Annotated in this window: 224 protein-coding genes, 1 tRNA gene and 2 pseudogenes (2 of these 227 only partly in view); 110 read left to right on the plus strand and 117 right to left on the minus strand. The window is 64.3% G+C overall.

Features of this window, described 5'->3' with window-relative positions:
* The 4 genes from AC5V87_RS25545 to folE all read right to left on the minus strand — a co-directional run.
* On the minus strand, window positions 1-690 hold the 5' portion of the coding sequence (locus AC5V87_RS25545; protein WP_495368074.1) for a DUF2336 domain-containing protein. The gene continues 486 nt to the left of window position 1, outside the view; 690 of the gene's 1176 nt are visible here — the first part of the coding sequence; its start codon is at window positions 688-690; the stop codon falls past the left edge of the window.
* Between the two features lie 171 nt (window positions 691-861).
* Window positions 862-1920 carry a lytic transglycosylase domain-containing protein gene (locus tag AC5V87_RS25550; protein ID WP_495371940.1) on the minus strand — a complete coding sequence of 353 codons (1059 nt, stop codon included), beginning with the start codon at window positions 1918-1920 and terminating at the stop codon, window positions 862-864.
* A gap of 183 nt (window positions 1921-2103) precedes the next feature.
* Window positions 2104-2526 carry a phosphoribosyl-AMP cyclohydrolase gene (hisI, locus tag AC5V87_RS25555; RefSeq protein WP_456837818.1) on the minus strand — a complete coding sequence of 141 codons (423 nt, stop codon included), beginning with the start codon at window positions 2524-2526 and terminating at the stop codon, window positions 2104-2106.
* A 27-nt stretch (window positions 2527-2553) separates the two neighbouring features.
* Window positions 2554-3246 (minus strand): GTP cyclohydrolase I FolE, encoded by a 693-nt coding sequence (gene folE / locus AC5V87_RS25560; protein ID WP_456837817.1) that lies wholly within the window; start codon window positions 3244-3246, stop codon window positions 2554-2556.
* Between the two features lie 242 nt (window positions 3247-3488).
* On the opposite strand from folE, the gene AC5V87_RS25565 reads away from it, so the two are divergent.
* Entirely contained in the window at window positions 3489-3944 is a 456-nt protein-coding gene (locus AC5V87_RS25565; protein WP_027560032.1) for an iron-sulfur cluster assembly scaffold protein, read from the plus strand.
* Between the two features lie 116 nt (window positions 3945-4060).
* Here the strand turns inward: AC5V87_RS25565 and AC5V87_RS25570 are convergent, their stop codons facing one another.
* Complete coding sequence (locus tag AC5V87_RS25570; RefSeq protein ID WP_495368075.1) at window positions 4061-4969, minus strand: COG3904 family protein; 909 nt, start codon at window positions 4967-4969, stop codon at window positions 4061-4063.
* A 248-nt stretch (window positions 4970-5217) separates the two neighbouring features.
* Between AC5V87_RS25570 and yidD the strand changes: the two genes are divergently transcribed.
* Entirely contained in the window at window positions 5218-5556 is a 339-nt protein-coding gene (gene yidD / locus AC5V87_RS25575) for a membrane protein insertion efficiency factor YidD (RefSeq protein ID WP_456837815.1), read from the plus strand.
* Window positions 5557-5679: 123 nt separating this feature from the next.
* Window positions 5680-5886: a hypothetical protein gene (locus AC5V87_RS25580; RefSeq protein ID WP_456837814.1), complete on the plus strand. Its 207-nt coding sequence runs from the start codon at window positions 5680-5682 to the stop codon at window positions 5884-5886.
* Window positions 5887-5893: 7 nt separating this feature from the next.
* On the opposite strand, the gene AC5V87_RS25585 is transcribed toward AC5V87_RS25580, so the two are convergent.
* The 3 genes from AC5V87_RS25585 to AC5V87_RS25595 are packed head-to-tail and all read right to left on the minus strand — an operon-like array spanning window position 5894 to window position 8736.
* A complete protein-coding gene (locus tag AC5V87_RS25585) occupies window positions 5894-6850 on the minus strand; it encodes a PDR/VanB family oxidoreductase (RefSeq protein WP_456837813.1) in 957 nt (318 codons plus the stop codon).
* Window positions 6847-7368 (minus strand): MOSC domain-containing protein, encoded by a 522-nt coding sequence (locus AC5V87_RS25590; RefSeq protein WP_456837812.1) that lies wholly within the window; start codon window positions 7366-7368, stop codon window positions 6847-6849. Before AC5V87_RS25590 ends, AC5V87_RS25585 begins: the two co-directional genes overlap by 4 nt.
* Before the next feature lie 54 nt (window positions 7369-7422).
* On the minus strand, window positions 7423-8736 hold the full coding sequence (locus tag AC5V87_RS25595) for an MFS transporter (protein ID WP_456837811.1): 1314 nt from the start codon (window positions 8734-8736) through the stop codon (window positions 7423-7425).
* A gap of 355 nt (window positions 8737-9091) precedes the next feature.
* Between AC5V87_RS25595 and AC5V87_RS25600 the strand changes: the two genes are divergently transcribed.
* On the plus strand, window positions 9092-9649 hold the full coding sequence (locus AC5V87_RS25600; RefSeq protein ID WP_027560040.1) for a helix-turn-helix domain-containing protein: 558 nt from the start codon (window positions 9092-9094) through the stop codon (window positions 9647-9649).
* 25 nt (window positions 9650-9674) lie between these two features.
* On the opposite strand, the gene AC5V87_RS25605 is transcribed toward AC5V87_RS25600, so the two are convergent.
* On the minus strand, window positions 9675-10889 hold the full coding sequence (locus tag AC5V87_RS25605; RefSeq protein ID WP_495368076.1) for a hypothetical protein: 1215 nt from the start codon (window positions 10887-10889) through the stop codon (window positions 9675-9677).
* A 2-nt stretch (window positions 10890-10891) separates the two neighbouring features.
* Entirely contained in the window at window positions 10892-12259 is a 1368-nt protein-coding gene (locus tag AC5V87_RS25610; RefSeq protein ID WP_456837809.1) for an APC family permease, read from the minus strand.
* Between the two features lie 321 nt (window positions 12260-12580).
* On the opposite strand from AC5V87_RS25610, the gene AC5V87_RS25615 reads away from it, so the two are divergent.
* Entirely contained in the window at window positions 12581-13927 is a 1347-nt protein-coding gene (locus tag AC5V87_RS25615; protein WP_495368077.1) for an alpha/beta hydrolase, read from the plus strand.
* A gap of 190 nt (window positions 13928-14117) precedes the next feature.
* Here the strand turns inward: AC5V87_RS25615 and AC5V87_RS25620 are convergent, their stop codons facing one another.
* Together AC5V87_RS25620 and AC5V87_RS25625 are read right to left on the minus strand one after the other, a co-directional pair.
* On the minus strand, window positions 14118-14498 hold the full coding sequence (locus tag AC5V87_RS25620; protein ID WP_456837807.1) for a hypothetical protein: 381 nt from the start codon (window positions 14496-14498) through the stop codon (window positions 14118-14120).
* A gap of 92 nt (window positions 14499-14590) precedes the next feature.
* On the minus strand, window positions 14591-15763 hold the full coding sequence (locus AC5V87_RS25625) for an MFS transporter (protein WP_456837806.1): 1173 nt from the start codon (window positions 15761-15763) through the stop codon (window positions 14591-14593).
* Window positions 15764-15950: 187 nt separating this feature from the next.
* On the opposite strand from AC5V87_RS25625, the gene thrS reads away from it, so the two are divergent.
* The 3 genes from thrS (at window position 15951) to AC5V87_RS25640 (ending at window position 19991) form a co-directional block, all read left to right on the plus strand.
* Window positions 15951-17993 carry a threonine--tRNA ligase gene (thrS, locus tag AC5V87_RS25630; protein WP_456837805.1) on the plus strand — a complete coding sequence of 681 codons (2043 nt, stop codon included), beginning with the start codon at window positions 15951-15953 and terminating at the stop codon, window positions 17991-17993.
* 96 nt (window positions 17994-18089) lie between these two features.
* Window positions 18090-18653: a nitroreductase family protein gene (locus AC5V87_RS25635; RefSeq protein WP_495368078.1), complete on the plus strand. Its 564-nt coding sequence runs from the start codon at window positions 18090-18092 to the stop codon at window positions 18651-18653.
* Between the two features lie 66 nt (window positions 18654-18719).
* Window positions 18720-19991, plus strand: a complete 1272-nt coding sequence (locus AC5V87_RS25640; RefSeq protein WP_456837803.1) for a serine hydrolase domain-containing protein — start codon at window positions 18720-18722, stop codon at window positions 19989-19991.
* Here AC5V87_RS25640 and AC5V87_RS25645 read toward each other — a convergent pair.
* On the minus strand, window positions 19977-22439 hold the full coding sequence (locus AC5V87_RS25645) for a putative bifunctional diguanylate cyclase/phosphodiesterase (RefSeq protein ID WP_495368079.1): 2463 nt from the start codon (window positions 22437-22439) through the stop codon (window positions 19977-19979). The two genes, AC5V87_RS25640 and AC5V87_RS25645, sit on opposite strands and share 15 nt — an antisense overlap.
* Before the next feature lie 540 nt (window positions 22440-22979).
* On the opposite strand from AC5V87_RS25645, the gene AC5V87_RS25650 reads away from it, so the two are divergent.
* Window positions 22980-24080 (plus strand): IS4 family transposase, encoded by a 1101-nt coding sequence (locus tag AC5V87_RS25650; protein WP_495368080.1) that lies wholly within the window; start codon window positions 22980-22982, stop codon window positions 24078-24080.
* A gap of 904 nt (window positions 24081-24984) precedes the next feature.
* Here AC5V87_RS25650 and AC5V87_RS25655 read toward each other — a convergent pair.
* Both AC5V87_RS25655 and AC5V87_RS25660 read right to left on the minus strand, forming a co-directional pair.
* On the minus strand, window positions 24985-25224 hold the full coding sequence (locus AC5V87_RS25655) for a hypothetical protein (protein WP_495368081.1): 240 nt from the start codon (window positions 25222-25224) through the stop codon (window positions 24985-24987).
* Between the two features lie 457 nt (window positions 25225-25681).
* On the minus strand, window positions 25682-26752 hold the full coding sequence (locus AC5V87_RS25660) for an RgsD C-terminal domain-containing protein (RefSeq protein ID WP_456837800.1): 1071 nt from the start codon (window positions 26750-26752) through the stop codon (window positions 25682-25684).
* 263 nt (window positions 26753-27015) lie between these two features.
* Here AC5V87_RS25660 and AC5V87_RS25665 point away from each other — a divergent pair, with 263 nt between their 5' ends.
* On the plus strand, window positions 27016-28044 hold the full coding sequence (locus tag AC5V87_RS25665; RefSeq protein ID WP_456837799.1) for a patatin-like phospholipase family protein: 1029 nt from the start codon (window positions 27016-27018) through the stop codon (window positions 28042-28044).
* Window positions 28045-28065: 21 nt separating this feature from the next.
* Here the strand turns inward: AC5V87_RS25665 and AC5V87_RS25670 are convergent, their stop codons facing one another.
* Window positions 28066-28494 carry a CBS domain-containing protein gene (locus AC5V87_RS25670; protein ID WP_456837798.1) on the minus strand — a complete coding sequence of 143 codons (429 nt, stop codon included), beginning with the start codon at window positions 28492-28494 and terminating at the stop codon, window positions 28066-28068.
* Between the two features lie 189 nt (window positions 28495-28683).
* Window positions 28684-29502 carry a rhomboid family intramembrane serine protease gene (locus AC5V87_RS25675; protein ID WP_456837797.1) on the minus strand — a complete coding sequence of 273 codons (819 nt, stop codon included), beginning with the start codon at window positions 29500-29502 and terminating at the stop codon, window positions 28684-28686.
* A 451-nt stretch (window positions 29503-29953) separates the two neighbouring features.
* On the opposite strand from AC5V87_RS25675, the gene AC5V87_RS25680 reads away from it, so the two are divergent.
* Both AC5V87_RS25680 and AC5V87_RS25685 read left to right on the plus strand, forming a co-directional pair.
* On the plus strand, window positions 29954-30508 hold the full coding sequence (locus tag AC5V87_RS25680; RefSeq protein WP_495368082.1) for a PAS domain-containing protein: 555 nt from the start codon (window positions 29954-29956) through the stop codon (window positions 30506-30508).
* A 211-nt stretch (window positions 30509-30719) separates the two neighbouring features.
* Window positions 30720-31511, plus strand: coding sequence for a Crp/Fnr family transcriptional regulator (locus tag AC5V87_RS25685; protein WP_456843306.1), 792 nt, complete (start codon window positions 30720-30722; stop codon window positions 31509-31511).
* 278 nt (window positions 31512-31789) lie between these two features.
* Here AC5V87_RS25685 and AC5V87_RS25690 read toward each other — a convergent pair whose 3' ends face one another.
* The gene (locus AC5V87_RS25690; RefSeq protein ID WP_456837795.1) at window positions 31790-32275 is read right to left on the minus strand and encodes a phasin; all 486 of its coding nucleotides are present in this window, start codon (window positions 32273-32275) and stop codon (window positions 31790-31792) included.
* Window positions 32276-32699: 424 nt separating this feature from the next.
* Between AC5V87_RS25690 and AC5V87_RS25695 the strand changes: the two genes are divergently transcribed.
* The 3 genes and pseudogenes from AC5V87_RS25695 to AC5V87_RS25705 all read left to right on the plus strand — a co-directional run bounded on the left by AC5V87_RS25695 (window position 32700) and on the right by AC5V87_RS25705 (window position 33686).
* The gene (locus AC5V87_RS25695) at window positions 32700-32924 is read left to right on the plus strand and encodes a hypothetical protein (RefSeq protein ID WP_456837794.1); all 225 of its coding nucleotides are present in this window, start codon (window positions 32700-32702) and stop codon (window positions 32922-32924) included.
* A pseudogene (locus AC5V87_RS25700) lies at window positions 32896-33079 on the plus strand (DJ-1/PfpI family protein); the annotation flags it as partial. The gene AC5V87_RS25695 and the pseudogene AC5V87_RS25700, both read left to right, overlap by 29 nt.
* Before the next feature lie 100 nt (window positions 33080-33179).
* Entirely contained in the window at window positions 33180-33686 is a 507-nt protein-coding gene (locus AC5V87_RS25705; RefSeq protein ID WP_456837793.1) for a GNAT family N-acetyltransferase, read from the plus strand.
* Between the two features lie 34 nt (window positions 33687-33720).
* Here AC5V87_RS25705 and AC5V87_RS25710 read toward each other — a convergent pair whose 3' ends face one another.
* Entirely contained in the window at window positions 33721-35655 is a 1935-nt protein-coding gene (locus AC5V87_RS25710; protein WP_456837792.1) for a DEAD/DEAH box helicase, read from the minus strand.
* A gap of 292 nt (window positions 35656-35947) precedes the next feature.
* On the opposite strand from AC5V87_RS25710, the pseudogene AC5V87_RS25715 reads away from it, so the two are divergent.
* Window positions 35948-36115, plus strand: a pseudogene (locus AC5V87_RS25715) (cupin domain-containing protein); the annotation flags it as partial.
* A 6-nt stretch (window positions 36116-36121) separates the two neighbouring features.
* Here the strand turns inward: AC5V87_RS25715 and AC5V87_RS25720 are convergent.
* The 3 genes from AC5V87_RS25720 to AC5V87_RS25730 all read right to left on the minus strand — a co-directional run bounded on the left by AC5V87_RS25720 (window position 36122) and on the right by AC5V87_RS25730 (window position 38405).
* Entirely contained in the window at window positions 36122-36634 is a 513-nt protein-coding gene (locus AC5V87_RS25720; RefSeq protein WP_456837791.1) for a hypothetical protein, read from the minus strand.
* Window positions 36635-36733: 99 nt separating this feature from the next.
* Window positions 36734-37162, minus strand: a complete 429-nt coding sequence (locus AC5V87_RS25725; RefSeq protein WP_456837790.1) for a VOC family protein — start codon at window positions 37160-37162, stop codon at window positions 36734-36736.
* Window positions 37163-37256: 94 nt separating this feature from the next.
* On the minus strand, window positions 37257-38405 hold the full coding sequence (locus tag AC5V87_RS25730) for a zinc-binding dehydrogenase (RefSeq protein ID WP_495368083.1): 1149 nt from the start codon (window positions 38403-38405) through the stop codon (window positions 37257-37259).
* A gap of 267 nt (window positions 38406-38672) precedes the next feature.
* Here AC5V87_RS25730 and AC5V87_RS25735 point away from each other — a divergent pair, with 267 nt between their 5' ends.
* The 5 genes from AC5V87_RS25735 (at window position 38673) to AC5V87_RS25755 (ending at window position 43398) form a co-directional block, all read left to right on the plus strand.
* Window positions 38673-39041 (plus strand): GNAT family N-acetyltransferase, encoded by a 369-nt coding sequence (locus AC5V87_RS25735; RefSeq protein WP_495371941.1) that lies wholly within the window; start codon window positions 38673-38675, stop codon window positions 39039-39041.
* A 318-nt stretch (window positions 39042-39359) separates the two neighbouring features.
* Window positions 39360-40556, plus strand: a complete 1197-nt coding sequence (locus AC5V87_RS25740; protein ID WP_495368084.1) for an MFS transporter — start codon at window positions 39360-39362, stop codon at window positions 40554-40556.
* 53 nt (window positions 40557-40609) lie between these two features.
* Complete coding sequence (locus AC5V87_RS25745) at window positions 40610-41785, plus strand: MFS transporter (protein WP_456837787.1); 1176 nt, start codon at window positions 40610-40612, stop codon at window positions 41783-41785.
* A 57-nt stretch (window positions 41786-41842) separates the two neighbouring features.
* On the plus strand, window positions 41843-42454 hold the full coding sequence (locus AC5V87_RS25750) for a PilZ domain-containing protein (protein ID WP_456837786.1): 612 nt from the start codon (window positions 41843-41845) through the stop codon (window positions 42452-42454).
* A gap of 320 nt (window positions 42455-42774) precedes the next feature.
* Complete coding sequence (locus AC5V87_RS25755) at window positions 42775-43398, plus strand: transglutaminase-like cysteine peptidase (RefSeq protein ID WP_495368085.1); 624 nt, start codon at window positions 42775-42777, stop codon at window positions 43396-43398.
* A gap of 116 nt (window positions 43399-43514) precedes the next feature.
* Here AC5V87_RS25755 and AC5V87_RS25760 read toward each other — a convergent pair whose 3' ends face one another.
* From AC5V87_RS25760 to glsA, 5 genes are all read right to left on the minus strand, one after another.
* A complete protein-coding gene (locus tag AC5V87_RS25760) occupies window positions 43515-45278 on the minus strand; it encodes a CYTH and CHAD domain-containing protein (protein WP_495368086.1) in 1764 nt (587 codons plus the stop codon).
* Window positions 45279-45727: 449 nt separating this feature from the next.
* Window positions 45728-47068 (minus strand): metal-dependent hydrolase family protein, encoded by a 1341-nt coding sequence (locus AC5V87_RS25765; protein ID WP_495368087.1) that lies wholly within the window; start codon window positions 47066-47068, stop codon window positions 45728-45730.
* A 25-nt stretch (window positions 47069-47093) separates the two neighbouring features.
* Entirely contained in the window at window positions 47094-47657 is a 564-nt protein-coding gene (locus AC5V87_RS25770) for an HdeD family acid-resistance protein (RefSeq protein ID WP_495368088.1), read from the minus strand.
* 386 nt (window positions 47658-48043) lie between these two features.
* Window positions 48044-49684, minus strand: coding sequence for an MFS transporter (locus AC5V87_RS25775; protein WP_495368089.1), 1641 nt, complete (start codon window positions 49682-49684; stop codon window positions 48044-48046).
* 63 nt (window positions 49685-49747) lie between these two features.
* Window positions 49748-50746, minus strand: coding sequence for a glutaminase A (gene glsA / locus AC5V87_RS25780; RefSeq protein ID WP_495368090.1), 999 nt, complete (start codon window positions 50744-50746; stop codon window positions 49748-49750).
* A 368-nt stretch (window positions 50747-51114) separates the two neighbouring features.
* On the opposite strand from glsA, the gene AC5V87_RS25785 reads away from it, so the two are divergent.
* Window positions 51115-51324, plus strand: a complete 210-nt coding sequence (locus tag AC5V87_RS25785) for a hypothetical protein (RefSeq protein ID WP_456837780.1) — start codon at window positions 51115-51117, stop codon at window positions 51322-51324.
* 18 nt (window positions 51325-51342) lie between these two features.
* On the opposite strand, the gene AC5V87_RS25790 is transcribed toward AC5V87_RS25785, so the two are convergent.
* Entirely contained in the window at window positions 51343-52050 is a 708-nt protein-coding gene (locus AC5V87_RS25790; RefSeq protein WP_495368091.1) for a GntR family transcriptional regulator, read from the minus strand.
* 268 nt (window positions 52051-52318) lie between these two features.
* On the opposite strand from AC5V87_RS25790, the gene AC5V87_RS25795 reads away from it, so the two are divergent.
* From AC5V87_RS25795 to AC5V87_RS25820, 6 genes are all read left to right on the plus strand, one after another.
* Entirely contained in the window at window positions 52319-53305 is a 987-nt protein-coding gene (locus AC5V87_RS25795) for an ABC transporter ATP-binding protein (RefSeq protein ID WP_495368092.1), read from the plus strand.
* 42 nt (window positions 53306-53347) lie between these two features.
* Window positions 53348-54634 carry an ABC transporter substrate-binding protein gene (locus tag AC5V87_RS25800; protein ID WP_456837777.1) on the plus strand — a complete coding sequence of 429 codons (1287 nt, stop codon included), beginning with the start codon at window positions 53348-53350 and terminating at the stop codon, window positions 54632-54634.
* Window positions 54634-55593, plus strand: a complete 960-nt coding sequence (locus AC5V87_RS25805) for an ABC transporter permease (RefSeq protein ID WP_495368093.1) — start codon at window positions 54634-54636, stop codon at window positions 55591-55593. Before AC5V87_RS25800 ends, AC5V87_RS25805 begins: the two co-directional genes overlap by 1 nt.
* Complete coding sequence (locus tag AC5V87_RS25810; protein ID WP_495368094.1) at window positions 55593-56471, plus strand: ABC transporter permease; 879 nt, start codon at window positions 55593-55595, stop codon at window positions 56469-56471. The genes AC5V87_RS25805 and AC5V87_RS25810 overlap by 1 nt, the downstream gene beginning before the upstream one ends.
* Before the next feature lie 21 nt (window positions 56472-56492).
* A complete protein-coding gene (locus AC5V87_RS25815; RefSeq protein WP_495368095.1) occupies window positions 56493-57224 on the plus strand; it encodes an aspartate/glutamate racemase family protein in 732 nt (243 codons plus the stop codon).
* A 250-nt stretch (window positions 57225-57474) separates the two neighbouring features.
* Complete coding sequence (locus tag AC5V87_RS25820) at window positions 57475-57969, plus strand: hypothetical protein (RefSeq protein WP_495368096.1); 495 nt, start codon at window positions 57475-57477, stop codon at window positions 57967-57969.
* Window positions 57970-58153: 184 nt separating this feature from the next.
* Here the strand turns inward: AC5V87_RS25820 and AC5V87_RS25825 are convergent, their stop codons facing one another.
* Together AC5V87_RS25825 and AC5V87_RS25830 are read right to left on the minus strand one after the other, a co-directional pair.
* Entirely contained in the window at window positions 58154-58549 is a 396-nt protein-coding gene (locus AC5V87_RS25825; RefSeq protein WP_495368097.1) for a hypothetical protein, read from the minus strand.
* 103 nt (window positions 58550-58652) lie between these two features.
* Window positions 58653-58973 (minus strand): hypothetical protein, encoded by a 321-nt coding sequence (locus AC5V87_RS25830; protein WP_495368098.1) that lies wholly within the window; start codon window positions 58971-58973, stop codon window positions 58653-58655.
* A 141-nt stretch (window positions 58974-59114) separates the two neighbouring features.
* Between AC5V87_RS25830 and AC5V87_RS25835 the strand changes: the two genes are divergently transcribed.
* Window positions 59115-59279 (plus strand): hypothetical protein, encoded by a 165-nt coding sequence (locus AC5V87_RS25835; protein WP_495368099.1) that lies wholly within the window; start codon window positions 59115-59117, stop codon window positions 59277-59279.
* Here AC5V87_RS25835 and AC5V87_RS25840 read toward each other — a convergent pair.
* Window positions 59276-59806, minus strand: a complete 531-nt coding sequence (locus AC5V87_RS25840) for a gamma carbonic anhydrase family protein (protein WP_456837769.1) — start codon at window positions 59804-59806, stop codon at window positions 59276-59278. The genes AC5V87_RS25835 and AC5V87_RS25840 overlap by 4 nt on opposite strands.
* 84 nt (window positions 59807-59890) lie before the next feature.
* Window positions 59891-60220, minus strand: coding sequence for a DUF6949 family protein (locus AC5V87_RS25845; protein WP_456837768.1), 330 nt, complete (start codon window positions 60218-60220; stop codon window positions 59891-59893).
* 219 nt (window positions 60221-60439) lie between these two features.
* Here AC5V87_RS25845 and AC5V87_RS25850 point away from each other — a divergent pair, with 219 nt between their 5' ends.
* Window positions 60440-61147, plus strand: coding sequence for a hypothetical protein (locus AC5V87_RS25850; protein WP_495368100.1), 708 nt, complete (start codon window positions 60440-60442; stop codon window positions 61145-61147).
* 491 nt (window positions 61148-61638) lie between these two features.
* On the opposite strand, the gene AC5V87_RS25855 is transcribed toward AC5V87_RS25850, so the two are convergent.
* A complete protein-coding gene (locus tag AC5V87_RS25855; protein ID WP_007602550.1) occupies window positions 61639-61857 on the minus strand; it encodes a DUF3126 family protein in 219 nt (72 codons plus the stop codon).
* A gap of 120 nt (window positions 61858-61977) precedes the next feature.
* Window positions 61978-62802 (minus strand): serine O-acetyltransferase, encoded by an 825-nt coding sequence (gene cysE, locus AC5V87_RS25860; RefSeq protein WP_456837766.1) that lies wholly within the window; start codon window positions 62800-62802, stop codon window positions 61978-61980.
* A gap of 289 nt (window positions 62803-63091) precedes the next feature.
* Here cysE and AC5V87_RS25865 point away from each other — a divergent pair, with 289 nt between their 5' ends.
* Window positions 63092-64456 (plus strand): hypothetical protein, encoded by a 1365-nt coding sequence (locus tag AC5V87_RS25865; protein ID WP_495368101.1) that lies wholly within the window; start codon window positions 63092-63094, stop codon window positions 64454-64456.
* Between the two features lie 266 nt (window positions 64457-64722).
* On the opposite strand, the gene AC5V87_RS25870 is transcribed toward AC5V87_RS25865, so the two are convergent.
* Window positions 64723-65136: a hypothetical protein gene (locus AC5V87_RS25870; RefSeq protein WP_495368102.1), complete on the minus strand. Its 414-nt coding sequence runs from the start codon at window positions 65134-65136 to the stop codon at window positions 64723-64725.
* A gap of 108 nt (window positions 65137-65244) precedes the next feature.
* On the opposite strand from AC5V87_RS25870, the gene AC5V87_RS25875 reads away from it, so the two are divergent.
* Both AC5V87_RS25875 and AC5V87_RS25880 read left to right on the plus strand, forming a co-directional pair.
* A complete protein-coding gene (locus AC5V87_RS25875) occupies window positions 65245-66180 on the plus strand; it encodes a LysR family transcriptional regulator (RefSeq protein ID WP_495368103.1) in 936 nt (311 codons plus the stop codon).
* Window positions 66181-66482: 302 nt separating this feature from the next.
* Window positions 66483-66908: a hypothetical protein gene (locus tag AC5V87_RS25880; protein WP_495368104.1), complete on the plus strand. Its 426-nt coding sequence runs from the start codon at window positions 66483-66485 to the stop codon at window positions 66906-66908.
* A gap of 144 nt (window positions 66909-67052) precedes the next feature.
* Here AC5V87_RS25880 and AC5V87_RS25885 read toward each other — a convergent pair whose 3' ends face one another.
* The 3 genes from AC5V87_RS25885 to AC5V87_RS25895 form a co-directional block, all read right to left on the minus strand.
* A complete protein-coding gene (locus AC5V87_RS25885; RefSeq protein ID WP_495368105.1) occupies window positions 67053-67784 on the minus strand; it encodes a Crp/Fnr family transcriptional regulator in 732 nt (243 codons plus the stop codon).
* A gap of 703 nt (window positions 67785-68487) precedes the next feature.
* On the minus strand, window positions 68488-69243 hold the full coding sequence (locus tag AC5V87_RS25890; protein WP_495368106.1) for an alpha/beta fold hydrolase: 756 nt from the start codon (window positions 69241-69243) through the stop codon (window positions 68488-68490).
* Window positions 69244-69359: 116 nt separating this feature from the next.
* Window positions 69360-70496: a hypothetical protein gene (locus AC5V87_RS25895; protein WP_495368107.1), complete on the minus strand. Its 1137-nt coding sequence runs from the start codon at window positions 70494-70496 to the stop codon at window positions 69360-69362.
* A gap of 307 nt (window positions 70497-70803) precedes the next feature.
* Between AC5V87_RS25895 and AC5V87_RS25900 the strand changes: the two genes are divergently transcribed.
* Together AC5V87_RS25900 and AC5V87_RS25905 are read left to right on the plus strand one after the other, a co-directional pair.
* The gene (locus AC5V87_RS25900) at window positions 70804-71049 is read left to right on the plus strand and encodes a zinc-finger domain-containing protein (protein ID WP_456837758.1); all 246 of its coding nucleotides are present in this window, start codon (window positions 70804-70806) and stop codon (window positions 71047-71049) included.
* Between the two features lie 19 nt (window positions 71050-71068).
* Window positions 71069-72271, plus strand: a complete 1203-nt coding sequence (locus AC5V87_RS25905; protein ID WP_495368108.1) for an FAD-dependent monooxygenase — start codon at window positions 71069-71071, stop codon at window positions 72269-72271.
* A 19-nt stretch (window positions 72272-72290) separates the two neighbouring features.
* Here the strand turns inward: AC5V87_RS25905 and AC5V87_RS25910 are convergent, their stop codons facing one another.
* Window positions 72291-72713 carry a twin-arginine translocation pathway signal gene (locus AC5V87_RS25910; protein ID WP_495368109.1) on the minus strand — a complete coding sequence of 141 codons (423 nt, stop codon included), beginning with the start codon at window positions 72711-72713 and terminating at the stop codon, window positions 72291-72293.
* 173 nt (window positions 72714-72886) lie between these two features.
* Here AC5V87_RS25910 and AC5V87_RS25915 point away from each other — a divergent pair.
* Window positions 72887-72975 (plus strand) — tRNA-Leu (locus AC5V87_RS25915).
* 222 nt (window positions 72976-73197) lie between these two features.
* Complete coding sequence (locus AC5V87_RS25920; protein ID WP_495368110.1) at window positions 73198-74715, plus strand: hypothetical protein; 1518 nt, start codon at window positions 73198-73200, stop codon at window positions 74713-74715.
* Between the two features lie 34 nt (window positions 74716-74749).
* On the opposite strand, the gene AC5V87_RS25925 is transcribed toward AC5V87_RS25920, so the two are convergent.
* Together AC5V87_RS25925 and AC5V87_RS25930 are read right to left on the minus strand one after the other, a co-directional pair.
* Complete coding sequence (locus tag AC5V87_RS25925) at window positions 74750-76078, minus strand: hypothetical protein (RefSeq protein ID WP_495368111.1); 1329 nt, start codon at window positions 76076-76078, stop codon at window positions 74750-74752.
* 178 nt (window positions 76079-76256) lie between these two features.
* A complete protein-coding gene (locus AC5V87_RS25930; protein ID WP_495368112.1) occupies window positions 76257-77036 on the minus strand; it encodes a crotonase/enoyl-CoA hydratase family protein in 780 nt (259 codons plus the stop codon).
* Window positions 77037-77121: 85 nt separating this feature from the next.
* Between AC5V87_RS25930 and AC5V87_RS25935 the strand changes: the two genes are divergently transcribed.
* Together AC5V87_RS25935 and AC5V87_RS25940 are read left to right on the plus strand one after the other, a co-directional pair.
* Entirely contained in the window at window positions 77122-77709 is a 588-nt protein-coding gene (locus AC5V87_RS25935) for a TetR/AcrR family transcriptional regulator (protein WP_495368113.1), read from the plus strand.
* Between the two features lie 109 nt (window positions 77710-77818).
* On the plus strand, window positions 77819-79069 hold the full coding sequence (locus AC5V87_RS25940) for a multidrug effflux MFS transporter (protein WP_495368114.1): 1251 nt from the start codon (window positions 77819-77821) through the stop codon (window positions 79067-79069).
* 197 nt (window positions 79070-79266) lie between these two features.
* Here AC5V87_RS25940 and AC5V87_RS25945 read toward each other — a convergent pair whose 3' ends face one another.
* Both AC5V87_RS25945 and AC5V87_RS25950 read right to left on the minus strand, forming a co-directional pair.
* Window positions 79267-80862, minus strand: a complete 1596-nt coding sequence (locus AC5V87_RS25945) for a glycosyltransferase family 39 protein (RefSeq protein ID WP_495371942.1) — start codon at window positions 80860-80862, stop codon at window positions 79267-79269.
* Window positions 80863-81160: 298 nt separating this feature from the next.
* A complete protein-coding gene (locus tag AC5V87_RS25950; protein WP_456837750.1) occupies window positions 81161-82330 on the minus strand; it encodes a lactonase family protein in 1170 nt (389 codons plus the stop codon).
* A gap of 239 nt (window positions 82331-82569) precedes the next feature.
* Between AC5V87_RS25950 and AC5V87_RS25955 the strand changes: the two genes are divergently transcribed.
* A complete protein-coding gene (locus tag AC5V87_RS25955) occupies window positions 82570-83523 on the plus strand; it encodes an ABC transporter substrate-binding protein (RefSeq protein WP_495368115.1) in 954 nt (317 codons plus the stop codon).
* A 311-nt stretch (window positions 83524-83834) separates the two neighbouring features.
* Here AC5V87_RS25955 and AC5V87_RS25960 read toward each other — a convergent pair whose 3' ends face one another.
* Complete coding sequence (locus AC5V87_RS25960) at window positions 83835-85445, minus strand: ABC transporter substrate-binding protein (protein WP_456837748.1); 1611 nt, start codon at window positions 85443-85445, stop codon at window positions 83835-83837.
* 269 nt (window positions 85446-85714) lie between these two features.
* Between AC5V87_RS25960 and AC5V87_RS25965 the strand changes: the two genes are divergently transcribed.
* The 8 genes from AC5V87_RS25965 to AC5V87_RS26000 all read left to right on the plus strand — a co-directional run bounded on the left by AC5V87_RS25965 (window position 85715) and on the right by AC5V87_RS26000 (window position 95931).
* Complete coding sequence (locus AC5V87_RS25965; protein ID WP_456837747.1) at window positions 85715-86845, plus strand: M20/M25/M40 family metallo-hydrolase; 1131 nt, start codon at window positions 85715-85717, stop codon at window positions 86843-86845.
* 141 nt (window positions 86846-86986) lie between these two features.
* The gene (locus tag AC5V87_RS25970) at window positions 86987-87928 is read left to right on the plus strand and encodes an ABC transporter permease (RefSeq protein ID WP_456837746.1); all 942 of its coding nucleotides are present in this window, start codon (window positions 86987-86989) and stop codon (window positions 87926-87928) included.
* A 17-nt stretch (window positions 87929-87945) separates the two neighbouring features.
* Window positions 87946-88836, plus strand: a complete 891-nt coding sequence (locus tag AC5V87_RS25975) for an ABC transporter permease (protein ID WP_495368116.1) — start codon at window positions 87946-87948, stop codon at window positions 88834-88836.
* A 106-nt stretch (window positions 88837-88942) separates the two neighbouring features.
* Window positions 88943-90592, plus strand: a complete 1650-nt coding sequence (locus AC5V87_RS25980; protein WP_495368117.1) for an ABC transporter ATP-binding protein — start codon at window positions 88943-88945, stop codon at window positions 90590-90592.
* A gap of 203 nt (window positions 90593-90795) precedes the next feature.
* Window positions 90796-92301 (plus strand): M81 family metallopeptidase, encoded by a 1506-nt coding sequence (locus AC5V87_RS25985; RefSeq protein ID WP_495368118.1) that lies wholly within the window; start codon window positions 90796-90798, stop codon window positions 92299-92301.
* Window positions 92302-92315: 14 nt separating this feature from the next.
* Complete coding sequence (locus tag AC5V87_RS25990) at window positions 92316-93479, plus strand: M20 aminoacylase family protein (RefSeq protein ID WP_495368119.1); 1164 nt, start codon at window positions 92316-92318, stop codon at window positions 93477-93479.
* A gap of 2 nt (window positions 93480-93481) precedes the next feature.
* On the plus strand, window positions 93482-94900 hold the full coding sequence (locus AC5V87_RS25995; RefSeq protein WP_456837741.1) for an amidase: 1419 nt from the start codon (window positions 93482-93484) through the stop codon (window positions 94898-94900).
* Between the two features lie 140 nt (window positions 94901-95040).
* Window positions 95041-95931 (plus strand): crotonase/enoyl-CoA hydratase family protein, encoded by an 891-nt coding sequence (locus AC5V87_RS26000; protein WP_495368120.1) that lies wholly within the window; start codon window positions 95041-95043, stop codon window positions 95929-95931.
* 137 nt (window positions 95932-96068) lie between these two features.
* Here the strand turns inward: AC5V87_RS26000 and AC5V87_RS26005 are convergent, their stop codons facing one another.
* Together AC5V87_RS26005 and AC5V87_RS26010 are read right to left on the minus strand one after the other, a co-directional pair.
* Complete coding sequence (locus tag AC5V87_RS26005; protein WP_495368121.1) at window positions 96069-97046, minus strand: NADPH:quinone oxidoreductase family protein; 978 nt, start codon at window positions 97044-97046, stop codon at window positions 96069-96071.
* Window positions 97046-97654, minus strand: a complete 609-nt coding sequence (locus tag AC5V87_RS26010) for a 2-hydroxychromene-2-carboxylate isomerase (RefSeq protein ID WP_495371943.1) — start codon at window positions 97652-97654, stop codon at window positions 97046-97048. Before AC5V87_RS26010 ends, AC5V87_RS26005 begins: the two co-directional genes overlap by 1 nt.
* A 234-nt stretch (window positions 97655-97888) precedes the next feature.
* Between AC5V87_RS26010 and AC5V87_RS26015 the strand changes: the two genes are divergently transcribed.
* The gene (locus tag AC5V87_RS26015) at window positions 97889-98911 is read left to right on the plus strand and encodes a methionine synthase (protein WP_495368122.1); all 1023 of its coding nucleotides are present in this window, start codon (window positions 97889-97891) and stop codon (window positions 98909-98911) included.
* On the plus strand, window positions 98911-99144 hold the full coding sequence (locus tag AC5V87_RS26020; RefSeq protein ID WP_495368123.1) for a hypothetical protein: 234 nt from the start codon (window positions 98911-98913) through the stop codon (window positions 99142-99144). Before AC5V87_RS26015 ends, AC5V87_RS26020 begins: the two co-directional genes overlap by 1 nt.
* Before the next feature lie 13 nt (window positions 99145-99157).
* Here AC5V87_RS26020 and AC5V87_RS26025 read toward each other — a convergent pair whose 3' ends face one another.
* The 3 genes from AC5V87_RS26025 to AC5V87_RS26035 form a co-directional block, all read right to left on the minus strand.
* Entirely contained in the window at window positions 99158-99805 is a 648-nt protein-coding gene (locus AC5V87_RS26025) for a hypothetical protein (RefSeq protein ID WP_495368124.1), read from the minus strand.
* 156 nt (window positions 99806-99961) lie between these two features.
* Window positions 99962-100489: a xanthine phosphoribosyltransferase gene (gene gpt / locus AC5V87_RS26030; RefSeq protein ID WP_027560125.1), complete on the minus strand. Its 528-nt coding sequence runs from the start codon at window positions 100487-100489 to the stop codon at window positions 99962-99964.
* Window positions 100490-100523: 34 nt separating this feature from the next.
* Window positions 100524-101261 (minus strand): competence/damage-inducible protein A, encoded by a 738-nt coding sequence (locus AC5V87_RS26035; protein ID WP_495368125.1) that lies wholly within the window; start codon window positions 101259-101261, stop codon window positions 100524-100526.
* 278 nt (window positions 101262-101539) lie between these two features.
* On the opposite strand from AC5V87_RS26035, the gene AC5V87_RS26040 reads away from it, so the two are divergent.
* The 5 genes from AC5V87_RS26040 (at window position 101540) to AC5V87_RS26060 (ending at window position 106619) form a co-directional block, all read left to right on the plus strand.
* Window positions 101540-102958 (plus strand): circularly permuted type 2 ATP-grasp protein, encoded by a 1419-nt coding sequence (locus AC5V87_RS26040; protein ID WP_495368126.1) that lies wholly within the window; start codon window positions 101540-101542, stop codon window positions 102956-102958.
* Between the two features lie 5 nt (window positions 102959-102963).
* Window positions 102964-103908: an alpha-E domain-containing protein gene (locus tag AC5V87_RS26045; RefSeq protein WP_027560128.1), complete on the plus strand. Its 945-nt coding sequence runs from the start codon at window positions 102964-102966 to the stop codon at window positions 103906-103908.
* Between the two features lie 114 nt (window positions 103909-104022).
* The gene (locus tag AC5V87_RS26050; protein WP_495368127.1) at window positions 104023-104871 is read left to right on the plus strand and encodes a transglutaminase family protein; all 849 of its coding nucleotides are present in this window, start codon (window positions 104023-104025) and stop codon (window positions 104869-104871) included.
* A gap of 206 nt (window positions 104872-105077) precedes the next feature.
* Window positions 105078-105836 (plus strand): proteasome-type protease, encoded by a 759-nt coding sequence (locus AC5V87_RS26055; protein ID WP_456837732.1) that lies wholly within the window; start codon window positions 105078-105080, stop codon window positions 105834-105836.
* A gap of 24 nt (window positions 105837-105860) precedes the next feature.
* On the plus strand, window positions 105861-106619 hold the full coding sequence (locus AC5V87_RS26060; RefSeq protein ID WP_495368128.1) for an SDR family oxidoreductase: 759 nt from the start codon (window positions 105861-105863) through the stop codon (window positions 106617-106619).
* 157 nt (window positions 106620-106776) lie between these two features.
* Here AC5V87_RS26060 and AC5V87_RS26065 read toward each other — a convergent pair whose 3' ends face one another.
* Window positions 106777-107982 (minus strand): MFS transporter, encoded by a 1206-nt coding sequence (locus tag AC5V87_RS26065; protein ID WP_495371944.1) that lies wholly within the window; start codon window positions 107980-107982, stop codon window positions 106777-106779.
* 193 nt (window positions 107983-108175) lie between these two features.
* Between AC5V87_RS26065 and AC5V87_RS26070 the strand changes: the two genes are divergently transcribed.
* Window positions 108176-109426 carry a NupC/NupG family nucleoside CNT transporter gene (locus AC5V87_RS26070; protein ID WP_456837729.1) on the plus strand — a complete coding sequence of 417 codons (1251 nt, stop codon included), beginning with the start codon at window positions 108176-108178 and terminating at the stop codon, window positions 109424-109426.
* 26 nt (window positions 109427-109452) lie between these two features.
* Here the strand turns inward: AC5V87_RS26070 and AC5V87_RS26075 are convergent, their stop codons facing one another.
* The 3 genes from AC5V87_RS26075 to AC5V87_RS26085 form a co-directional block, all read right to left on the minus strand.
* Window positions 109453-110664 (minus strand): rhomboid family intramembrane serine protease, encoded by a 1212-nt coding sequence (locus AC5V87_RS26075; RefSeq protein WP_495368129.1) that lies wholly within the window; start codon window positions 110662-110664, stop codon window positions 109453-109455.
* A 222-nt stretch (window positions 110665-110886) separates the two neighbouring features.
* Entirely contained in the window at window positions 110887-111414 is a 528-nt protein-coding gene (locus AC5V87_RS26080) for a cupin domain-containing protein (protein WP_456837727.1), read from the minus strand.
* A 192-nt stretch (window positions 111415-111606) separates the two neighbouring features.
* Window positions 111607-111894, minus strand: coding sequence for an usg protein (locus AC5V87_RS26085; protein ID WP_456837726.1), 288 nt, complete (start codon window positions 111892-111894; stop codon window positions 111607-111609).
* Between the two features lie 396 nt (window positions 111895-112290).
* Here AC5V87_RS26085 and AC5V87_RS26090 point away from each other — a divergent pair, with 396 nt between their 5' ends.
* On the plus strand, window positions 112291-112605 hold the full coding sequence (locus AC5V87_RS26090; RefSeq protein WP_456837725.1) for a co-chaperone GroES: 315 nt from the start codon (window positions 112291-112293) through the stop codon (window positions 112603-112605).
* 45 nt (window positions 112606-112650) lie between these two features.
* On the plus strand, window positions 112651-114291 hold the full coding sequence (gene groL, locus AC5V87_RS26095; protein ID WP_057029537.1) for a chaperonin GroEL: 1641 nt from the start codon (window positions 112651-112653) through the stop codon (window positions 114289-114291).
* A 67-nt stretch (window positions 114292-114358) separates the two neighbouring features.
* Here groL and AC5V87_RS26100 read toward each other — a convergent pair whose 3' ends face one another.
* Window positions 114359-114514 (minus strand): S26 family signal peptidase, encoded by a 156-nt coding sequence (locus AC5V87_RS26100; RefSeq protein WP_495368130.1) that lies wholly within the window; start codon window positions 114512-114514, stop codon window positions 114359-114361.
* A 157-nt stretch (window positions 114515-114671) separates the two neighbouring features.
* Window positions 114672-115505: a LysR family transcriptional regulator gene (locus AC5V87_RS26105; protein ID WP_495368131.1), complete on the minus strand. Its 834-nt coding sequence runs from the start codon at window positions 115503-115505 to the stop codon at window positions 114672-114674.
* Window positions 115506-115634: 129 nt separating this feature from the next.
* Between AC5V87_RS26105 and AC5V87_RS26110 the strand changes: the two genes are divergently transcribed.
* Entirely contained in the window at window positions 115635-116228 is a 594-nt protein-coding gene (locus AC5V87_RS26110) for a cysteine hydrolase family protein (RefSeq protein WP_495368132.1), read from the plus strand.
* A gap of 12 nt (window positions 116229-116240) precedes the next feature.
* A complete protein-coding gene (locus tag AC5V87_RS26115) occupies window positions 116241-116867 on the plus strand; it encodes a glutathione binding-like protein (RefSeq protein WP_495368133.1) in 627 nt (208 codons plus the stop codon).
* Window positions 116868-116945: 78 nt separating this feature from the next.
* Here the strand turns inward: AC5V87_RS26115 and AC5V87_RS26120 are convergent, their stop codons facing one another.
* Window positions 116946-118010: a DUF2778 domain-containing protein gene (locus AC5V87_RS26120; protein WP_495368134.1), complete on the minus strand. Its 1065-nt coding sequence runs from the start codon at window positions 118008-118010 to the stop codon at window positions 116946-116948.
* A 735-nt stretch (window positions 118011-118745) separates the two neighbouring features.
* On the opposite strand from AC5V87_RS26120, the gene AC5V87_RS26125 reads away from it, so the two are divergent.
* Window positions 118746-119270 carry a FecR domain-containing protein gene (locus AC5V87_RS26125; RefSeq protein ID WP_495368135.1) on the plus strand — a complete coding sequence of 175 codons (525 nt, stop codon included), beginning with the start codon at window positions 118746-118748 and terminating at the stop codon, window positions 119268-119270.
* 75 nt (window positions 119271-119345) lie between these two features.
* The gene (locus tag AC5V87_RS26130; protein ID WP_495368136.1) at window positions 119346-121235 is read left to right on the plus strand and encodes a CHASE2 domain-containing protein; all 1890 of its coding nucleotides are present in this window, start codon (window positions 119346-119348) and stop codon (window positions 121233-121235) included.
* Window positions 121236-121386: 151 nt separating this feature from the next.
* Here AC5V87_RS26130 and AC5V87_RS26135 read toward each other — a convergent pair whose 3' ends face one another.
* Window positions 121387-122712 (minus strand): tetratricopeptide repeat protein, encoded by a 1326-nt coding sequence (locus AC5V87_RS26135; RefSeq protein ID WP_495368137.1) that lies wholly within the window; start codon window positions 122710-122712, stop codon window positions 121387-121389.
* A 230-nt stretch (window positions 122713-122942) separates the two neighbouring features.
* Here AC5V87_RS26135 and AC5V87_RS26140 point away from each other — a divergent pair, with 230 nt between their 5' ends.
* The 7 genes from AC5V87_RS26140 (at window position 122943) to AC5V87_RS26170 (ending at window position 128875) form a co-directional block, all read left to right on the plus strand.
* Window positions 122943-123686, plus strand: coding sequence for a class I SAM-dependent methyltransferase (locus tag AC5V87_RS26140; RefSeq protein ID WP_456837717.1), 744 nt, complete (start codon window positions 122943-122945; stop codon window positions 123684-123686).
* Entirely contained in the window at window positions 123683-124525 is an 843-nt protein-coding gene (locus AC5V87_RS26145; protein WP_456837716.1) for an NAD-dependent epimerase/dehydratase family protein, read from the plus strand. Before AC5V87_RS26140 ends, AC5V87_RS26145 begins: the two co-directional genes overlap by 4 nt.
* Before the next feature lie 8 nt (window positions 124526-124533).
* A complete protein-coding gene (locus AC5V87_RS26150) occupies window positions 124534-125499 on the plus strand; it encodes an ATP-grasp domain-containing protein (protein WP_495368138.1) in 966 nt (321 codons plus the stop codon).
* Window positions 125477-126157 carry a metallophosphoesterase family protein gene (locus AC5V87_RS26155; RefSeq protein WP_495368139.1) on the plus strand — a complete coding sequence of 227 codons (681 nt, stop codon included), beginning with the start codon at window positions 125477-125479 and terminating at the stop codon, window positions 126155-126157. The genes AC5V87_RS26150 and AC5V87_RS26155 overlap by 23 nt, the downstream gene beginning before the upstream one ends.
* 9 nt (window positions 126158-126166) lie before the next feature.
* Window positions 126167-127141, plus strand: coding sequence for a glycoside hydrolase family protein (locus AC5V87_RS26160; RefSeq protein ID WP_495368140.1), 975 nt, complete (start codon window positions 126167-126169; stop codon window positions 127139-127141).
* Entirely contained in the window at window positions 127138-128088 is a 951-nt protein-coding gene (locus tag AC5V87_RS26165; RefSeq protein WP_495368141.1) for a glycoside hydrolase family protein, read from the plus strand. Before AC5V87_RS26160 ends, AC5V87_RS26165 begins: the two co-directional genes overlap by 4 nt.
* Before the next feature lie 73 nt (window positions 128089-128161).
* Window positions 128162-128875, plus strand: a complete 714-nt coding sequence (locus AC5V87_RS26170; protein ID WP_495368142.1) for a class I SAM-dependent methyltransferase — start codon at window positions 128162-128164, stop codon at window positions 128873-128875.
* A 138-nt stretch (window positions 128876-129013) separates the two neighbouring features.
* Here the strand turns inward: AC5V87_RS26170 and AC5V87_RS26175 are convergent, their stop codons facing one another.
* Together AC5V87_RS26175 and AC5V87_RS26180 are read right to left on the minus strand one after the other, a co-directional pair.
* Window positions 129014-129754, minus strand: a complete 741-nt coding sequence (locus tag AC5V87_RS26175; protein WP_495368143.1) for a WbqC family protein — start codon at window positions 129752-129754, stop codon at window positions 129014-129016.
* 210 nt (window positions 129755-129964) lie between these two features.
* On the minus strand, window positions 129965-130720 hold the full coding sequence (locus AC5V87_RS26180) for a glycosyltransferase family 25 protein (RefSeq protein WP_456837709.1): 756 nt from the start codon (window positions 130718-130720) through the stop codon (window positions 129965-129967).
* Window positions 130721-130998: 278 nt separating this feature from the next.
* On the opposite strand from AC5V87_RS26180, the gene AC5V87_RS26185 reads away from it, so the two are divergent.
* Entirely contained in the window at window positions 130999-132033 is a 1035-nt protein-coding gene (locus AC5V87_RS26185; protein WP_495368144.1) for a dTDP-glucose 4,6-dehydratase, read from the plus strand.
* A gap of 158 nt (window positions 132034-132191) precedes the next feature.
* Window positions 132192-133400 carry a DegT/DnrJ/EryC1/StrS family aminotransferase gene (locus AC5V87_RS26190; protein WP_495368145.1) on the plus strand — a complete coding sequence of 403 codons (1209 nt, stop codon included), beginning with the start codon at window positions 132192-132194 and terminating at the stop codon, window positions 133398-133400.
* Window positions 133401-133438: 38 nt separating this feature from the next.
* Here AC5V87_RS26190 and AC5V87_RS26195 read toward each other — a convergent pair whose 3' ends face one another.
* The 4 genes from AC5V87_RS26195 to AC5V87_RS26210 all read right to left on the minus strand — a co-directional run bounded on the left by AC5V87_RS26195 (window position 133439) and on the right by AC5V87_RS26210 (window position 137018).
* A complete protein-coding gene (locus tag AC5V87_RS26195) occupies window positions 133439-134944 on the minus strand; it encodes a glycosyltransferase family 39 protein (RefSeq protein WP_495368146.1) in 1506 nt (501 codons plus the stop codon).
* 6 nt (window positions 134945-134950) lie between these two features.
* A complete protein-coding gene (locus AC5V87_RS26200) occupies window positions 134951-136084 on the minus strand; it encodes a glycosyltransferase family 2 protein (protein ID WP_495368147.1) in 1134 nt (377 codons plus the stop codon).
* 240 nt (window positions 136085-136324) lie between these two features.
* A complete protein-coding gene (locus tag AC5V87_RS26205) occupies window positions 136325-136525 on the minus strand; it encodes a hypothetical protein (RefSeq protein ID WP_283086044.1) in 201 nt (66 codons plus the stop codon).
* 112 nt (window positions 136526-136637) lie between these two features.
* Window positions 136638-137018, minus strand: coding sequence for a hypothetical protein (locus AC5V87_RS26210; RefSeq protein WP_495368148.1), 381 nt, complete (start codon window positions 137016-137018; stop codon window positions 136638-136640).
* A 115-nt stretch (window positions 137019-137133) separates the two neighbouring features.
* Between AC5V87_RS26210 and AC5V87_RS26215 the strand changes: the two genes are divergently transcribed.
* Together AC5V87_RS26215 and AC5V87_RS26220 are read left to right on the plus strand one after the other, a co-directional pair.
* Window positions 137134-137955, plus strand: coding sequence for a DUF72 domain-containing protein (locus tag AC5V87_RS26215; protein ID WP_495368149.1), 822 nt, complete (start codon window positions 137134-137136; stop codon window positions 137953-137955).
* Window positions 137956-138064: 109 nt separating this feature from the next.
* Window positions 138065-138526 (plus strand): DUF488 domain-containing protein, encoded by a 462-nt coding sequence (locus AC5V87_RS26220; protein WP_456837702.1) that lies wholly within the window; start codon window positions 138065-138067, stop codon window positions 138524-138526.
* Between the two features lie 84 nt (window positions 138527-138610).
* Here the strand turns inward: AC5V87_RS26220 and AC5V87_RS26225 are convergent, their stop codons facing one another.
* The 9 genes from AC5V87_RS26225 to AC5V87_RS26265 all read right to left on the minus strand — a co-directional run bounded on the left by AC5V87_RS26225 (window position 138611) and on the right by AC5V87_RS26265 (window position 147997).
* Window positions 138611-139525 (minus strand): PhzF family phenazine biosynthesis protein, encoded by a 915-nt coding sequence (locus tag AC5V87_RS26225; RefSeq protein ID WP_456837701.1) that lies wholly within the window; start codon window positions 139523-139525, stop codon window positions 138611-138613.
* Between the two features lie 122 nt (window positions 139526-139647).
* Window positions 139648-140541, minus strand: coding sequence for an amidohydrolase family protein (locus AC5V87_RS26230; RefSeq protein WP_495368150.1), 894 nt, complete (start codon window positions 140539-140541; stop codon window positions 139648-139650).
* Between the two features lie 22 nt (window positions 140542-140563).
* Complete coding sequence (locus AC5V87_RS26235; protein WP_495368151.1) at window positions 140564-141805, minus strand: MFS transporter; 1242 nt, start codon at window positions 141803-141805, stop codon at window positions 140564-140566.
* Window positions 141806-141853: 48 nt separating this feature from the next.
* A complete protein-coding gene (locus AC5V87_RS26240) occupies window positions 141854-142585 on the minus strand; it encodes a GntR family transcriptional regulator (protein WP_456837698.1) in 732 nt (243 codons plus the stop codon).
* Window positions 142586-143016: 431 nt separating this feature from the next.
* Window positions 143017-144324, minus strand: coding sequence for an adenylate/guanylate cyclase domain-containing protein (locus tag AC5V87_RS26245; protein ID WP_456837697.1), 1308 nt, complete (start codon window positions 144322-144324; stop codon window positions 143017-143019).
* Window positions 144325-144433: 109 nt separating this feature from the next.
* Complete coding sequence (locus AC5V87_RS26250) at window positions 144434-145597, minus strand: ABC transporter permease (protein ID WP_456837696.1); 1164 nt, start codon at window positions 145595-145597, stop codon at window positions 144434-144436.
* On the minus strand, window positions 145594-146526 hold the full coding sequence (locus tag AC5V87_RS26255) for an ABC transporter ATP-binding protein (protein WP_495368152.1): 933 nt from the start codon (window positions 146524-146526) through the stop codon (window positions 145594-145596). Before AC5V87_RS26255 ends, AC5V87_RS26250 begins: the two co-directional genes overlap by 4 nt.
* On the minus strand, window positions 146523-147311 hold the full coding sequence (locus tag AC5V87_RS26260) for an HlyD family secretion protein (RefSeq protein ID WP_456837694.1): 789 nt from the start codon (window positions 147309-147311) through the stop codon (window positions 146523-146525). The genes AC5V87_RS26255 and AC5V87_RS26260 overlap by 4 nt, the downstream gene beginning before the upstream one ends.
* The gene (locus tag AC5V87_RS26265; RefSeq protein ID WP_456837693.1) at window positions 147308-147997 is read right to left on the minus strand and encodes a TetR/AcrR family transcriptional regulator; all 690 of its coding nucleotides are present in this window, start codon (window positions 147995-147997) and stop codon (window positions 147308-147310) included. The genes AC5V87_RS26260 and AC5V87_RS26265 overlap by 4 nt, the downstream gene beginning before the upstream one ends.
* Before the next feature lie 107 nt (window positions 147998-148104).
* On the opposite strand from AC5V87_RS26265, the gene AC5V87_RS26270 reads away from it, so the two are divergent.
* Genes AC5V87_RS26270 through AC5V87_RS26280 form a run of 3 tightly spaced genes read left to right on the plus strand, consistent with a single transcriptional unit; the run spans window position 148105 to window position 149324 of the window.
* Complete coding sequence (locus AC5V87_RS26270; protein ID WP_027560176.1) at window positions 148105-148440, plus strand: ArsR/SmtB family transcription factor; 336 nt, start codon at window positions 148105-148107, stop codon at window positions 148438-148440.
* Entirely contained in the window at window positions 148437-148898 is a 462-nt protein-coding gene (locus tag AC5V87_RS26275; RefSeq protein WP_456837692.1) for an SRPBCC family protein, read from the plus strand. Before AC5V87_RS26270 ends, AC5V87_RS26275 begins: the two co-directional genes overlap by 4 nt.
* Before the next feature lie 12 nt (window positions 148899-148910).
* On the plus strand, window positions 148911-149324 hold the full coding sequence (locus AC5V87_RS26280; RefSeq protein ID WP_495368153.1) for a GFA family protein: 414 nt from the start codon (window positions 148911-148913) through the stop codon (window positions 149322-149324).
* A 67-nt stretch (window positions 149325-149391) separates the two neighbouring features.
* Here AC5V87_RS26280 and adhP read toward each other — a convergent pair whose 3' ends face one another.
* The 11 genes from adhP to AC5V87_RS26335 form a co-directional block, all read right to left on the minus strand.
* Entirely contained in the window at window positions 149392-150417 is a 1026-nt protein-coding gene (gene adhP, locus AC5V87_RS26285; protein ID WP_495368154.1) for an alcohol dehydrogenase AdhP, read from the minus strand.
* 139 nt (window positions 150418-150556) lie between these two features.
* On the minus strand, window positions 150557-150967 hold the full coding sequence (locus tag AC5V87_RS26290; protein WP_456837690.1) for a DUF2000 family protein: 411 nt from the start codon (window positions 150965-150967) through the stop codon (window positions 150557-150559).
* 121 nt (window positions 150968-151088) lie between these two features.
* Complete coding sequence (locus AC5V87_RS26295) at window positions 151089-151478, minus strand: DUF4189 domain-containing protein (RefSeq protein WP_456837689.1); 390 nt, start codon at window positions 151476-151478, stop codon at window positions 151089-151091.
* Between the two features lie 222 nt (window positions 151479-151700).
* Entirely contained in the window at window positions 151701-153305 is a 1605-nt protein-coding gene (locus AC5V87_RS26300) for an NTP transferase domain-containing protein (RefSeq protein ID WP_456837688.1), read from the minus strand.
* Entirely contained in the window at window positions 153302-154003 is a 702-nt protein-coding gene (locus AC5V87_RS26305) for an XdhC family protein (protein ID WP_456837687.1), read from the minus strand. Before AC5V87_RS26305 ends, AC5V87_RS26300 begins: the two co-directional genes overlap by 4 nt.
* A 2-nt stretch (window positions 154004-154005) precedes the next feature.
* Complete coding sequence (locus tag AC5V87_RS26310) at window positions 154006-154329, minus strand: XdhC family protein (protein ID WP_008564652.1); 324 nt, start codon at window positions 154327-154329, stop codon at window positions 154006-154008.
* A 10-nt stretch (window positions 154330-154339) separates the two neighbouring features.
* A complete protein-coding gene (locus AC5V87_RS26315; RefSeq protein WP_495368155.1) occupies window positions 154340-155542 on the minus strand; it encodes a vWA domain-containing protein in 1203 nt (400 codons plus the stop codon).
* 122 nt (window positions 155543-155664) lie between these two features.
* A complete protein-coding gene (locus AC5V87_RS26320) occupies window positions 155665-156588 on the minus strand; it encodes an AAA family ATPase (protein ID WP_495368156.1) in 924 nt (307 codons plus the stop codon).
* 61 nt (window positions 156589-156649) lie between these two features.
* Window positions 156650-157456 (minus strand): FAD binding domain-containing protein, encoded by an 807-nt coding sequence (locus tag AC5V87_RS26325; RefSeq protein ID WP_495368157.1) that lies wholly within the window; start codon window positions 157454-157456, stop codon window positions 156650-156652.
* A gap of 29 nt (window positions 157457-157485) precedes the next feature.
* Entirely contained in the window at window positions 157486-157971 is a 486-nt protein-coding gene (locus tag AC5V87_RS26330) for a (2Fe-2S)-binding protein (RefSeq protein WP_014494194.1), read from the minus strand.
* Window positions 157972-158105: 134 nt separating this feature from the next.
* Window positions 158106-158552: an SRPBCC family protein gene (locus tag AC5V87_RS26335; RefSeq protein ID WP_027560188.1), complete on the minus strand. Its 447-nt coding sequence runs from the start codon at window positions 158550-158552 to the stop codon at window positions 158106-158108.
* Window positions 158553-158737: 185 nt separating this feature from the next.
* Here AC5V87_RS26335 and AC5V87_RS26340 point away from each other — a divergent pair, with 185 nt between their 5' ends.
* The 3 genes from AC5V87_RS26340 (at window position 158738) to pcaC (ending at window position 161490) form a co-directional block, all read left to right on the plus strand.
* A complete protein-coding gene (locus tag AC5V87_RS26340; protein WP_495368158.1) occupies window positions 158738-160093 on the plus strand; it encodes a 3-carboxy-cis,cis-muconate cycloisomerase in 1356 nt (451 codons plus the stop codon).
* Window positions 160094-160189: 96 nt separating this feature from the next.
* Complete coding sequence (gene pcaD / locus AC5V87_RS26345) at window positions 160190-160972, plus strand: 3-oxoadipate enol-lactonase (protein ID WP_495368159.1); 783 nt, start codon at window positions 160190-160192, stop codon at window positions 160970-160972.
* Window positions 160973-161097: 125 nt separating this feature from the next.
* Window positions 161098-161490, plus strand: coding sequence for a 4-carboxymuconolactone decarboxylase (pcaC, locus tag AC5V87_RS26350; protein ID WP_456745766.1), 393 nt, complete (start codon window positions 161098-161100; stop codon window positions 161488-161490).
* On the opposite strand, the gene AC5V87_RS26355 is transcribed toward pcaC, so the two are convergent.
* Entirely contained in the window at window positions 161452-161988 is a 537-nt protein-coding gene (locus AC5V87_RS26355) for a hypothetical protein (RefSeq protein WP_495368160.1), read from the minus strand. The genes pcaC and AC5V87_RS26355 overlap by 39 nt on opposite strands.
* Window positions 161989-162205: 217 nt before the next feature.
* Window positions 162206-162373: a hypothetical protein gene (locus AC5V87_RS26360; protein WP_456837678.1), complete on the minus strand. Its 168-nt coding sequence runs from the start codon at window positions 162371-162373 to the stop codon at window positions 162206-162208.
* A gap of 274 nt (window positions 162374-162647) precedes the next feature.
* Here AC5V87_RS26360 and AC5V87_RS26365 point away from each other — a divergent pair, with 274 nt between their 5' ends.
* The 5 genes from AC5V87_RS26365 (at window position 162648) to AC5V87_RS26385 (ending at window position 167744) form a co-directional block, all read left to right on the plus strand.
* Window positions 162648-163565: an ABC transporter permease subunit gene (locus tag AC5V87_RS26365; RefSeq protein ID WP_456843301.1), complete on the plus strand. Its 918-nt coding sequence runs from the start codon at window positions 162648-162650 to the stop codon at window positions 163563-163565.
* A 10-nt stretch (window positions 163566-163575) separates the two neighbouring features.
* Window positions 163576-164901, plus strand: a complete 1326-nt coding sequence (gene livM, locus AC5V87_RS26370; protein WP_456837677.1) for a high-affinity branched-chain amino acid ABC transporter permease LivM — start codon at window positions 163576-163578, stop codon at window positions 164899-164901.
* A complete protein-coding gene (locus tag AC5V87_RS26375; RefSeq protein ID WP_456837676.1) occupies window positions 164898-165728 on the plus strand; it encodes an ABC transporter ATP-binding protein in 831 nt (276 codons plus the stop codon). The genes livM and AC5V87_RS26375 overlap by 4 nt, the downstream gene beginning before the upstream one ends.
* Window positions 165725-166465 carry an ABC transporter ATP-binding protein gene (locus tag AC5V87_RS26380; protein ID WP_495368161.1) on the plus strand — a complete coding sequence of 247 codons (741 nt, stop codon included), beginning with the start codon at window positions 165725-165727 and terminating at the stop codon, window positions 166463-166465. The genes AC5V87_RS26375 and AC5V87_RS26380 overlap by 4 nt, the downstream gene beginning before the upstream one ends.
* 160 nt (window positions 166466-166625) lie before the next feature.
* The gene (locus AC5V87_RS26385; RefSeq protein ID WP_456837674.1) at window positions 166626-167744 is read left to right on the plus strand and encodes a branched-chain amino acid ABC transporter substrate-binding protein; all 1119 of its coding nucleotides are present in this window, start codon (window positions 166626-166628) and stop codon (window positions 167742-167744) included.
* An 82-nt stretch (window positions 167745-167826) separates the two neighbouring features.
* On the opposite strand, the gene AC5V87_RS26390 is transcribed toward AC5V87_RS26385, so the two are convergent.
* Window positions 167827-168213 carry a response regulator gene (locus tag AC5V87_RS26390; protein WP_456837673.1) on the minus strand — a complete coding sequence of 129 codons (387 nt, stop codon included), beginning with the start codon at window positions 168211-168213 and terminating at the stop codon, window positions 167827-167829.
* Between the two features lie 228 nt (window positions 168214-168441).
* Here AC5V87_RS26390 and AC5V87_RS26395 point away from each other — a divergent pair, with 228 nt between their 5' ends.
* The 3 genes from AC5V87_RS26395 (at window position 168442) to AC5V87_RS26405 (ending at window position 172664) form a co-directional block, all read left to right on the plus strand.
* Window positions 168442-171267 carry a PAS domain S-box protein gene (locus AC5V87_RS26395; protein WP_456837672.1) on the plus strand — a complete coding sequence of 942 codons (2826 nt, stop codon included), beginning with the start codon at window positions 168442-168444 and terminating at the stop codon, window positions 171265-171267.
* 138 nt (window positions 171268-171405) lie between these two features.
* Entirely contained in the window at window positions 171406-172401 is a 996-nt protein-coding gene (locus AC5V87_RS26400; protein WP_495368162.1) for a P1 family peptidase, read from the plus strand.
* 50 nt (window positions 172402-172451) lie between these two features.
* Window positions 172452-172664: a KTSC domain-containing protein gene (locus tag AC5V87_RS26405; RefSeq protein ID WP_456837670.1), complete on the plus strand. Its 213-nt coding sequence runs from the start codon at window positions 172452-172454 to the stop codon at window positions 172662-172664.
* Between the two features lie 8 nt (window positions 172665-172672).
* Here the strand turns inward: AC5V87_RS26405 and AC5V87_RS26410 are convergent, their stop codons facing one another.
* Window positions 172673-173476 carry an EF-hand domain-containing protein gene (locus AC5V87_RS26410; RefSeq protein ID WP_495368163.1) on the minus strand — a complete coding sequence of 268 codons (804 nt, stop codon included), beginning with the start codon at window positions 173474-173476 and terminating at the stop codon, window positions 172673-172675.
* A gap of 253 nt (window positions 173477-173729) precedes the next feature.
* On the opposite strand from AC5V87_RS26410, the gene rpe reads away from it, so the two are divergent.
* The gene (rpe, locus tag AC5V87_RS26415) at window positions 173730-174431 is read left to right on the plus strand and encodes a ribulose-phosphate 3-epimerase (protein WP_456837668.1); all 702 of its coding nucleotides are present in this window, start codon (window positions 173730-173732) and stop codon (window positions 174429-174431) included.
* Window positions 174432-174718: 287 nt separating this feature from the next.
* Here the strand turns inward: rpe and AC5V87_RS26420 are convergent, their stop codons facing one another.
* Window positions 174719-174904: a hypothetical protein gene (locus tag AC5V87_RS26420; RefSeq protein WP_456837667.1), complete on the minus strand. Its 186-nt coding sequence runs from the start codon at window positions 174902-174904 to the stop codon at window positions 174719-174721.
* Between the two features lie 28 nt (window positions 174905-174932).
* Between AC5V87_RS26420 and AC5V87_RS26425 the strand changes: the two genes are divergently transcribed.
* Window positions 174933-175124: a hypothetical protein gene (locus AC5V87_RS26425; RefSeq protein WP_456837666.1), complete on the plus strand. Its 192-nt coding sequence runs from the start codon at window positions 174933-174935 to the stop codon at window positions 175122-175124.
* A 211-nt stretch (window positions 175125-175335) separates the two neighbouring features.
* Here AC5V87_RS26425 and AC5V87_RS26430 read toward each other — a convergent pair whose 3' ends face one another.
* From AC5V87_RS26430 to AC5V87_RS26450, 5 genes are all read right to left on the minus strand, one after another.
* Window positions 175336-176769: a protein kinase domain-containing protein gene (locus tag AC5V87_RS26430; RefSeq protein WP_495368164.1), complete on the minus strand. Its 1434-nt coding sequence runs from the start codon at window positions 176767-176769 to the stop codon at window positions 175336-175338.
* A gap of 6 nt (window positions 176770-176775) precedes the next feature.
* Window positions 176776-177516, minus strand: coding sequence for a metallophosphoesterase family protein (locus AC5V87_RS26435; protein ID WP_456837664.1), 741 nt, complete (start codon window positions 177514-177516; stop codon window positions 176776-176778).
* A gap of 116 nt (window positions 177517-177632) precedes the next feature.
* The gene (locus AC5V87_RS26440) at window positions 177633-178238 is read right to left on the minus strand and encodes a hypothetical protein (RefSeq protein WP_456837663.1); all 606 of its coding nucleotides are present in this window, start codon (window positions 178236-178238) and stop codon (window positions 177633-177635) included.
* Window positions 178231-178902 (minus strand): DUF2135 domain-containing protein, encoded by a 672-nt coding sequence (locus AC5V87_RS26445; RefSeq protein ID WP_456837662.1) that lies wholly within the window; start codon window positions 178900-178902, stop codon window positions 178231-178233. The genes AC5V87_RS26440 and AC5V87_RS26445 overlap by 8 nt, the downstream gene beginning before the upstream one ends.
* Complete coding sequence (locus AC5V87_RS26450; RefSeq protein WP_456837661.1) at window positions 178899-179684, minus strand: MotA/TolQ/ExbB proton channel family protein; 786 nt, start codon at window positions 179682-179684, stop codon at window positions 178899-178901. Before AC5V87_RS26450 ends, AC5V87_RS26445 begins: the two co-directional genes overlap by 4 nt.
* Before the next feature lie 201 nt (window positions 179685-179885).
* Between AC5V87_RS26450 and AC5V87_RS26455 the strand changes: the two genes are divergently transcribed.
* From AC5V87_RS26455 to AC5V87_RS26465, 3 genes are all read left to right on the plus strand, one after another.
* A complete protein-coding gene (locus AC5V87_RS26455; protein WP_495368166.1) occupies window positions 179886-181256 on the plus strand; it encodes a sensor histidine kinase in 1371 nt (456 codons plus the stop codon).
* Window positions 181257-181263: 7 nt separating this feature from the next.
* A complete protein-coding gene (locus tag AC5V87_RS26460; RefSeq protein WP_495368167.1) occupies window positions 181264-181914 on the plus strand; it encodes a response regulator in 651 nt (216 codons plus the stop codon).
* A 97-nt stretch (window positions 181915-182011) separates the two neighbouring features.
* The gene (locus tag AC5V87_RS26465) at window positions 182012-182317 is read left to right on the plus strand and encodes a hypothetical protein (RefSeq protein WP_456837658.1); all 306 of its coding nucleotides are present in this window, start codon (window positions 182012-182014) and stop codon (window positions 182315-182317) included.
* 28 nt (window positions 182318-182345) lie between these two features.
* Here the strand turns inward: AC5V87_RS26465 and AC5V87_RS26470 are convergent, their stop codons facing one another.
* Window positions 182346-182933, minus strand: coding sequence for a TetR/AcrR family transcriptional regulator (locus tag AC5V87_RS26470; protein ID WP_456837657.1), 588 nt, complete (start codon window positions 182931-182933; stop codon window positions 182346-182348).
* A 546-nt stretch (window positions 182934-183479) separates the two neighbouring features.
* Between AC5V87_RS26470 and AC5V87_RS26475 the strand changes: the two genes are divergently transcribed.
* The gene (locus AC5V87_RS26475) at window positions 183480-184652 is read left to right on the plus strand and encodes a M20 aminoacylase family protein (RefSeq protein ID WP_495368168.1); all 1173 of its coding nucleotides are present in this window, start codon (window positions 183480-183482) and stop codon (window positions 184650-184652) included.
* Window positions 184653-184791: 139 nt separating this feature from the next.
* On the opposite strand, the gene AC5V87_RS26480 is transcribed toward AC5V87_RS26475, so the two are convergent.
* Window positions 184792-186699 carry an acyl-CoA synthetase gene (locus tag AC5V87_RS26480; RefSeq protein ID WP_495368169.1) on the minus strand — a complete coding sequence of 636 codons (1908 nt, stop codon included), beginning with the start codon at window positions 186697-186699 and terminating at the stop codon, window positions 184792-184794.
* Window positions 186700-186948: 249 nt separating this feature from the next.
* Between AC5V87_RS26480 and AC5V87_RS26485 the strand changes: the two genes are divergently transcribed.
* Window positions 186949-188046: a SecDF P1 head subdomain-containing protein gene (locus AC5V87_RS26485; protein ID WP_495368170.1), complete on the plus strand. Its 1098-nt coding sequence runs from the start codon at window positions 186949-186951 to the stop codon at window positions 188044-188046.
* A 240-nt stretch (window positions 188047-188286) separates the two neighbouring features.
* On the plus strand, window positions 188287-189093 hold the full coding sequence (locus AC5V87_RS26490; RefSeq protein ID WP_456837653.1) for a Crp/Fnr family transcriptional regulator: 807 nt from the start codon (window positions 188287-188289) through the stop codon (window positions 189091-189093).
* Window positions 189094-189100: 7 nt separating this feature from the next.
* Here the strand turns inward: AC5V87_RS26490 and AC5V87_RS26495 are convergent, their stop codons facing one another.
* Window positions 189101-189742, minus strand: coding sequence for a glutathione S-transferase family protein (locus tag AC5V87_RS26495; RefSeq protein ID WP_495368171.1), 642 nt, complete (start codon window positions 189740-189742; stop codon window positions 189101-189103).
* 209 nt (window positions 189743-189951) lie between these two features.
* Between AC5V87_RS26495 and murI the strand changes: the two genes are divergently transcribed.
* The 6 genes from murI (at window position 189952) to AC5V87_RS26525 (ending at window position 194993) form a co-directional block, all read left to right on the plus strand.
* Window positions 189952-190749, plus strand: coding sequence for a glutamate racemase (gene murI / locus AC5V87_RS26500; RefSeq protein ID WP_456837651.1), 798 nt, complete (start codon window positions 189952-189954; stop codon window positions 190747-190749).
* A gap of 61 nt (window positions 190750-190810) precedes the next feature.
* Window positions 190811-191584, plus strand: a complete 774-nt coding sequence (locus AC5V87_RS26505; protein WP_456837650.1) for an HpcH/HpaI aldolase family protein — start codon at window positions 190811-190813, stop codon at window positions 191582-191584.
* A 71-nt stretch (window positions 191585-191655) separates the two neighbouring features.
* Window positions 191656-192039: a cupin domain-containing protein gene (locus tag AC5V87_RS26510; RefSeq protein ID WP_456837649.1), complete on the plus strand. Its 384-nt coding sequence runs from the start codon at window positions 191656-191658 to the stop codon at window positions 192037-192039.
* Between the two features lie 113 nt (window positions 192040-192152).
* Entirely contained in the window at window positions 192153-192920 is a 768-nt protein-coding gene (locus AC5V87_RS26515; protein ID WP_495368172.1) for an acyltransferase, read from the plus strand.
* 298 nt (window positions 192921-193218) lie between these two features.
* Window positions 193219-193836 carry a 30S ribosomal protein S4 gene (gene rpsD / locus AC5V87_RS26520; protein WP_495368173.1) on the plus strand — a complete coding sequence of 206 codons (618 nt, stop codon included), beginning with the start codon at window positions 193219-193221 and terminating at the stop codon, window positions 193834-193836.
* Between the two features lie 89 nt (window positions 193837-193925).
* Window positions 193926-194993, plus strand: coding sequence for a threonine aldolase family protein (locus tag AC5V87_RS26525; RefSeq protein ID WP_495368174.1), 1068 nt, complete (start codon window positions 193926-193928; stop codon window positions 194991-194993).
* 55 nt (window positions 194994-195048) lie between these two features.
* Here AC5V87_RS26525 and AC5V87_RS26530 read toward each other — a convergent pair whose 3' ends face one another.
* The 4 genes from AC5V87_RS26530 to grxD are packed head-to-tail and all read right to left on the minus strand — an operon-like array spanning window position 195049 to window position 198527.
* Window positions 195049-196332, minus strand: coding sequence for a serine hydrolase domain-containing protein (locus tag AC5V87_RS26530; protein WP_495368175.1), 1284 nt, complete (start codon window positions 196330-196332; stop codon window positions 195049-195051).
* On the minus strand, window positions 196313-197599 hold the full coding sequence (locus AC5V87_RS26535; RefSeq protein WP_495368176.1) for a serine hydrolase domain-containing protein: 1287 nt from the start codon (window positions 197597-197599) through the stop codon (window positions 196313-196315). Before AC5V87_RS26535 ends, AC5V87_RS26530 begins: the two co-directional genes overlap by 20 nt.
* A 46-nt stretch (window positions 197600-197645) precedes the next feature.
* Window positions 197646-198197, minus strand: a complete 552-nt coding sequence (locus AC5V87_RS26540) for an O-acetyl-ADP-ribose deacetylase (RefSeq protein WP_456837643.1) — start codon at window positions 198195-198197, stop codon at window positions 197646-197648.
* A 3-nt stretch (window positions 198198-198200) separates the two neighbouring features.
* Window positions 198201-198527 (minus strand): Grx4 family monothiol glutaredoxin, encoded by a 327-nt coding sequence (grxD, locus tag AC5V87_RS26545; protein WP_027560233.1) that lies wholly within the window; start codon window positions 198525-198527, stop codon window positions 198201-198203.
* Window positions 198528-198755: 228 nt separating this feature from the next.
* Between grxD and egtB the strand changes: the two genes are divergently transcribed.
* Together egtB and egtD are read left to right on the plus strand one after the other, a co-directional pair.
* Entirely contained in the window at window positions 198756-200054 is a 1299-nt protein-coding gene (egtB, locus tag AC5V87_RS26550) for an ergothioneine biosynthesis protein EgtB (protein WP_495368177.1), read from the plus strand.
* A 49-nt stretch (window positions 200055-200103) separates the two neighbouring features.
* Window positions 200104-201075: an L-histidine N(alpha)-methyltransferase gene (egtD, locus tag AC5V87_RS26555; protein WP_495368178.1), complete on the plus strand. Its 972-nt coding sequence runs from the start codon at window positions 200104-200106 to the stop codon at window positions 201073-201075.
* 195 nt (window positions 201076-201270) lie between these two features.
* Here egtD and AC5V87_RS26560 read toward each other — a convergent pair whose 3' ends face one another.
* Together AC5V87_RS26560 and AC5V87_RS26565 are read right to left on the minus strand one after the other, a co-directional pair.
* Entirely contained in the window at window positions 201271-202473 is a 1203-nt protein-coding gene (locus tag AC5V87_RS26560) for a low temperature requirement protein A (protein ID WP_495371945.1), read from the minus strand.
* 42 nt (window positions 202474-202515) lie between these two features.
* Window positions 202516-202752, minus strand: a complete 237-nt coding sequence (locus AC5V87_RS26565; protein ID WP_456837640.1) for a BolA family protein — start codon at window positions 202750-202752, stop codon at window positions 202516-202518.
* 194 nt (window positions 202753-202946) lie between these two features.
* On the opposite strand from AC5V87_RS26565, the gene AC5V87_RS26570 reads away from it, so the two are divergent.
* Window positions 202947-203306: a DUF427 domain-containing protein gene (locus tag AC5V87_RS26570; RefSeq protein WP_495368179.1), complete on the plus strand. Its 360-nt coding sequence runs from the start codon at window positions 202947-202949 to the stop codon at window positions 203304-203306.
* Window positions 203307-203462: 156 nt separating this feature from the next.
* Here the strand turns inward: AC5V87_RS26570 and AC5V87_RS26575 are convergent, their stop codons facing one another.
* Window positions 203463-203636 (minus strand): DUF1328 domain-containing protein, encoded by a 174-nt coding sequence (locus tag AC5V87_RS26575; RefSeq protein ID WP_456837638.1) that lies wholly within the window; start codon window positions 203634-203636, stop codon window positions 203463-203465.
* 186 nt (window positions 203637-203822) lie between these two features.
* On the opposite strand from AC5V87_RS26575, the gene AC5V87_RS26580 reads away from it, so the two are divergent.
* Window positions 203823-205010 (plus strand): acyltransferase family protein, encoded by a 1188-nt coding sequence (locus AC5V87_RS26580; protein WP_456837637.1) that lies wholly within the window; start codon window positions 203823-203825, stop codon window positions 205008-205010.
* Window positions 205011-205100: 90 nt separating this feature from the next.
* Here AC5V87_RS26580 and purL read toward each other — a convergent pair whose 3' ends face one another.
* Window positions 205101-207311, minus strand: coding sequence for a phosphoribosylformylglycinamidine synthase subunit PurL (gene purL / locus AC5V87_RS26585; protein ID WP_495368180.1), 2211 nt, complete (start codon window positions 207309-207311; stop codon window positions 205101-205103).
* 187 nt (window positions 207312-207498) lie between these two features.
* Here purL and AC5V87_RS26590 point away from each other — a divergent pair, with 187 nt between their 5' ends.
* Window positions 207499-207960 carry a PaaI family thioesterase gene (locus AC5V87_RS26590; protein ID WP_456837635.1) on the plus strand — a complete coding sequence of 154 codons (462 nt, stop codon included), beginning with the start codon at window positions 207499-207501 and terminating at the stop codon, window positions 207958-207960.
* A 143-nt stretch (window positions 207961-208103) separates the two neighbouring features.
* Here AC5V87_RS26590 and AC5V87_RS26595 read toward each other — a convergent pair whose 3' ends face one another.
* A complete protein-coding gene (locus AC5V87_RS26595) occupies window positions 208104-208700 on the minus strand; it encodes a TetR/AcrR family transcriptional regulator (RefSeq protein WP_456837634.1) in 597 nt (198 codons plus the stop codon).
* A 138-nt stretch (window positions 208701-208838) separates the two neighbouring features.
* Here AC5V87_RS26595 and AC5V87_RS26600 point away from each other — a divergent pair, with 138 nt between their 5' ends.
* A complete protein-coding gene (locus tag AC5V87_RS26600) occupies window positions 208839-209237 on the plus strand; it encodes a RidA family protein (RefSeq protein ID WP_495368181.1) in 399 nt (132 codons plus the stop codon).
* A gap of 28 nt (window positions 209238-209265) precedes the next feature.
* Here AC5V87_RS26600 and AC5V87_RS26605 read toward each other — a convergent pair whose 3' ends face one another.
* From AC5V87_RS26605 to purC, 5 genes are read right to left on the minus strand one after another with little or no spacing between them, the layout of a single operon-like run.
* Window positions 209266-210240 (minus strand): tripartite tricarboxylate transporter substrate binding protein BugD, encoded by a 975-nt coding sequence (locus tag AC5V87_RS26605; RefSeq protein WP_495368182.1) that lies wholly within the window; start codon window positions 210238-210240, stop codon window positions 209266-209268.
* Window positions 210237-210938, minus strand: coding sequence for a phosphoribosylformylglycinamidine synthase subunit PurQ (gene purQ, locus AC5V87_RS26610; protein WP_495368183.1), 702 nt, complete (start codon window positions 210936-210938; stop codon window positions 210237-210239). The genes AC5V87_RS26605 and purQ overlap by 4 nt, the downstream gene beginning before the upstream one ends.
* A 16-nt stretch (window positions 210939-210954) precedes the next feature.
* Window positions 210955-211188, minus strand: coding sequence for a hypothetical protein (locus AC5V87_RS26615; RefSeq protein WP_495368184.1), 234 nt, complete (start codon window positions 211186-211188; stop codon window positions 210955-210957).
* 11 nt (window positions 211189-211199) lie between these two features.
* Window positions 211200-211442: a phosphoribosylformylglycinamidine synthase subunit PurS gene (gene purS, locus AC5V87_RS26620; RefSeq protein WP_456837629.1), complete on the minus strand. Its 243-nt coding sequence runs from the start codon at window positions 211440-211442 to the stop codon at window positions 211200-211202.
* A gap of 13 nt (window positions 211443-211455) precedes the next feature.
* Complete coding sequence (gene purC / locus AC5V87_RS26625; protein WP_172782948.1) at window positions 211456-212223, minus strand: phosphoribosylaminoimidazolesuccinocarboxamide synthase; 768 nt, start codon at window positions 212221-212223, stop codon at window positions 211456-211458.
* Window positions 212224-212555: 332 nt separating this feature from the next.
* Here purC and AC5V87_RS26630 point away from each other — a divergent pair, with 332 nt between their 5' ends.
* Together AC5V87_RS26630 and purB are read left to right on the plus strand one after the other, a co-directional pair.
* Complete coding sequence (locus AC5V87_RS26630) at window positions 212556-212879, plus strand: DUF1476 domain-containing protein (RefSeq protein WP_456837628.1); 324 nt, start codon at window positions 212556-212558, stop codon at window positions 212877-212879.
* Between the two features lie 94 nt (window positions 212880-212973).
* Window positions 212974-214404 (plus strand): adenylosuccinate lyase, encoded by a 1431-nt coding sequence (purB, locus tag AC5V87_RS26635; RefSeq protein ID WP_495368185.1) that lies wholly within the window; start codon window positions 212974-212976, stop codon window positions 214402-214404.
* 69 nt (window positions 214405-214473) lie between these two features.
* Here the strand turns inward: purB and cynS are convergent, their stop codons facing one another.
* The 4 genes from cynS to AC5V87_RS26655 all read right to left on the minus strand — a co-directional run bounded on the left by cynS (window position 214474) and on the right by AC5V87_RS26655 (window position 218540).
* The gene (gene cynS, locus AC5V87_RS26640; protein ID WP_495368186.1) at window positions 214474-214962 is read right to left on the minus strand and encodes a cyanase; all 489 of its coding nucleotides are present in this window, start codon (window positions 214960-214962) and stop codon (window positions 214474-214476) included.
* 100 nt (window positions 214963-215062) lie between these two features.
* Window positions 215063-215995 carry an ABC transporter ATP-binding protein gene (locus AC5V87_RS26645; protein ID WP_495368187.1) on the minus strand — a complete coding sequence of 311 codons (933 nt, stop codon included), beginning with the start codon at window positions 215993-215995 and terminating at the stop codon, window positions 215063-215065.
* A gap of 153 nt (window positions 215996-216148) precedes the next feature.
* The gene (gene ntrB, locus AC5V87_RS26650; protein WP_495368188.1) at window positions 216149-216988 is read right to left on the minus strand and encodes a nitrate ABC transporter permease; all 840 of its coding nucleotides are present in this window, start codon (window positions 216986-216988) and stop codon (window positions 216149-216151) included.
* A gap of 172 nt (window positions 216989-217160) precedes the next feature.
* Window positions 217161-218540, minus strand: a complete 1380-nt coding sequence (locus AC5V87_RS26655) for a CmpA/NrtA family ABC transporter substrate-binding protein (RefSeq protein WP_495368189.1) — start codon at window positions 218538-218540, stop codon at window positions 217161-217163.
* 160 nt (window positions 218541-218700) lie between these two features.
* On the opposite strand from AC5V87_RS26655, the gene AC5V87_RS26660 reads away from it, so the two are divergent.
* The gene (locus tag AC5V87_RS26660) at window positions 218701-220647 is read left to right on the plus strand and encodes a sigma-54 interaction domain-containing protein (RefSeq protein WP_495368190.1); all 1947 of its coding nucleotides are present in this window, start codon (window positions 218701-218703) and stop codon (window positions 220645-220647) included.
* 117 nt (window positions 220648-220764) lie between these two features.
* On the opposite strand, the gene AC5V87_RS26665 is transcribed toward AC5V87_RS26660, so the two are convergent.
* The 3 genes in view from AC5V87_RS26665 to AC5V87_RS26675 are tightly spaced (at most 60 nt apart) and all read right to left on the minus strand, a layout consistent with a single transcriptional unit that may run on beyond the window.
* On the minus strand, window positions 220765-221640 hold the full coding sequence (locus AC5V87_RS26665; protein WP_495368191.1) for a sulfurtransferase: 876 nt from the start codon (window positions 221638-221640) through the stop codon (window positions 220765-220767).
* A 60-nt stretch (window positions 221641-221700) separates the two neighbouring features.
* Entirely contained in the window at window positions 221701-222813 is a 1113-nt protein-coding gene (locus AC5V87_RS26670; protein ID WP_495368192.1) for an acyl-CoA dehydrogenase family protein, read from the minus strand.
* A 35-nt stretch (window positions 222814-222848) separates the two neighbouring features.
* Window positions 222849-223180 carry the 3' portion of an OsmC family protein gene (locus tag AC5V87_RS26675; RefSeq protein ID WP_456837619.1) on the minus strand. 211 nt of this gene lie beyond the right edge of the window, so only the last 332 of its 543 coding nucleotides appear in the window; its start codon lies beyond the right edge, outside the window — the gene reads right to left on this strand; the stop codon is at window positions 222849-222851.

Consider the following 223180-nt stretch of genomic DNA (forward strand, 5'->3'; position numbering starts at 1 on the left):
GCGCGAGCGCGCCGCGATGTTGATGGTGGAGCGGTCGCGCGCCTCGATCGTCACGCGCTCGGCGCGGTCGGCGCTCAGCCAGTTCCGCGCGACGACGAATTGCGCCAGCGTCTCGGAAAGCTTTGCCACCAGCGCGGCACGCGTTGCCGCCGGCAGATCCTCCAGCACCAGCATCGCCTCGCGGATCGCGGCGAGATGGCCGTGACGCTCGACGATACGATTCCACGAGAACGGCGCAAGCTCGGCATGGGGATTTTCGATCAGCTCGAGCGCCGACGCCGCGCAGCCGACTTCGGCGATGGCGGCGCAGACCGACACCGGCAGCGCGATGCGGCGGGCGACCGCGCACTGCACCTCGTCATTGCCGGTGGCAACGATGTCGACGAGATCGGCGTCAATCAGCAGCGGCGAATGCTCGAGCACGGGCAGCGCGACGGTCGGCTGGTCTGCCGACAGCGCCCGCACGATCGCAGCCGGCGCATCGAGGCTGCGCGCAAACGCCTCGGCCATCGCCTGCCGCACCAGCGGCGAGGGATCATCGAGCTGCATCAGAAGCGCGCCTTCGGCGGCGACGCGGTCGTCTGTCGAAAGGTCTGAGATCAGCCAGGCCCGGGCCAACGCCCGTGTCGCCTCGGCCCGCTCGCCGGCGGGCGCCGTCCTGATCCAATTGATAAACTGCCGAACGATCATGCTGCTTCCGGCTTACACAACAAACAAAATGGTGACGGCTCGTCACCTGCAACACAAAATAAACCACGACGCTTAACAAAGCGTTCACCATAACTGGCTGGTTTCATTGACGTTTTGTTAAGGGAACAAAGGCGGTCGCCGCACGCTGCGCAGCACGTAGAGGTGCGCCGACTAGCTCGAGAACGTGCCGCTGCGATCGCTGAACAGATCGAGCGGTTGCGGCGGACGCACCTCAGGCGTCGCGGAAGCGACGGAGGTGAGCGCGGCGTTGTTGCCCCACAATGTCTGCACCGTGGTCGAAACCGGCTGCGTGACGTCGCCTGGCTGATAGATCGAGCGGAATGCGGGTGCGATCGGCGCATTGTCCGCGACCGTCGAAGACGTCGCACTCACCGCCGTTACGCCGCGTGCATCCGGGAAAGTCTGGAGATAAGCGGCGTTGTCGATAACAGGCGCGATCGGCTGCACGCCGTTGGCGCTTGCGACCTGCGTGGTCGAGGGCGTATCGCCATACATCGCCATCGCGCTGCGGGTGAGTTTCGAATTCGCCGCGCTGGCGTAGCGCGCATCGAGTACCGTATAGACTTCAGAGACGCTACGGGCGCGGCCGTCCCTGGCGTAGAAGATCGAGCGGTTGGCGGAGGCCGCATTCGGAAACAGCCGCGCGCCGACGGCCTGCGGATTGTCCTCGGCATTGGCGATCAGTTTTGCCGCACCGCCGACGCCCATGAAATGCGCCATGTAGAGCTCGCTGTCGGACGGCCTGCGGCCGAGCAGACCGGTGAGCTTGAAGCTGTTCGACTGCGTCAGCGCCGCCGCCATGCTGGATGCGGCTTGCGGATCGTCCCGCAGCTTCATGATCGACCGCTTCATGAAGGGATCGTCGACAGTGTAGCTGCCGGAGGACGTTTTGGTGATAGCGCTGGCGTAATTGCCATAGCCGAGCTGGGCGCCCGCCTCCTTGACGGTGCCGAGCCAGGCCTGATCGATGAACTGGTAGAGCCCGTGCGCTGACGATGTGGTGGCGCCCGCCGTCGGATCGAAATCCGATTCTATCTTCGCGGTCGTCAGCATGTACTGGAAGCTGACGCCGGTCCGGTTGGAGACGTCCTTGATCGCACCGGCGACGCGCGCCCGCGTCGGGTCCAGAGCGACCGTCTGCATGGCACTGGAATTGTCGACCGACATGATGAAGTGCCCGCCCCGCGCGGCGTTGAGCGGCGCCGGCAATTCGGCGCCCTGTCGTCTCACCGTGGGACAGGTATGGTTAATGTGGCGTTAACTGGGCTTCGCCGTCCATCCCGAGTTATTCCGGGGCATCGCGAAGCGATGAGCCCGGAATCCATTCCACCGCACTTATGCCGTACCATGGATTCCGGGCTCGCGCTGCGCGCGCCGCGGAATGACGGCGGGCTACTTCTTATAAACCTCGTTCGGATCGAACAGCCGGCCGGCATCGACGAAGATCAGCCTGGCGCCACCGCCCGCGGCCTCGATCTTGCGATAGAAGCACGACCATCGCCCGGTGTGGCATGCCGCGCCAATCTGCTCGACGCGGAGCCAGACCGCGTCCTGGTCGCAATCGGTGCGCATCTCGACCACACGCTGGGTCTGACCTGAGGTCTCACCTTTTCGCCACAAGGCATTGCGGGAGCGGCTGAAGTACCAGGCTTCACCCGTGGCGATCGTCTTGCGCAGCGCCTCATCGTTCATGTGCGCGACCATGAGCACGTCGCCACTGACGACGTCGGTCGCGACGACCGTCACGAGGCCGCTCGCGTCGAACTTAGGGAGAAAGGCCAGGCCTTCCTCGATCTCATCGGAGTGAGCGGACACAGCAACTCTCGCCAGTCATTCGCAAGGTCAGCGCTGCAGGCCTCGCACCAGGGACAGGAAACGGGCCTGCTCCGCCGGATTGTCGCGGAACATGCCGGTGAAGCGGCTGGTGAAGGTGGAGGCGCCATGCTTGGCGACGCCACGCACCGACATGCAGGTATGCTCGGCCTCGATCAGCACCGCAACGCCGCGGGGTTTCAGGATCTCATCGATCGCCGCCGCGATCTGCGCGGTCAGATGCTCCTGGGTCTGGAGCCGGCGGGCAAAGATATCGGTGAGGCGGGCAAGCTTGGACAGGCCGACGACGCGTTCCACCGGTGTGTAGGCGATATGCGCCTTGCCGTAGAACGGCATCATGTGGTGCTCGCACTGCGAGGTGAACTCGATGTCGCGCACCAGCACGAAGTCGTCATAGCCGGCGGTCTCACCGAAGGTGCGGTCGAGCACCTCGGCCGGGCACTGGTGATAGCCCTGATAGAGCTCGTCGAAGGCCTCGACCACGCGGCGCGGCGTGTCCAAAAGGCCCTCGCGCTCGGTATTCTCGCCGATATAGGCAAGCAGCGTCTTCACTGCCGCTTCCGCCTCGGCGCGCGCGGGGCGCGGCTGGTCGGCGCGAACGGCGACCGCGAGGAATTCGGCAGGGTCCAGCTCGGCCGGGCGGCTCTCGGGCTGCCGGTCAGCGGGCTTGTTGGGGCGGATGGATTTGATTGCCGCGTCCATATCTTCTCCGTTCGACGGCCTCAACGGCCGGAGTGTCACCGGCAGACGGGGCGGCAAGCCGCCGGACGCCTGAAGAAAACAGTTTTGACGAAAAAGGCCCCTGCGTCATCACGCTGGCAGCGCAGATCTGGATCATCCCCACCGCACCGCTGGACTGTTTTTCCGCCAGTTCCGTCCCTATATAGGACCGTGGGCGGCGGCCGCCAAGGCCGATCCGGTAGGTAAGTGCTGGACTCCATCACATGCTGAACGACATCTATAACAAGCGGATCATCGAGCTGGCCGGGAATATTCCGCGGCTCGGGCGGTTATCGGACGCCGATGCCACCGCCACCGCCCACTCAAAGCTGTGCGGCTCGACCGTGAAGGTCGATCTCAAGATGGAGGGCGACATCGTCACCGACTTCGCCCATGACGTGAAGGCCTGCGCCTTGGGCCAGGCCTCTTCATCCATCATGGCAAGTCACGTCGTCGGCTCGACCGCGAGCGAACTCCGCGCGTTACGCGAAACCGTTCGCAAGATGCTGAAGGAGAATGGCGCTCCTCCCGAAGGCAAATGGGAAGAGATCAAGTTCCTCGAGCCGGTGCGCGACTACAAGGCGCGGCATGCCTCGACGCTGCTGACCTTCGACGCCGTCGTCGATGCCATCGGCCAGATCGAGGCAAAGGCGAAGCAGCCCGCCGCGGCCCAGGGCTGATTCCTTCATCATTCCGGGGCGCCGCAAAGCGACGAACCCGGAATCCAGAGCTTGCCGATCGAGATTCCGGGTTCGCGCAAAGGCGCGCCCCGGAATGACTGCCAGGATTTAAGAGCTTACTTCTGCACCGCCGCAGCCGGCGTGGTCGCGCTGCCGGTCGGCACCAGGGCTTCCGCCGTCTTGGTCGACCTGGCGGCCTGCGGCGCCTGCTCCGGCTCCGCACCGAACCTCGCCTGCGTCTTCGGCGCCAGCTCCGCCACTGCCGGCGTTTTGACGTCCACATGCGGCAGCACATCGGCGACGAGATCGGTCGTCACGAGATTGGTGAGCTTGAGCTCGCCCGCGTCGAGCTCGTGCAGGTCTTCCCACGGCGGAACGCTGAGCGCGAGCGACAACAGATCGCCGGCACCGCCCATGTCGAAGGTGTATTTGGCGAGCCGGCCGATGTCGCGCTCCACGATCATCAGGTCCTGCGCGCTGTAGCTCGCCGCCTTTGCGTCGTCGGCCCGGTCGCCCATCCAGATCTGGTGAACCCGGACATGGGCCGCATCGGGCACGTAGCGCTTCTTGCCCGCCAGCAGCAGGAACACGCACATGGATTCACAATAGGCTTCAGGCGCGACCGCCGGGCGCGCCGACTGCCCGCTGCGGTTCTGAACGCTGATCCCAACCGTGGTCATAAGGCCGAGATTGCGGAAGCGCCGGCCGAGCGTGATCGCGTCGTTGACGGACCCGCCGCTGGAATCGAGCACGACGGTGGCGCCACCGAGCTGACGTCCGCGCGCAAACTCCTCGAAATCCTTGGGAGTATCGGACGTGATGATCCCGACCGCGCTGACCCAGCCACGACAATTCGGCTCGCAGGCGACCCAGCTGAACTTCATCGGCAGCTTGCGCTCTTCAAGCGCAGCGCCGGCACGGGCCGTAGTGCCGGTCGTAGCGACAGCGCCGGACAGCGCGACACCAAGCGCGGCGGCCCCAAGCAACAACCAACCGCGAAGATCAAGGGAGTTCAGAAGTCTCAATCTGGTTCCTTCCCCAAGCCCCAAAGGTCCCCCAACAATCCCCGGTAGCGCCTTCTGAGTCCATCATACAGGCGTATGCTTCTACACACGGGCGTCATAAAAATGGTATCCGGGCGAATACAGATCGTCCACAGATACTTGCTGCACTGCTCCCAAAAAGCATACAAAATATGGCGCAGAAACAACAGCTTACGGTTCCCTGCACCGGAACCGTGCAACACCTCGCCCAACGTCGCAGCAAAGCGCACATGAAGCATTCAGCCTGCGAGCATTGTTCCAATCCGGTCGAGGGCGCGCTTCGGCTGCCGCGCAGATTCGGCCGTGCGCTGATCTGGCTCTACCGCCACACGCTCTCGCCGCTGGTCGGCTACAATTGCCGGCACCTGCCGACCTGCTCCGTTTACGGCGACGAAGCGATCGAGCGGTTCGGGCTTTGGGCCGGCGGCTGGATGACGCTCGCGCGCCTACTCCGCTGCAATCCGTTCGGCACGTCAGGCATCGACAATGTGCCGCTCAACGCGCCGCTGGGCGCGCGCTGGTATCTGCCCTGGCGCTACGGTCGCTGGCGCGGCGTCAACGCGCCGTAGCGCGCGCTTTTTTTGCGGATCATTCTGGGCGTTTGCTGCGACGCTTTGCGCATCGCTGCTCTGAGTGGAACCTCCCGCCCCCTTCCTCGCTTTATCGTGATGCTCCCACGGGAGGAAACAACAATGCGCTGGAAAATCAGCCCTCGCGTCAGGCCAGGTCCCCATCACGGTGCGGGCGGACATCATCACGATCCCAGAACCCTCGACATGCTCGCCATCATCGCCCTGCTGGTGCTCGCGGCCGGCTCCGGCTGGTATCTCGCGACGAGCTTCGCCACGCCGCCGAGTTCAACGGCCTTCATCGTGCCGAGCCAGAGCGTGCACTGGTAGCTCAACGTCAGAGGTCGAGCACCAGCCGATCGGCGTCCGATCCGGCGACGCAAACCATGAGATAGCGTTCGCGCTCATATGACGACAGGATGCGGTCGCGGTGCACCGGCTTGCCCTCGATCCAGCCGACCTTGCAGGCGCCGCAGATGCCGCCGCAGCAGGACGTCGCGATGTCGATGCCCTCTTCCTGCAACGCAGCCAGCATGGTCTGGCCGGCCCGCACCTCGATCTCCATGCCGGACCGCGCCAGCAACAGCGTAAAGGGCTTTGCATCTGGTTCAATCACAGGTCGTGGCGCGACGAAGCGCTCGACATGAACATTGGCCGCGGGCCACGCTGCCGTCAGCCGCGCGAAATCATCAATCATGCCTTCCGGGCCGCAACAGGCGACCAGCGTGTCCGATCTACGCTCCCCGACGAGCGCCGCGAGATCAGGACGCCCGGTCCGGGACGTTCGGTGCACGACGAGGCGCCCCTTTTCGATCAGCACGCCGAGATGCGCGGCGAGCGGCACCTCATCGCGCACGATGAGATGCAGCACAAAGTCGGCCTCGCCCGTCCGCACGAGGTGCCGCGCCATCGACAGAAACGGCGTCACCCCGATGCCGCCGGCGACGAAGACGTGACGTCCGACGTCGGCGCCTGCCCTGAGCCCGCCACGCGGCAGCGAGACGCCGATGACATCGCCAAGCCTGACATCATCGTGGAGCGCGCGTGAACCGCCACGCCCCTCTGCCTCGCGTTTCACGGCGATGATATAGCGCGCGTTGTCGGCGGGCTCGTTGCACAACGAATAGGTACGCACGAGCCCATTGGGCAGATGCAGATCGATATGCGCGCCGGGCCTGAACGGCGGCAGTTCCCAGCGATCGGGATCGACCAGGGTGAACAGCTTGATCCCGTTGCCTGCCTCCTCGATGTCGGCGACGACCGTCTTGACCGTCGTGATCGGGCGCGCCTTCATGCTGCGTTCCGCACGATATCGCCGACCTTCACGACGCCGCCTTGCAGGATTTTGCAGTTGAGGCCCGAGCGGTTGATCAGGGGATCGAAGATCGCCTTGCCGGTGATCTCCTCGATGTGCCGGCACGGCACCGACAGCCGCGTCGCCTCCAGCAACGTCTCGCCCAGCCAGAAGCGCCGGCCGACCAGATGGTTCAACGGCACCCCCTCGACCGTGACGTTGCGTCGGTGTTCCTCGGGTCTCAGCTCGATGCCGGCGTCGCGCTTGAGCGCGACCAGTGTCTCGAGCTCGAACAGGGTGACCTGCCGGCCCTCTTCCGGCTTGTGCGAGTAAAACCCCTCTTCGTTGCCGATCATGTAGCGATCGCCTTCGATGCCCCGGCCGGCGACGAGATTGATCCGCTCCGCTGCGCGCATCGGCAGGAACGCACGCGGGGTGAAATGAAGGAAGCGCACCACGCCGGTCCAGCCGAGCTGTGCTGCGCCCTGCGTCGAGCCGGCGCTGATGGTATCGAGCATGACAATTCCCCTTGGGTGAGCGATGCGCGCCGCCGGCAGCGACGCGCCGCGGGATCAGGTCAGTTCTTTGTTCGCCATCTCCGGCGCGAAACTGGTTGCGGTCGCGGTGACCGCGGCGCAGGCAATGAGCAAGAGCGAGACCGGCCAGGTTGCGCCCCCGCTCCAGGCCATCAGAAATGCCGCAATCAGCGGCGTCAACCCGCCGCTCAGGGCCGCACCGACCTGGAAGCCGAGCGAGGCGCCGCTGTAGCGCAGCCGCGCGGAGAACAACTCGGAATACCAGGGCGCACCGATGCCGAACATGACCATCTGACCGAAGGTGATCGCGACCACGATGGTGCAGACGACGATGGCGGGATCGCGGGTGTCGAGCAACCAGAACAGCGGGAAGGCAAACAGTGCGGAGAACACGCAGCTCGCATAGAACATCGTCTTGCGGCCGACGAGGTCCGACAGCCAGCCGAACAGCGGAATGGCAAACAGCGCAACCAGCGATGCGGCGAACGCACCGTTCAGGACCACCGCGCGCGGCAGCCCCAGATTGGCCGTGGCGTAAGACATCACGAACACGCCACCGATGCTGGCATAGGCGATCTCGGAGATCTTCAGACCGACCGCAGTGAAAAACGGCCTGCGGTGATGCCTGAAGATCTCGACCAGCGGCATGCTTGCGACTTCCTTCTTGGCCTGGACCTGACGGAAGGCGGCGGTCTCCTCCATGTTGAGACGGATGTAGAGACCGACGCCGACCAGAAGGATCGAGATCAGGAACGGAATGCGCCAGCCGTAAGCCATGAAATCGTTTTCCGGCAGGCTCGCCACCAGCGCGAACATGCCGATCGCGGCGAGATTGCCGATGGGATTGCCGACCTGCACCATGCTGCCGAGCAGTCCGCGGCGATGTGTCGGGCAGTTCTCGACCACCATCAGCACGGCCCCGCCCCACTCGCCGCCGAGGCCGATGCCCTGGAGGAAACGCAGGCCGATCAGCAGCAGCGGCGCGGCGATGCCGATCTGATGATAGGTCGGCAGCAGACCGATCAGGAAGGTGCCGATACCCATCACCATGATGGTGATCGCGAGCATCGCCTTGCGGCCGACCCGGTCGCCGAAATGACCGAAGATCGCCGCTCCAAGCGGCCGCGCCAAAAAGCCGACGGCGTAGGTGCCGAAGGCCGCGATGGTGGCGAGCGTGGGATTGCCGGCGGCGAAGAAGACCTTGTTGAACACCAGCGCGGTCGCCGTGCCGTAGATCAGGAAATCGTACCATTCGACCGCGGTGCCGATCACGCTCGACCACACGATCCGTCGCAAGCTCGCCGCCTCGTCCGGTGCTACGCTCAGGGTTGCGTCGTCTGCTATGGTCATCGATCTCTCCAAAAGGTACCGGCGCCTAGGAAAAGCAGTTGGTTCCGTCCGTGGAGCCCATCGGCAACCAGGACGGTAAAATCGATCATGTTTACTGTTGGAAATCAACGCCACGAAACGCGGCAACTGCCGCCGATCGCGGCAAAGGGCGTAAAATGCATCAATTTTTGGCTTATCTTCGCGATATACCAGCAGACCTGCTCACATTATCCGCGGTATTGCCCGAAATTTCTGCGCAAGAGTTTTCTGCCGGAATACGCCTGCAGGCGGCCGGGCCGGCCGATCCGCGCCGTCGGACTGGCAGTCGGGCGGCATCTGTTGCAAAAGTAGCCCCAGCAGTTCGGGAGATTCCTGCGTGCTTGACGTCAGCAAAGCGACAGCGGTCGGGGCCAATATCCGCCAGGCGCGGATTGCCAAGGGCCTGACGCTGGACCAGCTTGCCAAGCAAAGCGATCTGACGCGCGGCTACATCTCGCTGGTCGAGCGCAACCTCAAGATCCCCTCACTCGCAGCGCTGCTGCGCATGGCCGCGGCCCTCGAGGTCAATGTCGCGAACTTCTTCGATCCGAACGCCGAGCCCGCGCCGCGCTACACGCTGTTCCGCCGCGAAGGCGGCAACGTCCCGCTGTTCCAGGACACGTTTGGTGTCGTGCCGCTGGCGACCGGCCGCACCCGCAAGATGATGGAGCCGTTCCTGCTGAGCCCCCCGCACAAGGCGGCAACGCGCGCCTCGCATGCTGGCGAGGAGCTGCTGTTCGTCATCAACGGCAAGATTGCAATCAAGCTCGACGGCGAAGAACTGACGCTCGGCAAGGGCGACTGCCTGTATTTCTCAGGCGAGACCCCGCATGAGGTCAGGAGCCTCGGCCGACAGAAAGCCGAAGTGCTGGTCGTGGTGGCCCAGACGCCCTGACGCCTGATTCAGCAAACAGTCTAAATTAGCGGAACCAGAAGAAGCGTCCGGGCGGCGGCGGAATCGGCTCGGGCGGACGCGGCCGCTTCGGGCGCGGCGGTCTCGGCGGCGGCTCGGCGGATGACGTGGCTTCCACGGCCGGCGCGACCTCGCTGCCCGGCACCTTCACCGCGAGCAGCAGATTCGATTCATTCATGCGCCAGCGATAGCCGACGCCGAAATCGATCGGCTGGGCGCGCGTGAACAATGCCGCGTAGCGCTCCTGGTAGCGGCCGGGGAACTCGTCGATCGGTCCGAGATAGCGGCCGAACGGGAAGAACCGCCATTGCCGCGCGCTGTAGTTCGCAAGCGGAATACCGGAATCGTCCTGGATGATGGTCGCGCTGTTGGCGAGCAGCCAGTCGCGCGCGACGGTGAAGTTGCCGGAGTGCAGCAGATAGGACGCGCTCTTGATCAGGCTGTTGCCGGGCCCGAGCGTCTCGCAGAACTTCAGGAAGCCCGTCGAGCGCGCGCTCGCGTTGGAGAGGTCGGCGGAGAAATAATAGAGCGTGCGTGCCTCGCCATCGGGGCCGGCAAAGGTGATGCGGACGCCGCGTGTCGCGTTCGGTCCCGGATTGTCGTTGCCGACATGCATCCCGCCCTTGTCGTCGAGAGCGACCATCTCGACGTTGCGGATGGTCTTGCCGGAGCGCGCGAGGAAGACATAGAGGATGGGCAAGGTGCCGTTGACCTGGTTTGTGTGCAGGTCGACCTTCATCTGCTTGGTGATGAAGAAGGAGAAGCTCAGGATCGAGCCCAGCGAGCGCTCGACACTATAGAGTGCGGCCCCGACCGACGGGCGCGGCAGCCGCGTCAAATCAGGCACGGCGCCGACCGGCTCCAGCGCGCCAAGCACATAGGTGCTCACCTTGGAATAGAATGCGTTGGCGTAGAGGAAATCCGGGCCGCTGAACAAATAGAACATCGTCGGCCTGGGTGCAGCCAGATTGACGTCGGCCCAGCTCCGGATCTTCGAGAGCTGTCGCTGCTCGAGCTGGGCGAAGGCGCCGTCGAAGAATTTTGCGTGGCGTTGCCAGCCGGGGTCCCTCGTGAGCGGCACCAGCGGCGAGTCCGCCGAAGGCTGCATGCCCGCCAGGAAACGCGCGGTGTCGTCGAAGGTGACCTCGGCGGCACGCGCCGATGAGATGGCCGCAACGAGGAGGGCAAGAGCGACGGCCGCAAGTCTCATGGGACGAAACATGTCTATTCGCGACGTGATGTATGGCCAGCGGCGACCGGCCGCCTGCGGAAAACTGCATAAATCAACAGGCCCGAGAGCATGACGAGCATGCCCGAGAGCGACTGAATGGGCCGCTCGGTCAACAGGTAGTACATCATGAACCCGGTCACGAGCAGGAAAACGAACGGCGTGAAGGGGTATCCCCAGGCGCGATAGGGCCGCGGCAGCTTGGGATCGGTAATGCGCAGCTTGATGACGCCGGCGACCGTGAAGAACGAGCAGAACAACAGCGCGAACTGGATGAAGTCGAGCACCGCCTCGAAGCTGCGCGTGAACAGTAGCAGGTTGGTCACCGCGAGCTGAAACAGGATGGCATAGGCCGGCGCGCCGCTGACCGATCGCTTTGAGAACACGCGCAGCGCCGGAATGTCCTCCCCCATCGTCATCATCACGCGCGGGCCGATCCACATCATCGCGCTGATCGAGGAGATCAGGCCGACGCAGATCATCGCGCCGACGATGCGGCCGCCGAGGCCGCCGAAGATCGCGCTGCCGGCGACGCTGGCGACGTCGAGCTGACCCGCAAGCGCACTGACGGGCGTTGAGTAGAGGAACACGGCGTTGAGCGCGACATACAGCACCAGCACGATCAGCGTACCCGCGAGCAGCGCGCGCGGCAGGCTCTGTTGCGGCGTGTTCATCTCGCCGATGATGTAGGTCGCCGCATTCCAGCCCGAGAACGAGTACATCACGAAGACCAGCCCGATCGCAAAGGGTGCGCTGACGATATGCGCAAGATCGCCCGGCTGCGGCGTGAAGGCGATCGGCTGCGGCACGCCGACGATGAAGCCTGCGACGAGGAAGGCGACGATCAGCACGACTTTCAGGATCGTCGAGATCAGCTGGAACGTCGAGGAGTGCCTGACGCCCGTTAATTGCACGAGCGAGACCAGCCAGACCACGCCGATGGCGAGCGGGATCGGCGGCAGATCGGGGATGACCGATTTGGCGTACTCGCCGAACGCCATCGCCGCCAGCGCAACCGGCGCGGCAAAGCCGACGGTCGCCGAGACCCAGCCGGCGAGAAAACCGAAGGCGGGATGATAGGCGCGGCCGAGGAAATTGTACTCGCCGCTCGAGCGCGGAAACATCGCCCCGAGCTCACTGTAGGCGAATACGCCGCACAGCGCGACGATGCCGCCGACAGTCCACAGCAGCAGGATCGAGAAGCCGGACGGGATGTCCTTGACCTGGAAGCCGAGGCTGGTGAAGACGCCGACCCCGATCATGTCAGCAACGACGATGGCGGTCGCGACCAGAGCGGAGACCCCCGACCCGCTTCCGGTCAGCCGGCCAGTCCAGGGCGCAGTACCCGCATCTGATGCCGTCATCGGGGTCCTTAAAGCGTCGCGCCTCCTGGGAGGCATCGTGCAGATCGATCCAGTCAATTCAAGCAGGGTTAACAAGGGTTAAATGAGGCGAACGGAATTGGTAATTTGGCACCTTTCATGCTTGGTCTTGGGCAATAAACCCGCCCAAACACCGGCAAATCCCGTTCCCCTCCCCCACAATCAGGACACGATTGCATGGTCCCTTTTAAGCTCTCCGGATGTGGGGAAGTTTTTCCGGACGCTTAACGTCACCTAAACGCCGGTCGGCTCAATTACCTTAAGCTTGCCGATTGACTTGAAGTGACTTGGGGTCATGGGTGGATGGTCGGGGCCGTTCCGAACGTGAGAGCTGACACGCGTGCCGATCGGACGAATTCCGGTCGGCACGGTCGTGCGCTCCGGATCGGCCTGGTCTCGGCTTTGGTGCCGTTCTCGCTCGCGCTGGTTCAATGCGGCAAGGCGCCAAATCCGGCAGCGCTCGCGGCGAACTCGCAGGCCAATGTTCAGGTCAATCAGGTCGTAGCCAAGACCAATCCGCAGGCCTCCAATCGGCAAGTAGCGGGCGGCGACACCTTCGAGGATCGCTTCCCTGCCCCGCAGTTCACGGAGCGCTTCCCGTCGGCGAGCGAGAGTTTTCTGCAACGGCAGATGTCGGACTTCTCGCCCAAGCGCGCGGTGCAGCAGCCGCCGCAGTCGGAGCAGGCCCCCTACAAGGTCGCCTCGCTTGAGCCTCAGGTCCCTTTCAAGCGCCCCGCACGTGACGACCTGACGACGCTCGTCAGCATGAAATCGTCGGCGTTTCCTTATTTCGGTAACAACCCTGCCTCCGACGCACCGTTCCTCAACATCTCCAACGGCGACCGCCGCGGCCACCGCAGCTATTCGGGGCGCGTCTACTGGCAGGACGAGACCTACAGCGACAGCCGCGTGCTGGTGCACGTGCCCGAGCATTTCGACGTGCGCAAGCCGGGCGTGATCGTGGTGTTCTTCCACGGCAATGGCGCGACGCTCGAACGCGACGTGCGCGACCGGCAGCTGGTGCCGCAGCAGGTCACCGATTCCGGTGCCAATGCCGTGCTGCTCGCGCCGCAGATGGCGGTCGATGCCGCCGATTCCAGCGCCGGCAAGTTCTGGCAGACCGGCGGCTTCAAGCGCTTCATGGAGGAATCGGCAAGCCACCTCGCCCGCCTCACCGGCGATCCCAACAGCGAGCGCGCCTTTGCCAACATGCCGATCCTGATCGTCGGCTATAGCGGCGGATTCCTGCCGACGGCCTGGAGCCTCGAGGTCGGCGGCATCAGTGACCGCGTCCGCGGCGTCGTGCTGCTCGACGCCGTCTATGGCGAGATGGACAAGTTCGCCTCCTGGATCGAGAGCCATCGCTCCGGCTTCTTCGTCAGCTCCTACACCCGCTACACCGCGCGGCGCGATCGCGGGCTGATGAGCATGCTCAGGCAGAAGGGCATCGGCGTCTCCGAAGACATGGACGGCCCTTTGCGCCCCGGCAGCGTGGTGTTCGTGGAGACCGGCGAGGGCATCACGCATCGTGACTATGTGACGCGTGCCTGGACGCGCGATCCGCTCAAGGACGTGCTGGTGAAGATGTCGGCAACGCCCGCACTGGCCCTGACGCGCGTTGCCGCCACCAATTCCGCACCGAGCCGCTAGGGCAGCGCTTCCAAGCGAATTCGATACCGGTCTGCGTCAATGAAACGCGTCAAATTGAGAATTGCGCCAGCCGGTATTGGGCTGCGCTGCCGGCAATTGTCTCAAGCCCTGCTCAAAATGTGATGTTGATGGCCGACAAGCGGACGCAGCTCTTGGTCGACCAGCTCTTGGCCGACCAGCTCTTCGCCGATCAGCTCTTGGGCAGCTTCGGAATGCTCTCGGCAAAACCGTTGAAGCAGGCCAGCCGCTCGTCCTCTTCCTTGAAGAAACGGCAATCGGCGTAGCCCTTGGGCTTCGCCGGCTTCGGCTTCGGCGCCGGCGGGATCACCGCGTCGTAGCAGTTGAGGCGGTCCTTGGTGCCGTCGTCGATGTCGAGGCAAGCCTGGAGCCGCGCCGCGACCGATTGCGGCTTGCCCTTCGGCGCCGGCGCGGCCGTAGCAGCTGCTGCCGCCTTGGTCCCCTTGGGCTTGACCTGCACCAGCGGCTTGTCCCCCACCATGGGTGGCTTGTCGGTCTGCGCAAACGCGGAGGCTGAATAGAGCACAGCGGCAACCGCCAGAATCATCCTCATCTCAGTCAACTCTCTTTGGTCCCCATGACCGGCCTTCTAGCGCTCCCGCGCGCGGTTTGCCAAGCACCTTGCGCACAGGAAAACGCTGGAATTCAGGCCGTGGCGGCCGCAGCCGGCCGGGGCCGGGTCAGGACCACCAGGATCAGCGCCAGCACGACGAAGCCGACCGCGACGAAGCCGAGGGTATGCAGGAGCTCGCGGGCGAACAGCAGGCCGCCGACGGCGGAGCCCACGGCCTGGCCGATATAGAGGACGGAGGTGTTGAGCGCGACGGTCGCTGATGCCAGCGGCGGCGCAGCCGCGACCAGCCGCACCTGCTGCATCGAATTGGTCGAGGCAAAGCCGAGACCCCAGACCGCCACCGCGACGGTCATCAGCACGAAACTCCCAGCGCCGAGCGCCCAGCCCGTAATGCCCGCAAGCAGCAGGCAGGTGAACAGCAGCGAGGTTCGGAACGGCCCCCAGGTGTCGACGATGCGGGTTGCAATCACGACGCCGAGGAAACCGCAGACGCCATAGATGGCGAATACCATGCCGATCGCATCGGGGCTTGCCTCGGTCAGCTTCTTCAGCAGCGGCCCCATGAAGGTGAACACGACGAACTGCCCGGACATTTGCAGCATGGTGATCCCAAGCAGGAGCAGGATCGCCTTGCTGCGGCCGACCGCAACCCAGGTCTTCAGATCCACGGGCACGCCCTTCAAGCCGCCCGGCAAGCGCATCAGCAATAGCACGAAGCTGATGCAGCCGAGCACGCCGATCGCGCCATAGGCCGAACGCCAGCCATAGCGGCTGGCGATGAAGGTGATCAGCGGCAGGCCGACGGCGGCGGCGAGCGACCAACCGAGAAAGATGTAGGCGATTGTGCTGCCACGCCGCTCCACCGGCACGATCATCGCCGCGGTGCCAGCCGCCTGCGGCGTGTAGAGCGCGCCAACCGCGAGCATGACGAGACGGATCATGAGAAGGCTGGCGTAGTCCGGCGCAAAGGCCGAGGCCAGATTGCCAAAGGCGAGCACGGCGAGCGTCACGGTGAGCAGCGTCCGCCGCTCGATCCGGCTGGTCAGCCACGCCGTCAGCGGCGAGCCGACGCATAGCGTGATCGCGCCGAAGGTGATGAGGAGGCCGGCCGCATGGATCGTGACGTCGAGCCCGCTCGCCAGTTCGGGCAGCATGCCCGCGGGCGCTAACACCGAGCAGCCGGTGACGAGATTGCCGAGCATCAGGGCGGTCGGCGCAAAGCGCCGGGCGGCGGCATTTTTCATGCAAACGCATGTAGCGCGGCTTGTGACGAGTTAAAGGGCACGGAGCCAAATACTTGGTGCAAGGCCCCCCTTTTTTTGCGCGCGACTTTCTTGGAATTGCCGGATTGCACAGGCCGAATCGCCTGATATATCGCTCGTTCCCGCTTACCTGCGCTCGTTCGCAGGAGTGAGCCTCAGGAGAAAAGCAATGTCCGACCAGCCCAAATCCGAGTCCGGCTTCCAGTACAGCCTCTCCAATCTGAAGCCCGTGACCCCCGCCCCCAAGATCACTCTCACTTTCCCCGACGGCGCCCAGCGCCAATATGACAAGAGCATTACCGGGCTCGATATCGCCAAGGGCATCTCGCCGTCGCTGGCCAAGCGCACGGTGGCGATGGCGCTCGACGGCGTGCTCGCCGATCTCAACGATCCCATCGACGCCGATGCCAAGATCGAGCTCGTCAATCGCGACGACCCGCGCGCGCTCGAACTGATCCGCCACGACTGTGCCCACGTGCTCGCAGAAGCCGTGCAGACGCTGTGGCCGGGCACCCAGGTCACCATCGGCCCGGTGATCGAGAACGGCTTCTACTACGACTTTTTCCGCAACGAGCCGTTCACGCCGGAAGATTTTGCCGCAATCGAGAAGAAGATGCGCGAGATCATCGCGCGCGACAAACCTTTCACCAAGGAAGTCTGGGACCGCGAGAAGACCAAACAGGTGTTCCGCGACAAGGGCGAGGCCTTCAAGGTCGAGCTGGTCGACGCCATTCCCGGCAACGAGCCGATCAAGATCTACTACCAAGGCGACTGGTTCGACCTGTGCCGCGGCCCGCACATGACTTCGACCGGCAAGGTCGGCAACGCCTTCAAGCTGATGAAGGTGGCCGGCGCCTATTGGCGCGGTGATTCCAACAACCCGATGCTGACCCGCATCTACGGCACTGCCTTCGCCAAGCAGGAGGATCTTGACGCTTACCTCAAGCAGATCGAGGAAGCCGAGAAGCGCGACCATCGCAAGCTCGGACGCGAGCTCGACCTCTTCCACTTCCAGGAGGAAGGTCCGGGCGTGGTGTTCTGGCACCCGAAGGGCTGGACCATCTTCCAGCAGCTGATCGCCTATATGCGCCGCCGCCTCTCCGGCGACTACAACGAGGTCAACGCGCCGCAGATCCTCGACAAGGTGCTGTGGGAGACCTCGGGGCACTGGGGCTGGTACCGCGAGAACATGTTCGCGGCGCAGTCCGCCGGCGACGAGGCCGAGGACAAGCGCTGGTTTGCGCTGAAGCCGATGAACTGCCCCGGCCACGTGCAGATCTTCAAACACGGCCTGAAGAGCTACCGCGACCTGCCGCTGCGTCTCGCCGAGTTCGGCGTGGTGCATCGCTATGAGCCGTCGGGCGCGATGCACGGCTTGATGCGCGTGCGCGGCTTCACCCAGGACGACGCGCACATCTTCTGCACCGAGGACCAGCTTGCGGACGAGTGCCTGAAGATCAACGAGCTGATCCTGTCGACCTATGCCGATTTCGGCTTCACCGGCGATCTCACGGTGAAGCTGTCGACGCGGCCGGAGAAACGCGTCGGCACAGACGCGATGTGGGATCACGCCGAGCGCGTGATGGCGACCGTGCTCAGCCAGATCCAGGCGCAAAACAACCACATCAAGACCGAGATCAATCCGGGCGAAGGCGCCTTCTACGGGCCGAAGTTCGAATATGTGCTGCGCGACGCTATCGGCCGCGACTGGCAGTGCGGCACCACGCAGGTCGACTTCAACCTGCCGGAGCGGTTTGGCGCGTTCTACATCGACCATGACGGCAGCAAGAAGCCGCCGGTGATGGTGCACCGTGCGATCTGCGGCTCGATGGAGCGTTATATCGGCATCCTGATCGAGCACTTTGCCGGCAACTTCCCGCTCTGGCTCTCGCCGGTGCAGGCGGTGGTCACGACCATCACCTCCGAAGGCGACGAATACGCCAAGGTTGTGCTGGAGCAGGCGCGGCGCGCCGGGCTCCGGGCCGAGATCGACCTGCGCAACGAGAAGATCAACTACAAGGTCCGCGAGCATTCGCTGGCCAAGATCCCGGCGCTGCTCGTGGTCGGCAAAAAGGAGGCCGAGACGCATTCGGTGTCGGTCCGCCGGCTCGGCAGCGACGGCCAGAAGGTGATGACGACCGCGGAGGCCATCGCCGCGCTGGTCGACGAGGCGACCCCGCCGGATGTCCGGCGGGCTCGCGGCGCCGTCTGACCCCTGAAATCGATCTAAACTCGCTTTCGGTTGCGGGCGTGCATCCCTATCTGGGGAGTGCACGCCCCAACACGGCCAGCCGATGAGGAAACCGCAGTGCCCGACGCCATCGAACTCCTGAAGACCCGCCGCTCGGTCAAGCCGCGCGAGATGACTGGCCCTGGTCCCTCCCCGGCCGAGCTCGAGACCATCCTCACCATCGGCGCTCGCGTGCCCGACCATGGCAAGCTGGCGCCCTGGCGCTTCATCATCTTCGAGGGCGATGCGCGCCAGCGCGCCGGCGAGGTGATCGCCAAGGTCTTCGCGCGGAAGCATCCCGGCGCGCCGGCGGCCGATATCGAGACCGAGCGCAATCGCCTGATGGACGCACCGCTGGTGATCGGCATCGTCAGCTTCACCAGGCCGCATCCGAAGGTGCCGGCGTTCGAGCAGGAATTGTCGGCGGGCGCGAGCGCCATGAACATCGTCACGGCCGCAACCGCGCTCGGCTACGGCGCCTGCTGGCTGACCGGCTGGTTCTCGTTCGACCGCGACGTGCTCGACGGACTTGGCCTGAAGCCGGATGAGAAGCTCGCCGGCTTCATCCATATCGGCAAGCCGACCAGGCCGAGCGAGGACCGTCCGCGACCGTTCCTTTCCGAAATCGTGACGCGATTTTAGTCGAAGGCTTGTTGACGGCCTCGACGTCTTGCGGCTTTGATCCCTCCCGCGAGGGAGGAGGCGCGGATGAAACGCCGTGAATTTCTGGTCGGGGCCGCGCTATTGGCCGGCACGATGACGCGAAGCCGCGCCGCCGCCGATATCCCCGCTCCCTCGCCCGAGGGGCTCGACCGCATCAGCGCGTATTTCGACAACGAGGTCGCGAGCGGCCGGCTGCCGGGCGCCGTGATCCTGGTGCAGCAGCACGGCAAGCTGGTGTACCTCAAGACCTTCGGCGTGCGCGACACCAGGACCGGCCTTGCGATGACGCCGGACACGATCTTCGCCATCCACTCCATGACCAAACCGATCACGTGCCTCGGCGCGATGATGCTGATCGAGGAGGGCAAGCTCGCCCTCACCGATCCCGTCTCGAAATACGTCCCCCTCTTCGCCGACACCAAGGTGGGCATCGAGGTCACCGAGCCGGACGGCAAGCTGAAGCTCGACCTGGTGCCGCCGGTCCGTGCCGTCAACATCGAGGATCTGTTGCGGCATACCTCGGGCATCAGCTACGACTATATCGGCGGCAAATGGGTCGAGCAGGCCTACAAGGCCGCCAACATCTTCGAGGGTCAATTCAACAACAGGGAATTCGCCGACCGCATCGCGCGGCTGCCGCTGGCGCGCCAGCCGGGCACGCTGTGGCGCTACGGCCATTCCACCGACGTGCTCGGCGCCGTCATCGAGATCATCTCGGGCCAGACGCTTTACGAGTTCCTCAAGCAGCGCATCCTCGATCCGCTCGGCATGACCAGCACCAAATTCGCGCTGGCGACGGAAGGCGAACTGGCGCGGATGGCGCGGCCGCTGCCGAACGATTTCATCCTGCTCGCTGGCGAGCGCGACCGCCTCGACCATCCCGAATGGCAGTCCGGCGGCGGCGGGCTGCTGTCGACCATCACCGACTATCAGCGCTTTGCGCAGATGCTGCTCAACGGCGGCGAGTTCGAGGGCAAGCGTTATCTGAGCCCGGCCGCCTTCAAGGCGATGACGACCGATCACATCGGGCCTGGCTCCGGCGTCGGACGCGACTATTTCTATTTTCCGGGCGATGGCTTCGGCTATGGCTACGGCCTTGCCGTGCGCACCGATCCCGGCAATGCGAGGCCGCCGCCGCCGGGCTCACTCGGCGAATTGAAATGGGACTCTGGCAGCGGCACCTATTTCGGCGTCGATCCCAAACTCGACATGGTCTACCTCATGATGCAGCAGACCCAGAACGAGCGCAGCCGCATCACACCCGCATTCAAGGCGCTGGTCTACGACTGCTATCCTGAAGCGCTACGCCGCCCGTGAGGCGCGCTGGCCGAAATCGGCAAGCAGCTTTGCGATCTCCGCGGCAGGCCGCGCCGCGCTGAACAGGAAGCCCTGCACCTCGTTGCAACCCTCGGCACGGAGCCAGTCGAGCTGATCCTCGGTCTCGACGCCCTCCGCGGTCGTCGTGATGTTGAGGCTGCGGCCAAGACCCGAGATCGCGCGCACGATCGCGCCGCAATCGGGCCGCTGCGCCAGATCCTTGACGAAGGAACGGTCGATCTTGATCTTGTCGAACGGGAAGCTGCGGAGATAGCTGAGGCTGGAATAGCCGGTGCCGAAATCATCCATGGAGATGCCGACGCCGAGCTCGCGCAGCTGGTGCAGGATCGCGAGATTGGCATCGGTCTCGGCGAGGAAGATCGACTCGGTGATCTCGAGCTCGAGCCGCTTCGGCGACAGGCCGGACTGCGCCAGTGCCGAGATCACGACCTGAACCAGATTGCGACTGCGGAATTGCGTCGGCGAGAGATTGACCGCAACCTTGACATCGCTCGGCCATTTCACGGCTTCGGCACAGGCTTCGCGCAGCACCCACTCCCCAAGCTGCGTGATCAGCCCGATGTCTTCGGCAACGGGGATGAACTCCGCCGGCGAGATCATGCCCTTCTCCGGATGACGCCAGCGCAGCAGCGACTCGAAGCCCGAGATGCGGTCGGAGGCGATCGACACCAGCGGCTGGTAGTGCAGCTCGAACTCGCCATTGGCGAATGCGCGGCGCAGATCGACCTCCATGTCGCGGCGCTTCTGCGCCTGGAGATCCATCTCGCGCTCGAAGAAATGGTGCACGCCGCCGCCGCCGGACTTCGCCCGGTACAGGGCCATGTCGGCGTTGCGCATCAATTCCTCCGACGTCGTGCCGTCGCCCGGCGACAGCGCGATGCCGATGCTGGCTCCGATCACCATCTCCTGGCCGTCGATCTCATAAGGCGCGCGCAGCATGTCGATCAGCAAGGTCGCGCAGGCGCTGGCCTCGTTCGGCGAGACGTCGGCGGCCAGGATCACGGCGAACTCGTCGCCGCCGAGCCGGGCCGCGAGATTGGCGCCGCGGACGGCGGTGGTGAGCCGTTCGGCAACCTCTTTCAGCAGGCGGTCGCCCGACGGATGGCCGAAGGAGTCGTTGATGTTCTTGAACAGGTCGAGATCGATATAGAGCACCCCCACACGCTTGCCGCCAGCCTGCTCGAGCGCCTGCTTGAGGCGCTCCTGGAAATATTCGCGGTTCGGCAGATCCGTGAGCCCGTCATGGTGCGCCATGTGGGCGATCCGCGCCTCGGCCTTGCGCCGCTCGGTGATGTCGACCACTGCGACGAGATAGCCGTCGCGTTCATCGAAGGTGACGCGGCGGCCGAAGGTGAGCACCTCGATCTCGCTGCCGTCGGCGCGCAAGTGCCGCCAGTTGCGCGAGGAGTGATAGGTGTCGCCGACGCGTTCGAGCGCCTCGGCATGGCTCTCCCATTCGTCCTGCGGCCAGATCTCGTGCAGCTTCATGCGCAGGAAGGAGGCGCGGCTGTAGCCGTAATGCTGGACCGCGGCGTCGTTGACGCCGAGGAACTGCTTGGTCTCGGCGTCGAACACCCACATCGGCATCGGGTTGTTGTCGAACAGCAGGCGGAACGAGGCATCGCGCCGCTTCAGAGCGGTGACGTCGGAGATCGTCAGCGAGACCACGTCGGCGAACGCCGTGGCGCTGAGGCGGAGGTACCGACCCTCGTTCTCGATCTCGAGCTGCTCTCCGCGGCCGCCCGAAACGGCCTTGAGCAGGAATTCCATGATCTCGGGGGCAGCCAGCAACGTGCTGCCCTCGCCGATCCGCCGCCACAACAGGTTTCCGGTCGCAACCTTCAGCAGCGCGCTCGCGCTCTTGTTGTGGTGCACGACCTGGAGGTCGAACGGCTTGCCTTCGGCATCACGCAACGTCGCCAGCGAGACCACCGCATCGTCGGTGGAGGAGAAGATCGCATCGAGCAGATTGTATTGCGCGCCGCGCTCGTTGACATAGGCGCCGATCAGGGTCGCGCCCCAGCGCGAGGCGGTCGGCAGTGCCAGCACGTCGTAGGTCCGGACCATGCCATCGCGCACGCAATGCGCGCTGGCCTGGTGAGGCCGGCCGTTCGCGAGCGCGCTCGCCGCCGCTTCCGACAGCGCGGTGGCGCAATCGGGCGACAGTTCGGCGACCGGAATATCCCAGCGCTCCTCGCCGAGCCATTTCTGCACGTAGCGCCCGCTGCGCGACAGTTCGAGCGCGCCGTCATTTCTCAGCAGCGCGATGTGGTCGGCGAGCCGTCCCAGGCTGCCCAGCATCACGTCTTCGTAGCGGGGCAACCGGTCCCCCGGCTTCAACGCGGCACGCCATTTACGTTGAAGCACCGGGATGTCGTCGAACATTTCGGTGGCCGGTTTCCCCGACGTTCTCTTCGCGGCACTCATTGTAGTCCCCAACGCACATTCCCCGCGCATCCAATGCAGCGGCGCTTAAGGGCGTGTAAAAAGGACGCAGATGCGGGTCCCATTGAGTGATTATGACAGTTTTAAGTCAGGTGTTGGTTAGTGAGCGTTAGAGACTATGACAGGCGTTTGAAATGCGCCGCTCTCGTGTCCCCATGGGCCCCGGCTCTGCAGCGCACCGCTGAACAAGCGCTGCGCTGCGTCCGGGGCACGAGAGCGGAGTTTTCGGATACAACTGCTTCCACACCGTCATTGCGAGCGCAGCGAGCAATCCAGAGTCTTTCCGCGCAGGCAGTCTGGATTGCTTCGTCGCAAGGGCTCCTCGCAATGACGGTGCTTGGAGCAAGGACGCCGCTTCATCATTCGCATCTTCGTCGCAGACACACCTTCGCATCCTCGCGGCTGATCTCGCCCGAGCTTTGCCTCGTCACGCCACCCTCAATTGAGAAGAGGGCGCAGGGAAGACCGCATAGGCGTTAAGTTTATTCTTGAGTGTTGAAATCACACGTGATTCCAAGGGGCATGGCAGACGAATCGCTTCTAAATGAGGACTGGACGAGAGTGGTTGCGCAGCTGGGTGGGGCTGAGCAGCTTGAGATAAGCGCGCGCCAGACGAAGGCTTTCGCGCGGCGGCGCCAAATTCCAGACGCGGTGGCGTTGCTTCGGCTGATGCTGGCCTATTGTTTAGGGGAAAGAGGATTGAGATCGACAGCTGCGTGGGCGGCTTCTGTTGGCCTTGCGGACCTCAGCAGCGTGGCGTTGTTCTATCGCCTGCGTCAATGTGGCGATTGGTTTGCAGTGCTGGTGGAGAGCTTGCTCGATGCGGCAGCGCCGAAGGCGAGCCGAGGCCGCCTGATCCGCATCGTCGATGCGACGACAGTACCTCAGGCCGGGCCGACTGCCCGCAGGAGCAGTGAGCTTTGGCGGCTTCATAGTGCATTTGATCTGCCAAGTGAGCGCTTTGGTCACTTCGAGCTAACGGATCAGCAAGAGGGCGAAACGTTTGACCGGATACCAGTAGTCAAGAACGAGATCCGCATTGCTGACCGCGCTTATCTGCAACCTGACCGCATCGCGGCTGTCCGCGCGGCTGGTGCCGACGTTCTGATCCGAGCAGGCTGGAAGAACGCGCGCTGGCTTGATGCCCAAGGCCTTCCATTCGATCTGATGGCCCAATTGCGTGCGGCAAAGGCACGCGGACTGATCGATCGGAGGATTTGGATCAAACGCAAGGACGGGGCGCCTCTGGCTATGCGTCTGGTTGCGGTCAAGAAGCCCACCGGTGCGGCCGCGGCTTCGCGTCGTAAAGCTCGGCGAGACGCACGCGACGAAACCCGCATCATCTCCAAAGGGACTCTGGAAGCCGCGGATTGGGTCATTCTGGTCACGTCGCTCGCACGGGACGAGTTCTCCGCCAGGGATGTGCTTGCACTCTATCGACTGCGATGGCGGATCGAACTTGGCTTCAAGCGACTGAAAAGCCTGATTGGTCTCAAGACACCGCCTGGAACTGATCAGCGTTCGGCGAAGCCCTACCTGCTGGCTCACCTCTTGATTATCCTGCTGCTCGAGCCGCTTGTCCGCGACTTCGAGGACTCTCCCCACTGGAAGCAGGCCGCCTGACGACACCTGGCGGTTGGCGTATCTTGCAACAACTCGTTGCATCCTTGCTGCAAGCAATCATTCCACAACCAACCATCCGCCGCTTGCGCCGCAGTAAGCGAGCGCTCGGGCGGCACCTGCGCGAGCCTCCCCGAAAACGTCAATATCAATCAATGCTTGCGCTACCTTAACGCCTATGGGGAAGACCGGGTGCCGGCCGGGCACCCACGGTCCACTGTGCGAAAGGTGGCAACAAGAAGCTGCACAGCGGCATACAGGTGGAGCCGAGCAACCGGCCTTCCCTGCGCAGTGGTTGGAACGGCGTATGTCGTGCTCCCCCCGGGGAGCGATGCACGATTGCCCCCGTCGCCATGCGGATGGCTGATGCGCGTGTCCGGTTGGACAGCACACATCACCGCAAGACTTGGCGCACAGACCCCGGGCGCCAGGACCACACGATTTGGCCGTACGCGAGATCACACCGGTCGTTGGCGCGACGCTCCCGCTCACGGCTGCCCACCCTGCGAAACTTGTCGCGCCGATGTGGTCCGCGCCCACCGCCGCCCGGCCCGCGTTCCTGACGTCGCGATCCGCCCCTCTTCCTTGGGCCGGGTTGCGGCGACACATACGCTATTTCCGAAATTCGGTAAAGCGGAATATTTTGGAGATCGCGGCTTGACCGTTCGCTTGGGTGTTTTGCCCGACGGGCAGCGCAAGAGCTTGTAGCCTGAGGACTTGTAACCTGGATGGTGCGCCCCGTAATCCGGGATCGCATAGGCGGGTGCAGCGGTGCCGGAGTGTGCTCCGTCCGGCTGCGAGCTGCGCTAAAGCATGATCCGGAAAAGTGCGAAGCGGTTTTCCGAAAAGATGATGCGCAAACAACAGCCTAAAGCGCGATGACGATTCATCCCAATCTCATCGCGCTTTAGTCCTCGCTGGACGCCGCGGAGCGATTGCGCAAATAGGCCTGCGACAGCAGGAAGAACAATGCGCGCTCGCCATGGTATTTGGCGGCCGGCCGGGTGCGTTCGAAACCGTCGGCAAATTTCTTGCCGGACTGGTCGCACACCTGCCACCGCCAACCGAACCGTTTGCGCCTGGTGAGGATGACTTCGAACATGCCGACGGGCTTGGTCCCCTGCTCCTGCCGGTCCCGCAGGTTCATCACTTGCGCCGGCCTCCCCCATTGGACGGATGTCCGACATATCACGCAGCAGGACGGAAAGAGAATAAAATTGAATATCGGACGTACGTATCTTCCACTGCCTCCTGCGCCGGCCGTGACGACGTCGCAGCGGCCGTGGAATAAGCCGTTGGCAGCGGTGTTTTCTCACCCCCGAGCCGCAGCTTGCCAGCGCTCACAGCGATATTCAGCGCCGAACACAAGCAGGCGGCGGTGAGCGTCCGCTCACTCCGACACGAGCACGACGGAGATCGGGGGAAGATGGATCGTTCGTGCGCCGGATGAGAATTATCATGCCGGGTACGAAGCCCGACGGCGGCCGCATGCGGCGTTGCCGCAAGAGCGCTCGCGCATGATGAAATATGGTTCGCCGGCCTGTCCGTGCTTCATGTCTCCCCGTCGGGAGCGGTGAACCGATTCCACCAAAACTCATCCCGCTTTAGCGCGCGACGACCTCGACTTCGCCGTCGACGCCGTTCACGACGTTGAAGCCGCGCTCGTAGACCTTGCCCTCGTTCTTGGCGATGGCACGGTATTCGCCTTCGGAGAGCACGACGCGGGGAAAGGCGCCGATCGATTCCTTGATGACGTCGCCGCCGGGGGTCAGCACCGACCAGGCGGTGTTGGCGAGCGCCTCGCCGCCGCGGTCGCTGACGAGCTTCAACGTGATGACCGCGGCGCGGTGGGTGATGGTGACGTCGGTGAGCTTGCCGGCCTGGACGCGGATATCCGAGCGCACCACCGAATTGGCGTCGCCATAGTTGGAGATGATGTAGTAGGTGCCCTCCGGCAGCAGCACGACGTCGCCGGCGGCGACGTTCGGCACCAGCGAGGCACGCTCACCGGATTCGAACTGGCTGCCCTTGTAGATCGCGAACGAGATCTGGTTCTGCGGAATGCGGCTGGCGCCGACCCGGCCTTCGATGCGCAGGCCTCCCGCCGGCAGCACGAAGGATTCGCGGTCGGTCTCGGCCTTCAGGCTGACGGTGCGCACCGCGCTGACGAGGCCGAAGGCGACGTGCACGACGTAATTGCCGGGCGGCAGCACGATGTTCGGCGTGGCGTTGCGATCTTCCTTGATCAGCTTGAAGGTGCCGTTCTCGTCGGGACGGTCGGCAAACACCCGCCAAACCAGGCCGCTGGTGATCGCAGCCGAGTCCTTGCCGTATTTTGCGGTCAGCGACAGCACGCCCTGGCCGGGCACGGCCGCATTGAGCGGCGCGGCCGGCGGCACGGTCGCGACTGCGGGTGGCGGCATGCTGGGTGTCACCGGCTGGGTCAGGGTCGGCGGCAGGCTTGGTGGGCCGGCGGCCTGCCCGGACGGCGCCAGCTGGATGGCGTTACCGGGTTCGGGCACCGACGCCGGCGGCACCGGGGGCGGACGATCGGAGAAAAGCTGCGCCTGCGCGGCATTTTGGCCCAAATTGAGCATGCACGCGGCAAGCATCAGCGCCGGCAGCAGCGTGCCGCTGCGCCGCCATCTGATGATGCCGTCACCCCCGCGTGTCATGTCACCTGCTTTTCACCGAAAACGCGGCAAATTCAAGCCTTGGCATATTCAAGCCTTGGCATATTCAAGGATTGGGAAGCCTGGGAAATACGGACTTTGGAACCGGGCTGGCGCCTGCGTGATTAGACCAAAGGCAGCCGGCCTTGCCACACTCCTGCCCCCTGCTTCCCGAACGGTATAAACCATGCTTGGCCTTCGTTCTGGCGGAGCGGATATACGGCGCCCATTCTGGTGTGGGGGCTGGCCCGGGTAGGAGAGTTTCGGTGCTTGAGATCTTGAAGGGCCGCGGCGCGAACGGCTCCAATGGCGAGAAGGTCGGCCTCGGTAGCATCCGCCGGCCGGTCATCGGCCTTGCCCTCGGCGGCGGCGCGGCGCGCGGCTTTGCCCATATCGGAATCCTGAGGACCCTGATCGCCAACGGCATCGTGCCTGATGTCGTGGTCGGCACCTCGATCGGCGCCGTGGTCGGCGGCGCCTATGCGGCCGGCCAGCTCGATACGCTGGAAGATTGGGGGCGCAGCCTGCAAGGCATGCGCACCATCCTCGGCTATCTCGACATCCGCCTCAACGGCTCCGGCCTGATCGGCGGCGAGAAGCTTGCGACCCGGCTCGAGGAGGCGATCGGCCAGACCCTGATCGAGGAGCTACCCATCAAGTTTGCGACTGTCGCGACCGAGGTCCGCACCGGACACGAGATCTGGCTGACGCGCGGCCGCGTGGTCGATGCGATGCGCGCCTCCTACGCGCTGCCCGGCATCTTCTCGCCCGTGCTGATCGGCGACCGCTGGCTGGTCGACGGCGCGCTGGTCAATCCGGTGCCGGTCTCGGCGGCGCGCGCGCTCGGCGCCGAAATCGTCATCGCTGCAAATCTTTCCAGCGACATCTTCACCCATTCCACGACGATCTATGCGCACGGCGCGATGCCGGAGCCGGTCGCGCCCGTTGCCGAGGAGCCCGTCGCCAAACGGCGCTTTCCGCGCTTCTTCTCGCCCGAGAAAACCATGAAGCGGGAGTTCTTCGGCGGCGGCGGACGGCCCGGCATCTCCTCGGTGATGGTCGACGCATTCAACATCATGCAGGACCGCATCACCCGCGCGCGCCTCGCCGGAGATCCGCCTGATATGCTGATCACGCCGCGGGTCGGCCAGTTCGGCTGGTTCGACTTCCACCGAGCCGAGGATTTGATAGCTCATGGCACGCGCGCCGCCGAGCGCGCGCTGGAGTCGATCCAGGAGGCAATCGAGGTGCTGGCGCCGGCGCCCGCGGGCAACGCGCCCAAAGCGGGCGAATAAGGAGCGGACGCCTGAGGCCGATCAGGCCGTCTTGATGTAGTCGCGCAGGGCTTCCTGCTCGCTCTCGTATTCCTGGACGCGCCGCTTGACGATGTCGCCGATCGAGATCAGGCCGACCACCGTGCCGTTGTCGATCACGGGCAGATGGCGGAACTTGCCTGTCGTCATTATCTCCATCAGCTCGGCGACCGTGTCGGTCTCCTTGCAGGTCACGACCTTGCGGGTCATGACCTCCGAGACCGGCGCCTCCAGCACGGCGGCGCCGCGCTCGCCGAGCACGCGGACGATGTCGCGTTCGGACAGGATGCCCTCGAGCCGGCTTTGGTTCATCACCAGCACTGCGCCGATCTTCTTCTCGCCGAGCAGCTTGATCGCGTCCGAGAGCTTGGCGTCGGGCTCGACGCTCATGATCTGGTGGCCTTTGGTGTTGAGAATGGAACGTACCGTCATTGTCGCCTCCCTGAATCGGAGCCCTCCGCTTTGCGCGGTCCGGACTTGTTCGCGAGTCTTCAACTAAGAGTTTTGGCGCGGGTTTCACGCTCGCGCGCTTGTCGAAGCGTTGCCGCTACGGCCTTGTCGCTTCGGAACATTCTTCGGCACAAATGATGGATGAATTCGGGCCGCGCCGCAAGCGCCGCTTCAAATTCGGTCTGAAACGTCCTGTGATGACGCATCCGCAGCATCGCTTCGCACGCGCGGCACGGGATCGAACAGCGCGAACAAGAGCAGGCCGGCGAAGAAGCCGCCGATATGCGCCTGCCAGGCGACGCTCGTGGTCTCGGCATCGACGCCGATCGCGCCAACACCGAAGATGATGTTGACGCCGAACCACACCGCGAGGAAGCCGACCACCCGCCCGTCCCGCAAGGCGCGCGACAGCGGCAGCGCCGGAACCTTGGCCGCGGTATCGGCGTCCGATCGGCTGAACGAGAGGAAGCTGCCGCGGACGAAGGCGAAGCGGATGGCCGCGGCCATCGCGCCGGACACCGAGGCCGAGGCGCCGATCATCGGCGCCACCGCATGCTCATGGGTGACGAGATGGGCGAGCGCACCGGCCGCCGCCGTCACCGCCATGAACACGAAAAACCTGACCGCGCCGAAGCGCCGCGCCAGCGCGCTGCCGAACGGCAGCAGCCACAGCACGTTGAAGCCGAGATGGGTCAAGTTGGCGTGCAGCAGCGAATAGGTGACGAAGCTCCAGACCTTGGCGCCGGCCCCGCCCGGAATTTGCAGATTCAGCAGCGAGGCATCGTAGCGCTTGGGGATGAAGCCGAAGACATCGATGGTCCAGTTCTCGAGCTCCGGCGGCAGCAGCACCCGCAGATGGATCACCGCGAGCAGAAGGATATAGGCCGTCAGCGCCACCGGCAGCGTCAGGACCGGCTCGTGCGAAGCTTGCTCGGCAGCGGCCGGCACGGCCGGCTGAGTGTCATGTGGAGAATTTGGCGGGGAATCCAAGGCAGCTTCGCTTTCAGGCGCGATCGGAGCGTTGCGCTTGGAGATAGTCGCGTTTGCCGGCCTTGCGCAAGTGCACAAAAGGAAAAGGCAGGGCCCTGGGAAAGCCCTGCCTGTCCGTGTCGACCTTCCGATACCGGAGGAATGAAGGTGTATCCCCACCCCTCCCCGGCCCGTGGCAAACTGTTTGACGCCTGTGTACAGGCCTCGCCGAGAACCTGGATGAAAGCGGCGAGGCTTGCGACCGCGATGACCATAGCAGGCGAGCGGGCGACGCCAAGCGCATAGTTAACTTAACGTTAACGCCGCAAAGGCCGGCTTAAGAGCGGCGAAAACGCCGCTCCGGCATGGACGCTGCTAGTCCCCTCCTGCACAACAACGAAAGGGATCGCGGGTGCACTGAAGCGGGACAGGTCTGTCCCGCGAGGTGGCGCCCCGGGGTAAGCGTCCAGTCATGAAACATCCGTCGAGCCGCGCATTCTTCGCGTATTGGGACAACAAGCGCGGCGCTGCACGGGCCCCTGACCGGGCCGACATCGATCCGGCCGCCGTCCGCGGCCTGCTCGGCGACATCTTCGTGCTGTCCTGCGACCCCACGCTCGGCTTCCCCTTCCGCGTCGCCGGCACGCGGGTCTGCGCGCTGGCGGGAGCGGATCTCAAGGACGCGAGCTTCGCGGCGCTGTTTGGCGAGGCGAGCCGCGGCGAGATCGAGGAGATCACGACGGTGGTCGCCGACGAGACGCTGGGTGTGATCGCCGGCGTCACCGCCGCGCGCGAGGACGGCAGCAAGGCGCATCTCGAGCTCTTGCTGCTGCCGTTCAACGCCCGTCCCCACACGCCGGTGAGCGTCACCGGCGTGCTCGCGCCGTTCGACGACGAATGCGGCGCGCTTGGCCCCTTCACCCTCACCTCCTGGCGCTATCTGCACCAACCGGAGAAATTGCTGCCGCGCGCCATCCGCAAATTGCAGATCGCCCGCGGGCTGATGGTGTATGAGGGGCTGCGCTAGAAGCAGCCTTCGCGTCTGACGCGCAGCTTTGCCGACGCCGCTGCCGATCTTGGAAAGCCTGATCGCGCTCAGACGCGCCCCGCGTGCGAGCTTGCCAATCCATCAGAGGAACCTTAGCTTTCAGGATGCGTTGGCCATTGCCGTGGCAAGCAACAACGCGGCTCGGTTGGTGAAAATGCGTCTGCCGGGCCTCCGTCGAGGGACGATTCCCGTGATGGAGCACGCGACCAGAGTTGGTAATCGATTGTTAGCTGCGCTACCGCCGGCCGATTTCGCTTTGCTTGCCCCTCATTTGCGAAAAGTACCACTCGAGCACGACCATGTCCTGGTTCGATCAGGCGACAAGGTCGAGCATCTCTGGTTTCCCTGCAGCGGCGCGATCGCCTTCATCATGGAGTTGCCGAACGGACAGACGGCGGCAACGGCCGTGATCGGCAACGACGGTGGCGTCGGGATCATGACGGCGCTCGGCCCGACCCGATCACCCATGACTGCAACCGTCCGCGTGGCCGGAACGGCACTGCAGATCTCGGCCGCGCGATTTCACATTGCGCTCGAGCGCAGCCCCGCCATCGCAAGTTCGGTCCAGCTTCTCACCAGGGCGATGCTGACGCAATTCCAACACGTCGCGGCCTGCAACGCGTTGCATTCCGTCGAAGCGCGCCTCGCCCGCTGGCTGCTGCACATCCACGACCGGACCGATGGTGGCGATATCCTGCCCTTGACGCAGGAGACGCTGTCGGAATTGCTTGGCGTCCGGCGCACCACGGTCACGCACGTGGTGAGCGCGTTGCGCACGTCACGGGCAATCAAATCCAACCGGCGCGGCCAGCTCGAGATCGACAGGCGCCGCCTCGAGGTCATCGCCTGTGAGTGCTACAGGGTGATGAGCCGCAGGATCGATCGGATCGTTTCGCAGGATGCGCCGAGGGTTCTTCACACCGCGCCGGCGCGGATCGGCTGCCTACCGCCCGACCCGCCCTTCGCCGAGACCGACTCGTAGACCCAGGCCTCCCTGGCAAACCATTCGTGCGTCGCTGCGCATATCCGGCAATAGGTGCGGGAAAAGAACACCGCAGTGCACCGAAACCTTTCGCGATCCATCTCGATACCGGTTGGAATGGCGTCTCCGGTTTCCGGGCACTTGATCATCACCATACCCATCCTGATTTCCTCCAGCTTGGCGTCACCTCGGCAGTGAGGGAGGCCGCAATCGGCTGGACGGCGTCTCTTCTTGCGAAGACGCTCGTCCAGCCGATCCGCGCGGCCAACCGCTTCGACTCAAGCAGCCTTACGCAGGACCCGGTTGAAGCTCTGCTTGATCGGCTCGGCCGTTTCGGTCGCGACCTTCTGGGCGAGTTCCCACAGTTCGCGGTTTTGGGCCGAAGTTGCTTCAAGGGTCTTGCGGCTGTGGGCCGTGGAGAGGTCTACGAGATCGGCAAACGACCTCGCATCGACGAGCTGGGAAAGGAAGTCCAGGGTGGAGCTGGTATTGATGTGGGATATTTCGATGAGCTTGATGCCGTAATCAGAGGCACGCTTGGCATTGGTCGAACAGGCGTCGCAGACGGCTGCAGTGATCTCCTCCGAAGTTGCCCTCATCTGCGCAAAGTTTGCCTGGGCCCGCGTGGCGCCCTGCTCGGCGAGACCGCCGAAGATCGTCTGCATGTTGAAGAAGGGTACGTCGAACCGGAACTTTGCGCTTCCGTTGCCCCCCGCGTCTTGCGGCGCGGCATTCGTATCGACTTTCACATTGGCATCACTCACGGGCTTTCATCCTTTCAAGCGAAAACTAGATAACGGATTGAAGACTCCCCGATGGGGTCGCAGTGCATGCCGCACCGGGACACCAGTACTCCGACTTTCAATGCGGTGGATTGCTGCGGATAACCGCCCCCGCCCCCTTTACGACACCAACTATGCCAGACGAAAGTCGTGGGTTCGGTTCGCTTTCGGACTCTCCGCTTGAATTTATTCAGTTCATGCGTCGAAAACGGCGCGACCGCGCTATGCATCTTTGAAGTTGTTGCGATCCGCATGCGCCAACGTGAGATCACCGCAGCAACTCCCCTCGTGAGGCAGACGATCGCGCTTGCGGCATGGCCCTTTTTGCCGGATTTGCGTCGTTCCCGATGCCGCCGCGAGCGGGTAGCTTCCGCGCCGTATGAGGCAACCGCGATCGGGTGACATCATGATTTGGCGCATTCTGGCATGGGGCGCCCTCGGAGGCCTGGCGGCGCTCGCGGCGATCGGCGGAACCTGGTTGCTGCTGCTGCCCGGCGCGCCCGCGCGGGGAGCCGCACCCGCAATATCGAGCGAGGAGACCGAGGCGACGCTTGCCGCGCTGAAACCACCGAAGCGAAAGCGTCCCCTCATCGCCATCAACCTATGCGGCCGACCGCAGGCTCGTCGTTGACCGCGGCGTCGCAACCACGACCGGCATCACCGCGTCCATGCCGATGGCCCTCAATCGAGGCCATCGCCGGCCGCGGCAGGGCCGAGGCGATCGCCCGCGACGCCGGCCTTGCGGCATGGGATGCGCGCCACCGCAGTGACGCCTTCCAGTTTACGGTGCTCTCGCAAAGAAAGGCTACTGCGAGGATGTTTTTCGCTGCGCGCATCGTCTCGGAGAAATAGATTGCGATGATCGAGATGGACACGACGGACCGAGATGAGCAAGCCGCATTGGCGTCCCGCCCGCGCATCGGATCTGCCCGCGATCAGCATGATCGCGGCGCGCATCCATCCTGATCTGCCCGAACGCCCCCAGGTGCTCGCCGAGAAGATGCGGCTCTGTCCCGACGGCTGCCGCGTGCTGATCGCCGGCGATGCGATCGCCGGCTATGGACTCGCGCATCCCTGGACGCAGCACCACATTCCGCCGCTCGATGGCTTGCTGCAAGCATTGCCTGAGGATGCGGACTGCCTTTACCTGCACGATGTCGCCGTGCTGCCCGACTTCCGCGGCGGCGCTGCGCGCGGTTATGTCACGACGATCGAGGCGCTGGCACGCGCCTTGGACCTCACGAGGCTCGCGCTGGTCTCAGTCTATGCCACGCGGCCGCTATGGGAACGGCTCGGCTTTCGCCCCGTCACCGCGGATGAGCAATTGCGCGCCAAGCTCGCATCCTACGGCGAAGCTGCCACCTACATGCTGCGCGACCTCGCTGCGACATAAAGCATCATTGCTGTTCACGCTGAATGGTGCCCGATCAGCCGCGGCGTTTCTTCTTCGCCTTCTTGCCCGGCGCGCCCTTCACCGGCCACGGTGTGACGGACGGCTCGGCGTGCCCGGGCCTGTTCTTGTGCTTCTTTTTCGCTCCGAACGAAGGCGCAGCGTCGAATCGCGGCCCGCGCTCGCCGAGCGCCTTGCCGCGCGGCTTGGACTCCCGTGCGTCGCGCGGGCGATCGCCCTGACCTGCACGATGATCGCCGTCGTCCTTCTCGCGCCGCGGCGCGTATGACCGCTCCTCCGAAGGCGCCTGCCGCTGCGGCACATCGGCCATCGGCTCGATGCGGATGCTGTCTTCCTTGTCCGGACGCTTGATCTTCGCGGTGAAGGCGTCTGCGACCCGCTCGGAGATCTCGAACTCGGTGGTGGTGTCCATGATCTTGATGGCGCCGATGTCGCGCTTGTCGATGCCGCCGCGGCGGCAGATCATCGGCAGCAGCCAGCGCGCCTCAGCATTCTTGCGCCGCCCGATGGCGGCGCGGAACCACACGCTGCCCTCGGCCATGCCGTGTTTCGAAGACGATTTGCCGGACTTCGATCGCGGCTTGGCGCGATCCTCGCCACCTTCAAACCTGTCGCGCCCGCGATCCGGCCGGCCGCTGCGCTCGCCGGGATCGATGATGTCCTCCGGGGACGGCAGCCGCGCGCGATAAAGCCGCGCCAGCGCGGCTGCGATATCCTCGGCCGACCGCTCGGCGAGCAGCGCCTGCGCCAGCGCGAGATCGTCGGCGGTCGTCTCCTCGGTAAACAGCACGTCCTTCATGCGTTCGTGATCGAGCTTGCGGATCTCCTCCGCCTGCGGCGCCGTGCCCCAGGCTGCATCGATGCCGGAGAGGTTGAGCAGCAGCTCCGCGCGCCGCCGCCGCGCGGGCGGCACCAAGAGGACGCTGGTCCCCTTGCGGCCCGCGCGACCGGTGCGGCCCGAGCGATGCTGCATGACCTCGGCGTCGTTGGGCAGGTCGGCGTGAATGACGAGGTCGAGACTCGGCAAATCGATGCCGCGGGCGGCAACGTCGGTCGCAACGCAGACGCGGGCGCGTCCGTCGCGCAGCGACTGCAGCGCCAGCGTGCGCTCGTTCTGCGTCAATTCGCCCGACAGCGCGACCACGGCGAAGCCGCGCTCCAGCAGCGCCGCCTGCAAATGCCTGACGGCATCGCGCGTGCTGCAAAACACCAGCGCGCTCGGCGCCTCGAAGAAACGCAGCACGTTGACGACCGCGTGCTCGACATCGCCCGGCGCGATCCGGATCGCGCGGTACTCGATGTCGGCGTGACCGCCTGCGTCGCCGGCGACCTCGATCCGGAAGGCGTCGCGCTGATACTGCCGCGCCAGCGCGACGATGCCACGCGGAAAGGTTGCCGAGAACAGCAGCGTCCGGCGCGTCTCCGGCGTGGTCTCGAGGATGAACTCCATGTCCTCGCGAAAGCCGAGATTGAGCATCTCGTCAGCCTCGTCGAGCACGACCGCGGTGAGTTCGGAGATGTCGAGCCGGCCGCGGCGGAGGTGGTCGCACAAACGGCCGGGCGTGCCGACGACGATGTGCGCGCCGGCGGCCAGCTCGCGCTGCTCGCGGCGCGGATCCATGCCGCCGACGCAGGAGACGACGCGCCCGCCGGCATGTCCATATAGCCAGGCCAGCTCGCGCTGGACCTGAAGCGCGAGCTCGCGGGTCGGCGCCACGATCAAAGCGAGCGGTGCGGCTGCAGGTGCGAACTGCTCGGCATCATCGAGCAGATTTTTGGCAATCGCCAATCCATAGGCGACCGTCTTGCCGGAGCCCGTCTGGGCCGAGACCAGAAGATCGCGGCCGGCGGCTTCGTGCGCGAGCACCGCGAGCTGGACTGGGGTCAGTGAATCATAGTTCCGCTCGGCCAAAGCGCGGGCGAGCGGCGGGGTCAGGGCCGGAAGAGACACGAGATAGGAAACCTTGGTTGATTCAGGCGCGGAATGGTGAACCGGCGGACCTGAGCTGGCGTGCGCGGCAATCGGCCCGGCCACACGCTGGCGATGTGATTGAGGGCTCTTTACGCCAAGCGCCGGGAAATCACCATGCCTGTGATGCATGGCTTTTCGACAAGAGCCGCGCCTGAAGGTTGCAGCGAACTTTTGCGGCCACCTTGATTAACCTGAAGCCGATCGGCTCCCAAGGGGACGACCGCGTGACGTCTTCCATCAAACGCGCCTGCGGCGATTGCACGCTTTGCTCTTGCGCGATCACACCGTGACGCTCGGGCCGGGTGAGCTCTACGTCGTGCCAAAAGGTGTCGAGCATCGCCCGGTGGCGCGCGAGGAGGTTCATCTGGTGCTGATCGAGCCGGCCGGCACGCCGAACACGGGCGACAAGGCAACCGCCGCAGCGCGCAAGCTGGCCTGAAGCGCTTCAATCCCTGGAGGTCACCAGCCTGTTGAAGCTGCCGACCAGCCTTGCCCGTGTCCGCACCACATAGTCCTTTGCCGCGCGGCTCAGGGCGCGGATCATGCGCCAGGCCTCGGTCGCTTGCAGCCATGCCCTCACCTCGGCGAACTTCCCATACGTCCAGGCGAACGCCGGAATCCGCATCAGCTTGTCGCGGGTAAGATGAAACAGACGCTCGACCAGCACGAGCTTGAGCAGCTCGCCGATGATGAAAGTCACAGCGCCGCTCACGATCTGGCCGGTCGCCGCGAGGTAAGCCGCCACCGGCTTGATCGGTTCCAGGATGATCACTGGCACCGAGAACAAGGCCAGCGACGGGTAAGGCGGCAGCGATTTGATCCACTCCCGCAACCGCCTGAATTCGAGATGCCGCCCGATCCAGCGCGCGATCGGCCTCGCCACGGCGATGAAGACCGCATCCACCAGGAAGTAGATGGCGGCCAGGATGTAAGTGACGGGTTTCAGGATTCGCTTCACGAGACCTCTCCCGTGAAGTGAAAGCCGGAACTTGGGCCTAAGTTTCACCTCGGAATGGATAAGTCGGGGATATTCGCATGGAACTTTTGGGGCTCCCGCTCAGATCTCCGCATAGATTTCCAGCAGATTGCCGTCGGGATCGCGAAAGAACAGCGTGCGGTGGCCGAAGGATTGATCGGTGGGCGGCGACAGCAGCGCCACGCCCAGGCGCACGAGCTCGTCGGCGCATTGATCGACCTCGGCCGCGGACACCTTGAAGGCCAGTTGCAGCGAGGCCGTCCCCGCCGGCACCGGCGCATCGGACGCCGTGCGGCTCGGCCTCGCCAGAGCCAGCGTGTTGCTACCGATCCCGTATTCGATCCAGTTCGGCGAGAGCTCGCGCAGCAGGGGGAAGGCCAGGACATCCTGGTAGAAGCGCCGCATCGCCGCCATGTCGCGCACGAAGATGACGGTGTAGTCGATGGCGCGGATGGCATGGAAGGGCGAGCGGGCGTGTGGAGTTGGTTCGGCTGTCTGCTCGTCTGTCATGACGTCTTCATTCCAAATGCCGCAATTTAGCCCGCATGAGCGGAGCGATGTGGGACAACCCGGCCCACATGAACCCCGGATCCGGGCAACGTCTTCACTCCACCAGCTCCAGCCACGGCACGATGGTCGACTTCACCGTCTTCATGGCCATCGCGTCCTTCACCGCCTGCGCAACGCCTTGTTCCGTGAACGGGTAGATCGTCTGCATCTTCAGCCAGGGATATTTGCCTGCCGTGCGGTAGAGCATGTCGACGCCGAGCGGCAAATCGTTGCCGGTAAAACCCCAGGATCCGAGCACGTTGAGGTCTTTGGTGCAGATGCGGTGCCATGAGGTATCGATCGAGCCGGCGTCCGTGAACTGGCCCATCTCGACATAGGTGCCGCCGTCACGCAGCATCTCGATGCCTTCGGGACCGGCGGTCGGATGGCCCGAGCAGTCCATCACGAGATCGGCGCCGAAGCCGCCGACGATCTCGCGCACACGCGCAATGCGCTCCTGCGGCGATTGGACCTCGATGTTCACCGTCGCCTCCGCGCCGAACTCGCGCGCGAGCTTGAGCCGCGGCGCCTCCGGCGCACCGACGCAGATGACGCGCCCTGCCCCCATCTCCCTGGCGGCCGCGACGGCCAGAATGCCGATCGGGCCCGAGCCCTGGATCACCACCGTGTCGCCCCAGGAAAAGCCACCAGCACGGGTCGCGCGATTGAAGGCGCGGATGCAGGACGTCAGCGGCTCGGACAGCGCGCCGAGCCGCAGCGACATGTCGTCGGGCAGCTTGTAGATCTTGGTGCCCGGCAGCATGTCGAGATCGACATAGACATACTCCGCCCAACCGCCCCACAGGTGCGGCGCCTTGTCGAAGCCGAGATAGCGGCCGTAATAGACCGGCGTCAGGCATTTGTTGGCGGTCTGCGGATAATGGAGACAATAATAGCATCGCCCGCAGGGCATCAGCGGCGGGATCATCACCTTCGATCCGACTGCAAGCGGCTTGCTCATGAAGTCCTCGGTGAACTCGCCGCCGCATTCGACTATGACACCGCCGAGCTCGTGGCCCAGCGTGAACGGCCAGGGCAGCGGCTTCGGCCAGTGACCTTTCAGGATATGCAGATCGGTGCCGCAGACGCCGCAGGCGCCGACCTTGATCAGCGCGGCCTTCTTGCCGAGCTTTGGCCAGGGCACGGTCTTGATCACGGGCTCGCTGCCGGGGCCTGCGTGGGTGCAGACGCGGATCTGGTCCATGGCGAATTCCTCGCTGCCCGTCTATTATGACTATGGTGCGGGCTGACGCGAAGCGTATGTGAGATGCGCCTGGATGCCAAGGTGCGGCAGCCTCCATGAGCGAAGCGACATGCTGGGCCGGCTGTTTCCGGATATGGCTGCGCTCATCCGGGGCTACGATCGGATGGTGCCGATGCTGCGCGACTACCGTGAGACAGACGCGAAGCGATCGTACGCGTCGCGCTCGCCGCATTCGCGGAGTTCGAGCCGCATTTTTCCGACTGGCCGCTGTTCAACGCCAATGTCGCGAAGATGCCGGGGCTTGCCCGGACTGGCGAGATCATCGTCGCCGAAGATGGCGGACGCATCGTCGGTGCCGTCGCCTATATCGGTCCGAAAGCGACGAAGCCTGCGTTCTTCGATCCGGCGTGGCCGGTCATCCGCATGCTCGTGGTCGATCCCGCCGCGCGCGGCAAGGGCGTCGGCCGGCAATTGACGGAAGAGTGCCTGCGCCGCGCCGAGCGCGACCAGGCGGGCGTCATCGCCCTGCATACGACCCCGATCATGACGGTCGCGCTGCCGATGTATCTGCGCATGGGATTCGTGAAGGCCGGCGAGGCCCGGATATTCTGGGAGTGCCGTATGCGGTTTATGTGAAGGCGCTGGCCGCGTAGCTTGCGACCACAACCACCGCCGTCATCTTGAGGTGCGCGCTCTTGCGCGCCTCGAAGGATGGGCTGCTAGCGCCTGTGGCTCATCCTTCGAGGCTTCTCCTTGCGTGCGAATGCATCGCAAGGTTCGCACCTCAGGATGACGACGGAGTGTGTGGCAACTGTGCATGGCAGATGCGCAAGCACGTCCAAGTGCCTTGAGCACTCACCTGCCAGCGTGTATGGCCGGATGAAATCCCATCCAGGTGCCCCCTTGAATCCCCTGCCCCATTCTCCCGTGGTCGCGTCCGGATCGTTCGCGGCGATGAAGTCCGTGCGGTACCGGCTCCAGTTCATCGCCTATGTGCTGGCAATGATGGCCGACAATATCGAGCATGTGATCAGCTATTGGGTGGTGTTCCAGAAATTGCACTCGCCGACATTGGGCGGCTTTGCCGTGCTGTCGCACTGGCTGCCGTTCCTGCTGTTCTCGGTCGCGGTCGGCGGGCTCGCCGACCGGTTCGATCCGCGCCGGATCATCCAGTGCGGCATGCTGCTGTTCATCGCGGCCTCCGCCGGCTGGGGCTTCTTCTTCCTCACCGACACGATCCAGATGTGGCACGCGATGCTGCTGCTGGTGATCCATGGCTGCGCCGGGGTCCTTTGGCAAACACCGAACCAGTTGCTGCTCTACGACCTCGTCGGCCCCGCCGATCTGCCGAGCGCGGTGCGGCTCAATGCGATGGCGCGCTATCTCGGCATCCTGGTCGGGCCTGCGGTCGGCGGCATCATCATGCTGACGCTCGGTACCTCGCACGGCATCATCTTCAACACGCTGTTCTACCTGCCGATGCTGCTCTGGCTGTTCTGGGCGCCGGTCCGCGACAGCAGCGTGGCGGTGCGGCGCTTCGCCGTCCGCGGCCTCGCCGACATTATGCTGACCATCCGCGCCATCGGCACCGAGCCGGTGCTGACGGCGATGACCTGGCTTGCCGGCCTCACCTCATTCATGATCGGCAATGCCTATCACGCCCAGATGCCGGGCTTTGCCGGCGATCTCGGCCATGGCGATCCCGGCGTCTCCTACAGCGTACTGCTCGCGGCGGACGCCGCCGGCGCGCTGCTCGCCGGCATCGCGCTGGAGTCCTGGGGGCGCCTGAAGGGCACGCCGCGCACCGCGATCATGCTCGCGATGCTCTGGAGCGCCGCACTGCTCGGTTTCGCCGCGATGCGGATCTATCCGGTCGCGATCGTGCTGCTGTTCTTTGCCGGCTTCTTCGAATTGTCGTTCAACACCATGGCGCAGGCGCTGGTGCAACTGAACGCGCCGCACGACATCCGCGGCCGCGTCGTCGGGCTCTACAACATGGCCGGACTCGGGATGCGGGCGTTCAGCGGCATCACCGTCGGCGTGTTCGGCGCTGCGATCGGCATCCACTGGTCGCTCGGCCTCTCGGCCGCGGTGCTGCTGGCGGTGCTGCGCCTGCTCTATGGGCGCGCGGCGAGGAAGGCGGCCGGTTGACTCCCGCCCCTTCCCACCGCACGCTCGGCGGAGGGACACGGGGAGACGAGGCGTTGCGCAATCGCTGGGGCATTCTTGCGATCCTGTTCCTGGTTCGCCTCACCATCGCGTTCCAATTCCAGAGCGTGGCCGCGGTCGCGCCGCTGCTGCAACAAAGCTTTGGCGTTGGCATCGCCGACATCGGCATCCTGATCGGGCTCTATTTCACACCCGGCATCGTCCTGGCACTGCCGGGCGGCGCGATTGGCCGGGCGCTCGGCGACAAACCCACGACGATCGCCGCGCTGGTGCTGATGACGGCGGGCAGCCTCGTCATGGCCTCAACCGACATCTGGGGCTGGCAGTTGGCGGGCCGGCTCGCCTCCGGCGCCGGCGGCGTGCTGCTGACCGTGCAGCTCACCAAGATGGCCACCGACTGGTTCACGGGAAAGGAGATCGCGACCGCCATGGCGATCTTCGTCAATTCCTGGCCGGCCGGCGTTGGGATCTCGCTGCTGCTATTGCCGGCGCTGGGCACTGGCTATGGCGCGGGCAGCGTATTCCTTGCCGCGGCCGCCCTGACCGCGATCGGCATTGTCCTGATCGCATTCTATCAGCCGCCGCCAGGAGCAACGGCCGGCCCGGCCGGCTCGGGCCGGCTCGATCCCCTGGCGCTGCTGGCGGTGATCGTCGCGGGCGCGATCTGGGGTCTCTATAATGTCGGCTTCGCCATGATCTTCTCGTTCGGCCCGTCCCTCCTCGTCGAGCGCGGCTGGAGCATCGCCGCGGCGGGCTCGGCGATCAGCGTGGTGATGTGGCTGTCGGTGATCTCGGTGCCTACAGGTGGCTATCTGGCCGACCGCTTCAAGCGACCCTTTACACTGGCGATCGCGGCAAGCCTCATGGTGGCCCTGCTGCTGGCTTGGCTGCCGAGGTCGGAGGCCGTCATCACCATCCTCGTTTTGATCGGCCTGATCGGCGGCCATCCGGCCGGCCCGATCATGAGCCTCGCCGCCCGCGTGCTCGCCCCGGAGACCAGGGCGATCGGGATGGGCGTGTTCTACACTCTGTTCTATGCCGCGATGATGCTGGGACCGGCCATTGCGGGCCGGCTCGCCAAATCGGCCGGCACCGCCGCGGTCGCGCTCGACCTCGGCGCGCTGACGGTCTTGGCCTGCCCGCCTTTGATGTGGCTTTTCGAGCGCATTGTGTCTGTCCGCCATCGCCGCGCGATCCTAACGCGGCATTAACCCTATGCACCTTAGGGTCGTGCCGGACTCCGCCAGGCGGGGGGTCGGGTAGTGAAAATGGCGTTGGCGAACAAAAAATTTCTTCCGGCCGCCGAGGAACGTCGGCGTTTCCAGCGGGTGAAGGTTCACCTGCTCGGCCGCTACATGCTGCCGGACCGCCGTGAATTCCCCTGCCAGGTGATCAACATGTCGCCGGGCGGCCTGGCGCTGCTCGCGCCCGGCATCGGCAATGTCGGCGACCGCGTGGTCGCCTATCTCGACCATATCGGCCGCGTCGAAGGCAAGATCACCCGCATCATCGACAATGGCTTTGCCATGACGATCGGCGCGACGCCGCGAAAGCGCGACAAGCTTGCGGCGCAGCTGACCTGGCTCGCCAACCGCGACATCCTCAATTTGCCCGAGGACCGCCGCCACGACCGTATCGTGCCGCGCAACCCAATCGCGGTGCTGACGCTCGAGGACGGCACCAAGATGACCTGCCGCATCATCGACCTGTCTTTGTCCGGTGCTGCCATTGCGGCGGAGAACCGGCCACCGCTGAGATCGACGGTTTTCCTCGGCCGGGTCCAGGGCCGTGTGGTCCGCAACCTCGAAGACGGCTTCGCGCTGGAGTTCATGCACGAGCAACCGGCCGAGACACTCGAAGAGAGCGTTACCGCGCGGTAAAGCGCGAGCGCAGCAAAACCACTGTTTTTCCAGCCCAAGAGGCGGCCTCCGCGATGCGGACGCCGCCTTTTTCGTGCGCCGTGACCGGGTTAACGCCGGCGCGCGGGCGCGCGGAAACGGTAGTTCCGTCAGCGTTTCCGCGTTAACCGCTAAAATTTGAATCAATTGCAATATTCTCAAACTTTATTCGAAATCGATTCAAGTATAGATCAAATTCGCCCGCAGTTTTACTTGCATTCATCTCGACTTGACTTGGTCGACTTAGCGGCAACTCAAAAGCTCCATGCGAAATGTGGTTCCAACAAGAAACGGGGGCCACGATGTTCGACTTCAGGGGACAGGGGAAAGGGCTGGCGGTCGCCGCCATGCTCTTCGGGATCAACGCGGCAGCGCAGGCCGGCGAAGGCCGTCTGCTCTACGCGAGCCTCGGCGACACCACGCGTGCGCCGATCGGCTGGGTCGAGTTCTGTGCGGATAATGCCGCGCAGTGCCAGGGCGGGCCGACGCAGCCGCGCGATATCGTGATGTCGCAGACGGCATGGCGCGACCTCGTCAAGGTCAATCGCTGGGTCAACGAGACCGTGAAGCCTTTGACCGACCAGGAGCACTGGGGCGTGATCGAAAAGTGGTCGCTGCCAACGGACGGCTACGGCGACTGTGAAGACTACGTGCTGTTGAAGCGCAAGATGCTGATGGATGCCGGATGGCCGCGCGAGGCCCTGCTCATCACCGTCGTGCGCGACAAGAAGGGCGAAGGCCACGCGGTGCTGACGGTGAAGACCGACAAGGGCGAGTTCGTTCTCGACAACCAGAACGAGAACGTAGTCGCCTGGACGGAGACCGGCTACCGCTTCGTCAAACGCCAGTCGCAGAGCGATCCCAACGTCTGGGTCTCGCTGGGCGATACCAGGCCGGCGGTCTCCACCGCCAGCGCACGAGATTAGGAACGAGACAACGAGTTACGCGACCCGGTCACATCCCCACCCCTCCCCGTCCCAGACCGGTTCGCGCGCGCCCAGCCATCCCCCAATGGCTGGGCGCATCTTTTCTTGGGATGCGATCAGTCCTGCGATGCCCACGGCACGCGCGCGGCAGTGAAATCGCGCCACGTGCTTTGCAAGGTGGGCTGCACGCCGACCGAGGCGCGCGCCTGCCAGCCGGCGATCGCGGCAGCCGCTATGGCACCCTCGGGGGAGTCGCCACCGAGCCCTTCGAGCAGCGAGGCCGTGACCGCCATGTCGTTGAAGGCGCCGAGCTCCTCCTGCAGGCCGGCGAGCCGGCGCGAGTAGCGTCTTGCGGATTTGCGATCGGCAAACAGCGGCAGCAGGAACTCGCTGAGATAGCGCAGACGCTTGGCCGCGAGCCGCACCCGGTGCACCTGCTCGGCCGACAGCGACTTGAAGCGTCGGCCGCGCCTCAGCACCTTGGCGTGCTGCTCCGACAGGATGCGCTGCGCGAAATTGACCGCGGGCCCGGCGAGCTGGCCGAGATCTTCGGCGGCGACGTCGTTGCGCCAGCCCCGCGTCTCGATCCAGCCGCCGAGGCCGATCAGGAACAGCGCGCAGCGGCGATCGCCGAGCGCGCGATGCGCCTTGCGATAGGCCTCGGACTGGCGCCTGGCCGCGGCCCGCCCCAGCGTTTCGAAACCCGCGACCGCCGGGCAAGCCGCCGCGATCGTCGGCAAGGTGTCGAGCTGGAACACGTCCCAGTCGCGCGCGGCGGACAGGTTCTGCGCCAGCCATTTGGACTCCGAGCGCAGCACATCGAGATTGCTGAGCGCGCCGACCGATCGCATCAGATCGAGCGCCGAGCGAAGCCGCCGCAGCGAGACGCGGAGCTGATGCACGCCTTCCGGATTGCGGCCATCCTCGGCCGCCGGCAGCGATTGCAGCAAATGGTGGAAGCAGGAGCGCAGGATGGTCTCGAAGGCCTCGTCGAGCGTCACCGCCGGGTCGAGCTGAAGCTTGCGCGGCCGGCGTGCCGACGGCGGCCTGCCGGCGGCAAGGTCGAAGCCGCGCGCCGACTTGCTCCGGATCGACGGCTTCACAGCCCCGTGCTCCGCAAGACGCAGTGCGATCTCGTAGATCGTGCTGGCGCTGCCGCTCTTGAGTTCAAGCTCGATCTCGCTCACCGGCAGCGATCGCTCGCCGGCGATCAGCTCGCCCTGGTCGAAGGCGATCTCGACCGTACCGGACGGCAGGTCGATGATCCGTGCGTGGCGATGGATGTCGGCCGCGAAGACGGCTTCGAGCGGCTGCGTCTCGAGCTGTCCGCGGAGCTTCTCCGGAATGAAGGGCATCGCCAGAGCGAGATCCGGCGCGAGCGAGGGAACGCTCGCCTCCCATTCGCCGCGGCGCAGCGGATCGTCCGCAGCGTCGGTCTTCACGGTCTGCACGAAACGCGCGCCGTTCTGGCGCACGCGCAGGCTGAGGCCGCTCTTCCGAAGCGCGCGCTCAGACGTGTCGTAGTAGACCGATTTGAGATGCTTGCGCGTCCCCTTGTTGCGCGCGTTGCTCGCGATGATCGGCGCGGCATTGAAATGCGCCATGCGCTCTGCATCGACGAGAAGCTTGAGCTCGATCTCGCCCGCGGCGCGCGCGGCGACAGTCGATTGGGCTGGTTCCGGCGCGGGCGGCGCATCCAGCGGCGGCGTCTGATCACTCACGGCGCCCTCGACGGTCTCTGAATCCGCGCCCCGCTCGGCCGGATCAATCTGGCCGTGGAAGCCGGCGACGACTAGCGTTCTCTTGTTGTCCTTTGGAACAGGATTCCCGTCCGGCGCGCCCGGAGTCTTGCGGGCCGGCGTTGCGTCTGACTTTAGCATTTTACGATGACATGACAGTTCGATGACAGAACGTCAGCATATAGCGGGTGCCGTGCGCGAGGAATAGTAACGTTACGCTGCAGCGCATGATCGTCCACACGACGTTCAGGACTCAAAAATCAGGCAAAGCTTGTCACAATCGGCTTGACGCCCACGAATTAAATTGCCGTGCGACCCGGCAAGTGATCGAATTGATGGCGAATCTCGTCACTCTCGAAAGCGAGATGAACGCGTCAGCGAGCTTGACTCAATGCTAGCCGAGAAATTCTTCCTGGTTCTGGAGACGCTTAGAAGTCACGCATCCGATGACCGGCCCGAAATTGTGACAAGCCCTGCGAGGCCGCCTGCAATCCCGGAGATTGCGTCGGCCTCGCCGCGCAAGAAGCCGGCACCCGACGATCGCAACTAGAAGCGCTCCAATGTCGCAAGGCCGCGATGCGCCATGCGCGTCAATGTGCAAGACTGTTCTTGTAGATCCGGCCGCCCTTCATGATCACGACAAAATTCTTCGCGGGATCTTCGACGAGCGCGATGCTGTCGAGCGGATTGCCGTCGACGAGCAGGAGATCGGCGAGTGCGCCCTCCTCCACCACGCCGAGCTTGCCGGGATAAGGATTGCGCAGGCCCGAGAGGCTCAACAATTCCGCATTGGCCGACGTCGCCATGGCCAATGCTTCAGCCGGCGTGTACCAGCGCGTCAGTGCAGCGAGCATTGAGCCCTGCTTCTCCGCCAATGCCTGTGAGAACAGGACGTCGGTGCCGAACGCGGTCTTGATCTTGTACTTCTTCGCCAGCGCGTAGACGCGGTCGGTGCCGGCGACCACCTGCCGCATCTTGTCCTGCTCCGCCGGCCCGAGCGCCGCGGCACCGGACAGGTCGAGGAACGGCTGCGTGCTGAGCCAGATGCCCTTCTCTGCGATCAGTTTTGCACTCGCCTCGTCCATGAGATGACCGTGCTCGATGCATCTCACGCCGGCCGCGATCGAGCGCTGGATCGCGGCCGGCGTGTAGGCGTGCGTCGCAACGTAGGTGCCCCAATTGTCGGCGGCTTCGAACGCCGCGCGCAGCTCGGGCTCGGTGAAGGTCGAGACGTCGAGCGGGCTGAATGGCGAGGCGACGCCGCCGCCCGCCGTGAGCTTGACCTGCGAGGCGCCCTGCATCAGTTGCTCGCGCGCGCGCACGCGCACCTCGTCCGGACTGTCCGCAACCATGCTGGCGCCGATCATCTCCATGCGGCTCAGCATGCCGCCGATCGTGCGCGGCAGATCGGAGAGCTGCCGGAAGTCGCCGTGTCCGCTGGTGATGGTGATCACGGCACCGGACGGATAGATGCGCGGGCCGGCGACCAGGTCTTCGTCGATGGCCTGCTTCAGGCCGAAGCTCGGTCCGCCCATGTCGCGTATCGTGGTGAAGCCGCGCATCAGCGTTGCAGTTGCCTCGCTGGCAGCGAGCAGATTGTTGTAGCCGATATCGCCTGCGAGCGCGGCCATCGGCGTCGGGCGCACCAGCATCGCGTGCCAATGCGCATCGATCAGCCCCGGCATCAGCACGCGCCCGCCGCCGTCGATCACCTGCCCAGTGGCCGCGATGTCCGCGGTCGCGATCTTCTCGATCGTCCCGTTTTTGACGAGGACATTGGACGCGGCGGAAAGCGCGGCGTTCTTTCCGTCAAAAATCCTGATGTTGCGGAACAGGACGGCGGAATTGTCTTGAGCCGTTGCGGGCAGCACGCTGCAAGCAATCGCCGCCAGCAGGACGGCCAGCCTGGCGAGCATACCCAATCCCGGCATGGTCAATCTCCGCGCGTCGACGCCGCTACGCCGTTGCAGCCTTGGGCCGCCACGCCAGAGTCAGCCAGCCGATGCCGTGCGACAATAGGTCGATGCCGAGCAGCATTCCGAGCACCCAGAGCCCGGTCATTGGAAACCCCGTGAGGATGACGAGGCCCGCAAGCACGCCAAACAGACCGGACGCCAGCATGATGCCGCCGCCCTGCTGCCAGCGGCCAAATCCGATCAGGATGCGCACCACACCGGAGATGAAGAGTGCCAGTCCGAGCGCATAGGTCAGCAGCAGCACGCCAGTCAGCGGCTGGCTGACGAGAATGATGCCGAAGGCGATGTAGAGAATCCCGAGCACCACCTGCCAGAGAAACCCGCCCCAGCCCTTGGTCCAGAATGCGTGGAAGATCTCGAAGGCGCCGGTCGCGATCGCCATCCAGCCGATGAAGAGCGCGCTGACCACGGTGAAGAACGCAACGTCGCCCAGCACCATCAGTCCCGCGAACACCATGAAGAGACCCAGCAGGACGCACACCCAGCGGGATGGTTGCGGTAGGCCGGTTGAGCCCATCGGCGTGCTATGGTCGTAAGTCGTCATGACGTCCTCCCTCGATTAACGCCAACGCCAGCCACAATGCCGGCGTCCACGATGCCACCAGCATACCCAGCGCCGCCGCTTGCGATGCCGCGGCGGCGGCCGATATGGTGGACGGTGCGGCGGTCGGTGTGGTGGACGATGCGATGGGCGGTTGACCGTGTCCGGCAACGGACGGGCATCCTGCGCATAGATCTGGCCGGCAGGATCACGCCGGCCCGGGGCTGGACGGTCGGTCGGTGAGGCCTCAGGCAGAGCCGCAGCATCCCCTGACCACAGGCTCGCGCCCGCGCCTGCAAGGATCACGCCGCCGAACAGCGTGCGCAGTGCAGCGCGGCGATCCATTTCATTCATCGGGCTCTCCTTCACCAAGCCTCCTGCCCACGAACTCACGTCTTTGCAGCGGATTCATCATTCGGAATCTCGCCCGGCAGATAATGCGGAAGCCGGCCGGCCGGGATGATCGCGATCAGGGCGAGGCCCGCCATGATGAGCAGCCCGATCTTCAGCGCGCGCAGCCTCGCGTCGGTATTGATGCGTACGGCTTCGGCGACCTGTTGCGGCGAGCCGTTGGTGCGTTCCAGAACGCTGCGCAGGCGGTCGTTGCTGACGAAGGTGATGTTGTCGAGATCGACCTGGGCCTGGAGCTCGGGCGTCAGCACCGGGCTCGCCGTGATCCTGCCGAGCGCGATCGTGCTGAGCAGACCGACCATCAGCGCACCCGCAACGGCCGTTCCAACCGCAGAGGCCAGGTTCTGCGTCGTCCCGCGCAGGGACCCGACGTCGCCGGCGAGTATCTTCGGCGATGACGTCACTAGGACGTTGAACAACAACGTCACGAGCGAGCCCTGGCCGATGCCGAACAGGACCAGCCCGAACAGCACCGGAACCTCGCTCCAGTCGTTACGCACCACGAACGCGAGCCAGGCCAGCCCGACGGTGCAGAAGACAAAGCCGTAGCGGCCGATCTGGCGCGGCGTCAGCCGGTCGTAGACATTGACGATCAGCATCGCGGCGAAGAAGACGGTGAGGTTGAACGGCATCATCGCGATCGCAGTGGCGAGCGGCGTGCGTCCCTGCACGATCTGGATGTAGAGCGGCACGGTGAAGTTCAAGGCGGCCTCGAGCGCCACCACCGCGAACAGCGCATAGACGGCGCAGCGTTCTTCGGGAGAGTCGATCACCGCTAGCGCCAACAGCGGTGTCCTGCCGGCCGCCTGCCGCCGGTGCGTCCACATCAGGAATGCCTGGCCCAGCACGATGCCGAGCACGATCATCACCGGCGCGGGCGAAAGGCCGAGCAGATCGAACGGCGCGTTCGCCGTCGCAACGGCAAGGCCCCATCCGTTCAGATTGTTGAAGCCGAAACTGATGAGGACGATCGCACTGGCGGCGAGCAGGACGCCGACGAGATCGATCTCCACATCGGGCCGGCCATGATCGGGCTTGAGACGGAAGCTCAGCAGGAACACAATGGCGGACGCTGCAATCAGGATACCGAACGCCGGCCGCCAGCCGATATAGGTCCCCAGCACGCCGCCGATGATGAAAGCAAGGACGCCGGCGGCCGCACGTGCCGAACCAAGCGCACCAAGTGCGGTTGCCTGCTGCTTGCCAGCATAATTCTCGGCAATCAGCGCAACCAGCGAGGGCACGATCACCGATCCTGCGGCGCCGCAGAGTGCCTGCGCCGCGATCATGACGGAAGCGGACGGGCTGAACGTCATCATCAGCTGCGAAATGAAAAACAGCACGACCGCGACGCGGAACACCTGCAACGCGCCGAAACGCTGGGCGAGCTTGGCGCCGAGCATCACGAAACCCGCGACCAGCATCGAGTAGGCCACGATCCCGGTCGCGACCGTGGTCGGCGGAACTCCGAAGCTTGCGACCATGCCGCCCATCGCCACAGGCAGCGACGCGACATTGTACGACATGATCATCTGCCCCAGCGCGATCGCGATCATGGGAATCCAGGACGCGCGCTCTTCCTGGTGAATGCCGCCGATCGACATTGTCTGCGTGACCATGGCGTCCTCCGGCTTGATCAGTGTTGCGATCGGTCGGCAAGAGCCGCCGATCCCTTTGACCATTCATTGTTCCGGTTGCGATACCAACAAATCCATCCCCAGCCGCTGCGACAGGAATTTTGCGGCCAGCTGTCCCCGCACACTGTTGCCGGCGGCATCGAGCGGCGGCGCAAAAGTGCCGAAACCGCCCTTGCCGGGCGACACGGCGACGATGCCGCCCCCGATCCCGCTCTTTCCGGGCAGCCCGATGTCGTAGAGCCAGTCGCCAGACGTCTCGTAGAGCCCGGCGGTGATCATGACGGCGAGCGCGTAGTGGCACACCGATGCATCGACCACGCGCTGCCTGGTGACGGGATTGACGCCGCCGTCGGCGAGCGTCGCGCCCATCACGGCAAGGTCACGGGCACTGACGTTGAGCGAACACTGACGCGTGTAGAGATCGGTCGCTTCCTTTGCGTCGCAATAGATGCGGTCATAGCTCTCCAACAGCCGCGCAATGCTGCGGTTGCGGAAATTGGTCTGCGACGCTGACGCGTAGACCTCCTCGTTAAGCGGGAGCTTGCGGCCGGCAAAACGCGAGAGCCCGTCATGGATAAACCTCCAGCGCGCTTCCGCAGTCGTGCCCGGCGCGAGGCTGGTTGTCGCAATCGCTCCCGCATTCACCATTGGGTTGGTGCGGCCGCTGCCCTGCTCGATCGCGGTGAGTGAGTTGAAGGGAAGCCCGGTCGCATTGGCGCCAAGCTTGGCGCGCGCCTCTTCGGGCCCGATTGCCTCGCAGACCAGCGCGAACAGGAACGGTTTTGATACGCTCATGATGGTGAATTCGTAATCGACGTCGCCGGCGCCGTAGACGCGCCCGCTGGTTCCAACGACACAGACGCCGAACAGCTCGCTCGGAACCCGGGCGAGCGCTGGATAGACCTGCGAATTGTTGCCGTCGCGATTTGATTTGAACCGTCGCTGCGCGTCGTCCACGAGCGCCTGCACCAAGTCCGGTCCAGGCAGATGGCCCGTCGATACGTAAGCCGGTTCTCGTTGATCGGCGACCGAACGCAACGCCATCGCACCACTCCGCAGAACGGACTTCAACCGAAGACGCCTTCAGCTGAAGAGCTCAACGTCAGGTCCGTTCTAGAGCTCGATACGCACGATCACTTTGCGCGCAGACTCCGCATCGAGTCAATTTACAACCGAAGGGCGATTTAGCACTTCAGCCATCTCGTACGATAGGAGATGATTATTCTCTGGTAAGCAGGGCTGCCCCGCTTGCATCGACTTCAAGTCAAATGGCAACCGTTCGCGCGGCAGATGCGGTCAACGAAAGATTGCAACCACGCCACGCTAGAGTACGATCGCGGCCATGATCCCGCGGGGATGGGCGGGACAACGGCTTGAAAGCGAGGGGCGAGATCTGAACGACGAGGCGTGACATGGTGGCGCAAACGAGTGACGGACACATTCTGCTGGTCAAGAAGCTCGGCGGACTCTTCGCAATCATCATCGGATGCCTGCTGACCGCGGTCGGCGTGACCTTTGAATCCAGTGGAACGACTTTCGTCGGCGTTCTCTTCCTGGTGCTGGGCGCTGTCTTGCTGGTGCTGAAGATCGTCAGGCGAAACGACGGATCGTCGCTGCCATAGCCGGCCGGCGCGGTTCGCTTATGCACCCAGAACGTCGGCGAGCCGCAGCTCGTCGGCGGCGGGATCCTTTAAAAACAGCTCGGCTTCGATCTCGTTCAGATGCGACAGCATCTGCGCACGCGCAGCCTGCTTGTCGCGCTTGCGGATCGCGGCGACGATTTCGGCGTGATGATCGGTGCCGCAGGCCGGCGTGTCGTGGCGGCGGTAGAGCAGGATGATGAGCGAGGAGCGCGCGATCAGCTCCTTCAGGAATCCGAGATAGATGCTGTGGCCGCTCATCTCGGCAATGAGACGGTGAAACTCGCCGGAGAGGCGGACGGAGGCGCGAGCATCGCCGCGCAGCTCGGCCTCGCGCTCTTCGGTGAGATGTTGCTGGAGACGATCGATCCAGACAGGTGACGCCGCATCGATCGCACGATCGACGATCGTCGGCTCGATCAGACGGCGTGCCTCGAACACTTCGCGGGCATCGGCCGGTGTTGGCCGCGCGACGAAGGCGCCGCGATTCTTCTCGATGTTGACGATACCTTCATGCGCGAGCTGTTGCAGCGCGGTGCGCACCAGCGTGCGGCTCGCGCCATAGATTTCGCCGATCTCGTCCTCGCCGAGCTTCGTACCCGGCAGCAGACGGTGCTCGAGGATAGCCGCAGTCACGCCCGCCCTGATGCGGCTGACGCGATCGCTCGCATCTGGCGCATCGGATTTTTGGCGGGTCTTGGCGGCCATCAGTTGGAGGCGCTTGGGTTCGAGGGCTCGATCGGCGAATATCGGGCCCAAATGTTAGTCGACGAGCTGTATCCAATCACAGGCGAAACTTTATACAATCTTCGCCCGTTTTGTGTGCAGGTGTCTGCGCGCGCGCCAGGCAGACCGGATGCGCGGGATTCGATCTAACGATCTGACTCAGCAGCACAGTTTTTGGGATTTGGCGGACCGAAACCTGTTGGCACGGACCTTGCGGAGAGAGGCGGAAAGCCCTCCCCTTGGACACGCCATGGCCACTCCCGCAGCTCTCGAATTGGTCGCCGTCACCAAGCGCTATGACACGACACTCGCGGTCGACAACGTCAACCTGAAGATCCCGGCGGGCACCTATTGCTGCCTGCTCGGTCCCTCCGGCTGCGGCAAGACCTCGACGCTGCGCATGATCGCGGGCCACGAGGCGGTCAGCGAGGGCGACATCATTCTGGGCGCGCAGAACGTCACTGATCTCGAGCCCGCCAAGCGCGGCACGGCGATGATGTTCCAGTCCTACGCGCTGTTTCCGCACCTGACCGTGCTTGACAACGTGGCGTTTGCCCTGAAAATGCGCGGCGTCGACCGGGCGACGCGGCACAAGCGCGCCGGCGAGCTGCTCGAGCTCGTGGCCATGAGCCCCTATGCAGGCCGGCTGCCGGCGCAGCTCTCCGGCGGCCAGCAGCAGCGAGTGGCGCTGGCCCGCGCGCTGATCACCGAGCCGCAGATCCTGCTGCTCGACGAGCCGCTCTCCGCGCTCGACCCGTTCCTGCGCGTCAAGATGCGGGGCGAGCTGAAGCGGCTGCAGCGCGAGCTCGGCATCAGCTTCATCCAGGTCACCCACGGCCAGGAGGAGGCGATGGCGCTCGCCGACCATATCGTGGTGATGAACCACGGCAGGATCGAGCAGCAAGGCTCGGCCCGCGACATTTTCCACCATCCCCGCACCGAATTCGTGGCGCGCTTCATTGGCGGCCACAACGTCCTCAGCGACGCCGGCAACCTCATCGCCGTGCGCGCCGATCAGCTCGGCATCGTGCCGTTCGCCGACGGCGCGTTCGGCGCGCCGGCGCTGCTGACCCAGACCGAGTACCAAGGCTCCTACATCGCCGTCTCGCTCACGCTCGACGACGGCACCGCCCTGTTCTCCCACATTCCGGAAGCCGCCTTCGACGTTCACCCGTTCCGTCCGGGCGATCGCGTGCTGGCCACCTGGGATCCCGCCAAGGCGCAGCGCCTGCAATAGCGCCGATCGATCACTGGAATGCGCAACAGAGGAGTGACTGACATGACCGAGACGACCAAGAAGGGTTTTAGCCGCCGCACCCTGCTCAAGGGCAGCGCGGGTCTCGCCGGCCTTGCCGCCGGCTCCGGCGCGATCACCGGGTTTCCCTATGTGATGTCGGCCGAGCCGAAAGTGCTGCGCTATCTCGGCACCGCCGTGAACGAGGGCGACGACATCTCCAAGCAGTGCCTGAAGGACACCGGCATCAAGATCGAATACATCACCGCGACCACCGACGACGTCACCAAGCGCGTGATGACCCAGCCGAACTCCTTCGACGTGCTGGACACCGAATATTTCTCGCTGAAGAAGATCGTGCCGTCGGGCAATATCCTTGCCCTCGACGCCAAGAAGATCAAGGAATTCGACAACATCACGCCGGTCTTCACCAAGGGCGAAACGCCCGGCGGCAAGAAGATCGGCGGCCAGGGCACCGCGCCCTGGAAGGTGCTGTATCTCGAAGGCAAGGACTCCAAGAAGTTCGCGACGTCGGCGACCGAGTTCGTCACGCTGATCCCGACCGTCTACAACGCCGACACGCTCGGCATCCGCCCCGATTTGATCAAGCGGCCGATCAGCACATGGGCCGAGTTGCTCAACCCCGAATTCAAGGGCAAGGCATCGATCCTCAATATCCCATCGATCGGCATCATGGATGCGGCGATGGTTGTGGAAGCCTCGGGCAAATACAAATATGCCGACAAGGGCAACATGACCAAGGAAGAGATCGATCTCACCATGAAGGTGATGACCGAGGCGAAGAAGGCCGGCCAGTTCCGCGCCTTCTGGAAGGACTTCAACGAGAGCGTCAACCTGATGGCTTCGGGCGAGACCGTCATCCAGTCGATGTGGTCGCCGGCGGTGACGAAGGTGCGTTCGATGGGGATCGCCTGCACCTTCCAGCCGCTGAAGGAAGGCTATCGCTCCTGGGCCTCGGGCTTTTGCGTGTCGAAGGGCGTGTCGGGCGCGAAGCTCGATTGGGCCTATGAGTTCGTCAACTGGTTCCTGTCCGGCTATGCCGGGGCCTATCTCAACCGCCAGGGCTATTACTCCGCCGTGCTCTCCACCGCGAAGGCACATATGGAGCCGTATGAGTGGGCGTACTGGATGGAGGGCAAGCCGGCCGAGAAGGACATCAAGGCGCCCGACGGCTCGCTGCTTGAAAAGGCCGGCGCGGTGCGCGACGGCGGCTCCTACGAGGACCGCATGGGCGCGGTCGCGTGCTGGAACGCGGTGATGGACGAGAACGACTACATGGTCCGCAAGTGGAACGAGTTCATCGCGGCGTAATGGATATGTCGGAAGAGGTTTTGCAACAGGCGTCCCCGGGCTTGATCCCGGGGGCGGGCACAGCGCGCGCCGCGAAGCCGACCCGCCTGTCGCCCTCCATCGTCTCCTGGCTCCAGGCCGGGCCGATGATGCTGGTGTTTCTCGCCTTCTTCCTCATTCCACTCGTCTTCGTCGTCATCGTCTCTTTCTGGGATTATAACGAATATCAGCTGCTGCCGGCCTTCTCCGGCCGCGGCTACACCGACACGTTCGAGGGCTGCATCGCGCAGCTTCCCGATCTCTGCACCATCGGCAAGACCTATCTGAAGACGCTGAAGCTGTGCTTCCTGGTGTGGGCGATCACGCTCTTCATCGGCTTCTGGGTCGCCTACTTCCTCGCCTTCCACGTCAAGTCCAAGACCTGGCAGATGGGATTGTCGTTGCTCTGCACCATCCCGTTCTGGACCTCCAACGTGATCCGCATGATCGCATGGATCCCGCTGCTCGGCCGCAACGGTCTCGTCAACACCGGCCTGATGAAGACCGGTCTGATCAACCATCCCGTGGAATGGCTGCTGTTCTCCGAATTCTCCGTGGTGCTCGCGCTGGTCCACCTCTTCACCTTCTTCATGGTGGTGCCGATCTTCAATTCGATGGTGCGCATCGACAAGTCGCTGATCGAGGCCGCCTATGATGCCGGCGCTAGCGGATTCCAGACGCTGGTCAACGTCGTCATTCCGCTGGCAAAACCCGGCATCGTGATCGGCTCGATCTTCGTCATCACCATCGTGATGGGCGACTTCATCACTATCGGCGTGATGGGTGGCCAGCAGATCGCCGCCGCCGGCAAGATCATCGAGACGCGGCTGAACGCGCTGCAATTCCCCGCCGCGGCGGCCAATGCCGTGATCCTGCTCGCGATCACTTTCCTGATCATCACCATGATGTCGCGCATCGTCGACATCAGGAAGGAGCTGTGATGAAGGAAGGACGCCCGCGCTCGTTCTATCTGCTCGCGATCTTCTTCGCGGCCTATGTGCTGTTCCTCTACGGCCCGATGATCGCGATCTACGTGCTGTCGTTCCAGGGGCCGCAGGGCGGCCTCACCTTTCCGATGAACGGCGTCTCGACGTTCTGGCTGGCAAAGCTGTTCGAGGGCACCGGCATCGTCGATCTCGGCGCCGCCTTCCGCCGCTCGCTGCTGCTGGGCCTCGTGGTGATGGCCGTCACCGTGGTGCTGTCAGTTGCCGCCGGCATGGCGTTCCGCAGGAAATTCAGGGCGCAGAGCATCTTGTTCTATTCGGCGATCGCGAGCCTCATCGTGCCCTCGATCATCACCTCGCTCGGCATCTCCCTGGAATTCCGCATCATCGACGATCTGATCAAGGCGCATTGGAACGAGAATTTCGAAACCTCGATGGGCCTGCTCACCTCGGGCCTCGGCGCGCACCTGACCTGGACGCTGCCGTTCGGCCTGCTCATCATGTTCGCAATCTTCAACCGCTTCGACCCGCGCCTCGAAGAAGCCGCGCGCGATCTCGGCGCGACGCCGTGGCAGACCTTCCGCTACGTCGTGCTGCCGATCATCCTGCCATCTGTGATCGGCATCGGCCTGTTCGGCTTCACGCTGTCCTGGGACGAGCTGGCCCGCTCCAGCCAGGCGATCGGCCCGGTGAACACGCTGCCGCTCGATCTGCAGGGCCTCACCACCACCGTCACCAAGCCCGATATCTACGCGCTCGGCACCGTGATCTCGGCGGTGTCGTTCGCGGTGATCGCGCTTGCGCTCGGCACCATCCACATGCTCAACAGGCGGCAGGCGGCCAAGGGCTCGGACGCCGGCAAAGGACTTGTCTGAGAAGGGGCTTGTCTGATCGCGATGCGGCTGCACATCGTCAATCCCAACACCACGGCGTCGATGACTGCGAAGATCGCTGCTGCGGCGCGCAGCGTGGCGCTGCCCGGCACCGTGATCGATGCGCGCCAACCGACGATGGGTCCGGCCTCGATCGAAGGCTTTTATGACGAAGCCTTCGCAGTACCGGGCATGCTCGGCTGCATCCGCGAGGCCGACCGCGATGGCGCGGATGCGCACATCATCGCCTGCTTCGATGACACCGGCTTGGATGCCGCGCGCGCGGCCGCGAAAGCGCCGGTGATCGGCATCGGCGAAGCCGGCTTCCACATGACGAGCCTGATCGCGGCGCGCTTTGCCGTGGTGACGACGCTCGGTGTCTCCATCGTGCCGATCGAGCACAACTTGCGGAAATACGGCCTCGCCGAGCGCTGCGCCCGGGTCCGCGCCGCCGAGGTGCCGGTGCTCGCGCTCGAGGAGCGCAACGGTGATGCACTTGGAAAAATCTCCGCGGAGATCACCGCCGCGATCCGCGACGATCGTGCCGAAGCCATCGTGCTCGGCTGTGCCGGCATGGCCGATCTCGCCGCTGAACTCGCCGCCACCCACGGCTTGCCTGTGGTCGACGGCGTCGCCGCGGCGGTGACGTTGGCAGAAGGATTGGTGCGGCTCGGGCTGAAAACGTCGCGGCTCGGGCCCTACGCCGCGCCGCGATCGAAGACCTATTCCGGCCCGTTCGCGCCGTTCCAGCCGTGAGCCTTGGCCGGCCGACCGGCACACTATTTTCGGGCCACCCCGTGCTAAGAGCCGTTTTTTGCCCGCCGATCCCGGTTCCGGAAGGCCGCCGGGGCTTGGCATAGTTACGTTTTCCGGCTCACGGCCTCTTTTTGGTCCCATTCCTTCCGGAAACGTAACGTTTTCGGGACCTCCCGGCCGCCCCCCGGTCTGCGTTCTCGGGTTGCCGGTCTTCGCCAATGACCAAGTTTCAATTTGGGTTTTGTCAGCGATGATCGATCTCGCCGAGGACACATCGTCCACCCCCCTCCTTCGTCTCGGCGCACAGCCTATCGTGCTGACCGCCGCCGCCCTTCTGCTGCTGATTGCCGGCGTGACCTCGGTCGCGATCTGGCGCGCCTATACCGGCGCAGCTCCCGAGAGGGACCGGGTGGTGACGTCGCGGCAGCTCCAGGCCCGCACGGCCCAGGCCTCCGAGCAGCTGGTCGAGAAGACCAAGGGGCTGGAGGCCACTCAGCAGGAATCGATCGACCAGCTCCAGGTGGTGCAGGACCAACTCCAGACGATGAAGCGGCTGATGGCGGCGCAGCAGTCGGACACCAAGCGCCTCTCCGAGCAGGTCGCAACGCTGAACGAATCGATCGACGGCTTGCGGCAGTCCTTCGCCAGCGCGCGGGCGACAGAGGCGGAGACGCCCTCGGTTACCCGCCGGAAACCGGCACGGCACCGCGTGCACGCCAGCGCCCGCAAACGCTCGCGCGGCTGATTAACCGCGACCCGACTTTATTTTCGGCACTTGTGAACTGGATCACATTCCCGCGTGTGATTCCACGCCATGCTCGCCGTCACCGGATGGCGTGAGCCGATTTCAATATCCGGGGCTGGCAAGGTCGTTGACGGTATACTGCGTCAACGGCCTTGTTCTTTTGTGGGTTCGGCCGGCCGGCCGGCTATTCGCAAATATCGACGCGGCGGTATCGCCATCCCGCAGGCGTCATCACCCGCTTGCGCACGACGTAGCAGCCACCATAACCACCGTCGTCGTAGCCGGTCCCATAATAATAGGGGTCGCCGTAATAATAAGGGTAGCCGTAGCCATAATAGCCGCCGTAAAGGCCGGCGCCGGCAAGGCCTGCCCCGAGAGCAACGCCGGGCCAGAAGCCGCCGCCATGCCAGTGGCCGCCATGGCCCCAGCCGCCACCACCGTGCCAGCCGCCACCGCCATGCCAGCCGCCGGCGTGGAATCCGCCACCATGTCCGAAACCGCCCGCAGCTTGAGCTGCCTGCGGCGCCCACAGTCCGACTGCCGCGACGGCCAGCCCCGCCATGATCATCTTGCGTAACATCACTCGATCCTCCGCGTGGACACGCTCCACGCTTCAAAGCAGGATCAAGCTACCGTCGCTTGGGCATTCCCGACAGCCACACTGTCTCACTTCCGCGCGAGCATCAGCAGCCGCGGCAGATGCTCTTGAGCTTCTTGTCGAGCATCCGGTTCTCTGAATTGACAGTGGCGTCGGCGGCGCCTCCACCGTTATCGGAGCCGGTGGCAGCTCCGGTGCCGCGACCCGACGATTGAGCCGTACCTAAACTATTGGTGCCGGGCGGAGGTGCTGGCGAATTGGCGACACCGCCGGCCGATCCGGTTGATCCGGACGATCCGGTAGATCCTGTGCCGCCGGTTGCTTGCGCGAACGATGCAGCCGGCATCGCCGCGAGACTGAGGATCACGATCAAGGTCTTCATTGTAGCGGTTGGCAATCTGGCCATCAGGCACGCTCCTTTGGCTGATCAACCAGCCCGGCAAAGACCGGTTCCGGAACAAATGAGGTCTCATCAGCTTGAACAGACAGGCGCGCCCATGCGCAAGCTGATCACCGCATCCCGGAATAATGGGAAGGCAAAGTCACGATGACCGATCGCGACCCTTTTGCAGAAGGCGAACGCGCCGCGCGCGAGAACATTCCGCCTGAAGCCAATCCTTACTCAGACGGCAGCGACGAGCATGCGCTGTGGTCGGCGGGGCACGAGAAAGTCGCAAGCGCCATGGAGGCCCGCGAGTCCGAAGGCAGCTAGCCGATCCGCTTCAGGCCTTTCTTGAAGCGCGGACCGTTGGCGACATAGAACCTCGCCGCGCTTCCCATCTTCTGGACCTGGGCGTCATCGAGCGTGCGGATCACGCGCGCGGGCGAGCCGATGATCAGCGAGCGCTCGGGAAATTCCTTGCCCTCAGTGATGACCGAGCCGGCGCCGACGATGCTGTTGCGGCCGATCTTCGCGCCGTTCATCACGATCGAGCCCATGCCGATCAGCGCGCCCTCCTCGATCGTGCAGCCGTGCAGGATGACGTTGTGGCCGACGGTGCAGTTCTTGCCGATGACAAGCGGAAAACCGAGATCGGTGTGACAGGTCGAGCCGTCCTGGACGTTGGCGCCCTCGCCGATCTCGATCCACTCATTGTCGCCGCGCAGCACCGCGCCGAACCAGACGCTGGCGCCCGCCTTCAGGCGCACGCGGCCGATCACGGTCGCGGTCTCTGCGATGAAATAATTGCCGTCGGCGGGAAGATCGGGCGCCTGCCCATCGAGCTCGTAGATCGCCATGGAGGTCTCCTGTCAGGTTGACACTGGCATAGCGAAACGACGGCGAAGAGGCAAAGGGCCGCCGCGCGGCCCTGCGGAACGGCGTCAGACCAGCACGCCGGCCGCGCGCAGCGTCATCAGGAAGAAGGTGCCGCTCATCATGCTCCAGAAGGCGGCGATGAGCGTCGCCATCATCACGAATTCCAGGCGGCGGCTTTCCAGCCGCATGCCGCGCAGCGTGTTGCGCATGATGATGAAGGGCGCCGCGAACACCAGGAACGGCACCGCCGCGAAGGTCTTCGGCGCCACGCCGGCCTGCAACAGGCCGAACCCGGCGGGCCGCTGCGTGGCGGCCTGATATCCGTTCACGAGCGCGCCGGCGAGCGCGAAACCGATGCAGATCGAGAAGAAGGTATTGAGAGCTTCTGGTGTCATCGGAACAGTCCGCCCTTACGCAAACGCGAGCAGCCTTCCTGTGACAAAAAGTGCTGGTTAACGCTACATTATCCTTAAGAGAAGGTTAACGCCGCCGGCTCGCCGGCGCAGGGCCCTCCCCGCTCCCCGCAGGCGGGGAGCGCTGCGCGAAATCATCGCCGCATGGCATATTCGCCGCTGATTCGTCGGCCAGCGGCCGACCTCCGGCTCGCGCAACCCATGACGATGTTTTCGGCAGCTTCCCTCAGGTCCCCCCGGACGCGCCCCCGGGCACATGTCGTCCCGATCATGCTCGGCGGCACTGCAGCGGCGTGCGCGGTCGCGCTGGTGGCCTATCTGCTGTGGCCGACCTGGGGCACGGGCGGCGCCAACGCGCCGGACAAGCTGCCGGTGAGCGTCGGGGGCACGCTGTTCAACCTGCCGGCGGCGGCGATCCGCATGAAGATCCAGCGGCACACCGGGCCGCAGGAGCGCATCGATCTCGACTTCCTCTATCCCTCGCTGGAGCCGCCCGGCGCGCCGAAGCACGTGACCGCCGACACCGTGGACGTGGCGTTGCAATCGATCGACCGCATCTTCCTGTCGATCGCGGCCCACCACGAGGCGCTCTCGCCCGAGCAGCGCACCAGCACGATCTATCCACGCTATCTCGACCAGGCCGCAACCCAGCCGGAGGACGGGCTGACGATACGGATGTTCCGCGCTGAGACGCCTTACGGCAGCGAGGACCTGTATACTGCCGCAAGCCCGGCGCTGACCGCGCGCTGCACCCGCGATGCGGCGACCCCGGGCATGTGCCTCTCCGAGCGCCGCGTCGGCGGCGCCGACCTCACCTTCCGCTTTCCGCGAAGCTGGCTGTCGCAATGGCGCGAGGTGGCCGAGGCGATGGAGAAGCTGACGGCGCAGTTGCGCGGACCGAAGAGCTGAGCGCCCTCTCTGCCTCACCCGCGGGACGAACCCGGAGCTTTCCAAACAAAAATCGAAAACAACCCCATGCACAGTAGCCAAGCGGCCTGTGACGGCTTCGCGTTTTCAAAAATTCGCCTTTTTCGAAGTCACGCTTGACCCGTCGGGCAAAACAGCGGCATGATGTCAGTATGGGCGATCGACGTGAACGACGCGGCAACACCTCTCCTGCCTGGCTCGCAATGAGAATGTGGAGGGAGCGCGCCTGCGTGCCCCGGACGCAGCGCAGCGTCTCTTCGACGGTGCGCTGCTGAGCCGGGGCCCATGTTGCAGAGATGCGCCGTGTGGATTCTGCGTCCCGGCTCTGCCCTGCAACGCCGTAAGCGCGTTCGACGCGCTATGGGGCGTTGCCGTGCGTCCGGGACACGAGAGAATGCTGGGCAGTCGCCGCGCGGCTTCAATGCGAGCGCAGCGAAGGCTCCGCTTCGCTCGCAACGACGGCGTAACAACAACTATTCCTGATCGACGAGGTCGTCCTCGAGGATCGCCATCTGGAACTGGAACGAGCGATCGTCGTCCTCGTCGTCGACGAAGAGAACGCCGATGAACTCCTCGCCGATATAGACCTCGGCGCTGTCATCCTTCTTCGGCCGCGGCACGACGCGAATCTTGGGATTGCCGAATACGCGCTTCAGATACGCATCTAACTTTCTGACTTCTTTGACGTCCACGGCAAGTCTCCGATCGAAATTTGTCGGCGGGTTTTAAGACGTGACGCGACGAACCGCCAGCATGAATTGCCAAAGAATTTGGGGACGACAAGCGCCGGACAATCCGGCGCTTGTGTGCGCTCAAAGCCCCATCGCGTTGATCATCTGGTCCATCGTGCGCGACGGCTCGGCGCAGCCGGCTTCGCCGACGATCTTCGCCGGCACGCCCGCGACCGTGACGTTGTGCGGCACCGGCTTGACCACGACCGAGCCGGCGGCGATGCGCGCACAATGGCCGATCTCGATGTTGCCGAGAATCTTCGCGCCGGCGCCGATCAACACGCCGTGACGAATCTTCGGATGACGGTCCTCATTCTCCTTGCCGGTGCCGCCGAGCGTGACGCCGTGCAGGATCGAGACGTCGTCCTCGATCACAGCGGTCTCGCCGCAGACGAAGCCGGTGGCGTGGTCGAGGAAGATGCCGCGGCCGATGCGCGCGGCCGGATTGATATCGGTCTGGAACACCGCCGACGACCGGCTCTGGAGATAATAGGCAAAGTCCTTGCGCCCCTTCAGATAGAGCCAGTGCGCCAGGCGATGGGTCTGAATGGCGTGAAAGCCCTTGAAGTAGAGCAAGGGATCGATGAAGCGCGAGGTGGCGGGATCGCGGTCGTAGACGGCGACGAGATCGGCACGGAAAGCGTTGCCGAGATCGGGATCGTCGCGCAGCGCCTCGTCATAGGTCTGACGCACCAGATCGCCCGAAAGTGCGGAGTGATCGAGCCGGTCGGCGAGACGATGGATCACCGAATCCTCGAGGCGGCTGTGATGCAGCACCGTCGAATAGATGAAGGTTGCAAGCTCGGGCTCGCGATGGACGATGTCCTCCGCCTCGCTCCGAATCCGGTCCCAAATCGGATCGAGCGATGCGAGCTTTCCTCCCGGATTGACCTGATGCACTGCCATGATTTTCTCTCTGGGATCTGCTCTTTCGAATGGGCTGGTTTAGTTGGCTCTATAACACAGTCTAGGCGACAAAGTCCTGACGGGCTTGCCTGAGAGTGAACAGCGCCTTGCCCCGCGAAAACATGCCAAAGTATTGAAACCAAACGGTTTCTTTTGACGCCCCCAAGCGGCAAGGTCGGCTCAAAATGGTCAGGGTTTGGCCAAATTCAAGCCGGGCGGCGTCAAACTATTGGTGAATTCCGCCTCGACGGTTATTGCGGGCATGGTCCCCGGGGACGACGGAGCAATCTTGAGCATCACCACCGACCAATTGCGCGCGCGCGCCGCTGATACGTTTTGGCTGCGGCTGGCGGCGGCGACCCTGCCCCTCCTGATGATCGCGCCGGCGTTCTGGAACGGCTACCCGCTGTTGCAGTGGGATACCGGTGGCTATCTGGCGCGCTGGTACGAGGGCTATCTCGTCCCCAGCCGCTCCACCGTGTTCGGCCTCTACCTGCACTATGGCGAGAGCTTCAGCTTCTGGATCAACCTCGCGATCCAGTCATTGGCAACGCTGTGGCTGCTTCAGCTCACCCTGCGCGTGCTCTCGATGATGCAGACCTTCCGCTTCGTCGCGATCAGTCTGCTCCTGATCCTGTCGACCGCCCTGCCCTGGCTCGCCAGCATGCTGCTCACGGACATCTTTGCCGGATTGTCGGTGCTGTCGCTGTTCCTCCTGGTCGTCGGCGGACACCGGACCTCGGCGCTCGAAAAAATCTCGCTGTTCGTCTTCACCGCCTTCGCCGCCGCGACTCACAGCGCGACGTTCGGCGTGCTGCTCGGACTCTGCGCCGCCGGCTGGATGGCGCGGCCGTCTCTTAAGTCTCGCCTGCCGCTTGCCGGATTAGCGCAGGCGAGCCTCACCATCGTCGCGGGCGGCGTGATGCTGGTGTCGGCGAATTACGCGCTATCGGGCAAATGGACCTGGACGCCTGGCGGCTATGGCGTCGCCTTCGGCCGCATGATGCAGGACGGCATTGTCGCACGCTTTCTCAGCGATCACTGCCCGCGCGAACGCTTCAAGCTCTGTCCGTATCGCCACGAGCTGCCGGCGAGCGCCGACGAGTTCCTGTGGGGCAGGAGCATGTTCAACACGCTCGGCCGCTTCGAAGGCATGAATGACGAGATGGGGACCATCGTGGTGCATTCGCTGGCCGATTATCCTGCCTGGCAGGCCGGCGCAGCGCTCCGAGCGATGGGCCAGCAATTGCTGCACGTGGGGACCGGCGAAGGCGCCAGTGTCTGGCTCGCGCACACATGGGGCGTCATCGAGCGCTACATCCCGGCACAGGTTGGGCAGATGCGCGCGGCGCGCCAGCAGAACTGGGGCCTCAACTTCGACTACGTGAACTGGCTGCATGTCCCCGTCGCGCTGGTCTCGATGCTGACGCTGGTCGCGCTGCTCGCGCATGCGCTCGCAAACCGCCGGCTCGACGATCTGACGCTGCTGGCCGCGACCGTGACGCTGGCGCTGCTCGGCAACGCCTTCATCTGCGGCGTGGTCTCGGGCCCGCACGACCGCTACGGCGCGCGGATGGTGTGGGTCGCGACGTTCGTGGTGCTGATGGCCGCGGCGCGGCGTTTTGGCGAGGAGCCTACGCGCAACGAAGGATGAAGAGCCATCGCGATTCGTTTCGTCCGAGCAGCGATCGTTTTCACGCAGCTCGAGCGAAATGGTTTTCAATGCCGCTGGTGGCGGCGTGACAATCTCATCTGGATGGAGCAAGCCATGCTCGGACGATGGGATGAAGCACCGATCGGCGTCCGCTCAATGTGCGCCTCGCCATGATGAAACAGGGCGAGACGTAGCGGTTGCGCGCGGCACACGGCTCCCAGAACTTGGTTCACCCGAGACGAACAGAGGCCGTCGGGTCAATGCGTTCACATAGCTTTGACGAGCGCGAACAGCCGGAAATCCTCGAGCGCCGCGTGCCGATGCGGGGCAACTTCGCGACGGTAAGCCTCGGTGTCGACGATCGAGCGGAAGGTGGCGAAATCGCCGTATTCATTGATCGCCGCTTCGTCCCAGCGTTCGCCTGGCGAGCCGACGAGGCTCGTTAGGACCGGCCCGGAAAACATCCGCACGAGCGGCTTACCGGCCGCAAGACGCCGGAATGCAGGCCTATAGCGTTCATGAAGGGCTTCACGGCCCGAGCAGGGCGCGGCGTCGAAGCCGTCCTCGTACCGCGCATACGCGCGGTAGCGCAGCAGATTGAGCATATAAACCGGCTGGCCGGGTGGAATCGCGCGCTCGGCGGCGTCAAGGGCTTGCAGGGTGATTTCGACGAAGTTCATGGGACTTCCCGCGTTTTCCAGCGCCGCAGAATGCGCGCTGACGCTCCCTGTCTAGCCGCTCGGGAGGAGTTCTTGTAGTGACCGGTTAGCCATGATTATGTGGACCGCATGTCCACAACGACTTTACCTCCCGACGTCTCGCGTCTCCTCGCCTTCGTCCGCGTCGTCGAGGCGGGCTCCTTCGCCGAAGCCGCGCGGCGGGCGGGGACGACCACCTCGGCGATGTCCAAGGCGGTGGCCCGCTTCGAAAAGGCTCGCGGCTTACGGCTGTTGCATCGCTCCACCCATTCGTTGGCGCTGACCGAAGAGGGCGACAGGCTGATGGCGGCGGGACGCGCGTTGGCCGAAAGTCTCGCCCGTGTCCAATCCGCGCTCGGCGAAGTCGCGCGCGACGATGGCGGACGGGTGCGCGTGACCGCCCCCGCCTCGTTCGCGCGCGCCTGCATCCTGCCGCGACTGCCCGCCTTCCTGCGGGAACGGCCGGAAATCGAGATCGAGGTCAAATTCCGCAACGAGATTCTCGATCTCGCGGCGGAAGGCGTCGACGTCGCGATCCGCTCAGGGCCCCTCGACCGCGCGCCCGGCCATCAGGCGCGGCGGCTTTGCACCTTCTCATGGATCGCTTGTGCCTCGCCGGCCTATTTGAGCGCGCGCGGCGCGCCGGCGACTCCTGACGAGCTTTCCACGCACGACCACGTCGGCTTCCGGAATCCCGCGACCGGTCAGATCCTGACCTGGCGCTTCGCCGACCCGCGCGGCAAAGCACCCATTCGCGTCACGCCCAAGCCCAAGCACATTTGCGACGACGCGCACGCTTCGCTCGCTTTGATCGCCGATGGGTTTGGGGTCGGCTGGGGGCCGGCGTGGCTCGTCAACGAAGACCTCCGCACCGGCCGGCTGGTCGAAGTGCTCGCGCCCTGGCGCGTGTCCGGGGAATCGCTATGGATGCTGCGCACCTCCGACCGCCGCCCGCCCCTGCGCACACAGCGCGTCATGTCGTTCCTCAAAACGCTTCCCGCCGCGTTCAGCGACGAGGCAGCGTGAAGCAACGGCGTCACCGGAATTTGGTCGCCAAGAAACCGAGCTCCAGGTCCCAGGGATTAGAGGCGAAGACCTCTCTTGGCCTCAAGCTGCACCACGAGAGCCATCGCGACGTCTGCTGTCTGAGGGAAGCCGGACGCCGCTCCACAGATAAGCTGACGCCCGCTTGTGATCCAATTGAGACATTGTTCCGCGCGGCCGCCTACTTGCTCTTCCCGAGAAAGTTGACCCAGATCAACATGGCTCGCACCAGAGCGCGTTACTTGCGAGCCGGTTCGGGAGGCGTTTACCTGAAGGAGGAGCAAATGAAGCCACTTTCTGAACAACTCGCCGAATTGTCGGTGCACGCAAAAAATACCGAAACAGCCTTTGCTGCCGCACAAAAGGAAGCACGTGACAAGATCGAAGCGCGGAAGGCAGAGGCGCTTTCGGCTGCAAAGATGGCAGTCGAAAAGGTGAGCCAGCAAATCAATGCGGTCGGCGAGTCTGCCGGCAGAGACAGGCAAGCGCTGCAAGCAAAAATCACCGCGGACGTGAACACCTTGAAGGCGTACGCGCTCCAGGCAAAGCATGATATCAAAGCCAACCTTGCCGAGGAGCGCGCAACGCTTCTGGAAGAAGACGCCGGTTTCGCGATCGATTACGCCATAGCCTCAGTTGAACAGGCACAACTCGCCGTCCTCGACGCGATCGACGCTCGCCGCGCCGCCGAGCAAGCTAGGCGCAGTTAGCATCAGGAACTCTGCGAACCGAGGCCGCCTCGGTTGGTGGCCTCTTTCATATCTGGCCAAGCTGCGACTTCGCCTATTGGCCCTTCTGCGAGATGGGCAACTGGATTTACTGTGATGCGCGCTTCCCTTCAGCGTATATGCCCTTCATCCGGCACAGCCAGGTCGGGCCGTATTCATCGCGAAGATCTTCTCGTATCCGAGACGCATAGTGCCGTGGCATTCGCACGCCGCGGCCTCGAGCCGCAACCGGTCGATCTCGATTTGGCCTCGTCGATCAGATTTGATCGCTCCTGATGCGCGCAGCTCGCGCATCAGGAGCGTCACCGTCGGTCGTCGCACACCGAGCATTTGCGACAGTGCCTCCTGGGTGAGCGGAAGAACGTCGTGGCCGATGCGGTCGCAAAACTGGAGTAGCCAGCAAGCCATGCGAGCTTTGACCGGATGCAGTGCACTGCAGGCCATGCCGAGCTGAAACTTCATCAGCATCGCTGTGGCGTGAATCTTGACCGCGTGCCGGATCGCAGGGCTCCGGTTGAAAGCGGCGTGAAATCGCGACGCGCGGATTCGCGAGGCGGTACCCGCTGCACGAACGACCGCGGTAGTGGCCGAAGGTGACGGTCCGAACATCGAAAGAAGGCCAAGTGCGCCCTCGCGCCCTACTACAGCGGTGTCGACCGTCTCCCCGTCCGCCATGTCGATCATCAGCGAGACGGCGCCGCTGCGAGGGAAGAAGACATAGTCGATCTCGTCCCCCGCTCGCGCAAGGATCGCATCCTGATCGAGCGCGACCGTCTCCAGCGCGGGCCGCAACAGATCGAGATCCGATGCCGGCAGTGTTGCCAGAAGGCAGTTACGCATTCCGTCCGGATGCGTCACTGGAGATGACCCGCGGTGAGGGATCCTCCGCCTTCTTCATTCCGGGCGGCGCGGAACGGCGGCCTTAACATATGTTTGGATCTGCTTTCGCTACTCGCGCTGAGATCCAACTCACTCACAAACTCGGACATTCCAACTGTACGTCGGCTCAAGTTTGAGTCCTCATAGACACGAACGGATCAATTTTGGGGGCTTGCCTGCGACATGAGCGAGGCGAGTAAGGGAAGAGAGTCAGTGCAAACGGCAGTATCGATGCAGTTGCAGCTCGAAAGCTGCAAAAGGTGCTCTTCTCCACCCGCCATGCCTAGCATCGATTTTTGGTTCCACTCATGTGGAATATGAGGGTCAGTCAGCCTTTGGCGCATGTCGCCTGTCACGCCATTGTCATACTTGGACCGGCCCGTTCGCTAGGGACGCTCGGGCCGTGAACAGTGCTGGGGTGCTGGACTGGCCGTTCCCCGCGCTGACACAATGGCGTTCTGATCGCCAAGAGGTAACAGATTTAGCTGGCTTCCGGTTATGGCCCCTATGCCGACGTTCCTGGCAGCTTCGAGTCGACGTCTCGTCTCATCAGCGCCCTTAGCGGACTGCAGATATCTGCGCATGAAGGCGTTGACGGTCGCCCCGAAGGAAATGGATAGCTCTGCCTTGGGACATTTCAGGATAATAGGGCAAGGACCCGATCGCCTCAGCCAACGTCACGTCATCCCCGCCGTGACAGGAAGTCCAGCACGCCGGTCTTGTAGACCTTGTCGCCGACCGCGCGCATGTGGTCGCGGCCCGGAATATCGAGCACTTCCGAGCCGGGGATGATGGCCCCGAGCGCGCTGGCGGAGCCGGCGACATCGTCGGTCGAACCGACGGCGATCAGCACGGGCACGTCGATGCGTGCGGCCTCCTGTCTCGTCATCAACTCGCGCGTCCCGCGCAGGCAGGCCGCGAGCGCACGGTGGTCGGAGCGGGTCTGGTCTGCGAATGCACGAAAGGTGCGGCCGACGGGATCGCTGACGTCATCGAGCGAAGGCGCTTCCAGTGCTTTGGCGACGTTCTCGCCGGGGCCGGTGCCTTCGATCAGGCCGCCGATGCCGATGCCGCCGAGGATCGCCGAGCGCAGGCGCTGCGGCTCGTTGAGGGCGAGCCAGGCCGTCATGCGCCCACCCATCGAATAGCCCATGATGTCGGCCTGCGGGATGGCGAGATGGTCCATCAGCGCGAGCACGTCGCCGGCCATCACGGGAATCGAATATTGCGCGGGCTCGTAGAGCTTTGCGCTCTCGCCGTGGCCGCGATTGTCGAGCGCGATCACGCGGCGGCCGTTCTTGCGCAGCTCCGAGACCCAGGTCGGATAGACCCAGTTCACGTTCTTGCTGGAGGCAAAGCCGTGCACGAGGATGATCGGATCGCCCTCGCCTTCGTCGAGATAGGCAATTTCAACGGCGCCGTTGTGAAAGCTCGGCATCATCAGTTCCGCAAATCTTGAGGGGGAGAGGGTGATCTTAGAGCATGATCCGGAAAAGTGTGCAGCGGCTTTCCGGCAAGATCATGCTCAAAGAATAGCCTGAAACGCGTTAGACTTCAGGCCGTGACGGCCGTGTTCGCCAGAGCAGCCTGGGCTGCGATCTGGGCATGGCGGAGGCGCCGCGCCCGTCTGCGATTGCACCACGCCTGCGTGAGGCGCTCGGTGGTCGCCTTGATCGAGGACAGCAGGCCGAACAGCGTCAGCGCCGCACTGAGCAGCCAGAGCGCCAGATCGAACGCGCCGCCGACCAGCAGCAACGCGCCGCGGCCGAGCAGCTTCATGATCGCGCGGGTCTTGCTGCCCTGCGCTTCCGCAAGCCGCGCCGCGCGCGCGACGTCCTTGGGGCCTTCCGCGATCCGCAAGCTGTCCAGGGCGCCGCGCGTGCCGGTCTTCTCGGCAACGCGCGTGACGTCCTTGCCGAGCCGGACCAGCGCGCCGGCCTTCTCGGCCCGGAATGCAGCCTTGATCGCGCTGACGGTCTCGCCGGGGCGGAACACCGAACCCTTGGCAACGGCATTCTGGAGCATCGGCGCATCGACCACCTCGCGTGCGGACCGGCCGGCCCATGCAGCAAGCCCTTCGCCGAGCCGCCCGACCTTGCGCGCATCCTTCACCAGCGTGAGCCCGGCGCGAACCGGCGCGGCACCGCCAACTGAGACGTAGGTCACGGCCGTCACCGCAAGACCCGCGGTCGCAAGGCCCAGCACCAGACGGTCGGTGTCCTCGCCCATCGCCAGATGCTTGCCCTCGCGCACGACATCCCTGATGTCGCCGATCACGAAGAGATCGCCGGCGATGGTTCCGGACAGGCTCGCGACATCGTCGGCGTTGCCGGTGACGAGGCCCGCGGCAAACCGTTTGGCGAAATGCGAAGTGGAGTTCTCGGCCTTGACCGCATCGCTCACGCGATTGATGAGGTCGTCGGGCAGCGCGACGTTGCGGTCACGCGCGAGCGCAACGAAACTGTCGGCGAGATCGGCATCGCCGGCGGCGAGCGCGGCCTCGATATTGTCCTGAACCAGGTGGTCGTTCTGCCGGAGCAGCGCATCGAGCTTGAGCTCGGAGAGCGCGGCTGGATCATCCTGGGCGGTGAGAATCGCACCGGCCTCGCGGGCATGCGGCGCGACCTGCACGAGCATGAACCCGCATGCCGCGATCCCGGTCAACGCTGTGGTGATTCGCAGCCACTTCATGCGGAAAGCCTGGACGTCCTGAAAATCGTCTCGCGCCTGATGGTTCGTCTTTCGTCGCAACCTGCGCTTGCCACAGACATAGTATGCCAAAATTGCGACACAACGTCCCCGACGAAAGAAGGGCTTCTCTCAGGCCGCAAGATTGTGTCGAATTTGCATGAGCAAATGAGCATGGGGCATTGCGAACCTTTCGGTTCCGCTGGACTAGCAATCATCAGCACCCACCATTATGGTCCGCGGCGCCTTAAAGATGCCGCGTCAGTTCTTGATTGTGTCTGCCGCCATTGCCACTCCAGGATGAACTACGATGTCCGACCATGTCGTCCCGCACTTCCATAACGATGCCGGTGTTCCGGTCATCGAGATCGGCTCGCCAGAGTTCATGTGCGTGGGCGCTAATCCTCCGTTCGACCATCCGCACGTCTTCCTGGATCTCGGCAACGACAACGAGATCATCTGCCCCTACTGCTCGACGCTGTACCGCTTCGCGGCGGACCTGAAGGCGGGCGAAGCCCGCCCGCCGGAATGCGTCTTGAAGGACAAGGTGGCCTGACCGTTCCCATCGGTCAGGGGTGGCGCTCTCCCGAACGATTGTCATCGCCGGTGCCGGAATCGGTGGACTGACGGCCGCGCTGGCACTCGCAGCCCGCGGCTTCCGCATCGTCGTGCTGGAAAAGACCGAGCGGCTCGAGGAAGTCGGCGCCGGCCTGCAACTCTCCCCCAATGCCAGCCGCGTGCTGGTCGAGCTCGGCCTCACCGAGCGCCTCAAGCTGCGCGCCGTGACACCGGAGGCGGTCTCGATCATGAGCGCGCGCGCCGGCGGCGAGCTCTTGCGCATGCCGCTCGGTGAAGCAGCGTCCGCGCGCGCCGGCGCCCCCTATTGGGTGGTGCACCGGGCCGATCTGCAATCGGCGCTCGCCGGCGCTGTGGCCGATCATCCTGACATCGACCTGAAATTGGGTGCGACATTCGAGGACGTCGCGCCGCACGCCAAGGGGCTGACCGTGGTCCATCGCAGCGGCACGATCCGCCGCAGCGATCCCGCCAGCGCGCTGATCGGCGCCGACGGCATCTGGTCGACTGTACGCCAGCATCTGTTCCCCGAGGTGCAGCCGCGCTTCTCCGGCCTGATCGCCTGGCGCGGCACGCTGGACGCCACGCAGCTGCCAAAGGACTACACCGCCCGCCGGGTGCAGCTCTGGATGGGCCGGAATGCCCATCTCGTCGCCTACCCGATCACGGGCGGACGCCAGATCAACGTGGTCGCGGTGCTGCCGGGCACCTGGAACAGGCCGGGCTGGAGCACGCCCGGCGATTCCATCGAGGTGATGGACGCCTTCGGCGCGCCGCGCTGGCCGCCGTCCGCGCGGATGATGCTCGCCGCGGTCGACAGCTGGCGCAAATGGGCGCTGTTTGGCGTGCCCGACGGCTGCCCCTGGAGCAAGGGTCCGGTCGCGCTGCTCGGCGATGCCGTGCATGCGATGCTGCCGTTCGCAGCCCAAGGCGCCGGCATGGCGATCGAGGATGCCGCCGTGCTGGCGCAACATCTCAGTCCGGAAGCTGCCGAGAGCGCGGCCGGTATCACCGCCGCGCTGAAGCAATATGGCCGCGCGCGCGAGGCGCGCGTGCGGCGGGTGCAGCGGACCGCGCGGCAGCAGGGCCGCATCTACCATCTGGGTGGGCCGCTTGCGCTCGCGCGCGATATTGCCATCCGCGCGCTCGGCCCGGAGCGCATGCTGGCGCGGCAGGACTGGATCTACGGCTGGCGGCCCTGATGCGCTCGCTTGCGCGGGCTCAGCGGGCGGCGCTGCCAGGCTTCGGGGCGGGCTTGATGACCGGCGGCTGCGGCGTCGTGACTTGCGGCGGCGCATTCGGCGGCGTCTCCCGGCATCTGTTGCGGCGCCAGGCCTCGTCGGCGAGCTGCGCCGAGCCGCGCACAGCGACGTAGTCGTTGCGATAGGCGAGCTCGGACACGACGGCGCCTCCCGCCCCCGTCTCCGCCTTGTCCATCAGCCTCTGCAAATCGGCGGTACGGACAGCAAGCGCCTTCCGCTCGGTCTCGAGCTGCTTGCAATCATACAATTCGTACTTGCCGGGATCGGCAAAGGCCGGCGCGACCGTCTCGCTCATGCCGGCGCAGCCGGACAACGCGGCGCTCGCCGCGAGCAGCACAAGCGCGCCGCAGCAGCGCAGGCGGTGGGAAAACGAAGCAGCCATGCCGGATGAATAGTCCCCGTGGATTGAGATTGCCTAAAGCAGCAACAGATGTCCGGATTGAGGCTTTGCCTTGTGCGCCCGGCTCGCTTAAGGAAGAACCGGCCCTCCGGCTGCGCAAGTGCCGATTCCAGACCGCCGGAGGTGGACTTAAGTGTTTGATCTCGTTGGATCAAGCGGGCATGGCGGAATTGGTAGACGCAAGGGACTTAAAATCCCTCGGTGCGCAAGCGCTGTGCCGGTTCGACCCCGGCTGCCCGCACCAGCAGAGCTGAAGGCGTAGACTGCCGCGAAAGAGAGACGGCAACGTCGCGGCACCCGCGCAACCATCCATTCACCAACACGCCCTTCTCGGTCCGGAACGCGCGCTGTGCGCCCCGCCTTTACCCCGCCTTAGGCCGTCGTCGCCTAAAGCGGACGATGCCTGCCTGTCGATGCAGACCCAGGAAGAGGCCTGGCGCGGCTGGCATCGTTGGTGAGAGCTCCCATGGACGCGCGCGAAAATTGGTCCCGATCCGGGATTGGCGGTGCGCCTGCGGCGTCCGGACAGCGCCTGCCCGGGCTCGAGGTCTACATCTTCCTGATCGCCTTTCTCGGCGTGTTCTACCTGTCGAACGGGCCGCTGCTGCTCGGCCATTATGATCTCGGCTGGCACCTTGCCGCCGGCGACCTGATCCGCCAGGGCGGCGAGATTCCGTTTCAGGATCCCTGGGCGTTCACGCTCGGCAACAAGCGCTGGTACAATCTGTCGTGGCTCTGGGACGTCGTTGCCAGCGTGCTGTATCAGCACGCCGGCTTTGCCGGCATCGTCCTGATGGTCGTCGCCTCAGGCGTGATCATCGCGGCATATCTCGCCCTCTGCGGCTTGAGCAGCGGCGCATCGGCCCCCGCGGTCTCTATCGCGGTGTTCGCCGCCTGCCTGCTCTATCCCTGCTACGAGGCCGTGCCGAACATCTATGTGGCGGCCTCGCCGAACATCGCGACCATGCTGTTCGCGGTCATCTTCTACGCCGAATGCCTGCGACGGCGCCGATGGTTCCTGCTGCCGCCGATGATGGTGCTTTGGGTCAACCTCCATGGCGGCTTCATGCTGGCTTTTCCCATCATCGGCGTGTTCTGCGGCGTCGCCCTGCTCCGGCGGGACTGGGCGAACTTCCGGAACTATGTCCTCGCAGGCGCCGGATGTTTCGCTGCGATCTTCGTCAACCCGCTGGGATGGCATGTCTACGAGGGCGTGACGGCGACGCTCGGTCATTTCGTCCAGGCCGATATCGGCGAATGGCGCTCCTATTGGTTCAACATGCAGATACCGGGCAGCATTCCCGGCATCGCCTATGCCCTGACGTTCGTCGCGCTCGAGATCTGCTACCGCAACACGACGGGCGTTCCGCTGGAGGCACGCCTGCTTGCGTGGCTGTTCCTGTTTCTGGGTCTGCATCAGTTCAGATATGCCGCATTCTTCTTCATCTTCGCCAGCGTGCCGATGGCGCTTCATATCGACCGCCTGTTGCCGCAGCGCCTGTCGGGCCTCGAAGTCCGGCGCGCGATGCTGACGGCAGGCGCGATCGGCGTCCTGCTGCTGCCGCTCACCTTCATGCACGTGAGACCGGCGCTGGCATTGCCCGACATGCTGTCGGAGGAGGATGCCAATTATCTCAGGGCACATGCCTCGCATGCGCATGTGCTGAACCACTGGAATTTCGGCGGGCTCCTGATCTTCCGGACCCACGGCGCGGTGCCATTGTTCGTGGACGGCCGCGCGGCGACCGCCTATCCGGACGAGCTGCTGTATGATTATCGCAAGCTGGTCCGGTGGGAGATCGACCCGGCTGCCTGGGACAGTTTGATCCGCAAGTACAAGATCGACGCCGTGCTCTGGCTCAGAGGACATGAGCAATTGCGGCAATTCCTCGTTGGCGAGAGAGGCTGGAAGGAAGACTACACCGGCGTCTATGTGAGCTTCTACACGAGGCCGCAGAGCGCCGCGCGCGAGGGATCCAAATAGGCGGTGCGCGTCGTCGCGAACGCGGTGACGCTCATCAGTCTGCGCGTTTCGTCTCGAGCCGCACCGGCTCGGCGCGGAAGTCGAGCAGCAGGATCCAGAAGCAGATCAGGCCGATGATGAGCAGGATGAAGCTGCCCTCGAACGCCATCCCCAGGATCGAAATCAGCGCCGGAAAGACAAGGCCGACGGCGAGGAAGGCTGCGAGCGCCATGGCGGGAAGGTCCACGACGAGGATCGCGGCATAGATCGCGAGCTCGAAAAAGGCATATTCCTTGAGCCGCGGCGAGCTGAGATAGAGCGCAAACATCGCAAACACGGTGAGGCGCATCGCCGCGCGCGGATGATCCATCAGCCAGCGGTCGAGCCGCTTCGGAAGCGATTCCCCTTCCCCTGCCGGCTGGCGCGTGACCGCGCGCAGGACGGACTGGGCGAACGGGCCGAGCACGAGCGCGGAAACTGCCAACGCATAGGCCGCGAACATCGCCGGCCTGCTGTCACCGAGGCCGGCGGCGTCGATGAGATCATGCGCCAGCAGCAGCAGCGAGGGATTGATCTCGAACAGATCGACGAAGTGCTGGGCGGGAATCTTTCCGGCCATCGCGAGCTGCCAGCTTGCGAACAGATCGGGATACGACAAGCGCGAGATCAGGATCGGCAGTGCGAAGGACAACGTCGCCACCGCGATCAGCGTCAGCTTGCGGCCGCGCGGCAGCGGAAGGAAGTAGAGTGCGGCCAGCACCGGGAAGAACACCAGCTTGAACGAGGTCACGAGGCCGAGCAGCGCAGCGCCGGCGAGCCGCAGCCGATAACTCGGATCATTGGACGCTCCGGGCGCAGGCGGCGGCAACAGAAGCAGCAGCGCGATCGCCGTGAAGAGGCCGCTCAGGATCGCGAAATTGCCCGACGCCTCCACCCATTCGAAACCGATGAACCCGCCGAGCGCGCAAAGCACCCTGAGCGCGACATCGCGCGCGCGCGACCGTGTTCGGCCAAGGCCGGGCAAGAGCAGCCCGCACAGCACGGCGAGGACCGGCAGGATGGCTCTGTAGTGACTGACGAGGAAGCCGCCGCCGCACAGGGGACGGAACACGTCCAGCGTCACAGGCAAATAGGGGTAAGAGAGCTTGGTGCCTTTCAGATTCTTGACGAAATAAGGATCAAGCCCGCTGGCATACGCATCGACTGCGGCGCAATTGACGCGAACGTCCCAGCCATACTTCATCTCCTGCACGGCGTCGTTGGCGAGATTGCCGAACACCAGTAGCGCGGTCAGCGCGATCAGGCAGGCCAGCCAGACGTTCCGCCGCGCGGCCGTATCGGCCGCGGGTTCCAACCATCGTGCTGCACCGGTGAGATCGGACACAATCGGGTACCTTGTACGGCGAGAATTCTGCTGGCGCCAGCAAGGGCACCCATCCGGTCACAATGGACAGGATGGGTTGCCGATTCATCTCTCCGATGCGTGACCCTCGCTGTTATGGTGAATCCCTGGTTGCCAGCCTGCAATCCGGATCGCACGGAACCGGCCGAACCGGCGGCATCTACCGCGGCGCGCGGGCGGCGAGCCAGGCGTCCAGCGCCTCGCGGGTGTCCCGCGTTGCCGCCATGCGGGCGAACTGCTCGCTCTCGATGGCGAGGCCTTCCGAGATCGAGCTATTGAGGCCCCGCGTCGTGGCCGTGATGATACGGGCGACCGCAAGATGCGAGTGCCGCGTGACGCGGTCCGCCAGTGCGAAAGCTGCGTCCAGCAACTGCTCATGCGGCACGATGCGGTTGACCAATCCCATCTCCTGGGCTCGCTGTGGGGAAAAGGAATCGCCGGTCAAAAGATATTCCATCGCGCGCTTGCGGCCCGCGAGCCGCGGCAGGCGCTGCGTGCCGCCGAAGGTCGGCGTAATGCCGATGGCGATCTCGGGCTTGGCGAAACTCGCCCGCTCGCTGGCAACGGCGAGGTGCACGGCTTCCGTGATCTCGCAGCCGCCGCCGAAGGCGAGACCGTTGACGGCGGCGATGATCGGCTTCGGAAACGCCTCCATGCGCGCCGTCATCCCCTGCCCGCGCCGCACGAACGCCTTTACCGCCGCATCCGGCCCGCATTTCACGCTCTGCGAGAACTCGGCGATGTCGGCGCCGGCCGAGAAGGCGCGCTCGCCCGCGCCGGTCAGGATGACGCCGCGGATATTCGCATCGTCCTCGATGCGGTCGAGGATCGACATCAGGCGGTCGATCAGCGCGTAGCTCAGCGCATTGAGCTTGCTCGGACGGTTCAACGTCAGCAGCGCGACGGCGCCGCGCGTTTCGCAGAGTATCAAGTCGGACAAGTGCCGCTCCTTCCAGGTCGAACAGGTCTGGAAGTCAGCCACAGCGGCCTTGTCGTGTATACTCACTAGGCAGTATACATGGCGCATGTCCGAAAAGGGTGACAGCACACGCGAGCAGATCGTCACTGCGGCGACGCGCCTGTTCTATGGCGAGGGCATCCGCGCGGTGAGCATGGACGCCGTGGCCGAAAAGGCCGGCGTCACCAAGAAGACGCTCTACTATCACTTCACCAGCAAGGACGAGCTCGTCGCCGCGACCATCGCCGCCAGGGACCAGCCGACGCTGGAGCTCTACAAGCGCTGGTTTGCCGAGACCGACGGCACCGTGGCCGACAAGGTCCGCGGCCTCTTCACAAAGCTCGGGCGCTCCGTCGACACACCGCGCTGGCGCGGCTGCGGCTTCCTGCGCACCATCGCCGAGCTCGCCAACACGCCGGCCCATCCGGCGGTCAAGGCCGGCGCTGAGCACAAGAAGCGCTTCGAAGCCTGGCTTGAGGCGGAGCTGATGCAGCACGGCGTCCCCGGCGCGGCGGCGCTCGCACGCCAGCTCCTGATCCTGCTCGATGGCGCCACCACCGTGATGCTGATCCACCGCGATCTCGCCTATGTCGAGACCGCCGGGCAATTGGCCCTCAGCCTGGTCGAGGCGGCTCGGAAGACGGGTCGCGCCTGAGGCCGATCACCAAGTCTTGTCCGCCTCCGCCTGCCAGCCATCCCGAAACATGGGTTGTGCATCGCAACATAACCACTAGAACAGCCTCTGATTTTCAGAGGTGAGCTGCTTGTCCGACGTCAATGCCGACGATTGGGTGTCCTCCGGACACCGCCCCATGGGTTTTCCCGAATTCGTCATCGTGATCGCGTCCATCATGGCGCTGAATCCGCTTGCGATGGACATGATGCTGCCGGCGCTGCCCAATATCGGGGCAGCCTTCCAGATTCCCGTCGCCAATCATCTCCAGCTCGTGCTGTCGACCTTCCTGATCGGCTTCGGCGCGGGCCAGTTCGTGATGGGGCCGTTGTCGGACCGCTTCGGCCGCCGCCCGGTGCTGCTCGGCGGCATGGCGGTCTATGCGGTGGCGAGCGTGCTCGCGGTCGCCGCGCCCTCGTTCGAGACGCTGTTGCTGGCGCGCGCGCTGCAAGGGCTCGGCACCTCGGCAACGCGCGTGATCGCGACCTCGATCGTGCGCGACTGCTATGTCGGCCGCCGCATGGCCAGCGTGATGTCGCTGGCCATGATGGTGTTCATCGCGGTGCCCGTGATCGCGCCCTCGTTCGGACAGGCGGTGCTGCTGGTGACGGCGTGGCGCGGCATCTTCGTCGTGCTGATGCTCTACGGCTTGCTCGCGCTCGCATGGTGCGTGCTGCGGCTGCCCGAAACCCTCCCTGAGTCTGAGCGCCGATCGCTGGCGCCGGCCGACGTGCTCTCGGCGTTCCGGCAGACCGTCACCAATCGCCAGACCATCGGCTATGCCACCGCCGCCGGCAGCGTCATCGGCGCGCTGTTCGCCTATGTGTTCTGCGCCCAACAGGTGTTCACCGGCGTCTACCACCTCGGCCATTACTTCCCGCTCGCCTTCGCCGCGATCGCGGCCGGCACGGCGGTCGCCGGCTTCCTCAATTCGCAGCTGGTCGGACGGCTCGGCATGCGCGTGATCTCGCACGGCGCGCTGAGCCTCTATGCCGCGGTGGCCGGCGTCATGCTGCTGACGGAAAGTCTCGGCGTGCTGCCGCTCTCCCTGTTCATGGTGCTCTCGGCCCTGATGATGTTCTCGTTCGGCATGATGGTCGCCAACTTCACTGCGCTCGCGATGGAGCCGCAGGGCCGCATCGCCGGCACCGCCTCCTCGCTCTACGGCTCGATCACGACCCTGATCGGCATCGTTGTCGGCATGGCGATCGGCCAGAGCTTCGACGGCACGCTGCTGCCGTTCTCGATCGGCTTCTTCCTATCGACGCTCGCCGCGCTCGCGATCGTGCTGGTGGCGGAAAAGGGACGGCTGTTTCGGCCGCATCATCGTCCCATCGGTTGAGGAACTTCCCGGCGGACTCGATGTTGTCCTGCAGCAATTCGAAAGGCTGCTCAATGGAACCAAAACATCGCGAAGACCGTGCCGACCAGGATGCGCAGGCGGCGAAGCAATCAGCGCCGAACGCCGATCGGACGGCATCCGCTCCGCCCTTCGCGAGCGAGGGCCTCGAGCAGGTGCGCGACAGTCACTGCTGAAGCTTAGGGCGCCGAACGCCTGCTCGCACCGAACTCATCGACCGCACTCTCGGGCGCCGCGCTGTGGTCGCGCGGCGGCACCATCAGCACCACGACATCCCGCGTCACGCCGGGCCTGCCCCACAGCGTCGCCTGCACGGTGAACTCGCGCCGGACGAAGTGCCCGGCTCGCCCCGACACCGATTCCATCCAGCTGTTGCAATAGTCCTGGTCACTGAAGCACAGCGCAGCCCAGCCGCGGTCGAGTGTCGCCTTGCGCGGAAGGCCCCATTTGTATTGATACTCGAACGGCCGCGCGTAACGGGGATGGTCGGCGCTGTAGAACGCAGTGGCAAAGGCCAGGGAATCGTCGCCGCTCACCGCACTCAACGGCTCGCCGGTCAGCTCGCGCCATTGCCGCGTCAGCTCGTTTGCCGCCGGCGCATAGAAATTCCGCCCCTCTTCGTATCCGTGATTGTTGCGATAGACGGCGTGGATCGGCGCGGCGACGAGGACGGCAGCAAGCGCAACGCCGATGACGATCACCGTGACATTGACGGTGTAGAAGCGCTCGATCGGATAGCGCGCGCCGCAGACGATGAGCACGACGAAAAGGAACAAGCCCTGCAGCGCCCATAGCGAGGGCAGATCCGTTCCCATCGCGAGCGACGTCAGCACCGGCAGCACGATCATGCTGATCGCGACGTAGAAGAGAAGCCGCAGGCCCGGACTCATGGCCGCGAAGTCGGCCGGAAACTGCTTGAGCCGCGTCCCCGCGATCAACACCCAGAGCACGGCCGATGCGCCCATGGCCGCCGCCAGGCCCAACACGAAGTTTTTCACTTCAATGAGCGAGCTTGCGGCATTGCCGTTGGCGTGGGCCAGCGCATAGGTGAAGGTCGAGGCGCCCGTCGTCGCGAGCCAGTAGATGTGCGGCGACAGCACGGCGAGCCCGGTCACCGCCGATATCCAGGGCGAAGCCGAGGTGAAATAAGCGCGCCGTGCCGGATGAGCGAGCGCGGCAAACGCGAAACTCGCGACCAGGAAGATCGAATAATATTTGCCGACCATCGCCAGCGCTGTCGTGCATCCCGTGGCCAACGCCCACGGCGCGGTGCGCGTCTCGAACGCACGCAGGAAGCACCAGGTCGCGAGCGGCCAGATCGCGAGCAGCACCGAATTGGCATTGAAGCGCTGCGCGTGGAATTGATAGGCCGGCGTCAGCATCAACAGCAGCAGCACCAGGATGCGCTTGTGCCCGGTCACGAACTGCCGCGCGACCAGATCGACGCAGAACAGCGCGAGCCCCGCATTGGCCATCGCCATCAATTGCAGTGACCAGTCGCTCAGCGGAAAGACCGAGGTCCAGCTCGCGGCAACCCAGCCCATCAGCGGCGGATGCTTGTGATAGCCGAAGGCGAAACTCCGGCCCACCGTCCAGGCCTCGAGCGTGTCGGGATGCAGGCCACTGCCGGCATAGGCGATGGCAAGATAGAGCGTCCAGATCGCAACGAAGCACGCAATGAGAAGCGGCACGGCCCAGCCTGTCTCGACAGCGTCGAGCCAGCGCAGGAACGGCCGGCGCCATCGCGCCGGCGCGCGATCGGACCGTTCGGCCATCGCCTGGAATGCAAAATCGATCGGCACCGGATTCGAATGAAGGAAAGTGATATGTCAGCTGCACACATCTATTTCAAAACAGAAACAAATAGCAATGATTGGAAACTGAAAGGGTTAAAAGCTGACACAGACTTGACCAAGTAAAACGGCACCGTTGATGACAGCAACGTCGCTCGACATTCGGAACGGAAGATGCGAGATGCACCCTTTGCTCGTCGGGTTTGTCCCAGGGCGCAGAATGAAGGCCCGATTTGAAGCGGGCCCTCGACTTCTCAGCGCTCGACAATTGGTCCCAGCGCTACGGCCCCATCCTGGCCGAGGCGGGATGCCCCGGCACCTGGAAGCGCTTGCCCGTATCCGATACGTTCGTGCCATCTACCTTCAGTATCGAGAAGTCCTGTGTCAGATAGTTGCCGACGAGAAGGTATTTGCCGTCAGGAGTGAATACCGCAGCCTCCGGCAACCCACCGACTTCGATATCTTGGAGCTTGGTCACTTTCTTTCCGTCAATCTTCAGCACGGTGATGCTGCCGTTCTTTTCGTAGAAGTATGCGTTCTTCATGTTGGAGCCACGCAGAATCACGGCAACCGCGACATCGCCCTTGGGACTGATTGCAAGCCCCTCCGGACCGTCGCCCACCACCACGCGATCAATGATGCGCGGCGGATTGGCCTCCAGGTCGATGACACTCGTGGTATCCACGCTTCCATCGGAGGCACCTGCGTTGCCGTTGTCCGAAGTCAGGGCGATTTTCCCGCCGGGTGCGGCCGCAACATTGTAGGGCCACTGGCCGGCCGGCAAGTCAATCTTGTTGTACGTCACCTTGTCGCCTGCGATGTCCAGCATTGATATCTTGTGAGCAGGGAAGCGGGCGACCAGGGCTCTCTTGCCATCCGGGGTGAACGTCACGTGCGACGGACTGTCGGGCATCGCAACGGTATCCGTGATCTTCACGTCAGTGCCATTCACGGATAGGACGCTAATCGAATTGTCTCCGCGATTAGCGACGAGCGCCATCTTGCCATCTGGACTGAAGCTGAGCCCGGATGGCTGCTTCCCGCCAGTGAGCGTCGCGGCCAGCTTGGGCGGATCGGCCTGCAAATCTACGACGTAGATCTTATTGTCGAGCACCTGTTTCAGCACCTCTCCGTCCTTGACGACATCGACGGAGTCGGCGACCAGCGCCATCGTTCCGCTGGGATCGATCGCGACGTTGACGGGCGGTCCGACCACGGAGTTCTTCAGCGGCAGGGCAGCAACGATCTTGGGGGTTTCGGGAGCGGCGAGATCGATGATGAGAACCTGATCCTTGCCGGGTGCAGAGAGAACGGGCTTGCCGCTTTCGTCCCACAGAAGCTTCTCATCAAGTCCCACGATCATAAATGGCTTCGTGTGCCCAGTGCTAAAGCTCGTGCTAAGCAGCATGGCGGCCGCAAAAAATAATCCTATGGCATTGTTACGGGACATCTTCGCGTTCTCCCTAAATTTTTGTCCAGCCTCTGGAGGGCTGGTGTTGGCAGCTTACGCTGCGGAACATTCGTTCGCTAGAGGTCTCTCGTCTGCTCGTGGCCGACAAGCGGAGTTTATCGCCTAGTTTTGTGGGGGCTGCGTCTCCGACCCGATGCGGACATCAGCGACTCCCGAAGATTTCTGCTGAAATGCGATGTCCTCTGTGCAACCTTACCGCCAACTGTTTGAGGGAGGCCATGCGACGACGGCAGTTCATTGCTGGTTTGGTGGCTACGACAGCATTGCCGCTGGCGACCCACGCTCAGAAGGCGAGCCGCATGTACCGCCTCGGGCATCTTGCGGCCACATCGGAAACCGAAGCGCTGACCCGCCAGATAACTTTGCCAGAACTTGCAAGGCATGGCTTCGTTGAAGGCCGCAACCTGATTTTCGATGCGCGTGTCGGCGAATTGGATTCGATGCCGGCGCTAATGCGTGAATTGCTCGCCGGTCAGCCAGACGCAATCGTCGCCATCGGTACCGCATTAAAGCCTGCTGCCGCAGCAACACGTACTGTGCCGGTCGTCGCTTTCGGTAACGACCCGGTCGTACTTGGCCTCGCCGCGAGTTACGCGCGGCCGGGAAGCAATGTCACTGGCGTCGTGATCGCGGCGGACGAGCTAGAAGCAAAGCGGCTTTCCATTCTGCTCGAAGCAGTGCCTAATCGCCGGCGGATTGCGGCGCTGACTCCAGCCTTGAGCCGAGCGAGTGAGATCGTGAGAAAGGCGGCGGCGGAGCTTGGTATTGAAGTGCTAGTATTTCCGGTCGCCGCACCAAGCGAATATCCGGCTGCCTTTGCGGCGATGCGGGCTCAAGGTGCTGAGGCATTGATAATCAGCGCGCTTCCGCAATTTTTGCGGGATGGCAGGCAGTTGGCGGGTCTTGCACTGGAAGCTCGACTCCCAACGGTGTGCGAATGGGCGGAAATGGCGCGCATGGGGTGTCTAATTGGGTATGGGCCTAACCGCGTAGAACTGCGAAAGCGCATGGCCGACCAGATTGCTCAGATATTTCGCGGCATCGCGGCCAGTGACATTCCGATCGAGCGGCCGACGTCATTTGAGTTTGCCTTGAACTTGAAAATTGCGAAGTCGCTCGACCTCATCGTACCTCCCTCGGTGCTGACACGTACTGACGAGGTGATCGAATAAGATGGTGTCGCCTCTTGACGCATCGCAACCTTTGACGATGTCTGCTGCCTGTGCCGCTGTTGTGGGATGAGCGACATGTGGAGCGCCCAATAGTCAGACTTGCTCATATTCCACGGTGACGGTCTTGCCTGCGGCAAGAGCTGGCGAGGCCAGTGCCGAAAGCGCCACGACCGAAGGGAAGTTTTCTTGGGAGGCTCGCTTGGGAAGTTCTCTGGGACGTTCCGCCGGCAAGTTCTGCTGACGAGCGGCGCCGCTGGTGACAGCGGCGCCGCGCGACGATCTGGATGACGGCGTGGTAACGCGTCCTCGCCTCACTCGGACTTGTCGATGTTCCAGAACACCGGAGTTGCGGGGCCATCGAGCACGCCGGTCAGCGACTTGCGCCAGCCGCTCGGCAGCAGATATTGACCGAGCGGGATATAGATCACCTGGTCATAGGCTTCCTTCTGGATCTCGGTCGCGATCTTCTTCTGCTCGTCGACCGAGGCGGCGCGGACGAAGGCGTCCTTGAGCTGCTCGATCTTCGCGTCTTCCGCCCAGCCGAACCAGCCGCCCTTCTTGCCCTGGCCGCCGATCGAGAGATTGGCGATGGGGTTCGACACGTCGGCCGCGACCCAGTTGGTGAAGAACATGTTCCAGCCGCCTTCCTTCGGCGGCTTCTGGCTGGCGCGGCGGCTCACCACCGTCTGCCAGTCGGTCGCCTGCAGGTCCACCTTGAAGCCGGCTTCGCGCAGGAGCTGGGCCGCCACGATCGGCTGCGCCTTCAGCGTGGTGACGTCGCCGGGCGCCATGATCACCACGGGCGTGCCGTCATAGCCGGATTCGGCGAGCGCCTTCTTGGCTTCCGCCATGCCGTTGCCCTTGATCAGGGTCTCGGCGCCGACGTCGGTCGCAAGCGGCGTGTCGCAGACGAAGAACGCGCCGCAGACCTTCTGGTATTTGGCGTTGCCGATCAGCGCGTCGAGCACGTCCTTCTGGTTCATCGCCAGGAAGGCAGCGCGGCGCACCTTGACGTTATCGAACGGCGGATAGAGGAAGTTCATCCGCCCGAGCGTCTGGAAGCCGAACTTGTTGGAGACCTCGATCTTCAGCTCGTTGTTCGCCTCCAGCACCGGCAGCATGTCGTAGGGCAGATTTTCCATGAAATCGATATCGCCCGACTGCAGCGCGTTCACCGCCGTCTGCGAGTCCGGCATGGTGATCCACTCGACGCGGTCGACCTTCACCACCTTGCCGCCCGAGGTCCAGCTCGACGGCTCCTTGCGCGGCACGTAGTCGGCGTTCTTGACGTAGACCGCCTTCACGCCCGGCTGGAATTCCGACTGCACGAACTTGAAGGGGCCGGAGCCGATCTGCTCGGGGATCTGCTTGTCCGGCGGCGTCTCGGCGAGACGCTTGGGCATCATGAAGGCGACGCGCGAGGACGGCTTTCCGATCGAGTCCAGCACGAGGCCGTAGGGCTCCTTCAGCTTCAGCGTGATGGTCTTGGCATCGGTCGCCTCGAGGCTCGCGGTGAAGTCCATCAGCTTCTGGCCCATGCCGTCGACCGCGGCCCAGCGCTTGAGCGAAGCGACGCAGTCTTCCGCCGTCACTGCCGCGCCGTCATGCCACTTCAGGCCGTCGCGCAAGGTGAAGGTGTAAGTGAGCTTGTCGTCGGAGACCTTCCAGTCCGCCATCTGCGGCTGGACCTTGAAGTTCGAATCGGTGGCCACCAGCGTGTCGTAGACCATGTAGCCATGGTCGCGTGTGATATAGGCCGTAGTGAAGATCGGATCGGTGATGCGCAGATCCGAATGCATCACCGCAGTGATGGTCTTGCCGGCCGCAAGCACTGGCGACGCCAGGCCGACCGAAAGCGCGACGACCGACAGCGCGAGTTTGGAGGCGAACGCGCGAGACCCCCGGCGCATGAAGTGGAACATGGAAAGTTTCTCCTGACGTGAAACTGTTCAAAGGCAGGTTATTGGTTGAGCATCCGGTCCGTTCTTTGGGCGAACCCAACCTCATGCAATGCCTTTATCTTTTCGAGACTTGCAGACAGTCTTGAGCGCGTCAATCCGGTTTCATTGCAAGCCCTGGCGGCGCGCGCACGGGCTCCACAAGGATCGGTTTGGCTCTACAACTCTCTCCGCTCGTCCCGCTACACCGATGCAATGCGCGTTCCATCTTTCGAAGCCTGTGAGACATTGAGATGAATCCAGCCAATCTTCCTTTCGATTCCGAGGCCATGCTCGCGGGCCTGCGCACCTGGGTGGAGTGCGAAAGTCCGACCTGGGACGCGAACGCGGTGAACCGCATGCTCGATATCGCAGCGCGAGATATGGCGATCATGGGTGCGACGATCGAACGCATCGCCGGCCGCCAGGGCTTTGGCGGCGTCGTCCGCGCGCGCTTCCCGCACCCGAAGCAGGGCGAGCCCGGTATCTTGATCGCCGGCCACATGGATACGGTCCATCCGATCGGCACCATCGAGAAGCTGAAATGGCGGCGCGAGGGCAACAAATGCTACGGCCCCGGCATCTACGACATGAAGGGCGGCAACTATCTTACGCTGGAAGCGATCCGGCAGCTGGCGCGCGCCGCCTTCACCACACCGCTGCCGATCACCGTGCTGTTCACGCCGGACGAGGAAGTCGGCACGCCCTCGACGCGAGACATCATCGAGGCGGAGGCCTCGCGCAACAAATATGTGCTGGTGCCCGAGCCCGGCCGCGCCGACAACGGCGTCACCACCGGACGTTACGCCATCGCACGATTCAATCTCGAGGCGACGGGCCGGCCGAGCCATGCTGGCGCGACGTTGTCGGCGGGACGCTCGGCGATCCGCGAGATGGCGCGGCAGATCCTCGCCATCGACGCGATGACGACGGAGGATTGCACCTTTTCGGTCGGGGTCGTGCATGGCGGGCAATGGGTCAATTGCGTTGCCACGACGGCGACCGGCGAAGCACTCTCCATGGCCAAACGCCAGGCCGATCTCGATCACGGCGTCGAAAGGATGCTGGCGCTGTCGGGCACCACGAACGATGTGACCTTCAAGGTTACGCGCGGCGTGACGCGTCCGGTGTGGGAACCGGATGCCGGTACTATGGCGCTCTATGAAAAGGCTCGCGGCATTGCCAAATCGCTCGGCGCCGAGCTGCCACATGCGAGCGCCGGCGGCGGCTCCGACGGCAACTTCACCGGCGCCATGGGGATTCCGACGCTCGACGGCCTGGGCGTGCGTGGCGGCAACGCCCACACGCTGGAGGAGTATATCGAGGTCGAGAGCCTGGCCGAACGCGGCCGGCTGATGGCGGGGCTGCTGGCGACGCTGGAGTGATGCACCGCGCGCCCGTCATGGCCGGGGCTTGACGATCACCTAGGAACCGGGCCCGGATGGCACGGGAATTGCTGAAATGTTAGGCTGATGGCAACCTGCCGAAGGCCCTGCCGCAATTGACTCTAATCTGACGGATCCAACTTGCTGGGATATCTCGTTCGCCGAATTTTCGCCGCCGTGCCCGTGATGGGCGTCGTGGCGCTGTTCGTGTTCCTCCTGCTCCGCCTCACCCCGGGCGATCCCGCCGCGATTCTCGCCGGCGACAACGCGACGCCGGAACGGCTGGAGCGCATTCGCGCCTCGCTCGGCCTCAACGAGCCGCTGATCGTGCAGTTCATCACCTGGGTGAACAAGCTCTTGCACGGCGACCTCGGCACATCGCTGATCTCCAACCTGCCGGTGATGAAGATGATCGGCCAGCGCGTCGAGCCGTCGATCTCGATCGCGCTGTCGACCATCATCCTCGCCGTCATCGTCGCAGTTCCCTTAGGGGTGATCGCGGCGTGGAAGCACGGCACCTGGATCGACCGTTTCGTGATGGGCCTGTCCGTGCTCGGCTTCTCGGTGCCGGTGTTCGTGGTCGGCTACATCCTGATCGAGATTTTCGCCATCGACCTGCGCTGGGTGCCGGTGCAGGGCTTCCGCAGCATTACGAACGGTTTTGGGCCGTTCTTCGAGCGCATCATCCTGCCGACCTGCGCCCTCTCCTTCATCTACATCGCGCTGATCGCGCGCATGACGCGGGCCGCGATGCTCGACGTGCTCGGCGAGGACTACGTCCGCACGGCACGCGCGAAGGGCATCAACGAGGTCGCCGTGATGATGCGGCACGCGCTGCGCAACGCCGCCGTGCCCGTGATCACCGTGATCGGCACCGGCTTTGCGCTCTTGATCTCCGGCGTCGTCGTCACCGAGAGCGTGTTCAACATCCCCGGCATCGGCCGCCTCACTGTCGATGCGGTGCTGGCGCGCGACTATCCGGTGATCCAGGCGATGATCCTCCTGACGTCGCTGATCTATGTCGTCGTCAACCTCCTGATCGACGTTGCCTACACGCTGCTCGATCCCCGGATCCGGTACTAGGGCTAAGGATAACAACAATGTCTATCGATAGCCTGCCCCGGTCCTCCATTCCGGTCACCTCGCCGTTGCGGCCGCGGTTCGGATTCCTCACCTCGACGCCGATCATCGCGGCTGCCACGGTACTGCTCGCGCTGATCGTGCTGATCTCGATCGTGGCGCCGCTGATCGCGCCGCACGACCCGATCCAGCTTGCGCCCTCGCAGCGGCTGAAGCCGTCCTCGGCGCAGTACCTGCTCGGCACCGACGCCTATGGCCGTGACCTGTTGTCGCGCGTCATCTATGGCGGCCGCGTCTCGCTGCTGATCGGCATCGGCTCGGCGATCCTCTCGATCGCCATCGGCCTCATGATCGGCCTCGTCTCCGGCTTCTTCAAGCTGGTGGACGCCGTCATGATGCGCATCATGGACGGCCTGATGGCGATGCCGAGCATCCTGCTCGCGATCGCCGTGGTGTCGCTGTCCGGCGCCAGCATCTGGACCGTGCTGGTCGCGATCACCATTCCCGAAATTCCGCGCGTGGCGCGCCTGGTGCGCTCGGTCGTGCTGTCGGCGCGCGAGGAGCCCTATGTGGAAGCTGCGATCTCGGTCGGCTCGTCGCTGCCGAAGATCATGTGGCGCCATCTGATGCCGAACACGATCGCACCGCTGATCGTCCAGGGCACCTATGTCTGCGCGTCGGCGATCCTGACGGAGGCCATCCTGTCCTTCCTCGGCGCCGGCATCTCGCCGGAGACGCCGACCTGGGGCAACATCATGGCCGAGGGCCGCCAGTACTTCCAGATCAAGGCGTCGCTGATCTTCTGGCCGGGCCTTTTGCTCTCGATCGCCATCCTCAGCATCAACCTGATCGGCGACGCCGCGCGCGACGCGCTCGATCCCCGCATGAAGCAGCGGGAGGGCGGAAAGTGATCCCATTTAGTCCGTCATTCCGGGGCGGCTCGCAGAGCCGAACCCGGAATCTCGAGGTTCCGGGTTCGCGCTCCCGCGCGCCCCGGAACGACGGTGGAGACCTTGCATGACCAATCCCGTCCTCGACATCAACAACCTCGTCGTCTCTGTCGGCAAGAAGCCGGGCGGCGCGAAGATCATCGACGGCATCTCGATCCAGGTGCGCCAGCGCGAGACACTGTGCCTCGTCGGCGAAAGCGGCTCGGGCAAGTCGGTGACCTCGCTCACCACCATGGGCCTCTTGCCCAAGGGCACGCTGGTGCCGACCTCCGGCAGCATCAAGCTGGTCGGCGAGGAGTTGCTCACCGCGACCGACCGCCGCCTGCGCCAGCTGCGTGCGACGCAAATGGCGATGATCTTCCAGGAGCCGATGACGGCGCTCAATCCGGTCGTGCCGGTCGGCCGCCAGATCGACGAGGTGTTGCGCGCGCACACCGATCTCGATGCGAAAGCACGCAAGAAGCGCATCCTCGACATGATGGAGCAGGTGCGCCTGCCCCAGGTCGAGCGCATCTTCGCCTCCTACCCGCATCGCCTCTCCGGCGGCCAGCGCCAGCGCATCATGATCGCGATGGCCCTCGTGCTGGAGCCGAAGCTGCTGATTGCCGACGAGCCGACCACCGCGCTCGACGTCACCACGCAGAAGCAGATCTTGACGTTGATCCGCGACCTCCAGCGCGATCATGGCACCGCCGTGCTGTTCATCACCCACGACATGGGCGTGGTCGCCGAGATTGCCGACCGCGTCGCGGTGATGCGGCAGGGCCGGCTGGTCGAGACCGGCCCGCTCGAGACCGTGCTGCGCAATCCATCGATGGACTACACCCGCAACCTGCTGGCGTCGGTGCCGAGCCTGGTGCCACGGTCGCCGCGCGAGGAGAGCCGCGAGCCTGTCGTGCTGGAGACCAACGAGCTCAGCAAGATATACAAGGAGCGCGCCTTCATCGGCAAAGGCCGCGATGTCGTCGCCGCCGACAGGGTGACGCTGACGCTGCGCAAGGGCCGCACGCTCGGTATCGTCGGCGAGAGCGGCTCGGGCAAGTCGACCGTGGCGCGCTGCATCGTGCGCCTGATCGATCCGACCTCCGGCGGCGTGCGCCTCGCCGGCCGCGAGATCTCGGACATCTCGCGCCGCCTGCTCCAGCCGCACCGGCAGAAGATCCAGATCGTGTTCCAGGATCCCTACCGCTCGCTCAACCCGCGCGTCACCGTCGGCGAGAGCATCGCGGAGGGGCCGATCAATTACGGCGTCTCGCACCTTGATGCGATGAAGCGGGCGCGCGAATTGCTCGAGCTGGTCGGCCTGCCCGCCGATGCGGTGTCGCGCTATCCGCACCAGTTCTCCGGCGGCCAGCGCCAGCGCATCGCCATTGCGCGCGCGCTCGCGCTCGATCCGGACGTGCTGGTCGCGGACGAAGCGGTCTCCGCGCTCGACGTCTCCGTGCAGGCGCAGGTGCTGGAACTGCTCGACGAGATCCAGAAGCGGCTCGGTATCGCGATCCTGTTCATCACCCACGATTTGCGCGTCGCAGCGCAAATCTGCGACGAGGTCGTGGTGATGCAGCACGGCCGCGTGGTCGAACAGGGCCCCGCCGCCGAAGTGCTGACGCATCCGAAGGAGGCCTACACCAGGGCGCTGCTGGATGCGGCACCGGGCCGCAACTGGGATTTTGCGAACTTCCGGCCGGTGGCGGAGGGCGTGGGGGCCGCGGTGTAGCAACACTCACGGCGTCGTCCCGGGGCGTGCGCCTTCGCAGGGACGACACTGAGAGTTTGGATGCGCCGCCACTCACAAACTACCGCATCCGCAGCATTCCCAAAACAGCTTGACCCTATGCGCGGCGCGATTGCTTCGCGCCTTGCTCTCCTCGCAAGGCCGAGGCTAACGTCGCGTCTTCTTGATCCACTGGACCTGAATCAATGACACGTATCGCCGTCGGCGGCTTCCTGCACGAGACCAACACCTTCGCCCCGACCAAGGCGACGTTCGCCGACTTCCAGCATGGCGGAGGCTGGCCGGCGATGACTGTGGGCGCCGACGTGCTCAAGGTGATGCGGCGCATCAATGTCGGTCTCGCCGGATTCGCCGACAGCACTGAGGCCAATGGCTGGGAACTCATTCCGACCATTGCCTGCGGCGCGAGCCCGTCGGCGCATGTCACGGAGGATGCCTTCGAGCGCATCGTGAAGGTGATGATCGACGGCATTGCGGCCGCCGGCCCGATCGACGCGGTCTATCTCGACCTGCACGGCGCGATGGTGACCGAGCATCTCGACGACGGCGAAGGCGAGATTTTGGCGCGCGTGCGCCGCGTCATCGGCAAGGATGTTCCGCTGGTCGCAACCCTCGACCTGCACGCCAACGTCACACCGGAGATGATCGAGCACGCGGACGCGCTGATCGCCTACCGCACCTATCCCCATGTCGACATGGCCGACACCGGCCGCGCCGCCGCGCGCCATCTCGCGCTGCTTCTGAAGACGAGGCAGCGTTTTGCCAAGGCGTTCCGGCAACTGCCGTTCCTGATCCCGATCAGCTGGCAGTGCACCAATGACCAGCCGACCAAGGGCATCTACGAGAAGCTTGCCGCGCTGGAGAACGACGCGGTTCCCACCCTCTCCTTCGCGCCCGGCTTCCCCGCCGCCGACTTCCGCGACTGCGGGCCGAGCGTGTTCGCCTATGGCAGGACGCAAGCGGACGCCGACCGTGCCGCGGATGCCATCGTCAAGCTGATCGAAAGCCACGAGGACGATTTCGACGGCAAGATCTGGACGCCCGACGACGGCGTGCGCCACGCCATGGAGCTCTCGAGGACCGCGAGCAAGCCGATCATCATCGCCGACACCCAGGACAATCCCGGCGCCGGCGGCGATTCCGACACCACGGGCATGCTGCGCGCGCTGGTGCGCAACAAGGCGAGCGCCGCGACCGGCGCGATCTACGATCCGGAATCGGCCAGGGCTGCGCATGCGGCCGGTGTCGGCGCCACCGTCACTCTGGCGCTCGGCGGCAAGTCCGGCATTCCCGGCGACGAGCCCTATCGCGAGACCTTCGTCGTCGAACAACTCTCCGACGGCCGCTTCATCGCGCCCGGTCCCTATTATGGCGGCCGCGAGATGGAGATGGGTCCGTCCGCAGCTTTGCGCATCGGCGACGTCCGCGTCGTCGTAAGTTCGCACAAAGCACAGCTCGCAGACCAGGCGATGTACCGCTATGTCGGCATCGAGCCGACGCAAGAGAAGATTTTGGTCAACAAGAGCTCGGTGCATTTCCGTGCCGACTTCGAGCCGATCGCGGAAAAGCTGATGATCTGCGCCGCGCCCGGCGCCATGCCGGCCGACACCGCGTCGCTACCCTGGACGCGGCTGAGGCCGGGCATCCGAATCAAGCCGAACGGCCCCGTCTTCAATCCTCCTTCACGCTAACCGGACAGGAACCCATGCCCACGATCGACCGCATCGACGGCTATGCCGACGAACTCACCACTATCAGGCGCGACCTCCATGCCCATCCCGAGATCGGCTTCGAGGAAGTGCGCACGTCCGGCATCGTTGCCGACAAGCTGAAGAGCTGGGGCATCGAGGTGCATCGCGGTCTCGGCGGCACCGGCGTCATCGGCGTCATCAAGGGCAAGGGGACGGGCAGCAAGCGCATCGGCCTGCGCGCCGACATGGACGCGCTGCCGATGGAAGAGAACACCAATCTGAAATGGAGCTCGAAGATCCCCGGCCGCTTCCACGGCTGCGGCCATGACGGCCACACCACCATTCTGCTCGGCACCGCGCGCTATCTGGCCGAGACCCGGAAGTTCGACGGCACCGTGCATCTGATCTTCCAGCCGGCCGAGGAAGGCCTCGGCGGCGCCCGCGCGATGATCAAGGACGGACTGTTCGAGAAGTTTCCGTGCGACGAGCTCTACGGCCTGCACAACGCGCCCGACCTCAACCATGGCGAGATCGCGATCCTCCCCGGTCCGGCCATGGCCGGCGCCGACTTTTTCGACCTCCGCATCACCGGCTATGGCGCGCATGGCGCGATGCCCGAGCGCTCCAAGGACGCGGTGATCATCGCCACTACGCTGGCGCAGGCGATCCAGACCATCGTCAGCCGCAATGTCGAGCCGCTGCAGGCCGCCGTCATCTCGATCACGCAAATCCATGCCGGCTCGGCCTATAACGTCATTCCGGGCGATGCGCATCTGTGCGGCACCATCCGGACCTTCTCGAACGAAGTCCGCGCCCTGATCGCCGAACGCATCCGCACGATCTGCGCCGGCATCGCGGCCGCGTATCAGTGCGAGATCGAGGCCGACATCCGCGACACCTTCGGCGTGCTGGTCAATCAGGTCGAGCAGTCCAAGGTGGTCGAGGAGGTCGCGCGCACTGTCGTCGATCCCGCCAACGTGATCACCCGCGCGCAGCCGAAGATGGGCAGCGAGGATTTCGCCGACATGCTGCAGACCATTCCCGGCGCCTATTTCTGGGTCGGCCATGACGGCTCGGTGCCGGTGCACAATCCCGGCTTCGTGCTCGACGACAAGATCCTGCCGATCGGCGCCAGCATGTTCGCCCGGATCATCGAAACACGCATGCCGGTGAGCTAGCAATGCACAAGAGCGTCGACGAAGCCGTCACCTCGCTGCACGATCTTTCTGCGGTCGACCTGATCGCGGGCTATCGCGCAAAGCAATTCTCGCCAAGCGAGGTGCTGGAGGACGTGCTCGCGCATGTCGCTGCGTGGGAGCCGCACCTGAAGGCGCTCTATGCATTCGATCCCGACGGCGCGCGCGAGGCCGCCAGGGCTTCGACCGCGCGCTGGACCGGCGGTGAACCGTCAGGCCCGCTCGACGGCGTGCCTGTCACGGTGAAAGACAACATCGCCACCAAGGGCGTGCCGGTGCCACTGGGTGCTGCCAGCGTCAAGCTGGTGCCGGCCGAGAAGGACGCCCCGCCCGCCGCGCGGCTGCGCGAAGCAGGCGCGGTGATCTTCGCAAAAACCACGATGCCCGATTACGGCATGCTGTCCTCGGGGCTTTCCTCTTTCCATGCGCTCGCGCGCAATCCTTGGGACCTCTCCAAGAATCCCGGCGGCTCCAGCGCGGGCGCAGGCGCGGCGGCGGCGGCCGGCTATGGTCCGTTGCATCTCGGCACCGACATTGGCGGTTCGGTACGCCTGCCCGCCGCTTGGTGTGGCCTTGTCGGCCTGAAACCGAGCTTTGGCCGCGTGCCGATCGATCCCACCTATGTCGGCCGCGTCGCCGGCCCGATGACCCGCACGGTCGATGATTGCGCGCTGATGATGAGCGTGATCGCAAAGCCCGACCGCCGCGACGGCATGAGCCTGCCCGCCGAGCCATTGAATTGGAAAGGGCTGGAGAAATCGCCGCGCAAGCTGCGCATTGGCCTGATGCTCGATCCCGGCTGTGGCCTGGCGCTGGAAAAGCCGGTGCGCGAGGTCGTGGTGAAGGCGGCGAAGGCGTTCGAGTCGGCAGGCGCGGTCGTGGCCGAAGTCGACGGGATCCTCACCCGCGAGATGCTCGACGGCCTCGACAATTTCTGGCGCGCGCGGATGTGGGACGATCTGTCCAAGCTGACGCCGGCCGAGCAGGCAAGGGTGCTGCCCTATATTTTCAAATGGGGCGAGTCCGGCGCGAAGCTCTCGGGCGTCGACGTCATCCGCGGCTTCAACCAGACCATGGCGATCCGCGCGGCGGCGTCAAAACTGTTCTGCGAGCTCGACTACGTGATCTCGCCGACCGCGCCGAACGTGAACTTTCCGGCGGAATGGGCCTCACCGATCAATGATCCCATGAAGCCGTTCGAGCACATCGCCTATACCGTGCCGTGGAATATGTCGGAGAACCCCGCGGTCTCGATCAACGGTGGTTTCGACGCCAAGGGCTTTCCCATCGGCGTGCAGATCGTCGGCCGCCGCTTCGACGATATCGGCGTGCTCGGCATGGCCAAGGCATTTGAAGGCCTGCGCGGCGCGCAGCGGCCCTGGCCGAAACCGCCGGCGCGGTAAACGCGCATCTAGCGTCTCAGCACAAATCGTCATGCGCGGGCTCGACCCGCGCATCCATCCTCTTCAAAAAAGATGGATTGCCGGGTCAAGCCCGGCAATGACAGAATTGATTCAAGAATGACAAGGGAAGGAAACCACCCATGGCGTATGAGACGATCAAATACGAGGTCGCCGAGCAGATCCTCACCATCACGCTGAACCGGCCCGACAAGCTCAACGCCTTCAACGCGCAGATGCAGGCAGAGCTGATCGACGCCTTCGACGCCGCCGACAAGGACGACAATGTCCGCGCCATCATCGTCACCGGCGCCGGCCGCGCCTTCTGCGCAGGCGCGGACCTCTCCTCTGGTGCGGACACATTCGATCGCGATGCGCGGCGCGGGCCGGTGAAGCGCTTCGCCGACGGCAAGGTCGACTACAGCGATCCGCAGGTGCGCGATGGCGGCGGCCAAGTGACCTTGCGCATCTTCAAATGCCTCAAGCCCGTGATCGCCGCGGTGAACGGCCCCGCCGTCGGCATCGGCGTCACCATGCAGCTCGCAATGGACATCCGCATCGCCTCGGATGCCGCACGGTTCGGCTTCGTGTTCTCCCAGCGCGGCATCGTACCGGAGGCCGCATCGAGCTGGTTCCTGCCGCGCATCGTCGGCATTTCGCAGGCGCTGGAATGGTGCTATTCGGGCCGCGTCTTCCCGGCGCAGGAGGCCCTCGCCGGCCGCCTCGTCAGCAAGGTCGTGGCCCCCGATGATCTGCTGCCGACTGCGCGCGCTCTCGCGAAGGAGTTCGTGGCGAAGACCGCACCCGTGTCGGTGGCGCTGATCCGTCAGATGATGTGGCGCATGATGGGTGCCGACGATCCGATGGAGGCCCACAAGGTCGACAGCCGCGGCATCTACGCTCGCGGCCGCTCGGACGACGTCAAGGAAGGCGTGGTGTCGTTCCTGGAGAAGCGGCCGGCGCAGTTCAAGAACAAGGTGTCGAGCGACATGCCGGATTATTTCCCGTGGTGGACGGAGCGGGAGTACAAATAGCGCTCTCGTAGGGTGGGCAAAGGCGCTCTTGCGCCCTGCCCACCATCTGTCAGTAACCAAAACCAAATCGTGGGCACGCTTCGCTTTGCCCACCCTACGGCACCGTCATCACCCGCGAAGGCGGGGGCATGACGACCTCACTCCATCACCAGCGCCACGCGTCCGATCGCCTTGCGGTCGATCAGGAGCCGCATCGCCTTCGCGCAATCCTCCAGCGGCAGGCGGTGCGAGACGTTCGGGCGCAGCTTGCCCTCCTCCGCCCATCGCAAGAGCGCCTTCAGCCGCACCTCGCCCAGCGCGGGATTTTTCCGCACCGCTTCGCCGGCGCGCACGCCGAGCACGCTGGCGCCCTTGATCAGCAGCAGATTGGTCCTGGCCGAGCCGATGCCGCCGGTGAAACCGACCACCAAGAGCCGAGCGCCCCAGGCGATGCAGCGCATCGAATTCTCGAAGACCTCACCGCCGACGGGATCGAACACCACGTCGGCGCCGCGGCCGTCGGTGATGCGCTTGACGGCATCGCGGAACGGCTCGCGATCGTAGCGCACCAGATGATCGGCTCCGCGCGATTTCGCGATCGCAAGCTTCTCGTCGCTCGAGGCCGTCGCGATCACGGTTGCGCCCAACATCTTGCCGATTTCGACCGCCGCGAGCCCGACACCACCGCCGGCGCCATGCACCAGCAGGACCTCGCCGGGTTCGACTCGGCCGCGATCGATCAGTGCGTGATAGGCGGTACCGTGGCCGGCGAGATAGGTCGCGGCCTCCGCATAGTCGAACGTCGACGGCACCGGCGTGAGCTGTGAAGGCATAACCACTGCCTCATTCGTGAACGCACCGTGTCGCATCTTGACGATGACCTTGTCGCCGACGGCAACACCGCTCACCTCCGCACCGACCTCGGTCACGTCGCCGGCGGCCTCCATGCCCGGCGTGAACGGCAGCTCCGGCTTGAGCTGGTATTCGCCGGCTGCCATCAGCACATCAGGGAAATTCAGCCCGGCGGCACGGATCGCGACACGGACTTCGCCCGGCTTCAGGGCGCGCGAGGGAAACTCCTCGAGCCGCAGGGTCTCGGGCGCGCCGAGCGCGCGGCAGACGACGGCCCGTACCATCAGGCCGCGCTCGCCTTGGTGCGCAGAAGCGCCTCGCGGATCAGCGGCAGGCGGTCGTTGCCGAAATACATGTCGGTCTTGTTCACGAAGATCGTCGGCGAGCCGAAACCGCCGCGCGCCACGACCTCCTCGGTATTGGCCTTGAGCTGGTCCTTGATGACCTGCTCTGAAATGCCCGCGAAAAACTTCTGCTCGTCGATGCCGATTTTCTTACAGATCCCGGCGAGCACCACGTCCTGCGAGATGTCCTTGTCCTCGCCCCAATAGGTCTCGAACACGGCGGTCGCGAACGGCACCATGTCCGCAGCCAACCAGATACAGCCGCGCATTGCCTTGACGCTGTTCACGGGAAATACCGTCGGCGGCATCTTGATGGCGAGCCCCGCCGAGCGCGCCCAGTCGGCGAGGTCCTTCTTCATGTAGCGTGCCTTCAGCGGCACCGGCTTCTCGCGCTGTGCGTAGACGCTCGGATTGACCGTGTTGAAGATGCCGCCGACCAGGATCGGCCGCCAGACGATCTCCGCGCCAAGCTCCTTTGCCAGCGGTTGGATGTTGTGGAACGCGAGATAGGTCCAGGGGCTGGAGCAATCGAAGAAGAATTCGATCATGGCGTTTTCCTTTGTCATTTGACTCGCTCTCTCCGCCGTCATTGCGAGCGAAGCAATCCGGACTTTTCCCAAGCACTCTGGATCGCTTCGTCGCAAGGGCTCCTCGCAACGACGTGGAGAGAGCGGAGGCCCATTTCTTTCCCGCCTGGACCTGCGGCCGACTTTCGTCGTTCTGTACCGCGACGTTAAGACATGGCAGGAAGGGGCGCAACTCAACCTGCCGGGAGGGCCGCCATGCTGTTTCCAACCACGATCGCCGGCTCCTTGCCGAAGCCGGAATGGCTCGCCGAGCCCAATATGCTCTGGGCGCCCTGGAAGTCCGGAGGCGACGAGCTGCTCCGCGCCAAGCGCGACGCGACACTGATCTGGCTCAAGGTCCAGGAAGACGCCGGCATCGACATCGTCACCGAGGGCGAGCAGGCCCGGCAGCATTTCGTGCACGGTTTTCTGGAGAAGATCGAGGGCATCGATTTCGCCCACAAGGTCGAGATGGGCATCCGCAAAGACCGCTACAAGGCGATGGTGCCGCAAGTGGTCGCCCCGCTCCGGCTCAAGGGCCGCGTCCACGCCTTTGAGGCGCAAGTGGCGCGCACGCACACGAAGAAGAAACTGAAATTCACTCTGCCCGGCCCGATGACCATCATCGATACCATCGCCGACCGCTACTACGGCGACCGCGTCAAGATGGCGTTCGCCTTCGCCGAACTGCTGAACGAGGAAGCCAAGGCATTGCAGGCAGACGGTGTCGATCTCGTGCAGTTCGACGAGCCCGCCTTCAACGTCTACATGGACGAGGTCAACGACTGGGGCATCAAGGCGCTGGAGCGTGCGGCGCAGGGCCTGACCTGCACCACCGCCGTGCACATCTGCTACGGCTACGGCATCAAGGCCAACACCGACTGGAAGGAGACACTCGGCAGCCAATGGCGGCAGTACGAGCAGATCTTTCCGGCGATCGACGCCAGCCCGATCCAGCAGGTCGCGATCGAGTGCCGCAACTCGAAAGTGCCGCTCGACTTGCTCGCGCTGCTCAAGAGCAAGATCGTGCAGGCCGGCGTCATCGATGTCGCCAGCGACACGGTCGAGACCGCCGAGGACGTCGTTCAGGTGATCGAGGCAGTGTCGAAGTTCGTGCCCAAGAGCAACATCATCGCCACCACCAACTGCGGCATGGCGCCGATGCGGCGCGAGATCGCCGAAGCCAAGCTGATGGCGCTCGGCGCCGGCGCCGCGCTGGCGCGCAAGAAGCTCGGCTGATGGTGGACGCTCGGACGCTGTTCGTCGCCGCAGCCTTTGCGGCCATCAGCTTGCCTGCGCACGCGGAGGATCGCTCCGTGCTGCTCAACTGCAAGACGATGGTGGAGCGTGCGGAAAAGGCGGCCGGCAGCGTCAGCGAGGCCGAACTCACCCGCTGCCGCCAGATCATCCGCGAATGGGCGCTGCGCGACGCGCGCACGACGGTCGACGAACAGGGACGGCCGCTCAAATAGGCCACGCGCCGCGCTACGTTCCCTCCCCCCTTGCAGCGGAGGGAGCGCACCGTACACTCGGATGCAGTGTGGCCTGATAGCCGGCATTCATGGCGCGCAGCGTCGAAGGTGGTGTCAGCAACTGGGCGCCTTCAAGTTCGCGCGCATCGGCAACATAACCCGCCGGCGACCACAGGAACGCCCTGCCCTGCACCACCAGAAAACTCTCCTCGCCCTGCTGCACCATCGCGCCGTCAGGGAGCTGGTCGAGTGGCACCAGCAGCGCATGCAGCCGCTTCCTGCCGTGGTCGAGCCGCTCGTGATGCAGCACCGTGTCGATGTCGTGCATGCGGACATCATGCACATGGTTGCCCTTCTCCCATGCGGTCCGAAACTGATTGGCCTCGTCGCGGCGGCAATAGAAACAGGGGCGATGACCGGCGGCGAGCGCGGTAGCCTCGTCCAGGAAGAACAGCTCGGTCCAGCTTCGCTGCGCCATCACCTCGCGATGGCGGCCGCGGAATTCGCAGGTGCAGGTGAGCCAAGCCGGTGACGACCAGCGCTTCTTCAGAAGCGTCTTGGTGGCGGGATCATGGATGATGCCGCGATTGCCGGTGAACATGCCGCGATGGGGGGTGGCGATGATGTCGCCGGTGGGAGTGACGCGGTTTTGCAGGGGCATGGGGCGCAACTCTTCTCCTTCTCCCCGCGTGCAGGGAGAAGGTCGGGATGAGGGGGAGCCTCCGCAAACTCGGTGAGAGCTGGACTCGCGGAGAGTCCCCCTCACCCGCGCCTTCGGCGCGGCCTCTCCCCGCACGCGGGGAGAGGCGAAGAAAAACTACGCCGCCCCGTCGCGCAGCGGCGGATGGTACGACAGCGCGGTGTCCCACGGGAAGAATATCCACGTGTCCTGCGACACTTCGGTGATGAAGGTGTCGACCAGCGGACGTCCCATCGGCTTGGCATAGACCGTGGCGAAATGCGCATCAGGCAGCATCTCGCGCACCATTCGGCCGGTCTTGCCGGTGTCGACGAGGTCGTCGACGATCAACAGCCCCTTGCCGGTGCCATTGCCCAGTTTCATCGCGGCTTCCGAGATGCCCTTGAGCACCTGCAGCTCGCCCTGCTTGTTGTGGTCGTAGCTGGCAATGCAGACCGTATCGATCACGCGCACGCCGAGCTCGCGCGCAACGATCGCGGCCGGCACCAGGCCGCCGCGGGTGATCGCGATCACCGCGTGGAACGGGCCGACCTCGTTGAGGCGCCAGGTCAGCGCTCGGCAATCCCGGTGGAACTGGTCCCAGGACACCGGGAAGGCCTTGCCGGCCTTCTCCTGCGCATTCAGTTCCGGTGCTTCACCAGCCATTGTCGTCTCCTGCCATTGGTCCGCGGGCAGTTTGCTAGCGGGTGATGTTCAATCCCGCCAGCATTTCCTTCACGGCTGCCATCGCGGCCGCCAGCTTATCCGCATCGCGCGAGCGCACCACCAGGTTGGTGTTCGGCTTCTGCTCTTCGTCCATGAACGGATAGCTGCCGATGATGGTGTCGGGATGAGCGGCCGCGATCGCCCGCAACGGGCCGCCGATGTCGCCCTCCCGCGCATTGGCGCGGACCGATTCGGAGAGCATGCGCACGCCAGATTTCAGCTTGGGCGCGACGATGTCCATCATCGCTTGCATGATCGAGGGCACGCCGGCCATCACGATGACATTGCCGATCTTGAAGCCGGGCGCCAGGATGGTCGCGCTTTGGATCAGCTCGGCGCCGTCGGGGATGCGGGCCATGCGCAGGCGGGCTTCGTTCAGATCCTGCTCGCTCCAGCGCTCGCGGAAACGGGCAACCACCTCGGGGTGATGGTCGATGCCGACGCCAAAGGCCTTGGCGACGCTGTCGGCGGTAATGTCGTCATGGGTCGGCCCGATGCCGCCGGTGGTGAAGACATAGGTGTAGCGATGCCGCAGTGCATCCAACGCGGCGATGATATCGGCCTCGTCGTCTGAGACGATCCGGACTTCCTTCAGATCGATGCCGATGTTGGTCAGGTATTCGGCGATGAAGCCGATATTCTTGTCCTTGGTACGGCCGGACAGGATTTCATCCCCGATGACCAGAATGCCCGCCGTGACGATCTCGCTCATGCCTTCAGTCCCTCACCTGTGGTCCCGACTTTGCCGAGGTAACGCGTTGAAGTCACGCGGTTTTGCTGCCGAAATAAGCAGTCCTCAGCCATTTTTTCAGGCAAGCCGCCAGTCATCCCCGGCAAATGCCCCTCCACCATGCTTATCGCGCTGGCCCGGCCCTTGCTACCACATGAAAGTCATGCACTCTTGCCGCATGGCCAGGACGTTGTGGTCTTCACCAAGGGCCTCGCGACCTGTCGAATGGCGCAACGCCTTGCGGAGACAAGTCGGGATCTATGGCAGTCGCGTTTGATGAAATGAATATTCCCGGCGGGGACCTTCGCCCCGCCTATCAGGAGCTGGCACGCTGGCTCAAGGAGACGCCTCCCGAGGCGCTCGAATATCGCCGGCAGGAAGCCGAGCTCCTGTTCCGCCGGATCGGCATCACCTTCGCGGTCTATGGCGATTCCGAATCCACCGAGCGCCTGATCCCGTTCGACGTGATCCCGCGGATCATGTCCGGCAAGGAATGGGCGCTGCTGGAGAAGGGCCTGAAGCAGCGCGTGAAGGCGCTGAACATGTTCCTGCGCGACATCTATCACGGCCGCGACATCCTTCGCGCCGAGGTCGTCCCCGACGATCTGATCTTCCAGAACCCGGTGTTCCGCCCCGAGATGAACGGCCAGCAGGTGCCGCACGACGTCTACGTGCACATCGCCGGGATCGACATCGTCCGGGTCGACGCCGAGGACTTCATCGTGCTGGAGGACAATGCGCGCACGCCCTCCGGCGTGTCCTACATGCTGGAAAACCGCGAGATCATGATGCGGCTGTTTCCGGACCTGTTCGCGCGCCACAAGGTGGCGCCGGTCGAACGCTATCCCGACGAGCTGCTCGCGGCCTTGCGCTCGGTCGCGCCGCACAGCGCATCCAGCGAGCCGACCGTCGCGCTGCTCACGCCGGGCGTCTACAATTCCGCCTATTACGAGCACTCGTTCCTGGCCGACAAGCTCGGCATCGAGCTGGTCGAAGGCCGCGACCTCATCGTCAAGAACAACGAAGTGTTCATGCGGACGACGGAAGGGCTGAAGCGGGTCGACGTGATCTATCGCCGCGTCGACGACGACTTCCTCGATCCCCTCACCTTCCGTCCCGATTCCGTGCTCGGCGTCCCCGGACTGATGTCGGCCTATGCGGCCGGCAACATCACGCTCGCCAACGCGGTCGGCACCGGCATCGCCGACGACAAGGCGATCTACTCCTACATGCCGGATATCGTGAAATTCTATCTCGGCGAGGAGCCGATCCTGAAGAACGTGCAGACCTGGCGCTGCCGCGAGCCGAAGGATCTCGGCTATGTGCTGGACAATCTGAGCGAGCTCGTCGTCAAGGAAGTGCACGGCTCCGGCGGCTACGGCATGCTGATCGGCCCCGCCGCGACCAAGGCGACAATCGAAGCGTTCCGCGAAAAGCTTAAGCGCGAGCCGGAGGGCTTTATCGCCCAGCCGACGCTGGCGCTCTCGACCTGTCCGACCTGCACGGCCTCCGGCCTTGCCCCGCGCCATGTGGACTTGCGGCCCTTCGTGCTGACCGGCAGCAAGCGCACCACGATCGTGCCGGGCGGACTGACGCGCGTCGCGTTGAAGGAAGGCTCGCTCGTGGTGAATTCGAGCCAGGGCGGCGGCACCAAAGACACCTGGATTTTGGACGAGTAGAGAGAATGCTGTCGCGTACCGCCGAAAACCTCTACTGGCTCGCCCGCTACGTCGAACGGGCCGAGTATCTCGCGCGCACCATCGATGCGACCTTGCGCGTCACCGCCTTGCCGGCCGCCTATATCGGCAAGACCAACGAATGGGACTCCGCGCTGCTCACCGCCGGCGTCGCCGCCAGCTTCTACCAGACCTACGAGGAAGCCAACGAGCACAACGTCGTCGACTACCTCTCGTTCTCGGCCGACAATCCGTCGTCCATCCGGAACTGCATCGAGGCGGCGCGGCTGAACTCGCGCTCGGTGCGCACCGCGCTCACCAGCGAGATGTGGGACACCATCAACTCGGCCTGGATCGAGCTGCAGGCGGTGTGGAGCAAGGGCACCTCGACGCGCGAGGATCTCGCAAAGTTCCTGCGCTTCGTGCAGGAGACCTCCTTGCGCTTCGACGGCTCGGCCTACCGGACCATGCTGCGTAACGACGCCTACTGGTTCTCGCGGATGGGCGTGCATCTCGAGCGCGCCGATAACACCGCGCGCATTCTCGACGTGAAGTACCACGTGCTGCTGCCCGAAGAGGAGCATGTCGGCGGACCGCTCGACTTCTACCAGTGGAGCTCCATCCTGCGCTCGGTCTCGGCGCTGACGGCTTATCACTGGGTCTATCGCGAGACGCTGAAGCCGTGGCTGATCGCGGACCTGCTCATCCTCAACGACACGCTGCCGCGCTCGCTTGCCAGCTGCTACGGCAATCTCGTACGCAACCTCGACCAGATCGGCGTCGCCTATGGCCGCCAGGGTCCGGCCCAGCGCCACGCCCGCGGCATCCGCAACCGGCTGGAACACAGCAACATGAACGACATTTTCCAGCACGGCGTGCATGAATTCATTCAGGAATTCATCGCGGATAATTCCAGGCTGGGCGAAATCATCACGAAGCAGTATTTGATCTAGTCGAACAGGAACTCTCACTCATCGTCATTCCGGGGCGCGCGCAGCGCGAACCCGGAATCTCGAGATTCCGGGTTCGGTCCTGCGGACCGCCCCGGAACGACGGAATTGAAAACCATGCGCCTGCGAATCCAGCACACCACGACCTATCGCTACGAGCCGCCGGCCACCAGCGTGATCCAGATCCTGCGCATGACGCCCGGCAGCCATGACGGGCAATATGTGGCGGAGTGGCAGATCGACGTCTCGACCGACACCAAGCTCGACACCCACGAAGACGCGTTCGGCAACGTCACCCATGTGCTGTCCTGCGGCCCGGTCGGCGACATCAAGATCACCGCCGAGGGGCTGATCGAGACTCACGACACTGGCGGCGTGCTGCGCGGCGCCGACGAGCGCTTTCCGGCCGGCATGTTCCTGCGCACGACCGACCTCACCTCGGTCAATCCGGCCATGACGGCGGTGGCGCGCCAGCTGCGCAGCGAGGCCGAGAGCGACACGCTCGGCTTCCTGCACACGCTGATGACGCAGATCAGCGAGCACATGACCTTCGACGAGGACCCGACCAACAGCGGCACCTCGGCGGCCGAAGCATTCACGCTCAAGCGCGGCGTCTGCCAGGACTACGCGCACATCTTCATCGCCTGCGCCCGCACCGGCGGCGTGCCGGCACGCTTCGTCTCCGGCCATTTCCTGCGCGCCGACGGCACGATGCATCAGGATGCCGGCCACGCCTGGGCGGAGGCCTATGTGCCCGATCTCGGCTGGGTCGGCTTCGATCCCGCCAACAGCATCTGCGCCACCGAGGCCCATGTCCGCGTCGCGATCGGGCTCGACTATCTCGGCGCAGCCCCCGTGCGCGGCACCCGCTATGGCGGCGGCACGGAGACGCTGACGGTGGCGGTCAAGGTCGACCAGGCCGGCCGCGGCGGCCAGTCGCAATCGCAGTCCCAGCGGCAGAGCTAGGTGCCATTCCCGGGCGCGCGTAGCGCGAACCACCGTGCGCAATTGCGCACCTGAGCATCCATTCATCCGCGAACTCTGCGCCCCAACGCATTCCGGGCTAGCGCTGCGCGCGCCCCGGAGCGCCAGCCTAGCCCGCGGGAATCGGGGGTTTCATGCCTCCCCGAAATTGGCTAGTAATTCCGCGCAAACGCGTTCGGGGACTGGAAATGACCTATTGCTGCGGAATCCTGGTTCGGGACGGTCTGGTGATGATCGCCGATACCCGCACCAATGCCGGACTCGACAACGTCTCGACCTTCCGCAAGCTGCACATCTTCTCAAAGCCCGGCGAGCGCATCATGGCGATCGCCAGCGCCGGCAACCTCGCCATCAGCCAGTCGGTGCTGTCTACCCTGACCGAAGGCCTCGAGGACCCCAACACGGGCGAGATCGAGACGCTGATGAACGCGCCGACCATGTTCCAGGCCGCCCAGCGCATCGGCCGGGCGATCCGGGCGGTCCACGCCACCGAAGGTCCGGCGCTGAAATCCGAGGACGTATCGTTCGACGTCTCCTTCCTGTTCGGAGGCCAGATCAAGGGCGCGCGGATGCGTCTGTTCATGGTCTACACCGCGGGCAATTTCATCGAGTGCACCACCGACACGCCGTACCTTCAGATCGGCGAGCACAAATACGGCAAGCCGGTGCTCGACCGCGCCATGCATTACGACGTCGAGCTCTACGAGGCGCTGAAGACCGGCCTGATCTCGATGGACTCGACGATGCGTTCCAATCTCGGCGTAGGCCTGCCGATCGACGTGCTGGTGGTGCGCTCGGATGCCTGTGATGCCGATCTCAACCACCGCATCGAGGCGGGCGAGCCCTACTTCCACGACCTGCGCTCGCGCTGGTCGGCGGCGTTGCGCGCGGCGCATCAGAACATTCCGCGGCCGCCCTACAAGAACGACAAAGAACCCAAAACCTGACAGCAAGAGAAAAGGCAGGAAACGATGAGTGAAGCGAAAAAGATCGCATTGGTGACCGGCGCCGGCACCGGCGTCGGGCGCGCCGCCGCACTGGCACTGATGAACATCGGCTTCACCGTGGTGCTCGCAGGCCGCCGCCTCGATATGCTCGAGGAGACCGCAAAGCTCGGCCCCGCGGGAAAAAGCCTGTGCGTCACCGCCGACATGACCAAGCCGGATTCCATTGCCGCGCTGTTCGACAAGGTGAAGGCGACCTATGGCCGCCTCGACGTGCTGTTCAACAATGCCGGCATGGGCGCGCCGGCCGTCAATTTCGAGGACCTCAGCCTCGAGCAGTGGCAGGCGGTGGTGAACACCAACCTCACCGGCCCGTTCCTGTGCACCCAGCACGCCTTCCGCATCATGAAGGACCAGAACCCGCGCGGCGGCCGCATCATCAACAACGGCTCGATCTCGGCGCATGCGCCGCGGCCGTTCTCGGCGGCCTACACCTCGACCAAGCACGCCATCACCGGCCTGACCAAGGCCTCGAACCTCGACGGCCGCATGTATGACATCGCGGTCGGCCAGATCGACATCGGCAATGCCGCAACGCCAATGACCGACCGCATGGTCAACGGCCCCGGCGTGCTGCAGCCCGACGGCACCACCAAGCACGAGCCGCGCATGGACGCGAAGGCGGTCGGCGATGCCGTTGCCTACATGGCCGGCCTGCCGCTCGATGCCAACGTGCTGACCATGACGGTGATGGCGACGAAGATGCCGTTCGTGGGACGGGGCTAGTCCAGAACCGCTCTCGTGCCCCGGACGCAGCGCGGCATGCAATGACGCGCTGCAGAGCCGGGGCCCATGCCTTAGCGATCTCGTGATTGGCCTTGGGGCCCGGCTCTGCGCCGCAACGCTGACGCGTTGCAGCTTGTCCGGGACACGAGACCTTCGCCTACTCCAAACTCTCCACCTGCCGCAGGCTCGGGAACAGCTTCATCCAGAGCAGCGCCACCGCGACCGTGCAAACACCGCCGAGCACGGCAGCGGGCATCGCGCCGAACAGCGCGGCCGTCAGGCCGCTCTCGAACTGGCCCAGCTGATTGCTGGCATTGATGAAGAGAAAGTTCACCGCGCCGACGCGGCCGCGCATCTCGTCGGGGGTGGCGAGCTGCACCAGCGAGAAGCGGATCACGACGCTGATCGTGTCGGCGGCGCCCAGCACGGCGAGCGAGAGTACCGACAGCCACATCCACTGCGACAACGCGAACACGATCGTGGCAACGCCGAACACGATGACGGCCTGGAACATGCGCAAGCCCACATGCCTGGAGATGGCGTGACGCGCCAGCACCATAGTCATCAGCAGCGCACCGACCGCGGGCGCCGCGCGCAGCACCCCTAACCCGACCGGGCCGGTCTGAAGAATGTCACGGGCATAGATCGGCAACAACGCCGTGACACCGCCGAACAGCACAGCGAACAGATCGAGCGAGATGGTGCCGAGGATCGCCGAATTGCTGCGGATGAAGCGAACACCTGCAAAGATGTTGTCAGACTCCGTCCCCTCCTCGGCGATCGCCTGCGGACGCGGCCGGATGAAGCCGGTCAGGATCATACCCAAAATCCAGAACGCCACCATGACGGCGTAGGCCAGATGCGGCGCGATGGCGTAGGCAAAGCCGCCGAGCGCGGGGCCCGTGATGGTCGCGACCTGTGCCGCGCCGCTGGAGACGGCCGTGGCGCGCTGGAGCGAGCCCCGCGGCGCGATCAGCGGCAGCAGCGCCGCGGTGGTCGGGCTCTCGAATGCGCCAGCGATGCCGAGCACAAAGGTCGCGACGAAGATCTGCACCTCGCCGACCGCGCCGAGATAGGTGATGACAGCGAGGTACAGCGCGGTCGCGGCTTCCACGAGCTGGCAGAGCTGGACCACGCGCTTGCGCTCGAAACGGTCGGCGGCATGGCCGGCGACGAACACCAGCAGCGCCGTGGGGAGGAACTGCACGAGGCCGACCATGCCAAGGTCGAAGGCCGAGCCGGTGAGATCGTAGATCTGCCAGCCGATCGCGACCGCCGCGATCTGGCTGGAGAATCGCGACAGGCTGCGCGATAGCAGGAAGAACAGGAATGCGCGGTGGGCGAGGAGCTGGCCGGCCGTCACCGGCGCACTGGCCTGTAACGGCTGCGCTTCGCTTGCGTTTTGGCTCACCTTCCTGACCATCCGCGCCTGGTATTGACGATGCCCCGCGTGGCTGACGCGGACCAGCTTGTCAACAGCGGGCGGGCCCCAGGGCCATCCGGCATTGCGTTTGCAACGCACCCGCGGCCATAATCATTGAGGGTTTGGGGACATCATGCTGCGGCTGCAATCGGCACTTGGCATTTTCGCATTGCTGCTGCTCGCCTATGCGCTGGCGGAGAATCGGCGCGCCCTCTCGCTGCGGCAGGCCGGGATCGGCCTCGCCGTGACCTTCGTCACCGCGCTCGTGCTGTTGAAGCTGCCCGTCGTCGCGCACGCCTTCGGCGCCATCAACGACGCGGTCGGCGCGATCTCGGCGGCCTCCCGCGCCGGCTCCGCCTTCGTCTTCGGCTATGTCGGCGGCGGCCCCCTGCCCTTCGACCTCAAGGCGCCGGGCGCCGATTTCATCCTGGCCTTCCAGGCGCTGCCGATCGTGCTGGTGATGAGCGCGCTGACGACGCTGTTGTTCTACTGGCGGGTGCTGCCGCCCATCGTGCGCGGCATGGCCTGGCTGCTCGAACGTACGTTGGGGGTCGGCGGCGCGGTGGGCCTGTCCACCGCCGCCAACATCTTCCTCGGCATGGTCGAGGCACCGCTGTTCGTGCGGCCGTACCTGAAACAGATGACGCGCAGCGAATTGTTCCTGGTGATGACCGGCGGCATGGCCGGCATCGCCGGAACGGTGCTGGTGCTCTATGCGACGCTGCTGGCACCGCTGATTCCTGACGCCGCCGCGCATTTCGTCATCGCCTCGGTGCTGGGCGCACCCGCCGCGATCCTGGTCAGCCTGATCATGGTGCCGGAGACGAGTGACAGGCGCACCGGCGGCGCGCTGGAGGATCCTGACATGGACGTCGCCAGCGCAATGGACGCGATCGTGAAGGGCACCACCGCCGGCCTCGAGCTGCTGCTCAACATCGTCGCGATGCTGCTGGTGCTGGTGGCGCTGGTCTACCTCGTCAACGCCGCGCTCGGATTACTGCCGGATATCGGCGGCGCCGCGATCTCGTTGCAGCGCCTGCTCGGCCTCGTGATGGCGCCGGTGTGCTGGCTGATGGGTCTGCCCTGGGACCAGGCGATCACCGCCGGCAGCCTGATGGGCACCAAGACCGTGCTCAACGAACTGATCGCCTATGTCGATCTCTCAAAACTGCCGCCCGACGCGCTCGATCCGCGCTCGCGCCTGATCATGCTCTATGCGATGTGCGGCTTTGCCAATTTCGCCAGCCTCGGCATCATGATCGGCGGCCTGGGAGTGATGGCGCCGGAGCGGCGCGAGGAGATCAACGCGCTCGGGCTGAAGTCGATCGTATCGGGGACGTTGACGACGTGTCTGATGGGCGCGGTGGTGGGGGTGCTCGCGTAGGTCGCTCCGCCGTCATTCCGAGGCGCTCAACCGCACAATTTTTGCTTCTGCAAGATGCGACGCACGTCAGCCATCTTGGCGCGGCAGGGTTCGGCCGCCATGGCTTTCGCCTCGCCGGTCCGTCCCTGCACCATCAGCAACACCGCCATCAAACCCTGCGCCCCGGAGCGCACCGGCCCGCCCGCTACATCCGAGGCTGCGAGCGACATGGCGGCCCGCACTTCCACCTCGGCGGCACCGAGATTCTCCTGCTCCAGGAAGTAGACCGCACGGAAAAAATGAGCCCTCGGGTCTTTCGGGTAGCGCGTGACCAGATCGAAGGACCGGGCAGCCATTTCGCCAGCCTTGTCCGGGTATTCCGAGATCCGGACATACTGTCTGGCGTCGGCCATGTAGGACGCAAAATGAGCGGCGGCGAAGCCGGCGCAGATCAGAGATCCGACGCATCCTGCAAGCAACGTCATGCTCGCGCTCCGCGGCAGGCTGTCATAGGAACAGAACAGCAGCCACGGCATGACGGCAAGCGCGCCGCCGGCCAGCGCACCGCCTGCATGGGCAAAATAGTCGACATTGCCGGAGGCGCCAAAGGCAAGCGGCAGCAGTGCGGGAACACCGAAGAAGAGCGACGTCTTCAGCCTCGACATCGTCTGATCGGCGTCCGCTTCGGGATCGAAGCTCGAGACGAACAGCGCGGCGATCAGGCCGGTAATGGCGCCGGACGCACCGACGCCCGGCTGGCCGGGCGCATTGCCGAGGAGCGAGGCGGCCTCGCCGGCTAGCGCACTGGCAACGAAGATCAGCGCAAACCAGCCACGGCCGATCAGAGGCTCCAACCTGACGCCGACGATGAACAGCGCAATGCAGTTGCCAATGAGGTGCCAATCGCTGCCATGCAGAAGCGGCGCGAGACCGATCCGCCACCACTCTCCCCTTCCAACCACCAGATCATAGCTGGTCGCGCCATAAGCGATCAGCGAGCGGACATCGAGTGAGCCGTCGCGCGCAACGTCGATGGCCAGGCTGCGTTGCAGGGCGAAGATCAGCAACAGACCGAAGATCAGGCCAATGGTGAGGAAGGGGATATCGGCCAGCAGCTTGTTGTCGGCAAAGAGCGTCCCCTCACTGGGCAAGGGCCGAGGAGCGATCGGCGCGGCCACGGGTTGAAGCGATGCGCGTTGAAACGATCCACTTGGTGGTGGCGCCACGACGCCGCGTCGGCCAAAAGTGTTGGTCGCCATGAAAGCATGTCCTGCATGTTCACAGCCCTGAGTTGACGCAAGAGGTGTTTTCGACTGGTTAGCGCCGCCCTCCCGGGCGGCTGAAACCATCCGATCGGTAACTTCGCGGTTTCGCGGATCGGTCGCTTTTTAGCGATCGCTCGGGAACGCTGACGACGTGTTTGCTGGGGGCGGTGGCGTTCGCGCTGCGGGCGCGCCGGAATGACGGCTGAGAGAGCGTGCCTACGCCTTCAACTCGACCGTCCTGAACTCCGCCGGCAAGATCACCTCCAGCAGCTCCGCGTCGTCCGAGTAATCCAAAATCATGTGCTTGATCTTCGGCGGCTGGGTCCAGGCGCTGCCTTCCTTCATCAGGGTCTCGCCCTGCCCCTCCATGTAGGTCCTCACCCAGCCCTTGAGCACGTAGACCATCTGGAATTCGACGTCGTGAAAATGCAGTTTCGACACCTCCGCTGGATTGCACGGACCCTGCAGGCGGATCACATGCGCTTGCGCCAGGCCGTGAGTGGCATCTGCGATGCCGAGGTCGCGGTATTTGGCGTAAGCGCGCAGGCCGTCGGCTTTGAAATCTTCCTCGCGGTGGTGGCTGATGGCGATGCGCTGCTTGGGACGGGCAGGCTTTTTCGGCGCAACCGTGCGGGCTTTCGTCTTCACTGCCTTACGCGCGGGAGATCGCGCAGCGGCTTTGGCGCCGCTCCGCTTCTTCACCGCGGTCTGGACTGCGCTGCGCGATTTCGCCTTCTTGGCCATGGGCCGCCTCCCGTTGTTGTTATGGGAAAAGGCTAGCACAGAACAAGATGCCGTAGGGCGGGCAAAGCGACTTGTCCGCCATTGCTCCAAGAGCGACGGCGGAAGCGTGCCCACCTATGTCAGTTGCGATCGCTGAGAGATGGTGGGCACGGCGCCTACGCGCCTTTGCCCCCTACAAGCCCGGTGCTCGCCTCAATGCAGACGGAACACGCCGTCCACGGAACGCAGTTCGGCGGGTTTGATCAGCTTGGAATGCGCGACCGTGACCGAGTGCAGCGGCCCGTCGAGCTTCTCCTGCCAGAAGGCCAGGAAGTCGGTCAGCGCCGGGAATTTCGGAAACATATCGTAGTTCTGCCAGACATAGGTCTGGAGCAGCGACGGGTGATCCGGCATCCGGTAGAGAATTTGTGCCGTCGTCAGCCCGTAACCCAGCATCTGTTTCCGGAAATCCTCGGAAACGCCCCCAACGCGCAGTCCCATGCCAAACCTCCTTTGCAGGAGCGCATTCGGGAGTGGCTTGATCGGTGCCCCGGGAGCCACCCGGAAACGATGCGCTCACATGAGAGAAATGTGACGCAAACTGACAATCCATCTCAAGCCCAAAAGTTTAACAAGCTGTTGAAATTCAAAGCGTTAGCAGCAGATGCGGCTCCGTGCTAATACGGTCCGCCAACGGCCTCCACGCGGCTCTGCGGCCGGTTAACGATGGTAAAGAATATCTGGCAATCCGCGCTTTCGAGTGCTGATTTTTCTGCTAGAAGCCCTTGCCCCCGCAAAATTCCTGTCCTATTTCAGCGTCGCCCGTGCTAGCACTCACGGGCAACGACTGCTAACAACTCAAAATCCTCAACTCGTGCAAATGTTTAGGAGGACTGCATGAAATTCCGTCCGCTTCACGACCGCGTCGTGGTCAAGCGCATCGACGCAGAAGAGAAGACCGCTGGCGGCATCATCATTCCCGACACTGCCAAGGAAAAGCCCTCCCAGGGCGAAGTCGTCGCTGTTGGCCCGGGTGGCCGCGACGAAGCTGGCAAGCTGACCCCGATCGACCTGAAGGTCGGCGACCGCGTGCTGTTCGGCAAATGGTCCGGCACCGAGGTCAAGATCGACGGTCAGGACCTGCTGATCATGAAGGAGAGCGACGTGATGGGCGTTCTCGAGGTCAGCGATTCCAAGAAGAAGGCGGCTTAAGAGCCCCTCTCCCCTTCCAGTCAACATCCTCAAGGAAAATTCCAGATGGCAGCCAAAGAAGTCAAATTCTCGGTTGAAGCGCGCGACAAGATGCTGCGCGGCGTCGACGTCCTCGCCAACGCGGTGAAGGTCACGCTCGGTCCGAAGGGCCGCAACGTCGTGCTCGACAAGTCGTTCGGCGCTCCCCGCATCACCAAGGACGGCGTCACCGTCGCCAAGGAGATCGAGCTCGACGACAAGTTCGAGAACATGGGCGCCCAGATGGTGCGCGAAGTCGCCTCCAAGTCCGCTGACGCGGCCGGCGACGGCACCACCACCGCCACCGTGCTCGCCCAGGCGATCGTGAAGGAAGGCGCGAAGTCCGTTGCCGCCGGCATGAACCCGATGGACCTCAAGCGCGGTATCGACCTCGCGGTCGAGGCCGTCGTGGCCGACCTCGAGAAGAACTCGAAGAAGGTCACCTCGAACGACGAGATCGCCCAGGTCGGCACCATCTCGGCCAACGGCGACGCTGAGATCGGCAAGTTCCTTGCCGACGCCATGAAGAAGGTCGGCAACGAGGGCGTCATCACCGTCGAGGAAGCCAAGTCGCTCGAGACCGAGCTCGACGTGGTCGAGGGCATGCAGTTCGACCGCGGCTACATCTCGCCCTACTTCGTCACCAACGCCGACAAGATGCGCGTTGAGATGGACGACGCCTACATCCTCATCAACGAGAAGAAGCTGTCCTCGCTGAACGAGCTGCTGCCGCTGCTCGAGGCCGTGGTGCAGACCGGCAAGCCGCTAGTTATCGTCGCCGAGGACGTCGAGGGTGAAGCGCTCGCGACCCTGGTCGTGAACCGTCTCCGTGGCGGCCTGAAGGTCGCGGCCGTCAAGGCTCCGGGCTTCGGCGATCGCCGCAAGGCCATGCTGCAGGACATCGCTATCCTGACCGGCGGCCAGGCGATCTCGGAAGACCTCGGCATCAAGCTCGAGAACGTCACGCTCAACATGCTCGGTCGCGCCAAGAAGGTGATGATCGACAAGGAGAACACCACCATCGTCAACGGCGCCGGCAAGAAGGCCGACATCGAGGCGCGTGTGGCTCAGATCAAGGCGCAGATCGAGGAGACCACCTCGGACTACGACCGTGAGAAGCTCCAGGAGCGTCTCGCCAAGCTGGCGGGCGGCGTCGCGGTGATCCGCGTCGGCGGCGCGACCGAGGTCGAGGTGAAGGAGCGCAAGGATCGCGTTGATGACGCGATGCATGCGACCCGCGCCGCTGTCGAGGAAGGCATCGTCCCGGGCGGCGGCGTCGCCCTGCTCCGTGCCTCCGAGCAGCTCAAGGGCCTGCGCACCAAGAACGACGATCAGAAGACCGGCGTCGAGATCGTGCGCAAGGCGCTGTCGGCACCGGCTCGTCAGATCGCGATCAACGCTGGTGAAGACGGCTCGGTGATCGTCGGCAAGATCCTGGAGAACAAGGCCTACAATTACGGCTTCGACTCCCAGACCGGCGAATATGCCGACCTCGTCAAGAAGGGCATCATCGACCCGACCAAGGTGGTCCGTACCGCGATCCAGAACGCTGCCTCGGTGGCCGCGCTCCTGATCACCACGGAAGCCATGGTCGCCGAGCTGCCCAAGAAGGGCGGCGCCGGCCCGGCGATGCCCCCCGGCGGCGGCATGGGCGGCATGGACTTCTAAGGTCCAACCACCTCGAGACTTGCGAAACCCCGGCAGCGATGCCGGGGTTTTTGTTTATGGCGGTCATTCACCACACCTTCCCGAGCCGCTCCATGTGCGGCTCGCCGATTTCGTCGAGCGACCACAAGATTCCCGTTACCTTGCCGACGAGATTGTCCATGGGGATGAAGCCCATCGCTGCCATGCGGCTGTCGGTGGAGTTGTCTCTGTTATCACCGAGCACGAAGAAATGGCCCGGCGGAACGGTGAAGACGTTGGTGTTGTCGAGATAGCCGTTGTCGGTGCAGTCATAGGTGACGTAGGACGCGCCGTTCGGCAGCGTCTCACGCCAGCGCCTGACTTTCGTGGCATCGTCGGTCCCGCAGGCCGAGCCGGCGACGTCAACTCCGTGACGTCTCCTGGAAACAGGCCCTCACCCAGTCGATGGTGACGCGTGTCGCGGCGTCGCGCTTGAGATGATTTTGCACGAGCAGCCAGACGTCGCGCGGCTTCGGCAGCAGCGTCGCTCGCAGGCGGCGATCACCGAGCAGGTCCGCGCAAACATATTCCGGCAGCACGCCGCTGGCCTGATGCGCGCGGATCAGGTTGCGGATGGCGCGGACGTTGTCGGTGACGCAGCGCGCGCGGGCTTTCCTGGTGCGCAGGAATTGCGTCTCGGGGATGGCGCCGAGCTCGTCCGGATAGGCGCACAACATCGGCTCGCCCTCGGTCGTGACGGGCTCAAAATAGTAAATGCGAATTTCGCCGAGCTTCGAGATCGCGAAATCACCCTTGTCGGGCTTGCGCAGGCGGATGGCGAGATCGGCTTCCCAGCGCGAGAACCTGACGTTCTCGCTCGAGGTGAGGAATTGCAGCGTCAGGCCGGGATTGGCGCGCAGGAAGTCGCTCGCGCGCGGCGACAGCACCTCCTCGGCGACCGTGTTGGTGGAGGCGATGCGCAGGCGTCCCACCGGACCTTCGAGGCTCTCACTGAGACGACCGATCTCGGCGGCATGTGCCGCCATCGCCTCGACATGCGCCAGCACCGCTTCGCAACTGCGCGTCGGCCTGCGGGCGCCGTCGGCCGCCTCGAACAGACGGAGACCAAGCGCACGCTCGATGCGTGACAGCCTGCGCCCGACCGTGGTCTCGTCGATGCGCAGCCGCGCGCTGGCGCCGGCATAAGTGCCTTCGTCCCTGACGGCGGCGATGATGCGAAGATCGTCCCAGTTCATCGTTCGAGGCTATATCGCCCCGCGCCTGCCTGCAATATCGCAGCCGCCCGCTGCAATATCCCTGCACAACAGCAGGCATAGCCAGCGCTATGTTCCGACAGCATCTTGCCTCCGGAGATTTCAGAGATCATGACGACCGCAAAGACCCTGCTGCAGCTCGCCGGCGCCGACCTCAACCCACCGCGTCTTGGCGAGGCCGCACTGGTGTTGATCGACATCCAGAACGAATATCTCGCAGGGCCCCTCGCCCTGCCCGACGCCAAGCCCGCGATCGCGCGCGCTAGCGCCCTGCTGTCACGCGCCCGCGAGGCCGGCTCCGCCATCATTCACATCGCCCATCGCGGCAAGGCGGGCGGCCTGTTCGACCGCAGCGCCGATCGCGGCGCCATCGTCGCCGAACTGAGCCCCGGTGCCGGCGAGCTGGTGATCGAGAAGGAGCTGCCGAACGCCTTTGCGGGCACCGATCTGCAGGCGCGCCTTGCCGCAACCGACAGGAAGAACATCGTGCTGGCCGGCTTCATGACGCATATGTGCGTCTCCTCCACCGCCCGTGCCGCCCTCGACCTCGGCTTTCGCACCACGATCGATGCTGACGCCTGCGCCACGCGCGACCTGCCCGACGGCTTCGGCGGCACGCTCAACGCCCGGACCATCCACGAGGTCGCGCTCGCCGAGCTATCCGACCGCTTCGCGATCATCGCGCGCGGCGACGCGCTGAGATGATGGAGCAACGCGATGCTGCAACTCTATTTCTCGCCGATGGCCTGCTCGCTCGCGAGCCGGATCGCGCTGATGGAAGCGGGCCTCGAGGCGCGCTATCATCTGGTGCAGCTCCAGACCAAGAAGGTCGTTGACGACGACGGCGATTTCCACAGGATTTCACCGAAAGCCGCGGTGCCGGTGCTGGTGCTGGAGAACGGCGAGCGGCTGACCGAGAGCGCGGCGGTGCTGCAGTACATCGCCGATCTGAAGCCGGAGGCGGGTCTTGCGCCCCGCCCCAGTGAGCCCGACCGCTACCGCCTGCAGGAATGGCTGAGCTTCACCGGCGCCGAGATCCACAAGGCGTTCCTGTTTCCGACCTTCTGGTATCAGGACGACGGCTCGCTGGCGAAGCCGCGGACAAGGATCGTGCAGACGTTGCAGGTGCCGTCAGCGCATCTGACGGAGCGCGAATTCCTGGTCGGCAACAGGTTCACCGTCGCCGATGCGCACCTCGCCTGGGCCTTGCTGCTGCTCCGCCCCGCCGGGATCGACATCGCGCAATGGCCGTCGTTGGCGGCTTATCTTGCGCGCATGCAGGCGCGGCCTGCCATGAAAGAGGCGATCGCGATCGAGATGGCGCTGCGCAAGACGATGACTTGAACGTCCTAAAGCGCATCGCGCTTTGAAAGACCGCTTCGCACTTTGCGCTAACGCGGCCCTCCGGGTCCGGATCAGGCTTTAGTCGACCCGTGCCAGCACCGCGAGCTTGCGGATGCCCTTGTTGCGGTAGGCGTCGAGGAACGCGTAATAGTCCTTGAACGACACGCAGCCGTTGGAGTCGCCGTTCGGCCCAAGCATGAAGGTGTGCGCGAGCAGGCCGTCGCGGCCGTAGATCGCGCTCTCGCCGCCGATCGGGGTCAGGCGCAGCGCCGGCACGCCGTGGAACAGCGCTTCGCGCGGCTTCAGCGTGTAGATGTGCGGCGGCGTCACGCCGCGCATGCGGACTTTCGAGGAGCGCGGATCGTCGAGATTGGAGCCGAGGCCGGAATGCGCCTCGAGCTTGGTGCCATCGGGCAGGTAAACCGTCTTGGCGGTGATGTCGTAGACCGCCGTGTCGCGCTCATAGGGCGGCGCGCCGCCGAACATCGGGTTCTGCTCCTTCGGCGCGATGGCCGCGGTCACGCTGGCATCGGCGGAGGCATAGGCGAGCAGTCCGCCGGACGGTTCACGCTTGCCCCAGAGCTTTTCCACCATCGACTGCCGCGGCCCGGTGATCGACATCACCGCGGCCTTGGCGCGGTCGGCGAACGATTTCGGCTTGGCCTCGGGCGCCGGCACGATCTCGGCCGGATCGGCCGAAGCCAGCTGCATCTGTGCATCCGCGGCGCGCTTGGCCTTCGCGGCATCCGCGGTTTTGGCAGGAGCCGCCGGCTTCAGCGCTTCGGCGACCTTGGCGATCACGCTCTGCTTCGGGGCCTCGGCGACCTTGGTCTCAGGCGCGGCACTGGCCGCATTCGACTCCACGCCTTGCGTGGCAGCCGCGGCGAAGCGCTCGTTGAACATCTCGCGCGAGATCGGAGCTGCGACCTGCAAGCGGTCGGGCAGCAGCGCAAAAGCTTCCTTGATGGCCTCGCCCGCCTCGCGCATCGCGACCTTGGGCGCGCGCTTGATCACGGGCTCGTTGTAACCGGCGCTGCCGACGGACGGGTAGACGCTGGCGGCGAAGATGTTGTTGTAGACGGTCCAGCCGGCAAGCACGACGCAGCCGATCACAGCCGCGCCAAGCACGTTTTGGGTGGTCATTTTCCGGGAAGGCTTCCGATGTGAATGCTTGCCAGAATTGTTGGACTTCCGTGCCGCGTTACTCTGCGCAGCGATACTCGTACTCATTCGCCTTGCGTCCAGGACGGTGTCACTCAGTCCCCCTTCGAAGTGCCGCTGGTCACGATCCGGGAACAGCATCTCGCAGGAGGTCGGAGCGTCATTAAGGCGACTTTTAGTTAAATGCGGATTAAGTTCGGGCAGATATAGGGCAACTCGTTAACGCTGTGCCATTTCGAGAAAAACGCCCGCAGAACTACGGACTTAGGCGCGTCTGTTAACCATAATTCTCGGCCTAATCGGCGCGGTCAGCGGACCTCTTCAGGCCGCCTCTCTAAACGCACCAACCAAGTCCTTTTCGTGGTCTTCAATACCCGCACAATAGCGGAGAAGCGTTGCGCGAGGCTGGTGCGCGCTATCTCGATCTTCGCCTCTCCCGCGCCTGCGGGTGAGGGGAGCCTCCGCGAGTTCAACTCTTACCGCATGCGCGGAAACAGCCCCTCGCCCCACCCTCTCTCCGTGAGAACGGGGAGAGACAGGAGATTGAGTGCTCACACAACACGGCGCCCTGACTGAAAGTTGATCGTGCCGCACTGGAAAATACCGCAGCGAGAAAATAGCTGCGAGAGCGGCACTTTTCAGCAGCCTCTGCGTGTGATACGGTGCCGTATCGAACATCGCCTTGAACTGTGCCAAGCACGCAAAACGGAGGCTGGCATGAGAAGGTTTTCGCGCGCCGGGTTTTTGGCGTTGGCATGGTCGTTCCTGTCGATTGGATCCGCGATTGCACAGCCTGCAGCCCGTGCGGGCTGCAGCGCATCGCCAGCGGCCGCCGGCACGCAAGTCTGGCGTTGCGACAACGGCATCACCATCGTTGCGGAAAATGGCGCCAGATTTGAACTTAAGGACGCCAACCGCGACGGACATATTGACTCCCTGGAGTTGAGCAGCAAGGCGCTGCTGGTCGAGGTGCCCAAGAAACCCGGCGGCAACCCCTTCAAGGTGCTGACGCCGCAGGCGATCGCCGCCGTGCGTGGCACCAAATGGGCGGTCGATGTCGCCGAGGCCAAGACCTCCGTGTTCGTTGCGGATGGCCGTGTCGGCGTGAGCCCCAGGACTCGCGGGCGCGGCGTCGTTTTAGGGCCCGGCGAAGGCGTCGATGTCGAGGCAACCGCTCCGCTGACGGTCAAGACGTGGGGCCAGGCGCGTGTCGACGCGCTGATGGCACGACTCGGACAATAAGGTCCGGACGAAAGGCCTGGGCCGGTAGGGCCGGCAAATGAGATTTGGGACAAGAGAAGATTGCAAAGCGACCGCATGAGTAGCCGACGCGTTCAGATCCTGGTGGCACTCGTTCTCACCGCGCTGTGGGGCGCGGGCATCTATGCTGCTCACGCCAGCGGCCATTTGCAGTTTCTCGACCGGATCGAGGCAACGCTGACCGATCTGCGGACCCAGGTTCGCGGGGTGCAGCATCCGCCCGATCTCGTCACCATCGTCGCGATCGACGACACCGTGATCAAGCGCGGCGGCAGCTATCCGCTGCCGCGCGCCGATCTCGCCCGCGTCGTCGACACCATCGTGCAGTTCAAGCCGAAGGTGGTCGCGATCGACCTGCTGCTGGTCGACCGCAGCGCCGCGATCGGCGATGCCACGCTGGCGAACACGCTCGCCACGGGCCCGATCGTGCTCGCCGCCGCCGCGATCTTCCCGTCCGCCAGCGAGACCGTGGAGTCCGGCAGCGAAGGTCCTCTCGCCGTCCTGCCGCAGGCCGAGCGCTTCCTGCTGCCGCTGCCCGCCTTCGCCAACCATGCCGAGGTCGGCGTCGTCAATGTCGCGACGGGCCAATCCGGCTCGCCGCTGTCGGTGCCAATGCTGTTCCGGACGCGTGACGCGGTCGAGCTGTCGTTCCCGCTGCGCGTGGCGACGCGCGCGCTGGACAAGCCGCTGACGATCGCGCCGGACCATCTCATGCTCGGCGACCGCGCGGTGCCGACCGACACCGACTTTGCGCTGCCGATCACCTATTATGGCCCCCGCCGCACCATCCGCACCGTCAGCGCGCAGAGCATCTTCGACGGCACGCTCGATCGCGCCGCGATCGAGAACCGCATCGTCGTGATCGGCGCCGCGGTCGCCGGCGGCGGCGACTTCTATCCGACGCCGTTCGATTCCCTGATGCCCGGCGTCGAGGTGGTCTCGACCGCGATCACTCATCTCGTCGCCGGCGACGGCATCGTGCGCGACCGCAAGGTCCACATCGCCGACGCGCTCACCGCGATCCTGCTGCCGATGCTGCTGGTCGGCCTGCTCGCCTGGCGGCGCAGCGCGCTCGGCATCATGGCGGCGGCTATCGTGATGATCGCCTGGGCTGGGCTCAATCTGTTCGCGTTCACGCACGGCATCTGGCTGAATGCCGCAACCACGCTCGCCGCCGCGGTGCCGCCGCTTGCGGTGTTTGCCGGCGTGCAGCTGTGGGCGGGCGGCCGCCGCACGCAATATCTCGCCGCCAAGAGCCAGTCGCTGGCGCAATTGCAGGCACCCGCCGTGCAGGAGTGGCTGGCACGCGATCCGAATTTCCTGTTGAAGCCGGTCCGGCAAGACGCGGCGGTTGTCTTTATCGACCTCTCCGGATTCACGACGCTGAGCGAGAAGATCGATCCGGACGAGCTCCAGGATCTGCTGAGGGCATTTCACGCGCTGATCGACAGGGCTGCGGTCGATTGCGGCGGCATGATCACCGGATTCCTTGGCGACGGCGCCATGATCCTGTTCGGCCTGCCCGGCGCGATGCCCGACGATGCGGCGCGCGCGCTGAAGTGCTCGATTGACATCTATCGCAGCGTCGATCGCTGGATCGCTGCGCTGCCATCGGCGATCCGCGGTCAGCTCGGATTCAAGATGGGCGCGCATTTCGGCCCGATCATCGCCTCCCGTCTCGGCGAAAGCCATCAGCACATCACCGCGACGGGCGACACCGTCAATGTCGCGAGCCGCCTGATGGAAGTGGCCGCGCAGAACTGTGCGCGGCTCGCGCTGACCGACACGCTGCTAGATGCGGCCGACTTCCAGGGCGCTCCAGAGGGCATCCTGTCCGGCCCTCTGCTCACTCAGGTGCGCGGCCGTTCCGGCGTCGTGACCGTCTGGTTCTGGCGCGACCGGAACGGGCCGAACCAGATCAGCACCAAGGCCGAGATGATCGACTAAACCGCGATGAGATCGGGATGAATCGTCATCGCACTTTAGGTTGTTGTTTGCGCATGATCTTTCCGGAAAACCGCTTCGCACTTTTCCGGATCATGCTTTAGTGCCGCTGCGCCTTGCGCCTCAGCATCCCAAGCGCCGCGAGCTCTACCGACTAATTCGGCTCGCGTACGAGCCTCTTGAGATAAGCCGCCACGCTCTGGTCGGGGACAGCATCGACGCGCAGCCCTCGCTCGGCCCAGATTTTTCCCCAGAGATGGACGCCCGAAACACGGGGGTCGCTCAAGATCTCGAAGCCGTCCCGGCCTTCGGAGACCAGCAAGTCGATCTCGCAGCCGTCGATCGCATTGAAGGCCGTCGGCGGCAGGATCGACGACCGGAGCTGCTCGTCGTCAGACAGAAGCAGATATTCGCTGAGCAGCAACGGCCCCACCGCGCCGTATTCGACCCGCCGCTCGTTGAAAAGCCGCTGGAGCGACAGGGCATACAGATTGGCCATATGCAACGAGCCCTTGGGCGCGCGCATCACGCCGCCGACGCAGACATGGCCGTTCTCGACTCCCGACCATTGCGTGGAAAACACGTGCTCCGATGCGAAATCCAATGGCTTGAGGAGGACGATGTCCGCATCGAGCCACCACCCGCCGAACTCTTGAAGAACGGCATAGCGGAAGATGTCGCTGAAGTAGCGGACCTCGCTGTGCACGAGGGCATGATGGTAGGTCGACTTCGGCACGACGCTCTCCGCGTCGGTCACCACGATTCCAGGCGGCACGACCGCCTGCATGATGGCTACGTCATCGTAAGTGTACAGCTTGACCGGATGGCCCTGGCGGATCATCGACTGAAGCGAGAGATACGACATCTCGTTCAGCAGCATGTCCGACCAGAAGCAATGAATGGGATCGCGGGCCGCATCCGATCGCGCCAGGTTGCGAAGGTGAGGATTGAATTGCTCCGTCAGGGCATTCCAGCCGCCGCGGCGAGCAGAACGGCATTCCGCCAGGAACGGCATTTTTTGGTAGGCCCGCGCGATCACGAAGCACAGGTCCGCCTGGTTGCCGTGCCCCGCCCTGTTCAAGGCGTGGCCATAGTTCTCCCAGATTGACGGATCGACGGCATCGAGCTCCACCGCGCGCTGAAACGCTTCCAGCGCCTGCTCCTGCATCCCCTTGCCCTGCAGGGCGGCCCCGAACGTCGCAAGATACGTCGCCTTCATCTCGTTCGTGAGGGCGCGGCCGGCCCACTGGATCGCGGCATCGTAGTCGCCGTTGAGCAGCGACACACCGGCCATCAGATGAAGCAAGCCGGCTTGGTTTGCGTCTGCGGCCAGCCCTTCCCGGCAACGCGCTTCGGCCTGTGCAAGCTCGCCCGTCTTCAGGTGCCGCAGGCAGATCTGATAATGTTCATCCCGCGTCAGCGACCGCGGCTCCATCGAGATCTCGTTTGCTGTTGCGAGAGTGCCGTCGTGATAATTCATCGGGGACCTTCCAGATCATGGGACAGCAGGCAGCAACCCGCCTCCCAACTCTTCGGAAAGCTCGCCGCCTTTCGACTATCCGGCCTGTAGCTTGCACGAAGCTTGACACCGCCTTCGCCTCATCGCCGCGCCGCGTGGCGAATCAAAGGGGGCGCTGGTATGGCAGCAAATAGCGACCGGCGCACCTTGTCCGGTCTTTCGATCCGGTCTTCGGTGGAGAGGACGGTCATTTGACCACGAGCAATCAACTGGACGTCCATGTCGCGGCCTATCAAGGCAAGAACATCTACGATTTCGACAACGAAATTCTGCTGACCTGGTATCCGAAACGGATTGCTCACGTCGTCAAGGATCCGCGCTCCGTTCTGGATCTGGGACTGGGCCATGGTTTTGCCACCGAGATTTTCTCGGACCGATGCGCGCGCCATGTCGTTCTCGAAGGCTCTCCCGCCGTCATCCAGAACTTCAAGCTGAAATTTCCGGACAACAGAAGCGAAGTCATCGAAACCTACTTCGAGGAGTTCGATACCGAGGAACGATTCGATCTCATCGTCATGGGGTTCATCCTCGAGCATGTCGACGACCCCCTTTTGATCTTGAAGCGTTTTAGAAAGTTCCTGACAGCTACAGGCAAGCTTTTTGTAGCGGTCCCGAACGCCGAGGTCATGAACCGGAGGGTGGGCCATCTAGCGGGGATGCTGCCCGACATGGAGGCTCTCTCGGAGAACGATCTCCTCCTCGGGCATCAGCGCTACTTTACGGTCAGCTCACTCGCCAAGCTGGTGAGCGATGCCGGTTACAAACTTGAAAAACTGGAAGGTATCTATCTAAAGCCCCTCGCAACCAGCCAGCTCCTGTCGCTGAATCTCGCGGACAACATCATTCGGGCCATGTGCGAGATCGGAATTGACTACCCGGAACTGTCCTGTGGAATGCTGGCCCAGCTCACTCCAGTCGATCCGCCACGATCATGAGAGTCCTGCTCGTTGGGGGGACCTCTTCGCTGGCTCAGACGCTCATCCCGCTTCTTCGTGAACGGTGCGAGCTGCTGACGGCTGGGCGCAAGGGCTGCGATGTCGAACTGGACTTGAGTTCGCGCGACCTTCAAATTCCCGACGGGATCGACTGCGTCGTGAACGTGGCCGCGGCTTTCGGCGGCAGGGAACCGACCGACATCCTGCAAGCGATGGATGTTAACGTGCTTGGTGTGATGAAGCTCTGCCATGCCGCCTCGGAGGCAGGTGCAAAGCACCTCGTGCACATCTCCAGCATTTTTTCGGATCTCGGGAGCGCGTCTCCCTTCTTCGGCGCTTACTCGCTCTCAAAGAGGCACTCGGAAGACGTCGCGCGGTTTTGCAGCCGGGAATTCCACCTGCCGGTCGCGATCCTGAAGCCCTCGCAGATTTATGGTGTGGGACCAGGGTTTCGAAGGCACCAGCCATTCCTGTACGCCATCATGGACAAGGCCCAGGGCCATCAAGACATCAATCTGCTTGGCTCGAACGACCCGTTGCGGAACTTCATTCACGCGCAGGACGTAGCCAAAATCATCTCGGCCGTCATTGCGACGAAGATTGAAGGCACCTACCCTTGCGTGCACCCCGACAATGTCACCTACTCGCAAATTGCGGCGGCGGCCATCTCCGCCTTCGAGAGCAAAAGCAAGGTCACCTTCCTGAGAGACAAGCCTGACATCCCGAGCAATGGCTTTGCTTGTGACGAGACGCTGTTCCGACTGCTCGACTACTTTCCCCGCATCTCCATGGCGCGGGGAATGCAGATGGAAGCGGCGCATCGAAGGCAAGCGTCATGAGAACGATATTGGTCTCCGGCGCCGCGGGAATTGTCGGCTACGGAATCTTGCGCTCCCTGAAAAGATCGAACAACCCGACGAAGCTCATCGGCACGTCGATCTATGCCGACTCGGTGGCATCAGGATTCTGCGACGTCTTTGAACGGGTGCCAAGGACGGATGCGCCGGACTACCTCGATTGCCTTCTCGAGTTGCTGCGCAAGCATCGCGTCGACGTGGCGATCCCCGGCATCGATGCAGACATGTACAAATGGGCGGACCGACTGGCCGAGATTGAATCGACCGGAACCAGGGTCGTCCTGAATTCACCCGACCTGATCTCCAGATGCTCCGACAAATGGGCGTTTTACCAGCGCCAGCTCGAACTGAAGCTGCCCTATGCGATCCCGAGCCATCTGGAAATGGACTTCGACCTTCTCAAAGAGAAATGCGGCCTGCCGTTCCTGCTGAAACCTCGCCGGGGTTTCGGCTCCAAGGGAATCGTGGTGGTCGCAACTGCGGAGCAATTTGCCGGGATTGATCCCGCGACAAGGCCGATCCTGATGGCCCAACCTATCGTCGGACGCGATGACGAGGAATTCACGGTGTCCGCGTTTTGCGATGGCCGTGGGAGCTATTCGGCGATCATGGCGCTTCGACGAAAACTCTCCAAGGACGGGTACACGGAAAAGGCCGAGGTCGTCGATGAGGCGGAGTTTTACGAAGCGGTTCGGGATCTATGTCAGGCGTTCTCTCCCGTCGGACCGACCAACTTTCAGTTTCGCAGGACCGATCACGGCCTGAAGCTGCTCGAGATCAATCCGAGGATCTCCTCGTCCACGTCGATACGCACCGCCTTTGGATATAACGAAGCACTGATGGCGGTTGACATGGCGATCGAGAACCGGATGCCGGTCCAGCCGGACATCAAGCGCGGTCGAGCCGTCCGCTATACGGAGGATCACATCTTCTATGAAGACAGCGTTCATCTCTGACATCCATGGGAATTTCGAGGCGCTGACGGCGGTTCTCGCCGAACTCGACCGCATGCGCGTGACCGAGATCTTCTGCGTCGGCGACGTGGTCGGATACTATTCCCAGGTGAACGAATGCTGCGACGAGCTGAAAAGGCGCGGCATCAAAAGCCTTCTTGGCAACCACGACTGGTACCTGGGCTTTGGCGGCTTTTGCATCCGATCCAAGAGCGTCAACGAATGTCTGGCCTATCAGCGCAAGGTGATCACGCCCGAGAATCTGAACTGGCTAAGGACGTTTCGGGTGCACATGCAAGCGGGGGACGCTCAAGTCGTACATGGCGGATGGTCGGACCCGATCGATGAATACATCAGGGAGCCCGACGAAGCCTATTTTGCGCGACTGCCCGGCAGCATGTTTGTAAGCGGCCATACCCATGTGCAAGGTGTCCATCACTTCGGCGGAAAGACCTATTGCAATCCCGGATCGGTCGGGCAACCGCGCGACGGCGATCCACGCGCGGCGTTCGCAACGTTCGACGGCGAGAGCTTCGAACTGCATCGGGTCGAGTACAACATGCCGAAAGTATTCGAGCTGATGGAAGCCGCAGGCTTCAACGACCACTACTACGGCGGACTGAAGACCGGCGCGAACCGGCTTCGACGGATCGAGGAGTGAGATCAGACCATGCTGCAATGGCAAAAGCTTGGAAAGCTCTTTGACCCCCGCGACCACAAGGATCATCCTTGGATGCGCGAATTCGCGCAATCTCCAAGCGTCCTGATCTTCGACGATGTCGTCAGAGTCTATTTTTGCTCCAGGCCTGCGCCGGACGAGTTCGGCCAATACAAGAGCTACATTGCGTTCATCGAATTGGACCGAAGGACGCCGACGCGGGTGGTTCGGATTTGCAACGAACCGGTGATGAGACTCGGCGGGTGCGGAACCTTTGACGAGTTCGGAACGAATCCGGTGTCGGTGATCCGGCACGACAACCAGATCCGCGCGTATTATGCGGGATGGACGCGATGCGAGTCGGTCCCCTTTAACGCCGCCATCGGCATCGCCATCAGCAAGGACAATGGCGACTCCTTTGAGAGAATTGGCGAAGGACCGGTCCTTTCATACACCCCGGACGAACCGTTTCTCCTCGGAAGCCCGCGGATTCGAAGATTCAACGGCCAATGGTACCTCTGGTACGTCGCAGGCAAGCGGTGGCTGAAGACTTCGGGCAGGCCCGAGCCGGTCTACAAAATTCGGATGGCCACCTCCTCCGACGGATTGAGCTGGCGAAAGGCCGGCCTCGACTTGATCGAAGACAAGCTGGGTAAAGACGAATGCCAGGCGGGCGCCGACGTCATCGAACGGGCGGGCCGTTTTCACATGTTCTATTCCTATCGGCAGAGCCAGAACTACAAAGGCCAGGATGGCGGATATCGCATTGGCTACGCTGTTTCCGAAGATCTCATGAACTGGAACAGGAATGACGACCTCGCGGGAATGGAAGTTTCCGCCGAAGGCTGGGATTCTGAAATGGTGAACTATGGCCACGTGTTCGGTTTGGACGGCGAGACGTACATGATCTATCAGGGAAATGAGATGGGCCGCGCAGGCATCGGTTTGGCTCGCCTGCAGAACTCCCCGGATTGGTTCAAGCCATGAGGTGGAGGAAGCTCGGAAAGATTTTCGATCCCACCGAACATACGCTGCCAAACGATTGCTTGGAGTTTGCCCAGTCGCCGCAAGCGCTGGTTCTGAAGGATCGGGTGCGGGTCTATTTCTCAACTCGTAGACGAGACGAGGTCGGGAAATATCTGAGCCACGTCGCCTATGTGGATTTCGCCAGGAACATGGGCGAGATCCTCGATGTCTGCGACCACACGGTCATAGAGCTCGGCGAGCTCGGAGCCTTCGACGAGCATGGCATTTTCCCCATGCATGTTTTTGATGAGGGCGACAGAGTGCTAGGATTCACCACCGGCTGGAATCGAAAGGCCTCGGTCAGCGCGGATTCATCGATTGGCCTTGCCGTAAGCACGGACGGCGGGCGGACGTTTCAAAAGCACGGACCGGGTCCGGTCATGACCGCCTCTCTGCACGAACCCTTTTTGATCGCCGATTCATTCGTGATGTCGATCGGCGGACTTTACTACATGTGGTATATTTTCGGAACGAGATGGAAATCGTTCTCCGAGACCGACCCACCCGACAGGGTCTACAAGATCGCCTGCGCCACATCCACAGATGCAATCAACTGGCAAAGGAATGCAAAGCAAATCATCGCTGATCGCATCGGCGACGATGAATGCCAGGCCTTGCCGACGGTATTCAGCCGGAATGACGTCTATCATATGTATTTCTGCTTCCGTCCCTGCCATGGCTTCCGGGAAAAAGGCAGGAATAGCTATCGTCTCGGATACGCCTATTCGCAGGACCTGATCAACTGGACGCGCGACGACTCGAAGGCAGGCATAGATCTTTCGCAGGAAGGCTGGGATTCGCAGATGCAATGCTATCCGCATGTTTTCGCCTGCGATGACAGAGTCTACATGCTCTACAATGGAAACGAGTTTGGCAGATTCGGTTTTGGATTGGCCGAATTGGTATAAACGCGGAAGCTTCGAAAGACCCCTTATGTCGCAAATGAGAGACTACAATCGCGAGTTGAACGACACTGGCAACGTGGACAATCAGAAATACGCGTACCAGTTCGATTTCGATGTGATGCAGCCATTCATGATCCGATCCTTTGCGCCCTTCTTCAGAGGCGAAAGTCTTCTCGAATTGGGAAGCTACACCGGCGAATTCACCAAGAGGTTTCTGCCGTTTTTCGAAGATATAACCTGCGTCGAAGCATCGGATGTCGCGATTGCGGAAGCCAAGAGCCGTTTCGGTTCCAGGATTCAGTTCATCAACTCGACATTTGAAACGGTGCAATTGCCGCGGCGATACGACAATATCGTGATGACCCACGTTCTCGAGCATCTTGACGATCCCCAACTTGTCTTGCGCTTGATCAACGAAAAGTGGCTTTCGGAACATGGGAGATTGTTTTTGGCATGCCCGAATGCGCATGCCCCATCGAGGCAGATTGCGGTCAAGATGGGACTGATCTCGCACAACTCCGCCATTACTCCTGCAGAAGCAGAGCACGGCCATCGCATCACCTATTCGTTGGATACGTTGGAGCGGGATGCGGTTGCGGCGGGTCTCAATGTGATCCATCGCTCCGGCGTGTTTTTTAAAGCCTTGGCCAACTTCCAGTGGGATCGCTTGCTGCAGACGGACATCATTTCGGAAGCCTATCTCGAGGGAGCCTACAAATTGGGCCAGCAGTATCCGGATCTCTGCTCGAGCATTTTCTTGGTTTGCGAACCCGGACGACCGAAGGCTTGACGCCGACGGTTTCTCCTCGGCTTAGCGACAGGGCCGGCTCCCGCCATTTACCCAATGGCGGGATTTTTCATGCAGGCGCGCACGCCGCGCGAAAGCGGTCGATCTGCGCTGCAAGCACCGGCTCAGCCAAACAGCCTTCTACATCTGGGAGAGTAAGCGCGGCGGTTCGGGGCAAGCGCCTCCAACCAGGTCGTAGTTGCCGGCTATGGCTTCCCGGAGCTTCGCAACCGAATTGAACATCAGCAGGTCGACAATCGAAAGATACGGCACCTGGGCCTGGCCGAATTGCTCGTAGGGAAACGGCCTCGTTCGGAGAGCCCTAAATTCGATTCCGCGGGCTCCAAAAGCATCTGGATCATAGAGCTCGAGGCCGCCGATCGCGTTGATATATTGTCGTGCCCCCATCGCTTCGCACAATGCAAGGACCTTGTCCTGAAACTTGAGCGAATGGTCGATGGGAATCTCGGACGAGATCTTGAAGGCGGTCTTTAAGCCCAGATGCTCGCAAGTCATGCGCAGCGAATTGAAGATATAGCGAAACAGATTGGGGTCCTGAAAACCGACAACCTCTTCCAGAAGCGGAAAGGTCTCCTTGAAGAAAGGCGCGCTGCGATAGACTCCCCGCCATTGGTTGAGCAGCTTTGCACGATCGAAATCGGCCGCCAATTCTCTGTCACGAATATCCAGGGCATCGGAATCCTTCTTCAACGAAAGTGAAAACAGGACGTCCTTTCCGTTGACCAGCATCCGGTTGCGGTTGATCCATCCCTTCTTGGTATATTTGATGTTGTCGTAGACGACAAACACATCGACCGCAGCAATGAGCTGATAGTAGCCGATGTAGGGAAGAAAATACGGCTGCATGATCGCGAGTTTCATTTTGTGCAACGCCCTGCCACCTGAAGAAGCTCATTCGCAAACTTCGCCCGCCACCGCCGAATCCATATTGGGGTCAACCGGCAGGCAAGCCGCCCGCCGAGCCGCGCAAAACGCACTCAGGCAATGATGATCGGCTCTCGATCTGCGGTCATCAGCTCTGCACCCGCGTAAAGGTGATGTGCATCGGGCGCCAAGTCCTAACCCGAAATCTTACCCCCAAGTCCGCGCGGCACTCGGGACATGACTTAGAGTCGTTGAGGTCGCATTATTGTTGCGGGGCACTACAAGGGGCGCCAAACAAGCATACGCCTTGACGAAGCGATAGATGCTGTTGCCCATCATATCGGCCCCCATCGTCGTCACTGCGCGGTTGCCAAGTGCCTCGATGGTCACCAGCCGATTGTCCATCGGGAGCCAATACGGATACATTCTCCGCGCTCCTGCAGGGGATAACACGTACCCGCCCGGCCCAAAACAGCAGTTCAACCTGAAGGCCGCAACCTGGGACGTCGCTCGCTGGAAAGCGGCGTCGCTCACGTCATCCGGGCGCTGCGGCCGAAAGATCATCATCGACTTCATGCCTGGCGCCAGCTCGATATCGAGTACCGAGTCCGTATTGCAGCCAAGTACCAGAATATCCCAGTCGCCAAGGGACGGAAGAAGCGTCTCCAGGCGCGCGAGAATGTCGTGACGGATCGTGCAATCGTCCTCAAACACGAGGGCCGGCTCATCCTGCTCGGCGACCATCTTCCATATCCGCGACATCGAGGCGGTACCACCGACGGCGCCCGGGGCGAACCGCGAACCGGGAGCGACGATCCCCATCGCCATGACTTCCTCCTCGGTCAATTTCAATCCGTCAACCGCTGGGAAACGTTCGAAGGCGATTCCGCAGCCTTCATTCCGTTTCAGGAATCTTTCGAACTTCTCCGGCTGGCGATCGAGATTGACGACGAAGTTCTTCATTTTTTTCAACCGTGGCGTTAAGGCGGATGCCGATGCGATCCATTAGCCAGCAGTCGCCCCTGATTCGCCATACCCGCACCATTCCAAATGTGCGTGTTTTCGGAAAACCCGCGCGGCGCGGCATGCTTCGCGCAAGCTAGGGACGATATCGGTGACCAGTAGACATCGTGGACTCGATATGACTGACGCTGCCGCCATGCATGACATTGGGTGACGTGGCGTTCAGCCTAGAACTCGGGCTTTCATGGCCTTGCAACGCGTTGCGAATAGGATTACGAATGCGAACCGTTCTGGTTACCGGGGGTGCAGGGTTTATCGGTGCAAATCTGATTCACTACCTCATGGAGAAGTATCCCCTCGACAGGATCCTTGTCCTTGACGCGCTGACCTACGCGGGCGCCGTCGAAAATCTTCCGTCCGATATGGTTCGCTCGCACGACTCCCGCGGGGTGCTCTGGTACGGCGATGTTTGCAATGCCGCGCTGGTCGACACGCTTGTGGCAGAAGCCGATGTGGTGATCCATCTTGCGGCAGAGACCCACGTCACGCGCTCGATTCACGATAGCCTCCAGTTTTTTCAAACTGACGTGCTCGGAACTCAGACGCTTGCGAATGCGGTCGCCAGGTTCGGACGCAACATCAAACGCTTTGTCCATGTCTCGACGTCCGAGGTTTATGGAAATGCGGTCAGGGACATGATGGATGAAGATCATCCGCTGAATCCGATGAGCCCTTACGCAAGCGCCAAATGCGGTGCCGACCGGCTGATCTATTCCTATTGGGCTACCTACAATATCCCCGTTGTGATCGTTCGGCCTTTCAACAATTTCGGCCCGATGCAGCACCTCGAAAAGCTCGTTCCTCGCTTTATCACGAGCGCGATGCTCGACGAACCGCTGACGGTTCATGGCGGCGGCTGCGCGGCGCGCGATTTTGTCTACGTCGAGGATACCTGCCGCGCGATCGATCTTGTCCTTCAGGCCCCCGACGATCTCGTCCATGGCGAAGTCTTCAATGTCGCGACCGGCCAACACCGCACGATCAACGAGATCGCCCACGACATCATATCCAAGATGAATTATTCGCCCGCGAAGATCGAATTTGTCGGCGACCGGCCCGGGCAGGTCGTGAGGCATACCGGTGATTGGTCAAAGATCAATCGCGTGCTCGGCTGGAAACCAAGCTTTAGTTGGCAGGATGGCCTCAACCGGACGATCGATTGGTATCGCGAGAATACGGAGCGGTGGTCGCGGCAGCTTTGGCTACGGAGAATCCCGATCACGTCGGCGGCAGGAAAGAAAGAGTATCACTAGTCGACCTGCCTCCCTGTTTGGCTGTGTTTGCAGGGGAAGTTGCCTCAACTGCGAGTGCATCAAACCCGCAGCGGCTTAGAATGTGCATGGTTGCCGCGAGCTGATGTCGGTCGCGAGTACCCGTGGCGTCGGCATGTCACATCACCATGGAGCCAAAGTTGCAGGACTATATCGGTATTCGTCGTAGACTGGAGGGGGCTGACGCGGTGGTGCCTGAATTTCCGATGCCCCGGGCACAAAATCCTCTCAACATCGTGCGTCCAGGCTTTCCAAAAACAGAGCAGTTCCTGGCCGCCTTTGAGACGGCGCTGGAAACCGGCCAGGTCGCGAACAATTCCCGTTGGGTCGTCGAATTTGAGCGACGTTTGAGCGAATATCTGGGTGTCCCCTCCCTCGTCTTCTGCAATGGTCAGATCGGGTTGATGGCCATGCTGCGGGGCGCTGGAGTCACCTCTGGCGAAGTGATCGTGCCGTCATTCACGTTCTGCGCCACACCTCATGCTGTCGAATGGGTGGGCGCCGAACCGGTCTTCGCGGATATCCTTGACGATCTGACCATGCGCCTCGACCCGCAGGACGTGGAGCGCAGGATTACGGATCGCACCGTCGCCATCCTTGCCGTCGACGCCTACGGAGTAGCCAGCGACTACGCTTCGCTCGCCGACATCGCCAGGCGCCATAAGCTCAAATTTCTTGTCGATGGCGCGCCCTCGTTCGGCACCCGCGTCAATGGCCAGCCGGTCGGGAGATTCGCGGACGCGCAGATGTTCAGCTTCCACGCCACCAAGACCTTCTCGACGATGGAGGGCGGATGCGTCTGCAGCGACGATCCGGAATTGCTCGCCCGCGTCAAAGCGATACGCAACTTCGGGCAAATCGACAGTTCCGATTGTGGTGAGCCGGGCCTGAACGGCAAGATGCTGGAAATATCGGCCCTCATCGGCATCGAGCAGCTCAAGACGTTCGAGCTCGCCGTTGCGACACGCCGTCGGGCCGTCGAGCGCATGCGCCGCGGGCTTTCCGAAATTCCCGGCCTGCTGGTGGGGCGAGAGCCCGCAGGTGTAGAGGCGAACTGGCTATTCCTGCCGGTGGTTGTCGACGCCGAGCAGTTCGGACTCGATCGTGAAGCGCTGGCATCGGCGCTCGAGAAATGTAACGTCTTCGTCCGGAAGTATTACAGCCCGCCATGCCACCACATGACGGCTTACAGGACTCAGAACGACGTGAAATTGGACGTCACGGAGCGAACTGCCTACAACGTGATTGCGCTGCCCGTTTATAATGACATGACCGATGACGAGTGCGATCTCATCGTCGCCGCCCTGCAGTACGTGCACCAATCGTCCCGTGGCGCGAACAAGCCTTAAGCACAAGAGAAAATAGACGTCATCCCGAACATGATCGCTCAAGGCACAAGTTCAGGCCGCGGCGAGCGGTCCAGCGCGTCGCCCCTGGCGCCTTCGAGCAGATCGATGCCGTAGGTTTCGACGACGAGCGGCCCGCGCTTGCGTTGCAATTGCGCAACCCGTGTCACCCGCGCGAACAGGTCGTTGAGAGCGGGATGGTCGCCTTCGCGCAGCTCATCGACGAAGAGCAGCTTGCCGGCCAGCAGCTTTGGATCGGGCTCGCCCATGTTGACCCAGCGAATGCGCTGGTTCTGCTGCGCCACGCAGGTGCCGCGCGGCAGGTAGAAGGCGAGCCAGCTCGTCGTGCCGTAGTCGGGCGCGAGCACGCAGGCGGCGCCGGTGCGGACGCGCACCGCCTCGATCTCGGCCGCAAGCTCGCGCCAGCCGACGCCGACGCTGCGCACGGTCGCATCGCGTCGATAGCCGGACAGCCAGCCGGTGTTGGCCTGCACGATGAGCGCGGCAAACATCACGATGCCGGCCGGCGCGGCCCAGCGCAGGCAGAAATCCACCAGGCGCCGCTGGCGCGGCGGCCACTGCACGAGATTGGCGGCTGCCGCCGCGGCGACGACGAAAGGCGGATAGACCGGCGCGAACCAGTTGGCCTCGACGCGGGCGTGCAGTGAGTGCCAGACGAAATAGACGACGATGGTCCAGAACATCGTCTCGATCAGCACGCGCGAGGCCAGCGCGCCGGCCCGGCGCCAGGTCAGTGCGTGTAGTCCCATCGCGCCAAGGATGAAGACCAGTGGGGTGGCGAATGCGATCTGGGTCGGGATCAGCTCGGCGATGAAGACGGGGCGGAAGTCCTCGATTTTGGCGCGGCCGAGCTGCTTTGCGAACGAGACCCACTGATGGTCGGCGTTCCAGAGGATCACCGGCGAGAACAGCGCGAGCGCAACGAGGCCGCCGAGATAGGGCCACGGCGAGAGGAACCAGCGCCGCAGCTTCGGCACCGCAGCGAGCCAGATCAGGATCGCCGCGCCAAAGAACATCGCGGTGTACTTTGACAGCAGCGCCGCGCCGACCGCGGCACCGACGGCAAGCCACCAGACGCCGCGGCCGGTCTCCAGCACTTTTGCGAGGAAGAACAGCACGAAGCTGGAGGCCACCAGCAGCGGCGCATCCGGCGTGACGATCAGCGTACCGACCGAGGCCATCATAGTCACGTTGAGCAGGATGGCACTGGTCGCCGCCACGCGCGCCCCGCCGAACAGGATCGCGGCGGAGCGATAGATCGCATAGCTCATCGGCAGCGCGAGCAGGATCGAGACCAGACGGACGCCGAGCTCGGTGTCGCGGGCAATCATGGTGCCGGCACGGATCACAAAGGCAACCATCGGCGGGTGGTCGTAATAACCGCCGGCCAGGCTCTTCGACCACATCCAGTAATAGGCTTCGTCAAAGGTGATCGGCGTGAACGCCGCCGCGACGAGGCGCAAGGCGACCAGCGCGACGATCACCAGCGCGGTGTTGCGGACGATCCGCGCGTCTGCCCCGCCCATCTTGCGCTATTTCTTGCGCCAGACGAACAGTCCGGACATCGCGTAGTTCCAAACCACGCCCATCAGCGCACCGGCCATGCCGGCCAGCCACCAGATCGGCTCCTGGTCGTAGACCGAGAAGGCGACGCCGACGTTGGCGAGCAGCCCGACGCTGCACACGATGTAGAACGCGATCAGGCCGCGCAGCAGCGCAAAGCCCTTCAGCCGCTGGTCGCGATAGGTGAGGAAGTTGTTGAGGACGAAGTTGCTGGTCATGGCGACGATGGCGCCGGCGGCCTGCGCCTCCGCGAACGGCGCCTTGAACAGCTGAAGGGCGATGAACAGGGTGGTGAGATGCACCACGAGACCGATGCCGCCGACCATGGCGAACAGGATGAAGCGCAGCGAGACGATGTCGTTGGTGAGCTTGGCCAGCAGGAGACCGAGGAAGTCGAGGGCGACCATGGAATCGAGCTTGCTCTCGCCATGCTGGCGGGCACCGAAGGTGTAGGGAACCTCGACGGTGCGCAAGCCGCCTTGCGCGCTTGCGACGACGTCGAGCAGGATCTTGAAGCCGTGCACCGACAGTTTCGGCGCGAGCTGCTCGAAACGGTCGCGGCGCATCATGAAGAAGCCGCTCATGGGATCGGCGATCTCGACCCGCAGCATCTTCCTGGCGAGCTCGGTCGCCAGCGCGCTGGCGCCGGCGCGCTGCTTGTTGAAGCCTTCGCTCTTGTAACCCTCGATGTAGCGGCTGCCGACGACGAGCTCGGCCTGGTCGCTCGCGAGCAGCAGCAGCATCTTCGGCAGCTGCGTCTCGTCGTGCTGGAGGTCGGCGTCGATCACGGCCACATAGGGCGCGCTGGAGGCCAGGATACCCTCAATGCAGGCGCCGGACAGGCCGCGGCGGCCGATGCGGCGGACACAGCGCACGCGGCTGTCGCGCTGGGCCAGCGCGCGCACGACGTCCCAGGTGCCGTCGGGTGAATTGTCATCGACGAACACGACCTCCCAGAGGACGTTGGCGAGGGTCGCCTCGAGCCGCCGGTACAGCACCGTGACGTTGTCGCGCTCGTTGAAGGTCGGGACGATGACCGACAGTTCCGGCGCCTCGTGAGCCTGTGGCGGGCTGTCGATGCCCGGTCTGATCGCTTCATTCATGACGGCAGCGTATATCCGCCGCGTCCTGCGCTGCCAAGCCGGGGTTTTCTCTGGGACTGGGCCCGAAGGGGCCCCAAAATGCCAACGACCCCGGAACGGCGGACCGCGCGTACATCCGGCGCAGGCCCAAGCTATTCCAAGGTCGTCCCAGCGCCGGAGTTTTCGCTCAACGTCGCCGTTAAATACTAGATAGGAACGACAAACCGGCTTCGCAAGGGGCGAAAGGGTTGATTTTCCGCCCTATTGGTTGGGGACTTCCTTGATCACCGGGCCGCGCGGCGCGGGCGCGGCGGGGGCTGCGGGTGCCGCCGGGGCAGGCTCGACCTTCGCCGGCTTGGGCGGCTTGCCGTACTGGCCGATCGGCCCGAGGACGACGGCGACCGCAAGCACGATCGCCGCGACGATCGCGCCCAGAATGCCCCCCACCGACTCAGACGACATGGGACCCTTCCCTGTTCCAGATGCAGTGAGTGATACCACGGATGCGCGCTGCACCGAAAGGCCCCGGGGCGAATAGCGATAGGCGCACCGCGAGGAGCGATTCGCCACTCCCCTATTTCGCGGGCGCGCGGCGCTTGACGAAGGCCGTCACGATATCCTTCTGCGCCGACTCGACCGCCCTGTTCGCGGTGGCGAGATGCGCGGCGGAATCGATGCCCGGGTATTGCGTCGTGAGATAGTCGAGTAGCGCTACCCGGTAGTACTGCCGCTCCGACGGACAGGCGCCGGCAACCGAGCGGCCAAAATCCTGTTCCGACAGGCCCTGATTGCTGTCGCGCGAGTACTCCCGCGCCAGACAATGCCAATAATCGTCTCGGCCCTGCTGGGCGAGCTTCTGTGCGCTCTTTGCGTCGTCGTCATCCGCGATGGCCGAAGATGTCATGGCAGGAGAAGTCATGATGACGAGCGCCGTTCCCACCACCAGCATCCGCATCTTGATCTCCTTTTCGCGGGTCACCTCGCAAGCTTAGACCGGAGGCGGCAACTGGCCAATCACATCTGGTTTGATTAGGATTGAGGTCCCTTCCCGTCGATGCGAGATCCCTCCCGTGGCCAAAGCGAAAACCGCGTCCAAAAAATCCGGCAACATCTTCATCGGCATCGGCGGCTGGACCTTCGAGCCCTGGCGCGGCGTGTTCTATCCGGAGAAGCTGGCGCAGGCGAAGGAGCTGTCCTACGCCGCCTCGAAGCTGACCTCGATCGAGATCAACGGCACTTATTATGGCTCGCAGAAGCCGGAGAGCTTTCGCAAATGGGCGAGCGAAGTCCCCGACGGATTCGTCTTCTCGGTGAAGGGGCCGCGCTTCGCCACCAATCGCCGTGTGCTCGCGGAAGCCGGCGATTCCATTAAGCGGTTCTACGATTCCGGCGTGCTGGAGCTCGGCGACCGATTCGGGCCGGTGCTCTGGCAGTTCGCGCCGACGAAGAAGTTCGACGGCGCCGATTTCGGCAAGTTCCTGGAGCTGCTGCCGCGCAAGCTCGACGGCCGCGCGCTGCGCCATGTCGTCGAGGTCCGCCACGACAGCTTTTGCACGCCTGACTTCATCGCGCTGATCCGCGAGTTCGAGACGCCGGTAGTGTTCGCCGAGCACGGCAAATATCCGGCAATCGCCGATGTCGCCAGCGACTTCGTCTATGCGCGGCTGCAAAAGGGCAACGACGAGATCAAGACCTGCTATCCGCCGAAGCAGCTCGATGCCTGGGCCGAACGCTTTCAGGCCTGGGCCTCCGGCAGTGAACCCGATGACCTGCCAAAGGTTGACAAGGCCAAGCCAAAGAAGGAGCCGCGCGACGTGTTCGCCTATGTCATCCACGAGGGCAAGGTCCGCGCGCCGCACGGCGCCATGGAACTCATCGCGCGCGTGAGCTGAGCGGGCTACCGCCTATGACACTCTCAGTTAAGGCCACGGAAGCTTCCACAGCGTCATGGGGGACAAGCCCGGGCATGACGACCTCCCGTGTCGTGACCTGAGGTGTCTCATGGCCAAAGCGAAGAAGCTCTTCACCATCGGTTATGAGCAGACGCCGCCCAAGGCGGTGCTGGACGAGCTGGAGCAGGCCGGCGTCAAGCTCGTGGTCGACGTGCGCGCGGTCACCTCATCGCGCCGGCCGGGCTTTTCCAAGAAGCAGCTCGCTGCCGGCTTAGACGAGCGCGGCATTGCCTATGTCCATCTCGCAGCGCTCGGCACGCCCAAGGAAGGGCGCCTTGCCGCGCGCAGCGGGCAATATGACGTGCTGGAGAAGATCTTCTCGAAGCACCTGAAGGCGCCTGAAGCCAGGGAAGCGATGGACGAGCTTTCGGCTCTGGTGAAGAAGGCCGGGCCCGTCTGCCTGCTCTGCTACGAGCGCGATCACACCCACTGCCACCGCCAGATGATCGCCGAGATCATCGAGGCGCGCGATGGAGTGGCGGTGAAAAATTTGGCTGGACGGCAAGTCTGATTGTCGTTCCGGGCAGCCCGCAGGGCTGAACCCGGAACCTCGAGATTCCGGGCTCAGCGCTTCGCGCTGCCCCGGAATGACAACCTACCCCTCCCCCGCCAGCTTGAACGTCCCCTCCATCATCTGCACGCAGCTGCCGCCGACATGGGCGGAGACGATCTTGCCGTCCCGCTTGCGCACACGCGTCCGGAGGATGCTGGGCCGCCCCATGTCAAAGCCCTGGCCGATGGTGAGCTTCAATTCGCCATCACGAATGGGATCGAGATCGGCGAACAGCGCCGCGGCGGCGACCGTGGCGCTGCCGGTGGCGGGGTCTTCGACGAGACCGGAGGCGCCGCGCATGAACATGCGCGCCTGCCGTTCGCAGGGCGCCTCCGCTGGCGGCACGTCGCACGTATAGAGCCACACAGAGCGGGCACCGTCGCGCGGCAAGACCTTGCTGTAGGCCACAGCATCGGGCCGGGCCCGCTTGAGCGCCTCGCGCGAATGCAGCTCCATCACCAGGAACGCGTTTCCGACGGTGACGACGTGCGGTGCGTGGTTGTCGGTCTTGATGTCATCCGCACTCAGCGAGATGCAGCTCGCGGCCTCAGCCGGTGACAACGGCGCATACCGCGCCAGGGGCTGCGGGGCGGTGAGCTCGGTCCTGATCACCCGACCCTGCTCTCGTACGATCTCGACCGGCACGAGACCGGCCTTCTCCTCGAACAGCAGGCGCGGCTTCGGCTCCTTTGCCATCGAGGCCAGCACGAAGGCGGTGCCGACATTGGGATGGCCGGCAAAGGCGATCTCCTGCACCGGCGTGAAGATACGCACCTCGGCGTCATTGGCCTTGTCGCGCGGCGGCAGCACGAATGTCGTCTCGGAATAGTTGAACTCGGTCGCGATCGCCTGCATCTGCGCGGTCGACAGGCCGCCGGCGTCGAGCACCACGGCGAGCTGGTTGCCGCCGAAGGCGCGGTCGGTGAACACGTCGACGGTGATGTAGCGGCGCTGCATCGTCACTTCCCCATGCAAGTCGCGGCCACGACAGGCCGCATCGCGCGGCAGTCTACAGGCCTACGACATCGTCCGTCATGTCCCAAAATTCGGAGCAATCGGAGCAATGGCGCAAGCGGGAGTCAAAAGCGGAAGAGCGACCGTGGTGACGCCAATACTTGCGCCCGCACCGCCGCATCAGTGATCAGCGTGTCGAGAAATTGCCGGTTCTTCTGGTAGCTCTGCGAAGCCTCGAACTGCGTATGCGGCCAGTCGCTGCCCCACAACAGGCGATCCACGCCGTAGGCGTCGCGCAACAGCGGATAGGCCGCTTTCGCAAAATCTTCGCCGGCCGCGCCGTTGCGATACGGTGCCGAGATCTTGACCCAGACGTTCCTCGCGGCGCCGAGCTTCAGCACCGACTGGAAGCCGGGATCGGCGACACCAAGCTTAGGATCGGGCAGCGCGTAGTGATCGAGCACGACCGTGACGCCATGATCGAGCAGTTGCAGCGCGAGCACGGCGAGATCTGACGCATTGCGCTGGACCTCGACCTGCCAGCCCATGGCTTTCACGTTTGCGAGCAGTGCCTTCCATTCGACGGCGGCGAGATCAGGCAAGGGCTGGCCGACGAGATTGAGACGAATGCCGACCACGCCGGTGCGGTCGAGCGCGCGCAGCTCGTCCGCCGTGACGGTGGGATCGACCACGGCTATGCCGCGCAGGCGCCCGGCCGCCTGCTTCAGGCTCTCGACGAGGCACGAATTGTCGGTGCCGAGAAAGCTCGGCTGCACCAGCACGCCATGCGTCATGCCGTTACGATCGAGCTGCGCCAGATAGAGCGCCAGCGGCGCGTCGTAGTCCGGCGCATAGCGCCGGCCCGGTGCGAGCTTGAGGCCGCGGTGGAAGACATGGGCGTGGGTGTCGATCGTCGGCAAGGCCGGCTCACTCCTGAGTGTGCTCGCAGCCACCGTGGCGAGCGACGCGAGACCCGTGCCGAACTGGCGGCGCGTGAGGCCGCGCTGGGCAAATGTCATGGTAGCTACTCCCCATCCCACATCACGCAGGCGTTGACGCGGCCTGCTCGAACACCTTGCCGCGGGTCTCGGGCAGCAGCAGCACCGCGATCAGCACCAGCGAATAGGCGAAGGCCGCATCGATGCCGATCGCGGGTCCAAGCCCGATGTGATCGCTGAGGAAGCCGACCAGAAAGGGGAATGCCGCGGAGACGACGCGCCCGAAATTGTAGCAGAACCCGACGCCGGTGCCGCGCACGCCGGCGGGATAGAGTTCGCTGAACAGCGCCGCCATGCTGGCCGGGATGCCGGCCGAGAAGAAGCCGAGCGGAAAGCCCAGCACCAGCATCTGCCCATTCGTCAGCGGCGCGAAAATGTAGATCAGCACTGTGATGATGCAGGCGCTGGCGAAGAAGGCGACGTTGGCCCGGCGGCCGATCCGGTCGCTGATGATGCCGCTCGCGACGCAGCCGCAGAAGAAGGCGGCGATGATGACGGCGAGATAGCCGCTGGAGCCCAGCACCGAGAGGTGCCGCACTTCGCGCAAGTAAGTCGGCAGAAAGGTGGTGAGTGCGGCGTAGCCGCCATGAGCGCCGATACCGAACAGGCCGCCGATCAGCGTCGAGCGCAGCACGTTGCGATGGAAGATGCCGGACAGAGTGGCGAAGAACGGCGTCTTCTCTGCGGCCAGAGATCGCGGCGGCTCCTTCAGGCCGCGGCGGATGAAGATGATGAGGAGCGCCGGCAACAGCCCGAGTGCGAACAAGAGCCGCCAGGCGATATCGGCCGGCGCATAGGTGAAGACCACTGCCGAGAGCAGCACGGCGGCGCCCCACCCGACGGCCCAGGCGCTCTGCACCGAGCCGAGCGCCTTGCCGCGATGCTCGGGGCGGATGATCTCGGCCATCAGCACCGCGCCGCAGGCCCATTCGGCGCCGAAGCCGAGGCCCTGGATCGCCTTGAGGATCAGGAGCTGGGTGTAGGTCATCGCGAAGGCGCAGGCGAAAGTCGCGAGCGCAAAGGTCGCGACCGTGATCTGCAGCGCCTTGACGCGGCCGAAGCGGTCGCCGAGCGCGCCGCCGATCCAGCCGCCAAATGCGCCGAAGAACAACGTGATCGAACCGAGCAGGCCGGCATCGGCCTTGCTGATGCCGAAGGCCGCGATCAGCGCGGGGATGGCGAGGCCGAACATCTGGACGTCGAGCGCATCCAGCGCCCAGCCGCCAAAGCTTGCCCAGAACGTGCGCCGCTCCAGCGGCGAGCTTTCGCTGTACCAGTTCGACATGTTTTCTCCCTGTACTCGTTATTGCTTGATGTCGTCGAAAAAGCCGCGTCAGCGGATCTCGGCGTGGTAGCGGAAGCGGTCAGCCGGTCCGCGCGAGCGGCGCCATTCGATCGGCCGCCGCTCGAGGTCGAGCGCGAGGCGCTCGATCACGATCAGCGGCGCGCCGGTCTCGAGCCTGAGCAGGCGCGCCTGCATCTCATTTGCAGTCTCGACCGTCAGGATTTCCTCGGCGGAAACCACCATCTCGCCGCAGCGCTCCTCGTAGAGCGGATACAGCAAGTCGCCGAATTCGGCGGTGTCGATCTCGAGGATCTTCGCGAAGCGCGACTGCTGCAGCCAAATCTCTTCGGCGAGCAGCGGCACGTCGTCGATCAGGCGCAGGCGCGATAGGCTGATCACGGGCTCGCCGACGGGAATGCGCAGCGCGGAGGCGACGGCCGAATTCGCCGGCACGCTTTTGCGGCGGATGATGCGGCTCTTCGGCACACGCCGCTCGCCGCTCTCGGACTGGAAGCGGAAGAAGCGGAACAGCGAGGAGTTGAAGCGCGCGCGGCGCACGAAGGTGCCGCGGCCCTGCTGACGCTCCAACACGGCATCGCTGACGAGCTGGTCGATCGCCTTGCGCACGGTGCCGATGGCGACGCCGTAATGCGCACCGAGCTCGGCCTCCGACGGGATCGGCTCTCCCGGCCGCCACTCATTGCGGTTGATCCGCGCGGCGAGATCGTCGCGCAGGCGCTGGTAGCGTGGAAGGCGGTCGTCGTGCGGAGCTGCATTCATATAGTCATATAGATGACTATATGAAATCGGAGTCAAGCGCTACGATAATACCACGCACGGCGAGAGGGCGGAAAAGCGGGTGTCGGGCTGGCAGACCTGCCGGCCCGACGCCGCTCGGAGCGTCAGTTCGCTGCCTTGGGCATGCAGGGCGGCCGCTTGTAAGGCGCCGACGCAAACGCCCCTGCCGCTGGCGCTCTCACGCAATCCGCAGTTGCCGGGGGCTGGGCGTGGCGCGGGACCGCGTCGCGGGCGGCGGCGGCCTGCATCTGGCAGGCGGCCGCAGCGATGAGGATGGCTGAGACAAGGGTCAATCGAGACATGGATCTTCTCCGCATGGCAAACGGAAGCCAAGAGCTTTCGACTTCCTGAGTGCGAGAGCGCAAAACGAGGCGGGATATTTCATCACGCGCGTTCAACGAAATGCGAGCAGTCTACCCCAGTTGAAACACCGGCACCGGCTGCTCGTAGCCGCGCACCTCGACTTCGCCGAGCGCGACGGCATCCTTGCCGTCATCGCCGAGCGCCTCGCGCACAGATGCAGAGATCAACAGCTGCGAGCCGAACTCCTTGTTCAGCGCCTCCAACCGCGAGGCGAAATTCACGGTATCGCCGATAACGGTGTATTCCTTGCGCCGGGGCGAGCCGATATTGCCGGCGACGACCTCGCCGAAATGGATGCCGATGCCGATCCGCAGCGGCCAGTTCGTCTCGGCGTTGATGCGGTCCATCGCGGTCAGCATCTCGCGGCCGGCCGCGACCGCGCGATGCGCGGCATCCGAGGCCTCCAGCGGCGCGCCGAACAGGGCGAGAAAACCGTCACCGAGAAACTTGTTCACGATGCCGCCTTCGCGGTCGAGGATATCGACCAGCACGGCGAAGGCGCCGTCGAGGCGGTCGACCACCTCCTGCGGCGTGCGCGACTGCGCCCCGGCGGTGAAGCCGCGGAAATCGACGAACATCACGGCAACGCGGCGAATGTCGCCGCCGGCGCTGGTGCCCTCCGCCATCAATCGTTCCACGACCTGCGGCGAAACGTGCTGGCCGAACAGGTTGGTGACCCGGTCGCGCGCGGTTGCCGCCGCAATGCTCGCTGCAAATTGGCGGCGAAGCTGCGCGCCGACCGTCCCCGCGAGCACGCCGCAGACCAAGATGATGAGGCTGCGCACTGCGTGGAAATAGGCCTGCGGCTCGCCGATACCGCTCGAGGGATCGTAGATCAACGCAACCGTCAGCAGTTGAGCGGCGGCGACGAGGCCGGTGAACGTGGAGAGCCAGAAGTCGAGCCGCAGGGTCGAGAGGATGACGAAGATGAAGTAGATCAGCGGCACGGCGAAGCCGAGCGCCGCGCTGGCGCCCATGGTGTGGATCTGGAGGAGAAGGATGAGCGTCGGCAGCGACGTCTCGATCAGCGCACCGACATAGCGCCTGACAACCGGGACGTCGCGATTGAGCCGGAGGTTGCGACGGATCTGGGCGTGGATCCAGACCTCCAGCAGGATGAAACCGGCCAGCAGGCCGTATTCGCCGACGAGCCCATTCGTTCCGTGCCAGACCCGGTTCACGACGGCAGGATCCACCAGGTAGATCGCGGTGAGGAGGACCATCATGACGCAGCCCGTCGTGATCAGCGTCCGCACCCGCAACAGTTCGGTACGGAGCACCTCCCGCGTGAGCTCGCGCTCGAAATCTTCCGAGAGCCCGGCGTGCTGCCGCGCCTTCCTGCTCGCGAACTTGGCCATTCCACCCCCTGGTCATTCCGGGGCGCGACGCAGTCGCGATCCCGGAAATCTCGAGATTCCGGGTCCACGCTACGCGTGCCCCGGAATGACTCTCAAGAGTTAGTTTGCCTCAATCTAGCGTGCGGCGGAAGCGCGTCACGGCGATGACCATGGCGAGCAGCATCAGGGCCGCCAGCGCCAGGGCGTCGAACCGCAGATTCTGCATGGTCGCGCCCTTCAACATGATCGCCCGGACGATGCGCAGATAATGCGTCAGCGGCAGGCCTTCGCCGAGATATTGCGCCCAGGCCGGCATGCCTGCGAATGGGAACATGAAGCCGGACAGCAGAATGCTCGGCAGGAAGAACATCATCGACATCTGCATGGCCTGGAGCTGGTTCTGCACCACGGTCGAGATCGTGTAGCCGATCGCGAGATTGGTGGTGATGAACAGTGTCGAGAGCAGCGCCAGCAGGACGAGATTGCCGAGCACCGGCACGCCGAACAGGAACACGCCGATGCCGATGATGAGGAAGGCCTGGACGAAGCCGACCAGCACGTAAGGGATGATCTTGCCGAACATCACCTCCACCGGCTTGATCGGCATCGACAACAGGCTCTCCATGGTGCCGCGCTCGACCTCGCGCGTGACCGACAGCGCGGTGAAGATCAGCATGGTCATGGTGAGGATGGTGCCGACCAAGCCCGGCACGATGTTGAGGCTGGAGGCCGCCGCCGGATTATAGCGGGCATGCGCCCGGATCTCGAACGGCATCTCCGGAGGATCGCCGATATAGAGATCGTGTGCGAGTGCAGTCTGCACCACCATGCCGAGCGAGCCGAGCGCCGAGCTGGCCGCCACCGGGTCGGTCGCGTCGGCGGCGACCAGCAGGGCCGGCTTGTCGCCGCGCCGTACCGCCCGCTCGAAGCCGCGCGGGATCTCGACCCCGAACAGCACCTTGCCGGATTTCAGCAGATTGTCGAAATCGTCGACGTCGTGCACCTCGTAGATGAAGCGGAAATAGGCGGTGTTCTCCAGCGCCTTCAGGATCGAGCGGGCGAGATCGGAATCCTCCTGGAGCAGCACGGCGCTCGGCAGATTGCGCGGCGTGGTGTTGATGGCGTAGCCGAACAGCAGAAGCTGCATGACCGGCAGCATCACGATCATCGCGAACGAGACGCGGTCGCGCCTCAGCTGGATGAACTCCTTGATCAGCATCGCATAGGAGCGCTTCCAGAAACCGAAGCGCTCGCGGATTTCGTGCCGTGGTGCGGCTTGGTCGACAGCGCTCATTGGAAATTGTCCTTGGAGCGGCTCATCAGCTCGATGAAGACGTCTTCGAGCGAGGGCGAGGATTTATGCCAGTGCAAGCCGCTCTTCTCGCGCCAGGGCGCGATGCTGGCTTCAAGTGCGGCGACGTCGCGGCCCGAGACGTGCAGCGAGGTTCCGAACGGCGCCACCATATCGATGCCGGGCTTGCCGGTGAGCTCGGCCGCGAGGCCGTTCAGGTCCTCGCCCGTGACGGTGTAGGTCGAGAGCGCGGATCCCGCGATCACCTCCTCGACCGTGCCGTGGGTCAGCAAATGGCCATAGGCGATATAGGCGATCTCGTGGCAGCGCTCAGCTTCGTCCATGTAGTGGGTCGAGACCAGCACGGTCAGCCCTTCAGCTGCGAGCGCGTGGATCTCGTTCCAGAAATCGCGCCGGGCCTTGGGATCGACGCCGGCGGTCGGCTCGTCCAGCAGCAGCAGCTTTGGACTGGGCAGCGTGCACGCACCCAGCGCCAGCCGCTGCTTCCAGCCGCCGGAGAGCTCGCCAGCGAGCTGCTCCTCGCGCCCCGACAGCCCGAGCCGCGTGATCATGTCGCGCGCGGCGTCGCGCGCATCGGCAAGACCATAGAGCCGCGCGACGAATTCGAGGTTCTCGCGCACCGAGAGGTCCTGATACAGGCTGAAGCGCTGGGTCATGTAGCCGACCTGGCGCTTGATCTTCTCAGCGTCCTTAAGGATGTCGTAGCCGAGGCAGGTGCCCTGGCCGCTGTCGGGCGTCAGCAGACCGCAAAGGATGCGGATGGTCGTGGTCTTGCCCGACCCGTTCGGCCCGAGGAAGCCGTAGATCGAGCCGCGCTTCACCTGCATCGACAGATCGTGCACGACCTCGCGCCCGCCGAACGATTTGGTCAGGCCCTTGACGTCGATTGCGATGTCGCTGCGGTCGTTCATCGCTTGTCCGCCACCGGCGTCTTGGGGTTGAGATAGACGTTGATCGGCTGCCCGACGCGCAAGGCGTCGGGACGCGAGGGCCGCGCCTGGATCAGATAGACCAGCTTATTGCGCTCCTCGAGGCTGTAGATGACGGGCGGCGTGTACTCCGCCGAAGTCGCGATGAAATAGATCTTCGCGGTAAGGTCCGCGGCGCAATTGTCGCAGGCGATGCGCACCGTGTCGCCGATCGCAAGCTTCGGCAGCTCGGTCTCCGGCACGAAGAAGCGCAGCTTCATGTTGCCGGGTGGCATGATCGACAGCACCGGCCGCTGTGCCGCTACCATCTCGCCCTCGCGGAAGTAGATCTGCTGGATGGTGCCGGCGACCGGCGCAAAGCCCTTGCGCCGCGCCATGCGCGTCTCCGACGTCGCCACCCGCGCCTCGGCAACGCGCAAGGCCGACACAGCCGAATCGAGATTGGCTTGCGTGCCCGATCCGGTCTTGCTCAGCGAGGCCGCGCGATCATAGGTCTGCTGCGCATTCGCCAGCGTCGCCTTGTTCTGGTTGAGGTCGGCGAGCTGGAGATCATCGTCGACTGAATAGAGGTGGTCGCCGACCTTGACCTCGTCGCCCTCGCGCACGTTCAGCTTCGTGACCCGGCCCGCTTCATCCGGGCTGACGAAGATCATGTCGGCCTCGACCCAGCCCTGGAAACCGGGGTCGCGCTTCTCGTTGCAGCCGGCAAGCCCGGTTGCGAGCACGAGGGTCAATGCAAACGTCAAAAATACCCGCGACGACCTCATGTCGTCCTCCGTTCGCCAAAAATCAAATCGAGATGGACGCGCAGCATGTCCTGCGCATCAAGGGGCGCGTGCCGCGCAAACAGGCTCTGCCAGATCACCGCGATCATCGCGGGCGCGACCAGGATCTGCGGATAGCGCGCAAGATCCTTCTCCTGGATCTCGCCGCGGGCGATGCCAAGCTCGATCAGGGTGCGCATCGTGGCGATGCCGCGCGAGACGACCTCGCGGTAGTAGAAGTCGGCGACGGAAGGAAAGCGCGGCCCCTCCGCCACGATCAAGCGCACCAGATCGCCGCGCCTGGTGCCGATCACTTCTTTCAGGAAATTGCGGGCGAAGGCCTCGACGAGATCGCGCACCGAGCCCGCCGGCGGCGGCAACTCCGTCAGCCGCGCCACCACGGGCACGATGACGATGCGCACCAGCTCCTCGAACATCGATTCCTTGTCCTTGAAGTGCAGGTAGATCGTGCCCTTGGCGACACCGGCGCGCTTGGCGATGTCGTCGAGCCGCGTCGCGGCGAACCCGCGCGCGATGAACTCCTCCATTGCGGCCTCCACGATCGCCGCACGCCGCTCGGCCGCGCGTGTGGCACGGTTCGAGGCAGGCCCCTCCTCGCTCGCTGCGGGGACGTTCGCGTTGGCGCGAGTTGCGGACGATGTGGTGGCTTTGATCGACTTCTTTGGCATCCTCAATATATGACTGACTAGTCAGTCATAGTCAAGTGACGCTTCGGTCCTGTTCGTCCGACGAATTAGTATTGACTAATGCATTAGCATTCCCTAATTTAACTCACATGATTGAGCCCGCCCCAAACCCCGTCACCACCGTGATGCGCGCCCTCGCCGATCCGACCCGCCGCGCCGTGTTCGAACGTGTGTTCGAGAGCAAGGAGATCAGTGTTGCCGAGCTGACCCGCGGCAGCGGAGTCACCCAAGGGGCCATCTCGCAGCACCTGAAATCGTTGAAACAGGCCGGCCTCGTCGCCGAGCGCGCCGAGGGCCGTAACGTCTATTACCGCGCCGCGCCGCAAGGCCTCGCGCCGCTGGTCACCTGGATGGACCATTACGGCGTGTTCTGGCGCGAGCGTTTCCAGAACCTGCGTGACCTCTTGAAGGAGATCGACCCGTGAGTGCAGCCGCATCGCAAGCCGAAACCAAGGACATCGTCATCGACGAGGTGCTCCCTCATGCGCCGGAGACGGTCTGGAAGGTGCTGACCAATGCACAGCTGATCGCGCGCTGGCTGATGCAGCCGACCGGCTTCGAAGCGGTCGAAGGCAAGACCTTTACATTCCAGACCACGCCGGGCGGCCATTGGGATGGCGTCATCCATTGCCGGGTTCTCGAAGTCGTGGCTTTCAGCCGCCTCGTCTATGCCTGGAAGGGCGGCGACGAGCGCAACACCGGCTACGGCGCGCCGCTCGACACGGTCGTGACCTGGTCCCTCACCCCGGTCGAGGCCGGCACGCGGATCCGGCTCGTTCATGCCGGTTTCGTCCTGCCGAGGAACGAGTCGGCCTACAATGTCATGAGCGGCGGCTGGAAGAAGGTCGTTCGCCAGCTCGACGACATCTGCGGCGAGAAGTGAGGAGTTATCGCGATGACCAATCCCTTTACCGGCGGCTGCGCCTGCGGAGCCATCCGCTATTCGATTGTCGGTGAGCCGCTGTTCAGCAACCACTGCCAGTGCCGGGACTGCCAGCGCGAAAGCGGCAGCGGCCACGGCTCGTACGCGACTTTCGCGCGCGCCGGCGTCACGCTGACCGGCGAAGCGAAGCACTGGGACATGGTCGGCGACAGCGGCAATGTGAAGACGCGCGGCTTCTGCGTCCGCTGCGGCTTGCCCGTCTACATGACCTTCGCAGCGATGCCCGACATCTTCACCATCCGCGCCGCGAGCCTCGACGAGCCCGCCCGCTACAAGCCGCAAGCCGTGACTTACGCCGCACGCGGTCATGATTGGGATCGCCTCGATCCTGACCTGCCGACATTCGCGGGCATGCCGCCGGGCTGAGCCGCCAGATTCTTGTCTTGGCGCCTTTCCTTTACGCGAACCGGTATCCACTTCGCTCGAAAACGCTTTAGGCAAAATCCAGCACCATGCGGCCCTCGATCTTGCCGGCCTTCATCCGGTCGAAGACGTCATTGATTTGCGCAAGGGGCACCTTCGTCACCTCGGCCTTGACCTTGCCGTCGGCGGCGAAGGCGATGGCTTCGTCGAGATCACGCCTCGTGCCGACGATGGAGCCGCGCACCGTGATGCGCTTGAGCACGACGTCGAAGATCGGCGTCGGGAATTCGCCCGGTGGCAGGCCGACGAGGCTGACGGTACCCTTGCGGCGCACCATCTTCAGCGCCTGCGCGAACGCGGCGGTCGACACCGCGGTCACCAGCACGCCGTGGGCCCCGCCTCCGGTTGCCGTCAGAACCTTGTCCACCGCATCGGCTGCAAGCGCGTTGACCGCGAGGTCGGCGCCCGTCTCGCGTGCGAGCGCAAGCTTGTCCTCGGCGACGTCGATGGCGGCGATCTTGAACCCCATCGCCTTGGCGTACTGAACCGCGACATGACCAAGCCCGCCGACGCCTGAGATCGCGACCCACTCGCCGGGCCGGGCGTCGGTCTCCTTCAGTCCCTTGTAGGTGGTGACGCCGGCGCACAGGATCGGCGCGATGGCGGCGAAATCGATCGTCACCGGCAGCTTGGCGGCGAAGGCGGCCGAGGCGATGACATATTCGGCGAAGCCGCCGTTCACGCTGTAGCCGGTGTTGTGCTGGTGCTCGCACAGCGTCTCCCAGCCGGTCTGGCAATATTCGCAAGCCATGCACGCATCGTGCAGCCAGGCGACACCGACGGCATCGCCGACCCTCAGACTCTTCACGCCGGGCCCGAGCGCGGCGATGATGCCGGCAGCCTCATGGCCGGGAATGAAGGGCGGCACCGGCTTCACCGGCCAGTCGCCGTGGGCGGCGTGCAGGTCGGTGTGGCAGACGCCGCACGCTTTGACCTTGACCAGGACCTCGCCCGGACCGGGCTGCGGCACCGGCACATCCTCGATCACCAGCGGCTTGCCGAATTGTTTGACGATGGCGGCTTTCATGGTCGGCATGAGTCTGCTCCATTGCAAGAATTGGAGCAGACTAGCGATGCCGTGCGGTGCGCCCTTGATTGGGGTCAAACGGCGCAACTTTATGCGCCGCAGACATATGATGACAGGGGCGTGATGACGTAGGCTAGTTGACGTCACGTCAGCTATGAAACTTCAAACCATCGACGATCTTGTCGATCACCTTGCGCTCGGCGCGCATCGCGATTCCGACGAGATTGAGATCGGTGCGCGCCACCGCCCGCACCGCCTCGCGATTGGCGGCATCATGCGTGGTCTTGAACATGTCCTCAGTATAGACGGCCGGCTTCACGTTGCGCGTGAGCGCACGATCGAGCGCCCGCGACAGCGCTGGGCCGTCGGCGCCGTAGATCAGGATCGGCTGGCCGATCAGCGAAAGATATTTTGTGCTTGAGGCGTCCTCATAGGGCTCGCCGATGCATTCGGGAAATGCGGCAGCGATGCCGCTGGTGAGAAAGGACGCGACGTTGAGCTTCTGCCAGGCCTGAAGATCGGTGCGGATTACGACGGCGATCTTGGTCTCGAATTGCATGCATGTCTCCACAAATTGTCATTCCGGGATGCGCCGTCAGGCGCAGACCCGGAATCTGGAGATTATTGCACGAATTCCGGGTTCGTCACTGCGCGACGCCCCGGAATGACGGCGGAGAAGTTCACCCCTTGGCGTCGCAGGCCCAGGCGCGGATCACGCATTCCTTGCCGCCATATTTGTAGCATTCGCGCGTAGCTGCATTGAGCGAGGCGGAGATCTTCGGCTTGACCGCATAGCCATAGGCGCCGCAGGGATTGGCGAGATCGACCGACATCGCCGCGCAAGCGCGCTTCATCGTGACCGTCGTGCATTCGCCCTTGCACTGCTTCTGCGCCGCGGCGCGCGCCTCGTGCTCGGCGCCGTAGTCATAGGCCTGGCCGTAGGCGCCGCACTTGCCGACCGCAATGGCGCCAGCCGCGTGCGCATCCGTAATGTGGCGAGCGCCAGCGACACAAACCGACAGCGCAAAGAAAAACATCGCGCAACGGCGCGCGATGACGTTTGAAGTCATGGAAAGCCCCTCCCCCCAAGGCAGGTGGAGGGAACTCTAAGCGGCGGTCGTTTCCACTTGGTGAACGGAGGATTGAAATCGATGATCTGTAATGTGTCACCATGCAAACTGTGCCGTAAGGTGGGCAAAGCGAAGCGTGCCCACCAATTCCGCGACATCGCGTAGAGAGATGGTGGGCACGGCGCTGCGCGCCTTTGCCCACCCTACGGCACTACGGCAGCGTCATCCGCGGCGTGCCGCTTCCAGCGCCTGCGGGGTGTCGATGTCGAGGAAGGCGCTCTCGCCATCAACGGGCACTTCGGCAACTGCCTCGGTATGCTTGGCGATCAGATGCCGCGCGCCGACATCGCCGTCGAGCGTCATCAATTCCTTGAAGAAGCGGCGCGACCACAGCACGGGATTGCCGCGGCGGCCCTCGCTCACGGGTACGACGATCAGATTGCCGCGATCCGGCGCAAAGCCATCGATGAGGCGGTCGATCAGGCCGGCATCGATCAGCGGCATGTCGCCGAGACAGACGATCGCGCCGTCGCAGGTCTCCGGCACTGCGGCGATGCCCGCCTTGACCGAGCTTGCGATGCCACCGGCGAAATCCGGGTTCTTGACGAAGCGCACCTTCAGGCCTGCGAGCGCCTGCTCGACCAGCTCGGCCTGGTGGCCGGTGACGACGATCACCTCGGAGGCCTTGGAGGCGAGCGCTTGCTCGGTCGCGATCCGTACCAGCTTCTTGCCGTCGAGTTCGGCGAGCAGCTTGTTGGGCCCACCCATACGGGTCGAGCGGCCCGCCGCGAGCACGATCGCCGCGACCTGGCTGTTGCCCTCGGTTTCGGGCTTGGCGCGCGGCTGCGGCCGCGTCACGATCTCCATCAAGAGGCCGCCGACGCCCATGCCCATCAGCTCGGAGCGGGTCACCTTGATGCCGGCAAGGAGCCGCATCAAGACCCAGTCAAACCCGTTCTCGACCGGCGAGCGCGCGCAGCCCGGCGCGCCCAGCACCGGCACGCCACCGGCACGCGCGATCAGTAGGAGATTGCCGGGATCGACCGGCATGCCGAAATGTTCGATCTCGCCGCCGATCCCGGTGACGGCGGCGGGGATCACGTCGCGGCGGTCGGCGATCGCGGACGCGCCAAAGACGATGACAAGCTCGGCCCCTAAGCCGAGCAATTCCGTGATGGCCGCCGACAGCGCACGTTCGTCGTGCTGCACCCGCCGCTCGGCGATGATGCTGGCGCCGGCCGGCGCGAGCCGCTCGGCGGTGACGCGCAGGGTCTTGTCGACGACCTTCGAAGAGAGGCCGGGCAGCAGCGTCGAGACCACGCCGACACGCTTGATGACGTAAGGTGCGACCTTCAGCACGTCCTTGCCGGCGGCCTTCACCGCGGCATCGCGCAAGGTCCCTTCGACGCCGAACGGGATGATCTTGACGGTGCCGACCATCTCGCCTTCGACCACCGGCTTGTAGGCGGTGAGCGTGGCGAAGGTGATGGCCTCGTCGATATTGTTGATGCGGTCGACCGCGGCGCGGTCGATCACCAGCACGCCGGGCCGGGCCGCGAACAGATTGGCGCGGCCGGTGAAGGCGCGTTCGACATGGATGCCCTCGCCGCCGACGGCAAGGGCGATGCTGGCGGCCGCGACGTCCTCGGAGACATCGCCGTCCTCCATGCGCACCACGACGATGTCCTTGATGCCGGCGCGCTCCAGCGCCTCGACCTCGGCAGGCCCGATCGTCGTGCCCTTCTTCAGCACCAGCGGTCCCTGGCGCAGGGTGTGGACGGTCACCCCGCCGATCGCATCCTTGGGGCTCGCCGGTCCGAACTTCATGCCGCTTCTTCTTTTTCTTTGGGTGGCAGGCGGAGCACCGCCGTGATCTCGGCCATGATCGCTACCGCGATCTCGGACGGCGAGACCGCGCCGATCGCAAGACCAATCGGCGCGTGGATGCGCGCGATGTCGCTCTCTTTGGCGCCCTGTGCCCGCAGCCTGTCGCCGCGCTTGGCGTGCGTCTTCCGCGAGCCGAGCGCACCGATATAGAAGCAGTTGCGCTCGAAGGCGTGCAGCAGCGCGGGATCGTCGATCTTGGGATCGTGCGTCACCGCGACGAAGGCCGTGTAGGCATCGACATTGAGCGGCGGCAGCGCCGTATCCGGCCATTCGGCAACGAGCGGAATGTCCGGGAAACGCTCGGGGCTCGCAAAGGCCGTGCGCGGATCGACGACGGTGACGTCATAGCCGAGCGAGCGTGCCAGCGGCGCCAGCGCCTGGCTGATATGGACCGCGCCGACGATGACGAGCTTTGCGGTCGGCGCGTAGACGTTGAGGAAGAGCTTCTTGCCGCCGGCCTCGACAATGGCGCTCTTGCCCATGCGAAGCTGCTTTTCCAGCTCAGCGCGCAGCGGGTCCTTGGCGAAATCGGCTGATTTCACCAGGCGCTGCTCGCCGCTCTCGGTGTCCGTCACCAGAATGACCGGCCGGCGCGCGGCGCGTTCGGCATTGAGTTCGTGCAGGATCGCGAGCTTCACGGCTAGCCGACCTTCTCGACGAAGACGCGAATGGTGCCGCCGCAGGACAGACCGACATTCCAGGCGGTCTCGTCGGCGACGCCGAATTCCAGCATCTTGGGCTTGCCGCTCTCGATCACGTCCATGGCCTCGGTCACCACGGCACCCTCGACGCAGCCGCCGGAGACCGACCCCAAGAACGTGCCCTCATCGTTGATGACGAGGCTCGAGCCCGCCGGGCGCGGCGCCGAGCCCCAGGTCTCCACAACCGTCGCCAGCGCGACGCCACGGCCAGCCTTCTGCCAGTCCTCCGCCGCCTTCAGAATATCCTCGTCGCGATCGAGCATGGGTTGCCTCTCAAGCTGCGGAGCGGATCAGGCTGCGGTGATGCGGCGGCAGCGGCTGGGAGAGCGTCGTGATCAGCTCCTGGATCGAACTCAAATTATGTACCGGGCGGAATTCGTCAACGTGCGGGAGCATCATTTTGATGCCGTGGGCCTTGGCCTCGAAGCCGCCGAAGCGCAATAGGGGATTGAGCCAGATCAGGCGGCGGCAGGAGCGGTGCAGCCGGTCCATCTCAAAGGCCAGCCTGGAATCGGCCTCCCGCTCCAGGCCGTCCGAGATCAGGAGCACGATGGCGCCCTGGCTCAGCACCCGCCGCGCCCACAATTTGTTGAAGTTGTGCAGCGAAGCCGAGATCCGCGTGCCCCCGGCCCAGTCCTCGACCGAGGCCGAGCAGCTCGCCAGCGCCTCGTCCGGGTCGCGCTGGCGCAGTGCCCGTGTGACGTTGGTGAGACGGGTGCCGAACAGAAACACCGACACGCGCTTGCGGGCGTCGGTGATGGCATGGAGGAAGTGCAGGAACAGGCGGGTGTACTCGCTCATCGAGCCCGAGATGTCGAGCAGCGCGACGATCGGCGCCGGCTTCTCGATCCGCCCGAGGCGATGGATGTCGATGATGTCGCCGCCAGTGCGCAGCGACGCGCGCAGCGTGCGGCGCAGGTCCAGGCGCAGCCCGCGCGGATCGCGCTGGTGCCGGCGCGTCAGGAGCTCGGCCTGCGGCAGGTGCATCCGTTCGATCGCCCGCAAGGCCTCGCTGATCTCCGCCGCGCTCATCTGCGCGAAATCCTTCTTCTGCAGGATCTCCTTGTCGGAGACCGACAGGCGCAAATCCTGCTCCTGGTGCTGCGGCGTCTCGGTCATGCGCGGCTGCGACATCGCCTCCTGCACGCGGCGGGCGCCGGCCTGCGGCTTCTTCTTGGCCTGCTCCGGCAGCGGCACCGAATCCAGCATGTGCTTCCACTCCTCCGAGGCGCGGAAGAACAGGTTGAAGGCGTGCCTGAAAATCAGCGCATGCTCGTGGCGCTTGACGAAGATCGCCTCCAGCGTGGTGAAGACGTCGGCGCGGTTGCCGATCTCGATCACCTGCAGCGCGCTCATGGCATCGATGACCGCGCCTGGGCCCACCGGCATGCCGGCAGCGCGCAGCGCGCGGGCGAAGCCGACGATGTTGTCGGCGAACAGCTCGGTTTGCTCCGGGGCAAGGTGGTTGATGGCCATGGTCTATCCTCGCTCCGTCATTCCGGGGCGTCGCGAAGCGACGAACTATGGTGCGCAATTGCGCACTTGAGAATCTCGAGGTTCCGGGTTCGATGCTGCGCATCGCCCCGGAACGACGACGATCAATTCTCGCTCGTCGCTTCCTTCAGCACCTTCTGCAAGGCATCGCCCTGCATCCGGGTAATATCGTCCTGGTACTTGAGCAGCGCGCCCAGCGTGTCGCCAACCACTTGCGGGGTCAGCGAGCGGGCATCGAGCTCCGACAGCGCAGTGGCCCAGTCGATGGTCTCGGCGACACCCGGCGACTTGTAGAAATCCTGGTCGCGCAGCGCCTGTACGAAGCGCACGACCTGCTGCGAGAGTTTTGCCGAGATGCCGGGCACGCGCGTCTTGACGATCGCGAGCTCGCGCTCGGCTGCGGGATAATCGACCCAATGATAGAGGCAGCGCCGCTTCAACGCGTCGTGGATCTCGCGGGTACGGTTGGAGGTGATGATGACGATCGGCGGATGCGGCGCCTTCACGGTGCCGAATTCGGGGATGGTTACCTGGAAGTCACTGAGGATCTCGAGCAGGTACGCCTCGAACGCCTCGTCGGCGCGGTCGAGCTCGTCGATCAACAGCACCGGCGGGCCGGCGACGTCGGGCTCCAGCGCCTGGAGCAGCGGCCGCTTGATCATGTAGCGGTCGGCGAAGATGTCACTCGAGAGCTGATCGCGATCGGTATCGCCGGCGGCTTCCGCCATCCGGATCGCGATCATCTGCGCGGCGCTGTTCCACTCATAGACCGCGGAAGAGACGTCGAGGCCCTCATAGCACTGCAGGCGGATCAGCTTCCGACCCAAGGCCATCGAGAGCACCTTCGCGATCTCGGTCTTGCCGACGCCGGCTTCGCCTTCCAGGAACAGCGGCCGGCCCATGCGCAGCGACAGATAGGTCACCGTCGCCAGCGACCGCTCGGCGAGATAGCCGCGCGAGGTCAGAAGTTCGAGCATCGCATCGACCGATGCCGGCAAAGCACCGGAAGAATTGGCCGCTGAATTCATGAAAAAGCCAGTCTCGCTACGCCCCCACCAGGGACAAGTTTGGCCGAGGCGTGAGGTTCACTCACGCCTTGGCGTTGGCGGCGTCGAGGGCACGCCGCGTCAGCACCCCGATCAGATGCGCGCGATATTCGGCGCTGCCGTGGATGTCGCTGTTGAGGCCGTCGGCCGGCACCTCGATGCCTTCGATCGCCTTCGACGCGAAGCGCTTCTTCAGGGCTTCCTCGAACGCGGTGACGCGGAACACGCCTTCGGAGCCGGCGCCGGTGACCGCGACCCGCACATCCGACGGGCGCCGTGCCACGAACACGCCGACCAGCGCATAGCGCGAGGCCTGGTTGCGGAATTTGACGTAGGCCGCCTTCTTCGGCAGCGGGAACATCACCTTGGTGATGATCTCGTCGGCCTCGAGCGCGGTCGAGAACAGGCCCTGGAAATATTCTTCCGCCTTGAGGCGGCGCTTGTTGGTGACGATGGTCGCCCCGAGCGCGAGCACCGCGGCTGGATAATCGGCGGTTGGATCATTATTGGCGAGCGAGCCGCCGATCGTGCCGCGGTGGCGCACGGCGGGATCGCCGATTCCGCCGGCAAGGCTTGCCAGCGCCGGGATGGCCTCACCGACGATGGCGGAGGTCGCGACCTCCGCGTGCTTGGCGGTGGCACCGATCACCAGCGAGCGGCCTTTCATCTCGATCGTGTTGAGCCCCTCGATATGGGAGAGGTCGACCAGATGCGGAGGGCTGGCGAGACGCTGCTTCATGACGGGAATCAGCGTGTGGCCGCCGGCGATCACCTTGGCGTCCTCGTTCTTCACCAGGAGGTTGGCGGCCTGCCGCACGGTCCCGGGGCGGTGATATTTGAATTCGTACATCTGAATGTCCTGATCGCGGGATGCGCGGGTTAGGCGAGATCTGATTTCGCCATCGCCTTGGCGCCGGCGGAGATCGAGGCGACGATGTTCTGGTAGCCGGTGCAGCGGCAGAGATTGCCTTCTAGTTCTTCCCGGATCGTGTGGTCGTCGAGTTCATGGCCCTTGCGATGGACGATGTCGATCGCGGTCATGATCATGCCGGGCGTGCAGAAGCCGCACTGCAGGCCATGGTGCTCGCGGAAGGCCTCCTGCATCGGATGCAGCGGCGCGCCGTCGGCAGCCAGTCCCTCGATCGTCTTGACCTCATGGCCGTCGGCCATCACGGCAAGCGTGGTGCAGGACTTCACGGCCTTGCCGTCGAGATGCACGACGCAGGCGCCGCACTGCGAGGTGTCGCAGCCGACATGGGTGCCGGTCAGCCGGAGATTCTCGCGCAGGAACTGCACGAGGAGCGTGCGGGGATCGACATTGGCCGTTACAGGATTGCCGTTCACGATGAGGGAGATTTTTGCCATAAGCACTCTCTATCAGCACCCCGACGGGTCCCGTCGAAGCGTTCTTATAATTATTCCAACCCATCATATGGGCCATTGTCCCCTGGGGCAACATCACCCCGGACGCAAGCCGCCATGCCGAAAGGCGATAGGTTTCAGCCCTGTACCGCCTTGGCGAAGTTCGCGAAAAACTCGTCGGCCAGTTTCTTGGCGGTGCCGTTGATGAGGCGCTGGCCGAGCTGCGCCAGCTTGCCGCCGATCTGCGCCTCGACATCGTAGGAGAGCAGCGTCCCGCCGTCCTTCTCCGCGAGCTTGACCGCGGCGCCGCCCTTGGCGAATCCGGCCACGCCGCCCTCGCCTTCACCTGATATCTTGTAGCCGTTCGGCGGGTCGAGATCGCTCAGCATGACCTTGCCCTTGAAGCGCGCCGACACCGGCCCGACCTTCATTTTTGCCGTTGCACGGAAGCCGCCGTCCTCGGTCTTCTCCAGCTCCTCGCAGCCGGGGATGCAGGCCTTGAGCACCTCGGGATCGTTGAGCTTCTCCCAGACGGCCTCGCGTGGCGCTGCAAGCTGGACTTCGCCGTTCATCGTCATGGCCATGGGGCGCCTCCCGGGATATCAGACTTGGATCGGATCAGAATAATATTGCTCAAGTAACGCACGGAGGCCGCAAAGGAAAGGGCGGTGCCCGGTCACGTGCAATGCATATTCGCAACTGCAAAAGACTTGCGTCGATGGTTTGGGATTGGCACAGGCGGGTCATTGGTGGTTAGGTCCCGCATAATATGAGCACATCCCTCTCCCCCCTGCTCGCGCCGATGCTGTCGAGCCCGGCCATGCGCATGGTCTGCGACGACCGGTCGACCCTCCAGAACATGCTCGATTTCGAGGCAGCCCTGGCACGCGCAGAGGCCGCGACAGGCGTGATTCCCGCATCCGCCGTCAGCGCGATCGAAGCCGCCTGCAAGGCCGATGCCTTCGACATGGCCGCGCTGGCGGAGGCCGCGACGCGGTCCGGCAATCTCGCGATTCCCCTCGTCAAGGTGCTGACCGCCAACGTCGCCAAGGCCGACGCAGAGGCCGCCCGCTACGTCCATTGGGGCGCGACCAGCCAGGACGTCATCGACACCGCGACCATGCTCAGCTTGCGCGCCGGCGTCGACGCGCTGGACGCCGACCTCAGCCGCGCCATCAAGGACTTTGCTGCGCTCGCGCGCAAGCACCGCGACACCGCGATGGTGGCACGGACGTGGCTGCAGCACGCCCTGCCCATGCCGTTCGGCCTGAAGGCCGCGGAATACGCATCAAGCCTTGCCCGCGCGCGCTGCCGCTTGCGGCGGCTCGCCCGCGAGGGCCTCGCGCTACAATTCGGCGGTGCCGCCGGCACGCTCGCGGCGCTCGGCGACAAGGGACTCGTCGTTGCGGAGCGATTGGCTCAGGAGCTGAACCTGCCGCTACCGGAAGCGCCCTGGCACACCCATCGCGACCGCATCGCCGAGGCGGCTTCGAGCTTTGCGATTCTCGCCGGCAGCTGCGGCAAGATCGCCCGCGACGTCTCGCTGATGATGCAGACCGATGTCGGCGAAGCGTTTGAGCCGGCCGGCGAAGGCCGCGGCGGCTCCTCGACCATGCCGCACAAGCGCAACCCGGTCGCCTCCGCCAGCGCGCTCGGCGCCGCTATCATGGCGCCGCAACTCGCCGCGACGATGTTTGCCGCGCAGGTGCAGGACCATGAGCGCAGCGCCGGCCCCTGGCACGCGGAATGGCCGACGCTGCCGCAATTGATGCTGGTCGCCTCGGGCGCGCTTGCCGCGATCGTGGACATCGCCGAAGGCCTCGACGTCGATGCCGCGCGGATGCGCAGCAACCTCGATGCCACACACGGACTGATCATGGCGGAAGCGGTCACCTTTGCGCTCGCCGAAAAGATCGGCAAGAGCGATGCGCATCATCTGATCGAGGCCGCGAGCAAGCGCGCGGTTGCCGAGAAGAAGCATCTGAGCGAGGTGCTGTCGGCAGATTCTCAGGTCACGGCGCACCTTGCGCCGGAAAAAATTGCGGCATTGTTCGAGCCGATGGCCTATCAGGGAGCTTCGCAAGCCCTGATCGACCGCCTGCTCGATTCATTGGATATCTCCTGATGTCCTTGCCGGGCTTGACCCGGCAATCCATCATCGGAGAAACATGCATTCGAGATGGATCCGCGCGTCAACCCCGCGCATGACGAGGAAAATATCATGCCCATGATCGATGCCGACGGTTGCCTGATCAACGTCTCCGTCGAGGGCCGCGACGGCGGGCCGACCCTGATGCTCTCCAATTCGCTAGGCTGCACGCTGCAGATGTGGGAGCCGCAGATGAAGGCGTTGACGCAGGTGTTCCGCGTCATCCGTTACGATCGCCGCGGCCACGGCAAGTCCAACGTTCCGCCCGGCCCCTACACGATGGAGCGCTTCGGCCGCGACGTGCTCGCGATCCTCGACGACCTCAATATCGAGAAGGTGCATTGGTGCGGCCTGTCGATGGGCGGCATGGTCGGACAATGGCTGGGCGCGAATGCGCCGGAGCGTTTCGGCAAGCTGATCCTCGCCAACACCTCCTGCTACTATGCCGAGCCGACCAAATGGCTGGAGCGCATCGACGCCGTGAAGAAAGGCGGCATCGCAGCGGTGGCCGATGCCGTGCTCGCGGGCTGGCTGACGGCGGATTTCCGCGAGCGCGAGCCTGAGATCACCGCAAGAATGAGGTCGATGCTACTTGCCTCTCCCGTGGAGGGCTACCTCGCCTGCTGCGAGGCGCTGTCGACGCTCGACCAGCGCGCGCTGCTGCCGAAGATCAAGAGCCCGACGCTTGTGATCGCCGGCCGCCACGACATGGCAACGCCAATCTCGGCGGGCGAATTGATCCGCTCCAACATTCGCGGCGCTAGCATGACCATCATCGACGCCGCGCACATTTCCAATGTCGAGCAGCCGCACGCGTTCACCGAGGCGGTGGTCGGCTTTCTGACACAGCACTAGCTACCCCGTCATTCCGGGGCGCCTCGAAGAGGCGAACCCGGAATCTCGAGATTCTCAGGTGCGCAATTGCGCACCATAGTTCGATGCTTCGCATCGCCCCGGAATGACTGCCTGGAGGAAACATTATGGACGACCAGAAGCGCCGCGATGCCGGCATGAATGTGCGCCGCAAGGTGCTGGGCGATGCCTGGGTCGACAAGTCGATCGCGAACCGCAATGCGTTCAACACCGACTTCCAGGACCTGATCACGCGATACGCGTGGGGCGAGATCTGGACCCGGCCGCATTTCGACGAGCGCACGCGACGCGTGCTCGTGATCGGCACCATGGTCGCGCTCGGGCAATGGGACGAATTCCGCCTGCACGTGCGCGCGGCGCTGGCCGAGGGCGGCTTCACACCCGACGACATCAAGGAAATCCTGTTGCAGCAGGCGATCTATTGTGGCGTGCCGGCGGCGAACCACGCCGTCAAGGAGGCTTCAGCGATTGTGCAGGAGCTCGGCCTGCTCAAGAGCTAACGGCGCTGGGGCCTCCACGGCCTTCTGGACCATCTTGGGCGCTGCCGCCGGCTTCTCGATCACCACCACGATCGCGGCGCCGAGCAGGAGCAGGAGCTCGGTGGCGTGCAGCCGCAGCGCGGCCATTTCGCCGACCTTGGAGGCCATCACCATGCTCGCGAACGAGATCAGACTGCCGATTGCAAGCGCGATGCCCAGCGCTTCGTCGCCGCTGCCGCTCTTGCGGGTGCGCGGAATGCACAGCAGCACGAGATAGATCGCGAAGAACGCCACCACGGTCGCCCGGCCGAGCGCCAGCAGCCAGGCCGCGCGCACCGTTTCCATCCCCGCCATCAGGAGATGGTCGCTGAGGAACAGGGCCACCGCGACGCTCGGCCGCTCGTAAAGGCCGTGCACCGGCGAGATCATGATGTTGAAGGCAACGAGGGCCCAGGCCGGGATGAAATAGGCCGCCAGCAGCGCGCCGTTGACCGAGCCGATCCGCCAATTCCTGAACATGCCGCTTCCCGCTTCGCCTGCCACGCGCCTTCGTTGGGAAGGCTTTGCCGGGAGCTAACTCGCATCAGACTGTGGCGGCAATTTAAACCCTTTGTTTACCTTAACCGGCCCGGCGCATCGCCCGCCGGAGAAAAAAAGGCCCCGCCTTTCGGCGGGACCCCCTTTACTCCCCTTCACTCCTGGACTCCCTTGGTGGACTCCCTTGGGCTCCCAAAACTTATTCCTGACTACGCTGGCCACTCTGCTGGCCGGGGCGGTCGCCCTGGCGCATCGGATCCTGCTGCTGCTGTCCGGGTTTCTGGCCGCCGCCCTGCTGCTGTTGCGGGGTGCGCTGGCCGGGATTCTGACTCTGCTGGCCCGGATTCTGGTTCTGCTGCTTCGTCATTCGGGGAAACTCCCTTGTTGGACGTCAGAGCGGAGATAACCGGCCGCCCGCATTTTGGTTGCCCCCAGGAACCCGGTTCCTCGCACCTGCGGAACCGCCGAAATGGCGTTCGTAGCCGAAATGACCTCTGTACAAGCCTCGATGCCAAGGCCTGGGCTGTTGCGGCGGCCAGTTCCCTCCTGTTAGAAAACGAGACGAACGCTCAAGGGCTGCCGGGGCCCAAGAACTCTCTCAAGAGCTCCCTTTGAGCCGCGTCAGGTTGGTACGGCAGTCCATGGATTATTTCGCCCAGCAGCTCATCAACGGCCTCGTGCTTGGCTCGATCTACGGCCTCATCGCCATCGGCTACACGATGGTCTACGGCATCGTCGGCATGATCAATTTCGCCCATGGCGATATCTTCATGATCGGCGGCTTCATCGCGCTGATCACTTTCCTGATCCTGATCTCGCTCGGCCTGACCGCGATCCCGGTCATTCTGCTCGTCGTGCTCCTGGTCTCGATGACCATCACCGCACTCTATGGCTGGACCATCGAGCGCATCGCCTACCGCCCGCTGCGCCATTCCTTCCGCCTGGCCCCGATGTTGTCGGCGATCGGCATGTCGTTCGTTCTGACCAACTATTCGCAAGTTGCGCAAGGCGCGCGCGTCAAACCGATCCCGCCATTCATCACCGGCGGCTACACCCTGCATGAGAGCCCGGACGGTTTCGTCATCCAGCTCTCCAACATCCAGATCATGGTGGTCATCACCACCATCGTGCTGCTGGCGATCTTCACCTGGCTGGTCTCACGCACGCGGCTCGGGCGCGACATGCGCGCCTGCGAGCAGGACCAGACCATGGCGGCGCTGCTCGGTGTCGACGTCGACCGCACCATCTCCATGACCTTCGTGATCGGCGCCGCGCTCGCCGCGGTCGCTGGCCTGATGTACCTGCTCTATTACGGGCTGGTCGATTTCTTCATGGGCTTCGTCGCCGGCATTAAGGCGTTCACCGCGGCCGTGCTCGGCGGCATCGGTTCGCTGCCCGGCGCCATGCTCGGCGGCCTTGCGATCGGCCTGATCGAGACGTTCTGGTCAGCCTATTTCTCGGTCGAGTACAAGGACGTCGCGGCGTTCTCGATCCTGATCGTCGTGCTGATCTTCATGCCGACCGGCCTGCTCGGCCGTCCCGAAGTCGAAAAAGTCTGACGGTCCGCGCGTGACAGTCCTCTCGCCAGATACCACATCCGCAAGTCGCGCCTCCGGCATTCTCCCCCTTCTGAAGACAGCCTTCGTCAACGCACTGATCGCGCTGGTTATGTTCTCGCTGATGGTCGGCATCCGCACCGAGGCGGGCTCCGAGGGCCAGCTCACCTATTGGACGCGCTACGGCGAGCTTGCATCCCTCGTTGCCGCGGTGTTCGGCGGCTCGATCGTGATCGAGCTGCTGCGGCAATGGATCGGCCCAACCGGCGCCGAGAAGCTGGTACCACCAGCCGTGCAGAGCAGCATCTCGTTCATCGGCCGCTATCTCGCGCCGGCGCTCTTGATCTTCACGTTGCTGGTGCCCGTCATCTTCTATAACCAGCGCTACATCCTCGACCTCGCCATCCTCGTCCTCACTTACGTCATGCTGGGTTGGGGATTGAACGTGGTGGTGGGCCTCGCCGGCCTGCTCGATCTCGGCTACGTCGCCTTCTATGCGGTCGGCGCCTATTCCTACGGGCTGCTCGCCACCAATTTCGGGTGGTCGTTCTGGATCTGCCTGCCGCTCGCGGGCATTCTCGCCGCGTTCTGGGGGGTGCTGCTCGGCTTTCCCGTGCTGCGCCTGCGCGGCGACTATCTCGCCATCGTGACGCTCGCCTTCGGCGAGATCATCCGCCTCGTCATCATCAACTGGCAGGAGCTCACCGGCGGCCCCAACGGCGTTTCCGGCATTCCGCGCCCCACTCTCTTCGGCATTCCGCTCGACAACAGCGACGACGGGCTCGCTGCAAAGCTCGGCATCGAGTACTCCCCGACCCATCGCATCGTCTTTCTGTTCTATCTGATCCTGGCGCTCGCGCTGCTGACCAACTGGGTCACGATCCGGCTGCGCCGCCTGCCGATCGGCCGCGCCTGGGAAGCCTTGCGCGAGGACGAGGTCGCCTGCCGCGCGCTCGGCATCAACACGACGACGACAAAGCTCACGGCGTTCGCGACCGGCGCAATGTTCGGCGGTTTTGCCGGCGCGTTCTTCGCGACGCGCCAGGGCTTCATCAGTCCCGAGTCCTTCACCTTCCAGGAATCGGCGCTGGTGCTCGCCATCGTCGTGCTTGGCGGCATGGGCTCGCAGCTCGGCGTTGCGCTTGCCGCCCTCACCATGATCGGCGGCTTCGAGCTGTTCCGGAGCCTGGAGGGCTACCGCATGCTGGTGTTCGGCATGGCGATGGTGCTGATCATGATCTGGCGGCCGCGCGGCCTGATCGGCCATCGCGCCCCGACCGTGTACCTGACCAAGGCGCAGGCGATCTCCTCCGACCTCGTCAAGGAAGGGCACGGATGAGCGGCGACAAGATCCTCAGTGTTGACCGGCTGACCATGCGCTTCGGCGGCATCGTCGCGGTGCAGGACCTGTCCCTCGCGGCCGAGCGCAAGAAGATCACCGCGCTGATCGGACCGAACGGCGCCGGCAAGACCACCGTGTTCAACTGCATCACCGGCTTCTACAAGCCGACCGGCGGCGCCATCCGCCTCACCCATGACGATGGCAGGGTGATCGCGCTGGAACGGCTGAACGATTTCCGCATCGCCAAGCAGGCCAAGGTGGCGCGCACCTTCCAGAACATCCGTCTGTTTCCCGGCATGACTGCGCTGGAGAACCTGATGGTGGCGCAGCACAACGCCTTGATGCGCGCCTCCGGCTTCACCTTGCTTGGCCTCGTCGGCGCGCCCGCCTACCGGGAGGCCGAAAAGCAGGCAATCGACCTCGCCACCGATTGGCTCAGGCGCGTCAATCTGCTCGAGCGCGCCGATGACGCTGCCGGCAATCTCGCCTATGGCGACCAGCGCCGGCTCGAGATCGCGCGCGCGATGTGCACCGAGCCCGCGCTTCTATGCCTCGACGAGCCCGCCGCCGGCCTCAACGCGCGCGAGAGCGCCGCTCTCAGCGAACTGCTGCTCTCGATCCGCAACGACGGCACCTCGATCCTGCTGATCGAGCACGACATGTCGGTGGTGATGGAGATCTCCGACCACATCGTGGTGATGGATCATGGCGTCAAGATTGCGGAAGGCTCTGCCCGCGAGGTCCGCGACGATCCCAAGGTGATCGCCGCCTATCTCGGCACCGACGAGGAGGAGGCGGCGGCGGTGATGGAGAGCGGGTCGTGACGTCGCCCACTCCCCTGCTCGCGATCCGAGGCCTTCGCGCTGCCTACGGCAAGATCGAGGCGCTGAAGGGCGTCGACGTCGAGATCAATGCCGGCGAGATCGTGGCACTGATCGGTGCCAACGGCGCCGGCAAGTCGACGCTGATGATGACGATCTTCGGCAAGCCCCGCGCCCGCTCGGGCCAGATCCTGTACGAAGGCCGCGACATCACCGGCGTTCCCACCCACGAGATCGCGCATTTGCGCATCGCGCAATCGCCGGAAGGACGCCGCATCTTCCCGCGCATGAGCGTTGCCGAGAACCTCCAGATGGGTGCGGATGCCACCGGATGCACGGACGCGGAACGCGAGACGACGCTGCAACGCGTCTTCACGCTGTTCCCGCGGCTGAAGGAACGCTACGCTCAGCGCGGTGGAACCCTGTCGGGTGGCGAGCAGCAGATGCTGGCGATCGGCCGCGCCTTGATGAGCCGGCCCCGCCTGCTCCTGCTCGACGAGCCCTCGCTCGGGCTCGCGCCGCTGATCGCCCGCCAGATTTTCGATGCGATCCGCACCCTGAACCGGCAGGACGGCCTCACCGTGCTGATCGTCGAGCAGAACGCCAACCACGCGCTCAAGCTCGCCCATCGCGGCTATGTCATGGTCAATGGCCTGATCACGCTGGCGGGCACCGGCGCAGAGTTGCTGCAGCGCCCTGAGATCCGCGCCGCGTATCTGGAAGGCGGCCGGCACGGCTGACCGGGCTTGAGGCGGACCGCTTGCGGCGGAATGTGGCGAGATATCTCCGCACATGCCCGTATTTTGCCGGTGACTTCTCCTCGAATTCATTCAAGAATGGCGCCGGTTTGGACCGGGCTAGCCCGGCAATTTCCACAGGCGACCACCCGCGAGGTATCTCATGAAATCACTGAAGCTCATCGGTCTGGCATTCGGCGCATCGCTCGCGCTGTCGAGCGCGGCATTCGCGCAGGATGTCACCGTCGCAGTCGCTGGCCCGATGACCGGCGGCGAATCCGCCTTCGGCCGCCAGATGAAGAACGGCGCCGAGATGGCCGTGGCCGACATCAACGCCGCCGGCGGCGTCAATGGCAAGAAGCTCGCGCTCTCCGTCGAGGACGATGCCTGCGATCCGAAGCAGGCACGCTCGGTGGCCGAGAAGATCGCCAGCGCCAAGATGCCGTTCGTCGCCGGGCATTATTGCTCGTCGTCGTCGATTCCCGCCTCGGAAGCCTATGCCGACGGTAACGTGCTGCAGATCACCCCGGCCTCGACCAACCCGCTGTTCACCGAGCGCAAGCTCTGGAACGTGGCGCGCGTCTGCGGCCGCGACGATCAGCAGGGCCTGATCGCGGCGCAGTACATCGCCAAGAACTACAAGGGCAAGAACATCGCCATCCTCAACGACAAGACCACCTACGGCAAGGGTCTTGCGGACGAGACCAAGAAGGCGCTCAACAAGGCCGGCATCACCGAGAAGATGTACGAGTCCTACAACAAGGGCGACAAGGACTTCAACGCGATCGTCTCGCGCCTGAAGCGCGAGAACATCGATCTCGTCTATGTCGGCGGCTATCATCAGGAGAGCGGCCTGATCCTGCGCCAGATGCGCGACCAGGGTCTCAAGACCGTGCTGATGGCCGGCGACGCGCTCGCCGACAAGGAGTACGCCTCGATCACCGGCCCCGCCGGCGAAGGCACTCTGTTCACCTTCGGCCCCGATCCGCGCAACAAGCCGACCGCCAAGAAAATCGTCGACGCCTTCAAGGCCAAGGGCATCGATCCCGAAGGCTACACCCTCTACACCTACGCGGCGATGCAGGTCTGGTCGCAGGCCGCCAAGAAGGCCGGCAGCACCGACGCCAAAAAGGTCATGGAAGCGATGAAGGCCGGCAAGTGGGATACCGTGATCGGCCCGATCGAATATGACGCCAAGGGCGACATCAAGCAGATCGACTACGTCGTCTACAAATGGGACGCCAAGGGCGGCTACGCCGAGATCAAAGGTAACGGCACCTAACCGCGCTCGCCGGGCCTGAGGGCCACTATCCCGATTATCAACGCGCCCCGGCTCGCCCGGGGCGTTTCTTCTTGCGGCAAGCTCAGACGGCCGCGGGCAGCTCGCCGCAGGCGGCGGCCTGGGCCCTCCGCAACGCCTGCAGCAGATCGTTCGGGCGAAACGGCTTTTGCAGGCAGACCACGTTGGCGAGGTGGGACGATTGTTCCATGAAGTCGAGGGCCGTCATCCCGGACACCGCTATGACGGGAAGGCCCGGCGCACGCTCGCGCAGGGTCGCGATGACGTCGACGCCACTGGTGTCACCAAGGAAGATGTCGATGATCGCCGCATCGAACGGCTCGTCCGCGAAGGCTTTCAGCCCCGCAGCACCGCTCTCCGCCTCCACGACCTCGAAACGATTGACCCGCAGCACGATCGCGATCATCGCGCGGACGTCCTTCTGGTCGTCGATGATGAGAACGCGGGGCATGGGGGCCAACTCCCGACAATCAGGATCGAAATCGTCTGATTTAAACCTGGAACCCGCCGCGGCGGACGGGCATTATGACACCGTCCAGTAAAGCGCATCTTACCCGCCGCCCATTCCGTGTTCCCATCCCAGTTAAGTAAGTTCTAACCTTCGGTTGAGTCGCGGTCACAACGGCTCGGGAATCGAGCCCAGAACACGCTACCATGGAGCAAGGCTGCGGGACTCCGGATGAAGTCGGCGAAGATGGCGAAGACCGGTCGGCGAGAGGTGGACGTGCCCGCAACGATAGACCGAAGCACATTCCTTTCGACCCTGCCGGCGACCTCGACTGACCGCAGCGCAGCATTGTGGATCGTCGGCGTGTCCTCGGTCCTGTTCGCGCTGGCCGTGCCTTTCGCGGGTATCCCGCTGTTGCCGGTCCCAGCCTTCGTGGCAAGTTATCAATCCGCCCTCGCCGTCAGCGACATCGTCACGGCCGTGCTGTTGCTGTCGCAGTTCGCGGTCTTGCGGACCCGCGCACTCCAATGGCTTGCGACCGGCTACCTGTTTACCGCCGCAGCCGCGCTGCTCCATGCCCTCACCTTCCCGGGCCTGTTCGCCCCGACCGGGCTCTTCGGCGCCGGTAGCCAAACCACGGTCTGGCTCTACATGATTTGGCACGGCGGCTTCCCGCTGTTCGTGCTGGGCTATGCCTGGCTGAAGGAGAAGGACGGCGGTCCCAAGGTCCAGAGCACGATGAGCGCCGCCATCTATGCGAGCGTCCTCGGCGTCATCGCCGTGATGGGCTTGTTCGCCTGGATCGTGACTGCTCATCACGATCTGCTGCCGGTCCTGCTGCGCGACGGCCGCTACACGCCGGCCATGATCGGCGTCGTGTCCTTCGTGTGGTCCTTGAGCTTTGCCGCTCTCGTCTCGCTCTGGTTCCGCAGGCCGCATTCGGTGATCGACGTCTGGCTCATGGTGGTCATGTGCGCCTGGCTGTTCGACATCGCGCTCTCGGCCATCGTGAACGACGCCCGCTTCGATCTCGGCTTCTACGCCGGCCGCCTCTACGGCCTCTGCGCCGCAACCTTTGTCCTCGCCGTGCTGCTGATCGAGAATGTCCGTCTGCAGGCGCAGACCGCGGGCATGGTCGACGCCTTGAAGCGCCGATCGGATGAGGAGCGCAACTATCACGTCGAGCGCGAACGGCTGTTCACCGCCGTCGTCGAATCCTCCAACGACGCCATCATCACCAAGTCGCTCGACGGCACCATTACGACCTGGAACAGTGCGGCCGAGCGCGTCTTCGGCTACTCCGCCGATGAGGCGATCGGCCGTTCCATCGACATCATCATGCCGGAGGATCAGCGCGACGAAGTCGCCGAGAACCTGGCCCGCACGCGCAACGGCGAGGTCATCGACCAGCAGGAGACGGTGCGGCTGCACAAGAGCGGCCAGCCGATCGACGTGGTGCTGAGCCAGGTCCCGCTGCGATCGAGCGATGGCAAGATCATCGGCGCCTCCAAGGTGGCCCGCGACATCACCGAGCGGAAGCGGACCGAGACCGCGCTCAACCGCGAGATCGAGGAGCGTCAGCGCATCTTCGAGACCTCCCAGGACCTCATCCTGGTCACCGACGGTTTCGGCAATTTCATCCAGGTCAGCCCCAGCGTGAAGAACATCCTGGGCTTCAGCCCGGAGGACATGGTCGGGCACAGCGCCGTCGAGTTCATCCACCCCGATGACCTCGAGAAGACCAGGAACGAGATGCGCGCGGCCAGGCGTGGCGCAGTCAAGCGCAGCTTCGAGGCGCGCTACTATCACCGCGACGGGCACGAGGTGACGCTGAACTGGATGGGCACCTGGTCCGAGCCGGTGAAGCGCCATTTCTTCATCGGCCGCGACCTCACCGAGAAGCAGGCCGCCGAGGCCCAGCTCAGGCAGGTCCAGAAGATGGACTCCATTGGCCAATTGACCGGCGGCGTCGCCCACGACTTCAACAACGTGCTGACGGTCATCACCGGCACGATCGGCATCCTGGCCGATGCCGTCGCCGACCGGCCCGAGCTCGCCGCCATCACCAAGCTGATCGACGATGCCGCCGAGCGCGGCGCGCAACTGACCAAGCATCTGCTCGCCTTCGCCCGCAAGCAGCCGCTCCAGCCGCGCGAGATCGATGTCAATGCGCTGGTGCTCGAAGCCGCCAAGCTGCTGCATCCAACGCTGGGCGAGCAGATCACAATCATGCCGCAGCTGACCGAGGATGCCTGGCCGACGCTCGTCGACCCGGGCCAGCTCTCCACGGCGATCCTCAATCTCGCGCTGAACGCGCGCGACGCCATGCCCGACGGCGGCACCCTCGTGCTGGAGACCCGCAACGTCTTCCTCGACGACGGCTATGCCAGCATGAACCCCGACGTCGCCGCCGGCAATTACGTGATGATCGCGGTCAGCGACACCGGCAGCGGAATTCCGGCTGAACTGATCGACCGCGTGTTCGATCCGTTCTTCACCACCAAGGATGTCGGCAAGGGCACGGGCCTCGGGCTCAGCATGGTGTTCGGCTTCGTCAAGCAGTCCGGCGGCCACATCAAGATCTACAGCGAGGAAGGACACGGCACCAGCGTGAAGATCTACCTGCGGCGGTCGAGCGGCGTGCAAGAGACCGAGTACGAGGCGCTCCAGAACGTGCCAATCGCCGGCGGCGACGAGAAGATCCTGATCGTGGAGGACGACGCGTTGGTGCGGCAGTACGTCGTGACCCAGGTCAAGAGCCTCGGCTATACCGCACTCGAGGCTGCCAATGCGGCCGAAGCTCTCGCCATCATCGACGCCGACGAGAACATCGACCTGCTGTTCACCGACGTCATCATGCCCGGCAACATGAACGGCCGGCAGCTCGCCGACGAGGCGGCACGGCGGCGCCCTGACCTGAAGACGCTGTTCACCTCGGGCTATACCGAGAACGCCATCGTGCATCACGGCCGGCTCGATTCCGGCGTGCTGCTGCTGGCCAAGCCCTACCGCAAGTCCGAGCTCGCCAAGATGCTCAGGACGGCGCTGGCGAGTTGACCGGCGCGGATGCCTTGCGCGGCGTCAATCATTTCAACACGACGAAAGCTCGCGGCGCAACCGCGATTGACGGGCCCTTCCGCCGGCGGATAATGCCGCCCTTCGCATCGCAAAAATCGAACGTGAGGAACCGTCGCCGTGAACAACCTGCTGACCGACATCGCCGGCGTCCGCGTCGGCCACGCCGAAGATGCGAAAATCGCCTCGGGCGTGACGGCGGTCGTGTTCGACCAGCCGGCTGTTGCCGCGATCGACGTGCGCGGCGGCGGCCCCGGCACCCGCGAGGATGCCCTGCTCGATCTCGCCAACACGGTCGAGCGCGTCGATGCGATCGCGCTGTCCGGCGGCTCGGCCTTCGGACTCGAGACCGGCGGTGGCATCCAGGCCTGGCTCGCCGAGCAGGGCCGCGGTTTCCGCGTCCGCGAGGCGCTGATCCCGATTGTGCCGGGCGCAATCCTGTTCGACCTGCTCAATGGCGGCGACAAGGCCTGGGGGCGCTTTGCGCCCTATCGCGACCTCGGCTACGCCGCGGCGGCCTCGGCGGCATCCGATTTTGCGCTCGGCAGCGTTGGCGCCGGTTTTGGCGCCACGACGGCGACGTTCAAGGGCGGGCTCGGCTCGGCGTCCGCCATCACGAGCAGCGGCGCCAGGGTGGCGGCCATCATCGCCGTCAATGCGGTCGGCAGCGTCACCATCGGCGACGGCCCGTGGTTCTGGGCGGCGCCATTCGAGATGGGCGGCGAGTTCGGCGGACGCGGCCTGCCAAACAAGTTCACGGAAGACATGCTCCGGATGCGCATCAAGGGCGGCCCCGCCGCGGCCGAGCGCGAGAACACCACGATCGGCGTCGTCGTCACCGACGCCACGCTGACCAAGCCCCAGGCCAAACGCCTTGCCATGATCGCGCACACGGGTTTTGCCCGCGCGATCTATCCGGTGCATGCGCCGAACGACGGCGACGTGCTGTTCGCCGCCGCGACCGGCGAGAAGCCGGTCGAGCCGCTCGTCGGCCTCACCGAGCTCGGCATGGTCGCCGCCAACGTGGTCGCGCGCGCGATCGCCCGCGGCGTCTACAGCGCGAATGCCCTGCCGTTCCCGGGCGCGCAGCCGGCGTGGAAGGATCGGTTCGGCTAGAAACGAAATGGCGGATCTGGCGTTTCCCTGATGGGCCAAGGTGCACCATCATGCCGTCTTCCGTGATCAGCTTCTTTCGCTATGCACCCGACACACGTGAGCTGAAGGTGACTTTCGTCAGCGGTCGCGTCTATGCCTACGAAGATGTTCCGCCCGAGGCCGTCGCCGCATTCAGGGGCGTGCGCTCGAAGGGAACGTTCTTCAACCAGCAGATCCGTGACCGCTATGCCTGTCGCGAGATCACGCGCAAATACTCCGACTAGGACGAAGCTCACACGCTCATCGACATCGACGAAGCCGCGGACCCCGCCGCCGGCTGCGCCTGGCGCTGCATCATCTGTCCGAACCAGTCATAGGGCGAGTTGCCGCCGCCATTCGCACTGGACGAACGGGAGGCGCCCGGCACCGTCGTCGACATCTTGAAGCCATCGGCATAGGTGACGGTGGTGGTGGCCGAGCCGTCGGCATTGGTCGTCGTGGTCGAGGTCGATCCGCCGCTCGACGAGGACGAGGAGTCCGAGCCGCCGGATGCCTCGCCCGCGCCGCTCGCGCCACGCGCATGATGGCCGTGATGGCCGCTCTTCAGCGCCTTCGACATCTCGTCCATGCTGACGCTGCCGTCGGAATTCGTGTCCATCTTGGAGAAGACGTCATCGGCCTGCGCCAGATTGGTACCGCCGGCTCCGAGCGCGTTCTCGAATTCGGACTGGGTGATGTTGCCATCGCCGTCCGCATCGATCTGCGAGAACAGGTCCTTCAGCGCCGCTTCCCGGCTCGTCGACGTCGAGGAGGCAGAGCCCGACGAAGCCGAGCTGCCGGTCGCGTCCGACGACTGGCTCTGCGCCGCGATCAGCGCGCTCATCGTCTCCGGCGAAATCTGTGCGCAATTGCCTGAGTTGACCGACGAGGTCGCGCCGCTGCTCGTGCCGCTGCCGCTGCCGCTGTCGATCGCAAACGGATTGGTCGCCGCGCTTTGCAAGGATCCGGTCTTCTGCGTCGAGGTGGATGATTTCGAGTTTGTCAGCGACTGGATCGCATCGAGCGCGCTCGATACGGCACCAAGGGCGAACAACATTGCACAACTCCAACCGATGCGGCATGCCGCGGCCAATGTTCTGGCGGTGAAGTCAGCAAGCGTCGTGCCAGCGTAAAAAGCTAATGAAATCCGCCCGCGCCGCACCTGGCGGGGTGCGGGAACACCGGCAATTCATGCCGGTCGCGGCAGAAATTTCCGCCCACAGGAAGCACGCCTCCCCTGCATTGCCCGGCGTAGATGCCCATGTTAGGCGGAGCCTGATCTTCCTACGGCCGCCACGGGAAACCGCGTCATGACCCAAGCCTTCGCCCCCCGCCCTCTGGCCATCGCGCCCTCGATCTTGGCTTCGGATTTCTCCAGGCTGGGCGAAGAGGTGCGCGCGGTGGACGCTGCCGGCGCCGACTGGATCCATCTCGACGTGATGGACGGGCACTTCGTTCCCAACATCTCCTACGGTCCCGATGTCATCAAGGCGATGCGCCCGCACACCAAGAAGATCTTCGATGCGCATCTGATGATCTCGCCCTGCGATCCCTATCTCGAGGCCTTTGCGAAAGCCGGCTGCGACCACATCACCGTGCATGCTGAGGCCGGCCCCCATCTGCACCGTTCACTTCAGGCGATCCGCGCACTCGGCAAGAAGGCCGGCGTCTCGCTCAATCCGGCCACCCCGATCGGCGTGCTCGAATACGTCATCGACCTCGTCGACCTCGTGCTGGTGATGTCGGTCAATCCCGGCTTTGGCGGTCAGGCTTTCATCCCATCCGCGATCGGCAAGATCCGCGACATCCGCGCGATGACGGCGGGCCGCCCGATCGACATCGAGGTCGACGGCGGTGTAGGCTCCGACGTTGCGGGCGCGCTGGCAGCAGCCGGCGCCAACGCCTTCGTCGCCGGCACCTCCGTGTTCAAGGGCGGCACGCAGGACGCCTACAGGACCAACATCGCCGCGATCCGTAACGCTGCGCTCGGCGCCCGCGGCGAAGCGATCTGAGCTGATCAGGAGGCGCCGCGGCGACGAAAAATCCCGCGGCTCCTATGGGTGTTGCAGCGCGCAATGCCTAAAATTGCAACTTCGATCCGTACTCATCCGGACTTCACTGATTCGCGCAAATCACCCCAACTGAGTCCTGTCTGCTTTTGACGGGAGCACATCATGACGACGACCCTGGTTTGGACTGGCGTGGCGTTGTGGCTCGGGTTCAATGCTGCGATTGCGGCTCGCTGCATCTACGTGACGCGACCGGTGAGGGCTGCGGCTTCCGCCCGCATCATCCACCATCATCGTCGCCGGAGCTGAGCGCCGTGCAGATCGCGCTCGTGAAACGCCAGCCAAAGCGCAGGTGCCGGATCCCGCGTCGGCCGCATCCGGGCCTCGACCATTTCTTCGGTCGCCTCGAATGCACCGATGGCACGCTGGACGACGATGCCGGGCTCGACAATCCGTATCTCGACCAACGTCACCACTGAGACTTCCTTCTTCCGGAACGACCCCATGAACCCGCACTGCCCGAACTGCCTGAAGGAAATGACCAAGGCATCCGCGTCGCGTAGCCTTTACAATTGCGAGCCCTGCCGCGAGATCATCCAGTACTTTGGCGGCGGCGCAGATCATTGCGAAACCGGCCCGCACTTCTCCTGGCCGGTCCGCCGCAAGCGCGCCGTCCACACCGCTCACGCGGTGTGATCTTTCCCAAAGCATGATCCGGAAAAGTGCGCAGCGGTCTTCCGAAAAGATCATGCGCAAACAACAAGCTAAAGCGCGATGATGTTCATCCAACTCTCATCGCGCTTTTAGAGCATGGTCCGGAAACGTGCGCCGCGCTTTTCCGAAAAGATCATGCATGCTCAAACAACAACCTAAAGCGCGCTGATGTTCATCCAACTCTCATCGCGCCTCAGCCCCACACCACGCCGGCGTCTGGTTTGGCCGCGGCCATCCGCGGCGGCCGCACCACCGTGACCGTGCAGGTCGCCTCCGCGGCCACTTTGGCCGAGACGCTGCCGAGCCAGGTACGCTTGAACGAATTTTGCCGCGCGCCGATGATGACGTGGTCGACCTGGTTGACCTCGGCAAATTCCAGCAGCGCCGTGGCGGGATCGACCGCCTCCAGCACGTGAACCGACAGCCGGCTCTCGTCGAGCTTGAGCGGCGTCGCCCAATGCCGGAGCGCCACCAGGCGGTCGATGTGCTTGTTGGAGCCCTGCTCGTCGAGCGTCTTGTCAATGGCGATGCGGTTGAGCTTGAGGACATTGACGCAGGCAAGTCGCGCCGAAGGTAACGTCGCCAGAATGCGCTCTGTGGTAATGCGCAGCGCCTCGTTCAGCTCCGGCGCGCCTTCGGCGGTATCGAGCGCCACCGCGAGGATCGGACTCGATGCGATCTGTTCCGCGACGTCAGATTTGGCGCGCGGCCGCATTACGCCCTGATTGAAGCGGCGCCGCCAGGCGACGCTCAGCGGATCGCGCTTCAGCCGCTCCGAGCGCGCGGTGAGCTTGACCTGGTCCGGATGGGCAAGATCGAACGCAAGCTGGGACGCGGTCGGATAGCGCCACACCGGCTCGATCTCCAGACACCGCAGCACGATCTCCTGGAGCCAGGGCGGATAGTCGGCGCGCAATGCCCGCGGCGGATGCGGATCGCGCCACAGCCGCCGCCGCATCGCGCGCAGCGTCTCGCCCTCGCCGAACGGGCGCTCGCCCGTGGTGAAGAAATAGAGCAGCACGCCGAGCGAGAACAGATCGCTGCGCGGATCGTCGCGCACGCCCAAGAGCCGCTCCGGCGCCATGTAGGGCGCGGTGCCGTAAGGCAGGCGGAACTCCTCCTGCAACAGATCGGGCAGATGGTCATGATGCGACAGGCCGTAGTCGATCAGCACCGCCTCTCCGCTCTCGCGGAACATGATGCTGCTCGGCTTGATATCGTGATGGATCACGTTCTGCCGGTGCAGGTCGGCAAGCCCGGTCGCGACCTTGGCGACGAGCTGCCGCGCCTCGTCGTAAGGCAGCGGCAGATCGGGGAGCCGCTTGTAGAGCGTGGTGCCGGCGATGCGCTCGATCACGACATAGGCTTGATGCGCGAAGTCGCCGGTGCCGAAACACGACGGCACGTGGGGCCCTGCAAGCCGCGGCAGGATCATCATCTCCATCTCGAAAGAGACGATCGCGGCGGGATCCTCGCCCTCCGACACCCGCGGGATCTTCATCAGCAGCGGCACGTCGATGCCGGGATGGGTGACCGTCCACAGCGTCGCCATGCCGCCGGCATGGACGCATTCGCCGATGGTGTAGCCGTCGATGACGGCGCCTGTCTTGACCAGGGGTTTGGGCATCGGCCGCTAACGCCCCTGCGACAGCCGGTCGGCCAGCCAGTGCGGCAGGCCGTTGTCGCGGATCCGGCTCGCGGCCGCCTCGATATCGTAAGGCGCGCGGCAATAGGTGATCTCGTAGGAGGCCGTGTCGAACAGCACGAAGGCCGCGGACGGATCGCCGTCGCGGGGCTGGCCGACCGAGCCGAGCACGGCGAGCCATTGCCGGCCGCGCAGCAGCGGCACGGAGACGTCGGTCCTGGGTACGAGGCTCGTCATCTTCGCCGTGACCGACATCGAATAGAGCGCCGGACGGTGGATGTGGCCGCAGAAGGTCACATGGGCGGGCGTCGAGATCAGGCTCTTTGCGGCATCGGCCGTCGAGCGGACATAGTGCCAGCGCTGCGGGCTGGAGGCTTCCGAGTGGACGTAAAGGCGGTCGCTGTCCTCCACCAGCATCGGCAGGTCAGCCAGGAACCGCCGCTGCGCGGCGTCGAGCCGACCGCGGGTCCATTCGATCGCGATCTGCGCCTCGGCATTCATGGCCTCAGTCGAGGAATTCACCGCCTGGTCGTGGTTGCCGCGCACGGCGACTGCGCCCTGGGCAACCAGCGCCATCGCGGTCTCCACGACCCATTCCGGATCGGCGCCATAACCGACGAAATCGCCGAGCAGGACGAACCGCTCTGCGCCCTTTGCGCGCGCCGCCTTCAGGCAGGCCTCGAACGCCTGCCGGTTGCCGTGGATATCCGAGAAGACCGCGAGAAGCACGCACCCTCCACCCTCAAACCTTATTGGGAGCCGATAAAGCCAATTTGAGGGACGTCAACAAGATGCGCCAGCTGGGTGCGGTTTTCCAGCGCGGCCCTGATGCGATGGTGAAGGGCCTATTGCTCGTCCTTGGGCGGCATCCGGGGCGGCGGAATCGGGGTGAAGACGGCGCCTTGCGCGCCGGCGGGCGGGGCGACGAACTCGCCGGTCGAGGAATCGCCGCCGCTGGTCTCCATGATCGTCTTGGGCGTCACATATTCCCGGACCATGTCGATCAGGCTGCCATCGCCGCCGCCGAAATCGGCGGCGCGGCCGCCTTGCGGATGCCCGGCGGCGATCTCGTTCTCCGCCGCGTGGGTCTTGTCGGCAAGCCGGTCATTGTAGGGCACGCGGAAGGCGCGCGGGATGCCGCTCGGGCGATTGTCCTCATCGAGCTGCTCGACCCACAGATAGATCGAGCCGGGATCGCCTTCGAGCGAATGCGGCTCGACGATGCGCGACTTCAGCAGCTTGAAAGTAGTCGGCAGCCGGTCCGTGCTGGGCCAGCCGAGCAGCCCGCGCATCTCGGTGAAGCTGACGACATAGAAGGCGCTGGTCACGACCACCGCGACCGCCTTGAACGACCAGTGCAGCCGGGCATAGACCAGCACGACCAGCAGCAGCGCCCCGATGACGGCGTAGGCGATCGACAGTGTCAGGATGACCGTCTGCAAATCACTCACGGCGTACCCTCACCCGGGTCTTCGGATCGACATCGGCGCCGTTGCGCCAGCTGCTGCGAAACGTCTCCAGCAGCGATTTCGGCCGCTGGTCGACGTTGATCACCTTGCCTTCGGCATCGAGCCGGAACCGCACCGCGGTCTTCTCGTCGCCGGTGTGGTCGAGCGTGAACTTGTTGTCGAAGATCACCTGCGCGGTCGGATTGAGCTTCTGCACCTTCACATTGGCCGTCACGGGCTCGCCGGTCGTCGCAACGAAATGCGAGACGTTGACGGTGTATTCGCCGGCGAGGATGCCGCGCACGGTGACGATCTCTTCGCGGATCGGCGAGGCGATCTTCTTGCCGGCGACCATGATGAAGTCGTTGGCGCCGCCGCGGTCGTCGCGATCGAGCGTGAGGAAGCCGGCCTCGCGGTGGCGATACCAGGCAATGTTGCCGGCGGGATCCTGCACGAACAGGTCGAGATCGTCGGGGTGATTGTCCGGCCAGTCCAGCGTGATCATGAACTCGGCCTTGGAATCGATTTTGCCGTCCTTGGCATCGGGCGAGACCGCGAGCAGCGCCAGGAAGAACAGGAACGCGATCACCTGGAGCGCCTTGAACAGCATCACGCCCAGGGGATCAAACGGCTCCTCCCGCGGATAGAGACCGAAATCATCCATCATGACGGAGTTCCGGCGCCTTTGATTCCAGCGCCTTGTCGCTCGAGGACCGGCGTCACATAGGTCTCGGTCAGCATCACCGCATCCGAGAACACCCGCTGGGTCGCGGCATCCAGCATGTAGTACTGGATGCGGACCAGGATCGAGCCGACGAGGCCGGCAAGCGTCGTGTACATCGCGACTGCCATGCCGTCGCTCATCAAGCCCATCGAGGAGCGCATCGCGACCTTGTCGGCGGCATCCAGTCCCGCGATCGGCGCCAGCATGATGATAAAGCCGATGATGGTGCCGAGCAGGCCGAGCTTCATCAGCGTGTCCGAGACGAAGGCGCCGAAACCGTTGGAGCCGCGAAGGCGATCGGCGAGCGTCCGCAGCAACAGCGTCTGGTCCACCGGACGGTAGTCCTGCGCTGCGGCCTTGGTCACGAGGCTTTCGATGTGATCGCGCACGAGCCCGCGCGGCAGCGCCGCCGCGCGCGCATCGAGCACCTTGCTGCCGTCGGGCGCCGCGAGCGCAGCCCGGCAGCGCCGCGCCGCCGCGCCCTCCCGCGCGATCGCCCGTGTGCGCAGGAAGCAATGGCCGCAGGTCAGGACATAGAGCACCGCGATGACGCTGGAAATGTAGGTACGGTCCGAGGTCAGCATCAGATGGATCAGGCCGAACCGCCACAGCAGCACGACGGCGAAGACCGAGAGCCCGGTGAAGATCATCCAGAACAGCAGCGCGCTACGCTCGGACGGGTCGGCAGCAGACCCCGCGATCGGTCCAATCGTCATCGAACTCATGCTGCACCGCTCCTCACCTTGCAACGATTGGCCTGCAACGATTCCATCGCGATTAGATCAAAGTCGCCGCGCCCGGTCCAAAGAGCCATGCCCAATCCGGATTGGGAAATTTGCCCGAGCTACGATCCGGTCCAAACCCTGCAATTGGCAAGGCGCGGCGGCATTGTTAGGCTGACCTTACCAAACGTCGGGGATGATCGCATGCGCCTCGTGCTTCAGCTTGTCGCCCGTCTGCTTCTCATTGTGGTGCTGTGCCTTGGCGCTGCGACCGTATGGGCCACGTTCGACGCCTATCGCAGCGTCGACCGGGCGACCGCGGCGTCCGCCCAGCGGGTCGCGCAGGCGCTTCAGGCACTATACTGGCACGAGTTCTTGTTGCGCAGCAGCAGAACGCGCGAACAGCTTCTGCCGGTTCCGGAATGGCGCACGCTGGAGACGATGAAGCTGATCTCGCCTGGCGTGTGCGTCGAGTTCCAGCCGGCCATCGCGTTCGAAAAGCCGCTCTGCGGCCAGAGCGAGGGGCTAGGCAAAACGCCGCCGCGCTGGTTCGCATCGATCGTGCCGACCTTCCTGGGCAGCCATGCCGAGGTGGTGCGGCCGGTCAGCCCCCGAGCGGCGTCGGCCGGCACCGTCGTCGCAACGCCGGATGCGGCGGCCGCGATTTCGCTCGCCTGGGAGTACATCCTCAACGTGATCGACGTCGCGCTTTTGATGGCGGCCGCGATCGCGATCCTCGCCTCGCTTGCGATCGCGCATGCGCTGGCGCCGGCGCGTGCGATCGTTACCGCGCTCCAGCGCATGGCACGGGGCCAATATCGCACCAAGCTGCCGCGCTTCCGTTCCATGGAGCTGGCGATGATCGGCAGCGCCGTCGGCGAGCTCGGCGGCCGGCTGGAGGAAGCCACCGAGCAGCGCGCGGCGCTGACGCGGCGCCTGATCGAGATCCGCGACGACGAGCGCCGGGCGCTTGCCCGCGAGCTGCATGACGAGTTCGGGCAAAATCTGTCCGCGATCCTCGCCTTCGCCAACACCATCGAGACGGCGAGCGCGAACCAGGGCAAGGACAGCGGGATCGCGCAGGACGCCCGCATGATCTCGCAGGCCACCCATCATCTGATGGCATCATTGCGTGATGCCTTAAAGAGGCTGCGCAATCCTCTGCCCGAGGAGCTTGGGCTGGAAGCAAGCCTCGTCAATCTCGTCGACAGCTGGCGTTCGCAGAGCGCGGCGCGGCCGACCATCCAGCTCGACGTCAAAGGCGATCTCACCGACATCAGCGGCCCGGCCGCCACCACCGCCTATCGCGTCGCGCAGGAATGCCTGACCAACGCGCTCCGCCACAGCTCCGCGCGCGAGATCAGCTTGCGGATCGAGCGCCGTGCCGGTGATGAGGATGCACTGCTGATCCGCGTCGAGGACGACGGCGGCGGCGATGCGGAACGCGTCACGCGGTCCGCCGGCTTCGGCCTCACCGGCATCCGCGAGCGCGTCACGGCCGCCGGCGGATCGCTGTCGATCCTGCCTGCGCGCGGCGGCCTCAGCGTCGCCGCCACCATCCCGCTCGCCGCATGAGGCCGTCATGAGCGAGGTCGCGGCAACAGGCATCTCCGTGCTGCTGGTCGATGATCATCCGATCGTGCGGCAAGGCTACCGGCGCGTGCTGGAGAGCCAGGGTGACCTGCATGTCGTGGCGGAGGCCGACAATGCCGCGGATGCCTACAGCGCCTTCAAGGCGCACGACCCTGACGTCGTCGTGCTCGATATCTCGATGCCGGGCGCGAGCGGGTTGGAGGCGATCCGCAACATCCGCGCCCGCAGTCCGCGCGCGCGCATCCTCGTCTTCACCATGCACAACGAGGCCGTGCTGGTGAAAGCCGCCTTTGCCGCCGGCGCGAGCGGCTTCGTCACCAAGAGCAACGAGCCATCTGCGGTTGTCACTGTGATCCGCAGCGTCGCCCGCGGCGAGCGCGCCATGAGCGACGACATCGCGCATATCCTCGCCGAGGACAGCCTGTCATCGGGCTCAGCGCTGGACCAGTTAGGCGAGCGCGAGATCGAGATCCTGCGGCAGTTTGCCGGGGGTGCCACCACCGAGCAGATCGCGGCGCATCTCAATCTCAGCGTCAAGACGGTGCAGAATTATCACTATCTGATCAAGACCAAGACCGGTGCGCGCACGGATGCGCAGCTCGTGCGGCTGGCAGCGGCTTGCGGGTTGACGCAGATATAGCAGCAAATCTGCCGCATTTGCGTTCAGGCGACCTCGAGGGGATTGGAACGGACACCATCCGGTTCCGATTGGTAGCAGAGTGAAGGAGTAGAATGTCATGAGCAAGGGTCATCACAACCCGGTCGCCCATCCCCCCATCATCACCGTCGGCGAGCTTATCGACGAGCTATGCCGATTGCCGGACACCGCAGTCGTCCACTTCCGCTGTCCCATGCTCGATCAGGAGCTGACCTTCTACCGGCTCCGCAAGCGGTCAAAGGACAGCGTCGAAATCGCGGTCAATGCATATCCGGAAAGTCCGCCAGTCGTGCCCTCGCCGGGCCCGACCCTTCATGCGCGGAGGCGCCCGACGGCCTCGCCGGCCACTCATAATGGCGGGCTTCTTCAGAAGGCAAGGGGCTGATCGGCACGCGGTAAGGAGGCGCGGCGATCTATCGTGCCTTCAGCCCGCGCAGCAATAGCGCGAGCGTCGCATCGACGCGAGCGGGCAGCTCGGCGTCTTTCCACTCGTCGGCATGGGCCGGATGATGGAAGCGGCAGGTCGCATCGAACAGCGCGCGTGCCGTGGTCTTGACGTCGTCCACGGCGAACTCGCCCTGCTTGACGCCGTCGGACAGGATCGCAGCGATCTGGTCGACCATCGCATCTTTGTGGCACTTCACGGCTGCGCAGGCCTCGCGCGCCAGCGTCAGATAGGTCTCGAACATCTCGGGGTCGTCGAGCACACGCGAACGCTTGGCCGCGAACAGCGTGCGCAGCCAGCGATCGAGCCGGTCGGGCGCAGGGCCCTGCTCCCTGGCGATCGCCAGGAGCGGCGCGTCGATGCGGTCGAGCCAGCGTTTGGCGACTGCCTCGCGGAGCGAGGCCTTGCTGGGGAAATGGCGATAGACGCTGCCGTGGCTCACATCGAGCGCACGGGCAACGTCGACCACGGTGGCCTTGGCAAGTCCGTAGCGCCGCAGAACGTCCTCGGTGACTTCGAGGATCCGCTCCGGCGTCAAGACAACGGCTTCATTCATGCCAGCACCTTGTTCCCGTTCAGGGTTCACCGGCGATAGGGCTGCTTCCGAAGCGCCCGTGCCGGTCGTTTCGGAAAGCTCTCGCCTTAATGAGGCAGTTTTGCAGCCTGCGCCGCGATCTGGCGCGCCACCAGCAAATTGAGCCAATGCCCAATCGCGCCGGTGAAATTGAGGATTTCGGTCGTCATTTTCTTAAGTCTCCATTCCGTCCACGGTCCCCATCCCAACTACGCCCCTCGATCCGCCAGTGTTTCGGACCTCGGGCCCCCGGGACGGGATGACCACGGGAACGCCCAATCGGAGCGTCCGCGAACGGATATACACGTCTCGCTGACAGATTTCAATATCTGTCAGTCAATGATCCGTGATTGACAGTTAATTTTCGCGCGTCTCCCCGGGATGGGCGATCGGCCCGCCGGCCCCGCTCATCCCCGCCAAACCTCGTCCCGCCATCGGTTTCGCCCTCCCCCTCTGCCAAATCAGGGCGTAAAAAGCCGCTTCGCTCATCCGGGCGCCAAGAAGACCACAGAAACGGATTCCCACCCCATGCCCATCCTTAACCGCGTTGCCGCCCTCACCGACGACATGGCCGCCTGGCGCCATGACTTCCACGAGAATCCCGAGTTGCTCTACGAAGTCCACCGCACCGCCGGCATCGTCGCCGACAAGCTGCGTGAGTTCGGCTGCGACGAGGTGGTGACGGGCATCGGCCGCACCGGCGTGGTCGGCGTGATCCGCGGCCGCAAATCCGCCTCCGGCAGAACCATTGGCCTGCGCGCCGACATGGATGCGCTGCCGATCATGGAGACGTCGGGCGTGCCTTACGCCTCAAAAGTCCCCGGCAAGATGCATGCCTGCGGCCATGACGGCCACACCGCGATGCTGCTCGGCGCGGCCAAATATCTGACCGAGACGCGCAATTTCGATGGCACCGCGGTTCTGATCTTCCAGCCCGCCGAGGAAGGCGGCGGCGGCGGCAAGGCCATGGTCGAGGACGGCATGATGACGCGCTGGAACATCGAGGAGGTCTACGGCATGCACAACATGCCCGGCCTGCCCGAAGGCCATTTCGCCACGACCGCGGGCGCGATGCTCGCCTCCTCCGACAACATCCAGATCACGGTTCACGGCAAGGGCGGCCACGCCGGCGCCGGTCCGCACAAGGCGGTCGACAGCGTGCTGATCGGCGCGCAGATCGTGGGCGCGCTGCAATCGATCGTCGCGCGCAACATCGATCCGCTCAAATCGGCCGTCATCTCGATCACCCAGTTCCACGCCGGCACCGCCTTCAACATCATCCCGGAGGTCGCCGAACTCGCCGGCACCGTGCGCACACTCGATCCTGAAGTCCGTGATCTCGTCGAGCGCCGCATCGGTGAGATCGCCGACAGCGTCGCCCGCGCCTATGGCGGCTCGGCCGAGACGCAATACACGCGGATGTATCCGGTGACGATGAATCATGCGCGCGAGGCCGGCCTTGCCGCCGACGTCGCCCGCGACATCGTCGGCGCCGAGCGCGTCCACGACAAGTTCGTTCCGATGATGGGCGCCGAGGACTTCTCCTTTATGCTCGAAGCGCGTCCCGGCGCGATGGTGCTGGTCGGCATGGGCGACGGCAACGAGTGCCACCACCCGGCCTATGTCTTCAATGACAACATTTTGGGCCACGGCGCGTCGTTCTGGGCGCGTCTGGTCGAGACCCGGATGCCGGCGGGGTAAGAGCGCGATGAGTTTTGGTTGAATCGAGGCGCGTTCAGGACTCGGTTCACCTCTCCCGCTAGGGGCCCCCGGACAGTCCGCCGAACCTAATTTCACTAGCCCTTAGCTAGATCGAGCCAACCTCGCAGCAAACCTTCACCTAGGCATGCACCACCTCGTGCCTCATCACGAACGGCGCGAGCAGCGCGTGCACCTCGCCGGCGACGATTTCGCGCTGGTCGGCCGGCAGGCCCGCAAGCGTCACGGTCGCGATCGAGCCGTGGCTGCCGTGTGGGCCGACCTTCACCTTGCAGTCGATGCCGCGTTCGGTGATGGGCGTCAGCACCTTGGTGAACACGCGCTGGGCGGCGTCCCAGCGCAGTTGCGGCTTGAACACCTTGCCGACACCGGTGACCGGCATCGGATCGATCGGGATGACCTGCACCGGAACGGCGGCGCGCTCCGGCGTGCGCTCGCGCACCCACGCTTCCAGCTCGCCCGGCTCGACGCTCGCGCCCGGCTTCAATTGCACGTAGCCGACAGGCAGCTCGCCGGCATAGGCATCGGGCTGTCCGACCACCGCGGCGAAGCCGACCGCGGGATGGCGGAACATGATTTCCTCGATCGGCGCCGGATCGATGTTGTGGCCGCCGCGGATCACGAGATCCTTGGCGCGGCCGGTGATCCAGAGATAGCCGTCGGCATCGAGGCGCCCGAGATCGCCGGAATTGACCCAGACCTCGTCGACGAAGGCGCCCTTGTTGTGCTCGTCGTTGAGATAGCCGCCGAACACGCCGGGCCCGGCCATGATGACGACGCCGATCTCGTCGGGCTTGCAGTCCCGGATCAGGCGGCCATCGGCATCTAACTGCACGATGCGAACGCGTGCATAAGGCATGGGAAGGCCGACGGAGCCGAGCCGGATCGGCCGTGAGGGATAGGCCAGCGTATGCACGCTCGAGGTCTCGGTCATGCCGTAGACCTCGATCACAGGAAGCTTGAGCTTGTCCTGGATCGCCGAGCCCACCGCGACGGGGATCGCCGAGCCGCCACCGGCGGCATATTTCAGGCTTGAGATATCGGCATTGCCGGGCGGCACCCCGAGCGCTGCCGCGAGCACCGTCGGCACGCTCGACAGCGCCTCGGGCCTATAGCGCTCGACCAGTCGCCAGATGTTCTTCACCGAGTTCGGATTGCGCCAGCCGCTCGGCGACAGCACGACGAGCGACCCGCCGCTCGACAGCGTCAGCAGCACCTGCGTCAGCGATCCGCCGACGTGAAACAGCGGCATGCCGAACAGCAGATTGGCGCCGGGCCTGGCCTTCAGCATAAGGTTGAGCGCCCAGGCCTGATAGACCTGGTTGGCGTGGGTGTGCCGCACCAGTTTTGGCGTGCCGGTGGTGCCGCCGGTGTGGAAATAGGCGGCGATGTCGCTGCCCAGAATCTTGCGCCCGCTGACAAGCCGATCGGAGGGCTGCTGCTTGATCAGATCGTTGAAAGCAAAGATGCCGTTGTCGGGATCGCCGCCGCCGAACACCTGCACGATCGCGTTGAGATGCTTTAGCTGCGGGCGGATCTGCTCCACCTTCTGCCAGATATCGGTGCCCGGCACCGGCCCGAGCGCCACCAGGATCTTGGTGTTCGCAGCCTCCAGGATTTCCGCGATCTGATGCGGCTCGAGCAGCGGATTGACGGGATTGGCGATGCCGGCCGCCTCCGCGCCGAGCAGGGTCACGAAGGCATCGGGCACCAGCGGCAGCATGAAGCTGATGACTTCGTCTTTTCCCACGCCAAGCGTGTGAAACATGTTCGCCGCCTGGGTCACGCGTGCGATCAGATCGCGATAGGTGACCACCACCGGCGTATCGGCCGGATCGGCATTTTGCAGGAACTGGATCGCCGCACCGTCCGGATTGAGCGCCGCGCCGAGCCTGACGGCGTCATAGGTGCTCGCCGCGGCGACGCGATCGGCATAGGGGACCTGCTCGAAAGCCCGAACCTCCGCGTCCGTTGAAAAGTCGGGGTAGTCGTCGCCGATGAACCGATCGAGCGCGTGGATGCCCGCCATGGAATTCCGTCCTCCCTCAGATGCATGTCCCCGCCCGCTGTCTTTTGACATTTGGTTCAGGCGGAGCCTCGACCGATGGCCGGTCGAGCGTGGACAGAATGATGGATGATTTGGCGTTCGTCCATGGCTTAACGGCTACGGTCGTGGCACTCGGGTTCGAGGCGTTTGAACCTCCGCAGCGGATCGGGGGACCAAGAACAAGCATTGGGCTTCGCCTGTCAGCGTCCTGCCGCAAGACTTGAGGTGATCATGACCACGCCCCCGCGGGGCCGCATCACACGGCTGCTCGCCGCGCTCGCCGCGACGTCGATGATCACGGCATCGGCGATCGCCCTGCCCCGCGCCGCGCTCGCCGAGGACAGCCAGTTCGACAAGATGCGCGCCAGGATCGCCGCCTTCGTCGGCGACAAGATGCAGAAGCTGGGCGGCTCGCGCATCGTCTACAAGGTCGACACCGACGGCCTGCGCGAGAGCGTGGTCGCGGACTTGCGCGATGACCTCTACAAGATCCTGCGCGAGGGCAAGATCGCGTTCTCCGGCCTCGCGATCCGCGATGGCGCCGTCGAGGTGAAGATTGCCGATGCCAAGGGCCGCGAAGAGCTGAGGCGCAAGCTCGCCGCAGCCGCGGAAGGATTACCGTCGCATGCGCTCGCCGTGACAGACGGCGGCGACGGGCTGGTCAGGCTCGCGCCGACCGATGCCGCCTCCGCCGCACGGCTGCGCGAGTTCGTCGAGGATTCCATCGCAATGATCGAGCAGCGCCTCAAGGACGCCGACATCAACCTCGCGAACGTCCAGCCCGACGGGACTGACCGCATCCGCATCTTCATCCCGGGACTGATGGAACCGGAGCGCGTGACCGCGATCTTCGCGACGAAGGTCAAGGTCAGCTTCCGCATGGTCGACCTCTCGATGTCGGCAGAGCAGGCACAATCGGGCACGCCGCCTGCGGGCGCGGAAGTCCTGCTCGGTTTCAAGGACAAGCGTCCCTATCTGGTTGCCAAGGATAGCGCGATCGACGGCGACGACATCAGCTATGCCGGCCCGGGATTTGCGAGCGGCACGAAGGACCCGATCGCCTCGTTCCGCTTCAACGGCCGCGGCACGCGCCGCTTCGCACACGTCACCGAAGAGAACGTCGGAAAGCCGTTCGCTATCGTGCTTGACGGCAAGGTGATCTCCGCCCCCGTGATCCGCGAGCCCATCACCGGCGGCTCGGGCCAGATCTCCGGCAATTTCACGCTGGAGGAAGCGAGCAGCGTCGCCATGCTGCTGCGCGCCGGCGCGCTGCCGGGTCACCTTGCCCTGGTCGAGCAGCAGGTCGTGCAGCCCGCCGCCAAGCCTTAACGCCAACATCGCCTGGCGCCCGCCTCGGCGTGCACGCCGGCCCCACCGGGATCCGAATCACGAGCGCGTCAAAGCCATACGCCCAACCAACGGGCAATTGCCGAAACGCTCGATCAGGCTAAAATTTGCCTCTTGCGGCAGGGCGACCGAAGGCTTCATTTCAACCGGTCGTCATTCGATTTCGGCTATAGCTGCCGCGAATACCGACCGGGACTGAAGGCCTTACGCGGGGTTAGTACCATGCCGTCCGGCAGCGCAGACGTTTCGTCGATCCTCGACCGCATCCTCGACGCGGCGACGGACAATCTCAGGATCGCGAAGATCCTGGTCCAGATGGGCCTCGACCCCAACAACGTCACCTACGACGCGATCTTCAACCGCCTGCTGGAGATCTTCGTCCACAACATCACGCTCGCCAATCTGTTCGCCGCGGTCGGCGCCGGCTTCTTCGTCGCCACGCTCTTGATGCGGACGATGGTGCCCTTGCGTGTGGCCAACATGATCGGCTGCGCGTTCTTTGCCGTTTTCGGCGCGCTCTCCGCCAACGTGTCGACCTTCCTGCTCTATCTGCTCTTGCTTCCGATCAACGCCCTGCGCCTGCGGCAGATGCTCAAGCTGGTCAAGAAGGCCCGGCATGCGGCCGAAGGCGACATGTCGATCGAATGGCTGAAGCCATTCATGACCGAGCGCAAATATCGCCGCGGCGACACGCTGTTCAAGCTGGGCGATCCCGCCAAGGAGATGCTCCTCACCGTGACCGGCAAATTCCTGGTCAAGGAGATCAATGTCGAGATTTTGCCGGGTGCGCTGATGGGTGAGCTCGGCTTCCTCACGCCGGACAACCGGCGCACCGGAACGATCGAATGCATCGAGGACGGACAGGTGCTGACGATCACCTATGACCGCCTGCTCGAGATCTATTTCCAGGACCCGCAGTTCGGCTACTATTTCCTGGTGCTGACCAGCCAGCGCCTGTTGCAGAACATCGACCGCTTGCAGCAGCAGCTGGCCAGCGCGCGGGCGGCCACCACCAACAGGATCGCGTGATCGCTGCTCAGCTAAGGAGCAGCGCCATGCCCGGATCGCCCTTCTCCATTGCGCGCCGGTAGGCCGGACGTGCACCGATGCGGTCGAGATATTTGACCACGTTCGGACAGCGCGCCAGATCGTAAGGCTGGAAGTAGCGCATCGTGGTAAGCGAGAACACGGTCATAATGTCGGCCGTGGTGAAGGCGCTGCCCGCGAGATATTCGGACTCGCGAAGCCGTGCGTCGAGAAGATCGTAGGCGCGGTCGAGGCGTCCCTTCATGGCGAGCAGGGTGGGGTTGTCCCTGGCGAGATCGAGCCGGCTTAGGATCATCATCCGCCCCATGCCGGGCTGCAAGGTGCCGTTGGCGAAATGAAGCCAATACAGAAATTGCGCGAAGGCGGGATCATTGGGACCGAGCACAAGCCGGCCGTTGCCGTATTTCGCAACGATGTAGTCGACGACGGCGCCCGATTCCGCAAGCACCAGCTCGCCGTCGGTGATGACCGGCGCCGTGCCGGCCGGATGCAGCGCCTTGTACTCGGCCGGGGCCAGCATAGTCGTGGCATCGCGCGTGTAGCGCTTCATCTCATAAGAAATTTCGAGCTCCTCGCAGAGCCAGACAATGCGTTCGGATTGCGATTTACCGAGATGGTGGACTGTAAGCATGTTGCTTTCCCTGCGAGATCGCCTTCCGGCGAGACGCCGTTTTGTTCCGCGGCTTGGAGGGGGCTGTCAACCTGCAAGCGGACGCCTCGGCCAACCCGATGAGGAATATCGGATAAAGCGAAAATTGAGCATTCCAACTTCCGACCAGCCCGACGCCGCAAAATCGCCCTAAAAACCGAATGGTAACCATGAGGGGCTAGGGTAAAGCTGTGACCAATCCTCCAACCATCCTGGTGTTCGATTCCGGCCTTGGCGGGCTCACGGTGCTCCGCGAGGTCGTGGCCGCGCGCCCGGACGCGCATTACGTCTACGTCGCCGACGATGCCTTCTTCCCCTACGGCCACCACAGCGAGGACGAGATCATCGCCCGTGTCGTGCCGCTGATGGGAGAGCTGATCGGCACCCATGATCCTGACCTCGTCGTCATCGCCTGCAACACGGCGTCCACCCTGGTCCTGTCGCACTTGCGCGCCGCCTATTCCCTGCCCTTCGTCGGCACGGTGCCGGCAATCAAGCCGGCCTGCGCGCAGTCCAAGACCCGCCGCGTCTCGGTGCTCGGCACCAAGGGCACGGTGAAGCGCGAATACACCAAGGCCCTAATCCGCGATTTCGCGCAAGGATGCGAGGTGACGCTGGTCGGCTCGCCCGAGCTCGCCTCGCTTGCCGAACGCGAGCTCGGCGGCCATCCGATCAGCGACGCCGATATCCTCGCCGAACTCGTGCCCTGCTTCGTCGGCGATGCCGCGGATGCGACCTCGCGCACCGACACGGTGGTGCTCGCCTGCACGCATTACCCCCTGCTGCTCGACCGGCTGAAGAAGCTCGCGCCGTGGCCGGTGGAGTGGATCGATCCCGCGCCGGCGATCGCCCGCCGCGTCTCGGATCTGCTCGGCGCGAGCGTCAGCGGCATCGCGCAGTCGGGTGCCGAGATGTTCTTCACCTCGAACCGTGTGCATGGCCTTTCCGCCACCTTGACGCCGTTCTTCGGCGGCCGCGCGGTGGTCTGACTTTTCGGAAACACGGCGCGCTGCTAGGCTTTGCCGTCGTCATCCCTGCGCAGGTCATCCCATGCCGGTCCCCGCAAAGCCGCTCAATCGCCTCCGCCAATTGTGGAGCGAGGGCCGTCCCGCCTTTGGCGCGATCGCGACCATCCCGAGCGTGCAATTGGTGCAGATCATGGCGCGCTCGCTCGACTGGATCATCGTCGATCTCGAGCACGGTCCGATCGGCCTCACCGAAGCGCATGCGATGATCGCGGCGACCACCGGCACGCCGTGCATGCCCCTGGTGCGGATCGCAGCGAACGAGCCGTGGCTTGCGAAAGCGCCGATGGACGTCGGCGCTTTCGGCATCAACTTCCCGATGATCACCAATCGCGACGAGGCCGAGAAGGCCGTGCGCAGCGTGCGCTATCCACCGCGCGGCGATCGGCTGTGGGGTCCGTTCCACGCCCCGTTCCGCTGGGGCCAGTCGATGCCCGAATACATGGCCTCTGCCGACGACGAGATGATCTGCATGGTCACTATCGAGCATATCGATGCAGTCAACCGCATCGACGAGATCATGGCGACGCCCGGCATCGACGTCGCCGTGATTGGCCCCGGCGATCTCGCGACCTCCATCAACAAGCGCGGCCGGATGGATGATCCGGAATTGCTGGAGCTGGTCGCCCGGGCCGAGGCCGGCATTCTCAGAAGCGGCGTGCCGATCGGCGGCGTCGCCCGCACCGCCGACCAGGCCAACGAGCTGATCGACCGCGGCTACCGCGCGATCGCGCTCGGCTTCGACTGGTCGCTGTTCCAGCGCGGCATCATGACAGCCTTCAACGGCATCAGGCGCTGAGCAGCCGATTACCACCTTGCCGGGAACTCCCGCGCTGCTAGGGTCGGCGACTCCCAGGAGGAAAAACAACCATGCTCAAAAAGACTTTGCTCGCTTTGTCCTTCGCAGGCCTTGCCTTTGCGGCCTTCGCCCAGCAGCCCGGCATCAAGCGCACCCCGCTCCAGAAAGTCGAATTCCCAGACGGCTACGCCACCGTCACCGCGATCGCGGAAGTCCCCGCTGGCGGCTCGGCCGGACGCCACACTCATCCCGGGGTCGAAACCGGCTATGTGCTGGAAGGCGAGCTCAATCTCCTCATCGACGGTCAGCCCGAGAAAACCCTGAAGGCCGGCGACTCCTATCAGATCCCGGCAGGGGTCGTGCACGACGCCAAAGCTCATGGCGATAAGGCCATGAAAGTGCTTGGAGTTTACGTCGTCGACAAGACCAAGCCGCTGGCCTCGCCGGCGCCCTGATGCGGCGAACCGACCGCGCCCCAAGCGGGTTGGTTCGTGCTAGAGCGTGGTGGAGCGGCGAGCGTGATCCCGCTCGCTGCCCAAATTTTCATCCACGGGAACCAAAAGAGCCGATGCGCGGGACGCCCAAGACCATTTCGCTGCCGCGCCGCCTGATTTGCGACCTCATGCACGCCTCGATGGACGTGCCGTTCGTCTCGCTCTCCCGTTCGCTCAATATCCGTCCCCTTCTGGAGGCCCGCGCGGGGGCGATGGCGCCCGCCGGCTGGGCGGCGATATTCGTAAAGGCCTTCGCCCTCGTCGCCAGAGACGAGCCGGTCCTGCGCACTGTCTACGCCAAATGGCCTTGGCCGACGCTCTATGAGCTCCCCCAGAGTGTCGCGTCCGTGGCGATCGCCCGAGTCGAGGACGGCGAGGAATGCGTGATGCCGCAGCGGATCGCGGCCCCTGAGGCCATGACGCTGGCGGCGGTCGATGCCGAGATCCGGCGCGCCAAGTCGGCCCCGGTCGACGACGTTCCCATGTTCCGCAAGGTCATGCGCGCCACCCGCCTGCCACTGCCGTTGCGGCGGCTGTGCTGGGCGGTGGGACTCAATTTCGGCCGGCAGCGCGGCAATTGGTTCGGTAGCTTCGCCGTGAGCTCAGTGGCCGCCTATGGTGGCGGCGAGTTGCACCCGGTCACGCCCGGTCCTTTCATTCTCAGCTACGGGGTGGTCGAGGGCGAACAGACCATCCATGTCGTGATCCGCTGGGACCACCGGGTGACCGACGCGGCGCCCATCGCCCGGGTCCTGACCCGGCTGGAACAGGTCCTAAACACTGAAATCGCAACCGAATTACGGGCGGCGGGGCCAAAGCCGATTCGGGCGGTCGGGACCTAAGTACCGTCGTTCCGGGGCGGCTCGCAGAGCCGAACCCGGAACCTCGAGATTACGGGTTCGCCCTGCGGGCGCCCCGGAATGACGGGCTAGCACCCCGGAACGACAGGGCTAAACAATTGACAACAAACCCCACCTTCCCCTAAAAGCCGCCTGCTCGCGGGCCGATTTCGGCCCGCGAAGCGTTTCGCGACCCGTGGTCCGTTCCCTCCAGCTTTGGGGATCAGACCTGTCGGTGCCGGGATCATCCCGTCACACAGGAGGGCGCGTTTCCTCAAACCATGCAACCGAAGAGGACGCGATGACTAAGCGCAGTGAGGCGAAGTACAAGATCGATCGCCGTATGGGCCAGAACATCTGGGGCCGCCCGAAGAGCCCCGTGAACCGCCGCGAGTACGGCCCCGGCCAGCACGGCCAGCGCCGCAAGGGCAAGCTCTCCGACTTCGGCGTGCAGCTGCGCGCCAAGCAGAAGCTGAAGGGCTATTACGCCAACATCAGCGAGCGTCAGTTCCACGGCATCTATGTCGAGGCGAGCCGCCTCAAGGGTGACACCGGCGAGAACCTGATCGGCCTCCTGGAGCGTCGTCTCGACGCGGTCGTGTACCGTGCCAAATTCGTCTCCACGATCTTCGCCGCCCGCCAGTTCATCAACCACGGCCACATCAAGGTGAACGGCCGCAAGGTCAACATCTCGAGCTATCAGCTCAAGGTCGGCGACGTGATCGAGGTCAAGGAAGCCTCCAAGCAGCTCGCCCACGTGCTCGAAGCCAGCCAGCTGCCCGAGCGCGAGGTCCCCGACTATCTCGAAGTCGACCACGGCAAGATGACCGCCAAGTACGTGCGCATCCCCGGCCTCTCCGACGTGCCGTTCCCGGTACAGATGGAGCCGCATCTGGTCGTCGAATTCTATTCGCGCTAAGATCTGAATATCGAAAGGCCCCGGTTCGCCGGGGCCTTTTTGCTTAAGAGCCACACTTGAGTGGCCTTCATGCCTTCAGGAGGCGTCGCATGCTCTATACCCCTCCCCCCATCGATCCCAAGGCGCCGCCGGTGCGCATCAATCTGCTCTCGGATACGCAGACCAGGCCGACGGCTGCGATGCGCGAGGCGATGGCGCGGGCAGAGGTCGGTGACGAGCAGGTCGGCGACGATCCGACCGTGAACGCGCTGTGCGAGCGCGTTGCGGATCTTCTCGGCAAGGAAGCGGCCGTCTACATGCCCTCCGGCACGATGTGCAACGTCACCGCGACGCTGGTGCATTGCCGTCCTGGCGACGAGATCTTGGCGCATGAGACCGCGCACATCATCGCCCGCGAAGGCGGCGCGCATGCCGCGATCGGCGGTTTTCAGGTGACGCAGCTCAAGGGCCCCGACGGCCAGTTCACGCCGGAGACCTTTCGCAAGGCGTTGCACCCGCGCACACGCTACCAGCCGCCGCAGACCGTGGTCAGCGTCGAGCAGACCGCCAATATCGGCGGCGGCACGATCTGGAAGAAGGCCGCACTCGACGAGATCGTCGCGATCGCGAAGCAGCACGGCCTCATCACCCACATGGACGGCGCGCGCCTGCTCAACGCCACGGTCGCGAGCGGCATCTCCCCGCGCGACATGACCGCGGGCTGGGATTCGGCCTGGATCGACTTCTCAAAGGGCTTAGGCGCGCCGATCGGCGGTGTGCTCGCGGGCACGCGCGCCTTCATCGATGCGGTCTGGCAGTGGAAGCAGCGCCTCGGCGGCTCCATGCGGCAGGCCGGAATCTGCGCGGCGGCCTGCATCTATGCGCTCGATCATCACGTTGAGCGCCTTGCCGACGATCACGCCAATGCGCGCACGCTCGCCCGCGGTCTGTCGCAGATCGCAGGCATCGAGGTGCAGGAGCCCGAGACCAATCTCGTGTTCTTCAAGCCTGACGGCGCGGGCATTCCCGGCGACAAGATGGTGGCGGCGCTGCGCCAGCGCGGCGTCGCGCTCGCGATGATGGACGGCCGTATCCGCGCCTGCACCCATCTCGACGTCAATGCGAGCCAGGTCGAGGAGACCGTCGGGCACGTCCGCGAGATCGTGCGCGCGGCGTAGCCAAAGCGTTTTCAAGCTACCGGTTCGCGTCAAGAAAACGCGTCGAAGCAAGAATCTACCGCCCCATCGCCTGATAGATCAGCGTCTTCAGTGCGAGCTGGATCCGGCCGCGCTGCGACGGCGTCTGCACCATGAAGATCCCGAACAGATCGTCCTCGGGATCGATGAAGAAAAACGTGCCGCCGACCCCGTCCCAGCGATATTCGCCGAGCGGCCATGAGGTGCCTGATGGCACCGAGGTGCGCACCGCGAAGCCGAGGCCGAAGCCGCTCGTCCCGCCCGGATAATAGTTCTGGTCGCGCCCGATCCTGGTCTCGGGGCCGATGTGGTCTGACGCCATCAGCGCAATGGTCTCGGGCTTGAGATAGCGCCGGCCTTCATACGTGCCGCCGTTCAGCAGCATCTGCGCGAAACGGGCGTAGTCACCGATCGTGCCGACCATGCCGCCGCCGCCCGACTCCCATTTCAGCGGCAGCCGGATATCGCGAACCTGCGTCGTCGGATTGATGTTGCGATCCGCCGGCATCGGCTCGGCAATGCGCGCGAACTTTTTGGGATCGGCGACGAAGAACGCGGTTTCGCTCATGCCGAGCGGATCGAGCAGCCGCTCCTTCTCGAACTGGAGCAGCGTCTTCCCTGACACCACCTCAATGACGCGGCCGAGCACGTCGGTGGAATAGCCGTAATCCCACATCGTGCCGGGCTGCTCGACCAGCGGCAGCGTGGCGATCTTCGCGGCAAACTCGGCATTGCTGAGATTGCTGTTGAAGAGATTGGCCTCGGCATAGAGCTCGCGCACCATGCCGCCGCCGACATAGCCGTAAGGCAGCCCGGAGGTGTGGCGCATCAGATCTTTGATCGTGACCGGACGATTCACCGGCTCCATCACCAGCGAAACCTTGCCGTCCTCGGCCTTCGTCTCGACGCCGACCTTCATCTTGCCAAAGGCCGGAATATATTTGGCGACGGGATCGTCGAGCGAGAGCTTGCCCTCCTCGACCAGCATCATCGCCACGACTGATGTGATCGGCTTCGACATCGAGTAGAGGCGGAAGATCGTGTCCGCGCTCATCGACAGCTCGGTCGCAACGTCGCGGACGCCGAAATTCTCGTAATAGACCGGCTTGCCGTGCTGCTGGAGCAGCAGGATCGCGCCCGGAAACGTCCCCGCGGCGATCTCGCTCCGGATGTAGTCGGAGACCTTTGCCAAACCTTCGGGCGAGAGATTGTGCGCGACGCGCCCCACCGAGCCCGCCTGCGCACCGACTGCACAAGACAAAAGGACGAGCGCCGCAATCAGCGTGCGGCGCCCGAACGTGTCAATTCTCCATGGCTTCATAGACCAACTGCTTCAATGTCCGCTGCACGCGCTGGCGCTCGGTGGGGGTCTGCTCGAGCAGGACGAAGAACATGTCCTGCTTGGGGTCGATCACGAAGTAGCAGCCGGAGGCGCCGTCCCACTTCAATTCCCCGAGATCGCCGGGCGGCGGCGGCTTTGCGTTGCCGGGATCGGTGCGGACGGCAAGGCCGAGGCCGAAGCCAAAGCCGTCGCCGGGGAAATAGAAATAGTCGCGATCAACGCCCGATTTCGGGCCGATCTGGTCGGTCACCATCAGCTTGAACGTCTCCGGCTTGAGGATGGTCTTGCCATCGAGACTGCCGCCGTTGAGCAGCATCTGCGCGAAGCGCTCATAGTCGGCCATGGTCGTGACCATGCCGCCGCTGGCGAACTGGATCTTTTTGACGGCGGTCGGATCGTTGATGCGGCCGACGCGGAAATCACTGTCGTTCGGCACCGGCTGCGCCAGCAGCTTCTGCTTCTCGGGAGCGGTGACGAAAAAGCCTGTATCGACCATGCCGAGCGGATCGAGCAGCTTCTCCCGCATGATGTCGATCAGCGGCTTGCCGGCCGCGACTTCCATCACGCGCGCCAGAACGTCGGTAGAGTGGCCGTATTGCCAGAGCGCGCCCGGCTGATTGTGCAGCGGCAGCTTGGCGATGCGCTCGGCGAACTCGGCAAGGTCGAAATCGCCGTCATAGATCTTGGCGTCGCGATAGGCCTTGCGCACCAGGCTGTCGCCGTAGAAGCCGTAGGTGACGCCGGAAGTATGCGTCATCAGATCCTTCACCGTCATCGGGCGGTGCGGCGGCACCAGCTCGAGCGACCTGGTGCCGTCCTCGGCCTTTTTCTCGACGCCGACCTTCACATTGGCAAAGGACGGAATGTATTTCGAGACGGGGTCGTCAAGGTTGATCTTGCCGTCCTCGACCAGCTGCATCGCGACCACTGAGGTGATCGCCTTGGTCATCGAGAACAGGCGGAAGATCGTCTTGTCGGTGATCGGCGCCTTGCTGACGACGTCCTGCACGCCGAAGGCCTCGCGATAGACCGGCTTGCCGTGCTGTTTGATCAGCACGGTTGCACCGGCGATCTTGCCGGCCGCAACCTCGTTCTTGAAGAACTCGCTGATCCTGCCGAGCTTCTCCTGGTTGAAATGCGCGCCGGCCGGAATCTCGTAGGTGCCCTCGGCGCGCGCGAACGACATCGCACTCAGCGACACCAGCGCGCTGCAAACCAGCGCACGCAGTCCAGAATTTGAAATCATATCCCCTCCCCGGAACCCGACCAGCCGGAGTGTACCGGCCGCGCCATCAGGCACAAGGGCTGCCGTAGCGCGCCAGAACGTCGGCGTGGAGGGCGGCGCTTGCCTCGGAGAAACAACAGAATATGACGCGGGTGACCGCCGGCGCAGCCGGAAGTGCTTCTATGGTGGCATGGACCGCGATCTTCGCGGCCCGGTCGGCCGGGAAGCGATAAACACCGGTCGAGATCGCGGGGAATGCCACCGAAGTCAGCTCGTGCTCGCCGCACAGCTCGATCGAACGGCGATAGCAGGAGGCGAGCAGGTCGTCCTCGCCGATTGTGCCGCCGTTCCAGACCGGCCCGACGGTGTGGATCACATGCGCAGCCTTGAGCCGGTAGCCTTTGGTGATCTTGGCATCGCCGGTCGGGCATCCGCCGAGCGTCCTGCACTCGGCAAGAAGCTCAGGCCCGGCGGCCCGATGGATCGCACCATCGACGCCGCCGCCGCCAAGGAGCGAAGAATTTGCGGCGTTGACGATCGCGTCAACGCCAAGCGTGGTGATGTCAGCGACGATGACCTCAAGCTCCGCGCCGCCAATCCGGCGCGTCAGCGCGGTCACACCTCAGGCCGCGACGGCGACGCCCTTCTCGGTGAAGAGCTGCTGCAATTCGCCGGCCTGGAACATCTCGCGGACGATGTCGCAGCCGCCGATGAACTCGCCCTTCACATAGAGCTGCGGGATGGTCGGCCAGTTCGAATATTCCTTGATGCCGTTGCGCAGCTCGGCGGATTCGAGAACGTTGAGGCCCTTATAGCCGACGCCGATGTGGTCGAGGATCTGGACGACCTGGCCGGAGAAACCGCACTGCGGAAATTGCGGCGTGCCTTTCATGAACAGAACCACGTCGTTCGACTTCACTTCGTTGGCGATGAATTCCTCGATGCTCATATCCGTGTCCTTCTGGGGCGGAGCCCTCAACGATTCCCTCGGGCCGGCTCAGCCGATCTAACCCGATCCTTGGCTATATATGTAGCCCAAACCGTTGTGCATCCAAAGTAAAATGGCGGCGACGGCCGGCCGAACCGGCTCCCGGCCGATGGGCTGATGACACTAATATTAACGGCGAGGAGGACTTTTATCCCGTAACGGAGGCCCCATCTAGGACGAACCTCGGTTTTGGAACCGGCCAACGCCAACAACGTTCTCTTGTTCTGTCTGGAGAAAAACGTGACGAAAACAGCCTCCGCTACGGCCACTACCCCGCTTTCGTCACCGTCCTCCGCCCCCGGCAACCTCGCCCAGCGGCTCCAGGACGCGTTCGCGGCCGTCCGCAAGGAAACCGAGCGCCGGGCCGGGCCGCTATCGCCCGAGGACCAGCAGATCCAATCCATGCCGGATGCGAGCCCGGCGAAATGGCATCGGGCCCACACCACCTGGTTCTGGGAGCAATTTCTGCTCGGCGAGCATGTCCCTGGCTACAGGCCCTTCCACCCTGACTTCGCGTTCCTGTTCAATTCCTATTACGTCAGCGCCGGCCCACGTCATGCCCGCAATCATCGCGGCGACATCACCCGTCCCAGCGCGGACGAGGTCGGCGCCTACCGCCGCCATGTCGATGCGGCGGTCGTCAAATTCTTCCGCGAGGCCGATGAGGACAAGCTTCGCTCCGTCGCGCCACTGGTCGAGGTCGGGCTCAACCACGAGCAGCAGCATCAGGAATTGATGTTCACCGATATCCTCCACGCCTTCGCGCAGAACCCGGTCTACCCGGCCTATGATCCGGACTGGCGCTTTCCGCCTGCGACACGCACCGGCGACGACTGGCTGACGCTCAACGAGGGCATCCACACCGTCGGCCATGTCGACGACAGCTTCCATTTCGACAATGAGAAGCCGGCGCACCGCGCGCTCATCGGTCCGGTGAGGATCGCCCGCAATCTCGTCACCAATGCCGAATGGCTCACCTTCATGCGCGAGGGCGGCTACCGGACCGCAACGCTGTGGCTGATGGATGGCTTTGCGGCGGCCAGCAAGGAAGACTGGCAGGCGCCTGGCCATTGGCGCGAGGTGGATGGCGGATGGCAGGTGATGACCCTCGCCGGCCTCAAGCCGGTCGATCCCGACGCGCCGGTCTGCCACGTCAGCTATTACGAAGCCGATGCCTACGCGCGCTGGGCCGGCAAGCACCTGCCGACCGAGATGGAATGGGAGGTCGCGGCGCGCACGGGCCAGCTCAACGATGCGTTCGGCATCGTCTGGCAATGGACGCGATCTTCGTACTCGCCCTACCCGGGCTACCGCGCCATCGAAGGCGCGCTCGGGGAATACAACGGCAAGTTCATGGTCAACCAGCTGGTGCTGCGCGGCTCCTCGCTTGCAACTCCCGAGGGCCACAGCCGTATCACCTATCGCAACTTCTTCTATCCGCACCACCGCTGGCAGTTCACGGGGCTGCGGCTCGCCGATTACGTCTAGTTCTTATCCGACGACAATGCGCGCCGGACAGCGCGTTCAGGAGAGTATCATGAATGTGCACGCCAGCGCTTTGGCCGAAGCCCATTTGCCCGACGAGCAGACCACCGCTTTCGCCCGCGAGGCCATCGAGGACCTCTCGCAGCAGCCGAAAAAACTGTCGCCGAAGTATTTCTACGATGCGACCGGCTCGGAGCTGTTCGAGGCGATCACCAAGCTGCCGGAATATTACCCGACCCGCACGGAGCTATCGATCCTGAAGGAGCGCGGCAGCGAGATCGCAAAAATCATTCCGGAGCATGCCGCGCTGGTCGAGTTCGGCGCCGGCGCGACCACGAAGGTCCGCCTGCTGCTCAATCATTGCAAGTTCGCTGCCTATGTGCCCGTCGACATCTCGGGCGACTTCCTCAAGGCGCAGGCCAACGGCCTGAAGCGGGATTTTCCGGCGCTCGGCATCTATCCGGTCGCAGCCGACTTCACCACGCCATTCGAGCTGCCGAAGGCGGTCGCGACGATGCCCAAGGTCGGCTTCTTCCCCGGCTCGACCATCGGCAATTTCGAGCCTCATGATGCGCAGGGCTTCCTGAAGAGCGCCCGCCAGATCCTCGGCAAGGGCGCGCAGATGATCATCGGTGCCGACCTCGAGAAGGACGAGCGCGTGCTCTTCGACGCCTATAATGACGCTGCCGGCGTCACCGCGCGCTTCAACCTCAATGTTCTCGTGCGCATCAACCGCGAGCTCGGTGGCAATTTCGACCTCTCCGCATTCACCCACCGCGCGCTCTACAATCGCGAGCGGCACCGCATCGAGATGCATCTGATCAGCAAGAAGAGCCAGACCGTGCGCCTGCTCGGCACCAGTTTCTCGTTCCGCCCGGGCGAGAGCATCCACACGGAGAACAGTTATAAATACAGCATCGAGCGCTTCGCCGCGCTGGCGCAGGGCGCCGGCTGGCGGGTGCGCGAGAGCTGGACGGATGCAGCCAAGATGTTTTCGGTGCATGCGCTGGAGGTGGCGGAGTAGACGCTCGGACACTGCGGCGCATCCTTCGAGACGCCCGCTTAGGCGGGCTCCTCAGGATGAGGACGGAGTGTGCGGCGGCAGCTTCAACGGGCGCTGACGCGAATTAGCCTCATCCTGAGGAGACCGCCACCGGGTCCGCGCTAAGCGCGGCCCGATGACAGGCTCAGCGGTCGTCTCGAAGGATGAGGCGCTTGCTCAGGCGGGTTCCGAGTCCTCAACCTCCTCCGCCTTCGACCCCAGCGACACCGACTCCCACACCGCGACCACGATCAAGATCAGGCTGGTCGCAACCGACAGCCAGAGCGGCGACAGATCGGCGGCGAACCACCACAGCGCCAGCAGCAGGATGATGGCAATGCCGTGCGAGAGCTGGAGGAAGCCGCGGATCGAATACTTGAACAGGATGGTGCCGACCAGGAACACCAGCGGACCGCCGAGCGTGCTCACGATGGTGCGGACGTCGGAATGGCCGGTCGGGTGCTTAAGCACCAGCTCGTCCGAGACCGCGGTCAGGATGATTCCGGCGACGATCGGCGTATGCAGGTAGGTGTAGGCGAGCCGGGCCAGGCGACCGGATTCGGCGGATTTCGAGATGCGTTCGGAGCCGGCCTCGGCCCCCTTGTGGAAATAGACCCACCACATCGCGATGCTGCCGACCAGCGCCGAGACGAAGGCAAGGATGTTGTCGGCGGTCCACTCCAGCTCGGCGAAGGTGGCGCCGTTGACGACGATGGCCTCGCCGAGCGCGATGATGATGAAGCCGGCGCAGCGTTCGGCCATGTGGCCGCCCTCGACGGCCCAGGCCTCCACCGACGAGAATCCCAGCTTCGGGACCCAGAAGCGGACCGCCGGCGAGACGTATTCGATCGTCAGCGCCGCGATCCAGAACCACAGCCGCTGCTGCCCGTGCGCGAGGCCACCGAGGATCCAGAACACCGCGGAGCCGCAGAGCCAGACCAGGATGCGGATCGCGTTGTGCCGCACCGCGGTGCGGTGGCGCGGGGTCGCGAACATCCAGAACGCGGTGCGTCCAACCTGCATGGTCGCGTAGGCGAGCGCGAACCACAGGCCCCGGCCCTCGAACGCGGTCGGGATCGTCGTCGACAGCACGAGCCCACCCAGCATCATCAGGAAGAGCAGGATGCGGACCGGCGTCAGCTCGGGATTGAGCCAGTTGGTGACCCAGGCGGTGTAGACCCACACCCACCATACCGCCAGAAACAGCAGTGTGACCTCGACCGCGCCGAGCGGCGTGAAATGGTGCAGCAGCGTGTGCGAGACCTGCGTGATCGCAAACACGAAGACGAGGTCGAAGAACAGCTCGGCATTGGTGACGCGGCTGTGCTGGTTCGGCACGATGACGCGAAACATCGCGCCGCGCGGATTGTCCGCAGCCATCATCGTGCCCTCGGTCGCGAAATCAGGTCAGGTGCAATTCGGTCAAGTACTTGGCACCCCGGTCTGCAGCGCGAGCGCATGCAGCACGCCGCCCATCTGGCCGCGCAGGGACTGATAGACGATCTGGTGCTGCTGGACGCGGGACTTGCCGCGGAAGGATTCGGAGATCACGGTCGCGGCATAGTGATCGCCATCGCCAGCGAGGTCACGGATGGTCACCTCGGCATCGGGGATTGCTGCCTTGATCATCGCCTCGATATCGTGGGCGTCCATGGGCATTCGGGTCTATCTCCTTAATCTCGGCTTGGATCAGCCTCACCGTCGAATCGCTGCCGGGGTCCCCTCGCCGGCAAGGGCAAACTTAGCGTGATCGGGCTTCTGCGTCACGCGTTCCGGCACTATATCCCTCGTGCCATCAGGATAAAGGCACGACAAAGTGCCGCGCGGCAGATTGATCGAAAAGGCGTGAAATCATGAAGCTTCTAGGGCCCGACCACCCTATCACCATCAGCCAAAACCCCCGGCGCGTCCGCGTCACGGCGGGCGATATCGTGATCGCCGAGACCAGCAGGGCGCTGACCCTGAAGGAGGCGAAATATCCGGCAGTGCAATATGTGCCGCGAGAGGACGCCAACATGGCGCTCCTGGAGCGCACCGACCGCGTCACCCACTGCCCCTACAAAGGGGACGCGAACTATTACAGCGTCAAGGCCGACGGCAAGACGCTGGACAACGCGATCTGGACCTACGAGACGCCCTACCCCGCGATGACCGAGATTTCCGGCCATCTCGCCTTCTATCCGGACAAGGTGAAGATCGAGGAAGTGGGGTAATTGCCTCGCACGCCGCCGTCATGGCCGGGCCTTGTACCGGCCATCCACGTTCTTGGCCGCAATCGATAAGACGTGGATGCCCAGGTCAAGCCTGGTCAAGCCCGGGCACGACGACTGAGCGTGCTGACGCAGACCGGCTGCGCCCACGCAACCCTGCTAGGCCCTGAAGACCGTGAGCCCTAATATCAGCAGCACCAGGAAGATCACGACGAAGATATAGAACAGGAAGCGGGCGATGTCGGCGGAGGCGGCCGAGATGCCGGTGAAGCCGAGCACGCCGGCCACGATCGAGACGAGTAGGAAAATCAGCGCCCATTTCAGGATCGTCATTGCCAGCTCCGAAATAGCTGCCGCTCGTCGCGGCCCCGTCAAGCCCATTCGCGAAGGCTAACTTCGCTGCCCGGAACTGGTTCCTAATGTCGCCACGGCTGACCTACCGCCTAAACTGCCCTTGCTGAATCGAGTTCCCGGCGGCACAGTCCAGCCGGGAGCAGGAACGCGATCGGGGCGGCCACGATGACGATGTCACATTCAGCGACGATCGGCGCAGAGGTGCATGCCGCGCCGAAGAGCAAGGCGCGCAATTTGGCGATCGATCGCGCCCGCACCTTCCTCACTCTGGTGGTGCTGCTGCATCACGCGGTGATCCCCTATACCTATTTCGGTCATACCGATCCGAAGTACTTCTTCGGCTTCGACATGATCGTGCTCGCCACCGACAGTTTCTTCATGGCGATGTTCTTCTTCCTGTCGGGACTGTTCGCCTGGTCCGGTATCGCCCGGAAGGGACCGTTGAACTATTTGCAGGATCGCCTGCTTCGACTCGCGCTGCCATTCGTGATCTGCGCCTTCACGGTTATTCCGCTCGCCTATTACGCCATCTCACTTCGGCAGCATCCCGAGATCGGCTTTTCGGAATATTATTGGAATATGATCACGAAGGGCCCGTGGCCGAGCGGTCCGGTCTGGTTTCTCTGGGTCTTATTCGGCTTCGACCTGGTTGCCTGCCTGCTGTACCGGCTGTCGCCCAATCTGCTCGATCCGATCAATCGCCTCTCGCTATACGGTCGCCGTCGGCCCGCCGCGTTCTTCGCAGTCATGCTTGCCGTGACCGCGGCCTTCTACATTCCCGGGCGGGTTCACTTCGGAGCAAGCAGTTGGTTCGAGTTCGGGCCGTTCTCGGTCCAGCACGGGCGCGTGATGCTCTACGCGACCTATTTCTTTTTCGGTGCCGGCATTGGCGTTGCGCAAATGGATCGCGGGCTGCTCGCCGTCGACGGCCGGATGGCGAAGGTCAGCTGGGACTGGATGGTGCTGACGATCGTTCCGTATTGCCTCTTGTGGGGACTGATCTTTATCAAGCGCGAAATACTGGGCAATCCGACGCCGTTGCCGGACTGGTATGAAGCGCTCTATGCCATCTGCTTCACTGTCTTCAGCGTAGCCATCATGTTTCTGATCCTGGCCTTTTTCCAGAGGTTCAAGCAATCAGGTTCAGCCAAGTTGCTCGATCCAATGCAGAGCGACGCGTATGGCATGTTCCTGGTGCACTATCCGATCGCACTGTGGCTGCAATACTGGCTGTTCGACTATGATCTGCCAGCGATCGCCAAGGCGACGATCGGGTTCGTGCTGACAGTCGCGTTCAGTTGGGCGCTAACGCGCGCCTTGCGCCAGATCCCCGGGGCAACGAACGTGCTGTGATTGAGCCTAGTCATTCCGGGGCGATGCGTAGCATCGAACCCGGAATCTCGTGATTCCGGGTTCGCGCTTTCGCGCGCCCCGGAATGACCCTCAGGCCGCCTTCCCGCTCATATACTCAGGCAGCCAGCGCTCGAACGACTTCCGAAGCACGTCGATCGTAACCGGCGCCTCGCCCGCGATCGCGATGGCATCGCCACCGGTGGTGCCGATGCGCACGCAGGGCACCTCGCAGCCGCGCATCTTGGCGAGCACGCGGCCGGCTTCCGTTTCCGGCACGGTGACGAGATAGCGCGCCTGGTCCTCGCCGAACCAATAGGCCTGGGGGACCAGCGCGGTCGGCGCCGCCAGCAGCTTGGCGCCGATGCCGCCCGCGATCGCCATTTCGGCAAGCGCGATCAGCAGGCCGCCGTCGGAGAGGTCGTGCACGGCGGTCGCTGTGCCCGCATGGATCATTCCGCGCACGCAGTCACCGTTGCGCTTCTCCGCGGCGAGATCGACCGGCGGCGGCGCGCCCTCCTCGCGGCCGCAGATGTCGCGCAAATAAACCGACTGGCCGAGCCAGCCGTGGGTTTCGCCGATCAACAGGATCGCCTCGCCTTCGGCCTTGAACGCGAGCGAGGCCGACTTGGTGAAGTCGTCGAGCAGGCCGACACCGCCGATCGACGGTGTCGGCAGGATCGCGCGGCCGTTGGTCTCGTTGTAGAGCGAGACATTGCCGGAGACGACCGGGAAATCCAGCGTGCGGCAGGCTTCCGAGATGCCCTTCAGGCAGCCGACGAACTGGCCCATGATCTCGGGCCGCTCAGGATTGCCGAAGTTGAGATTGTCGGTGATCGCGAGCGGCTTGCCGCCGACCGCGGTGATGTTGCGCCAGGCTTCCGCCACCGCCTGCTTGCCGCCTTCGAACGGATCGGCCTCGCAATAGCGCGGCGTGACGTCGACGGTGAGCGCGAGGCCCTTCGGACCGTCCTGCACGCGCACCACCGCGGCATCGCCGCCAGGACGCTGCACGGTGTTGCCGAGGATGACGTGATCGTACTGCTCCCACACCCAGCGCTTGCTGCACATATCGGGCGTGCCGATCAGCTTCTCCAGCGCAGCGCCGACACCCATCGGCGCCGGTACGTCCCGCGCATGCACGATCGGCAGCGCGGCCGAGGGGATATGCGGGCGGTCATAGACCGGCGCCTCGTCGCCGAGCTCCTTGATCGGAAGGTCAGCCATGACGTCGCCGCCATGCTTGACCACGAAGCGCTTGCTCGGCGTGGTGTAGCCGACCACGGCGAAGTCGAGGCCCCACTTCTTGAAGATGGCCTCGGCTTCCTGTTCCTTCTCGGGCTTGAGAACCATGAGCATGCGCTCTTGACTCTCCGAGAGCATCATCTCGTAGGCGCTCATACCGGTCTCGCGGGTCGGCACCGCATCGAGATCGAGATCGACGCCGAGGTCGCCCTTGGCGCCCATTTCCACCGCCGAGCAGGTCAGACCGGCCGCGCCCATGTCCTGGATCGCGATGACGCAGCCCTTCTCCATGATCTCGAGGCAGGCCTCGAGCAGCAGCTTTTCGGCAAAGGGGTCGCCGACCTGCACCGTCGGGCGCTTCTCCTCGGATTTGTCGTCGAACTCGGCCGAGGCCATCGAGGCGCCGTGGATGCCGTCGCGCCCCGTCTTGGAGCCGAGATAGACGATCGGCATATTCACGCCGGAGGCGGCCGCATAGAAGATCTTGTCCGCGTCGGCGAGGCCCACCGCCATCGCGTTGACGAGGATGTTGCCGTCATAGCGGGTGTGGAAGCGCACCTGGCCGCCGACCGTCGGCACGCCGAAGGAATTGCCATAGCCGCCGACGCCTGCGACCACGCCGGAGACGAGATGGCGCGTCTTGGCGTGCTCGGGCGCGCCGAAGCTCAGCGCATTCAGGCAGGCGATCGGCCGTGCGCCCATGGTGAAGACGTCGCGCAAGATGCCGCCGACGCCGGTGGTCGCGCCCTGATAGGGCTCGATGTAGCTCGGGTGGTTGTGGCTCTCCATCTTGAAGACGACGGCCTGGCCGTCGCCGATGTCGATCACGCCGGCATTCTCGCCGGGCCCCTGGATCACCCAGGGCGCCTTGGTCGGCAGGCCGCGCAGATGGATGCGCGAGGACTTGTACGAGCAGTGCTCGTTCCACATCGCCGAGAAGATGCCGAGCTCGGTGAAGGTCGGCTCCCGCCCGATCAGCTTCAGGATGCGCTCATATTCGTCGGGCTTGAGCCCGTGGGCGGCAACCAGTTCGGGGGTGATCTTCGGTTCATTCTTCATGGCTTCAGGGGCTTTCGGCGGCGTTTGGCCGTTCTTAGGAACATCGGATGGCTTCGAAAAGCCCTTTATGACGCATTTTCCCGCTGTCCCACGTTTTGCGGCCGAGGGCCTTCTCGGGAACAGGAATTGCATTGCGCGAACGGATCGGATCTAAGGGCTCAAGACCCGCAATTGAAGGCCTATTTCCTTGCACGAATTGACCAAACCGCTCCCGCCCCGCCGCCCCGACCTCCACGTCGCCGCCGAGGGGGAGTTTGCCGGCTGGCGGACCTGGATTCGCGACAGTTTTGAGTCCCATGTTGGGCCCTTCTGGCACCGGATCGAACAGGATGGCAGCGTCCGCTGTGCCTTCAGGGTCGAGAAGAAGCACCTCAACGGCTCGGGCAACGTCCACGGCGGCTGCTACATGGCCTTTGCCGACTATTCGCTGTTCGCGATCGCCACCCACGAGCTGGATGGCAGGGCCGTGACCACCAATTTCGCCTGCGAATTCCTCGATGCGGCACGGGAGGGCGAGTTGATCGAATGCACCGGTGAGGTGAGCCGGGCCGGCGGCTCGCTGATCTTCCTGCGCGGCAAGATGATGTCCGGCGGACGGGCGCTGTTCACCTTCTCGGGCACGATCAAGCGGATGAAGCGGAAGGCGTAACAGCAGGCAAACGCATCGCGCGACGCCTTCCCTTTGCGCGCCCGGATGCGAAGCAATTAATAACCCACCGACGCGAAGAGCCGAACCGCTCGCGACCTGGCAGTTGATCAACTCGATCTTCCCAGCCTGGAGATCACCAGCCGTCAAATGGGCTTGAGCAACAATCCGCTGGCCAATTCCCGAAAGGCTTCAACGGCCTTGTTCAGCACGGATGGCGGATCGTCGGCTGCGGCGACCCATAGCGCTGCGCTCAGCGCGGCTCCGTTCAGCAGTCGTCCTGCCGCTTCGACATCAACCGGCTTCACGAGCCTCTCTTCGATGAGTGACCGGATCGTTCGCATGGTGATATCTAGGCAGGCGTTCTCACCGGGCCACTTCGATGGATCACCGAGTACTGCGGGTCCATCCAAAAGCATGATGCGCTGAATTTCAGGATCGAGCGCCATTTCGATATAGGCGGAGCCCTCTGCGAGTAGGCCTTGCCACAAGGTGGGCGCTTGCTCCCGTACCGCGCGCAGCCGCTCCGCCATTTCGCCATCGATCTGCTCGACGACGGCCCAGAGCAGCCCCTTCTTGTCTTCGAAATTGTGATACAGCGCGCCCCGCGTCAGCCCCACCGAGGCCGTCAGCTCATCCATCGAAGCGTCTGCATAACCTTGCGTGGCGAATGCCTTACGCGCGGCGCCGATGAGCTTGGCCCGATTTTCCGCCATGGCTGCGGCGCGCTTTCCCTCGGCCATGCTCGCTCCATTTTCCAGTTGACATACGCCACGTATGTGAGCGATATCTCGCATACGAAGCGTATATGAACGATGCCACGGCCGGCGCCGTAAGGCAATTCGGCCGTCTTTCCGGTGTTTTTTCGAAAGGCTCAAAACATGCCCCAGCGCGAGGCCATCTTTCCCGCTAACCGCCATGCACTTTACGAAGCGCACCGCTACTCGGCTGCCATCCGGTCCGGCGACTTGCTGTTCGTCTCGGGGCAGGTCGGTAGTCGCGAGGACGGCTCACCCGAGCCGGTTTTCCAGCACCAAGTCCGGCGTGCGTTTGCCAATTTGCGCGCCGTGCTCGCAGCGGCCGGATGCACGCTGGACGATGTGGTTGACGTCACCACGTTTCACACCGATCCTGAGAAGCAGATCGAAACCGTGATGGCTGTCCGTAGCGCGGAGATCGGCGACGCGCCCTATCCGAACTGGACGGCTGTCGGCGTGAATTGGCTTGCCGGATTCGACTTCGAGATCAAGGTCGTCGCCCGGATTCCTTCAGCTGCGTAAGGTCGCTTCCCGCCAATGCGGGAACCGCCTATTGCTTGGCATCATCCGCCAGCATCTTGCGATACTTCTCGACGTCGCGCATCACCAGCTTCTGGAGAATTTCGGGCGTGTGCTCGTCGGGATCCGGCGCGACGGTCGACAGGTCGGCAAAGCGCTTCTTCACCGCCTCCGTTTCCACGGCGGTGCGGGCGGCAGCATTGAGTTTTGCGATGATGGCGGGCGGCGTGCCCTTCGGCGCGAACAGGCCGTTCCAGCCCTGCGCCTCGAAGTCGGGCAGCCCGGCTTCGGCCGACGTCGGCAGCTCCGGCAGTGTCGCGAGCCGCACGGTCGAGCCGACGACCAGACCCTTCACCAGTTTCTCGTTGATCGACTGCGAGACAGAGGCCGCCGCGTCGCAGACGCCGTCGATCTGGCTGCCGACCGCATCGGTGAGCGCGGGCGCGGCGCCGCGATAGCCGACCAGCGTCGCGTCGATCCCCGCCGCGGTAACGAAGCTCTTGCAGATCAGGTAATTCGAGGAGCCGACCCCGGCATGGCCGAGATTGATCTTGCCGGGATTGGCCTTGGCATAGGCGATGAACTCTTTCAGATCCTTCGCCGGAAAATCCTTGCGCAGCGCGATGATGCCGAACGTCTTCGCCACCATTGCGATCGGCACGAAGGAGTCGGGCGTGAATGGCAGCTTTGGATAGATCGTGTAGGTCGCGGCATTGGTGCCGGCATTGCCGATCGCGATGGTGTAGCCGTCAGGCTCGGCGCGCGAGGCGCGTGCCAGCGCGGTCGAGCCGCCGGCGCCCGCGACATTCTCGATCACGATGGTCTGGCCGAGCGCGATGCCCATCTGCTCGGCCACCGTGCGCGCGATCACGTCCGAGGTGCCGCCGGCCGCGAACGGCACGATCATGGTGATCGGACGCTTGGGAAAGTCCTGCGCGAATGCCGCCGTCGCAAACGCAATGACCACGGCGGCGGCCGACAGCCGCTTCAACACGAACGGGATCACGCGGCCTTTTCCAGGTGTGCGGTGAGGCCGGCGAACAGGCCGCGGCCGTCGGTGCAGCCCATGATGTCTTCGACGTGATTTTCGGGATGCGGCATCATGCCGAGCACATTGCCCCCCTCGTTGATGATCCCGGCGATGGAATGCACCGCGCCGTTAATGTTGTTGGCCTCGTCGACCACGCCGTCGGCCGAGCAGTAGCGATAGAGCACCCGCCCCTCGCCTTCGAGCCGCTTGATGGTCTCTTCATCTGCTTCGTAATTGCCCTCGCCATGGGCGACGGGCACGCGGATCACCTGACCGGCATTGTAGCCGCGGGTGAACGGCGTGTCGGAGCGCTCTACGCGCAGATGCACGTCCTTGCAGATGAATTTCAGCCGCGCATTGCGCATCAGGATGCCCGGCAGCAGGCCGGACTCGCACAGGATCTGGAAACCGTTGCAGACGCCGAGCACCAGCCCGCCCTTGCCCGCATAATCGCGCACCGCATCCATCACCGGCGACCGCGCCGCGATCGCGCCACAACGCAGATAGTCGCCGTAGGAGAACCCGCCCGGCACGACGACGAGATCGGTGCCCGCCGGCAGCGACGTCTCGGCGTGCCAGACCATCGCGGGCTCACGGCCAGAGACGAGCTTCAGCGCACGAGCCATGTCGCGCTCGCGATTGATTCCGGGGAAGACGAGGATGGCGGCTTTCATTGTGCGGGTGCGTCATTCAGTTCGAGGCGAGTTTCAATACGGTCCAAGCGAGTTTCGTGGCGGAGTAGGGTGGCATGAATGCTCGAAATCTCCTGAAAACGCTGGTGATTTCGTGGCCGATGCCAGTCTGGGACGTTCGCATGGGCTGCATTTCTTGCTTGAGCTCGTCGATCTTTCCATCGACCTGCGTAAGCCGCGCTTGGATCGACTTCATCACCTCGAACATCAATTCCGGTGTGACGTCGGCCATGCTGCCCGTCCCTATGCCTTCATCTCGATGGCGTAGTTCTCGATCACGGTGTTCGCCAAGAGCTTGTCGGCGGCTTCCTTGAGCGCCGCCTCCGCCTTGGCTTTGTCAGCGCCGGCGAGCTCGATGTCGAACACCTTGCCCTGGCGGACGCTGGCGACGCCGTCGACGCCGAGCGACTTCAGCGCGCCTTCGATGGCCTTGCCTTGCGGATCGAGGATGCCGTTCTTCAGGGTAACGGTGACACGTGCCTTCACGTCAAAATCCTCTTCAGCTCTTCACCAGCACGGGACCCGTGCCCTGCGGACGCTCGTTCTCCATGAGGATGCCGAGGCGCTTTGCGACTTCCGTGTAGGCCTCGAGCAGGCCACCGAGATCTCTGCGGAAACGGTCCTTGTCGAGCTTCTCGTTCGACTTGATGTCCCAAAGACGGCAGCTGTCCGGCGAGATCTCGTCGGCGACGATGATGCGCATCATCTCGTTCTCGAACAGGCGGCCGCACTCCATCTTGAAATCGACGAGGCGGATGCCGATGCCGAGGAAGAGGCCGGTGAGGAAGTCGTTGACGCGGATGGCGAGCGCCATGATGTCGTCGATCTCCTGCGGCGTCGCCCAGCCAAAGGCGGTGATGTGCTCTTCCGACACCATGGGGTCGTTGAGCTGGTCGTTCTTGTAATAGAACTCGATGATCGAGCGGGGCAGCTGCGTGCCCTCCTCGATGCCGAGGCGCTGCGACAGCGAGCCGGCGGCGACGTTCCGCACCACCACTTCCAGCGGCACGATCTCGACCTCGCGAATCAGCTGCTCGCGCATGTTGAGGCGGCGGATGAAATGGGTCGGCACCCCGATGTCATTGAGGTGCTGAAACAGGTACTCCGAGATCCGGTTGTTGAGGACACCCTTGCCCTCGATCACCTGATGCTTTTTGGCATTGAACGCGGTGGCGTCGTCCTTGAAGTGCTGGATCAGGGTACCGGGCTCGGGACCTTCATAGAGTACCTTTGCCTTGCCTTCATAAATACGACGCCGACGGCTCATGGGGATGTACCGTGTTTTGTTGAAATCCATGTATTTGGTGTGCTCCGGTTACCAGGTTACGACCCACAGCGGAGCTGCCGTGAACGGCCGGGAACCAGTCTATAACCCCAAGGAAACCTGAGGAAACAGAACGGGAACCAAGCCTTCAGGCAACCTATCCGATTGGCTGTCGCAGCACAATCGATCCGGTCCATCCGACGCTGACTTATACCGCCTTGCCTGCGGCTTAACGGCTCGTTGTTTTGCCGATTCCTGCCCTCTATCTAGGCATGCACGTGGGCCATCGCAACGAGGCGGACCGGGGCCCGGAAAGCGAAGGAATTGGAAGAGGCATGAGCGAAATCAACAAGCGCGAGGAAGGCTTTGAGAAGAAGTTCGCCCTCGACGAGGAGCAGAAGTTCAAGGCGGAAGCCCGCCGCAACCGGCTGCTTGGGCTGTGGGCGGCCGAAAGGCTCGGAATCACCGGCGAGGCCGCCACGGCCTATGCCAAGGAGGTCGTCGCAGCCGATTTCGAGGAGGCCGGCGATGGCGACGTCCTGCGCAAGGTGATGGGCGATTTCGCCGCAAAGAACGTGGCGATCACCGAACAGGCGATTCGGGCCAAGATGAGCGAGCTGCTCGCGGTCGCGGCCGCCGAGGTGAAAGCCGGGACATAAGGCGACAGGAAGCGGCGAACGACGTTGTCAACCCCGTTCGCCGCCTCCCGCATAACAACTTGCGGCAAGGCCCGGTCAATGCCAAATGAGCGGCATGCCTCAGGATCAAATCTCGAACGTCCTCGCCGAACGCTATGCCTCGCCCGCGATGCGCGCCATCTGGAGCGGCGAAGGCAAGGTTCGCCTCGAACGCGACTATTGGATCGCCGTGCTGAAGGGTCAGCGCGATCTCGGCATCCCGGTGCCGGATGGCGTGATCGAGGCTTACGAGCGCGTCAAGGACCAGGTCGACCTCGCCTCGATCATGCGCCGCGAGCGCATCACCCGCCACGACGTCAAGGCGCGGATCGAGGAGTTCTGCGATCTCGCCGGTCACGAGCACCTGCACAAGGGCATGACCAGCCGCGACCTCACCGAGAATGTCGAGCAGCTCCAGGTCTATCGCGGGCTGCAGCTGATCGAGACCAAGAGCATCGCCGCGCTGATCCGGTTTGCCAGGCACGCAAAGCAGCTGCGCGACGTGCCGTTCACGGCGCGCACGCACAACGTCGCCGCGCAGGTCACCACGCTCGGCAAGCGCGTCGCGATGTTCGGCGAAGAGATGCTGCTGGCGCATCAGAGCCTCGTCAACGTGCTGAACACCTATCCCGCGCGCGGCCTGAAGGGCGCGGTCGGCACACGGCTCGACCAGATCACTTTGTTCAACGGCGACGCCGGCAAGGCCCGCGCCCTCGAACAGCGCATCCTCGTCCATCTCGGTCTGCCCAGGAGTTTCGATGCCGTCGGCCAGGTCTATCCGCGCAGCCTCGACTTCCGCGCCGTCAGCGTGCTGGTCGATCTCGCCAGCGGCCCGGGCAGCTTCGCCAAGACGCTGCGCCTGATGGCCGGTCATGAGCTCGCCAGCGAAGGTTTTGCCAAGGGCCAGGTCGGCTCCTCCGCGATGCCGCACAAGATGAACAGCCGCTCCTGCGAGCGCATCAACGGCCTGCATGTGGTCCTGAAGGGCTATCTCGCGATGGCCGCCGGCCTTTCCGGCGACCAGTGGAACGAGGGCGACGTCTCCTGCTCCGTGGTCCGCCGCGTCATGCTGCCCGACGCCTTCCTCGCCATGGACGGCCTGCTCGAAACCCTGCTCTCGGTGCTCGACCAGATGGAGATTTTCGACGCGGTCGTCGCGACCGAGCTCAACCGTTATCTGCCCTTCCTGCTGACCACCACGGTGATGATGGAAGCGGTGAAGAAGGGCGCGGGGCGCGAAGGCGCGCACGAGGCGATCAAGGAGCATGCGGTCGCGGCCATCCGCGACCTGCGCACCGGCAAGATCGTGCAGAACGACCTGTTGCAGCGTCTCGCTGCCGACCAGCGTCTTGGCCTCAGCGAAGCCGAGCTGCAGCGCGTGCTCGATCACGGCCGCGCCAATTCCGGCGATGCCGGCGCGCAGGTCGATCATTTTGCCGAGCAGGTCGACGTACTGGCAAAAGCGAAGCCTGAGGCGGCCAGCTACGCGCCGGGCGCGATTTTGTAAGCGAATAGTGAGTGGCGAGTAGCGAATAGGAAAAGTCCATTCGCTACTCGCAATTCGCCGTTCGCCCCCTCACTCCTCCTTGAAGCCGTACTCCGGCACATTGCCGCTGGCACCGTAATATTTGTACGGCAGGAATTTTCCGCTCATCGTGATCTTGACGCGGTCGCCCTTCGGGTTGGCGACGCGCTCCATGGCCATGTCGAAGTCGATCGCCGACATGATGCCGTCGCCGAATTCCTCCTCGATCAGCGCCTTCCAGGCCGGACCGTTCACCATCACCATCTCGTAGAAGCGGTAAATCAAGGGATCGGTCGGCGGCATCGGCGTGCCGGTGCCGCGCATCGGCACCTCGTTGAGCATCGCAACTTCCGCCTTCGACAGGCCGAACAGCTCGCCCGCATTAACCGCCTGCGGCTTTGTCAGCTTCATCTGGCCGAGGATCGCGCCGACGATCAGAACTTCGGAGTAGCCGCCGATCTTCTCGCAGATGTGTTTCCAGCTCCAGCCCTTCTCGCGCTTGATGTCGAGCAGCTTTTCGGTGAGGTCTTCGCGTTTCATTCTCGGGTCTCCTCTTCGTTGGATGTCAGTGCGCCCGGGCAAAAGCGCAAAGCGCCTCTTCAAATAGAATGTCCCGGGCATCCACGTTCTTGGCCGTGGTTCAAGAAGACGTGGATGGCCGGGACAAGCCAGGCCATGACGTCTCTCCAGGCGGCTCCAGCTTCGCATCTGATGCGATCGTCAGCCCGGGCTTGCCGATGTGGACCACGGGCACGTTGCGCGGATCGTGATCGGGCGTCTCGGCGGCAAAACTCTTGCTGCGCGTCACCAGGAAATCGATGATGTGGTTGCGCAGCGCGTAGTAGAGCGGATGGCGGTGCAGGTCGGTACGGCCGCGATCCCTGGGCAGCGGGTTCTCGACGACCTCGGCCAGCACCGCGCCCGGGCCGTTGGTCATCAGGAAGATCTTGTCGGCGAGATAAATGGCCTCATCGACGTCATGGGTGATCATGAACGCGGTCTGCCCGGTTTCGAGACAAATCCGCCGCACCTCGTCCTGGAGCGTGCCGCGCGTCAGCGCGTCCAGCGCCGAGAACGGCTCGTCCATTAGCATCATCTTCGGCGTGATCGACAGCGCCCGCGCGATGCCGACGCGCTGCTTCATGCCGCCTGACAGCTCGGAGGGACGCTTGTGCTCGGAGCCGGAGAGGCCGACGAGGTCAATGAAAGTCTGCGCATGCGCCCTCACCTTCGCCCGATCCCAGCTCCGCCATTTCGAGCTCACGGCATAGGCGACGTTGCCGAGCACGGTGCGCCAGGGCAGCAGCGCGTGGCTCTGGAAGATCACGGCACGGTCGAGGCTGGTGCCCGCGATCGCCTGCCCGTCAACGATGACGGCGCCCTCGCTCGGCGCATCGAGGCCGGCGAGAATGTTGAGCACCGTGGTCTTGCCGCAGCCGGAATGGCCGATCACGCAGCAGAACTCGCCGCGGGCCATCGACAGCCAGAGATTCTCGAATATCGTCGTCGTCGCGCCGCCCGCGCCCGGATAGCGCTTGGCAATGCCTTCGATGGAGATGAATTTGTCGGTCATGTCAGGTCTGGTGTCCCGCACGCGGTGCAGCGTGCAGCGGTGCGCCGCAGATGCGGGACCCATGTCGCCACAATGGGTCCCGGTTCAACACTGCAACTCTGCGCGCTGCAGTGCGCCCGGGACACGGGAGTGATGGTCATTGAACCCACAGCCCTACTCCGGAAACGTGACCATGCGCGTGAAGCGCGCCAGGATCTGGTCGAGCAGCATGCCGACGATGCCGATCAGGAGGATGGCGATGATGACGTTGGCGATCGAGAGGTTATTCCACTCGTTCCAGACGAAGTAGCCGATGCCGGTGCCGCCGACGAGCATCTCGGCCGCGACGATGACGAGCCAGGCGATGCCGATCGAGATGCGCATGCCGGTCAGGATCGTCGGTGCCGCCGCGGGGAGGATGACGGTGAAGGCGCGCCTGACGGTGCCGACCTCCAGCGTGCGCGCCACGTTGATCCATTCCTTGCGCACGCTCGCGACGCCGAACACGGTGTTGAGCAGCATCGGCCAGATCGAGCAGATGAAGATCACGAAGATCGCGGAGGCCGAAGAGTCCTTGATGGTGTAGAGCGCCAGCGGCATCCAGGCCAGCGGCGAGATCGGCTTCAGCACCTGGATGAAGGGATCGAGCGCCTTGCTCAGCAGCGGCGACATGCCGATCAGGAATCCGAGCGGAATGGCGACGAGCACGGCGAGCAGATAGCCGGTGCCGACGCGCGCGATCGAATAGGCGAGCTGGATGCCGAGCCCCTTGTCGTTGGGGCCGTTGTCGTAGAACGGCCGCTTTAGATGCTCCCAGAGCTTGGCGCCGACATCGAGCGGCCCGGGCATCGCGGATTTGCCCTGCGTTGCCGTCAGGCCCATCAGCTTGGCGTATTCCGGGCTCATCGTCGCGACCGGCGCGGTGGAGCGCGTAGCCAGATGCCAGATGCCGAGGAAGGCAGCGAGCAAGACGATGGAGACGAGGCTGGCGCGGAGACGGAGGGAAGACGTCATGACGCAACCTCCGCCACGCGTGTCCCGGACGCGATGCAGCACTCCCGGCGATGCGCAGCATCGTCCGGTGTGCTGCTTCGCAGAGCCGGGACCCAGTCGCGCCGCATGGGTCCCGGCTCTGCGTCGCACCGCTTCGCGCTGCGCCGCGCCCGGGACACGAGAGCGGCGGACATCAGGACGCCCTCCTGATCTTGAAGCTCGCGACGTAATCCTCAGGCTTTTGCGGGTCGAACGTCTTCCCCATCACGGCGAACGATTTGTAGGCGGTTGCCGGCGGCGACAGGCCCATCTCGGTCATCAGCTTCTTGGTGTCGGTGGCGAGATACACCTGCTCGGCGACCGCCTTGTAGTCGACATGGCGCTTGATCTGGCCCCAGCGCTTCATCTGCGTCAGCATCCACACCGCAAAGGATTGCCAGGGGAACGGATCGAAATCGACGCGCTTGGCATCGGTCTTCACCCCGCCGAGGCCGTCGGCGTAGGTGCCGGTCAAGACCTGCTCCAGCACGGTGACCGGCGCGTTGATGTAGTTGGCGGGCGCGATCGCTTCCGCAATCTGCTTGCGGTTCTCCGCCTTCGACGCATAGGCCGTGGCATCGACGATGGCGCGCGTCAGCGCCGCAAAGCTGTTCGGCGCTGACGTGATGAACTCCTTGCTGGCGGCGAAGCTGCAACAGGGATGGCCGTCCCAGATCTCCTTCGACAGCAGATGCATGAAGCCGACGCCGTCATAGATCGCGCGCTGGCAGATATTGTCCGGCGCAAGGAAGCCGTCGATATTGTCGGCGCGCAAATTGGCGACCATCTCCGGCGGCGGCACCGAGCGCAGCTGCACGTCGGTGTCAGGGTCGAGCCCGTGCTCGGCGAGGTAATAGCGCAGCAGGTAATTATGCATGGAATAGTCGAACGGAATCGCGAATTTCAGGCCCTTCCAGTCCGCAGGATTGCGTTTGTCCTTGTGCTTGGTCGCCAGCACGATGCCCTGCCCGTTGATGTTCTCGATCGCCGGCACGGCGAACGGAATCGCGTTGGCACCGAGCCCCAGCGAGATCGCGATCGGCATCGGCGCCAGCATGTGCGCGGCGTCGTATTCCTTGTTGATGGTCTTGTCGCGGATCACGGCCCAGCCGGCGGTCTTGACCACCTCGACATTGAGACCGTGCTTGGCATAGAACCCCATCGGCGCCGCCATGATGATTGGCGTCGCGCAGGTGATCGGGATGAAGCCGACCTTGAGGTCCTTCTTCTCGGGCGCGCCGGCTTGCGCGAACACCTCGGTCGCCGTCTTCAGCGGGAAGAACTGCGACAGTGCCGCGAGCGCAGTCGACGCGCCGACCGACTTCAGGAAGGCACGCCGCGCCACGTCCTGCGGAAACATCGCGCGCATCACGGCGGAGGCGACCACGCCCTCGTAACGCTTCTCCGCGCTCGCGAGCGGTTCGCAATGCAGCGACGTCGCCTGCTCGTGCTCAGCCGCGGAACGATGCTGGCCGCAGCCACAGCCGGCTCGAAGCTTGCGATCGGGATCAAACGGATTGTCGAACGTGGACATCGGCCCTCCTGCGCGTTATTGCGAGGAGCAATTACGCAAGGAGCATGCCATGCCCCTTCGGGCGTCCAGTGCCTTGACGACGCAGCACTTTCGCCCGCGCTTGGCCGCTACGAAAACTCGTGATAAACGAGATTTCGTAGTTCAATTACGAGATTTCGCAATGGCAACGACGCCAATCTCCGTCCACGACGATGTGGCTCCTGTCATCGACCCGCGCATCGCAGCTTTCGAATCCTCCGTCGAGGCGACGCTGCTGGTCGATCCTTTCGGCGACCAGATCGTCGATGCCAATCCCGCCGCCTGCGCCCTGCTCGGCTACGACCGCGCCCTGCTGCGGCAGACGAGGGCCAGCACGCTTCACGCCGGTGAGCTTGCCGCCCTCACCGTCTTCACCCAGGCCGTACTGCACAAGGGCGCCTATTGGACCACGGCGCTCAATCCCCGCCACGCGACCGGACAAGATCTCCGGCTCGAATATGCCGGCTGCCTGCTTCCGCATGGCGGCCGCACGCTGCTGCTGCTGACGCTGACCGATCTCGAAGCGCGCCGCCGGCGCAATGTCGATGCCGCCGCCGAAGACCATATGCGCGGCGGCATCTCGACCTGGCAGCGGGTCGAGCGCGTGTTCCAGGACATAGAGCGCGAGAACCAGCTGATCCTGCGCGCGGCCGGCGAAGGCATCTATGGCGTGAACGCGGAAGGCAAGACCACCTTCGTCAATCCCGCGGCCGAACGGATGCTGGGTTGGACCGCCGAAGAGCTGGTCGGCAAGGAGATCCACCCGATCGTCCACCACACCCACCACGACGGCCGGCACTATCACAATCATGATTGCCCGATCTATGCGGCGTTCCGAGACGGCGCCGTGCATCAGGTCGATGGCGAGGTGTTCTGGCGCAAGGACGGCTCGCCGGCCTGGGTCGAATACACCTCGACACCGATCCGCGATCGCGGCGTCGTGGTCGGCGCGGTCGTGGTGTTTCGCGACGTCAGCCAGCGCCGCGAGGCCGACGAGAAGCTGCACGCAGCGCTGGCCGAGGTCGACCGTCTGCGCGAGCGGCTGGAGCTGGAGAACGCCTACCTCCAGGAGGAAATCCGCATCGAGACCAATCCGCGCGGCATCATCGGCGGCAGCGAGGCGATCCAGAAGACGCTGCGCCAGGTCAAGCTGGTGGCGCCGACCACCGCCGCGGTGATGATCACCGGCGAATCCGGCACCGGCAAGGAGCTGATCGCGCGCGCCATCCACGAGGACTCCACCCGCAGCGACCGCCCGCTGATCCGCGTCAACTGCGCCGCGATCCCGCGCGAATTGTTCGAGAGCGAGTTCTTCGGCCATGTCCGCGGCGCCTTCACTGGCGCAACGCGCGACCGCATCGGCCGCTTCGAGCTCGCCGACGGCGGCACGCTGTTTCTCGACGAGGTCGGCGAGATTCCGCTCGAATTACAAGGCAAGCTGCTGCGCGTGCTGCAGGAAGGCCATTTCGAGCGCGTCGGCGAGGCGCGCACCCGCGCGGTCGACGTTCGCGTCATCGCCGCGACCAATCGCGATCTCAAGCAGGAGGTCCAGCGCGGCCGCTTTCGCGAAGACCTCTATTTCCGCCTCAACGTATTCCCGATCGAGACGGTGCCCTTGCGCGAACGGCGCGAAGACATCCCGCTGCTCGCTCAGCATTTTTTGACACGCGAAAGCAAGGCGCTGAAGTCCAACCTGCGCCTGTCGGAAGGCGATGCGCGGCGGCTGACCCGCTATGACTGGCCCGGCAACGTCCGCGAACTGCAGAACGTGATCGAGCGCGCCGCGATCCTGTCGCAGAATGGCCGCTTGCGCATCGATCTGCCGGATACATTAGGCGCACAAGCTCCGGCCGGAGCCACCCGCCAGAAGGCCGACGCGCGCCCCGCCGTCATGACATCGTCGGAGATGCGCGACCACGAGCGCGCCAACATTCTGGCCGCGCTCGAGGCCTGCGCCGGAAAAGTCTTTGGCCCCGGCGGCGCTGCCGAGATGCTCGACATCAAGCCGACCACGCTGGCCTCGCGGATCAAGGCGCTAGGAATCGCGCCTCGTCCCCAAGCGGCCCATCCTTCGAGACGCCCGCTTTAGGCGGGCTCCTCAGGATGAGGGCGGAGTGCGCGGCAGCAGTTTCAACAGGCACCGATGCCGCTTAGCCTCATCCTGAGGAGACCGCGAAGCGGTCGTCTCGAAGGACGAGGCGCGCGCTCAAGCCGCCTTGGTCGTCACACCTGCCATCGGCAGCCCCTGCTCGATTGGCAGCGAGGGATCGCGCGACCATTCATTCCAGGAGCCGAAATACATCCGCACGTCCTTCACGCCGGCGTTCTTCAGCGCGAGGAACGTGTTCGAGGCGCGCGCGCCCTTGAAGCAGTAGAGATAGACCGGCGTGGTCTGCGAGATGCCGACCGTGGCGCATTCGGCCAGAATCTCGTCCTTGGACTTGAAGCGCGGGCCTTCGGCTGTCGGCTTCATCATCCGATACCATTCCAGCCACACCGCGCCCGGAATGCGGCCCTTGCGCGGGCAGAAATCCTTGCCGTACGGGGAGGAGCTGTCACCGATCCACTCGTCGACGTCCCGCACATCGAGGATCGCGATGCCCGGCTTGCCGACCGCGGCGAGCATGGTCTTGGCGTCGATCAGGATCTCACCGGCTTCAGGCACGACCGCGAACGAAGCCTTCACTGGCGTCGGCACGTCCTTGGTCACCGGCAAGCCCGCCGCCGACCAGGCGTCGAAGCCGCCATGCAGCACCTTCACCTTGGGATAGCCGAGCATGGTGAGCAGGTAATAGCCGCGGCAGGACTGGCCGAAGCCGGAGTTCATCGACTGCTCGTAGACCACGGCGGTCTCCTTGCCCGAAAGGCCGGCAGCGCCGAACGCATCGGCGAATTTGGTCTTCAGCTCGGCGATGCCATCCGGCGTCGAGGTCGCGAGGAAGGTGAAGATTTCATGCACGTTGACGGCGTTCGGCAGATGTCCGGCCGCGTAGGCTTCGGGATTGCGGGTGTCGATGATGACACATGGCTCTGTCTTCAAGAGATCGGCGAGTTCGACGGCAGTGATCAGAACGTCAGTCATGGCAGCCTCTCCGTTGAGGTGGGTGGTCACGAGGGTCGTCTTGGGGTGGACTCGTAGAGATCACGCATCGGCGAGCATCTTGCGCAGCTGCTTGGTGGCCGGCGTGACGATCGCAACGAAATAGGCCTCGCGCAGGCGACGCTGCGCGCGATGGCTTTTGAGATAGCCGCGCGCGCCACAATGCAGCATCGCCGCATGGGCCGCCGCGACACTGGCTTCGCCGGCGCGCAGGCGCAGCGCGACCACTTTGCGCCAGTAGGTCTCCTCCTCATTGTAGGGATCGCGCGCCAGCGCCATGGTCTCGCTCTCGAGCTCGGCGGCGAGATCGCGGAAATGGACGGGCTGCTGCGGCAGGTAGCGATTGACGTGGCCGAGGGGACCATCGACCTCGTCCATGATGTTGATGCAGTCCCTGATGACGCCGAGTGCCATGCCGGCCTGGAGCAGGATGAAGCCGGCGCGGATCTTCTTGACGAAGGGTTCGGCGGGATCGGCCAGGATCAGTTCGTCCGGCACGAAGACGTCTCGGAACTGCACGCCATAGGTGCCGGTGCCGTCCATCGCGAGGAACGGCCTGCATGGCGTCAACGTGATCGCGGGGTCCGAGCAATCGGCGAGGAACATCACGAGGCCCTGATCGTCCTCGCATTCGAAGATGGTGCCGAAGAAATGGTCGGGGCCGAGATTGGACACCCAGGGCAACGCGCCGCGCACGATGTAGCCGCCGTCGACCTTCTTCCCCTTCAGCTTCAGTTTCTCGATGCCGAAGAAGCTCTTCATCGGGTTGGACAGCCCGGTGCCGCCGAGCACCCGGCCGGTCGAGAAGGCATCGCCGAAGCGTTTGGCCAGCTTCAAATTAGTCGAGTTCGCTGCGTACCAGACCAGCGTGTTCTGGCACCAGGCCATGAAGGCCGTGGCGCCGCAGACCTCGCCGATCGCCGCCATCGCCTGGATGGCGCAGCGCAGATCGGCGGGACCTTCATGGGGCACGTGGCTGCCCCAGGCGCCCACCGTGCCGAGTTCGCGCAGCACCTCGGACGGATAGACCGATCCGTCGTCGATGCCTGCGGCGAGCGGCGCGAGCCGCTCCCGCGCAATCCGCGCCACCTCGCCGGTGATGGACGGTGCGGGCTGATCCAGAACGGCGGCCCGCGATAAAGCCAGTGAACCCATGATCGTCTCCCGCACCCTGTCCTGCCTGTCCGCCGCTAGATGCCGACCTCGAGATTGACCGGGCGGGTGAAGGTGTTGGCGACCGGCGACCATTTCTTCACATGTCCGACCAGCGCGTTGATCTCGTCCGGCGAGATGCCCTCGCATTCCATGTCGACCTTGACGCGGACATCGGTGAAGCCCACCGGCTTGTCGGAGGTGTCGCCGGTGCCCCAGACTGCGGTGATGTTGAGGTCGCCTTCGAGCTCGAGCTCGAGCTTGTTGACGGTCCAGCCGCGATGCACGGCATTGGCGTGCAGACCGACGGCGAGGCAGGAGCCGAGCGCGGCGAGCGAGGCCTCCGACGGATTGGGCGCGGTGTCGTCGC

It is taken from the genome of Bradyrhizobium sp. SOJA106 (assembly GCF_059448745.1).

Coding starts and splice junctions, on each gene's coding strand:
- AC5V87_RS26565 (WP_456837640.1), bottom strand. CDS start 202,752: ATGCCCATGGACGCCCACGATATCGAGGCGATGATCAAGGCAGCAATC.
- AC5V87_RS25990 (WP_495368119.1), top strand. CDS start 92,316: ATGCCCACGATCGACCGCATCGACGGCTATGCCGACGAACTCACCACT.
- purL (WP_495368180.1), bottom strand. CDS start 207,311: ATGAAGAATGAACCGAAGATCACCCCCGAACTGGTTGCCGCCCACGGG.
- AC5V87_RS25995 (WP_456837741.1), top strand. CDS start 93,482: ATGCACAAGAGCGTCGACGAAGCCGTCACCTCGCTGCACGATCTTTCT.
- AC5V87_RS26355 (WP_495368160.1), bottom strand. CDS start 161,988: ATGTTCAGGAATTGGCGGATCGGCTCGGTCAACGGCGCGCTGCTGGCG.
- AC5V87_RS25660 (WP_456837800.1), bottom strand. CDS start 26,752: ATGACACGCGGGGGTGACGGCATCATCAGATGGCGGCGCAGCGGCACG.
- AC5V87_RS26595 (WP_456837634.1), bottom strand. CDS start 208,700: ATGGCCGAGGGAAAGCGCGCCGCAGCCATGGCGGAAAATCGGGCCAAG.
- AC5V87_RS26260 (WP_456837694.1), bottom strand. CDS start 147,311: ATGAGGTCGTCGCGGGTATTTTTGACGTTTGCATTGACCCTCGTGCTC.
- AC5V87_RS26005 (WP_495368121.1), bottom strand. CDS start 97,046: ATGGTACGGGCCGTCGTCTGCCGCGCGCTCGGCGCGCCCGAGACCCTG.
- AC5V87_RS26410 (WP_495368163.1), bottom strand. CDS start 173,476: ATGTTGTTCGCCCTTGGTGCCGTATCGAGCGCGCTCGATGCGATCCAG.
- AC5V87_RS26475 (WP_495368168.1), top strand. CDS start 183,480: ATGCCCATCCTTAACCGCGTTGCCGCCCTCACCGACGACATGGCCGCC.
- AC5V87_RS26670 (WP_495368192.1), bottom strand. CDS start 222,813: ATGGGTTCACTGGCTTTATCGCGGGCCGCCGTTCTGGATCAGCCCGCA.
- AC5V87_RS26020 (WP_495368123.1), top strand. CDS start 98,911: ATGGTGGACGCTCGGACGCTGTTCGTCGCCGCAGCCTTTGCGGCCATC.
- AC5V87_RS26295 (WP_456837689.1), bottom strand. CDS start 151,478: ATGACTTCAAACGTCATCGCGCGCCGTTGCGCGATGTTTTTCTTTGCG.
- grxD (WP_027560233.1), bottom strand. CDS start 198,527: ATGAGCATCGAGGAATTCATCGCCAACGAAGTGAAGTCGAACGACGTG.
- AC5V87_RS25590 (WP_456837812.1), bottom strand. CDS start 7,368: ATGCTCGATACCATCAGCGCCGGCTCGACGCAGGGCGCAGCACAGCTC.
- AC5V87_RS26080 (WP_456837727.1), bottom strand. CDS start 111,414: ATGGCCAAGAAGGCGAAATCGCGCAGCGCAGTCCAGACCGCGGTGAAG.
- AC5V87_RS26535 (WP_495368176.1), bottom strand. CDS start 197,599: ATGATTTCAAATTCTGGACTGCGTGCGCTGGTTTGCAGCGCGCTGGTG.
- AC5V87_RS26645 (WP_495368187.1), bottom strand. CDS start 215,995: ATGACCGACAAATTCATCTCCATCGAAGGCATTGCCAAGCGCTATCCG.
- AC5V87_RS26075 (WP_495368129.1), bottom strand. CDS start 110,664: ATGGCGACCAACACTTTTGGCCGACGCGGCGTCGTGGCGCCACCACCA.
- AC5V87_RS26015 (WP_495368122.1), top strand. CDS start 97,889: ATGCTGTTTCCAACCACGATCGCCGGCTCCTTGCCGAAGCCGGAATGG.
- AC5V87_RS26165 (WP_495368141.1), top strand. CDS start 127,138: ATGAGGTGGAGGAAGCTCGGAAAGATTTTCGATCCCACCGAACATACG.
- AC5V87_RS26230 (WP_495368150.1), bottom strand. CDS start 140,541: ATGACATTTGCCCAGCGCGGCCTCACGCGCCGCCAGTTCGGCACGGGT.
- AC5V87_RS26270 (WP_027560176.1), top strand. CDS start 148,105: ATGATTGAGCCCGCCCCAAACCCCGTCACCACCGTGATGCGCGCCCTC.
- AC5V87_RS25605 (WP_495368076.1), bottom strand. CDS start 10,889: ATGTTTCGTCCCATGAGACTTGCGGCCGTCGCTCTTGCCCTCCTCGTT.
- AC5V87_RS26460 (WP_495368167.1), top strand. CDS start 181,264: ATGAGCGAGGTCGCGGCAACAGGCATCTCCGTGCTGCTGGTCGATGAT.
- AC5V87_RS26025 (WP_495368124.1), bottom strand. CDS start 99,805: ATGCCCCTGCAAAACCGCGTCACTCCCACCGGCGACATCATCGCCACC.
- AC5V87_RS25625 (WP_456837806.1), bottom strand. CDS start 15,763: ATGAAAAATGCCGCCGCCCGGCGCTTTGCGCCGACCGCCCTGATGCTC.
- AC5V87_RS25850 (WP_495368100.1), top strand. CDS start 60,440: ATGACGATGTTTTCGGCAGCTTCCCTCAGGTCCCCCCGGACGCGCCCC.
- AC5V87_RS25655 (WP_495368081.1), bottom strand. CDS start 25,224: ATGAACCTGCGGGACCGGCAGGAGCAGGGGACCAAGCCCGTCGGCATG.
- AC5V87_RS26375 (WP_456837676.1), top strand. CDS start 164,898: ATGAGCGGCGACAAGATCCTCAGTGTTGACCGGCTGACCATGCGCTTC.
- AC5V87_RS26210 (WP_495368148.1), bottom strand. CDS start 137,018: ATGCGGATGCTGGTGGTGGGAACGGCGCTCGTCATCATGACTTCTCCT.
- AC5V87_RS26175 (WP_495368143.1), bottom strand. CDS start 129,754: ATGAAACTCGCGATCATGCAGCCGTATTTTCTTCCCTACATCGGCTAC.
- AC5V87_RS26630 (WP_456837628.1), top strand. CDS start 212,556: ATGAGCGAAATCAACAAGCGCGAGGAAGGCTTTGAGAAGAAGTTCGCC.
- AC5V87_RS26070 (WP_456837729.1), top strand. CDS start 108,176: ATGCTGCGGCTGCAATCGGCACTTGGCATTTTCGCATTGCTGCTGCTC.
- AC5V87_RS26660 (WP_495368190.1), top strand. CDS start 218,701: ATGGCAACGACGCCAATCTCCGTCCACGACGATGTGGCTCCTGTCATC.
- AC5V87_RS26010 (WP_495371943.1), bottom strand. CDS start 97,654: ATGATCGAATTCTTCTTCGATTGCTCCAGCCCCTGGACCTATCTCGCG.
- AC5V87_RS25740 (WP_495368084.1), top strand. CDS start 39,360: ATGAAGTCCGTGCGGTACCGGCTCCAGTTCATCGCCTATGTGCTGGCA.
- AC5V87_RS26455 (WP_495368166.1), top strand. CDS start 179,886: ATGCGCCTCGTGCTTCAGCTTGTCGCCCGTCTGCTTCTCATTGTGGTG.
- AC5V87_RS25980 (WP_495368117.1), top strand. CDS start 88,943: ATGACCAATCCCGTCCTCGACATCAACAACCTCGTCGTCTCTGTCGGC.
- AC5V87_RS25670 (WP_456837798.1), bottom strand. CDS start 28,494: ATGACGGTACGTTCCATTCTCAACACCAAAGGCCACCAGATCATGAGC.
- AC5V87_RS25815 (WP_495368095.1), top strand. CDS start 56,493: ATGCGGCTGCACATCGTCAATCCCAACACCACGGCGTCGATGACTGCG.
- AC5V87_RS26225 (WP_456837701.1), bottom strand. CDS start 139,525: ATGCAGCGCCGCTACATCACCGTCGACGTGTTCACCGACCGCGCCTTC.
- AC5V87_RS26395 (WP_456837672.1), top strand. CDS start 168,442: ATGAAGTCGGCGAAGATGGCGAAGACCGGTCGGCGAGAGGTGGACGTG.
- AC5V87_RS26125 (WP_495368135.1), top strand. CDS start 118,746: ATGAGAAGGTTTTCGCGCGCCGGGTTTTTGGCGTTGGCATGGTCGTTC.
- AC5V87_RS25695 (WP_456837794.1), top strand. CDS start 32,700: ATGATTTGGCGCATTCTGGCATGGGGCGCCCTCGGAGGCCTGGCGGCG.
- cynS (WP_495368186.1), bottom strand. CDS start 214,962: ATGAAACGCGAAGACCTCACCGAAAAGCTGCTCGACATCAAGCGCGAG.
- AC5V87_RS26000 (WP_495368120.1), top strand. CDS start 95,041: ATGGCGTATGAGACGATCAAATACGAGGTCGCCGAGCAGATCCTCACC.
- AC5V87_RS26245 (WP_456837697.1), bottom strand. CDS start 144,324: ATGGCCAAGTTCGCGAGCAGGAAGGCGCGGCAGCACGCCGGGCTCTCG.
- AC5V87_RS25795 (WP_495368092.1), top strand. CDS start 52,319: ATGGCCACTCCCGCAGCTCTCGAATTGGTCGCCGTCACCAAGCGCTAT.
- AC5V87_RS25775 (WP_495368089.1), bottom strand. CDS start 49,684: ATGGTCACGCAGACAATGTCGATCGGCGGCATTCACCAGGAAGAGCGC.
- AC5V87_RS25790 (WP_495368091.1), bottom strand. CDS start 52,050: ATGGCCGCCAAGACCCGCCAAAAATCCGATGCGCCAGATGCGAGCGAT.
- AC5V87_RS25565 (WP_027560032.1), top strand. CDS start 3,489: ATGCTGAACGACATCTATAACAAGCGGATCATCGAGCTGGCCGGGAAT.
- AC5V87_RS25680 (WP_495368082.1), top strand. CDS start 29,954: ATGAAACATCCGTCGAGCCGCGCATTCTTCGCGTATTGGGACAACAAG.
- AC5V87_RS26280 (WP_495368153.1), top strand. CDS start 148,911: ATGACCAATCCCTTTACCGGCGGCTGCGCCTGCGGAGCCATCCGCTAT.
- AC5V87_RS26290 (WP_456837690.1), bottom strand. CDS start 150,967: ATGCAATTCGAGACCAAGATCGCCGTCGTAATCCGCACCGATCTTCAG.
- AC5V87_RS26050 (WP_495368127.1), top strand. CDS start 104,023: ATGCGCCTGCGAATCCAGCACACCACGACCTATCGCTACGAGCCGCCG.
- AC5V87_RS25955 (WP_495368115.1), top strand. CDS start 82,570: ATGCGACGACGGCAGTTCATTGCTGGTTTGGTGGCTACGACAGCATTG.
- cysE (WP_456837766.1), bottom strand. CDS start 62,802: ATGGCAGTGCATCAGGTCAATCCGGGAGGAAAGCTCGCATCGCTCGAT.
- AC5V87_RS25820 (WP_495368096.1), top strand. CDS start 57,475: ATGATCGATCTCGCCGAGGACACATCGTCCACCCCCCTCCTTCGTCTC.
- AC5V87_RS25825 (WP_495368097.1), bottom strand. CDS start 58,549: ATGTTACGCAAGATGATCATGGCGGGGCTGGCCGTCGCGGCAGTCGGA.
- AC5V87_RS26325 (WP_495368157.1), bottom strand. CDS start 157,456: ATGTACGAATTCAAATATCACCGCCCCGGGACCGTGCGGCAGGCCGCC.
- AC5V87_RS26465 (WP_456837658.1), top strand. CDS start 182,012: ATGAGCAAGGGTCATCACAACCCGGTCGCCCATCCCCCCATCATCACC.
- AC5V87_RS26330 (WP_014494194.1), bottom strand. CDS start 157,971: ATGGCAAAAATCTCCCTCATCGTGAACGGCAATCCTGTAACGGCCAAT.
- AC5V87_RS25770 (WP_495368088.1), bottom strand. CDS start 47,657: ATGACGACTTACGACCATAGCACGCCGATGGGCTCAACCGGCCTACCG.
- AC5V87_RS25610 (WP_456837809.1), bottom strand. CDS start 12,259: ATGACGGCATCAGATGCGGGTACTGCGCCCTGGACTGGCCGGCTGACC.
- folE (WP_456837817.1), bottom strand. CDS start 3,246: ATGGACGCGGCAATCAAATCCATCCGCCCCAACAAGCCCGCTGACCGG.
- purC (WP_172782948.1), bottom strand. CDS start 212,223: ATGAGCCGTCGGCGTCGTATTTATGAAGGCAAGGCAAAGGTACTCTAT.
- AC5V87_RS26240 (WP_456837698.1), bottom strand. CDS start 142,585: ATGAATGCAGCTCCGCACGACGACCGCCTTCCACGCTACCAGCGCCTG.
- purQ (WP_495368183.1), bottom strand. CDS start 210,938: ATGAAAGCCGCCATCCTCGTCTTCCCCGGAATCAATCGCGAGCGCGAC.
- AC5V87_RS26515 (WP_495368172.1), top strand. CDS start 192,153: ATGCGCGGGACGCCCAAGACCATTTCGCTGCCGCGCCGCCTGATTTGC.
- AC5V87_RS26485 (WP_495368170.1), top strand. CDS start 186,949: ATGACCACGCCCCCGCGGGGCCGCATCACACGGCTGCTCGCCGCGCTC.
- AC5V87_RS26120 (WP_495368134.1), bottom strand. CDS start 118,010: ATGACCACCCAAAACGTGCTTGGCGCGGCTGTGATCGGCTGCGTCGTG.
- AC5V87_RS25595 (WP_456837811.1), bottom strand. CDS start 8,736: ATGACCATAGCAGACGACGCAACCCTGAGCGTAGCACCGGACGAGGCG.
- AC5V87_RS25870 (WP_495368102.1), bottom strand. CDS start 65,136: ATGAACTTCGTCGAAATCACCCTGCAAGCCCTTGACGCCGCCGAGCGC.
- AC5V87_RS25910 (WP_495368109.1), bottom strand. CDS start 72,713: ATGGCTGCTTCGTTTTCCCACCGCCTGCGCTGCTGCGGCGCGCTTGTG.
- AC5V87_RS26180 (WP_456837709.1), bottom strand. CDS start 130,720: ATGAAGAACTTCGTCGTCAATCTCGATCGCCAGCCGGAGAAGTTCGAA.
- AC5V87_RS26430 (WP_495368164.1), bottom strand. CDS start 176,769: ATGCCCAAACCCCTGGTCAAGACAGGCGCCGTCATCGACGGCTACACC.
- AC5V87_RS25975 (WP_495368116.1), top strand. CDS start 87,946: ATGTCTATCGATAGCCTGCCCCGGTCCTCCATTCCGGTCACCTCGCCG.
- AC5V87_RS26615 (WP_495368184.1), bottom strand. CDS start 211,188: ATGGCCGACGTCACACCGGAATTGATGTTCGAGGTGATGAAGTCGATC.
- AC5V87_RS26365 (WP_456843301.1), top strand. CDS start 162,648: ATGGATTATTTCGCCCAGCAGCTCATCAACGGCCTCGTGCTTGGCTCG.
- AC5V87_RS26090 (WP_456837725.1), top strand. CDS start 112,291: ATGAAATTCCGTCCGCTTCACGACCGCGTCGTGGTCAAGCGCATCGAC.
- AC5V87_RS25760 (WP_495368086.1), bottom strand. CDS start 45,278: ATGCTAAAGTCAGACGCAACGCCGGCCCGCAAGACTCCGGGCGCGCCG.
- AC5V87_RS26480 (WP_495368169.1), bottom strand. CDS start 186,699: ATGGCGGGCATCCACGCGCTCGATCGGTTCATCGGCGACGACTACCCC.
- AC5V87_RS26310 (WP_008564652.1), bottom strand. CDS start 154,329: ATGCTCGATCGCGACGAGGATATTCTGAAGGCGGCGGAGGACTGGCAG.
- AC5V87_RS25810 (WP_495368094.1), top strand. CDS start 55,593: ATGAAGGAAGGACGCCCGCGCTCGTTCTATCTGCTCGCGATCTTCTTC.
- AC5V87_RS25705 (WP_456837793.1), top strand. CDS start 33,180: ATGAGCAAGCCGCATTGGCGTCCCGCCCGCGCATCGGATCTGCCCGCG.
- AC5V87_RS26185 (WP_495368144.1), top strand. CDS start 130,999: ATGCGAACCGTTCTGGTTACCGGGGGTGCAGGGTTTATCGGTGCAAAT.
- AC5V87_RS26495 (WP_495368171.1), bottom strand. CDS start 189,742: ATGCTTACAGTCCACCATCTCGGTAAATCGCAATCCGAACGCATTGTC.
- AC5V87_RS25900 (WP_456837758.1), top strand. CDS start 70,804: ATGTCCGACCATGTCGTCCCGCACTTCCATAACGATGCCGGTGTTCCG.
- AC5V87_RS25755 (WP_495368085.1), top strand. CDS start 42,775: ATGTTCGACTTCAGGGGACAGGGGAAAGGGCTGGCGGTCGCCGCCATG.
- yidD (WP_456837815.1), top strand. CDS start 5,218: ATGAAGCATTCAGCCTGCGAGCATTGTTCCAATCCGGTCGAGGGCGCG.
- AC5V87_RS26570 (WP_495368179.1), top strand. CDS start 202,947: ATGAAGCTTCTAGGGCCCGACCACCCTATCACCATCAGCCAAAACCCC.
- AC5V87_RS26300 (WP_456837688.1), bottom strand. CDS start 153,305: ATGAAGTTCGGACCGGCGAGCCCCAAGGATGCGATCGGCGGGGTGACC.
- egtD (WP_495368178.1), top strand. CDS start 200,104: ATGAATGTGCACGCCAGCGCTTTGGCCGAAGCCCATTTGCCCGACGAG.
- thrS (WP_456837805.1), top strand. CDS start 15,951: ATGTCCGACCAGCCCAAATCCGAGTCCGGCTTCCAGTACAGCCTCTCC.
- AC5V87_RS26145 (WP_456837716.1), top strand. CDS start 123,683: ATGAGAGTCCTGCTCGTTGGGGGGACCTCTTCGCTGGCTCAGACGCTC.
- AC5V87_RS25960 (WP_456837748.1), bottom strand. CDS start 85,445: ATGTTCCACTTCATGCGCCGGGGGTCTCGCGCGTTCGCCTCCAAACTC.
- rpe (WP_456837668.1), top strand. CDS start 173,730: ATGACCCAAGCCTTCGCCCCCCGCCCTCTGGCCATCGCGCCCTCGATC.
- AC5V87_RS25950 (WP_456837750.1), bottom strand. CDS start 82,330: ATGTCCCGTAACAATGCCATAGGATTATTTTTTGCGGCCGCCATGCTG.
- AC5V87_RS25725 (WP_456837790.1), bottom strand. CDS start 37,162: ATGACAGACGAGCAGACAGCCGAACCAACTCCACACGCCCGCTCGCCC.
- AC5V87_RS26085 (WP_456837726.1), bottom strand. CDS start 111,894: ATGGGACTGCGCGTTGGGGGCGTTTCCGAGGATTTCCGGAAACAGATG.
- AC5V87_RS25785 (WP_456837780.1), top strand. CDS start 51,115: ATGGTGGCGCAAACGAGTGACGGACACATTCTGCTGGTCAAGAAGCTC.
- AC5V87_RS26040 (WP_495368126.1), top strand. CDS start 101,540: ATGGCAGTCGCGTTTGATGAAATGAATATTCCCGGCGGGGACCTTCGC.
- AC5V87_RS26205 (WP_283086044.1), bottom strand. CDS start 136,525: ATGTCGTCTGAGTCGGTGGGGGGCATTCTGGGCGCGATCGTCGCGGCG.
- AC5V87_RS26385 (WP_456837674.1), top strand. CDS start 166,626: ATGAAATCACTGAAGCTCATCGGTCTGGCATTCGGCGCATCGCTCGCG.
- AC5V87_RS26560 (WP_495371945.1), bottom strand. CDS start 202,473: ATGGCTGCGGACAATCCGCGCGGCGCGATGTTTCGCGTCATCGTGCCG.
- ntrB (WP_495368188.1), bottom strand. CDS start 216,988: ATGACGTCTTCCCTCCGTCTCCGCGCCAGCCTCGTCTCCATCGTCTTG.
- AC5V87_RS25580 (WP_456837814.1), top strand. CDS start 5,680: ATGCGCTGGAAAATCAGCCCTCGCGTCAGGCCAGGTCCCCATCACGGT.
- AC5V87_RS26470 (WP_456837657.1), bottom strand. CDS start 182,933: ATGAATGAAGCCGTTGTCTTGACGCCGGAGCGGATCCTCGAAGTCACC.
- pcaC (WP_456745766.1), top strand. CDS start 161,098: ATGGACGACCAGAAGCGCCGCGATGCCGGCATGAATGTGCGCCGCAAG.
- AC5V87_RS25840 (WP_456837769.1), bottom strand. CDS start 59,806: ATGGCGATCTACGAGCTCGATGGGCAGGCGCCCGATCTTCCCGCCGAC.
- AC5V87_RS26575 (WP_456837638.1), bottom strand. CDS start 203,636: ATGACGATCCTGAAATGGGCGCTGATTTTCCTACTCGTCTCGATCGTG.
- AC5V87_RS26115 (WP_495368133.1), top strand. CDS start 116,241: ATGCTGCAACTCTATTTCTCGCCGATGGCCTGCTCGCTCGCGAGCCGG.
- AC5V87_RS25650 (WP_495368080.1), top strand. CDS start 22,980: ATGGCAGACGAATCGCTTCTAAATGAGGACTGGACGAGAGTGGTTGCG.
- AC5V87_RS25645 (WP_495368079.1), bottom strand. CDS start 22,439: ATGAGTGCCGCGAAGAGAACGTCGGGGAAACCGGCCACCGAAATGTTC.
- AC5V87_RS26580 (WP_456837637.1), top strand. CDS start 203,823: ATGACGATGTCACATTCAGCGACGATCGGCGCAGAGGTGCATGCCGCG.
- AC5V87_RS26655 (WP_495368189.1), bottom strand. CDS start 218,540: ATGTCCACGTTCGACAATCCGTTTGATCCCGATCGCAAGCTTCGAGCC.
- rpsD (WP_495368173.1), top strand. CDS start 193,219: ATGACTAAGCGCAGTGAGGCGAAGTACAAGATCGATCGCCGTATGGGC.
- AC5V87_RS25640 (WP_456837803.1), top strand. CDS start 18,720: ATGAAACGCCGTGAATTTCTGGTCGGGGCCGCGCTATTGGCCGGCACG.
- AC5V87_RS26200 (WP_495368147.1), bottom strand. CDS start 136,084: ATGAATGAAGCGATCAGACCGGGCATCGACAGCCCGCCACAGGCTCAC.
- groL (WP_057029537.1), top strand. CDS start 112,651: ATGGCAGCCAAAGAAGTCAAATTCTCGGTTGAAGCGCGCGACAAGATG.
- AC5V87_RS25585 (WP_456837813.1), bottom strand. CDS start 6,850: ATGAAGGCGCGCCCGATCACGACGGTCAAGACGGTCGTCGCCGACATC.
- AC5V87_RS26505 (WP_456837650.1), top strand. CDS start 190,811: ATGCCGGTCCCCGCAAAGCCGCTCAATCGCCTCCGCCAATTGTGGAGC.
- pcaD (WP_495368159.1), top strand. CDS start 160,190: ATGCCCATGATCGATGCCGACGGTTGCCTGATCAACGTCTCCGTCGAG.
- AC5V87_RS25830 (WP_495368098.1), bottom strand. CDS start 58,973: ATGGCCAGATTGCCAACCGCTACAATGAAGACCTTGATCGTGATCCTC.
- AC5V87_RS26425 (WP_456837666.1), top strand. CDS start 174,933: ATGAACCCGCACTGCCCGAACTGCCTGAAGGAAATGACCAAGGCATCC.
- AC5V87_RS25620 (WP_456837807.1), bottom strand. CDS start 14,498: ATGAGGATGATTCTGGCGGTTGCCGCTGTGCTCTATTCAGCCTCCGCG.
- AC5V87_RS26055 (WP_456837732.1), top strand. CDS start 105,078: ATGACCTATTGCTGCGGAATCCTGGTTCGGGACGGTCTGGTGATGATC.
- AC5V87_RS26315 (WP_495368155.1), bottom strand. CDS start 155,542: ATGGCCATCAACCACCTTGCCCCGGAGCAAACCGAGCTGTTCGCCGAC.
- gpt (WP_027560125.1), bottom strand. CDS start 100,489: ATGGCTGGTGAAGCACCGGAACTGAATGCGCAGGAGAAGGCCGGCAAG.
- AC5V87_RS25805 (WP_495368093.1), top strand. CDS start 54,634: ATGGATATGTCGGAAGAGGTTTTGCAACAGGCGTCCCCGGGCTTGATC.
- AC5V87_RS25985 (WP_495368118.1), top strand. CDS start 90,796: ATGACACGTATCGCCGTCGGCGGCTTCCTGCACGAGACCAACACCTTC.
- AC5V87_RS26045 (WP_027560128.1), top strand. CDS start 102,964: ATGCTGTCGCGTACCGCCGAAAACCTCTACTGGCTCGCCCGCTACGTC.
- AC5V87_RS26195 (WP_495368146.1), bottom strand. CDS start 134,944: ATGGGCGGGGCAGACGCGCGGATCGTCCGCAACACCGCGCTGGTGATC.
- AC5V87_RS26155 (WP_495368139.1), top strand. CDS start 125,477: ATGAAGACAGCGTTCATCTCTGACATCCATGGGAATTTCGAGGCGCTG.
- AC5V87_RS25845 (WP_456837768.1), bottom strand. CDS start 60,220: ATGACACCAGAAGCTCTCAATACCTTCTTCTCGATCTGCATCGGTTTC.
- AC5V87_RS26110 (WP_495368132.1), top strand. CDS start 115,635: ATGACGACCGCAAAGACCCTGCTGCAGCTCGCCGGCGCCGACCTCAAC.
- AC5V87_RS26160 (WP_495368140.1), top strand. CDS start 126,167: ATGCTGCAATGGCAAAAGCTTGGAAAGCTCTTTGACCCCCGCGACCAC.
- AC5V87_RS25880 (WP_495368104.1), top strand. CDS start 66,483: ATGAAGCCACTTTCTGAACAACTCGCCGAATTGTCGGTGCACGCAAAA.
- AC5V87_RS25895 (WP_495368107.1), bottom strand. CDS start 70,496: ATGAAGTGGCTGCGAATCACCACAGCGTTGACCGGGATCGCGGCATGC.
- AC5V87_RS26525 (WP_495368174.1), top strand. CDS start 193,926: ATGCTCTATACCCCTCCCCCCATCGATCCCAAGGCGCCGCCGGTGCGC.
- AC5V87_RS26255 (WP_495368152.1), bottom strand. CDS start 146,526: ATGAACGACCGCAGCGACATCGCAATCGACGTCAAGGGCCTGACCAAA.
- AC5V87_RS26105 (WP_495368131.1), bottom strand. CDS start 115,505: ATGAACTGGGACGATCTTCGCATCATCGCCGCCGTCAGGGACGAAGGC.
- AC5V87_RS26135 (WP_495368137.1), bottom strand. CDS start 122,712: ATGAATTATCACGACGGCACTCTCGCAACAGCAAACGAGATCTCGATG.
- purB (WP_495368185.1), top strand. CDS start 212,974: ATGCCTCAGGATCAAATCTCGAACGTCCTCGCCGAACGCTATGCCTCG.
- AC5V87_RS25920 (WP_495368110.1), top strand. CDS start 73,198: ATGGACGCGCGCGAAAATTGGTCCCGATCCGGGATTGGCGGTGCGCCT.
- AC5V87_RS26035 (WP_495368125.1), bottom strand. CDS start 101,261: ATGAGCGAGATCGTCACGGCGGGCATTCTGGTCATCGGGGATGAAATC.
- AC5V87_RS25800 (WP_456837777.1), top strand. CDS start 53,348: ATGACCGAGACGACCAAGAAGGGTTTTAGCCGCCGCACCCTGCTCAAG.
- AC5V87_RS25750 (WP_456837786.1), top strand. CDS start 41,843: ATGGCGTTGGCGAACAAAAAATTTCTTCCGGCCGCCGAGGAACGTCGG.
- AC5V87_RS26405 (WP_456837670.1), top strand. CDS start 172,452: ATGCCGTCTTCCGTGATCAGCTTCTTTCGCTATGCACCCGACACACGT.
- AC5V87_RS26060 (WP_495368128.1), top strand. CDS start 105,861: ATGAGTGAAGCGAAAAAGATCGCATTGGTGACCGGCGCCGGCACCGGC.
- AC5V87_RS26600 (WP_495368181.1), top strand. CDS start 208,839: ATGCCCCAGCGCGAGGCCATCTTTCCCGCTAACCGCCATGCACTTTAC.
- AC5V87_RS25890 (WP_495368106.1), bottom strand. CDS start 69,243: ATGCCGAGCTTTCACAACGGCGCCGTTGAAATTGCCTATCTCGACGAA.
- AC5V87_RS26335 (WP_027560188.1), bottom strand. CDS start 158,552: ATGGCCATGACGATGAACGGCGAAGTCCAGCTTGCAGCGCCACGCGAG.
- AC5V87_RS26130 (WP_495368136.1), top strand. CDS start 119,346: ATGAGTAGCCGACGCGTTCAGATCCTGGTGGCACTCGTTCTCACCGCG.
- AC5V87_RS25615 (WP_495368077.1), top strand. CDS start 12,581: ATGGTCGGGGCCGTTCCGAACGTGAGAGCTGACACGCGTGCCGATCGG.
- AC5V87_RS26530 (WP_495368175.1), bottom strand. CDS start 196,332: ATGAAGCCATGGAGAATTGACACGTTCGGGCGCCGCACGCTGATTGCG.
- AC5V87_RS25730 (WP_495368083.1), bottom strand. CDS start 38,405: ATGGACCAGATCCGCGTCTGCACCCACGCAGGCCCCGGCAGCGAGCCC.
- AC5V87_RS26450 (WP_456837661.1), bottom strand. CDS start 179,684: ATGAGTTCGATGACGATTGGACCGATCGCGGGGTCTGCTGCCGACCCG.
- AC5V87_RS26250 (WP_456837696.1), bottom strand. CDS start 145,597: ATGAGCGCTGTCGACCAAGCCGCACCACGGCACGAAATCCGCGAGCGC.
- AC5V87_RS26490 (WP_456837653.1), top strand. CDS start 188,287: ATGCCGTCCGGCAGCGCAGACGTTTCGTCGATCCTCGACCGCATCCTC.
- AC5V87_RS26220 (WP_456837702.1), top strand. CDS start 138,065: ATGGCCAAAGCGAAGAAGCTCTTCACCATCGGTTATGAGCAGACGCCG.
- adhP (WP_495368154.1), bottom strand. CDS start 150,417: ATGCCGACCATGAAAGCCGCCATCGTCAAACAATTCGGCAAGCCGCTG.
- AC5V87_RS26510 (WP_456837649.1), top strand. CDS start 191,656: ATGCTCAAAAAGACTTTGCTCGCTTTGTCCTTCGCAGGCCTTGCCTTT.
- AC5V87_RS25765 (WP_495368087.1), bottom strand. CDS start 47,068: ATGCCGGGATTGGGTATGCTCGCCAGGCTGGCCGTCCTGCTGGCGGCG.
- AC5V87_RS25935 (WP_495368113.1), top strand. CDS start 77,122: ATGTCCGAAAAGGGTGACAGCACACGCGAGCAGATCGTCACTGCGGCG.
- AC5V87_RS25965 (WP_456837747.1), top strand. CDS start 85,715: ATGAATCCAGCCAATCTTCCTTTCGATTCCGAGGCCATGCTCGCGGGC.
- AC5V87_RS25945 (WP_495371942.1), bottom strand. CDS start 80,862: ATGGCCGAACGGTCCGATCGCGCGCCGGCGCGATGGCGCCGGCCGTTC.
- AC5V87_RS26360 (WP_456837678.1), bottom strand. CDS start 162,373: ATGACGAAGCAGCAGAACCAGAATCCGGGCCAGCAGAGTCAGAATCCC.
- glsA (WP_495368090.1), bottom strand. CDS start 50,746: ATGGCGTTGCGTTCGGTCGCCGATCAACGAGAACCGGCTTACGTATCG.
- AC5V87_RS25875 (WP_495368103.1), top strand. CDS start 65,245: ATGTCCACAACGACTTTACCTCCCGACGTCTCGCGTCTCCTCGCCTTC.
- AC5V87_RS26665 (WP_495368191.1), bottom strand. CDS start 221,640: ATGACTGACGTTCTGATCACTGCCGTCGAACTCGCCGATCTCTTGAAG.
- AC5V87_RS26445 (WP_456837662.1), bottom strand. CDS start 178,902: ATGATGGATGATTTCGGTCTCTATCCGCGGGAGGAGCCGTTTGATCCC.
- AC5V87_RS26320 (WP_495368156.1), bottom strand. CDS start 156,588: ATGAATTCAGCGGCCAATTCTTCCGGTGCTTTGCCGGCATCGGTCGAT.
- AC5V87_RS26340 (WP_495368158.1), top strand. CDS start 158,738: ATGAGCACATCCCTCTCCCCCCTGCTCGCGCCGATGCTGTCGAGCCCG.
- AC5V87_RS26235 (WP_495368151.1), bottom strand. CDS start 141,805: ATGTCGAACTGGTACAGCGAAAGCTCGCCGCTGGAGCGGCGCACGTTC.
- AC5V87_RS26265 (WP_456837693.1), bottom strand. CDS start 147,997: ATGCCAAAGAAGTCGATCAAAGCCACCACATCGTCCGCAACTCGCGCC.
- AC5V87_RS25835 (WP_495368099.1), top strand. CDS start 59,115: ATGACCGATCGCGACCCTTTTGCAGAAGGCGAACGCGCCGCGCGCGAG.
- AC5V87_RS26390 (WP_456837673.1), bottom strand. CDS start 168,213: ATGCCCCGCGTTCTCATCATCGACGACCAGAAGGACGTCCGCGCGATG.